General features: G+C 65.2%; 215 protein-coding genes, 5 tRNA genes and 1 riboswitch (1 of these 221 running past the window's edge). Of the genes, 133 read left to right on the top strand and 87 right to left on the bottom strand.

Going from position 1 to position 226,298, the window contains the following annotated elements:
• The 6 genes from AC3FKH_RS12720 to cysM form a co-directional block, all read left to right on the top strand.
• Positions 1-312: the 3' portion of a UDP-glucose dehydrogenase family protein gene (locus tag AC3FKH_RS12720; protein ID WP_488675976.1), read on the top strand. The gene continues 1,062 nt to the left of window position 1, outside the view; the window shows 312 of its 1,374 coding nt (coding positions 1,063-1,374); its start codon lies beyond the left edge, outside the window; its stop codon occupies positions 310-312.
• A 57-nt stretch (positions 313-369) separates the two neighbouring features.
• Complete coding sequence (gene rfaE1, locus AC3FKH_RS12715) at positions 370-1,311, top strand: D-glycero-beta-D-manno-heptose-7-phosphate kinase (protein ID WP_488675974.1); 942 nt, start codon at positions 370-372, stop codon at positions 1,309-1,311.
• Between the two features lie 46 nt (positions 1,312-1,357).
• A complete protein-coding gene (gene rfaD / locus AC3FKH_RS12710; RefSeq protein WP_488675972.1) occupies positions 1,358-2,353 on the top strand; it encodes an ADP-glyceromanno-heptose 6-epimerase in 996 nt (331 codons plus the stop codon).
• A gap of 137 nt (positions 2,354-2,490) precedes the next feature.
• On the top strand, positions 2,491-2,826 hold the full coding sequence (locus AC3FKH_RS12705; RefSeq protein WP_488675970.1) for a ComEA family DNA-binding protein: 336 nt from the start codon (positions 2,491-2,493) through the stop codon (positions 2,824-2,826).
• A gap of 274 nt (positions 2,827-3,100) precedes the next feature.
• Positions 3,101-4,399, top strand: coding sequence for a solute carrier family 23 protein (locus AC3FKH_RS12700; protein ID WP_488676278.1), 1,299 nt, complete (start codon positions 3,101-3,103; stop codon positions 4,397-4,399).
• Positions 4,400-4,495: 96 nt separating this feature from the next.
• The gene (gene cysM / locus AC3FKH_RS12695; RefSeq protein ID WP_488675968.1) at positions 4,496-5,398 is read left to right on the top strand and encodes a cysteine synthase CysM; all 903 of its coding nucleotides are present in this window, start codon (positions 4,496-4,498) and stop codon (positions 5,396-5,398) included.
• Between the two features lie 110 nt (positions 5,399-5,508).
• Here the strand turns inward: cysM and AC3FKH_RS12690 are convergent, their stop codons facing one another.
• Complete coding sequence (locus AC3FKH_RS12690) at positions 5,509-6,267, bottom strand: glycosyltransferase family 9 protein (RefSeq protein WP_488676276.1); 759 nt, start codon at positions 6,265-6,267, stop codon at positions 5,509-5,511.
• Between AC3FKH_RS12690 and AC3FKH_RS12685 the strand changes: the two genes are divergently transcribed.
• Positions 6,151-6,555 (top strand): hypothetical protein, encoded by a 405-nt coding sequence (locus AC3FKH_RS12685; RefSeq protein WP_488676291.1) that lies wholly within the window; start codon positions 6,151-6,153, stop codon positions 6,553-6,555. The two genes, AC3FKH_RS12690 and AC3FKH_RS12685, sit on opposite strands and share 117 nt — an antisense overlap.
• Positions 6,556-6,584: 29 nt before the next feature.
• Here AC3FKH_RS12685 and AC3FKH_RS12680 read toward each other — a convergent pair whose 3' ends face one another.
• The 3 genes from AC3FKH_RS12680 to mltB all read right to left on the bottom strand — a co-directional run bounded on the left by AC3FKH_RS12680 (position 6,585) and on the right by mltB (position 9,958).
• Positions 6,585-7,580 carry a glycosyltransferase family 8 protein gene (locus tag AC3FKH_RS12680; protein WP_488675966.1) on the bottom strand — a complete coding sequence of 332 codons (996 nt, stop codon included), beginning with the start codon at positions 7,578-7,580 and terminating at the stop codon, positions 6,585-6,587.
• Positions 7,577-8,686, bottom strand: coding sequence for a glycosyltransferase family 9 protein (locus tag AC3FKH_RS12675; RefSeq protein WP_488675964.1), 1,110 nt, complete (start codon positions 8,684-8,686; stop codon positions 7,577-7,579). Before AC3FKH_RS12675 ends, AC3FKH_RS12680 begins: the two co-directional genes overlap by 4 nt.
• Before the next feature lie 165 nt (positions 8,687-8,851).
• Complete coding sequence (gene mltB / locus AC3FKH_RS12670) at positions 8,852-9,958, bottom strand: lytic murein transglycosylase B (protein WP_488675962.1); 1,107 nt, start codon at positions 9,956-9,958, stop codon at positions 8,852-8,854.
• A 145-nt stretch (positions 9,959-10,103) separates the two neighbouring features.
• Between mltB and AC3FKH_RS12665 the strand changes: the two genes are divergently transcribed.
• The 8 genes from AC3FKH_RS12665 to AC3FKH_RS12630 all read left to right on the top strand — a co-directional run bounded on the left by AC3FKH_RS12665 (position 10,104) and on the right by AC3FKH_RS12630 (position 18,358).
• Positions 10,104-11,027: a histone deacetylase family protein gene (locus AC3FKH_RS12665; RefSeq protein ID WP_488675960.1), complete on the top strand. Its 924-nt coding sequence runs from the start codon at positions 10,104-10,106 to the stop codon at positions 11,025-11,027.
• 15 nt (positions 11,028-11,042) lie between these two features.
• The gene (locus AC3FKH_RS12660; protein ID WP_488675958.1) at positions 11,043-11,843 is read left to right on the top strand and encodes an enoyl-CoA hydratase; all 801 of its coding nucleotides are present in this window, start codon (positions 11,043-11,045) and stop codon (positions 11,841-11,843) included.
• Between the two features lie 162 nt (positions 11,844-12,005).
• Positions 12,006-13,040, top strand: coding sequence for a methionine ABC transporter ATP-binding protein (locus tag AC3FKH_RS12655; RefSeq protein WP_488675956.1), 1,035 nt, complete (start codon positions 12,006-12,008; stop codon positions 13,038-13,040).
• On the top strand, positions 13,030-13,683 hold the full coding sequence (locus AC3FKH_RS12650) for a methionine ABC transporter permease (RefSeq protein ID WP_483710748.1): 654 nt from the start codon (positions 13,030-13,032) through the stop codon (positions 13,681-13,683). Before AC3FKH_RS12655 ends, AC3FKH_RS12650 begins: the two co-directional genes overlap by 11 nt.
• Positions 13,684-13,767: 84 nt before the next feature.
• Complete coding sequence (locus AC3FKH_RS12645) at positions 13,768-14,565, top strand: MetQ/NlpA family ABC transporter substrate-binding protein (RefSeq protein WP_488675954.1); 798 nt, start codon at positions 13,768-13,770, stop codon at positions 14,563-14,565.
• 206 nt (positions 14,566-14,771) lie between these two features.
• Positions 14,772-15,521, top strand: coding sequence for an electron transfer flavoprotein subunit beta/FixA family protein (locus AC3FKH_RS12640; RefSeq protein WP_483710750.1), 750 nt, complete (start codon positions 14,772-14,774; stop codon positions 15,519-15,521).
• 17 nt (positions 15,522-15,538) lie between these two features.
• Entirely contained in the window at positions 15,539-16,474 is a 936-nt protein-coding gene (locus AC3FKH_RS12635) for an electron transfer flavoprotein subunit alpha/FixB family protein (RefSeq protein WP_483729970.1), read from the top strand.
• A gap of 99 nt (positions 16,475-16,573) precedes the next feature.
• Positions 16,574-18,358: an acyl-CoA dehydrogenase gene (locus tag AC3FKH_RS12630; RefSeq protein ID WP_488675953.1), complete on the top strand. Its 1,785-nt coding sequence runs from the start codon at positions 16,574-16,576 to the stop codon at positions 18,356-18,358.
• A gap of 70 nt (positions 18,359-18,428) precedes the next feature.
• Here AC3FKH_RS12630 and AC3FKH_RS12625 read toward each other — a convergent pair whose 3' ends face one another.
• On the bottom strand, positions 18,429-19,733 hold the full coding sequence (locus tag AC3FKH_RS12625) for a D-amino acid dehydrogenase (RefSeq protein ID WP_488675951.1): 1,305 nt from the start codon (positions 19,731-19,733) through the stop codon (positions 18,429-18,431).
• A 110-nt stretch (positions 19,734-19,843) separates the two neighbouring features.
• On the opposite strand from AC3FKH_RS12625, the gene AC3FKH_RS12620 reads away from it, so the two are divergent.
• Both AC3FKH_RS12620 and AC3FKH_RS12615 read left to right on the top strand, forming a co-directional pair.
• On the top strand, positions 19,844-20,347 hold the full coding sequence (locus AC3FKH_RS12620; protein ID WP_488675949.1) for an Lrp/AsnC ligand binding domain-containing protein: 504 nt from the start codon (positions 19,844-19,846) through the stop codon (positions 20,345-20,347).
• 2 nt (positions 20,348-20,349) lie between these two features.
• Positions 20,350-21,609: a PA0069 family radical SAM protein gene (locus AC3FKH_RS12615; protein ID WP_488675947.1), complete on the top strand. Its 1,260-nt coding sequence runs from the start codon at positions 20,350-20,352 to the stop codon at positions 21,607-21,609.
• 366 nt (positions 21,610-21,975) lie between these two features.
• Here AC3FKH_RS12615 and AC3FKH_RS12610 read toward each other — a convergent pair whose 3' ends face one another.
• The 3 genes from AC3FKH_RS12610 to AC3FKH_RS12600 all read right to left on the bottom strand — a co-directional run bounded on the left by AC3FKH_RS12610 (position 21,976) and on the right by AC3FKH_RS12600 (position 24,433).
• Positions 21,976-22,470, bottom strand: a complete 495-nt coding sequence (locus tag AC3FKH_RS12610; RefSeq protein ID WP_488675945.1) for a TM2 domain-containing protein — start codon at positions 22,468-22,470, stop codon at positions 21,976-21,978.
• A gap of 300 nt (positions 22,471-22,770) precedes the next feature.
• Complete coding sequence (locus AC3FKH_RS12605; protein ID WP_488675943.1) at positions 22,771-23,163, bottom strand: hypothetical protein; 393 nt, start codon at positions 23,161-23,163, stop codon at positions 22,771-22,773.
• 142 nt (positions 23,164-23,305) lie between these two features.
• Complete coding sequence (locus tag AC3FKH_RS12600) at positions 23,306-24,433, bottom strand: PQQ-dependent sugar dehydrogenase (protein WP_488675941.1); 1,128 nt, start codon at positions 24,431-24,433, stop codon at positions 23,306-23,308.
• Positions 24,434-24,575: 142 nt separating this feature from the next.
• On the opposite strand from AC3FKH_RS12600, the gene rpsP reads away from it, so the two are divergent.
• The 5 genes from rpsP to AC3FKH_RS12575 all read left to right on the top strand — a co-directional run bounded on the left by rpsP (position 24,576) and on the right by AC3FKH_RS12575 (position 27,644).
• Positions 24,576-24,830, top strand: a complete 255-nt coding sequence (rpsP, locus tag AC3FKH_RS12595) for a 30S ribosomal protein S16 (RefSeq protein ID WP_483710758.1) — start codon at positions 24,576-24,578, stop codon at positions 24,828-24,830.
• A gap of 49 nt (positions 24,831-24,879) precedes the next feature.
• The gene (rimM, locus tag AC3FKH_RS12590) at positions 24,880-25,545 is read left to right on the top strand and encodes a ribosome maturation factor RimM (RefSeq protein ID WP_488675938.1); all 666 of its coding nucleotides are present in this window, start codon (positions 24,880-24,882) and stop codon (positions 25,543-25,545) included.
• 40 nt (positions 25,546-25,585) lie between these two features.
• Positions 25,586-26,368, top strand: a complete 783-nt coding sequence (gene trmD, locus AC3FKH_RS12585; protein WP_488675936.1) for a tRNA (guanosine(37)-N1)-methyltransferase TrmD — start codon at positions 25,586-25,588, stop codon at positions 26,366-26,368.
• A gap of 74 nt (positions 26,369-26,442) precedes the next feature.
• On the top strand, positions 26,443-26,826 hold the full coding sequence (rplS, locus tag AC3FKH_RS12580; RefSeq protein ID WP_483710761.1) for a 50S ribosomal protein L19: 384 nt from the start codon (positions 26,443-26,445) through the stop codon (positions 26,824-26,826).
• A gap of 137 nt (positions 26,827-26,963) precedes the next feature.
• Positions 26,964-27,644 carry a CoA pyrophosphatase gene (locus AC3FKH_RS12575; RefSeq protein ID WP_488675933.1) on the top strand — a complete coding sequence of 227 codons (681 nt, stop codon included), beginning with the start codon at positions 26,964-26,966 and terminating at the stop codon, positions 27,642-27,644.
• Positions 27,645-27,665: 21 nt separating this feature from the next.
• On the opposite strand, the gene AC3FKH_RS12570 is transcribed toward AC3FKH_RS12575, so the two are convergent.
• Positions 27,666-28,514, bottom strand: a complete 849-nt coding sequence (locus AC3FKH_RS12570; protein WP_488675931.1) for a sulfurtransferase — start codon at positions 28,512-28,514, stop codon at positions 27,666-27,668.
• A gap of 181 nt (positions 28,515-28,695) precedes the next feature.
• Here AC3FKH_RS12570 and dnaE point away from each other — a divergent pair, with 181 nt between their 5' ends.
• The 3 genes from dnaE to AC3FKH_RS12555 all read left to right on the top strand — a co-directional run bounded on the left by dnaE (position 28,696) and on the right by AC3FKH_RS12555 (position 34,874).
• Positions 28,696-32,214 (top strand): DNA polymerase III subunit alpha, encoded by a 3,519-nt coding sequence (dnaE, locus tag AC3FKH_RS12565; RefSeq protein WP_488675929.1) that lies wholly within the window; start codon positions 28,696-28,698, stop codon positions 32,212-32,214.
• A 275-nt stretch (positions 32,215-32,489) separates the two neighbouring features.
• A complete protein-coding gene (gene msbA, locus AC3FKH_RS12560) occupies positions 32,490-34,199 on the top strand; it encodes a lipid A export permease/ATP-binding protein MsbA (protein ID WP_488676274.1) in 1,710 nt (569 codons plus the stop codon).
• Positions 34,200-34,283: 84 nt separating this feature from the next.
• Positions 34,284-34,874, top strand: coding sequence for a peroxidase-related enzyme (locus AC3FKH_RS12555; protein WP_488675927.1), 591 nt, complete (start codon positions 34,284-34,286; stop codon positions 34,872-34,874).
• Between the two features lie 33 nt (positions 34,875-34,907).
• On the opposite strand, the gene AC3FKH_RS12550 is transcribed toward AC3FKH_RS12555, so the two are convergent.
• Entirely contained in the window at positions 34,908-35,420 is a 513-nt protein-coding gene (locus tag AC3FKH_RS12550) for a hypothetical protein (RefSeq protein ID WP_488676272.1), read from the bottom strand.
• Positions 35,421-35,764: 344 nt separating this feature from the next.
• Here AC3FKH_RS12550 and alr point away from each other — a divergent pair, with 344 nt between their 5' ends.
• Together alr and AC3FKH_RS12540 are read left to right on the top strand one after the other, a co-directional pair.
• Positions 35,765-36,865, top strand: a complete 1,101-nt coding sequence (alr, locus tag AC3FKH_RS12545) for an alanine racemase (protein WP_488675926.1) — start codon at positions 35,765-35,767, stop codon at positions 36,863-36,865.
• 154 nt (positions 36,866-37,019) lie between these two features.
• On the top strand, positions 37,020-37,241 hold the full coding sequence (locus AC3FKH_RS12540) for a hypothetical protein (protein ID WP_488675924.1): 222 nt from the start codon (positions 37,020-37,022) through the stop codon (positions 37,239-37,241).
• Positions 37,242-37,352: 111 nt separating this feature from the next.
• Here the strand turns inward: AC3FKH_RS12540 and rng are convergent, their stop codons facing one another.
• From rng to AC3FKH_RS12500, 8 genes are all read right to left on the bottom strand, one after another.
• Entirely contained in the window at positions 37,353-38,816 is a 1,464-nt protein-coding gene (gene rng, locus AC3FKH_RS12535; protein WP_488675923.1) for a ribonuclease G, read from the bottom strand.
• A gap of 74 nt (positions 38,817-38,890) precedes the next feature.
• Positions 38,891-39,493, bottom strand: a complete 603-nt coding sequence (locus AC3FKH_RS12530) for a Maf family protein (RefSeq protein WP_488675921.1) — start codon at positions 39,491-39,493, stop codon at positions 38,891-38,893.
• Positions 39,494-39,571: 78 nt separating this feature from the next.
• Positions 39,572-40,051 (bottom strand): 23S rRNA (pseudouridine(1915)-N(3))-methyltransferase RlmH, encoded by a 480-nt coding sequence (gene rlmH, locus AC3FKH_RS12525; RefSeq protein ID WP_483729950.1) that lies wholly within the window; start codon positions 40,049-40,051, stop codon positions 39,572-39,574.
• A gap of 45 nt (positions 40,052-40,096) precedes the next feature.
• Positions 40,097-40,822, bottom strand: a complete 726-nt coding sequence (rsfS, locus tag AC3FKH_RS12520; protein WP_488675918.1) for a ribosome silencing factor — start codon at positions 40,820-40,822, stop codon at positions 40,097-40,099.
• A 42-nt stretch (positions 40,823-40,864) separates the two neighbouring features.
• Positions 40,865-41,587, bottom strand: coding sequence for a nicotinate-nucleotide adenylyltransferase (locus AC3FKH_RS12515; RefSeq protein ID WP_488675917.1), 723 nt, complete (start codon positions 41,585-41,587; stop codon positions 40,865-40,867).
• Positions 41,588-41,597: 10 nt separating this feature from the next.
• Positions 41,598-42,509 carry an oxygen-dependent coproporphyrinogen oxidase gene (gene hemF, locus AC3FKH_RS12510; RefSeq protein WP_488675916.1) on the bottom strand — a complete coding sequence of 304 codons (912 nt, stop codon included), beginning with the start codon at positions 42,507-42,509 and terminating at the stop codon, positions 41,598-41,600.
• Between the two features lie 177 nt (positions 42,510-42,686).
• The gene (gene purD, locus AC3FKH_RS12505) at positions 42,687-43,955 is read right to left on the bottom strand and encodes a phosphoribosylamine--glycine ligase (RefSeq protein WP_488675914.1); all 1,269 of its coding nucleotides are present in this window, start codon (positions 43,953-43,955) and stop codon (positions 42,687-42,689) included.
• A 79-nt stretch (positions 43,956-44,034) separates the two neighbouring features.
• On the bottom strand, positions 44,035-44,760 hold the full coding sequence (locus AC3FKH_RS12500) for a YebC/PmpR family DNA-binding transcriptional regulator (protein ID WP_483710775.1): 726 nt from the start codon (positions 44,758-44,760) through the stop codon (positions 44,035-44,037).
• A 206-nt stretch (positions 44,761-44,966) separates the two neighbouring features.
• Here AC3FKH_RS12500 and AC3FKH_RS12495 point away from each other — a divergent pair, with 206 nt between their 5' ends.
• Positions 44,967-46,493 (top strand): helicase HerA-like C-terminal domain-containing protein, encoded by a 1,527-nt coding sequence (locus tag AC3FKH_RS12495; RefSeq protein WP_483710776.1) that lies wholly within the window; start codon positions 44,967-44,969, stop codon positions 46,491-46,493.
• 7 nt (positions 46,494-46,500) lie between these two features.
• Here AC3FKH_RS12495 and AC3FKH_RS12490 read toward each other — a convergent pair whose 3' ends face one another.
• The 6 genes from AC3FKH_RS12490 to AC3FKH_RS12465 form a co-directional block, all read right to left on the bottom strand.
• Positions 46,501-46,683, bottom strand: a complete 183-nt coding sequence (locus tag AC3FKH_RS12490) for a DUF3149 domain-containing protein (RefSeq protein WP_483710777.1) — start codon at positions 46,681-46,683, stop codon at positions 46,501-46,503.
• A gap of 145 nt (positions 46,684-46,828) precedes the next feature.
• The gene (gene upp / locus AC3FKH_RS12485) at positions 46,829-47,479 is read right to left on the bottom strand and encodes a uracil phosphoribosyltransferase (protein ID WP_483710778.1); all 651 of its coding nucleotides are present in this window, start codon (positions 47,477-47,479) and stop codon (positions 46,829-46,831) included.
• Between the two features lie 166 nt (positions 47,480-47,645).
• The gene (locus AC3FKH_RS12480) at positions 47,646-49,046 is read right to left on the bottom strand and encodes an MFS transporter (RefSeq protein ID WP_488675910.1); all 1,401 of its coding nucleotides are present in this window, start codon (positions 49,044-49,046) and stop codon (positions 47,646-47,648) included.
• Between the two features lie 446 nt (positions 49,047-49,492).
• Complete coding sequence (locus AC3FKH_RS12475; RefSeq protein ID WP_488675908.1) at positions 49,493-52,411, bottom strand: c-type cytochrome; 2,919 nt, start codon at positions 52,409-52,411, stop codon at positions 49,493-49,495.
• Positions 52,408-52,905, bottom strand: a complete 498-nt coding sequence (locus AC3FKH_RS12470; protein WP_488675906.1) for a (2Fe-2S)-binding protein — start codon at positions 52,903-52,905, stop codon at positions 52,408-52,410. Before AC3FKH_RS12470 ends, AC3FKH_RS12475 begins: the two co-directional genes overlap by 4 nt.
• A gap of 127 nt (positions 52,906-53,032) precedes the next feature.
• Positions 53,033-54,193: an FAD-dependent oxidoreductase gene (locus AC3FKH_RS12465; RefSeq protein ID WP_488675905.1), complete on the bottom strand. Its 1,161-nt coding sequence runs from the start codon at positions 54,191-54,193 to the stop codon at positions 53,033-53,035.
• Between the two features lie 366 nt (positions 54,194-54,559).
• Here AC3FKH_RS12465 and AC3FKH_RS12460 point away from each other — a divergent pair, with 366 nt between their 5' ends.
• Genes AC3FKH_RS12460 through AC3FKH_RS12445 form a run of 4 tightly spaced genes read left to right on the top strand, consistent with a single transcriptional unit; the run spans position 54,560 to position 57,891 of the window.
• A complete protein-coding gene (locus AC3FKH_RS12460) occupies positions 54,560-55,312 on the top strand; it encodes a maleate cis-trans isomerase family protein (RefSeq protein WP_488675903.1) in 753 nt (250 codons plus the stop codon).
• A 10-nt stretch (positions 55,313-55,322) separates the two neighbouring features.
• Positions 55,323-56,156, top strand: coding sequence for an alpha/beta fold hydrolase (locus AC3FKH_RS12455; RefSeq protein ID WP_488675901.1), 834 nt, complete (start codon positions 55,323-55,325; stop codon positions 56,154-56,156).
• A 24-nt stretch (positions 56,157-56,180) separates the two neighbouring features.
• Complete coding sequence (locus tag AC3FKH_RS12450; protein WP_488675899.1) at positions 56,181-57,260, top strand: 2,5-dihydroxypyridine 5,6-dioxygenase NicX family protein; 1,080 nt, start codon at positions 56,181-56,183, stop codon at positions 57,258-57,260.
• Positions 57,253-57,891, top strand: coding sequence for an N-carbamoylsarcosine amidohydrolase (locus AC3FKH_RS12445; RefSeq protein WP_483710786.1), 639 nt, complete (start codon positions 57,253-57,255; stop codon positions 57,889-57,891). The genes AC3FKH_RS12450 and AC3FKH_RS12445 overlap by 8 nt, the downstream gene beginning before the upstream one ends.
• Before the next feature lie 27 nt (positions 57,892-57,918).
• On the opposite strand, the gene AC3FKH_RS12440 is transcribed toward AC3FKH_RS12445, so the two are convergent.
• The gene (locus tag AC3FKH_RS12440; protein ID WP_488675897.1) at positions 57,919-58,662 is read right to left on the bottom strand and encodes a TetR/AcrR family transcriptional regulator; all 744 of its coding nucleotides are present in this window, start codon (positions 58,660-58,662) and stop codon (positions 57,919-57,921) included.
• Positions 58,663-58,756: 94 nt separating this feature from the next.
• On the opposite strand from AC3FKH_RS12440, the gene AC3FKH_RS12435 reads away from it, so the two are divergent.
• On the top strand, positions 58,757-61,036 hold the full coding sequence (locus tag AC3FKH_RS12435; protein WP_488675895.1) for a xanthine dehydrogenase family protein molybdopterin-binding subunit: 2,280 nt from the start codon (positions 58,757-58,759) through the stop codon (positions 61,034-61,036).
• A gap of 73 nt (positions 61,037-61,109) precedes the next feature.
• Here the strand turns inward: AC3FKH_RS12435 and AC3FKH_RS12430 are convergent, their stop codons facing one another.
• Both AC3FKH_RS12430 and AC3FKH_RS12425 read right to left on the bottom strand, forming a co-directional pair.
• Positions 61,110-61,589 carry a MarR family winged helix-turn-helix transcriptional regulator gene (locus tag AC3FKH_RS12430; protein WP_488675893.1) on the bottom strand — a complete coding sequence of 160 codons (480 nt, stop codon included), beginning with the start codon at positions 61,587-61,589 and terminating at the stop codon, positions 61,110-61,112.
• A gap of 74 nt (positions 61,590-61,663) precedes the next feature.
• Positions 61,664-62,662, bottom strand: a complete 999-nt coding sequence (locus tag AC3FKH_RS12425) for a Bug family tripartite tricarboxylate transporter substrate binding protein (protein ID WP_488675891.1) — start codon at positions 62,660-62,662, stop codon at positions 61,664-61,666.
• A 243-nt stretch (positions 62,663-62,905) separates the two neighbouring features.
• On the opposite strand from AC3FKH_RS12425, the gene AC3FKH_RS12420 reads away from it, so the two are divergent.
• From AC3FKH_RS12420 to AC3FKH_RS12405, 4 genes are all read left to right on the top strand, one after another.
• On the top strand, positions 62,906-63,832 hold the full coding sequence (locus AC3FKH_RS12420) for a DMT family transporter (RefSeq protein WP_488675889.1): 927 nt from the start codon (positions 62,906-62,908) through the stop codon (positions 63,830-63,832).
• Between the two features lie 39 nt (positions 63,833-63,871).
• A complete protein-coding gene (locus tag AC3FKH_RS12415; protein ID WP_483729931.1) occupies positions 63,872-64,660 on the top strand; it encodes an SDR family oxidoreductase in 789 nt (262 codons plus the stop codon).
• A 67-nt stretch (positions 64,661-64,727) separates the two neighbouring features.
• Complete coding sequence (locus AC3FKH_RS12410; RefSeq protein WP_488675887.1) at positions 64,728-65,117, top strand: methylglyoxal synthase; 390 nt, start codon at positions 64,728-64,730, stop codon at positions 65,115-65,117.
• A 41-nt stretch (positions 65,118-65,158) separates the two neighbouring features.
• Complete coding sequence (locus AC3FKH_RS12405; RefSeq protein ID WP_488675885.1) at positions 65,159-66,136, top strand: quinone oxidoreductase family protein; 978 nt, start codon at positions 65,159-65,161, stop codon at positions 66,134-66,136.
• A gap of 74 nt (positions 66,137-66,210) precedes the next feature.
• On the opposite strand, the gene AC3FKH_RS12400 is transcribed toward AC3FKH_RS12405, so the two are convergent.
• From AC3FKH_RS12400 to AC3FKH_RS12375, 6 genes are all read right to left on the bottom strand, one after another.
• Positions 66,211-66,504: a YkvA family protein gene (locus AC3FKH_RS12400; RefSeq protein WP_488675883.1), complete on the bottom strand. Its 294-nt coding sequence runs from the start codon at positions 66,502-66,504 to the stop codon at positions 66,211-66,213.
• 185 nt (positions 66,505-66,689) lie between these two features.
• On the bottom strand, positions 66,690-67,835 hold the full coding sequence (locus AC3FKH_RS12395; RefSeq protein ID WP_488675882.1) for a BMP family ABC transporter substrate-binding protein: 1,146 nt from the start codon (positions 67,833-67,835) through the stop codon (positions 66,690-66,692).
• Between the two features lie 67 nt (positions 67,836-67,902).
• Positions 67,903-68,823 carry an ABC transporter permease gene (locus AC3FKH_RS12390; RefSeq protein WP_483710797.1) on the bottom strand — a complete coding sequence of 307 codons (921 nt, stop codon included), beginning with the start codon at positions 68,821-68,823 and terminating at the stop codon, positions 67,903-67,905.
• A 17-nt stretch (positions 68,824-68,840) separates the two neighbouring features.
• Complete coding sequence (locus tag AC3FKH_RS12385) at positions 68,841-69,950, bottom strand: ABC transporter permease (RefSeq protein WP_488675879.1); 1,110 nt, start codon at positions 69,948-69,950, stop codon at positions 68,841-68,843.
• Positions 69,943-71,520 carry an ABC transporter ATP-binding protein gene (locus tag AC3FKH_RS12380; protein ID WP_488675877.1) on the bottom strand — a complete coding sequence of 526 codons (1,578 nt, stop codon included), beginning with the start codon at positions 71,518-71,520 and terminating at the stop codon, positions 69,943-69,945. The genes AC3FKH_RS12385 and AC3FKH_RS12380 overlap by 8 nt, the downstream gene beginning before the upstream one ends.
• A gap of 310 nt (positions 71,521-71,830) precedes the next feature.
• Entirely contained in the window at positions 71,831-72,760 is a 930-nt protein-coding gene (locus AC3FKH_RS12375; protein ID WP_488675875.1) for a pirin family protein, read from the bottom strand.
• Between the two features lie 698 nt (positions 72,761-73,458).
• Here AC3FKH_RS12375 and AC3FKH_RS12370 point away from each other — a divergent pair.
• From AC3FKH_RS12370 to AC3FKH_RS12350, 5 genes are read left to right on the top strand one after another with little or no spacing between them, the layout of a single operon-like run.
• Positions 73,459-74,175 (top strand): ABC transporter permease, encoded by a 717-nt coding sequence (locus tag AC3FKH_RS12370; protein ID WP_488675874.1) that lies wholly within the window; start codon positions 73,459-73,461, stop codon positions 74,173-74,175.
• Between the two features lie 23 nt (positions 74,176-74,198).
• Positions 74,199-75,146, top strand: coding sequence for a glycine betaine ABC transporter substrate-binding protein (locus AC3FKH_RS12365; protein WP_488675873.1), 948 nt, complete (start codon positions 74,199-74,201; stop codon positions 75,144-75,146).
• Positions 75,147-75,156: 10 nt separating this feature from the next.
• Positions 75,157-75,807, top strand: a complete 651-nt coding sequence (locus AC3FKH_RS12360; protein WP_488675871.1) for an ABC transporter permease — start codon at positions 75,157-75,159, stop codon at positions 75,805-75,807.
• On the top strand, positions 75,804-76,970 hold the full coding sequence (locus AC3FKH_RS12355; protein WP_488675869.1) for an osmoprotectant ABC transporter ATP-binding protein OsmV: 1,167 nt from the start codon (positions 75,804-75,806) through the stop codon (positions 76,968-76,970). Before AC3FKH_RS12360 ends, AC3FKH_RS12355 begins: the two co-directional genes overlap by 4 nt.
• Before the next feature lie 31 nt (positions 76,971-77,001).
• A complete protein-coding gene (locus tag AC3FKH_RS12350; RefSeq protein WP_488675867.1) occupies positions 77,002-77,361 on the top strand; it encodes a hypothetical protein in 360 nt (119 codons plus the stop codon).
• Between the two features lie 3 nt (positions 77,362-77,364).
• Here AC3FKH_RS12350 and AC3FKH_RS12345 read toward each other — a convergent pair whose 3' ends face one another.
• The gene (locus tag AC3FKH_RS12345) at positions 77,365-78,762 is read right to left on the bottom strand and encodes a heavy metal sensor histidine kinase (RefSeq protein WP_488675865.1); all 1,398 of its coding nucleotides are present in this window, start codon (positions 78,760-78,762) and stop codon (positions 77,365-77,367) included.
• The gene (locus tag AC3FKH_RS12340) at positions 78,762-79,448 is read right to left on the bottom strand and encodes a heavy metal response regulator transcription factor (protein ID WP_488675863.1); all 687 of its coding nucleotides are present in this window, start codon (positions 79,446-79,448) and stop codon (positions 78,762-78,764) included. The genes AC3FKH_RS12345 and AC3FKH_RS12340 overlap by 1 nt, the downstream gene beginning before the upstream one ends.
• A gap of 195 nt (positions 79,449-79,643) precedes the next feature.
• On the opposite strand from AC3FKH_RS12340, the gene AC3FKH_RS12335 reads away from it, so the two are divergent.
• From AC3FKH_RS12335 to AC3FKH_RS12315, 5 genes are read left to right on the top strand one after another with little or no spacing between them, the layout of a single operon-like run.
• Complete coding sequence (locus AC3FKH_RS12335) at positions 79,644-81,422, top strand: copper resistance system multicopper oxidase (protein WP_488675861.1); 1,779 nt, start codon at positions 79,644-79,646, stop codon at positions 81,420-81,422.
• Positions 81,422-82,417: a copper resistance protein B gene (locus AC3FKH_RS12330; RefSeq protein WP_488675859.1), complete on the top strand. Its 996-nt coding sequence runs from the start codon at positions 81,422-81,424 to the stop codon at positions 82,415-82,417. The genes AC3FKH_RS12335 and AC3FKH_RS12330 overlap by 1 nt, the downstream gene beginning before the upstream one ends.
• A gap of 49 nt (positions 82,418-82,466) precedes the next feature.
• Positions 82,467-82,853, top strand: a complete 387-nt coding sequence (gene copC / locus AC3FKH_RS12325) for a copper homeostasis periplasmic binding protein CopC (protein WP_488675857.1) — start codon at positions 82,467-82,469, stop codon at positions 82,851-82,853.
• 3 nt (positions 82,854-82,856) lie between these two features.
• Positions 82,857-83,783, top strand: a complete 927-nt coding sequence (gene copD, locus AC3FKH_RS12320; RefSeq protein WP_488675855.1) for a copper homeostasis membrane protein CopD — start codon at positions 82,857-82,859, stop codon at positions 83,781-83,783.
• Positions 83,784-83,806: 23 nt separating this feature from the next.
• Positions 83,807-84,289, top strand: coding sequence for a DUF411 domain-containing protein (locus AC3FKH_RS12315; RefSeq protein WP_488675853.1), 483 nt, complete (start codon positions 83,807-83,809; stop codon positions 84,287-84,289).
• A 29-nt stretch (positions 84,290-84,318) separates the two neighbouring features.
• Here the strand turns inward: AC3FKH_RS12315 and AC3FKH_RS12310 are convergent, their stop codons facing one another.
• Both AC3FKH_RS12310 and AC3FKH_RS12305 read right to left on the bottom strand, forming a co-directional pair.
• A complete protein-coding gene (locus tag AC3FKH_RS12310; protein WP_488675851.1) occupies positions 84,319-85,338 on the bottom strand; it encodes an ATP-grasp domain-containing protein in 1,020 nt (339 codons plus the stop codon).
• A 319-nt stretch (positions 85,339-85,657) separates the two neighbouring features.
• Positions 85,658-86,317 (bottom strand): sugar transferase, encoded by a 660-nt coding sequence (locus AC3FKH_RS12305; protein WP_488675849.1) that lies wholly within the window; start codon positions 86,315-86,317, stop codon positions 85,658-85,660.
• A 274-nt stretch (positions 86,318-86,591) separates the two neighbouring features.
• Here AC3FKH_RS12305 and AC3FKH_RS12300 point away from each other — a divergent pair, with 274 nt between their 5' ends.
• Positions 86,592-88,037, top strand: a complete 1,446-nt coding sequence (locus AC3FKH_RS12300) for an NAD(P)-binding domain-containing protein (protein ID WP_488675847.1) — start codon at positions 86,592-86,594, stop codon at positions 88,035-88,037.
• A gap of 115 nt (positions 88,038-88,152) precedes the next feature.
• Here the strand turns inward: AC3FKH_RS12300 and AC3FKH_RS12295 are convergent.
• Positions 88,153-88,242, bottom strand: a tRNA-Ser gene (locus tag AC3FKH_RS12295).
• Between the two features lie 233 nt (positions 88,243-88,475).
• On the opposite strand from AC3FKH_RS12295, the gene AC3FKH_RS12290 reads away from it, so the two are divergent.
• Entirely contained in the window at positions 88,476-88,985 is a 510-nt protein-coding gene (locus tag AC3FKH_RS12290) for an outer membrane lipoprotein (protein WP_488675845.1), read from the top strand.
• Between the two features lie 78 nt (positions 88,986-89,063).
• Here the strand turns inward: AC3FKH_RS12290 and hemW are convergent, their stop codons facing one another.
• From hemW to AC3FKH_RS12265, 5 genes are all read right to left on the bottom strand, one after another.
• The gene (hemW, locus tag AC3FKH_RS12285) at positions 89,064-90,305 is read right to left on the bottom strand and encodes a radical SAM family heme chaperone HemW (RefSeq protein WP_488675843.1); all 1,242 of its coding nucleotides are present in this window, start codon (positions 90,303-90,305) and stop codon (positions 89,064-89,066) included.
• Positions 90,302-90,919, bottom strand: coding sequence for an RdgB/HAM1 family non-canonical purine NTP pyrophosphatase (gene rdgB, locus AC3FKH_RS12280; protein ID WP_483729905.1), 618 nt, complete (start codon positions 90,917-90,919; stop codon positions 90,302-90,304). The genes hemW and rdgB overlap by 4 nt, the downstream gene beginning before the upstream one ends.
• A 15-nt stretch (positions 90,920-90,934) precedes the next feature.
• The gene (gene rph / locus AC3FKH_RS12275; RefSeq protein ID WP_488675840.1) at positions 90,935-91,654 is read right to left on the bottom strand and encodes a ribonuclease PH; all 720 of its coding nucleotides are present in this window, start codon (positions 91,652-91,654) and stop codon (positions 90,935-90,937) included.
• 89 nt (positions 91,655-91,743) lie between these two features.
• Positions 91,744-92,658: a PP2C family protein-serine/threonine phosphatase gene (locus tag AC3FKH_RS12270; RefSeq protein ID WP_483710847.1), complete on the bottom strand. Its 915-nt coding sequence runs from the start codon at positions 92,656-92,658 to the stop codon at positions 91,744-91,746.
• Between the two features lie 49 nt (positions 92,659-92,707).
• On the bottom strand, positions 92,708-93,772 hold the full coding sequence (locus AC3FKH_RS12265; protein ID WP_488675838.1) for a serine/threonine protein kinase: 1,065 nt from the start codon (positions 93,770-93,772) through the stop codon (positions 92,708-92,710).
• A gap of 159 nt (positions 93,773-93,931) precedes the next feature.
• Between AC3FKH_RS12265 and AC3FKH_RS12260 the strand changes: the two genes are divergently transcribed.
• The 4 genes from AC3FKH_RS12260 (at position 93,932) to AC3FKH_RS12245 (ending at position 98,513) form a co-directional block, all read left to right on the top strand.
• Complete coding sequence (locus tag AC3FKH_RS12260) at positions 93,932-94,867, top strand: YicC/YloC family endoribonuclease (protein ID WP_483729901.1); 936 nt, start codon at positions 93,932-93,934, stop codon at positions 94,865-94,867.
• Positions 94,868-94,931: 64 nt separating this feature from the next.
• Positions 94,932-95,582: a guanylate kinase gene (gmk, locus tag AC3FKH_RS12255; RefSeq protein ID WP_483710850.1), complete on the top strand. Its 651-nt coding sequence runs from the start codon at positions 94,932-94,934 to the stop codon at positions 95,580-95,582.
• An 89-nt stretch (positions 95,583-95,671) separates the two neighbouring features.
• A complete protein-coding gene (gene rpoZ, locus AC3FKH_RS12250; RefSeq protein WP_006578656.1) occupies positions 95,672-95,875 on the top strand; it encodes a DNA-directed RNA polymerase subunit omega in 204 nt (67 codons plus the stop codon).
• Between the two features lie 76 nt (positions 95,876-95,951).
• A complete protein-coding gene (locus tag AC3FKH_RS12245) occupies positions 95,952-98,513 on the top strand; it encodes a RelA/SpoT family protein (protein ID WP_488675830.1) in 2,562 nt (853 codons plus the stop codon).
• Positions 98,514-98,530: 17 nt separating this feature from the next.
• Here the strand turns inward: AC3FKH_RS12245 and greB are convergent, their stop codons facing one another.
• Positions 98,531-99,097 carry a transcription elongation factor GreB gene (greB, locus tag AC3FKH_RS12240; RefSeq protein ID WP_488675828.1) on the bottom strand — a complete coding sequence of 189 codons (567 nt, stop codon included), beginning with the start codon at positions 99,095-99,097 and terminating at the stop codon, positions 98,531-98,533.
• Between the two features lie 132 nt (positions 99,098-99,229).
• Between greB and AC3FKH_RS12235 the strand changes: the two genes are divergently transcribed.
• The 4 genes from AC3FKH_RS12235 to AC3FKH_RS12220 all read left to right on the top strand — a co-directional run bounded on the left by AC3FKH_RS12235 (position 99,230) and on the right by AC3FKH_RS12220 (position 100,494).
• Positions 99,230-99,306, top strand: a tRNA-Arg gene (locus AC3FKH_RS12235).
• A 280-nt stretch (positions 99,307-99,586) separates the two neighbouring features.
• Complete coding sequence (locus AC3FKH_RS12230; protein WP_488675827.1) at positions 99,587-99,871, top strand: hypothetical protein; 285 nt, start codon at positions 99,587-99,589, stop codon at positions 99,869-99,871.
• Between the two features lie 216 nt (positions 99,872-100,087).
• Positions 100,088-100,327 (top strand): hypothetical protein, encoded by a 240-nt coding sequence (locus AC3FKH_RS12225; protein WP_488675825.1) that lies wholly within the window; start codon positions 100,088-100,090, stop codon positions 100,325-100,327.
• 91 nt (positions 100,328-100,418) lie between these two features.
• A tRNA-Met gene (locus AC3FKH_RS12220) sits at positions 100,419-100,494 on the top strand.
• A gap of 148 nt (positions 100,495-100,642) precedes the next feature.
• Here the strand turns inward: AC3FKH_RS12220 and AC3FKH_RS12215 are convergent.
• Together AC3FKH_RS12215 and AC3FKH_RS12210 are read right to left on the bottom strand one after the other, a co-directional pair.
• Entirely contained in the window at positions 100,643-100,912 is a 270-nt protein-coding gene (locus tag AC3FKH_RS12215) for a hypothetical protein (protein ID WP_488675823.1), read from the bottom strand.
• 67 nt (positions 100,913-100,979) lie between these two features.
• Positions 100,980-101,282 (bottom strand): hypothetical protein, encoded by a 303-nt coding sequence (locus tag AC3FKH_RS12210; protein ID WP_488675821.1) that lies wholly within the window; start codon positions 101,280-101,282, stop codon positions 100,980-100,982.
• Positions 101,283-101,641: 359 nt separating this feature from the next.
• Between AC3FKH_RS12210 and AC3FKH_RS12205 the strand changes: the two genes are divergently transcribed.
• The 3 genes from AC3FKH_RS12205 to lpxO all read left to right on the top strand — a co-directional run bounded on the left by AC3FKH_RS12205 (position 101,642) and on the right by lpxO (position 104,445).
• Complete coding sequence (locus AC3FKH_RS12205; protein ID WP_488675819.1) at positions 101,642-103,054, top strand: DUF2252 domain-containing protein; 1,413 nt, start codon at positions 101,642-101,644, stop codon at positions 103,052-103,054.
• A gap of 36 nt (positions 103,055-103,090) precedes the next feature.
• On the top strand, positions 103,091-103,396 hold the full coding sequence (locus tag AC3FKH_RS12200) for a hypothetical protein (protein WP_488675818.1): 306 nt from the start codon (positions 103,091-103,093) through the stop codon (positions 103,394-103,396).
• A gap of 146 nt (positions 103,397-103,542) precedes the next feature.
• Complete coding sequence (gene lpxO / locus AC3FKH_RS12195) at positions 103,543-104,445, top strand: lipid A hydroxylase LpxO (protein WP_488675817.1); 903 nt, start codon at positions 103,543-103,545, stop codon at positions 104,443-104,445.
• Between the two features lie 46 nt (positions 104,446-104,491).
• Here lpxO and AC3FKH_RS12190 read toward each other — a convergent pair whose 3' ends face one another.
• Positions 104,492-105,967 carry a sensor domain-containing diguanylate cyclase gene (locus AC3FKH_RS12190; protein WP_488675816.1) on the bottom strand — a complete coding sequence of 492 codons (1,476 nt, stop codon included), beginning with the start codon at positions 105,965-105,967 and terminating at the stop codon, positions 104,492-104,494.
• A gap of 174 nt (positions 105,968-106,141) precedes the next feature.
• Positions 106,142-107,578: an aminotransferase-like domain-containing protein gene (locus AC3FKH_RS12185; RefSeq protein WP_488675814.1), complete on the bottom strand. Its 1,437-nt coding sequence runs from the start codon at positions 107,576-107,578 to the stop codon at positions 106,142-106,144.
• 176 nt (positions 107,579-107,754) lie between these two features.
• Here AC3FKH_RS12185 and AC3FKH_RS12180 point away from each other — a divergent pair, with 176 nt between their 5' ends.
• Entirely contained in the window at positions 107,755-108,120 is a 366-nt protein-coding gene (locus tag AC3FKH_RS12180; protein WP_488675813.1) for a hypothetical protein, read from the top strand.
• Between the two features lie 124 nt (positions 108,121-108,244).
• A complete protein-coding gene (locus tag AC3FKH_RS12175; protein ID WP_488675811.1) occupies positions 108,245-109,870 on the top strand; it encodes an NAD(P)/FAD-dependent oxidoreductase in 1,626 nt (541 codons plus the stop codon).
• An 11-nt stretch (positions 109,871-109,881) separates the two neighbouring features.
• Here the strand turns inward: AC3FKH_RS12175 and AC3FKH_RS12170 are convergent, their stop codons facing one another.
• Entirely contained in the window at positions 109,882-111,153 is a 1,272-nt protein-coding gene (locus AC3FKH_RS12170) for a TIGR03862 family flavoprotein (RefSeq protein ID WP_488675809.1), read from the bottom strand.
• Between the two features lie 94 nt (positions 111,154-111,247).
• Here AC3FKH_RS12170 and AC3FKH_RS12165 point away from each other — a divergent pair, with 94 nt between their 5' ends.
• The gene (locus AC3FKH_RS12165) at positions 111,248-111,847 is read left to right on the top strand and encodes a DUF1415 domain-containing protein (protein ID WP_488675807.1); all 600 of its coding nucleotides are present in this window, start codon (positions 111,248-111,250) and stop codon (positions 111,845-111,847) included.
• On the opposite strand, the gene AC3FKH_RS12160 is transcribed toward AC3FKH_RS12165, so the two are convergent.
• Positions 111,844-112,689, bottom strand: a complete 846-nt coding sequence (locus AC3FKH_RS12160) for a class I SAM-dependent methyltransferase (RefSeq protein WP_488675805.1) — start codon at positions 112,687-112,689, stop codon at positions 111,844-111,846. The two genes, AC3FKH_RS12165 and AC3FKH_RS12160, sit on opposite strands and share 4 nt — an antisense overlap.
• A gap of 255 nt (positions 112,690-112,944) precedes the next feature.
• Here AC3FKH_RS12160 and AC3FKH_RS12155 point away from each other — a divergent pair, with 255 nt between their 5' ends.
• The 5 genes from AC3FKH_RS12155 to AC3FKH_RS12135 all read left to right on the top strand — a co-directional run bounded on the left by AC3FKH_RS12155 (position 112,945) and on the right by AC3FKH_RS12135 (position 117,890).
• Positions 112,945-114,567: a flagellar assembly protein A gene (locus tag AC3FKH_RS12155; protein ID WP_488675803.1), complete on the top strand. Its 1,623-nt coding sequence runs from the start codon at positions 112,945-112,947 to the stop codon at positions 114,565-114,567.
• A gap of 239 nt (positions 114,568-114,806) precedes the next feature.
• The gene (locus tag AC3FKH_RS12150) at positions 114,807-115,280 is read left to right on the top strand and encodes an SRPBCC family protein (RefSeq protein WP_488675801.1); all 474 of its coding nucleotides are present in this window, start codon (positions 114,807-114,809) and stop codon (positions 115,278-115,280) included.
• A gap of 319 nt (positions 115,281-115,599) precedes the next feature.
• On the top strand, positions 115,600-117,156 hold the full coding sequence (locus tag AC3FKH_RS12145) for a methyl-accepting chemotaxis protein (protein ID WP_488675799.1): 1,557 nt from the start codon (positions 115,600-115,602) through the stop codon (positions 117,154-117,156).
• A gap of 78 nt (positions 117,157-117,234) precedes the next feature.
• A complete protein-coding gene (locus AC3FKH_RS12140) occupies positions 117,235-117,498 on the top strand; it encodes a type II toxin-antitoxin system Phd/YefM family antitoxin (protein ID WP_488675797.1) in 264 nt (87 codons plus the stop codon).
• Positions 117,495-117,890: a type II toxin-antitoxin system VapC family toxin gene (locus AC3FKH_RS12135; protein ID WP_488675796.1), complete on the top strand. Its 396-nt coding sequence runs from the start codon at positions 117,495-117,497 to the stop codon at positions 117,888-117,890. The genes AC3FKH_RS12140 and AC3FKH_RS12135 overlap by 4 nt, the downstream gene beginning before the upstream one ends.
• 76 nt (positions 117,891-117,966) lie before the next feature.
• On the opposite strand, the gene AC3FKH_RS12130 is transcribed toward AC3FKH_RS12135, so the two are convergent.
• The 4 genes from AC3FKH_RS12130 to pepN form a co-directional block, all read right to left on the bottom strand.
• Positions 117,967-120,174 (bottom strand): OsmC domain/YcaO domain-containing protein, encoded by a 2,208-nt coding sequence (locus AC3FKH_RS12130; protein WP_488675795.1) that lies wholly within the window; start codon positions 120,172-120,174, stop codon positions 117,967-117,969.
• A 235-nt stretch (positions 120,175-120,409) separates the two neighbouring features.
• Positions 120,410-120,485: transfer RNA gene (locus tag AC3FKH_RS12125), tRNA-Thr, on the bottom strand.
• 147 nt (positions 120,486-120,632) lie between these two features.
• Positions 120,633-121,658 carry a class 1 fructose-bisphosphatase gene (locus tag AC3FKH_RS12120; RefSeq protein ID WP_488675793.1) on the bottom strand — a complete coding sequence of 342 codons (1,026 nt, stop codon included), beginning with the start codon at positions 121,656-121,658 and terminating at the stop codon, positions 120,633-120,635.
• Between the two features lie 76 nt (positions 121,659-121,734).
• Entirely contained in the window at positions 121,735-124,434 is a 2,700-nt protein-coding gene (gene pepN, locus AC3FKH_RS12115; protein WP_488675791.1) for an aminopeptidase N, read from the bottom strand.
• Between the two features lie 228 nt (positions 124,435-124,662).
• Between pepN and AC3FKH_RS12110 the strand changes: the two genes are divergently transcribed.
• Positions 124,663-125,337: a DUF4136 domain-containing protein gene (locus AC3FKH_RS12110; RefSeq protein ID WP_488675789.1), complete on the top strand. Its 675-nt coding sequence runs from the start codon at positions 124,663-124,665 to the stop codon at positions 125,335-125,337.
• 267 nt (positions 125,338-125,604) lie between these two features.
• Positions 125,605-127,932, top strand: a complete 2,328-nt coding sequence (locus AC3FKH_RS12105; protein ID WP_488675787.1) for an NADP-dependent malic enzyme — start codon at positions 125,605-125,607, stop codon at positions 127,930-127,932.
• Positions 127,933-128,032: 100 nt separating this feature from the next.
• Here AC3FKH_RS12105 and AC3FKH_RS12100 read toward each other — a convergent pair whose 3' ends face one another.
• The 6 genes from AC3FKH_RS12100 to AC3FKH_RS12075 form a co-directional block, all read right to left on the bottom strand.
• Positions 128,033-128,278: a hypothetical protein gene (locus tag AC3FKH_RS12100; protein ID WP_483710874.1), complete on the bottom strand. Its 246-nt coding sequence runs from the start codon at positions 128,276-128,278 to the stop codon at positions 128,033-128,035.
• A 235-nt stretch (positions 128,279-128,513) separates the two neighbouring features.
• Positions 128,514-129,581, bottom strand: coding sequence for a porin (locus AC3FKH_RS12095; protein WP_483710875.1), 1,068 nt, complete (start codon positions 129,579-129,581; stop codon positions 128,514-128,516).
• Between the two features lie 200 nt (positions 129,582-129,781).
• Complete coding sequence (gene uraD, locus AC3FKH_RS12090) at positions 129,782-130,300, bottom strand: 2-oxo-4-hydroxy-4-carboxy-5-ureidoimidazoline decarboxylase (protein ID WP_488675784.1); 519 nt, start codon at positions 130,298-130,300, stop codon at positions 129,782-129,784.
• Positions 130,297-131,247, bottom strand: a complete 951-nt coding sequence (gene puuE / locus AC3FKH_RS12085) for an allantoinase PuuE (RefSeq protein WP_488675782.1) — start codon at positions 131,245-131,247, stop codon at positions 130,297-130,299. Before puuE ends, uraD begins: the two co-directional genes overlap by 4 nt.
• Before the next feature lie 78 nt (positions 131,248-131,325).
• Complete coding sequence (locus AC3FKH_RS12080; RefSeq protein WP_488675780.1) at positions 131,326-132,732, bottom strand: nucleobase:cation symporter-2 family protein; 1,407 nt, start codon at positions 132,730-132,732, stop codon at positions 131,326-131,328.
• Positions 132,733-132,879: 147 nt separating this feature from the next.
• The gene (locus AC3FKH_RS12075; RefSeq protein ID WP_483729873.1) at positions 132,880-133,629 is read right to left on the bottom strand and encodes a GntR family transcriptional regulator; all 750 of its coding nucleotides are present in this window, start codon (positions 133,627-133,629) and stop codon (positions 132,880-132,882) included.
• A gap of 340 nt (positions 133,630-133,969) precedes the next feature.
• Here AC3FKH_RS12075 and uraH point away from each other — a divergent pair, with 340 nt between their 5' ends.
• Both uraH and AC3FKH_RS12065 read left to right on the top strand, forming a co-directional pair.
• Complete coding sequence (gene uraH / locus AC3FKH_RS12070) at positions 133,970-134,323, top strand: hydroxyisourate hydrolase (protein WP_488675778.1); 354 nt, start codon at positions 133,970-133,972, stop codon at positions 134,321-134,323.
• A gap of 31 nt (positions 134,324-134,354) precedes the next feature.
• Positions 134,355-135,566, top strand: a complete 1,212-nt coding sequence (locus tag AC3FKH_RS12065) for a urate hydroxylase PuuD (protein WP_488675776.1) — start codon at positions 134,355-134,357, stop codon at positions 135,564-135,566.
• A 228-nt stretch (positions 135,567-135,794) separates the two neighbouring features.
• Here the strand turns inward: AC3FKH_RS12065 and ilvD are convergent, their stop codons facing one another.
• From ilvD to xdhA, 8 genes are all read right to left on the bottom strand, one after another.
• Positions 135,795-137,654 carry a dihydroxy-acid dehydratase gene (gene ilvD / locus AC3FKH_RS12060; RefSeq protein WP_488675774.1) on the bottom strand — a complete coding sequence of 620 codons (1,860 nt, stop codon included), beginning with the start codon at positions 137,652-137,654 and terminating at the stop codon, positions 135,795-135,797.
• Positions 137,655-137,876: 222 nt separating this feature from the next.
• Positions 137,877-138,452, bottom strand: coding sequence for a TMEM165/GDT1 family protein (locus AC3FKH_RS12055; protein ID WP_483729869.1), 576 nt, complete (start codon positions 138,450-138,452; stop codon positions 137,877-137,879).
• A 105-nt stretch (positions 138,453-138,557) separates the two neighbouring features.
• A riboswitch (yybP-ykoY riboswitch) is annotated at positions 138,558-138,716 on the bottom strand.
• Positions 138,717-138,767: 51 nt separating this feature from the next.
• A complete protein-coding gene (locus tag AC3FKH_RS12050; RefSeq protein ID WP_488675772.1) occupies positions 138,768-139,910 on the bottom strand; it encodes a fatty acid desaturase in 1,143 nt (380 codons plus the stop codon).
• Between the two features lie 171 nt (positions 139,911-140,081).
• Positions 140,082-141,404, bottom strand: a complete 1,323-nt coding sequence (gene guaD, locus AC3FKH_RS12045; protein WP_488675770.1) for a guanine deaminase — start codon at positions 141,402-141,404, stop codon at positions 140,082-140,084.
• Positions 141,405-141,467: 63 nt separating this feature from the next.
• A complete protein-coding gene (locus tag AC3FKH_RS12040) occupies positions 141,468-142,523 on the bottom strand; it encodes an adenosine deaminase (RefSeq protein WP_488675769.1) in 1,056 nt (351 codons plus the stop codon).
• 20 nt (positions 142,524-142,543) lie between these two features.
• Complete coding sequence (xdhC, locus tag AC3FKH_RS12035) at positions 142,544-143,536, bottom strand: xanthine dehydrogenase accessory protein XdhC (protein WP_488675767.1); 993 nt, start codon at positions 143,534-143,536, stop codon at positions 142,544-142,546.
• Between the two features lie 168 nt (positions 143,537-143,704).
• Positions 143,705-146,068 (bottom strand): xanthine dehydrogenase molybdopterin binding subunit, encoded by a 2,364-nt coding sequence (gene xdhB, locus AC3FKH_RS12030; protein ID WP_488675765.1) that lies wholly within the window; start codon positions 146,066-146,068, stop codon positions 143,705-143,707.
• A gap of 12 nt (positions 146,069-146,080) precedes the next feature.
• Positions 146,081-147,583 (bottom strand): xanthine dehydrogenase small subunit, encoded by a 1,503-nt coding sequence (gene xdhA, locus AC3FKH_RS12025; RefSeq protein WP_488675764.1) that lies wholly within the window; start codon positions 147,581-147,583, stop codon positions 146,081-146,083.
• 210 nt (positions 147,584-147,793) lie between these two features.
• Between xdhA and AC3FKH_RS12020 the strand changes: the two genes are divergently transcribed.
• Positions 147,794-148,741 (top strand): LysR substrate-binding domain-containing protein, encoded by a 948-nt coding sequence (locus AC3FKH_RS12020; protein ID WP_488675762.1) that lies wholly within the window; start codon positions 147,794-147,796, stop codon positions 148,739-148,741.
• Positions 148,742-148,801: 60 nt separating this feature from the next.
• Here the strand turns inward: AC3FKH_RS12020 and AC3FKH_RS12015 are convergent, their stop codons facing one another.
• Positions 148,802-149,635 carry an ABC transporter substrate-binding protein gene (locus AC3FKH_RS12015; RefSeq protein ID WP_488675760.1) on the bottom strand — a complete coding sequence of 278 codons (834 nt, stop codon included), beginning with the start codon at positions 149,633-149,635 and terminating at the stop codon, positions 148,802-148,804.
• 142 nt (positions 149,636-149,777) lie between these two features.
• On the opposite strand from AC3FKH_RS12015, the gene AC3FKH_RS12010 reads away from it, so the two are divergent.
• The 5 genes from AC3FKH_RS12010 (at position 149,778) to AC3FKH_RS11990 (ending at position 155,369) form a co-directional block, all read left to right on the top strand.
• Entirely contained in the window at positions 149,778-150,875 is a 1,098-nt protein-coding gene (locus tag AC3FKH_RS12010) for a substrate-binding domain-containing protein (protein ID WP_488675758.1), read from the top strand.
• Between the two features lie 93 nt (positions 150,876-150,968).
• On the top strand, positions 150,969-151,580 hold the full coding sequence (locus AC3FKH_RS12005) for a DUF4126 domain-containing protein (protein WP_488675756.1): 612 nt from the start codon (positions 150,969-150,971) through the stop codon (positions 151,578-151,580).
• A 71-nt stretch (positions 151,581-151,651) separates the two neighbouring features.
• Entirely contained in the window at positions 151,652-154,261 is a 2,610-nt protein-coding gene (locus AC3FKH_RS12000) for an ABC transporter permease (protein ID WP_488675755.1), read from the top strand.
• Positions 154,262-154,298: 37 nt separating this feature from the next.
• Complete coding sequence (locus AC3FKH_RS11995; RefSeq protein ID WP_483710896.1) at positions 154,299-154,718, top strand: group II truncated hemoglobin; 420 nt, start codon at positions 154,299-154,301, stop codon at positions 154,716-154,718.
• Positions 154,719-154,763: 45 nt separating this feature from the next.
• Positions 154,764-155,369, top strand: a complete 606-nt coding sequence (locus AC3FKH_RS11990) for a DUF924 family protein (protein ID WP_488675753.1) — start codon at positions 154,764-154,766, stop codon at positions 155,367-155,369.
• Positions 155,370-155,400: 31 nt separating this feature from the next.
• On the opposite strand, the gene AC3FKH_RS11985 is transcribed toward AC3FKH_RS11990, so the two are convergent.
• The 10 genes from AC3FKH_RS11985 to AC3FKH_RS11940 all read right to left on the bottom strand — a co-directional run bounded on the left by AC3FKH_RS11985 (position 155,401) and on the right by AC3FKH_RS11940 (position 162,874).
• Positions 155,401-155,985 (bottom strand): LOG family protein, encoded by a 585-nt coding sequence (locus tag AC3FKH_RS11985; protein WP_488675752.1) that lies wholly within the window; start codon positions 155,983-155,985, stop codon positions 155,401-155,403.
• The gene (locus AC3FKH_RS11980; RefSeq protein WP_488675750.1) at positions 155,982-156,689 is read right to left on the bottom strand and encodes a TetR/AcrR family transcriptional regulator; all 708 of its coding nucleotides are present in this window, start codon (positions 156,687-156,689) and stop codon (positions 155,982-155,984) included. Before AC3FKH_RS11980 ends, AC3FKH_RS11985 begins: the two co-directional genes overlap by 4 nt.
• 94 nt (positions 156,690-156,783) lie before the next feature.
• Complete coding sequence (locus AC3FKH_RS11975; protein ID WP_488675748.1) at positions 156,784-157,269, bottom strand: diacylglycerol kinase; 486 nt, start codon at positions 157,267-157,269, stop codon at positions 156,784-156,786.
• On the bottom strand, positions 157,199-158,323 hold the full coding sequence (locus AC3FKH_RS11970) for a glycosyltransferase family 4 protein (RefSeq protein WP_488675747.1): 1,125 nt from the start codon (positions 158,321-158,323) through the stop codon (positions 157,199-157,201). The genes AC3FKH_RS11975 and AC3FKH_RS11970 overlap by 71 nt, the downstream gene beginning before the upstream one ends.
• A 58-nt stretch (positions 158,324-158,381) precedes the next feature.
• Complete coding sequence (locus tag AC3FKH_RS11965) at positions 158,382-159,380, bottom strand: UDP-2,3-diacylglucosamine diphosphatase (protein WP_488676271.1); 999 nt, start codon at positions 159,378-159,380, stop codon at positions 158,382-158,384.
• Positions 159,381-159,496: 116 nt separating this feature from the next.
• Entirely contained in the window at positions 159,497-160,480 is a 984-nt protein-coding gene (locus tag AC3FKH_RS11960; RefSeq protein WP_488675745.1) for a lipase family alpha/beta hydrolase, read from the bottom strand.
• A complete protein-coding gene (locus AC3FKH_RS11955) occupies positions 160,477-161,013 on the bottom strand; it encodes an RDD family protein (protein WP_488675743.1) in 537 nt (178 codons plus the stop codon). The genes AC3FKH_RS11960 and AC3FKH_RS11955 overlap by 4 nt, the downstream gene beginning before the upstream one ends.
• 105 nt (positions 161,014-161,118) lie before the next feature.
• Entirely contained in the window at positions 161,119-161,871 is a 753-nt protein-coding gene (locus AC3FKH_RS11950) for a DUF3106 domain-containing protein (RefSeq protein ID WP_488675741.1), read from the bottom strand.
• Positions 161,872-161,873: 2 nt separating this feature from the next.
• Entirely contained in the window at positions 161,874-162,311 is a 438-nt protein-coding gene (locus tag AC3FKH_RS11945; protein ID WP_488675740.1) for a DUF3619 family protein, read from the bottom strand.
• A complete protein-coding gene (locus AC3FKH_RS11940; RefSeq protein ID WP_483710907.1) occupies positions 162,308-162,874 on the bottom strand; it encodes an RNA polymerase sigma factor in 567 nt (188 codons plus the stop codon). The genes AC3FKH_RS11945 and AC3FKH_RS11940 overlap by 4 nt, the downstream gene beginning before the upstream one ends.
• 344 nt (positions 162,875-163,218) lie before the next feature.
• On the opposite strand from AC3FKH_RS11940, the gene AC3FKH_RS11935 reads away from it, so the two are divergent.
• The 52 genes from AC3FKH_RS11935 to ureG all read left to right on the top strand — a co-directional run bounded on the left by AC3FKH_RS11935 (position 163,219) and on the right by ureG (position 215,152).
• The gene (locus AC3FKH_RS11935; RefSeq protein ID WP_483710908.1) at positions 163,219-164,982 is read left to right on the top strand and encodes an acetolactate synthase 3 catalytic subunit; all 1,764 of its coding nucleotides are present in this window, start codon (positions 163,219-163,221) and stop codon (positions 164,980-164,982) included.
• On the top strand, positions 164,982-165,473 hold the full coding sequence (gene ilvN, locus AC3FKH_RS11930) for an acetolactate synthase small subunit (protein ID WP_483710909.1): 492 nt from the start codon (positions 164,982-164,984) through the stop codon (positions 165,471-165,473). The genes AC3FKH_RS11935 and ilvN overlap by 1 nt, the downstream gene beginning before the upstream one ends.
• A 119-nt stretch (positions 165,474-165,592) precedes the next feature.
• Positions 165,593-166,609: a ketol-acid reductoisomerase gene (gene ilvC / locus AC3FKH_RS11925; protein ID WP_483710910.1), complete on the top strand. Its 1,017-nt coding sequence runs from the start codon at positions 165,593-165,595 to the stop codon at positions 166,607-166,609.
• Positions 166,610-166,859: 250 nt separating this feature from the next.
• Positions 166,860-167,513, top strand: coding sequence for a phosphatidylserine decarboxylase (locus AC3FKH_RS11920; RefSeq protein ID WP_488675738.1), 654 nt, complete (start codon positions 166,860-166,862; stop codon positions 167,511-167,513).
• A 25-nt stretch (positions 167,514-167,538) separates the two neighbouring features.
• Positions 167,539-168,429 (top strand): CDP-diacylglycerol--serine O-phosphatidyltransferase, encoded by an 891-nt coding sequence (gene pssA, locus AC3FKH_RS11915; RefSeq protein ID WP_488675736.1) that lies wholly within the window; start codon positions 167,539-167,541, stop codon positions 168,427-168,429.
• Between the two features lie 132 nt (positions 168,430-168,561).
• Positions 168,562-169,065 (top strand): peptidoglycan-binding protein LysM, encoded by a 504-nt coding sequence (gene lysM / locus AC3FKH_RS11910; protein WP_488675735.1) that lies wholly within the window; start codon positions 168,562-168,564, stop codon positions 169,063-169,065.
• 317 nt (positions 169,066-169,382) lie between these two features.
• Positions 169,383-170,924: a 2-isopropylmalate synthase gene (locus AC3FKH_RS11905; protein WP_488675733.1), complete on the top strand. Its 1,542-nt coding sequence runs from the start codon at positions 169,383-169,385 to the stop codon at positions 170,922-170,924.
• Between the two features lie 301 nt (positions 170,925-171,225).
• Positions 171,226-172,476 (top strand): branched-chain amino acid ABC transporter substrate-binding protein, encoded by a 1,251-nt coding sequence (locus AC3FKH_RS11900; protein WP_488675732.1) that lies wholly within the window; start codon positions 171,226-171,228, stop codon positions 172,474-172,476.
• A 173-nt stretch (positions 172,477-172,649) separates the two neighbouring features.
• Complete coding sequence (gene rpsO, locus AC3FKH_RS11895) at positions 172,650-172,919, top strand: 30S ribosomal protein S15 (RefSeq protein WP_483710916.1); 270 nt, start codon at positions 172,650-172,652, stop codon at positions 172,917-172,919.
• Positions 172,920-173,352: 433 nt separating this feature from the next.
• Positions 173,353-175,521, top strand: a complete 2,169-nt coding sequence (pnp, locus tag AC3FKH_RS11890; protein ID WP_488675730.1) for a polyribonucleotide nucleotidyltransferase — start codon at positions 173,353-173,355, stop codon at positions 175,519-175,521.
• 165 nt (positions 175,522-175,686) lie between these two features.
• Positions 175,687-176,691, top strand: coding sequence for an NAD(P)H-quinone oxidoreductase (locus AC3FKH_RS11885; protein ID WP_488675729.1), 1,005 nt, complete (start codon positions 175,687-175,689; stop codon positions 176,689-176,691).
• A 98-nt stretch (positions 176,692-176,789) separates the two neighbouring features.
• Entirely contained in the window at positions 176,790-177,527 is a 738-nt protein-coding gene (tpiA, locus tag AC3FKH_RS11880; protein WP_488675727.1) for a triose-phosphate isomerase, read from the top strand.
• Positions 177,528-177,579: 52 nt separating this feature from the next.
• Positions 177,580-177,945 (top strand): preprotein translocase subunit SecG, encoded by a 366-nt coding sequence (gene secG / locus AC3FKH_RS11875; protein ID WP_488675725.1) that lies wholly within the window; start codon positions 177,580-177,582, stop codon positions 177,943-177,945.
• Between the two features lie 186 nt (positions 177,946-178,131).
• Positions 178,132-178,216 (top strand) — tRNA-Leu (locus AC3FKH_RS11870).
• Positions 178,217-178,379: 163 nt separating this feature from the next.
• Positions 178,380-178,739, top strand: a complete 360-nt coding sequence (locus AC3FKH_RS11865; protein WP_483711464.1) for an NADH-quinone oxidoreductase subunit A — start codon at positions 178,380-178,382, stop codon at positions 178,737-178,739.
• A gap of 6 nt (positions 178,740-178,745) precedes the next feature.
• Complete coding sequence (locus AC3FKH_RS11860; protein ID WP_011297145.1) at positions 178,746-179,228, top strand: NuoB/complex I 20 kDa subunit family protein; 483 nt, start codon at positions 178,746-178,748, stop codon at positions 179,226-179,228.
• Between the two features lies 1 nt (position 179,229).
• On the top strand, positions 179,230-179,829 hold the full coding sequence (locus tag AC3FKH_RS11855; protein ID WP_488675721.1) for an NADH-quinone oxidoreductase subunit C: 600 nt from the start codon (positions 179,230-179,232) through the stop codon (positions 179,827-179,829).
• A 9-nt stretch (positions 179,830-179,838) separates the two neighbouring features.
• Entirely contained in the window at positions 179,839-181,092 is a 1,254-nt protein-coding gene (locus tag AC3FKH_RS11850) for an NADH-quinone oxidoreductase subunit D (RefSeq protein ID WP_488675719.1), read from the top strand.
• Positions 181,093-181,272: 180 nt separating this feature from the next.
• Complete coding sequence (gene nuoE, locus AC3FKH_RS11845; RefSeq protein WP_211947722.1) at positions 181,273-181,773, top strand: NADH-quinone oxidoreductase subunit NuoE; 501 nt, start codon at positions 181,273-181,275, stop codon at positions 181,771-181,773.
• Between the two features lies 1 nt (position 181,774).
• Positions 181,775-183,070, top strand: a complete 1,296-nt coding sequence (gene nuoF, locus AC3FKH_RS11840) for an NADH-quinone oxidoreductase subunit NuoF (protein WP_483729840.1) — start codon at positions 181,775-181,777, stop codon at positions 183,068-183,070.
• A 12-nt stretch (positions 183,071-183,082) separates the two neighbouring features.
• Entirely contained in the window at positions 183,083-185,458 is a 2,376-nt protein-coding gene (gene nuoG, locus AC3FKH_RS11835; protein WP_488675717.1) for an NADH-quinone oxidoreductase subunit NuoG, read from the top strand.
• A gap of 27 nt (positions 185,459-185,485) precedes the next feature.
• Complete coding sequence (nuoH, locus tag AC3FKH_RS11830; RefSeq protein ID WP_483710926.1) at positions 185,486-186,550, top strand: NADH-quinone oxidoreductase subunit NuoH; 1,065 nt, start codon at positions 185,486-185,488, stop codon at positions 186,548-186,550.
• A gap of 71 nt (positions 186,551-186,621) precedes the next feature.
• A complete protein-coding gene (nuoI, locus tag AC3FKH_RS11825; RefSeq protein WP_011297152.1) occupies positions 186,622-187,113 on the top strand; it encodes an NADH-quinone oxidoreductase subunit NuoI in 492 nt (163 codons plus the stop codon).
• Between the two features lie 142 nt (positions 187,114-187,255).
• Positions 187,256-187,900, top strand: a complete 645-nt coding sequence (locus tag AC3FKH_RS11820) for an NADH-quinone oxidoreductase subunit J (protein WP_488675714.1) — start codon at positions 187,256-187,258, stop codon at positions 187,898-187,900.
• 17 nt (positions 187,901-187,917) lie between these two features.
• Complete coding sequence (gene nuoK / locus AC3FKH_RS11815; RefSeq protein WP_011297154.1) at positions 187,918-188,223, top strand: NADH-quinone oxidoreductase subunit NuoK; 306 nt, start codon at positions 187,918-187,920, stop codon at positions 188,221-188,223.
• Between the two features lie 63 nt (positions 188,224-188,286).
• On the top strand, positions 188,287-190,374 hold the full coding sequence (gene nuoL / locus AC3FKH_RS11810; RefSeq protein ID WP_488675711.1) for an NADH-quinone oxidoreductase subunit L: 2,088 nt from the start codon (positions 188,287-188,289) through the stop codon (positions 190,372-190,374).
• A gap of 27 nt (positions 190,375-190,401) precedes the next feature.
• Positions 190,402-191,868: an NADH-quinone oxidoreductase subunit M gene (locus AC3FKH_RS11805; protein ID WP_483729835.1), complete on the top strand. Its 1,467-nt coding sequence runs from the start codon at positions 190,402-190,404 to the stop codon at positions 191,866-191,868.
• Positions 191,869-191,886: 18 nt separating this feature from the next.
• Positions 191,887-193,362: an NADH-quinone oxidoreductase subunit NuoN gene (nuoN, locus tag AC3FKH_RS11800; RefSeq protein WP_488675709.1), complete on the top strand. Its 1,476-nt coding sequence runs from the start codon at positions 191,887-191,889 to the stop codon at positions 193,360-193,362.
• Between the two features lie 19 nt (positions 193,363-193,381).
• Entirely contained in the window at positions 193,382-193,690 is a 309-nt protein-coding gene (locus AC3FKH_RS11795; protein ID WP_483710931.1) for a DUF2818 family protein, read from the top strand.
• Positions 193,691-193,735: 45 nt separating this feature from the next.
• The gene (locus AC3FKH_RS11790; RefSeq protein ID WP_488675707.1) at positions 193,736-194,350 is read left to right on the top strand and encodes an NUDIX domain-containing protein; all 615 of its coding nucleotides are present in this window, start codon (positions 193,736-193,738) and stop codon (positions 194,348-194,350) included.
• A gap of 156 nt (positions 194,351-194,506) precedes the next feature.
• Entirely contained in the window at positions 194,507-194,965 is a 459-nt protein-coding gene (locus AC3FKH_RS11785) for a DUF1178 family protein (protein ID WP_488675705.1), read from the top strand.
• 86 nt (positions 194,966-195,051) lie between these two features.
• Positions 195,052-196,254, top strand: coding sequence for an acyl-CoA dehydrogenase family protein (locus AC3FKH_RS11780; RefSeq protein WP_483710934.1), 1,203 nt, complete (start codon positions 195,052-195,054; stop codon positions 196,252-196,254).
• Between the two features lie 13 nt (positions 196,255-196,267).
• Positions 196,268-197,386: an acyl-CoA dehydrogenase family protein gene (locus tag AC3FKH_RS11775; RefSeq protein ID WP_488675703.1), complete on the top strand. Its 1,119-nt coding sequence runs from the start codon at positions 196,268-196,270 to the stop codon at positions 197,384-197,386.
• 169 nt (positions 197,387-197,555) lie between these two features.
• A complete protein-coding gene (locus AC3FKH_RS11770) occupies positions 197,556-197,999 on the top strand; it encodes a MaoC family dehydratase (RefSeq protein WP_488675701.1) in 444 nt (147 codons plus the stop codon).
• A 37-nt stretch (positions 198,000-198,036) separates the two neighbouring features.
• The gene (locus AC3FKH_RS11765) at positions 198,037-198,513 is read left to right on the top strand and encodes a MaoC family dehydratase (RefSeq protein ID WP_488675699.1); all 477 of its coding nucleotides are present in this window, start codon (positions 198,037-198,039) and stop codon (positions 198,511-198,513) included.
• A gap of 569 nt (positions 198,514-199,082) precedes the next feature.
• Positions 199,083-200,054: a ubiquinol oxidase subunit II gene (gene cyoA / locus AC3FKH_RS11760; RefSeq protein ID WP_488675697.1), complete on the top strand. Its 972-nt coding sequence runs from the start codon at positions 199,083-199,085 to the stop codon at positions 200,052-200,054.
• Positions 200,055-200,062: 8 nt separating this feature from the next.
• The gene (gene cyoB, locus AC3FKH_RS11755) at positions 200,063-202,036 is read left to right on the top strand and encodes a cytochrome o ubiquinol oxidase subunit I (protein ID WP_488676270.1); all 1,974 of its coding nucleotides are present in this window, start codon (positions 200,063-200,065) and stop codon (positions 202,034-202,036) included.
• A gap of 5 nt (positions 202,037-202,041) precedes the next feature.
• Entirely contained in the window at positions 202,042-202,689 is a 648-nt protein-coding gene (cyoC, locus tag AC3FKH_RS11750) for a cytochrome o ubiquinol oxidase subunit III (protein ID WP_483710939.1), read from the top strand.
• The gene (gene cyoD / locus AC3FKH_RS11745) at positions 202,690-203,040 is read left to right on the top strand and encodes a cytochrome o ubiquinol oxidase subunit IV (protein ID WP_483710940.1); all 351 of its coding nucleotides are present in this window, start codon (positions 202,690-202,692) and stop codon (positions 203,038-203,040) included.
• 354 nt (positions 203,041-203,394) lie between these two features.
• Positions 203,395-204,651, top strand: a complete 1,257-nt coding sequence (urtA, locus tag AC3FKH_RS11740) for an urea ABC transporter substrate-binding protein (protein WP_483710941.1) — start codon at positions 203,395-203,397, stop codon at positions 204,649-204,651.
• Between the two features lie 93 nt (positions 204,652-204,744).
• A complete protein-coding gene (urtB, locus tag AC3FKH_RS11735; RefSeq protein WP_488675694.1) occupies positions 204,745-206,397 on the top strand; it encodes an urea ABC transporter permease subunit UrtB in 1,653 nt (550 codons plus the stop codon).
• A complete protein-coding gene (gene urtC, locus AC3FKH_RS11730; protein ID WP_488676268.1) occupies positions 206,397-207,611 on the top strand; it encodes an urea ABC transporter permease subunit UrtC in 1,215 nt (404 codons plus the stop codon). Before urtB ends, urtC begins: the two co-directional genes overlap by 1 nt.
• Positions 207,608-208,456: an urea ABC transporter ATP-binding protein UrtD gene (gene urtD, locus AC3FKH_RS11725; RefSeq protein WP_488675692.1), complete on the top strand. Its 849-nt coding sequence runs from the start codon at positions 207,608-207,610 to the stop codon at positions 208,454-208,456. The genes urtC and urtD overlap by 4 nt, the downstream gene beginning before the upstream one ends.
• A gap of 2 nt (positions 208,457-208,458) precedes the next feature.
• Positions 208,459-209,151 carry an urea ABC transporter ATP-binding subunit UrtE gene (urtE, locus tag AC3FKH_RS11720; protein ID WP_483729821.1) on the top strand — a complete coding sequence of 231 codons (693 nt, stop codon included), beginning with the start codon at positions 208,459-208,461 and terminating at the stop codon, positions 209,149-209,151.
• Between the two features lie 133 nt (positions 209,152-209,284).
• Complete coding sequence (locus AC3FKH_RS11715) at positions 209,285-210,154, top strand: urease accessory protein UreD (RefSeq protein WP_488675690.1); 870 nt, start codon at positions 209,285-209,287, stop codon at positions 210,152-210,154.
• 43 nt (positions 210,155-210,197) lie between these two features.
• Positions 210,198-210,500, top strand: coding sequence for an urease subunit gamma (locus AC3FKH_RS11710; RefSeq protein WP_488675689.1), 303 nt, complete (start codon positions 210,198-210,200; stop codon positions 210,498-210,500).
• 30 nt (positions 210,501-210,530) lie between these two features.
• Positions 210,531-211,142 carry a HupE/UreJ family protein gene (locus AC3FKH_RS11705; RefSeq protein WP_488675687.1) on the top strand — a complete coding sequence of 204 codons (612 nt, stop codon included), beginning with the start codon at positions 210,531-210,533 and terminating at the stop codon, positions 211,140-211,142.
• A gap of 10 nt (positions 211,143-211,152) precedes the next feature.
• On the top strand, positions 211,153-211,458 hold the full coding sequence (locus AC3FKH_RS11700; protein ID WP_488675686.1) for an urease subunit beta: 306 nt from the start codon (positions 211,153-211,155) through the stop codon (positions 211,456-211,458).
• Positions 211,455-213,173 (top strand): urease subunit alpha, encoded by a 1,719-nt coding sequence (gene ureC, locus AC3FKH_RS11695; protein ID WP_488675684.1) that lies wholly within the window; start codon positions 211,455-211,457, stop codon positions 213,171-213,173. Before AC3FKH_RS11700 ends, ureC begins: the two co-directional genes overlap by 4 nt.
• A gap of 9 nt (positions 213,174-213,182) precedes the next feature.
• Positions 213,183-213,794 carry an urease accessory protein UreE gene (gene ureE, locus AC3FKH_RS11690; RefSeq protein ID WP_488675682.1) on the top strand — a complete coding sequence of 204 codons (612 nt, stop codon included), beginning with the start codon at positions 213,183-213,185 and terminating at the stop codon, positions 213,792-213,794.
• Positions 213,795-213,815: 21 nt separating this feature from the next.
• Positions 213,816-214,508: an urease accessory protein UreF gene (locus AC3FKH_RS11685; RefSeq protein ID WP_488675681.1), complete on the top strand. Its 693-nt coding sequence runs from the start codon at positions 213,816-213,818 to the stop codon at positions 214,506-214,508.
• Positions 214,509-214,522: 14 nt separating this feature from the next.
• Positions 214,523-215,152: an urease accessory protein UreG gene (gene ureG / locus AC3FKH_RS11680; protein ID WP_488675679.1), complete on the top strand. Its 630-nt coding sequence runs from the start codon at positions 214,523-214,525 to the stop codon at positions 215,150-215,152.
• 6 nt (positions 215,153-215,158) lie between these two features.
• On the opposite strand, the gene AC3FKH_RS11675 is transcribed toward ureG, so the two are convergent.
• Entirely contained in the window at positions 215,159-215,548 is a 390-nt protein-coding gene (locus AC3FKH_RS11675) for a helix-turn-helix domain-containing protein (protein ID WP_488675677.1), read from the bottom strand.
• Positions 215,549-215,810: 262 nt separating this feature from the next.
• Here AC3FKH_RS11675 and AC3FKH_RS11670 point away from each other — a divergent pair, with 262 nt between their 5' ends.
• The gene (locus AC3FKH_RS11670) at positions 215,811-216,650 is read left to right on the top strand and encodes a hypothetical protein (protein ID WP_488675676.1); all 840 of its coding nucleotides are present in this window, start codon (positions 215,811-215,813) and stop codon (positions 216,648-216,650) included.
• A gap of 50 nt (positions 216,651-216,700) precedes the next feature.
• Here the strand turns inward: AC3FKH_RS11670 and AC3FKH_RS11665 are convergent, their stop codons facing one another.
• Together AC3FKH_RS11665 and AC3FKH_RS11660 are read right to left on the bottom strand one after the other, a co-directional pair.
• Positions 216,701-217,393, bottom strand: coding sequence for a glutathione binding-like protein (locus AC3FKH_RS11665; protein ID WP_488675675.1), 693 nt, complete (start codon positions 217,391-217,393; stop codon positions 216,701-216,703).
• Positions 217,394-217,531: 138 nt separating this feature from the next.
• Positions 217,532-218,794, bottom strand: a complete 1,263-nt coding sequence (locus AC3FKH_RS11660; RefSeq protein WP_483710955.1) for an acyl-CoA dehydrogenase family protein — start codon at positions 218,792-218,794, stop codon at positions 217,532-217,534.
• Positions 218,795-218,944: 150 nt separating this feature from the next.
• On the opposite strand from AC3FKH_RS11660, the gene AC3FKH_RS11655 reads away from it, so the two are divergent.
• Both AC3FKH_RS11655 and AC3FKH_RS11650 read left to right on the top strand, forming a co-directional pair.
• On the top strand, positions 218,945-219,883 hold the full coding sequence (locus AC3FKH_RS11655; protein WP_488675672.1) for a LysR family transcriptional regulator: 939 nt from the start codon (positions 218,945-218,947) through the stop codon (positions 219,881-219,883).
• Positions 219,884-220,186: 303 nt separating this feature from the next.
• Entirely contained in the window at positions 220,187-221,251 is a 1,065-nt protein-coding gene (locus AC3FKH_RS11650; RefSeq protein ID WP_488675670.1) for a CAP domain-containing protein, read from the top strand.
• A 165-nt stretch (positions 221,252-221,416) separates the two neighbouring features.
• Here the strand turns inward: AC3FKH_RS11650 and AC3FKH_RS11645 are convergent, their stop codons facing one another.
• From AC3FKH_RS11645 to AC3FKH_RS11625, 5 genes are all read right to left on the bottom strand, one after another.
• Entirely contained in the window at positions 221,417-222,415 is a 999-nt protein-coding gene (locus tag AC3FKH_RS11645; protein ID WP_488675668.1) for a Bug family tripartite tricarboxylate transporter substrate binding protein, read from the bottom strand.
• A 220-nt stretch (positions 222,416-222,635) separates the two neighbouring features.
• Positions 222,636-223,712 (bottom strand): phosphotransferase, encoded by a 1,077-nt coding sequence (locus AC3FKH_RS11640; protein ID WP_488675666.1) that lies wholly within the window; start codon positions 223,710-223,712, stop codon positions 222,636-222,638.
• A gap of 68 nt (positions 223,713-223,780) precedes the next feature.
• Entirely contained in the window at positions 223,781-224,506 is a 726-nt protein-coding gene (locus AC3FKH_RS11635) for a histidine phosphatase family protein (protein ID WP_488675664.1), read from the bottom strand.
• Between the two features lie 83 nt (positions 224,507-224,589).
• The gene (locus AC3FKH_RS11630; RefSeq protein ID WP_488675662.1) at positions 224,590-225,369 is read right to left on the bottom strand and encodes an oxepin-CoA hydrolase, alternative type; all 780 of its coding nucleotides are present in this window, start codon (positions 225,367-225,369) and stop codon (positions 224,590-224,592) included.
• A 48-nt stretch (positions 225,370-225,417) separates the two neighbouring features.
• Positions 225,418-226,298 (bottom strand): 3-hydroxyacyl-CoA dehydrogenase family protein (locus tag AC3FKH_RS11625; RefSeq protein ID WP_488675660.1); only part of this gene is annotated, 881 nt, incomplete at its 5' end.

Here is a 226,298-nt window from a genome sequence, read left to right as displayed (position 1 = left end):
GCCACGCTGCGTACGCATGACCCGGTGTCGATGGACGAGGCCCGGCGCGCGCTGGAGTCGGATCTCGCGGATATCCCGGGCGGTATCGACAAGATCAGCTTCCATACCGGCCAGATGGAGACGCTCGATGGTGCCGACGCGCTGGTGATCGTGACGGAGTGGAAGGTGTTCCGCAGCCCGGATTTCGAGCAGATCAAGCGGCGCCTGAAGACGCCGGTGATCTTCGATGGCCGCAACCTGTACGAGCCGGAGGCCATGGCGCAGGCCGGCATCGAGTACCACGCGATCGGGCGTTCGGCCGCGAAGCGCTGAACGTATCGGCAGGCGACCGTGTCCGAGTAGGATCGGTATGCCGGAGGAACCAAGGGTATGAATCAAATTTCGCAGGATCAGATCCGCCAGGCGCGCATCCTGGTGGTCGGCGACATGATGCTGGACCGCTACTGGTTCGGCGACGTCGAGCGTATTTCGCCGGAGGCGCCTGTCCCGGTCGTCCAGATCAAGCGCAGCGATGAACGCCTGGGCGGCGCCGCCAACGTGGCCCGCAACTCGGCCGCGCTGGGTGCGCAGGTCGGCATGCTCGGCGTCGTGGGCGACGACGAGCCCGGCCGGACCATCGAATCGTTGCTGGCAGCCTGCAAGGTGCAGCCGTACCTGCACCGCGACGCCAGCGTCAACACGACGATCAAGCTGCGCGTGCTGGCGCACCAGCAGCAGCTGCTGCGCGTGGATTTCGAGAATCCGCCGGCACATGAAGTCCTGCTGTCCGTGCTGGACGGTTTCCAGGAGCTCGTGAAGCAGTACGAGGTGCTGCTCCTGTCGGACTATGGCAAGGGTGGCCTGACGCACGTCGGCCGCATGGTCGAGGCCGGTCGCGCGGCAGGCCGGATGGTCCTGGTCGATCCCAAGGGCGATGATTACTCGCGCTATCGCGGTGCCACGCTGATCACGCCCAACCGTGCGGAGATCCGCCGGGTTGTTGGGGCCTGGAAAAGCGAACAGGACCTCACCGCGCGCGCGCAGAACCTGCGTCGCGACCTGCAGCTCGAAGCGTTGCTGCTGACCCGGTCGGAAGAGGGCATGACCCTGTACACCGAGGCGGAGGTGCTGCATGTCTCGGCACAGGCGCGTGAAGTCTATGATGTATCTGGTGCCGGTGATACCGTGATCGCCACGCTGGCGACCATGCTCGCCGCCGGCGTGCCGCTGAAGCAGGCGGTGCAGTTCGCCAACCGTGCGGGCGGCATCGTCGTCGGCAAGCTCGGTACGGCCGTCGTCAGCTATCCGGAGCTGTTCGGCTCGGCGGGCTGAACGCCAGGCTTGCGGCGCCCCTGTTGAACTCTCTGTCGGACCGATCATGACCATCATCGTCACCGGCGCTGCGGGATTCATCGGCAGCAACCTTGTCAAGGGACTGAACGCGCGTGGCGAGGACCAGATTGTCGCCGTCGACAATCTCCATCGCCCTGACAAGTTCCACAACCTGGTGGATTGCGAGATTCGCGACTACCTCGACAAGGACGACTTCCTGCCCCGCTTCGAGCGCGGCGAGTTCGGCAGGGTGCGCGCGGTGTTCCATCTGGGCGCCTGCACCGACACGTTGGAGCAGGACGGCCGCTACCTGATGGAGAACAACTACCGCTACAGCAAGCGGCTGATGGAATCCTGCCTGGCGCAGGATGCGCAGTTCCTCTATGCATCGTCGGCGGCGGTCTACGGCGAGTCCCCGACCTTTCGCGAAGTGCGTGACTGCGAGCGGCCCGTGAGCATCTACGGCTACTCCAAGTTCCTGTTCGACCAGGTCGTGCGCAAGCGGCTGGAAGGCGCGCTGTCGCAGGTGGTCGGCCTGCGCTATTTCAACGTGTATGGTGCCGGCGAGGCGCACAAGAACCGCATGGCCTCGATCGTCTGGCAGCAATTCGAGCAGTTCCGTGCCGAGGGCACGGTCAAGCTGTTCGGCGAACATGCTGGCCATGGGCCGGGCTGCCAGAGCCACGATTTTGTCGCGGTCGAGGATGTGGTGAGGGTCAACCTGTTCTTCCTCGATCATCCGCGCCGCTCGGGCATCTTCAATGTCGGGTCCGGACAGGCGCGTTCGTTCAACGATGTCGCCGCGGTCGTGGTCAACACGCTGCGCGCGGCCGATGGCAAGCCACCGCTGGCGCCGGACGAACTGGTGCAGGAAGGCCTGCTGGAATACATCCGTTTCCCCGATGCGCTGCGTGGGCGGTACCAGAGCTTCACGCAGTCGGATCTGTCACGCCTGCGCGACGCCGGCTATGCCGCGCCTTTCGTTCCGATGGAAGAAGGTGTGGCGCGCTATTGCCAGTGGTTGCTCGAACGCTGCCATTGAGCTGCCGAAACATCTCCGTTCAATGCGAGTGAACTTTGGTTGCGGCGTGCGCAGCCGCACGCGGCCGGTCCTATCCTGAGCGCACCTTGCCAATCCCGGCGAGGCAACGCAAATGCAAACGGATAAGGAACTCACCCATGTTCAAGACATTGCTCAGGCGCGGCTGCCTGGCCGCAGCGCTCTGGATGTCGTTCAGCGGAGCCGCGATGGCCGCGGTGGACGTCAATTCGGCGGACGCTTCAGCCCTGACCTCGGTGAAAGGCATCGGGCCCGCAACCGCCAGGAACATCATTGACGAGCGCACCAAGCACGGCCCCTACAAGAGCGCGGACGATCTTGCCGAGCGCGTCAGCGGCGTCGGCACCAAGTCGGTGGCCCGCATGCAGGAGGCCGGCCTGACGATCGGTGCCAAGGCCGCGCCGGCAGCGGTTCCCGCCGGCGCGGCGGCTGCCTCTCGACCCGCCAAGCGCTGATATGGCATGGCGCCGCCGGTGCAAGGGAAGGGCACCGCGGCGCCATGGTCCTGTTGCTTCGAATCCGATCCATCCGGTTCCATGTTGTGCCGTTGGTATGCGCGTACCTGACAGGCGCACGCTGCTTCGCTTGCCGACAGCGGCGGAGTATCATGCGGCAGCCAGCGAAGGCCACGGTATTCAGTCGGCCGCGCAAGATCCGAAAAAATCAGGCCGGGCCTGCCCTTTACCGAGGGGCCGGGGAGAGCCGGGCAGAACAACAGGGAGCATGACAATGACGAATGGCGAGGACGCAGGGTTCCTGCCGAAGTGGCGATTGAAGACGCAAGGGGTTATCGGTCCCGATGAGCGCCTGCCTGCGGGGCAGACCGTGCTTGCCGGCATCCAGCATGTGGTGGCGATGTTCGGCTCCACGGCGATCGCGCCGATCCTGATGGGCTTCAATCCGAATATCGCCATCCTGTTCTCGGGCATCGGCACGCTGATCTTCTTCCTGTGCGTGCGCGGTCGGGTGCCGAGCTATCTCGGCTCCAGCTTTGCGTTCATCGCCGTCGTGATCGCGGCCACGGGTTACGCAGGAAGCGGGCCCAATGCCAATATCCCGGTGGCCCTGGGCGGCATCATTGCCGCTGGCGCGCTGTACACGGTCATCGGGCTTGTGGTGCAGGCGGTCGGCTATGGCTGGGTCGAGCGGTTGATGCCGCCGGTGGTCACCGGCGCGATCGTTGCGGCCATCGGGCTGAACCTGGCCCCGGTCGCGGTCAAGGCTGTGAGCGGCTCCTCGTTCGACACCTGGATTGGCCTTCTGACCGTGCTGGCTGTCGGGCTCGTGGCCGTTCGGGCGCCGGGCATGATCGGACGCCTGCCGGTGCTGATCGGGGGCCTGTTTGGCTACCTGATCTACTATGCCGGCGCGAATCAGATGGGTCTCGGCAAGCCGATCGATTTCTCGGGCGTGGCAGCCGCGAGCTGGTTCGGGCTGCCGTCGTTTGCCTCGCCGGTGTTCCAGGCCAGCGCCATGCTGCTGATCGCCCCGGTGGCCATCGTGCTGGTGGCGGAGAACCTTGGCCACATCAAGGCCATCGGCGTGATGACCGGGCGCAACCTGGATCCGTACATCGGCCGCGCCTTCATCGGCGACGGCATCGCGACCATGCTGTCGGCCAGCGGCGGCGGCACGGGCGTCACCACGTATGCCGAGAACATGGGCGTGATGGCCGTTACCAAGATCTATTCGACGCTGATCTTTGTCGTGGCGGCCGTGGTCGCCATCGTGCTTGGTTTCTCGCCGAAGTTCGGCGCACTGATCCTGACCATCCCGGGCCCGGTCATTGGCGGACTGACGATCGTGGTGTTCGGCCTGATTGCCGCTACGGCTGGCCGTATCTGGGTCCAGAACCACGTGGACTTCTCGAGTTCGCGTAATCTCATCACGGTTGGTGCCACGCTGACCGTGGCCGCGGGCGACCTGACCCTGAAGCTTGGTGGCATGACGCTCGGGGGCATCGGCACCGCAACCTTTGGCTGCATCCTGCTCTATCACCTGCTGGGCGAAGGCAACAAGGAGGCGTAAGCGGGTGCAGCCCTACCAGGAGTGGGCCTGACCGACCCCTCCGGCGCGTGTCGGGGCCCTGGTTTACAATGTGCGGGACCAATTCCACCCCGCACCATGGCCTACAAGACAATTGAAGACACCATCGGCAATACGCCGCTGGTCAGACTGCAGCGCATTCCCGGTGCCGCCAACGACGCGCGCGGCAATGTCATCCTGGGCAAGCTAGAGGGCAACAACCCGGCCGGATCGGTCAAGGATCGACCGGCAGTCTCGATGATTGCCCGCGCGGAGGCGCGTGGCCGCATCAAGCCCGGCGATACGCTGATCGAATCCACTTCCGGCAACACTGGCATCGCGCTTGCCATGGCTGCGGCAATCCGCGGCTACAAGATGGTGCTGATCATGCCGGAAGACCTGAGCCTGGAGCGCCGCCAGAGCATGGCGGCCTATGGTGCGGAGATCATCCTGACGCCGGTCAAGGGCGGCATGGAGTACGCGCGTGACCTGGCGGATTCCATGGAGCGCGAAGGCAAGGGCGTCATCCTGGACCAGTTCTCCAATCCGGACAACCCGCTGGCCCACTACGAAACGACCGGGCCGGAGATCTGGCGCGATACCGAAGGCCGGATCACGCATTTCGTTTCGGCCATGGGTACGACCGGCACCATCACGGGTGTCTCGCGTTACCTGAAAGAACAGAATCCCGCCATCGAGATCATCGGCGCGCAGCCGGAGGAAGGCTCGCGCATTCCCGGTATTCGCAAATGGCCGGAGGCCTACCTGCCGAAGATCTATGACGCCAAGTATGTGGATCGCACCGAGCCTGTCAGCCAGGCCGATGCGGAACATATGGCGCGCCGCATGGCGAGTGAAGAGGGCATTTTTTCCGGTATCTCCGCTGCGGGCGCACTGTGCGTGGCCATGCGCGTTGCCGAGGAAGTGGAAAACGCGACAATCGTTTTCGTCGTCTGCGACCGCGGGGACCGGTATCTGTCCACCGGGGTTTTTCCCGCCTGAGAGGCTGGCCCCAAGGCGACGTGCATGCAGCTACCGCACGTCGGAGCATGCGGCGACCGGCCTGACCAGTCGCCGAATGTTGGTGCGTGAGCGTCGTTGGTCTCGTTGGTCTATGCAGCGGCCTTGTCCCGGATCCACCCCTCGACAACCCCGAGAACGGACTCCGGACTGATCCGGTACATGCAATCGCAGGTCACCGTCTCCAGCTTCGCGCAATCGGTACAGCTTTTATCCTCGACCAGGTTCTGGGCTTGACTTCCGAGCGCCGCCCATCGGCCCGGATGCATCGGGCGCGTAGGCGGAAACAGCCCCAGCGTGCGCTGTCCGATCGCGGCCGACAGGTGCAGCGGCCCCGTGCCGCTCGCAATCAGGCCGTCAGCCTGATGAATGAAGGTCGTGAGTTGGCCAAGCGTCTGCGTACCGCACAGGCTGGTCACGTTTGGCTGTGACAGCAGCGCGCTGCCGTTGGCCTTCAGCCACTCTCCTTCCTTCGCACTGCCCGACAACCAGAGATGGACGTCCTTTCTGGCCGACAGCATCTTGGCGAGCCTGGCGTAGTATTCGATCGGCCATTCGCGGCCATGGCCGTTCGACTTGGTATGCAGAACCAGGTTGAACGCATAGCGGCCCTGCATTTCGGCAATGGCGGCGTCTGCCGGAATGTCAAAGTGGTACAGCCCGGGAATTTCCTCCAGGGACGGCGTGCTACGGCTTCCGAACGGGCTCAGGAACTGAAAGTTGATCTGCGCTTCATGCTCTTCCATGATCCGCTTGCTGAAGCGCACGCGCCGGTTGCAATAGAACAGCAGGTAGAGCTTCTGGCGGGCATTGCCGATCCGGTGCCGGATGCCGGCGCGAAAAGCGGCCATGGCGAGCTTGCGATCGGGCTGCGCCAGGATGATGGTATCGATCCCCGACTTTTTCAGAAATTCGACCGGCGCATCGGCCATGCTTTCCAGTTCGATGACTTCATCGATGTCGGTGCAGAAACGGACCAGCGGCGCGGCATAGGCACGGCAAAGAAAGCTGATCTTTGCATTCGGGTTCAATTGCCTCAGTCGGGCGACCATGGGCAAAGTCAGTACTATGTCGCCGATATTGTCGGTGCGGCTGACCAGTATGTGTTTGCTTCGAATTGCCATTTATCTTCGATGTGAGAGCAGGGGGATGTCATGCCATCGGGGCATTACCGCCGCGCCCGCTTGCGCAAATACCGCAAATACCACTTCAGGCTTTCCACGGGTTTCCCCTGGCGGAACATGAAGCGCGAATGCATGCGCATTTCCTTGGTGTTCCTCGGCTCCGGATCGAGCGGCTTGTCGTGCCACGGTGACAAGGCCAGATACTTGCGGAACAGGGTTCGCGCTTCGTGGCCACTCCAATCCGCCCACGGCTTGACCGAGCCAGCGAAATGGATAAAGACGGCCTTGCCGACCGGACGCATCGCGAAGCTGTTGACGTTCAGGTCGTGGATCAGGTCGTACAGGTAATTCCAGCGCGGCGATATATACCGCGCGCGGCCATTGAGCACTTTATTGAGCGCGTCCTGGTCGTTGAAACGCATGTCGGTGCTGGTATCGAGCAAGGCTTCCAGCGTCTGCGGCGTAATGTTCTCCGCCAGCCACTTCTCGATATTCATGAACAGCACGCCGCCGTTGAAGTACTCCTCGCGGGCCAGGCCGAGCGCGGCAACGCGGCGGCGCAGCGTGACCGGGGCATCCGGCACCACGACCGCGATGTCGCTGCTGATGTCCATGTCGACCAACTCATCGAGGCGGCCGACACACAGGATATCGGCATCCAGGTACAGCACGCGCCCGGTCTGGCCGCGCAGCACCTCGGGGATCACCAGTCGCGTGAAAATCGACAGCGAATAGTGCGAGTGGCCAAGGAAATGCGAAAACTGCGTGAACGACGCCAGCTCGAGCAGATGCAGCTGCGTGCTGACCGGATACATTTCTTCCAGCTGTTTCAGGCGGCGCTGATTATCTTCCAGCGCCGAAAACGTCAGCACATGGAATGTGAAATGCTGCCCCGGGTTGTTGTCGATGATCGAGGCGATCGTCGCGCCCATCGGCCGGAAGTAGTTGTCATCGACGCAGAAGGCGATATGGAACGAAGGCTTGCCATTGGAGCCCGTCATCGGCGCGGGCGCGGGGCTGGTGGACGAGGTCAGGTTCATTGCATGGCCTTCATGACTTGTTCGACGGTGACGGACTTGACCCAGTCCCGTCGGTTGGGGGCGGTGATGACCGTGCTGTGGTCGCGGTCGATCGGCACCCATTCCGGGTTTTTCTGGCGCATCAGCGCGATGACCGGCACATGCACGGCATTAGCCAGGTGCATCACCGCCGTTTCCACCGAGATGATCAGGTCGCATTGCGCCAGGATGGCCGGCAGCTGGAAGAAGTTGTCTTCGGCGCTGAACAGCTCGGTGCGCGCGAGGGCGTATCCGCCGATGACTTCGCGCGCATGGGCCAGCTCCTGCGGCACGGCATTGACGATAAAGCAGCTGTCGCGCCAGTGCGGCTGCTGCTGCATGCCCTGGATCAGGGCTGCGACCTGTTCCAGCGACCAGCAGCGCTTCTTCGTCTTGGCATAGGGGTTGATGAAGACCAGCTTCCCCTGGCGCGGGGCAAAGCCCCAGGCGGCCAGCGTTTCCTGCGCATACTGTTGCCATCGCGCGGGAATGTCGACAAACGGAAAGCGCTCCGCTGCGCTGACTTCCAGTCCGCTGATCTGTCGGAACCAGTGGGCGTACACATCGCTGATGTGCTGCGGCGCGGACCGGTCGACCTTGTACGGCGGAATCGATGCGTCGAGCTTGCGGTAGGCAAGCAGGTGGTGCGGCTGATAGAAACGGACCGGCCGCGTCATGCCGACCACGAAGCCGTCCGGACTGATCGTGCGCGCCAGGTCTGCGTACTGGTGCGGGCGTAGCGTCGCCAGCGACACCACGATCGGGTAGTGCTCCTGCCGGGCGTCGCGAATCGATTCTTCGTAGAGTTCCGGGCTGTACGTGCGCGTATAGATCTTGCTGAAGAACGGGCACGCGGCGACCCAGTCGTAGAGCGAGTACTTGCGGAGATATTCCCAGGCCTTGGTATCGCTGGTGCGACGGACTTCATCGACCCAGAGATGGATTTCCAGGTGCGGGTTTGCCTGCGCGAAGGCTTTGAAGAAGTTTTGCAGATAGGTGAAGTCGCCCAGGGCAAGGTGGGCGATAAACAGTATCTTCTTCGACTGCTTCAGTAAATCTGCGGGAATCAGGGTCTGGGATGGTGTCACGAATGGCTCGCGGGAAGTCACGTGGCGTCAGGCCGCTATTGTAAGGGAGCGCAAGGGTTGGCCCGGAAATTGCGGTGGCTTTTGGCGCACAATTCGTGCGCGCAATGAATCGGCCCGCCAGCAACAGGCTGGCGGGCCGCAATGTAACGTCGGTTGCCTGGAGCGTCAGCCCATCGCGGCCTTGACGGCCTCGCCCAGCTGATACACCGCCAGCGCGTAGAAAAAGCTGCGGTTGTAGCGGGTCAGCACATAGAAATTGCGCAGGCCGATCATGTACTCGGTGGGCTGGTCGGGCGTAGGCAGGTCGACTACCAGGACGCCGGTCTCGCCTTCACGCACCGCGTCGATGGGCTCATCGAGCCGCAGGCCGGCCTTGGTCAGCTGGTTCAGCGTACGCGTCGGCCAGGGTTCGCCGTCCGCGGCGGCGGCTGCGATGCCGCGGCTGCCCTCGTCGGGCGCCAGGCGCCAGACCACGGGCCGGCCCGCCTCCCAGCCATGCAGCTGGAGAAAGCGGCCGACGCTGCCGATGGCGTCGGCAGGGCTGTTGCGCAGGTCGATACGACCGTTGCCGTCATAGTCGATCGCGTACTCGCGCAGGCTGGTCGGCATGAACTGCGGAATGCCGATGGCGCCCGCGTAGGAGCCGAGCACCGAAAAGACGTCGGTGCGGGTGTCGCGGCACCACAGCAGGTAGTCCGCAAGCTGGGTGCGGAACAGTGTCGTCCTGGCGTCGCGGTTGGGCGTGGACGGGTAATCGAAGGCCAGTGTCGAGAGCGAGTCGATCACGCGGAACGTGCCCATGTCGCGTCCGTAGATGGTCTCGACGCCGATGATGCCGACGATGACGGAGGCCGGCACGCCGAACTCCGCTTCGGCGCGGCGCAGCGTGTCGCGGTTCTCCTGCCAGAAGCGCATGCCCGCGTTGATGCGGATCGGCTCGATAAAGCGCGAGCGATAGGCGCGCCAGCTTTTGCGCCCGGGCGTGGTCGGCGGCAGGATCAGTCGTGCCACGGTGGCGGAATAGACGGCTTGTCCGAACCAGTTTTCCAGCGTGGCGCGGTCAAAGCCGTGGCGGGTCACCATGTCGTCGATGAAGGCCCGCGTTTGTGCATTGTCGCGATAGCGTCCGGGTTCGATTTCTTTTTCCCGTACGCTCACGCGGCGCTTGCCGGCGGCGAGGAGGTTGGGCGAGAGGCCGCAGAGTCCCAGTGCGGCAGCGGAGAGCGCTGCGCCCAGCAACGGGCGGCGCAATGAACGCTGGGTGTCGGTCATGGTGTCCTTAGCAAGTCGCAGCGAGTATAGCGGATGGCACTCCGCTATTCCCCGGCGAATGCGGCGCCGCGACAGGTCTGGCGCGGCGCTGGCGGCCTTGTCCTGTGCTAACGTAACGTTTGGAGACAAAACACGAAGATAAGACATGCCGACGGGCTATTACACGCATCCGGAGTTCCTGCGGCACGAGATGGGTCATTTCCATCCCGAGTGCCCGGAACGCCTGCAGGCGATCGAGGATCACCTGATTTCCCACGGCATGGACGGTCTGCTGGAACGCCGCGAGGCGACGCCGGCCACCCGCGAGCAGATCGAACGCGTGCACGGGGCCGACTATGTCGATTCGCTGGAGCGCGCCAGCCCTGCCAGCGGCTACTACCCGATCGACCCCGACACGTCGATGAACTCGCATACGCTGGCTGCGGCAAAGCTGGCAGCGGGCGCCGCGGTCGCGGCTACCGACGCCGTGATGGCGGGCGAGGTGGAAAACGCATTCTGCTGCGTGCGCCCGCCCGGACACCATGCCGAGCCCGACCGCGCCATGGGTTTCTGCTTCTTCAACAACGTGGCGGTCGCCGCGCGCCATGCGCTGGCGGCACACGGACTGGAACGCGTGGCGATCGTCGACTTCGACGTCCATCACGGCAATGGCACCGAGGCCGCATTCCGCGGCGACCCGCGCGTGCTGATGTGCAGCTTTTTCCAGCACCCGTTCTATCCCTATAGCGGCACCGAGCATATCGCCACCAATATGGCGAACATCCCGTTGCCGGCCTATACCAACGGGCTGGCCGTGCGCGAAGTGGTCGAGACCATCTGGCTGCCGCGCCTGAATGAATTCCGTCCGCAGATGGTGTTTATCTCGGCCGGCTTCGACGCCCACCGCGAGGATGACCTCGGCCAGATGGGCCTGGTCGAGCAGGACTACGCCTGGATTACCGGCCAGCTCGTCGATGTGGCGCGCGCCCACGCGAACGGGCGCATCGTCAGTTGCCTGGAAGGCGGCTACAACCTGAGCGCGCTGGGCCGCAGTGTGCTGGCGCACCTGAAAGTGCTGCTGGAACGATAAGGAGGAAAGCCTGGCATGGCCGATACCGATCCGCGCGTGAGCGCGCAGCTGACCGAATCCCGCGACGCGGAGGGCGTTGCCCGGCTGACCATGAACCGCCCGGAGGCGTTCAACGCGCTGTCCGAGGGCCTGCTAGGCGAACTGACGGATGCCTTTGCCCGATTGGGTGCCGATGATACGGTGCGGGTCGTGGTGCTGGCCGGCGCGGGGAAGGCTTTCTGTGCAGGGCACGATTTGCGCGAAATGCGCGCCGAGCCGTCGCACGATTACTACCGGCGCCTGTTCGACCGCTGCACGCGCATGATGATGGCAATCCAGAAGATGCCGCAGCCGGTTATCGCGCGAGTCCACGGCATCGCGACCGCGGCGGGTTGCCAACTGGTGGCCATGTGCGACCTGGCGGTGGCAGCCGACGATGCGCGCTTTGCCGTGTCCGGCGTCAATCTCGGCTTGTTTTGTTCCACGCCGGGCGTGGCCTTGTCGCGCAACCTGTCGCGCAAGCAGGCCATGGAGATGCTGCTGACCGGCGACATGATCGATGCGGCTACCGCGTGCGCGCGCGGCCTGATCAACCGTGCCGTGCCCCTGGCACAGTTGGATGACGAGGTGGCGCGCCTGGCTGCGAGCGTCTGCGCCAAGCCGGCGGCGGCCGTGGCGGCAGGCAAAGGGCTGTTCTACCGGCAACTCGAAATGGGCATCGAGGCGGCGTACCAGTTGGCCGGACAAACCATGGCGTGCAACATGATGGACGATTCGGCGCTGGAGGGTATTCAGGCTTTCCTCGACAAGCGTCCACCGGGTTGGCGTGCCCCGTAAGGCATATTTAACGCCCTATATACCGTGAACGCATAAGGGAATCGGCAAAAATTCGTTTAGGGTATGAAGCGGATCGCTTAAAATGCTCGCTTCATAAAAATAACGTGCGGCAACAGCGCTGGAGATATTCTCGCCTGTTGCCGTTTTCTTTTGGTCACTCTCATGATCGAACTGCAAGGACTCTCGCAGCGCTTCCCCGGCGGATCGGGTGAAGTGCATGCATTGCGGGACGTCAGCCTGTCCATCGGGGCGGGCGAGGTCTTCGGCATTATCGGCCGCAGCGGCGCGGGCAAGAGCACGCTGGTACGCGCCATCAACCTGCTCAACCGCCCCACCAGCGGACGCGTGATCGTCGCCGGCCAGGACCTGACCGCGCTGGACAACGGCGCGCTGCGCCTGGCGCGACGCGAGATCGGCATGATCTTCCAGCACTTCAACCTGCTGTCGTCGCGCACGGTATTCCAGAACGTGGCACTGCCGCTGGAGTTGGCGGGCAAGTCGAAGTCGGAAATCGAGGACACGGTGCTGCCGTTGCTCGAACTGGTCGGCCTGTCGGCGCTGAAGGACCGCTATCCGTCGCAGATTTCCGGCGGCCAGAAACAGCGCGTGGGCATTGCTCGTGCGCTGGCGAGCAAGCCCAAGGTGCTGCTGTCGGACGAGGCGACCTCCGCGCTCGACCCCGAAACCACCCGCTCGATCCTTGACCTGCTCAAGCAGATCAACCGCGAACTGGGCCTGACCATCGTGATGATCACGCACCAGATGGAGGTGATCAAGCAGGTCTGCGATCGCGTGGCGGTGCTGGAAGCCGGCCGCGTGGTGGAAGAAGGGCGCGTGATCGACGTGTTCCTGCGTCCGCAGCATGAAGTCACGCGCGCCATGATCGGCGACGTGATTGCGCAGGAACTGCCCGAGAGCGTGCTCAAGCGCGTGGAAAGCCGTCTTGGCAACGGGCGCGATCATGTCTACCGCCTGGCCTTTACCGGCGAGGGCGTGGACCAGCCGGTGCTGGCGCAGGCTATTCGCCGCTATGGGCTCGATTTCAATATCCTGCATGGCCATATCGATGAAATCCAGGGACAGGCCTTCGGCTCCCTGGCAATCATGGCGACTGGCGAACTGGCCGACGTGAAGGCAGCCATGGAATACCTGCAGCAACAAGGCGTGGTGGTCGAGGAGATCGAACATGTTGTCTGAGATGTTTGACCTGTTCCTCACGTCGTTCAACGAAACGCTGCTGATGGTGGCGATCTCCGGCGTGGTCGGCTCGCTGCTGGGCGTGCCGCTGGGCGTGCTGCTGCACCTGACCAATCGTGGCGGCGTGCTGTCGCATCCGCTGTTCAACCGCACCATCGGCGTGGTCGTCAACGCGGTGCGTTCGATCCCGTTCATCATCCTTCTGGTGGTAGTGATCCCGTTCACGCGCGTGATCGTGGGGTCGTCGATCGGCACCACGGCTGCCATTGTGCCGCTGACCATCGCGGCGATCCCGTTCATCGCGCGCCTGGTGGAAAGCGCGCTGCGCGAGGTCGACAAGGGCCTGGTCGAAGCGGCGCAGTCGATGGGCGCCACCACCGGACAGATCGTCTGGAAGGTGCTGCTGCCGGAGGCAATGCCTGGCATCGTCGCCGGCCTGACTATCACCTTCGTGAGCCTGGTCGGTTATTCGGCCATGGCGGGCGCGATCGGCGGTGGCGGCCTGGGCGACCTGGGCATCCGCTATGGCTACCAGCGCTACATCACGGAGGTGATGGTCGCGGTGGTCGTAATCCTGATCATCTTCGTGCAGGCCGTGCAGAGCTTTGGCGACTGGCTGGTCCGGCGCATCAGCCATCGCTGATCTTCACCTGAGTCGATTCACGGGCAATTAAACAGGCTGTGCCGCACCCGCGGTCAGCCGGCTACTTGATAAAGAAGGCAAGACATGCAACGTCGCAACCTGCTGCAATGGATTCTCGGCGCCGTACTCGGCGCCACGCTGGCCACGGGCGCCATGGCCCAGGACAAGCCGATCAAGATCGGCGTCACCGGCGGCCCGCACGCGCAGATCATGGAGCAGGTCAAGAAGGTCGCGGCCAAGGATGGCCTCAACATCCAGGTGATTGAATTCAGCGACTACGTGCAGCCCAACGCCGCGCTGGCCGCTGGCGACCTGGATGCCAACAGCTACCAGCACCTGCCGTACCTCGAAGCCCAGATGAAGGACCGCGGCTACAAGTTCACGCATATCGCCTTCACGGTCACGTTCCCGATGGGCGTGTATTCCAAGAAGATCAAGTCGCTGGACCAGCTCAAGGCCGGCGCGCGCGTCGGCGTGCCGAATGATCCGACCAACGGCGGCCGCGGCCTGCTGCTGCTGCAGAGCAAGGGACTGATCAAGCTCAAGCCGAATGCCGGCCTGAAGGCAACGCCGCTGGATATCGTCGAGAACCCGAGGAAGCTCCGCATTGTCGAGCTGGACGCCGCGCAACTGCCGCGCTCGCTCGATGACCTGGACGCCGCCGCGATCAATGGCAACTATGCGGAATCGGCGGGTTTGTCGCCCACACGTGATGCAATCGCCATGGAAGGCCCGAAGGGTCCCTATGCGAACCTGATCGCGATCCGCGAGGCCGACAAGAACAAGCCCTGGGTCGCCAAGCTGGTGAAGGCCTACCAGTCGCCGGAAATCAAGCAATACATCACTTCTACCTTCAAGGATTCGGTGATTACGGCCTGGTAAGTCGGGACTTCATCCAAATCGACGATGTGCGTGCCGCCCGGGTGGCGGCACAATCACCAGCGTGCAAAAGGCCTGCCGGGCTATGCCCGGCAAAATTTTGCCGATAAAATAGTACGATCGTTCGAAAAATATGAGAGCCGCCAACCCGGTGGTTATAATGACGAGCGGACAAATTTCTGACTATCAGCTATCAGTGGAGTGAGCGCATGAAAGTACTCGTCGCAGTCAAGCGGGTGGTGGATTACAACGTGAAGGTGCGGGTGAAGGCCGACGGCACCGGCGTGGATCTGGCCAATGTCAAGATGAGCATGAACCCGTTCGACGAAATCGCCGTCGAAGAGGCCGTGCGCCTGAAGGAAGCGGGCGTTGCCACCGAAGTCATCGCCGTGTCGTGCGGCGTGGCGCAGTGCCAGGAAACCCTGCGCACCGCCATGGCCATCGGTGCCGACCGCGGCATCCTGGTGGAATCGAACGAAGACCTGCAGCCGCTGGCCGTGGCCAAGCTGCTCAAGGCCCTGATCGACAAGGAGCAGCCGCAACTGGTGATCCTGGGCAAGCAGGCCATCGACGACGACTCGAACCAGACCGGCCAGATGGTGGCCGCGCTGGCTGGCCTGCCGCAAGCAACCTTCGCTTCGAAGGTGGTCGTGGCCGACGGCAAGGCATCGGTGACCCGTGAAGTCGACGGCGGCCTGGAAACCCTGTCGCTGAAGCTGCCGGCCGTAGTGACGACGGACCTGCGCCTGAACGAGCCGCGCTACGTCACGCTGCCGAACATCATGAAGGCCAAGAAGAAGCCGCTCGATACCGTCAAGCCGGAAGACCTCGGCGTGGACGTCAAGCCGCGCCTGTCGACGCTGAAGGTGGTCGAACCTGCCAAGCGCAGCGCGGGTGTGATGGTGCCGGACGTTGCGACGCTGGTGCAGAAGCTGAAGAACGAAGCCAAAGTTATCTGAGCGCGGGGAGATAGAACATGACTGCACTCGTCATTGCTGAACACGACAATCAATCGATCAAGGCCGCCACGCTGAACACGGTGACGGCAGCTGCCCAATGCGGCGGCGATGTCCACGTGCTGGTGGCTGGCGCCAACGCCGCTGCCGCTGCCGCTGCCGCCGCGAAGATCGCCGGCGTGTCGAAGGTGCTGCTGGCCGACGCCGCCTATTTCGGCGACGGCCTGGCCGAAAACATCGCCGAGCAGGCGCTGGCCATCGCCAACGACTACAGCCACATCCTGGCCCCGGCCACCCCGTACGGCAAGAATGTCCTGCCGCGCGTGGCTGCCAAGCTGGACGTGGCCCAGATCTCGGAAATCTCCAAGGTCGACGCCCCGGACACGTTCGAGCGTCCGATCTACGCCGGCAACGCCATCGCCACCGTGAAGTCCTCGGACAAGATCAAGGTCATCACCGTGCGCGGTACGGCCTTTGACGCCGCTGCCGCCGAAGGCGGTTCGGCCGCCGTGGAAAACCTGCCGGCCGTGGCCGACGCAGGCGTGTCGCAGTTCGTTTCGCGCGAAGTGGCCAAGAACGACCGTCCGGAACTGACCGCCGCCAAGGTGATCGTCTCGGGTGGCCGTGGCGTGGGCTCGGGCGAGAACTACACCAAGGTGCTGACCCCGCTGGCCGACAAGCTGGGCGCCGCGCTGGGCGCTTCGCGCGCCGCCGTGGACGCAGGCTTCGTGCCGAACGACTACCAGGTCGGCCAGACCGGCAAGATCGTCGCGCCGCAGCTGTACATCGCCGTCGGTATCTCGGGCGCGATCCAGCACCTGGCCGGCATGAAGGACTCCAAGGTGATCGTCGCGATCAACAAGGACGCCGAAGCCCCGATCTTCTCGGTGGCGGACTACGGCCTCGTTGGTGACCTGAACACCGTGGTGCCGGAGCTCGTCGCGGCACTGGGCTGATTCATCGCCGGCTCTTGTGGCCGGCCCTGCAGAGATGCTGCATAAGCCGTTCCGGGCCTGCCCCGCGAACGGCTTTTTCATACACGTTTGGAGACATCGATGACCTACCGCGCACCGCTCAAGGACATGCTGTTCGTGATGAACGAGCTGGCGGGGCTGGAAGCCGTCAGCCAGTTGCCGGGCTTCGAGGAAGCCACGCCGGAAACCGCCCAGGCTGTGCTGGAAGAGGCCGCCAAGTTCAACGAGCAGGTGGTAGCGCCGCTGAACCGCGCCGGCGACCTGGACCCGAGCAGTTGGAAAGACGGCGTGGTCACTACCACCCCGGGCTTCAAGGAAGCGTTCCGTCAGTTCGCCGAGGCAGGCTGGCAAGGCGTGCAGCATCCGCAGGAATTCGAAGGCCAGGGCCTGCCCAAGCTGATTGGCACGCCCTGCAATGAAATGCTCAACAGCGCGAACCTGTCGTTCTCGCTGTGCCCGCTGCTGACGGATGGCGCCATCGAGGCGCTGCTGACGGCCGGCTCGGACGCGCAGAAGGCCACCTACTTGCCCAAGCTGATCTCCGGCGCGTGGACTGGCACCATGAACCTGACCGAGCCGCAGGCCGGTTCGGACCTGGCTGCGGTGCGCACGCGTGCGGAGCCTCAGGGCGACGGTACCTTCAAGATCTTCGGCACCAAGATCTTCATTACCTACGGCGAGCACGACATGGCGGACAACATCGTCCACCTGGTGCTGGCCCGCACGCCGAATGCGCCAGAAGGCGTGAAGGGCATCTCGCTCTTCATCGTGCCGAAGTTCCTGGTCAACGCGGACGGCTCTACGGGCGCGCGCAATGATGTGCATTGCGTGTCGATCGAACACAAGCTGGGCATCAAGGCCAGCCCGACCGCGGTGCTGCAGTTCGGCGACCACGGCGGTGCCATCGGCACGCTGGTGGGCGAAGAGAACCGCGGCCTCGAGTACATGTTCATCATGATGAACTCGGCGCGTTTCGCGGTCGGCATGCAGGGCATCGCCATTTCCGAGCGGGCTTACCAGCAGGCCGTGGGCTATGCGCGCGAGCGCGTGCAGAGCCGCCCGGTCGACGGTTCGGCGCGCGAGGCCGTGACGATCATCTACCACCCGGATGTCAAGCGCATGCTGATGACCATGCGCAGCCTGATCGAAGGCGCGCGTTCCGTGGCCTACGTGGCTGCCGCCATCAGCGATGCCGCGCACAACCATCCGGACGAGGCCGTGCGCAAGCAGAACCAGGCCGTCTACGAATTCCTGGTGCCGATCGTGAAGGGCTGGAGCACCGAGCTGTCGATCGATGTGACGAGCCTGGGCGTGCAGGTGCACGGCGGCATGGGCTTTATCGAGGAAACCGGCGCGGCCCAGCATTACCGGGATTCGCGCATCCTGGCGATCTACGAAGGCACCACCGCCATCCAGGCGAATGACCTGGTCGGCCGCAAGACGGTGCGTGACGGTGGCGCGGTGGCGCGTAGTCTCTGCGCCGGCATCGCCGAGACCGAAGCCGCACTGGGCAAGCATGGTGGCGCTGCCTTTGCGGCAGTGCAGGCACAACTGGCCAAGGGCCGTGCAGCGCTCGAGGCCGTGGTGGCGTTCGTCGTCGCCAATACCAAGTCGGACCCGAACGCGGTGTTCGCGGGCAGCGTGCCTTACCTGAAGCTGTGTGGCATTGTGTTCTCGGGCTGGCAGCTTGGCCGCGCCATGCTGGCTGCGGACGCGAAGCGTGCGGAGGATCCGGGCTTCCATGATGCCAAGATCGCCACGGCGCATTTTTTCGCCGAGCATGTCTTGTCGCAGGCGTCGGGGCTGCGCGATGCCATCGTCGCGGGCTCTGCGCCGGTGAACGCCGTATCGCCTGAGCAGTTCTGATTCGGCGGTTTCCGGCATACAAAAAGGGCGGCCTATAGGGCCGCCCTTTTTGCTGATATGGCTGGGCCGGTCAGGCCGTCGCGGGGCGCGGCATGCCGTGCGTGCGAGCCGGCTTCAGGTACCGTGCCACCGACAGGTCGTCCGCGCGGATCGCGGGGGACTTGCCCGAGACCAGATCCGACAGCAGCTTGCCCGAGCCGCAGGCCATGGTCCAGCCAAGCGTGCCGTGGCCCGTATTGAGCCAGAGGCCGCGTACCTGGGTCGGGCCGACGATGGGCGTGCCGTCCGGCGTCATCGGACGCAGGCCGGTCCAGAAGGTGGCCTCGCTGACATCCCCGGCGCCCGGGAACAGGTCGGTGACCACGTGTTCCAGCGTGCGGCGCTTGGCCGGATCGAGCGAACGGTCATAGCCCACGATCTGCGCCATGCCGCCGACGCGGATGCGATCCTCGAAGCGCGTGATCGCGACCTTGTAGGTTTCGTCCAGCACGGTGGATACCGGGCTGCGCGAGGCATCGGTCATCGGCACCGTGATCGAGAAGCCCTTGAGCGGATAGACCGGCAGGTTCGACATGCCATGCAGGAACGGCTTGACGAGCTGCGTCGACCAGCTGCCCAGCGCCACGACGACGAGGTCGGCCGGCATGGGCTCGCCATCGACCACGGCGCCGGTCACGGCGTCGCCCTGGGTCATCAGGTTGTTGATCGAGCGGTTGTAGAGGAATTTCACGCCCAGCGACTCGGCCATGGCTGCCAGCCGTCCGGTGAACATCTGGCAGTCGCCGGTTTCGTCGTTGGGGAGGCGCAGGCCGCCGCTCAGCTTGTGGCTGACGGCGGCCAGCGCCGGTTCGCTCGCGGCGAGTTCCTCGCGCGAAAGCAACTGGTAGGGCACGCCGGCTTCCTCGAGTACGGCGATGTCCTTGGCCGCGCCATCGAGTTGGTCCTGCGTACGGAACACTTGCAGCGTGCCTTGCTGGCGTCCTTCATAGGCAATGCCGGTCTGGGCGCGCAGGTCGCGGATGCAATCGCGGCTGTATTCGGCCAGCCGCACCATGCGTTCCTTGTTGACGGCGTAGCGCTCGGCGCTGCAGTTCTGCAGCATCTGCCACATCCATTGCAACTGGAACAGGGTCCCGTCCGGGCGAATGCTGAGCGGCGCGTGTTCCTGGAACATCCACTTGATGGCTTTGAGCGGCACGCCCGGAGCGGCCCACGGCGATGCGTATCCCGGCGAGATCTGCCCGGCATTGGCAAAGCTGGTGCCGAGCGCTGGGCCAGCTTCGCGGTCCACAACCGTTACTTCATGACCAGCTTTGGCCAGATACCACGCACTGGTGACGCCAATGACGCCACTGCCAAGTACGAGAACGCGCATGTTTCGGGGGCTCCTAACCAGGATGTCAGGGTATTGAAGGATTTGTCTCTATACTATTGAATCTAATCCAGTCATAGTTTTCGAATTTCTTAGAAAAACAGGAATAACTCATGAGAACGAGTCGCCAGCCGGTGCGTGCCCTTGACCGCCTCGACCGCAAGATCCTGATGCTGCTGCAGGCGGATGGCCGGATGTCGATGAAAGACCTCGCCGAGGCGGTCGGGCTGACCATCACGCCGTGCATCGAGCGGGTCAAGCGCCTTGAGCGCGATGGTGTCATCATGGGGTACTACGCGCGGCTGAATCCGACCCTGCTCGGCAGTGCGCTGCTGGTGTTCGTCGAGATTTCGCTCGGTAACAAGTCGGGCAATATGTTTGAGCAGTTCCGCCGCGAAGTCCTGCGCATTCCCGAGGTGCTGGAGTGCCATCTGGTCTCCGGCGACTTCGATTACCTGATCAAGGCGCGCATCCGCGAGATCGGTGAATATCGGCGCCTGCTCGGCGACATCCTGCTGCAGTTGCCGGGCGCCGCGCAGTCGAAGAGTTATGTGGTGATGGAAGAGATCAAGGAGACACTGGCCATTTCCGTGGAGGAGAAGGCGCAGCCAGCCTGACGATGAGACGTTCCCCGCCGGATTCCGCCCCCGATCCGCACGGTGCATTGCGCCGCGAACGCGACGCCGAAGACGCGAGCGCCACGGCCGGCGTTCGTGCGCCCGTGGCGCGCAAGGGGCGGGGCGCGGTCAGCAATATCCAGGGCCGGTTCGAACGGGACCAGCGCGAGCCGTTCGATGACGGCTGGGGAGCGGCCGGCAACGACGAAAGCGATGGCGAGTCCGCCGGCACGGGCGAACAAGCCGCGATGCGCAAGCCCGTCATTCCAATCGTCCCGGTTGACACCGCGCTTGCGCCGCTGCGCACCGAAGTCACGATCGAGCGCGCGCGCTCGATCCTCACGCACAATGCGTCTCCGGATATCCCGTTCGATGTCTCGCTGAATCCATACCGCGGCTGCGAACATGGCTGCATCTATTGCTTTGCCAGGCCCACGCACGCCTACCTGGACCTGTCGCCAGGGCTGGATTTCGAGACCCGCCTGTATGCCAAGACCAACGCCGCCGAACGGCTGCGCGCGGCGCTGGTCCGGCCGGCTTACCGTTGCGAGACGATTGCGCTCGGCGTGAATACCGATGCCTACCAGCCGATCGAGCGCGAGCATCGTGTGACGCGCGGCATCCTGGAAGTGCTCAGCGCCTGCGACCATCCGGTGGCGCTGATCACGAAATCCTCGCTGATCGAGCGCGATATCGATCTGCTGGCGCCCATGGCGGCCAAGGGGCTCGCCGTGGCGGCTGTGACGCTGACCACGCTGGATGCCACGATCGCGCGCACCCTGGAGCCGCGCGCGGCTACGCCATCGCGGCGCCTGCGTACGATCCGCACATTGTCGGAGGCAGGCATCCCGGTTGGCGTCAGTATCGCGCCGGTCATTCCGTTCATCACCGAGCCAGACCTAGAGCGCGTGCTGGAGGCTGCGCGCCAGGCGGGAGCCGTCTATGCCAACTACATCGTGCTGAGGTTGCCGTGGGAAGTGCGCCCGCTGTTTGAGGAATGGCTGCAGGCCCATTTTCCGGACCGGGCCGAGCGGGTGATGAACCGCGTGCGTGACATGCGCGAGGGCAAAGCCTATGACGCCAGCTTTGCCACACGCATGCGCGGAACAGGGGTGTGGGCCGACCTGATGCGCCAGCGCTTCTACAAGGCGGCAGACCGGCTGGGATTCCGTTACAACCGATTCGAACTCGATACGTCGCGATTTCGCGTGCCAACCAGTTGGACGGCCGATGCGGACGACGCGCAGGGCACCTTGTTCTGAGTGGCGGCGGTCGCTTCCTGATCGCGGATCATGGTGCTTGCCAACTCCAGCGCGGCCCTGGCGCGGGCCGGTGCCAGCCCTGAAGACAGCGCCAGCCTGACTGCGATGGCCGCCAGGCGTCCTTCTTCATACGTAGGCATGTCGGTCTTGCTCCTTTGCACGGTCGGTGTCAGGACCGGGCGGACGGATTGCCGCCGTAGGCCGGCGGTTTTTCCAGTATGGGCGATTTGCCCGGAAGGGAAACCCGTCATTGGCCACGCTTTGCGTACGGACAAGTCGAGCGGAGATCCGGTAGCGGCCTGCGCAGGTGCCACTTGTGTCGCCGGGCAAGCGCAGCTACACGGCTGGCCGGCGTCGGCAGGCGGCTTACTGTGACAGTGCGCGCGCCGCTTCCACTTGCGACTCGAAGAAGGTCTGGAAGCTGATGGCAAGCCCGGCCATCAACAGCCCGGTGCCGATCAGCAGCGACAGGATCACCAGGATCACCACTGGCCAACCTGAGCGCGTGGGCGTGCCGTTTGGGTTGAAGCAGGCGTCCCATTTGTCATCCGGGCGCAGGCCATAGACGATCGCCGCCAGGAAGGCGCCGATCACGGAGGCGCCGCCGGCCACTGCGAACGTCCAGTTCAATGCGGGCGATCCGGCGTCAGCCGCCATCGACGCAACGCCAACCATACCCGCAAGCATGGCCAGCAGGTGCAGCCACCCATACTGGTCGCGCAGTCCGCCAAGGTAGAAGCGGTGCGCGCCAAGGCTGCCGAACAGGAAGGCGAGCGCGACCGTCAGCAGCTTCGATCTGGAGCGCGTGGACGGCGCGGCGGTGGGCCGGGAGGCTTGTGGCGCTTGGCTGGCTGCGGGCATGGGGAGGGCAACGTGGCGAAGGGTGCCGGCGGGCATGCCACCGGCAGCGGTCAATGGGGCGCGGCGGCAGCGGGTGCCAGCCGGGACACATTGTACGACAGGGGAATTGCCGTGGAGGCTGTCGCCCGGCTGATCCCCCCGCCTTGCAGGAGGTGCCGGGCAGAGGCAGGTCAGTTTGGTATGCCGTCCGCGCGGACGGTACGCTGCACGTTGCGGGGCAGCTTGAGGGCGACAGCCTGTGCGCGTGTTGGGGGCGCACTCAGATAGTGACCGCAGTTCCCCGGACGAGTTCCGAGGCGCTTAGCGGCCGCCTTCGCGGCCGCGGGCCTGCCAGCCCGGACCTACGCTGGCCGGGCGGTTGTCATTGCGGTTGCCGTCATTCTGGCTGGTACGTTCCTGCGGGCGCGAACGGTTGTCGTCGCGGCCATTCGGGGCATTCGGCCTGCCGCTCAGCCGATCATCGTTGCGGGCGCGCGCTTCCATGCGATCGATCTGTGCCTGGACGTGGTCGCGGCTCTCGGCGCGGACGCTGGCCATTTGCCAGCCGCCGGCCTGGAGACGCGGGGCATGGGCATCGGCATGCGAGCGAGGCCAGAACGTGACTTGTGCATGACTTGCGGCGACGGCGCCGATCAAGCCCGCAACGGCGAGGATGCCAGCCACCAGGTCGCGCAGGAATGAGCGGGTGAACATGCGGAATCCCAGGATCCAGACGCGCAGCGTTGTGTTTCAAAGTTGGGTTCATGGTACGCATGGGGCATCGACCCGCCTATGCGAATCGGGTTACCGGTGTAACGGATTGTTTCGTTGCAATCAGGCGCTTCCTGGTCGGATTTCAGGGGGCGTAGCGGATGCGATAAATCGCGCCTGCGTGGTCGTCGCTGACCAGCAGCGAGCCGTCGGGCGCGACCAGCACATCCGCCGGGCGACCCCAGGCTTTGCCGTGCTGGAGCCAGCCCTGCGCAAAGATTTCCTGGCTTGTCGCCTTGCCCTGCGCGTCCAGTGTCACGCGCACGACCCGGTAGCCGATGGGCTCGCTGCGGTTCCAGCTGCCGTGCTCGGCAATGAAGATGTTGTTCCGGTACGCGGCCGGAAACTGCGTGCCGGTGTAAAAGCGCATGCCCAGCGCAGCGACATGCGCGCCGAGCCTGGCGACCGGCGGCACGAACTCGGAGCAGGGGCGCTGCTTGCCGAATTCGGGATCGGGGACGTTGCCCGCATGGCAGAACGGATAGCCGAAATGCTGCCCGGCCTGCGTAACGCGATTGAGTTCGTCGTCGGGTTGATCGTCGCCGAGGTTGTCGCGGCCGTTGTCGGTGAACCACAGTTCGTGCGTCGCCGGATGCCAGTCGAACCCGACCGAATTGCGCACGCCGCGTGCCACCACCTGCAGGTCCGCGCCATCGGGCCGCATCTTCATGATGTTGGCGTAGCGGTTCTCGTCGGGGGCGCAGATATTGCAGGGGGCGCCGACCGGGACGTAGAGATAGCCGTCCGGGCCGAAAGCGATGAATTTCCAGCCGTGGCTCGTTTCCTTGGGAAACCGGTCGCTCACGACGACAGGTGCCGGCGGGTTGTCGAGGCGAGCATCGATGTTGTCGAGCCGCACAATGCGCGAGGTGGACGACGCATAGAGGCTGCCATCGCGAAAGGCCACGCCGACTGGCATGGCAAGGTCGCGGGCCACTACGCGTGTCACCGGCTTGCCGGTCAGCGCCGCAGGCAGGGCGTAGACCTTGCCTTGGGAACTTGAGCCGACGAACAGGGTGCCGGAGGGGCTCAGTGCCATTTCGCGGGCACCCGGCACGGTATCGCTGAGGACTTCGATGCGGAACCCTGGCGGCAACTGGATCTCCGCGAGAGGCAGGGCCGCGAACGTGGTGGACGGCGCGCCCAGCAGCGTGATGCAAGCCAGTGCGGCCAGATGCGCGGTGCGATCAACGAAGTGCCTGACGATTCCCATGGCGTGCCTCCAGTCGCGGATTTCGCCACGATGCCCTTGTGCACGCATCGCGTCAACCGTCTAAGTGTTTGTTTGACCACGGATATTGGGCTATACTCTTGCGTTTCGTGTTCGAACACCAAGTTTTCTGAGGAACCATCTCATGGTCGTTATCCGTCTGGCTCGTGGCGGCAGCAAGAAGCGCCCCTTCTTCAATATCGTCGCTACCGATTCGCGCAACCGTCGCGATGGCCGCTTCATTGAGCGCGTTGGCTTCTACAATCCGCTGGCTTCGGCAGGCGAAGAAGGCCTGCGCGTTGTGCAGGACCGTCTGGCCTACTGGCAAGGCGTTGGCGCCCAGCTGTCGCCGACCGTTGCTCGCCTGGTCAAGCAGAACGCCGCCAAGGCTGCTGCCTGATAGCAGGTTGCAGCGCGCTCCCTATCGGGGCGCGTTTTTCATTGCACACGTGACTGAACGAAAGCAGGGCGCCGCTGCGCCAAGGCCGCTGAACCGGCCTCAAGGCGAGTCGTCCAAGGCGGCCAAGCTGCCGGCGACGCTGCTGTATGCCGATCCCCTCCCGGATGATCTGGTAGAGGTCGGCTATGTCGGTGATGCCTATGGCATCCGCGGCTGGATCAAGATCCAGCCCCATGCCAATGATGCGTCCGCGCTGCTGCATGCGCGCCGCTGGTGGCTGCTGATGCCCCCGCAGGCTGGCCTGGTGGCCACGGCGGAGGCTTCGCGTGCCCAGGCGGTGTGCGTCAAGATCGCGCAATCGCGCGAGCACAGCGGAACCGTTGTGGCGCAGGCAACCGGCGTTTCGGACCGCAATCTGGCCGAAGCGCTCAGGGGGCGACGCGTGTGGATCCGGCGCGAGGACTTTCCGGCGCCGGACGAGAATGAGTTTTACTGGGTAGATCTGATCGGCTGCACCGTGAGCAACGAGCAAGGCGAGTTGCTGGGCGAGGTGTCCGGTCTGATCGATAACGGGGCTCACCAGATCCTGCAGGTGGCTTACGCATTGCCCGACGGTCAGGCCGCTGAGCGGCTCGTGCCGTTTGTCGATGCGTTCCTGCGCACGGTCGACACCGCGGGCAAGCGCATCGTGGTGGACTGGGGGCTCGACTACTGAACTTGTACCGGAGCCGGTGCGGTTCGGAGGGGGAAGGCGGATGCAGTTCGATGTAATCACGCTGTTTCCCGACATGTTTCGCGCGCTGACCGACTGGGGCATTACCAGCCGGGCAGCCAAGCAGCAACGGTATGCCCTGCGTACCTGGAATCCGCGGGATTTCACCACGGACAACTACCGTACGATCGATGATCGGCCGTACGGCGGCGGTCCCGGCATGGTCATGCTGGCCAGGCCGCTGGAAGATGCGATCGATGCGGCCTCGGCCGCGCAGTCCCAGGCAGGCGTCGAGACGCCGCATGTGGTGCTGATGTCGCCTCAGGGTGCGCCGCTGACACACCAGAAGGTCATGTCGCTCGCGCAGCGGCCCGGGCTGGTACTGTTATGCGGCCGCTATGAGGCCATCGACCAGCGCCTGATCGATCGTCGCGTGCATGAGGAAATCAGCCTTGGCGATTTCGTGCTGTCCGGCGGCGAGTTGCCCGCGATGGCATTGATCGATGCCGTGGTGCGGCACTTGCCCGGTGTGCTGGGCGACGCGCAGTCGGCGGTGCAGGACAGCTTCGTCAACGGCTTGCTCGATTGTCCGCATTACACGCGGCCGGAAGAGTACGACGGTGTGCGGGTACCCGAGATCCTGCTCGGCGGCCATCATGCCGAGATTGAAAAATGGCGGCGCCAGCAGGCGCTGGCCAATACCGCGAGAAAGCGTCCCGACCTGATCGAGACAGCTCGCGGGCAAGGTTTGCTGACCCGTTCCGACGAGAAATTCCTGTCGGAATGGCAGGCGAAAGAAGGGCGGGAGATTTCTCCCGCCAGGTAAAACCCCATCCTCTGCCGGGGCCCGGGCAAGCCCGGGGCATCCAACGCCGGCACGATGGTTACGGAGAAAGAACGATGAACATCATCGAGCAGATCGAGAAAGACGAGATCGCGCGTCTGACCGCGAACAAGACCATCCCCGCATTCGCACCCGGCGACACCGTGATCGTCAGCGTGAACGTGGTGGAAGGCAACCGCAAGCGCGTGCAGGCTTACGAAGGCGTGGTGATCGCCAAGCGTAACCGTGGCCTGAATTCGTCCTTCATCGTGCGCAAGATCTCGTCGGGTGAAGGCGTGGAACGTACGTTCCAGCTGTACTCGCCGCTGATCGCCGGCATCGAAGTGAAGCGTCGCGGCGACGTGCGTCGTGCGAAGCTGTACTACCTGCGCGAGCGCTCGGGCAAGTCGGCACGTATCAAGGAAAAGCTGGTTTCGAAGGCAGTCAAGGCTGCTCAGTAAGCCGGACATGCTGGCCGGTTCTGCCGGCTGGACATTTCCTCGGGAAGGGCACCGCAAGGTGCCCTTTTTGCGTTTTGGCAACTGTGCCGGATTGCTGCGCTGCCGGAAGACGAGCATCTGTCATACTTCAACCTGTTATGCGCCCCGCCTTTGACCCCGAATCCCTCCCCATCATCGATACCGACGCGCGCCGACCGGCGCTGAGCGCGCCGCGCCTGAAGGCGGATTTCATCCGCCACCGGCTGCAGGTGCCGCCGGCCTGGGCGCCCGAGCTGACCGATGAATCCCGTGTGTACGACCGTAGCCGAAGCCTGCGCCAGGCCTCCGTGCTGGTGCCGATTGTCGAGCGCCGGGACGGCCTGACGATCTTGCTCACCGAGCGCAATGCCAACCTGAGCGCGCACGCGGGGCAGATCAGTTTTCCCGGTGGCAGCCAGGAAGACTATGACGCCAGCCGCGTTGATACGGCCTTGCGGGAGACCGAAGAAGAGGTGGGCCTGGCACGCGACTATGTGGAGGTGCTAGGGGCGCTGCCGGACTACATCACCGGCACCGGTTTCCATGTCAGCCCGGTGGTGGGCCTGGTGCGCGACGGCTTTACCTTGCGGCCCGACGCCTCGGAAGTGGCCGATGTGTTCGAGGTGCCGCTGGCTTTCCTGATGGACCCTTCGCACCATGAGCGGCGCCTGTTCCGCTGGGTCGATGGCGAACGGATGTTCTATGCCATGCCCTTCCCGCGCGAAGGCGGTGGCCATCGCTTCATCTGGGGCGCGACGGCCGGCATGCTGCGCAACCTCTACCACTTGCTTGCCGCCTGAGTTTCGCGGCGGCGCGGACAATCAGGCTGCGGCCTGACCTTGTTGCCCGATGCAGTGCGGGCAGCTTTTGCCAACGACGTACTGCGGGCTTTGCTGCGCTTCCGGCGTGACCACGGCGCGGCAGGCAAAGCACTGCTTGGGGCCAGCCGGTTCAAGGTTGGGGTTCAGCGCCGTACGGTAGTCGAAGACGAAGCAGTCGCCGCGATAGTGGCTGCCGCCGACTTCCTCGAAATACTTGAGGATGCCGCCTTCGAGCTGGTAGACGTGATCGATGCCGACTTCCTGCATATGGATCGCGGCTTTCTCGCAGCGGATGCCGCCGGTGCAGAACGACACCACGGTCTTGCCCTGGAAATCCGCCTTGTGGGCTTCCACGGCTTCGGGAAATTCGCTGAACTTGGTGAGGTTGTATTCCACCACCGTATCGAACGTCCCCACCGCCACTTCGAAATCGTTGCGCGTATCGAGCATCACCACCGGGCGGCCTTCGTCGTCATGGCCCTGGTCGAGCCAGCGCTTAAGGTCGGCCGGCCGTACCGACGGCGCACGCCCTTCCTCGGGCCGGATCAGCGGGCGCTTCATGGTGATGATTTCCTTCTTGGCGCGCACCAGCATGCGTTTGAAGGGCTGGTTGTCCGACAGGCTTTCCTTGGGGGCAATGTCGGCGAAGCGCGCGTCGGCATGCAGCCACGCCATGAAGCCGTCGATGGCTTCGCGCGGGCCGGCCAGGAACATGTTGATGCCTTCCGGCGCGAGCAGGATGGTGCCCTTCAGGTCAAGGTCTTCGCAGCGCGAGCGCATTTCCGGCCGCAACGTCTCGATGTCGTTGAGCGAGACGAACTTGTAAGCGGAGATGTTGACGATCTGCATGATGGGCTGCGCTGCGGTCGCGTGCAAAGGCGCGCGATAACTGCCTGATTGGAAAGACGAAATTATAGCGCGCCAGCCTGGCGCCGGCCGGCATTTCCCAGCGTCGTTCTCGGCTATCGGGGCGTGTCGGCGATGTTCGCGGCCCGGCCGTTGCCCATGCCGAGCCGGTACAATGTCGCCCATGTCTGCCCCCCGTTTCGTACACCTTCGCGTCCATTCCGAGTATTCCGTCGTCGACGGCATCGTCCGCCTGGAGGATGCCGTCAAGGCCGCGGCCAAGGATGGCATGGGCGCGCTCGCTCTCACCGACCTTGCCAACGCCTTCGGCCTGATCCGCTTCTACAAGGAAGCGCGTGGTGGCGGCGTCAAGCCCGTGGTCGGCGCCGATGTCTGGCTGTCCAATGCGGACGACCGCGACAAGCCCGCGCGGCTGCTGTTGCTGGTGCAGGACCGCGTCGGCTACCTGAACCTGTGCATGCTGCTGTCCCGCGCATGGCTGTCGAACCAGCACCGTGGCCGTGCCGAAATCGAGCCCGGCTGGTTCAGCGAGCCCGGTGAAGAGGGCCAGCCGCTGGCGACAGGGCTGATCGCGCTGTCGGGCGCGATGGGTGGCGATGTCGGCATGGCGCTGTCCAATGGCAACGTCGAAGGCGCCCGCCGCGCCGCCGGGCATTGGGCCACCGTCTTCCCGCAGCGTTTCTATATCGAGGTGCAGCGCGCCGGCCATCCCGGCACGGACGCCTATGTGCAGCAGGCCGTGCACCTGGCCGCCGAGATGCAGTTGCCCGTGGTAGCCACGCATCCGGTGCAGTTCATGACGCCGGACGAGTTCACCGCGCATGAGGCGCGCGTCTGTATCGCCGAAGGCGAACTGCTGGCCAATCCGCGCCGCACGCGCCGTTTCACCACGGACCAGTATTTCAAGACGCAGGACGAAATGTGCGCGCTGTTCGCCGACATTCCGTCCGCGCTCGAAAACGCCGTCGAGATCGCAAAGCGCTGCAACCTGACGCTGGAGCTTGGCAAGCCGCGCCTGCCGCTGTTCCCCACGCCCGACGGCATGTCGCTCGACGACTACCTGGTCTTCATGGCCAAGGATGGCCTGGAGAAGCGCATGGCCGTCCTGTTCCCGGACGAGGCGCAGCGCGAGGCCAAGCGGCCCGAATACTACGCGCGGCTGGAGTTCGAGACCGGCACCATCATCAAGATGGGCTTCCCCGGCTACTTCCTGATCGTGGCGGACTTTATCAACTGGGCCAAGAACAACGGCGTGCCCGTGGGCCCGGGCCGCGGCTCGGGAGCTGGCTCGCTGGTGGCCTATGCGCTCGGCATTACCGACCTGGACCCGCTCAAGTACGCGCTGCTGTTCGAGCGTTTCCTGAATCCGGAGCGGGTGTCCATGCCCGACTTCGATATCGACTTCTGCCAGCACGGCCGTGACCGCGTGATCACGTACGTGAAGGAAAAGTACGGCAAGGACGCGGTATCGCAGATCGCCACCTTCGGCACCATGGCGGCCAAGGCCGCGGTGCGCGACGTGGGCCGCGTGCTTGACCTGGGCTACGGCTTCGTCGATGGCATCGCCAAGCTGATTCCGTTCAAGCCGGGCAAGCTCGTCACGATCGAGGAAGCCAAGAAGGAAGAGCCGCTGCTCACCGAGCGCGAGAACAACGAGGAAGAAGTGCGCCAACTGCTGGAACTGGCGCAGCGTGTCGAGGGTATGACCCGCAACGTCGGCATGCACGCCGGCGGCGTGCTGATCGCGCCAGGCCGCCTGACCGATTTCTGCCCGCTCTACACGCAGGGCGCGCAGAACGACGGCATGAGCGGTGTCGTCAGCCAGTACGACAAGGACGACGTGGAAGCGGCCGGCCTGGTCAAGTTCGACTTTTTGGGCCTGACCACGCTGACCATCCTCGACTGGGCCGAACGCTATATCCGCCGGCTCGACCCGAGCAAGGCGGACTGGAATTGCAGCCAGATTCCGCTGGACGACGGCCCGGCCTTTGACATCCTGAAGACGGCCAACACGGTGGCCGTGTTCCAGCTGGAAAGCCGCGGCATGCAGGGCATGCTGAAGGACGCCAAGCCTGACCGCTTCGAGGACATCATCGCGCTGGTGGCACTGTACCGCCCGGGCCCGATGGACCTGATCCCCAGCTTCTGCGCGCGCAAGCACGGCCGCGAGAAGGTGGAGTATCCGGATGCGCGCGTCGAGCCCGTGCTCAAGGAGACCTACGGCATCATGGTCTACCAGGAGCAGGTGATGCAGATGGCGCAGATCATCGGCGGCTACTCGCTGGGCGGCGCCGACCTGCTGCGCCGCGCCATGGGCAAGAAGAAGCCGGAGGAGATGGCGCAGCACCGCGTGATGTTCCGTGAAGGCGCCGACAAGAACGGGCTTTCCGCCGAGCAGGCCGACGATATCTTCGACTTGATGGAGAAGTTCGCGGGCTACGGCTTCAACAAGTCGCACGCGGCCGCGTACGCGCTGCTGGCGTACTACACCGCATGGCTCAAGGCGCATCACCCGGCCGAATTCATGGCAGCCAACATGTCGCTGGCCATGGACGACACCGACAAGGTCAAGATCCTCTACGAGGACTGCAAGCTCAACAAGCTTGCCGTGCTGCCGCCCGACGTCAACGCCAGCGAATACCGCTTCGCGCCGACCGATGCCAAAACCATCCGCTACGGACTCGGCGGCATCAAGGGTTCCGGCCAGGGCGCCATCGAAGACATCCTGCGCGCGCGCGAGGAACGGCCGTTCACGGACCTGTTCGACTTCTGCGAGCGCGTCGATCGCCGCCAGGTGAACCGCCGCACCATCGAGGCGTTGATCCGAGCCGGTGCGTTCGACAGCCTCAACGACAACCGCGCGCAGTTGCTCGCTTCGGTCTCGATCGCCATGGAAGCGGCCGACCAGAAGGCCCAGTCGGCCAACCAGGTCTCGCTGTTCGACCTGATGGGCGATGCCGGCGACGCGCACCGCCCGGAACTGCTCGACGAGCCGCGCTGGACGCCCAAGCGCACGCTGCAGGAAGAAAAGCAGGCGCTCGGCTATTACTTCTCGGGGCACCTGTTCGACGCGTGCCGCGACGAGGTGCGCCGCTTCGTGAAGAGCACGCTGGCCGGGCTCGAAAAGGAAGTGCAGGGCAATGGCGGCGGTTTCGGCCGCGACGTGCGCGGCAAGACCATCGCCGGTGTGATCGCCGGGGTGCGCACGCAGATGACGCAGCGCGGCAAGATGATCATCGTGCAACTCGACGACGGCACCGGGCTGGTGGAGATGACTGTCTTCAACGAGCTGTTCGATGCCAACCGGCACATGTTCCGCGAGGACGAGCTGCTGATCGCCACCGGCAACGCACGCCACGACACCTTCACCGGCGGCGTGCGCTTTACGGCTGAGTCCGTGATGGACTTGGCCGCCGCCCGCAGCGCCTATGCCAGCGCGCTCAGCATCTCGCTCGCCCCGGAAGACTCGACCATGGAGCGTTTGCGCACCATGCTGACCCAGTACCGCGCCAAGCCGCGCGACGCGGGCCCGGCGGGTCTTGGCCTGCTGGTGCGCTACCGCAATCCGAGTGCCGCATGCGATATCCACCTCGGACCGAACTGGCGCGTCGAGCCGGACGAAGCCCTGCTCGGCGAACTGCGGCAGTGGCTTGGCAACGAGGCGGTCGAGCTGATGTACTAAGGCCGGGCGGGTGCGCAAGACTGGCGCCGCGCCATCCCTCGCGCCCGTTCCGGCGCGTCTGCCGCGCAGGGTAATGCGGTTACAATGGCTCCGCTTTTTGCGCCTGCATGTGGCGTTTTCGCCATGCCGGGCAGCCAATTTCCGTGGTTCTTAGGCGTTTTCCGTGCCACCCGTCAGGGGTGCGCATCGCATCATTCAAATTAAGGGTGGTAGTGAGCAATCCAGCGAAGTCCGAACAGTCGGCCGGACAAGACGTAAAGGTAGGCAAGCGCCTGATGGGCTATCTGCGCCCGGAGCTGCGCGTTTTCATTGCCGCCATCCTGGCCATGGCCGTGGTCGCGGCCAGCGAGGGCGTGATCCCGAAGGTCGTCAACGACCTGCTCGACAAGGGCTTTGGCGGCGACTACGCCGGCAAGCTGTGGCACGTGCCGGCCATCCTGACCGGTGTCGCGCTCATTCGCGGTGTTGCCCAGTTTGCGTCGGGTTACCTGCTGAGCCTGATTTCGAACCGCGTGCTGCTGAAGATGCGCATGCAGATGTTCGACCGCTTGCTGCACGCGCCCGCCCAGTTCTTCCACCGCAATACGGCAGCTTCGCTGATCAACGCGGTGATCTTCGAAGTCAACCAGGTACTGTCGATCCTGACTAACGTGTTCATTACGCTGGTGCGGGACTCGCTCACCGTGGTGGCGCTGCTGATCTACCTGTTCTACACGAACTGGCGCCTGACGCTGATCGTGGCCGTGATCCTGCCCGTGATCGGCTACCTGATGTCGAAGATCAACCGGCGCCTGCGCCGCCTTAACCGCGACCACCAGACGCTGACCAACAGCGCGGCGTACGTGGTCGAGGAGGCAGTCGGCGGCTTCAAGGTCGTGAAGCTGCACGGCGGCGAGGCTTACGAGATGCACCGGTTTCGCAACATGGCGGAGCGCCTGAAGAACTATTCGATGCGCATGGCCGTGGCCGGCGGCCTGAACCAGCCCGTGACGGCGTTCCTGGCCGCGCTGGCGCTGTCGGTCATCATCACCATCGCCATGGTCCAGGCGCAGGGCAACCAGACCACGATCGGCGGCTTCACCGGTTTCGTGATGGCCATGCTGCTGCTGATTTCGCCGCTCAAGCACCTGACCGACATCAACCAGCCGCTCACGCGCGGCCTGACCGCGGCGGAACTGATCTTCCGGCTGATCGACGAGCCGCCCGAGCCGCAGGACGGCGGCGTGCGCATCGAGCGTGCCAAGGGCGACCTGGTATTCGAGCGCGTCGGTTTTCACTACGGCGAAGGCACACGGCCAGCGCTGGAGAGTATTGATATCCGCGTACCCGCTGGCGAGGTGGTGGCGCTGGTGGGTCCTTCGGGCAGCGGCAAGACCACGCTGGTCAACCTGGTGCCGCGCTTCTTCGATCCCACCGATGGCCGCATCCTGCTGGACGGTCATGCGATCGGCGATATCGCGCTGCGCGAGCTGCGCAACCAGATCGCCTTCGTGAGCCAGGACGTGGTGCTCTTCAATGACACCGTTGCCGCCAACGTGGCATACGGGGTCGGCCCCGAGGACAAGATCGACATGGCGCGCGTGGAGCGCGCCTTGCAGGCCGCCTACCTGACCGACGTGGTGAAGAACCTGCCCGAAGGCCTCGATACGAACATTGGCGACAACGGCATGAAGCTCTCGGGCGGCCAGCGCCAGCGACTGGCCATCGCCCGCGCGATCTACAAGGATGCGCCGATCCTGATCCTGGACGAAGCGACGTCGGCGCTCGATTCGGAATCCGAGCGCCAGGTGCAGGCGGCGCTGGAAGCGCTGATGGTCGGCCGCACGACGCTGGTGATTGCACACCGCCTTTCCACCATCGAGAACGCCGACCGCATCGTCGTGCTCGATCACGGCCGCGTGGCGGAGCAGGGTACCCACGACGAGCTGCTGGCCGCCAATGGCCTGTACGCCGGGCTGCACCGGATCCAGTTCGCCACGCACTGATTCGTGGCCGGGCCGGGGCTGCCGGCTTGCGGGTTGCGCCTTGGCTACAATGGGGCGACAACAACGACCGTGAGAGAGACAGCGATGACCCGCCCGGCCCATCCCATCAGCCGTTACCCCGTACCCCAACTGAAGGCGCTGCCCGACGACATCCGGCAGCGCATCCTTGAGGTTCAGGAAAAGGCCGGCTTCGTGCCCAACGTTTTCCTGACGCTGGCCCACCGCCCCGACGAGTTCCGCGCTTTCTTCGCCTATCACGACGCCCTGATGCTCAAGGACGGCGGCCTGACCAAGGGCGAGCGCGAGATGATCGTGGTGGCCACGTCGGCGGCCAACCAGTGCCTGTATTGCGTGGTGGCGCACGGCGCCATCCTGCGCATCTACGAGAAAAAGCCGCTGGTGGCCGACCAGGTCGCAGTCAATCACCTGAAGGCCGATATCCCGCCGCGCCAGCGCGCCATGCTCGATTTCGCGATGAAGGTCTGCAAGGCCTCGCACGAAATTGGCGACGCCGACTTTGCGGCACTGCGCGAACACGGGTTCAGCGATGAAGATGCGTGGGACATCGCCGCCATCACGGCGTTCTTCGGCTTGTCGAACCGCATGGCCAATACCATCAGCATGCGTCCGAACGACGAGTTCTTCCTGATGGGCCGCGTGCCCAAGAGCAAGTAAGCGCGTCCTTCCGCGCCGGGCCGCTTCGCTTGCTCACCGGATCTCGGCGCAATTCCCGTTATTCGGGTTGAACAGCACCGGCCACGCCTGCTCATAGATGCCGGGCGTGCAACGCTTCTGGCAATTGGCGTGCGCGAGCGTGATGCGCCGAGGGTCCTGCCAGATCAGCAGTTCGCATTGGGTGCCGTCGGTCGCTTGCAGCACGATATGCGGCGTCTTCTGGACTTGCTTGAAATCCGCCAGGTCGAACTGGCAGGTGCCGCGCTTGGATACCCACAGCTTCCATTTCAGCGACTTCACATCGTTCGAGACCACGCGCATCACCGCGTCTTCGCGGAAGCCGTCGTCCTCGGTGCGGCGGCAGGTGCCGGCCAGGCTGATGTCGTGGGCGGCGATTGGCGTGGGAAGTGGTTTTTCGAATGCCGGGGCTGCGGCGACAGCGGGTGACGGGGGTGGCGGAGGTGCCCGCCGGGCGATCGGCAACTGCTCGCAGGCAGTGCACAGAAACATGGCCAAAAAACATAGGCCCAGTTGCGGGGCTTTCATCCGGGGTACCTCACTACAGAACGCCAGCGACCTGCGGGCTCCCGCCCGTGCTTTTGGATGGGCCGGCGTTAACTGAGTTATAGCGGATCGCAACAAACGCGCAGGGTCATGCGGATCACTTGCGCGTAGGTAGAAACACCACCCCCTGACGTCAGCGAGGCGAGCCGCTCCTGACGCCGCGCCGACCGCTTTGTCGCCTTTGCCGGACTTGAAAGCTGTTACTGAAAACTCGTGGAATTTCAGTAACAAAGCCTGCTTCAACGTCGATACGATAGTTGGCGCTCCGGGATAGGAGCGAATCGCCAGTACTAGTCATTACTACGGCAATCCAGATAACGACACCTATGCCACGCCCCATCTCCTTGACCGTCCACCGCTCCGCGCTTGCCAGCAACCTGGCCATTGCACGGCGGCTGGCACCTGCATCGAAAGTCTGGGCCGTGGTAAAGGCCAATGCCTACGGCCACGGCATCGCCAGGGTCTATCCGGCACTGACCTCGGCCGATGGTTTTGCATTGCTCGACCTGGACGAGGCGGCCCGGCTGCGTGACCTGGGCTGGACCGGCCCGATCCTGTTGCTTGAGGGATTCTTCGATGACAGTGATATCGCGCTGCTTGCCTCGCTGCGCCTGACCACGGCGGTTCACGGAGAAGAGCAGTTGCGGATGCTGGAGGTGGCGTCTCGCGATGGTCGCTTGCCACCGCGCTCGATCGATGTCTGCCTGAAGCTGAATGCCGGCATGAATCGCCTGGGGTTCAATCCCGCAGAGTACAGCGCGGCCTGGCGTCGCCTGAGCGATATTGCCGCGGTGAAATCCGTGACCCACATGAGTCATTTCTCGGATGCGGATACCGAGAAAGGCGTGGCGGACCAGTTCGCCACGTTCCGGGCCGTCACGCAGGACCTGCCCGGAAAGGTCTCCGTCGCGAACTCGGCGGCGACCATGCGTCATGCTGATTGCCACGCGGACTGGGTGCGGGCGGGCATCATGCTGTACGGCGCTGCGCCGTCGGGCTGCGCGAAGGACCTGGCTGGCACCGGGCTACAGGCAGCGCAGACCTTGACCAGCCGGATACTGGGCGTGCAGGACCTGCAGCCCGGCCAGTCGGTCGGCTATGGTTCCCACTATGTCGCGACGCGCCGCCAGCGTATTGGCATCGTCGCGTGCGGCTACGCCGATGGCTATCCGCGCACGAGCTCTTCGCATGCAGGGCATTTCGCACCAGTTCGTGTCGGCAACCGGAACACGCGCACCGTCGGGCGTATTTCCATGGACATGCTGGCGGTCGATCTCAGCGAATGCCCGGAAGCCGGCGTCGGCGCGCTGGTCGAACTCTGGGGGCAGCATGTTCCGATCGACGATGTTGCCGCGGCGGCGGGCACGATCGGCTATGAACTGATGTGCGCGGTGGCGCCGCGGGTGCCGGTCGTCGTTGGCTTGTAGCAGCCAGATCGTCCCAATGTTCCGAAAATTGCAACAAGCTATTGTCGCGTTGGGGATTGGTCACTTCAAGGGAAAACCCTTAGTATTCGTCTACGCGATGCCGCAATGCAGCAGCCCCCCAAAAACAAAGGCGTCGTGACCATAGAGGAAAATCATGAACGCCAGCCGCTATCTCCTGATCGTCATTACCGCCATCGCTGCTGCCATCTCGGCCGCGCCGGTTCTGGCCAAGAGTGGCCAGTTCGATCCGAATACCGACGGCGCGCGTACCGACAAGTACAGCGTCTATGCCGATGGCGCAAAAGCCGGCGGCAAGTTCGACACTTACACGGATGGCGCCCGGTACGTTTTCTCGACCGACGAAATGCCGCACTGAGGCGCGAGCCTCCGGGGCCCGGTCTACCGGGCCGGACAATACAAAAGGGTTGCAGGCTTTTGCCTGCAACCCTTTTTGTTTCAGCCCTTCCTCAGGCCTGCGGCAGACGGACTACATCAGAATAATGTCGTACTGCTCCTGGTGGAACGTCGATTCCACCTGCAGCGAGATCGGCTTGCCGATGAAGTCCCCCAGCATCGCCAGGTGCTGGCTTTCCTCTTCCAGGAACAGGTCGATGACTTCCTGCGAGGCCAGGATGCGGAACTCGCGCGGATTGAACTGGCGCGATTCGCGCATGATCTCGCGCAGGATGTCGTAGCAGGCCGTGCGCGGCGTCTTGACCTGGCCCTTGCCCTGGCACACCGGACACTGCTCGCACAGCACGTGCGCGAGCGATTCACGCGTGCGCTTGCGCGTCATCTCGACCAGGCCGAGCTGCGAGAAGTTGTTGACGGTGATGCGCGTGCGGTCGCGCGACAGCGCGCGCTTGAGTTCCGACAGCACCGCTTCGCGGTGCTCGACATTCTCCATGTCGATGAAGTCGATGATGATGATGCCACCCAGGTTGCGCAGCCGCAGCTGGCGCGCGATGGTATGCGCGGCTTCGAGGTTGGTCTTGAAGATCGTGTCGTCGAAGTTGCGCGCCCCGACATAGCCGCCGGTGTTGACGTCGATCGTCGTCATCGCCTCGGTCTGGTCGATCATCAGGTAGCCGCCGGACTTCAGGTCCACGCGCCGCGACAGCGCCTTCTCGATCTCGGCGTCGATATTGAACAGGTCGAAGATCGGCCGCTCGCCGGCGTAGTGCGACAGGCGCGGCAGCACCGCCGGCGTGTATTCCTGCGCGAACTCCACCAGCCGCTGGTAGTTCTCGCGCGAGTCGATCTGGATCACGCCGGTGGCGTCGTTGATGAAGTCGCGCAGCACGCGCTGGGCCAGGTCGAGGTCCTGATAGAGCAGGCTCGGCGCCGGCTGCGTGGTGGCGTTCTGGCGGATCACGGCCCAGATCTTGCGCAGGTAGGCGATGTCATTGCCAAGCTCTTCGTCGCTGGCTTCCTCGGCGATGGTGCGCACGATAAAGCCGCCACGCTCGTCGGTCGGCACCAGGCCCTGCACGCGGCTGCGCAGCGCCTCGCGATCGACCTCGCCCTCGATGCGCTGCGAAATGCCGATATGCGGATCCTGCGGCAGGTACACGAGCGTGCGCCCGGCAATGCTGACCTGCGTGGACAGGCGCGCGCCCTTGGTGCCGATCGGGTCCTTGATGACCTGCACCATCAGCGCCTGGCCTTCGAACAGGGTCTTCTCGATGGCGAGCTGGGCGCCGTTCTTGTTGTCGGGATCGCGCGGATGCCAGATATCGGCGACGTGCAGGAATGCCGCGCGCTCCAGGCCGATGTCGATGAAGGCCGACTGCATGCCCGGCAGCACGCGCACGACCTTGCCCAGGTAGATGTTGCCGACCAGTCCGCGCGTCAGGGTGCGCTCGACATGCAGTTCCTGGACGGCGGCCTGCTGCACGATGGCAACGCGCGTCTCTTGTGGCGTGATGTTGACGAGGATGTCTTCAGTCATGGCGGATGAAACGCGTTGCCGGTGTACCGGCGATGTATTGTCTGCCCGGGTTTGCGGGCCTTGGAGGATGCCGTTCAGAACCGCAGGCGGGCCTGCCTGAGTAACGCTGCCGTCTCAAACAGGGGTAAGCCCATGATACCTGAATAGCTGCCTTCGATCCGCTCGACGAACTCCGCCGCGCGGCCCTGGATGCCGTAGGCGCCGGCCTTGCCGAGCGGCTCGCCGCTGGCCACGTAGCCCTCGATTTCGGGCGCGGTCATCGCCCGGAAGGTCACGCGGGAGATCGACAGCGCATGGTGCATGCCCAGGGTCGAGACCACGGTGACGGCGGTCAGCACGCGGTGCGTCGCGCCGGAGAGCGCGGCCAGCATGGCCGCGGCGTCGGCGCCATCGGCGGGCTTGCCGAGGATGTCACCGCCCAGGCACACGGTGGTGTCGGACGTGAGCACGGGGGCGTCGGGCAGCGCGCGCCGTTCGCGGCGCCGCAGCGCGGCTTCGGCCTTGAGCGCGCAGACGCGCTGGACATAGTCGTCGGGCGTTTCGCCGGGCTGTACGACTTCCAGCGCCTCTGCGTCTTCGTCATCGTCGGCGAGCAGCAGTTCGTAGCGCACGCCGAGCTGCGTCAGCAGTTCGCGGCGGCGCGGGCTTTGGGAAGCGAGATAGAGGTAATCGTGCATCGGGGCGGGAGCGGAGATTCGGGAACAGGCAAGCCCGAAGCGGCCGCCCAAGGCCCGCATTGTACTGCCGGCGCCGGCTCAGGCCCGGTGATAGGGGTGGTTCTGCGTGACCGACCAGGCGCGGTAGAGCTGCTCTGCCAGCAGCACCCGCACCATGCCGTGCGGCAGCGTCAGGCTGGACAGCCGCAGCAGCGTTTGCGCCCGCGCCTTCAACGCGGGATCGAGGCCGTCGGCGCCGCCGATCAGGAACGCAACGTCGCCGCCTTCGCGTTGCCAGTCGGTGAGCTGGCCGGCGAGCTGCACCGTCGTGAAGTCGCGCCCGCGCTCATCCAGCGCCACGATGCGGCACTGTCGCGACAGCGACGACAGCACCGCGTCAATGCGAGCGGCTTCGCGCTGCATCACGGTAGCGGCGTTGTTCGAAGACGAGCGGGCTTCGGGCTTGACCTCGCGCAGTTCGATGCGCAACTCCGGCGGCATGCGCTTGGCATACTCGTTGAAGCCGGTTTCGATCCAGCCAGGCATCTTGTGGCCGACCGCCACGATGACCAGTTGCATGGGGTGCATTGCCGCGCGGCCGGAGCCGCGCGCGCAAGTTCAGGCTCAGGCCGAGCGCGTGGTGCGCTTGCGGGCGGCCGGCTTGGCGGCGCCAGTCTTGGCAGCAGCGGTCTTGGTCGCGGTGGTACGCGTGGCGGTCTTGCGTGCCGGGGCGCCGGCGGCCGTCTTGCGCGGCGCGGCAGCGCGCGTGGCCGGAGTCTTGGTGGCAGCGGTCTTCGTGGCCGAAGTCGTCTTGCGCGGCTTGCGGATGGTGGCGATGGCGTCCGGATCGGTGTCCTCGTGGCCCATCGGTGGCGACGGTTCCTTCATGCCTTCGGGCAGGCGGGCCAGGGCCGGGCGCAGGCCGGTGGCGCGGCGCGCGCGCGGTGCCGGCGCGTCTTCTTCGTCGTCATCCATCGGCTCGCTGGCCTTGGCCAGGCCCTTGGCGGCGGCCAGCTTCACGCGAACCGGCTTGTCGCCCCAGATTTCTTCCAGGTTGTAGTACATGCGCAGCTGCGGCTGCAGGATGTGCACCACCGCATCGCCGCAGTCGACCAGCACCCATTCGCCGGTTTCCAGCCCTTCCACCGCAATGATGTGGCCGCCGGCATCCTTCACTGTCTCGCGCACCGACGCTGCAAGCGCCTTGGTCTGGCGGTTGGATGTCCCGCTGGCAATCACCACCCGGTCGAAAAGTTCGGTCAGGTGGCTGGTGTCATACACCTTGATGTCCTGCGCTTTGACATCCTCGAGGCCGTCGACGATGGCGCGTTGCAGTTTGCGAATATCCATGGTGCGTTCTTGTTCAGCTGAATTCATTGGGGGGCGGCCAGTTCAGGACTGGCCTGATGCGGGGCGGTAGAGCCCCTGGCTCGCGATGTAGTGTGCCACGCCAGCCGGCAGTTGGTCATCCGCTGGCAAGCCGGATGCCAGGCGCTGGCGCAGGCCGGTGGAAGACAAGTCGACAGCGAGGGTCTGGTCAATCCACATCCGGCCGGAGGGCGTGCATTGTATCAGGTGCGTGTCGGCGTGGCGCGCGGCCAGCGCTTCGCGCACCGGCCCTTCGAGTTCCGAGAGCGCAAAGCCGGGGCGCGTGGCGGTGCACAAGTGCACGTGGGCGAACAATTCCTGCCAGCCGTGCCAGGTGTGCAGTCGCAGGAGCTGGTCGGCGCCCATCAGCCAGCAGAGCGAGGCTTGCGGGCCATACTCCTCGCGCAGGTGGCGCACGGTGTCGATGGTGTAGCTTGGTCCTTCGCGATCCACTTCCATGCGGCTCACGCGAATCGTTGCCGAAGTGCCGGTCAGCGCGGCGGCGGCAAGTTCCGTCATGGCGAACCGGTCCGCGGCGGGCGTCACGTCAGCGCTCTTCTGCCACGATTGGCCGGTCGGGATCCACACCAGTTCATCCAGCGCCAGATGGTCGATGCACAGGCTGGCGAGCGCCAGGTGGCCGAGATGGGGCGGGTCGAAAGTGCCGCCCAGGATACCCAGGCGATAGGGGCGGGCGTCTTTGCCGGCTGCTGCGGCCGGCACGGCGTCTTGGTTGGGATGTGCCATAAGGTTGCCGTCAGGCCCAGTCGCGCGCCGGCAGGAAGTCGGTGTACAGCGCGCTTTCGGCGCTGCCCGGTTCCGGCTGCCAGTCGTAGCGCCATGTCACCTGCGGCGGCATCGACATCAGGATCGATTCGGCGCGGCCGCCGGACTGCAATCCGAACAGCGTGCCGCGATCGAATACCAGGTTGAATTCCACATAGCGGCCGCGGCGGTAGGCCTGGAAGTCGCGCTCGCGCTCGCCGTACGGCATGTCCTTGCGGCGCTCCAGGATCGGCTGGTAGGCGGTCAGGAAGGCATCGCCGACGCTGCGCATCATTTCGAAGCTGCGTTCAAAGCCGAGCGTCGAGAAGTCGTCGAAGAAGATGCCGCCAATGCCGCGCGCCTCGCCGCGGTGCTTCAGGAAGAAATACTCGTCGCACCACTGCTTGAAGCGCGGATACAACGCATCGCCGAACGGTGCCAGCGATGCCTTGCAGGTGCGGTGGAAATGGGTGCAGTCGTCGGTATTGCCGTAGTACGGCGTCAGGTCCATGCCGCCGCCGAACCACCACACCGGATCGGCACCAGGCTTGGTGGCGATGAAGCAGCGCACATTCATGTGTACGGTGGGCACGTACGGATTGCGCGGATGGAAGACCAGCGATACGCCCATCGCCTCGAAGCCGCGCCCGGCCAGCTCGGGCCGGTTGGCGCTGGCCGATGGGGGCAGGGTATCGCCGGTCACGTGCGAAAAGCCAACCCCGGCACGCTCCATCACGGCGCCGCCTTCCAGGATGCGGGTGCGGCCACTGCCGCGCAGGCGCTCGGTGGGCGGCTTTTCCCAGGCGTCGGTCAGGAATGGCTGTCCGTCAATGGCGGCGACGGCGTCGGTGATGCGGTCTTGCAGACCGAGCAGGTAGGCACGGACTGCCTGGGAATCGATCATGGCTTGTAGGGGCGCGGGCCCCGGATGCAAGGGCGGCCGTGCCGGCGTCTGGCCGGCACGGCCGTCATGGGTGTGTCACGATTGTAACGGCTGGCGAGGCACTTGCCGGCGCCAGCCGTCCGCCTGTGACGGGCCGCCAGCGGCCGGTACGGCCTCGTGGCGGCGCCACATCGGCGGTCAGCGCTTGATGGCGCGGTAGCCGATGTCGGTACGGTATTGCATGCCATCGAACTGGATCTGCTCCACTGCGGCGTAGGCGGCGCGTTGCGCGGCCTTGACCGTATCGGCCAGGCCCACCACGCACAGCACGCGGCCGCCCGTGGTCAGCAGCGTGCCGTCCTTGAGCGTCGTGCCGGCGTGGAAGGTCACGCTGTCATCGGTTTCGGCCGGGATGCCGGTGATGGCGTCGCCCTTGCGCGGCGAGTCAGGGTAGCCATAGGCTGCCATCACGACGCCCAGCGCGGTGCGGCGATCCCAGTCCAGTTCGACTTCGTCGAGCTTGCCGGACACGGCGGCGTCCATCACGTCGACCAGGTCGGTCTTCAGGCGCGCCATGATCGGTTGGGTTTCCGGGTCGCCCATGCGGCAGTTGAATTCGAGCGTCTTCAGGTTGCCGTCCTTGTCGATCATCAGGCCGGCGTACAGGAAGCCCGTGTACGGAATGCCGTCCTTTTCCATGCCGCGCACGGTCGGCACGATGATCTCGCGCAGCGCCCGCGCATGCAGCGCGGGCGTGACCACCGGCGCGGGCGAGTAGGCGCCCATGCCGCCGGTGTTGGGGCCGGCGTCGGCGTCCAGCAGGCGCTTGTGGTCCTGGCTGGTGGCCAGTGCCAGCACGTTCTTGCCGTCGACCAGCACGATGAAGCTGGCTTCCTCGCCTTCCAGGAACTCCTCGACCACCACGCGCGCACCGGCATCGCCAAGCTTGTTGTCGGCCAGCATCATGTCGACGGCGGCGTGCGCTTCTTCCAGGTTCATGGCGACGACCACGCCCTTGCCGGCCGCCAGGCCATCGGCCTTGATCACGATCGGCGCGCCTTGCGCGTCGATGTAGGCGTGGGCCAGGGCGGCGTCGGCGAAGGTCTGGTAGGCCGCCGTCGGAATGCCGTGGCGGTGCATGAAGGCCTTGGCGAAGTCCTTCGACGACTCCAGTTGTGCCGCAGCCTGGGTCGGGCCGAAGATGCGCAGGCCCTTGCCGCGGAACACGTCCACGATGCCGGCGGCCAGCGGCGCTTCGGGGCCGACCACGGTGAAGGCCACGCCTTCGCGCTCGGCAAAGGCGGCCAGCACTTGCGGATCCGTCAGCGGAACATTCTGCAGGCGCTTGTCGAGCGCGGTCCCGCCATTGCCCGGTGCCACATACACCACCTGCAACTTGGGGGATTGGGCCAATTTCCACGCCAGCGCGTGTTCACGTCCACCCGAGCCGACAACCAATACTTTCATGATCCACTGCCAGAAAAGATACGCATGCAAAAAGGCGGCAGCTTGATCGTGCTGCCGCCCGAGGGCTAACTAAGTCTACTTACTCTTCGATGACCGCGTTGGTGAAGACTTCCTGCACATCATCGAGGTTTTCCAGGGCGTCCAGCAGCTTCTGCATCTTCGCCGCGTCGTCGCCCGTGAACTCGACTTCATTCTGCGGCTTCATCACCACGTCGGCCACTTCGGCCTTGAAGCCGGCGGCTTCCAGGGCCGCCTTGACCGCGGAAAAATCGTTCGGCGGGCAGGTGACTTCGATCGAGCCGTCGTCATTGGTGACCACGTCGTCGGCGCCGGCTTCCAGCGCGGCGTCCATCAGCTTGTCTTCCGGCGTGCCCGGGGCAAACAGGAACTGGCCGCAATGGGTGAACATGAAGGCCACCGAGCCTTCGGTCCCCATGTTGCCGCCGTGCTTGGAAAACGCGTGGCGGACTTCGGCCACGGTACGCACGCGGTTGTCGGTCAGGCAGTCGACAATGATCGCGGCGCCGCTCAGGCCGTAGCCCTCGTAGCGGATTTCCTCGTAGTTCGCGCCTTCCAGGCCACCCACGCCGCGCTGGATCGCGCGCTGGATGTTGTCCTTGGGCATGTTGGCGTCCATCGCCTTGTCCATGGACAGGCGCAGGCGCGGGTTGGAGTCGACATCGCCGCCGCCGAGCTTGGCGGCAACGGTGATTTCCTTGATCAGGCGGGTCCAGATCTTGCCGCGCTTGGCGTCTGCGGCGGCCTTCTTATGCTTGATATTGGCCCATTTCGAGTGACCGGCCATGATTCTCTCCGAAGCGGAAAACGTGAGGTTGTGCGGGAAGGCTGCAGCTTGCGGGCGCCGTACAGCGTGGTATAGCGCGGTAGAAGCGGCCGCGCCGGGTGACGTATTGACCCGGCTGCTGGCTATAATCAGCCCGTGATTTTATCACGCGGCCCTGTCCGTGCCGCGCCTGTGGCCGTCCGCCACGCTTCCCGATCCAAGACACCATGGCCGAACCTATCCTGATCGCCAAGAACGCCGAGCACGAACTGGCCCTGCTGCCGCAGATGGGCAACCGGCACGGATTGATCACCGGCGCCACCGGTACCGGCAAGACCGTGACCCTGCAGACGCTGGCGCAGGGGTTTTCGCGGCTGGGCGTGCCGGTCTTCATGGCCGACGTCAAAGGTGATCTGACCGGCATTTCCATGCCGGGCCAGCCCTCGGACAAGCTCAAGGCGCGGCTGGAGGAGCTGAACCTGCCGGAACCGGCCTGGGGCGGTTGCCCGACCACGCTCTGGGACGTCTTCGGCCAGAAGGGGCATCCGGTGCGGGCCACCATTTCGCACATGGGGCCGCTGCTGCTGTCGCGCATGCTGGAACTGAACGACACGCAGCAGGGCGTGCTCAACCTGGTGTTTCGCATCGCCGACGCCAACGGCCTGCTGCTGCTCGACGCCAAGGACCTGCGCGCCATGCTCCAGCACGTTGGCGACAACGCGGCGCAGTTCACCACCGAGTACGGCAATATCTCCGCGGCGTCGATCGGCGCGATCCAGCGTGGCCTGGTTGCGCTGGAGTCGCAGGGCGCGGACGTGTTCTTCGGCGAGCCGATGCTGAACCTGGAAGATTTCATCCAGACGGACAAGGGCCAGGGCGTGGTCAACATCCTGGCGGCCGACAAGCTGATGAACTCGCCCAAGCTCTATGCGACGTTCCTGCTGTGGATGCTGTCCGAGCTGTTCGAGAAGCTGCCCGAGGCCGGCGACCTCGACAAGCCGAAGCTGGTCTTCTTCTTCGACGAGGCGCACCTGTTGTTCACCGACGCGCCCAAGGCGCTGCTCGACAAGATCGAGCAGGTGGTGCGGCTGATCCGCTCCAAGGGCGTTGGCGTGTACTTCGTCACGCAGAATCCGGCCGATATCCCCGACACGGTGCTGGGCCAGCTCGGCAACCGCGTGCAGCATGCCTTGCGCGCGTTCACGCCGCGCGACCAGAAGGCGGTGAAGGTGGCGGCCACCACCATGCGCGCCAACCCGAAGCTTGATGTGGAGAAGGTTATCGGGGAGCTAGGCGTGGGCGAGGCACTGGTGTCGCTGCTCGATGCCAAGGGCACGCCGGGCGTGACCGAGCGCGCCTGGGTGCTGGCGCCGGGTAGCCGCATCGGCCCGGTGACCGACGACGAACGCAAGCAGCTGATCGCGACGTCGCTGGTGGCGGGGACTTACGAAAAGACGATCGACCGCGAGTCGGCCTACGAGAAGCTGCGCGGCAGCGTGGCGCCGGCGGGCAATGGTGGCGGCGCCACGGCGCAGAAGCCAACAGCCGGTGCGCCGGCCGAAGAGGGCGGCTGGCTGGGTACCGCCGGCGAGATCTTCGGCTCGCTGACCAAGGGTACCGGCAAGACCGGCCGCGGCGATTCCATCCTGGAATCGATGGCGAAGTCGGCCGCGCGTACCGTGGGCTCCCAGGTCGGACGCGAACTGATCCGCGGCGTGCTGGGCAGCCTGCTGGGCGGCGGCAAGAAAAAGTAGGCGCCGCTCAGCGTGTGCCGGTCTGCGATGCCGGCCGGTTTTCCGCTGCGGCCTTCGCGGCGGCCGCGTCTTCGCGCATCTTGCGGCTGAACAGGCGCGCGAAGAACCACGCCATGCCGATGATAAAGACGATGACGCCGAGGCTCATCAGCCCGGTGCTGGTCGTAAAGAGGATCTTGAAGGCTTCCATGCGGTTCTCCCTGTGAGAGTTCGACGGGTTGCACGCATTTGCGGTGCGACGTCGAGTGTAGGGAGCCGCGCCGCGCGAGCCATTGAGTAGGATCAAGCTCGCGACAGCGGGAAAGATGGCGAGCGGGCAGCACGCCCGCTGCAAGTCAGTTCTTGGTGCCGAACAAACGATCGCCCGCGTCACCGAGGCCCGGAACGATGTACGCGTGTTCGTCCAGATGGCTGTCAAGCGAGGCGACGAACAGCTTCACGTTCGGATGCGCCTTCTGGAACACCTCCACGCCCTCCGGGGCCGCCACCAGGGCGACGAAAGTGATGGCGTCGTCCTTCACGCCGCGGCGCTTCAGGACATCGACGGCATGCGCGGCCGAATAGCCGGTGGCGACCATCGGATCGCACAGGATAAAGCTGCGGTCTTCCACGTCAGGCAGGCGCACCAGGTATTCCACCGGACGATGCTGATCGTCGCGATACACGCCGATATGCCCGATCCGCGCCGACGGGATCAGCTCCACCAGGCCATCGCTCATGCCGACGCCGGCGCGCAGCACCGGCACGATGGTCAGCTTCTTGCCGGCGATCACCGGGGCTTCCAGCGGTACCAGCGGCGTTTCGATATGGCGCGTGGTCAGCGGCAGGTGGCGCGTGATCTCGTAGCCCATCAGCAGCGTGATCTCGCGCAGCAGCTCGCGGAACGTGCGCGTTGACGTGTCCCGGTCGCGCATATGCGAGAGCTTGTGCTGGATCAGCGGGTGGTCGAGGATGTACAGGCTGGGGAAACGCGGGTCTTGTTTCATGGCGGCGGCGAAGGGCTCGGCGGGAGAGGGTGAAGCGGGCGGCCCCGGTCTTGTGAACCAGGGCGCCGCGCCGTGGTAGCGCGATTGTAATGGAAGCGGGCCGCAGCGCGGCTGCGGCGGCCCGTGCCAGTCGCTACGTTTCCGAGCCTGCCGTGCTAACCGGCTGTCAGTCGAGCGCGCGGTTCTTCGACTCGATGTCGACCATATAGATCGCGAGCGCCGCCACGGCCAGGAACGACGAGAGCAGCACCAGGGCCAGCGTGAAATGCGTGGCCATGACCGGGGCAACGATGGCCGGCGCGAACAGGCCGCCGAAGCGCGCCATGGCGCCGGCCGTGCCCATCCCGCTGGCGCGCAGGTCGGTTGGGTACACCTCCGGCGTGAAGGCGTAGAGCGCGCCCCAGGTGCCGAGCAGCGAGAAGCTCATCAGCAGGGTCGAGCCAACCACCAGCGTCGGCGACTGGCCCAGGCTGTAGAGCATGCAGCCCGCGGCGCTGAGCAGCAGGAAGCCGATCAGCGTCGGCTTGCGGCCCCAGCGCTCGACGCCATGCGCGGCGAGTGCGAAGCCCGGCAGTTGCACCAGTGCGAGCAGGATCAGGAAGACCTGGCCGCGCATGAAGCCGAAGCCCTGGCCCGCCAGCTTCACCGGCAGGTAGACGAAGACACCGTAGTAGGCGATCGAGATCAGCGCCCACGCCACCAGCAGGCTGATGCTGCGACGACGGAAGCCGGTCTCGAACAGCGCCAGCACCGACTTGCGCTCCATCTTCTGCGGTTCCAGCGTGCCGATTTCAACCGAAACGCGATTGGCGGCCGCCACTCGCTGCAGCACCGCGCGTGCTTGCGCAGAGCGTCCCGACTTGTTCAGGTAGAGCGGAGACTCGGGCACGTAGAAGCGGCAGACCAGGCCGACCAGCGCCGGGATGCCGGTGACCAGGAAGATCAGGCGCCAGGCTGCATCGCCGTGCGAAACGGCAATCAGTGCCAGCACGGCGAGCAGGATCGTGCCGACGGCCCAGAACGACTCCAGCAGAACCAGCCAGCGGCCGCGACGGTCGGAGGGCAGGAACTCGGCCATCATGGTGTAGTCGACCGGCAGCGTGCCGCCGACGCCGATGCCGGTCAGGAAACGCAGCACCAGCAGCCACTGGAAATCCGGTGCGAACGACGACGCGACGCCACAGATGGCATCGATGACCACCGCCATCATGAGCACGGGCCGGCGGCCGATGCGGTCGGCCAGGCGGCCGAACATGAACGCGCCGATCAGCATCCCGACAAAGAACAGCGTCCCGCTCTGCAGCGCAGTCGGAACCGGAATGCCGAAGGTCTTGGCAATCGATGGCGCAGTGAAGCCGATCGACAGCACCTGCATCGCGTCGGCCAGCCAGACCAGACCGAAGATGACGAACAGCCGGTACTGGAAGCGGCCGACGCCAGCAGCGCGAATGCCTTCCTCGATGGTGATGGTCTGGGAGCTCGCAGTCCTCGCGTTCGACGGCGGGGCAGCGCTGATCGACGCTTCGGCGAGGGGCGTGGAAGGCATGGATGAAATGGATGACGACATGTTGTCTACCTGTCTAACAGTCTATTAGAGGGCTGGTTCCTGAACCCGGAAGCACACGTCTGTCGAAGCAGGGGGCCGGACCCGCGCGGGTCCAGACAGACGGGTGATGCTGTCGCGCCGCCGATTGCAACGTAACGCTGGGGGACTGCAATCTGGCGAAGCGAGAACTATGCCGGGCGCACTCTTGTCATGCGGGGGTGATGCGGATTCGTCATCGTGACTCCTTATTGTCTACCCTTGGTGGATTTCTGGTCTTGTATTTATCGTGGCACGTCATCGTGGTGCGCGGTCCTTGTGCCGCAGTGCACCGCTGCATGCTCTGTTCGCACTCATGTAGTGCGTGCTACATGGTCATTCAGCGTAAGCTACATGAAAAGGGCCGGCAAGGCCGATCTGCGGTTTTCTCCTTGGGGTTTTCCCGCGCGCCGCGCAGGTCTCGTCTGTTGTCAGTGCGCAGGCGTCGCGCGCAGCCGCGCAACGGTGGCTTCCACGTCCCGCCACGCGGGTTTGTCGGGGGCGAAGCGCGCACGCAGGTATTGCGCAAGGGCCGTGATCTGCGTGTCGTCGAGACTGTCTGCGTAGGATGGCATGGCGCCCAGCGTGCTGTTCGGCGGTGCCGGCATGCCTTGCAGCAGGACCTGGATCACGTTGTCGGGCCGGTCGCTGTGCAGGTTCGTGTTCAGCGCCAGCGAGGGCTTCACGCCGAACTGGCGCATGCCCTGGTCCGGCTGGTGGCACACGGCGCACGCGCTCTGGTACAGGCGGGCTGCAGGGCCGCCCAGCGATCTGGCCGCTTCGGCGCTGCGTTGCTCGTATTGCGCGGCCTGCGCGGTGATCTGTGCAGGCCCGGGTGGCGGCGCGCTGAACGACGCGACGTAATGCGCAATAGCGCGCACGTCGGATTCGGGCAGCAGCGCCAGTTCTTCCACCACAGGCGCCATCGGTCCGGCAGCGGCGCCGTGGTGCACCGCGTAGCCGCCGCGCAGATACGTGAACAGAGCGTCTTCTGTCCACGGTACCGGTGCGCGCGACAGCGCGGTCAGCGCGGGCGCATCCCAGCCTTCGGCGGTGCCGCCGGTGAGGTAGTGACGACCGCCTTTCTCGCCGCCCAGTGCATTGCGCGGCGAATGGCAGGCGCTGCAGTGGCCCAGCCCTTCGGCCAGGTAAGCGCCACGATTCCATTGCGCGGAGCGTGAGGCATCCGGCTTGAACTGCTCGTTGCGGTGGAACAGCAGATTCCATCCAGCCAGCAGCGGGCGCATATTGAACGGGAAGGCCAGTTCGGTGCGCGGCACGCTGGTCTTCACGGGCTCGGCCGACATCAGGTACGCGTACAGCGACTGCATGTCGGCATCACTGATCTTTGCGAACGCTGTATAGGGAAACGCGGGATACAGGCGGCGTCCATCGCGATGGATGCCTTCACGCATGGCACGCTCGAAGGCGGTGAACGACCAGTTGCCGATACCGGTCTCGGCATCGGGCGTGATGTTGGTGCTGTAGACCGTGCCGAACGGCGTTTCCAGTGCCAGGCCGCCGGCATTCTTCACGCCGCCCGGTGCGGTATGGCAGACCGCGCAGTCGCCGGCAGCGGCTACCAGCCTTCCGCGTTCCAGTGTCGCGGCCGAATAGAAGCCAGGCTCTGTCGGCGCGACCGGGGCGATGGGCGCGCGCCATGGCAGCACGGTGGCGCAGAGTCCGGCCGCCGCCGCCGCTGCCGCGGCAAGCCAGCCGCGATTGCTGCGCCGCTTCCCTGGTTGTTGCGAGTCCAGTGCCAGCCGGATGCGATCGGCGCTGAACGGTGGTTCGCGTAGCCGTATGCCGGTCGCATCGAAGATCGCGTTGGCGACGGCGGCTGCGGCGGGCAGCGTCGCGGCGGGGCCGGCGGCCAGCGTATTGCGCGTGGCAAGCGATCCGGCCATGCGGATTTCGGGCACCGTGGTGCCAGCAACGGCGGGCAGGTTGCTCTCGGAAGTCCCGGGCTGCTCGGCGGGCCATGCATCGAAGCCCGCCGATTGAGCGGTCAGCTGCCTTGCGGCCTGCGCGACCATCTGTTCCAGAGCGGGGGATGCCTGCGTGGCGCGCTGTGGCAGCGTCGATTCGCTGTCGTGTCCAACGGTCACACGCGTGACGGCGAGTTCGCCGGTGGTGCCGTCGACTTCCACCTCCGCGACCCACGCCGACCAACTTTGCGCGGCGTCGTCCTCCACCACATGCGCGTAGGCGAACCCGCGGCCACGGCGCACGTTGCCGCTGCGCGCGATGCCTGACCGCTGTGCCGACGGCGTCCATCCTGCTCGCTCGGCCACGTCGCGCACCAGCGCTGCGCCACGCGCATCTCCAAGGTGGTCGAGCCGCAGCGCTACCGGATCGGTGCCAGCGCTGGCGGCGATCTCATCAACGTGCGATTCCTGTGCAAAGACCTGCGCGCGAGCCAGTGGCGTGCCTGTCGAGCCGGCCTCCGCGCCGGCCGCGCTGATATCGATGTTGGGAATGCGGTACGGCGGCAACGCGCCGGCTTGCGCGTTGGCGACGACATCAGACACCGGCGCCACCGTGTGCGTCAGCCACAAGGCCAGCGGTACGGCGGGTGCGGCGGTGCCACCGAGCGTGGCGGCATACGCGTCGATCACGGCACCAGCGTGCGCGCTGTCGATCAGCCAGTCCAGTGTTGCATCGGCCAGCCCAACGTCCTCAGCGGTGATGGTGCGGCGCACGCAGCCGCCCTCGGCGTGCGCCATCAGTGCGGCATCGGCAGCGGCGTGGTGTGCAAGCAGGCCCGGGTCCGCGCTGTCGTCGGCGCTTTGCCAGCACGCCAGCGTAATCTGAGGCTCGGCAATGCCGAGCAACGCAGCCAGTTCTTCGCGCAATGCGCCAGGGCGCGCACTGGGCAGCCAGACGCGCAGGGCGCCATCGCGCCAGTCGGCGATGGCCGTGCAGGTGGCTGTCGTCGCCTGCATGCCGGCGAGCGGCCACTGGTAATGCTGCGCCTGGCGTGCACGCGATTGTTCGAGTGCGCCGGCTGCGTCGCCACGCTGTGCCAGCGCACGCCGCTGCACGGGCACCGTCTCCGGTGAGGGCGGTGCGGACCAGCGCGCGCGCAGTGCAGCCGCCGCATGGGCGGCCTGTTCATCGGAGTCGGCCGCCACGCCGGCGAAGTTGTTGCGCACGACCACGGCTCGCACGCCCGGCATTGCGGCTGCGGCGTCCCGGTCCGCGCCGAGCAGACGTGCAACGAGAGGCTGACCACCGCCCCATTGAAGCCCCGGCGGACGCAAGACATGTACGGCCAGGCATTGGGGAGGCGGGAGAGGGCTTGCCGCCTTGGCGACGGCATCCGCGCGGGGCGCCAGCGTGTCGTTCACGACTGCGCTCCGTGCGCGTCTTCGCGCTGCAGGATGGCTGCGCGTTGCACGGCGCGCACGATCTCGACATGCGTGCCGCAGCGGCACAGGTTGAAGCGCAGCGCCTCGCGGATCTCCGCCTCACTCGGGTCGGGGTTCTCCGCCAGCAGCGCCTTCGCGGTCATGATCATGCCGTTCAGGCAATACCCGCACTGCGCGGCCTGCTCGTCGATGAATGCCTGCTGCAACGGGTCGGGATGCGCGGGCGTGCCCAGCCCTTCCAGCGTGGTCACGTCATGGCCAAGTACCGCCTTCACCGGCAGCACGCACGAGCGCGCGGCGGTGCCGTCCACCAGCACGGTGCAGGCGCCGCACTGGCCCAGTCCGCAACCGTACTTCGGGCCATTGCAGGCCAGGTCGTTGCGCAGGATATAGAGCAGCGGCGTATCGGGCGCCACGCAGACCGTATGGTCGGCGTGGTTGACATGAAGCGTCAGGGGGCGGGGCGCGTTCATCGGGGGCAGGTGGCGGTTTGAACATCACGCAGCGCTGCGCCGCGCCCCTTCATGGCGAGGGGCTGTGGCGCGTCGGGCCCGTACAGCGGCCAGGCCGGCGGTACGGGCGGGTCGGCTCAGGCGGACATCATGCTGCCGCCGACAGCGGCGGGCGTCCGGCCGAGACCAGCGGCACGTTGTACACATCGTAGCCGAAACACCAGTCGGGGTTCTCGTTGGTGCGCAGCCACGTGTTGTTGTGCGAGACCAGCTGGACCTTGCTGGCGCGCTCGGCACGGTTGGCTTCGTACAGCGCGAAGGTGGCGGCGTAGTCGTCCGTGCCGGCCTCGATGAAGCAGCGCGTGAGCATGGCCGCATCCTCGATCGCCATGGCCGCGCCCTGGGCCATGTGCGGCTTCATCGGGTGGCAGGCGTCGCCGAGCAGCACCAGGCGGCCGCGGCTCCATACCGGCAGCGGATCGCGCTCCAGCAGCGGCCACTTGGTCACTTCCACGGTGCCTTCGATCAGCGACTGCACGCCCTGGTGCCAGCCGTCGAATGCGGCGCGCATCTCTTCGATGCTGCTCGGCACCCAGCTCTTGCTCATGTCCCACTCGGGCTCGGGCACGCCGGTGACGTAGTAGATCTCGTCGAGCTTGCTGGTGTCGAAGTACACCATCATGTGGCGATCGTCCGACCACCACTTGGTGCAGCGGTCATGCGTAAAGCCCTTGACGCGCGAGATCGGGAACACCGCGCGGTGCGCCACGTAGCCCGTGTACTTGGGCGGCTCCGCGCCGAGCAGGGTTTCACGGATGCGCGAGTTCACGCCATCCGCGCCGATGACGATGTCGGCCTCGTCGACGGTGCCGTCGGTGAAGCGCAACTGCACCACGTCGCCCTGGTCGGTCACGCTTTCCAGCTTCTTGTTGAAGAACAGCGTGCCAGGCGCGACGGCATCGGTGAGCAGCTTGTGGAAGTCGCCACGGTGCACGGTCAGGTAGCTGGCGCCGTAGTGCTTCAACGCGTAGTCGCCCAGCGGAATCTGCGCGCAGACCTCGCCCGTGTCCCAGTCGCGGCTGTACCAGTAGTCCGGATGGCAGCCCATGTCATTGAGCGCGTCCTCGATGCCGATGCGCCGCATGATCTTCATCACGTTCGGCCCCACGTGGATGCCGGCACCCAGCCGCGAGAACGCCGGCGCCTGTTCATACAGCCTGACCTGGAGGCCAGCACGCTGCATCAGGGCGGCAGCGGCCGTCCCTCCGAGTCCTGCGCCGATGATTGCGATTCGCGGTTTGCCTTGCACGTTATTTCTCCTGGCAGTGACACATGGGTCGATGGTGTGGGGGCCGGCTCGGCGGCCAGTTGTTGAAAACGAGTGTACACACTACAAAATTCAAGGTAAAGATAGATTTGTATCAACTTATGGAAAACCCTGATGTCGATGTGATGATCTTCACATATTGCCCAATACCGGCGAATTTATGCGCTAAACACGGGAGGCTCCCGTTCGGTGCGCACTGAATGAGTGCCTTTTTGTCCGCGTAGAATGTGTTTGCGCATATAGAGTGTGTACACTACAATCAATCGCAACCGCGGACGCCTGGCAAGACTGCCTGGAGCGTCCGGGTAGACAAGGCATACCCAAGACAACCAGATGACGGAGTCGACAGTGCAGAAAGTTTTCCGAATCGGCCAGATCGTGCCGAGCTCCAACACCACGATGGAAACCGAGATCCCGGCCATGCTGAACGCACGGCAGCAGATCCGCCCCGAACGGTTCACCTTCCATTCGAGCCGCATGCGCATGAAGAAGGTGGTCAAGGAAGAACTGGCCGCGATGGACGCCGAGTCCGACCGCTGCGCCGTCGAGCTATCCGACGCACGCGTGGATGTGCTCGGCTACGCCTGCCTGGTCGCGATCATGGCGATGGGCCACGGTTACCACCGCAAGTCGGAGCAGCGCCTGAAGGCCCACACCGTCGAGAACGGCGGCGATGCGCCGGTGATCACGAGCGCCGGTGCGCTGGTCGATGCACTGAAGGTAATCGGCGCGAAGCGCATTGCCGTGGTCGCGCCGTACATGAAGCCGCTGACCGAGCTGGTGGTGGACTACATCCGCAACGAAGGCTACGAAGTCGTCGACTACCGCGCGCTGGAGATTCCCGACAACCTCGAAGTGGGCCGCCACGATCCGGCGAAGCTGCCGGCCATCGTCGCGCAGATGAACATTGCCGACGTCGATGCCATCGTGCTGTCGGCCTGCGTGCAGATGCCGTCGCTGCCGGCCGTGGCCAAGGTTGAAGCCATGACCGGCAAGCCGGTGATCACGGCGGCCATCGCCACCACCTACGCGATGCTGCGCGCACTCGACCTGGAGCCGGTCGTGCCGGGCGCGGGCGCGCTGCTGTCCGGCGCCTACTGAGGGCCGCGCCATGAGCACTTTCCTCTATGGCGGCAGCGTCCAGGCCAACGGCATCCGGCAGCACTACCTGCGCTACGGCGGCAACGATGGCGAAAGGGCATCGCGCGATTCCGTGATCATCGTGCCAGGCATCACGAGCCCGGCCATCACTTGGGGCTTTGTCGGCGAGCAGTTCGGCCAGCGCTTCGATACTTATGTGCTGGATGTGCGCGGCCGGGGCTTGTCGGAAGCGAGCGACACGCTGGACTACAGCCTCGACGCGCAAGCTGCCGACGTGATCGCGTTTGCACAGGCACTGGGCCTGCAGCGCTATGCCATCGTCGGCCATTCGATGGGCGGACGCATCGGCGTTCGCGCTGCGCGCCAGCACCCGGCGGGCATGACGCGCCTGGTGATGGTCGATCCGCCGGTCTCAGGCCCCGGCCGCCGCGCTTATCCCGCGCAACTGCCCTGGTACATCGATTCCATCCGCCTCGCGCGCGCTGGCATCGACGCCGAGGGCATGCGCCGTTTCTGCCCGACATGGACCGACGAACAACTGCGCCTGCGCGCCGAATGGCTGCACACCTGCGACGAGCGCGCGATCCTCGCGAGCTTCAACGGCTTCCATGAAGACGACATCCACGCCGACCTGCCGCACGTGTCGGTGCCGACGCTGCTGATGCGCGCGGGCCGCGGCGACGTGGTGCGCGATGAGGACGAGCAGGAGATCCGCACGCTGTTGCCTGGCGTGCTGGCGAGCCACGTCGCCGATGCCGGCCACATGATCCCGTGGGACGACGAGGCCGGCTTCTACCGCGCCTTCGGCGATTTCCTCGGTGCCGCGCTGCCCGCGCTGGCCTGATATCCGCGAATCGGAGGAGCGAACATGCCCGTAAGCGATTACGACCTGACCCAGGCGTGGAAGCAGGTGCTCACGCTGTCGAAGCTGGAAGCCGGCCAGACCGTCACCGTGCTGACCGGCGCGGCCACGCATCCGCAGACGCTGCGCACGGCCATGGTGGCCGCGGCGTCGATGGGCGCCATCGTCAACCGGCTCGATCTGCCGCCGGTCAATGGCGAGAAGGCGCTGAGCCGCGATGCGCTGGCCTATCTCGGCACCACGCCGCTGACCGGTAATCCTGCTGCCATCGCCGCGCTGAAGGCGAGCGATCTCGTGCTCGACCTGATGACGCTGCTTTTCTCGCCAGAGCAGCATGAGATCCTGAGCGGCGGCACGAAGATCCTGCTCGCTGTGGAGCCGCCCGAAGTGCTCGCGCGCATGGTCCCCACCGAAGCGGACCGCAAACGCGTGAAGGCCGCCACGGCGCGGCTGTCGCGCGCGCGCGAAATGCACATCGTCTCCGATGCCGGCATGGACTTGCGCTGCAAACTCGGCGAATTCCCGGCGATCAGCGAATACGGCTTCGTCGACGAGCCCGGCCGCTGGGACCACTGGCCGAGCGGCTTCGTACTGACCTGGCCGGATGAAGGCGGCACCAGCGGCACTATCGTGCTCGATCGCGGCGACATCCTGCTGCCGATGAAGTCGTATATCCAGGAGCCGATCCGGATCACGGTCGAGTCCGGCTATGTGAAGGCGATCGAAGGCGGCCTCGATGCGGAGTTGCTGGCCGACTACATGGCATCGTTCAACGATCCCGAAGCGTATGCGATGTCGCATATCGGCTGGGGCCTGCAGCCGCGCGCGAGCTGGTCGGCGCTGGCCATGTACGACCGCGAAGCGACCATCGGCATGGATGCGCGCGCGTACGAAGGCAACTTCCTGTGCTCGTTCGGCCCCAACAACGAAGCGGGTGGCAGCCGGACCACCGCCTGCCATATCGATATCCCGGTGCGCCATTGCACGGTCAGCCTCGATGGCGAACCCGTGGTAGTGCGTGGCAAGGTGACGGATGGCCGCCACGCGCCCGTCAACACACTGTTCAAGGAAGCCCGCCATGCATGAAGAAGTCCAGACCTACCAGCGGCAAGGCTTCGGCACCGCCATGGAGATCCGGCCGCCATACGGGCTGCTGATCATCGATTTCGTCAACGGCTTCGCCGATCCGGCGGTCTTTGGCGGCGGCAATATCCCGGAGGCCATCCGCAACACGCAGCCGCTGCTGCGCGCGGCGCGCGAGCAGGGCTGGCCGGTGGCGCACAGCCGCATCGTGTTCGCCGATGACGACGCCGACCACAATATCTTCACGCTGAAGGTGCCCGGCATGCTGACGCTGAAGGAAGACAGCCACAACAGCGCCATCGTGCCGGAGCTTGCGCCCGCTGCGGGCGAGTATGTGGTGCGCAAGACGGTGCCGTCGGCGTTCTTCGGCACGTCGCTGGCGGCGTGGCTGACGCAGCGCGGCGTGCAGACGCTGCTGGTGGCCGGCTGCGTCACCAGCGGCTGCGTGCGCGCGAGCGTGGTCGATGCGATGTCGCTCGGCTTCCGGCCGCTGGTGCTGTCGGACTGCGTCGGTGACCGCGCGCTCGGCCCGCACGCGGCCAACCTGTTCGACATGGAGCAGAAGTACGCCACCGTGCTGACCCGCGACGAAGCGCTTGCGCAGATTGCGCCAGGCGTGCGAGCAGCGGCCTGAGGCGCGCCGTTGCGACCGATGCGTCGCTCAGACGGCCGCCACGCGGCGCTTGCGGGCCGGCTTGCCGGAATGCTGCGCCGGCGCGGGCGGGGCATCGGGGATGGCGCCCGGCATCGCCACGGCGCGCAGCACGGTCTGCTGCATCACATCGCGCCAGTGCGATACCGCGGCCGGGCTCATCATGGGTTCGCCAAGGAAGGCGCTGAGCGTATGATGGTTCGAGTTGTAGAAGTAGCCGAGCGAGGCGATGACCATGTAGACGTCGCGCGCGCCGGCGTCGGGCCGGAACAGGCCCACCGCCTTGCCGCGCGACAGGATGCCGTCGAGCACGGACAGCGCGTAGCTGGAAATATCGCGCAGCCGCACCGACTTGCGCGCGTGCTTGCCCTGGCTCATGTTCTCGCTGGTCAGGATCGCGACGAACTCCGGGTGCTCGAGGTAGTAGTGCCAGACGAAGTCGGTCAGTTGCGAGAGCGCGCGCACCGGATCGGCGGCGTCGAGTTCGCCTTCGAGTTTCTGCTCGGCTTCATTGAGCTGCAGGTAGATGGTCTCCAGGACTTCGACGAACAGCTTTTCCTTGCTGCCGAAGTAGTAGTAGATCATCCGGTCGTAGGTCTTCGCGAGCGTCGAAATCCGTTCGATGCGTCCGCCGTCGTAGCCGCGCTGCGCGAAGACCTTGATGGCCGCCTTCAGGATCCGGTCGCGGCTGTCCTGGGCCTGCCGGGCGCGCGTCCCGACTGCCGCGCGCTGGGTTGCGGTCTTGATGGTCATGTTGGATGGCTCGGCATGAGGTCTGTGTCTGGCAGGCAGTATAACGGCGGCATCGACGGTGTCGCCTGATGCAAGGCGGCAAAATTAAAGAGCTATGACTGCGACAATCCTCGACACCGTTCCCGAGGCTGAGGCCTCCACCCCGCGCGCGCAGCGACTGGCACTGCTGCAGGCAAGCGGCGTGCTGCTGGTGACGCGCGCCCCGCAGGCGGCGGCGAGGCCGGCGCCGGGCCAGCCGGGCGCGGCCTCGGACTATGTGCCGGCGCTGCCGGACATCTTCGTCGCCGTGCGCGATACCGGCGAGGTGCTGGCCTTCAACGGCCACGTCGACCTGGGCACCGGCATCCGCACGGCGCTGGCGCAGATCGTCGCGGAAGAACTAGACGTGCCGCTGGCGCGAGTGCGCATGGTGCTGGGGCATACGGAGGCCACGCCCAACCAGGGGCCGACCATTGCGAGCGCGTCGATCCAGATCTCCGCCATGCCGCTGCGGCGTGCGGCGGCGCAGGCCCGTGCGTGGCTGCAGGCCCGCGCGGCACAGAGGCTGGGCGTGGCGCCAGAAACGCTGGAGGTCGACGACGGCGTGTTCCGCGCGAAAGGCGCGCCCGACGGCATCGGCTACGGCGCGCTGGTGGCAGACGGGCATGCCGAGTTGCCGCTGGCCGACGACGTGCAGACCAAGCCGGTCGAGGCATACCGCATCGTCGGCCGTGGCGCGGGCCGTGTGGATATCCCCGACAAGGCGCGCGGCGTGCTGACGTTCGTGCATGACGTGCGCGTGCCCGGCATGCTTCATGGACGCGTTGTGCGACCGCCGTACTCCGGCCGGGATGCAGGCGATTTCGTCGGAACCAGCTTGCTGGAAGTCGATCGCGATTCCGTGCGTGATGTGCCGGGGCTGGTCGATATCATCGTGCAGGGCGATTTCGTCGGCGTGGTGGCCGAGCGGGAGGAGTACGCGGTGCTGGCTGCGCGCCGCCTGCGCGTGCGCTGGAAGCCGGTGCCGCCGCTGCCGGCACTCGATGATCCGGAACCTGCGTTGCGCGCGAATCCGGCCAGGCGCCGCGACCTGCTCGACGATGGCGAGATGCCGGCACCGGGAACCGGTACCACGCTCGAGCGCCATTTTGTCTGGCCCTATCAAATGCACGGCTCGATCGGTCCGTCATGCGCCGTCGCGGACTGGCGCGAAGATGGGCTCACCGTATGGTCCGGCACGCAGAACCCTCATGTGTTGCGCATCGACCTGGCGCGGTTGTCGGGGCTTGGCGAGGACGGCATCGAGATCGTGCGCATGGAGGCCGCCGGTTGCTACGGCCGCAACTGCGCCGATGATGTCTGCGCCGACGCCGTGCTGCTGTCGCGCGCGGTGGGCCGTCCGGTGCGCGTGCAACTCTCGCGCGAGCAGGAACACTTGTGGGAGCCCAAGGGCGCGGCGCAACTGATGGACGTCAGCGCGACGCTGGGCGCCGGCGGCGAGTTGCTCGGCTATGACTTTGTCAGCCGCTATCCGTCCAACGATGCGCCGACGCTGGCACTGCTGCTGACTGGGCAGGTATCCAATGCGCCGCGCATGCTTGAGATGGGCGACCGCACCGCCGTGCCGCCATACGCTTACGGGGGCCGTCGCATCGGTTGTGACGACACGCCTGCCATCGTGCGCGCGTCGTGGTTGCGCGGGGTTTCGGCATTGCCGAATACGTTCGCGCATGAGTGCATGATCGATGAACTGGCGGTGGAGGCTGACGCTGATCCGATCGACTTCCGGCTGCGGCATCTGCCCGATGATCGCGCGGCCGATCTGCTGCGCGCCGTGGCGCATGCGGCTGGCTGGCAGCGCGGCGCACAGGGCTCACGCGGCGTACCCGATGCGGACGGCAAGCTGCGCGGCCGTGGCGTGGCTTACGCGCGCTATATCCACAGCCGCTTTCCGGGCTTCGGCGCGGCATGGTCCGCATGGGTTCTCGATATTTCTGTCGACGTCGCCACGGGCCAGATTCGTGTAGAAAAGGTCGTCGTGGGCCAGGACACCGGCATGATGGTCAACCCGGACGGCGTGCGCCACCAGATCCACGGCAACGTGGTGCAGACGCTGAGCCGCGTGCTGAAGGAGCAAGTGCGCTTTGATGGCACGGGCGTAGCCAGCCGCGAGTGGGGCGGTTATCCGCTGCTGACGTTCCCGGAGATTCCGCCGATCGAAGTGGTGCTGATGCCGAGGCAGTCGGAGCCGCCGTTGGGCGCGGGTGAGTCCGCGTCGCTGCCGGGGGCGCCTGCGATGGCCAATGCGTTGTTCGATGCGATGGACGTTCGGTTGCGGCGGCCGCCGTTTGTGCCGGAGACGGTGCTGGCGGCGTTGGGCAACCGGCAGGGTTAGCAGACCGATTGTCTGCTCCCTCTCCCGCAAGCGGGAGAGGGGAGCAAACCGGCGGCAGTACAAATGCCTCCCCTCAACCCGCCCCGTTCCCCTCGTCGATTTCGCTCATCTTGCGCAGCAGGTAAGTCACCGCCACGCGCTCGGCCGGATTCAGGTTGCCAAACGTCTGTTCGGAAATCTGCTTCGCAAACGGCACCGTCTCGTCGATCAATGCCAGCCCGCCATCCGTCACCGTCACCACCACCTTGCGCCGGTCATTGGGATCGTGCGATACCGCGACCAACTGGCGCGACTTCAATCGTTCGATGATGCCGCGCACCGTGGCCTGGTCGATCGCCGTGGCCCGCACCACTTCATTGAGCGAGCACGGTTGCCGGTCCCGGACCGCGCAAAGCACGACAAACTGCGCGGCCGTGAGCTGCGAATCGGGAATGGTCTGCTGGAAGATGGCCACGTGGCGCTGGTATGCGCGGCGCAGCAAGTGGCCCACCTGTTCGGTGAAGTCGTAGCCGGGGTCGATGTTGCCGGCGGGCTGGTCGGAAGAGGAGGGCACGTCGATCGTGGTGCGATGGAAGGTGTGCCCCGAGTATACCGACGAAGGCAGCGCAGGTGCGCCGGTGCCGGACCTTAATCGACGGTAATGGCCGCGCTCTTCGCCACCTTGCCGAAACGCTCGTATTCCTGCAGCGTCAGCGTCTGCAAGTCCGACGCGCTGGAACCCTTCGGGTTGAAGCCGGCCTGCGTCAGCTTCTCGCGCACGTCCGCGCGCCCCAGCGCTTCGACGAAGGCCGCATTGAGTGCCTGCACCACGGGCGCGGGCAGGTTGGCCGGGCCATAGACGCCGAACCATGGTTCCACGGCATAGCCCGTCAGGCCGGCCTCGGCCAGCGTGGGCACGTCAGGCAGCGACGGCGAACGGCTCTTGCCAGCCACGGCCAGCGCGCGCAGCTTGCCCGACTGGATGTGCGGCAGCGAGGCCGGCAGGTTGTCGAACATCACGCCGATATGGCCGCCGAGCATGTCGTTGATGGCCGGGCTGCTGCCTTTATAGGGCACGTGCGTCAGTCCCGTATGCGTGATCTGCGAGAACATCGCGCCGGCCAGGTGCATCGACGTGCCGGTGCCCGCGGTCGCGTATGTCAGGCCGGGGTGCGCCTTGGCATAGGCGATCAGTTCCGGCACGGTCTTGACGGGCAGCGACGGGCCGACTTCCAGCACGATGGTCGAGGTGCCGAGCAGGCTGATGGCGGTGAAGTCCTTGCGCGGGTCGAACGGCACCTGCTTGTAGATATGCGGATTCAGCGCATTGGTCGAGATCGCGCCGAAGCCGATGGTGTAGCCATCGGGCGCGGCCTTGGCCACGGCGTCCATGCCGATGTTGCCGCCCGCGCCGGGACGGTTCTCGATGACCACGGGCTGGCCCAGCTTCTCCGCGACGCGCTGGCCGACCGTGCGCGCGACGAGATCCGTCGTGCCGCCGGCAGCGTACGGGACGACAAAGCGGATCGGCTTGGCCGGGAAGGCATCGGCCGCGGCGGCGGCCAGCGGCAGTGTGCCGAGCGTGGTGGCACCGAACGTCAGGGCGATCAGCGTGGCACGGCGGCGAAGTGCAAGGCGTTGCGGCATGGTGCGGGAATCTCCTCTATGGGTTGTGTTGTTCTGTGGCACCGGCACGGCCGGGAGGTCCGTGCGGAAGCGCCCATTGTAGGCAAATGCGGACTAGCAGAGGCATACCGGGCGGTAGGCCGATGCCCATGCTTCTTTTCGAATACAATCGTCCGGTTGTCTTTGCCGACCCAGCCGGCCAGGTTGCGGCGGCCGCCTCTCCGCGTGAATTCCCCCGTGCCAGTTTCATCAAAATCTCTTGCCATGCCCGCTGCGCTGCCGTCGCCGCAGCGTTCGGGGCTGGCCATCGCGGCTGTCGGCGCCGTGCTGTTTTCCGCCAAGGCCATCGTGGCCAAACTGATGTACCGCTACAGCGTGGATGCCGTCATGGTCATCACGCTGCGCATGCTGTTCGCCGTGCCGTTGTTCATGGCGATCGGCTGGTGGCAGTCGCGGCGCCTGCCGGCGCTGTCGTGGGCCGACCGTGGCCGCGTGGTGTTCCTCGGCTTCATCGGCTACTACCTGTCGAGCTTCATGGATTTCCTGGGGCTGCAATACATCACGGCAGGACTGGAACGGCTGATCCTGTTCCTGACGCCGTCGTTCGTGCTGCTGGCCACGGCGCTGATATTCCGCCGCCAGATCGCCGCGCGGCAATGGGTGTCGCTGCTGCTGGCCTATCTCGGCATCGTGCTGGTGTTCGCCCATGACCTGGATGTCAGCGGCCCCACGGTTTGGCTGGGCGGGGCGCTGGTGCTGGGCAGTGCCTTGACGTATGGTATCTACCTGATCCTGAGCGGCGAGCTGGTGCGGCGCATCGGCTCGCTGCGGCTGGTGGCCTACGCGATGTGCGTGTCCACGGCCTGCTGCGTGCTGCAATACCTGGCGCTGGGCCGGCCCGTGGCCGAACTCGCGCAGCCGGCGCCGGTGATGTGGCTGTCACTCGTCAACGCGGTGTTCTGCACGGTGCTGCCCGTATCGATGACGATGGTGGCGGTGGCCCGCATCGGCGCGCCGATGGCCTCGCAGGCCGGCATGATCGGCCCGGTATCGACGCTGTTCCTGGCCTTCTGGCTGCTCGACGAACCCGTCAGCGGCGTGCAACTGGCGGGCAGCGCACTGGTGCTGGGCGGAATGTACCTGTTGTCGGCGCGCAAGGCAGGACCGCGCGGCGACGCCAAACCTGACTGAACAAACGACACAAGCAACAAGCGACAAGGAGAACGAGCGATGGATCTGGGACTGCGTGGCAAGCATGCACTGGTGTGCGGCGCGAGCAAGGGCCTGGGCTTTGCCTGCGCCGACGCGCTGGCGGCCGAGGGCGTCGATGTGGTGATCGTGGCGCGCGGCGCCGATGCGCTGGAGAAAGCCGCGGCCGACCTGCGCGCGCGCCACGGCCGTCGCGTGGTCGCGGTGGCCACCGACATCACGAAGCCGGAAGGCCGCAAGGCCGCGCTCGATGCCGTGGCCAAGCTGGGCGATCTCGACATCCTGGTCAACAACGCGGGCGGCCCGCCGCCGGGCAATTTCCGCGACTGGGACCGCGACGCGTGGCTGGCCGCGCTCGACGCCAACATGCTGACCCCGATCGAACTGATCAAGTCCACGGTCGACGGCATGATCGCGCGCAAGTGGGGCCGCATCATCAACATCACGAGCGGTGCCGTGAAGGCGCCGATCGACATACTGGGCCTGTCCAACGGCGCGCGCTCGGGCCTGACCGGTTTTATCGCCGGCCTGGCGCGCGAAGTCGCGCAGCACGGCGTGACGGTCAATAACTTGCTGCCGGGACCGTTCAACACCGATCGCCTGGCCAAGACCATGGAAGGCGCGGCGCAGAAGGCCAACCTGAGCATCGAGGAAATCGCGCAGCGGCGCGCCGCGCAGAACCCGTCGCGCCGCTTCGGCGACCCGGCCGAGTTCGGCGCCACCTGCGCGTTCCTGTGCAGCCGCCAGGCCGCGTACATCACGGCACAGAACATCCTGCTCGACGGCGGCGCCTACCCCGGCACGTTCTGAACCCGGCGCGGCCCCGGCACTGGCCGCACTACTTACCCGCAGTCGCTTACCGCAACAAGGACCCTTGATGACCTGCCCACGTATCGCCCTGATTGCACACGACCACAAGAAAGACGACATCGTTGCCTTTGCCACGCGGCACCGCGAATTCCTTTCGCAGTGCGAACTGCTCGCGACCGGCACCACCGGTGGCCGCCTGATCGATGAAGTCGGGCTGGACGTGACGCGGATGCTGTCCGGGCCGTGGGGCGGTGACCTGCAGATCGGCGCGCAACTGGCGGAAGGGCGCGTGCGCGCCGTGATCTTCCTGCGCGACCCGATGACGCCGCAGCCGCACGAACCCGATATCAACGCCCTGGTACGCGCCTGCGATGTGCATAACGTGCCGTGCGCGACCAACGTCGCCACGGCGGACCTGGTGATCGCCGAGCTGTGCCGCGTCGAGGCAAAGGCCTGATCGCCAATCCCATCCAGCCTGACCTGACAGGAGATATGCAGATGACCAAAGCCATCCGGATCGAACAGACCGGCGGACCGGAAGTGATGCAGTGGGTCGACGTGGAAGTCGGCGATCCCGGCCCCGGTGAAGTCCGTATCCGCCATGAAGCGGTCGGGCTCAACTATATCGACGTCTACTTCCGCACCGGCCTCTACAAGCAGCCGCTGCCCGCCGGCCTGGGCATGGAAGGCGCGGGCGTGGTGGAGGCGGTGGGCGCGGGCGTGACCCACCTGAGCGCAGGCGATCGCGTGGCCTACGCGGGCCGTCCGACCGGTGCCTATGCGCAAGTGCGCGTGATGCCTGCCGATATCGTGGTGCGCCTGCCCGAGTCGATTTCCTTCGAGCAGGGCGCGGCGATGATGCTGCAGGGCCTGACCGTGCAGTACCTGATCCGCGACAGCTATCGGGTGCAGGCTGGCGACACCGTGCTGCTGCATGCCGCCGCCGGCGGCGTCGGGCTGATCGCGTGCCAGTGGCTGAAGGCGCTCGGCGTCACCGTGATCGGCACGGTGGGCAGCGACGAGAAGGCGGAGCTGGCGCGCGCGCATGGCTGCACGCATACCGTCGTCTATACGCGCGAATCGTTCGTGGACAAGGTGAAGGAAGTCACCGGCGGCAAGGGCGTGCCGGCGGTCTATGACTCCATCGGCGCGGACACCTTCCGTGGTTCGCTCGACTGCCTGGCGCCGCGCGGCACGATGGTGAGCTTCGGCAACGCGTCCGGCCCCGTGCCGCCGTTCGATATTTCGGTGCTCGGCAGCAAGGGCTCGCTGCGGCTGACGCGGCCCACGTTGATGACCTATGTGGTGCATCGCGAACTGCTCGAGCCGATGGTGGCGGACCTGTTCGACGTCGTCACCAGCGGCAAGGTCAAGATCGATATCCGCCAGCGTCATGCACTGGCCGATGTGGCGCAGGCGCACCGCGACCTGGAATCGCGCAAGACAACCGGATCGACCATCCTGCTGCCGTACTGAGGCGGTCGCAGTCCGCGATGAAGAAAGCCCTGGACGGCAGGTTGCCGTCCAGGGCTTTTCTTTTCTCGCTGCGCTCAGCGCGTCCGTACCGTGGTGGCGGCCGCGCGTGCCTCGGCCTGCCGCAGGATGTGCGGCGGCAGCCGCTTGAGCATCAGATGCACCGCCAGCGGAATCAGCACCACGTCATCGACGATCCCCAGTCCGGCGATGAAATCAGGAATCAGATCGATCGGCGAGATCGCATAGAGAAACAACCCGAAGGCCGCGGGCTTGAGCCAGGGCGGCGCATCCGGATGCCGCAGCGCATACCAGAACAGCCGGCCGTCGCGGCGCACCAGCGTCCACAGGGCCGAAAAACGCTTCCACATGAGAGGCCTCCTTCACATTGCGCACGCCAGCAAATGACGCGTGCACAGATAGCTTGGGCCGATCGAGGCGGCTTCAAGTTCCGAAGGAGATTGGGCCGAGCAAAGAGAAGAGGGGTGCGCCCCCGCAACGCCGGGGGCGGGCCCGCATGCGGTCATGGCATGCGGGCAGGGGCTGACGCCAAAGATCAGCCCGGGATCTTGCCTTCCACGCCTTCGACGTAGAACTTCACGTTGTGCAGGAAGTTGTCGTCGGCGGTCTGGTCCTTGGCGACCTGTTCCTTGCCGGTGTTGTCCTTGATCGGACCCTTCCAGATCGGTGCGGAACCGTCGACGATGCCCTTCTTGCGCTCGGCGACGAGCCCCTTCACGTCCTCGGGCACGGTCGGGTTGAAGTCCTTCAGGTCGATCATGCCTTCCTTCAGGCCCCACCACGTGGTGTCGCTCTTCCAGCGGTTGTTCAGCACGTCGTCCACCACCTTGTTGTAGTAGACGCCCCACTGGATTTCCGACGCGGCCAGGTGCGCCTTCTCGCCGAACTTGCTCATGTTGCTGTCCCAGCCGAACGCATACACGCCCTTCTCCTGCGCGGTCTGCACCACGGCGGCGGAGTCGGTGTTCTGCATCAGCATGTCCACGCCCTGGCCGATCAGCGTCGTGGCGGCTTCACGTTCCTTGCCCGGATCGAACCACTTGTTCACCCAGACCACCTTGACGGTCGCGTTCGGGTTGACGCTGCGCGCGCCCAGCGTGAACGAGTCGATATTGCGGATCACCTCGGGGATGGGCACGGAACCGACCACGCCCATCTTGCCCGACTTGCTCATCTTGCCGGCGACCACGCCTGCGAGGTAGGCGCCCTCGTAGGTGCGCACGTCATACTGGCCCAGGTTCTCGGCGGTCTTGAAGCCGGTGGCGTGCTCGAACTTCACGTCCGGGAATTCCTTGGCGACCTTGAGCATCGACTCCATGTAGCCGAAGGTGGTGCCGAAGATCAGCTTGTTGCCCTGGCTGGCCAGGTCGCGGAACACGCGCTCGGCGTCGGCGGCGGATTCGGGCACGTTCTCGACGAAGGTGGTCTTGACCTTGTCGCCGAACTTCTCTTCCACGGCCTTGCGGCCGGCGTCGTGCGCGTACGTCCAGCCCGCGTCGCCCACCGGGCCGATGTAGACAAAGGCGACCTTGAGCGGCTCGGCCTTCTGTTCAGCGGCGGGCGCGGAGGCCGGCGCGGCGGTCTCGGCCGGCTTTTCGGCTTCTTTCTTGCCGCAGCCGGCTAGCGCCAGCAGGGCGGTGGCAGCCAGTGCCGCCAGGGTTTTCCTGCGCGTGACCATCATGATTTCTCCTTGTGATGAATTGTGTTGGCTTTCGAAGGCTCGTTGAATCAGGACTTGCGCTGCGGCATCAGGCGCTGCCCGGACGGAATGGCTTGCCGAGCGAGGCGGGCATGTTCAGGCGGATCCAGGCCGGGTTGCGCGAGATCAGCGCCAGCACGACGATGGTGGCCGCGTACGGCAGCATCGACAGGAACTGCGACGGCACCGACACGCCGATGCCCTGCAGGTAGAACTGCAGGATCGTCACGCCGCCAAACAGCCACGCACCGACCAGCACGCGGCCCGGTCGCCAGGTGGCGAACGTGGTCAGCGCCAGCGCGATCCAGCCGCGGCCGGCCACCAGGTTCTCGACCCACATCGGCGTGTACACCAGCGACAGGTAAGCACCGGCCAGGCCGCAGCAGGCGCCGCCGAACAGCAGCGCGCCGAAGCGGATGGTGCGTACCGGATAGCCGAGCGCGTGCGCCGATTCCGGCGATTCGCCGATCGCGCGCAGCGTGAGCCCCGCGCGTGTGCGGAACAGGAACCACATGATCGCGAAGCACAGCAGCAGGCTGAAATACACCATCCAGTGTTGCTGGAAGAACGCGGGGCCGATGAATGGAATATCGGCCAGCCCGGGGATCGACCTGGCCTGCGCCGGCATGGCGTGGCCGACGAAGCGCTGGCCCATGAAGGCCGACAGGCCGGTGCCGAAGATCGACAGCGCAAGACCCGTGGCGACCTGGTTGGTGGCCAGCACCAGCGCCAGCCACGAGAACAGCGCGGCCATCAGCATGCCGGCGACGGCGCCGGCAAGAAAGCCGAGCAGCGGCTGCTGTGTCTGGTAGCCGACCATGAAGCCGGCCACGGCGGCGACCAGCATCATGCCTTCGGCGCCGAGGTTGAGCACGCCGGAGCGTTCGTTGATGAGCAGGCCCAGCGCGGCCAGCAGCAGTGGCGTGCCGGCGTTGATCGCGGTGGCGATGAGGGGAGCGAGTTGTTCCATGTTCTTGTTTGCTCCGCTCAGGCTGCCGTGGCGCGCCAGCGCAGGCGGTTTTCGATAAGGGTGTCGCAGGCCAGCAGGAAGAACAGCAGCATGCCCTGGAACACCCAGCCGATCGCCGACGGCAGGCCCAGACGCGACTGCGCCATCTCGCCGCCGATATAGAACAGCGACATCATGATGCCGCCGAACACCGTGCCGACCGGATGCAGGCGGCCAACGAACGCGACGATGATGGCCGTGAAGCCGTAGCCCGGCGAGATCGACGGCAGCAACTGGCCGATCGGGCCCGTGACTTCAAACGCCCCGGCCAGTCCCGCGGTGGCGCCCGAGATCAGCAGCGCGTTCCACAGCGCGCTGCGCGACGAGAAGCCGGCATAGCGCGCCGCAGCTGGCGCGGTGCCGCCCACCTGCAGGCGGTAGCCCGCGAAGCTGCGGAACACGAACACCGTCATCACCGCGACCAGCACCAGCATCACGGCGAAGCCCGCATGCAGGCGCGAGCCGGACATCAGGTTAGGCAGCAGGTATTCGGACGAGAACACCCTGGACTGCGGGAAGTTCATGCCGTTGGGGTCCTTCAACGGCCCGTTGACCACCCACAACATCAACTGCTGCGCGATGTACGTGAGCATCAGCGAGACCAGGATCTCGTTGGCGTTGAAGCGATCCTTGAGCAGCGCCGTGATCGATGCCCACGCCATGCCGCCGATCACGCCGGCGAGCGACGCCAGGATCAGCACCACGGTACCGTTCAGCGTCTGGCCCGGCACGTCGAAGAACAGCACCGTGGCGCCGGCGAAGATGCCGCCGGCAATGAGCTGGCCATCCGCGCCGATGTTCCACACGTTGGCGCGATAGCAGACCGAAAGGCCCAGCGCGCACAGCACCAGCGGCACGGTCTTGAGCAGGACTTCGCCAATCGCGCGCTTGTCGCGCAGCGGGTCGGCCAGGAACACCTTGAGCGCGGCCATCGGGTCCTTGCCGAGCGCCACGAACAGCAGCGCGCCGAACAGCAGCGTGAGCGCGAGCGCGATCACCGGCGAGGCATAGGCCATGTTCCGCGACGGCAGTCCGCGCGGCGCCAGCGTGATGGGGGAGCGGGGCAGCAGCGAGCGCATTTCAGCCATGGCTGGCCACCTCCGCTGCCTGGGTGTCGCGCGCTTGCGCGGGGCCGCCTTCCCACAAGCCGCTCATCCACAGTCCGACCTGTTCGCGCGTCGCGGTCTCGGTCGGGATGGATGGCGACAGTTGTCCCTTGGCGATGACATGCAGCCGGTCGCAGATGGCGAACAACTCATCAAGTTCTTCCGACACCACGAGGATGGCGCAGCCCGTGGCCTTGAGCGCCAGGATCTCGTTGTGGATCTGCGCGGCGGCGCCGACATCCACGCCCCAGGTCGGCTGCGCGACGATCAGCACCTTGGGGCCGCTTTCGATCTCGCGGCCGACGATGAACTTCTGCAGGTTGCCGCCGGACAGGCTGCGGGCCAGTGCGTCGGGCCCGCTCGCTTTCACGCGGAAGCGGTTGATGATCGAGGTGGCCAGGCCGGTCGCCGCCTTTGGCGAAATCATGCCGCTGCGCACATACGGGGGCGTCTGGTGCGACAGCAGCGTATTCGTGGCCAGGCTCATGCCTGGCACCGCGCCGCGCCCGAGGCGCTCTTCCGGCACGAAGGCCAGCCCTGCGCGCCGCCGCTGGCGCGCATCGAGCCGGCCGGCTGGCTTGCCTGCCAGCTGCACGGACGCGGCATCCGCGCGCGTGTCTTCACCGGACAGCGCGGCCAGCAGTTCCTGCTGTCCGTTGCCCGATACGCCGGCAATGCCGACGATCTCGCCGGCATGCACATCGAGCGAGATCCGTTGCAGCTCGGTGGCGAACGCATGCGCGCGCGGCAGCGACAGTTGCTGCAGGCTCAGGCGCACATCGCCGCGCTGCGCGGCCACGCGCGCTTCGCGCGGCGGCTCGCCGCCGATCATCAGGCGCGACAGCGACGCCGCGCTTTCCTGGCGCGGATCGCACACGCCCGTGACCTTGCCCATGCGCATCACGGTGGCGTGGTGGCAGAGCGCGCGGATTTCGTCGAGCTTGTGGCTGATGTAGAGGATGCTGGTGCCCTCGGCCGCGAGCTGGCGCAGCGTGACGAACAGCGTTTCCACGGCCTGCGGCGTCAGCACCGAAGTCGGCTCGTCCAGGATCAGCAGCTGCGGGTTGGCCAGCAGCGCGCGCACGATCTCGACGCGCTGCCGTTCGCCGACCGACAGCGTATGGACATGGCGGTTCGGTTCCAGCGGCAGCCCATAGCGCTCGGCGGTGGCGCGGATGCGCTCGGCCAACTGCTTCATGCTGCTGCCCGCGCCGTGCTGGCCGCCGGGCAGGCCCAGCGCGATGTTCTCGGTGACAGTCAGGGTGTCGAACAGCGAGAAGTGCTGGAACACCATGGCAATGCCCAGGTTGCGGGCATCGTGCGGACTGTTGATCGTGACCGGGGCCCCGTTGAAGCGGATCTCGCCGGCGTCCGGGCGGACCGCGCCGAAGATGATCTTCATCAGGGTGGATTTGCCGGCGCCGTTCTCGCCAAGGACGGCGTGGATGTCGCCGGGGGCGACGCTGAGACTGATGTCATCGTTCGCGATGACGCCGGGATAGCGCTTGCTGATATGGGCTAGCGCCAGCCTGGGTTGGAGTTGTGATGTCACTGAGGCGGCTCGGGTTGTTGTGGCAGCAACGTGGAAGGCAGTCAGTCAGCGGCAGTGCGTGGCGCAGGATCGCCGCGACGCAATGCAGCATTCATCATGATTTCGTGATGCATGATATTGGGTACGAATTATATAAGTGCGCGGCACCTGGGCGGCCGGTTTCGGGCGTTTGTCCAAGCGCCGCAACGGTTGGCGGGTGGTTGCAAGGCGCGTGCCGGACGGGAAGGAAAAACCGCCGCGCTCCGGAGGAGGGCGGCGGTTTGGCGGGCAGATGACCTAGCCGAGGGGAGGAACCAACGCAGCGAGCGGGTTAAGCCCCCGAAGCCGCAGCGGTCGTCGCAAAACGCCCATCGCGGAAATCCGCCAGCGTCTGGTAGATCTGCTCCTGCGTGTTCATCACGAACGGGCCGTACTGGGCGATCGGCTCGCCCAGCGGCTGGCCGGCGATCAGCAGGAAGTGCGCATGGGACTCTGCGTTGACGATGACGCCGTCGGCGTTGGCCGCATTGTCCAGCACGCCCATGCGCTGCGATTCGAGCACCGCCTTGTCGCTGCCTTCACCGATCGACACCTCGCCGCGGTACACATAGACGAAGGCGTTGTGCCCTGCCGGCAGCGCCTGCCGGAACTGCTGGCCGGCGGGCAGGTGCACGTCAAGGTAGAGCGGCTGCGTCACCGGCCGCGTCACCGCCCCGGCCACGCCGTGCGAGGCGCCTGCCAGCACGCGCACCGTGCCGCCGTTGTCCAGCGCCACCGTCGGAATGGCGTCGGCGGGCATGTCGCGATACCACGGCGCCGTCATCTTGTCGGCCGCCGGCAGGTTCAGCCAGAGCTGGAAGCCTTCCATGCGGCCGTCTTCCTGCTCGGGCATTTCCGAGTGCACCACGCCGGCGCCGGCCACCATCCACTGGGCGCCGCCGTTCTGCAGCAGGCCTTCGTTGCCGGCGCTGTCGCGGTGGCGCATGCGGCCGGCCAGCATATAGGTGATGGTCTCGAAGCCGCGGTGCGGGTGATCGGGGAAGCCGCCGATGTAGTCATCCTTGCTGTCGGTGCCGAAGGCGTCGAGCATCAGGAACGGGTCCAGCCGGCGCTGCAGGTTCTGCGTCAGCACGCGCGTCAGCTTGACGCCGGCACCGTCCGAGGTGGCAATGCCGCGCACGACGCGATCGACGGCGCGCGAGCGCTGCACGGATTCCTGTGCGGTGGCCGGAACGGTGGTGATAGGGGTGCGGGTTTCCATGATTCTTTCTCCAGTTGGCGGGCCGGCGGGCGGGGCGTTGCTGTTGCCGTCATTCGGGCCGCGTCGTGTTCAGCTACACCAACAATGTAGAGGTTTGACCGCGAAAGAGTAGAGGGCGCATAGGCAACAGATTGTTCTATCCAGATGCGCAATCTGGGCGTATTCGACCCGTTGGCATTAACGATCGTATCCGCGTTTTCGCGAAATGCCTGAGGTCCTCGGGCAGCATTGCGAAATGCTTGAAAAGCCGCTGTAAAAGGCTGCAAGACAGGCGGAAATGACAAAATCGATGAAGATGGGTATAATAGCGCTCTCTTTGTCATCCGTTGCCGTGGATTGACTCGCCTGGCGCCCCCGCCAGGCCTTGTCTGGCAACGGCCAATGCATTCGGCGGCGCGTCGACTTCTTCACTTTTTGCGCTGCCTTGGCCACCTGGCTTCTGGTCCTGCTTCTGGTCCATAACCGTGCGCCGCTTCAGGGACCCGCTCGCCCAAGGGCTGCGGCATCCCGTCAATCGGACTTCGCGCCCATGGTGCGGAAGCCCAAAAGCCCGTCCGCTGGCAATCGTGCCGGTCATGGCGGCAATGCAATCTGAACCGGGACGGCGGCGCCCCAATGTCACGACCGCCTTGCCCATTTTGTTTTCCGCGTGCGGAAAGTGGTGCTTTATACGCTTTCGATTCGCGGTTAGGGGAACTATGTCAAAGCAATCCATGCGGGTATTCGCCTGGGGATGCCTGACCGTGCTGGCGCTGGGCGGAGTCGTTGCCTGGATCGGCCCGGAGATCATCCGCCAGCATCAGGATCGCCTGCTTTACGACTTGGCCGACCACCTGCGGCTGGTCGCGTTTTCGATGGCGCTCGCGCTGGCCACCGGCATTCCGGCCGGCATCGTGCTGAGCCGCCCGTGCATGCGCCGATGGGCGGACCGGCTGATGCAGGTCTTCAACGTCGGCAACACGGTGCCGTCGCTCGCGGTGCTGGCGCTGGCGCTGGCTGTGTTGGGCATCGGCGAGCGGCCCGCCATCCTGGCGCTGTGGCTCGCGTCGCTGCTACCCATCGTGCGCAACACCTACGAAGGCCTGCGCACGGTTTCGCCGACGCTGCTCGAAGCCGCGCGCGGCATCGGCATGACGCCGTGCCAGCGGCTGCTGCGCGTGGAGCTGCCGAACGCGCTGCCGGTGATGCTGGCGGGCATCCGCATCAGCCTGGTGATCAACGTGGGCACCGTGCCGCTGTCGTTCCTGATCGGCGCCAACAGCCTTGGCGAACTGATCTTCCCGGGCATCTACCTGAACAACCAGCCGCTGCTGCTGCTGGGCGCCGCCGCCACTGCGCTGCTGGCGCTGGCGCTGGACGCGCTCTTTGCCGGCGCCGGCAACCTGTACCTGCGCCGCCGGGGCCTGGCGCGATGAGCGGCGGCCGAGAGGAGAAACCCATGGAACCGAAACGAGACCGCGAACGCCGCGCCTTCTGGGCCTTCATGCTGGCGGGCACCGTGCTCGCCGCCGTGCTGCTGAGTTCCGCGCCAGCCCGGGCGCAGGCATCCGTAGCCGAAGCCGCGCCGGTGCGCGTGGGCGGCAAGAATTTCACCGAGCAGTTGATCCTGTCGTCGATGACGTCGCAGTACCTGCGTGCCAAGGGCATCGGCACCGAACTGACCGCGGGCCTGGGCAGCACGCTGATGCGCCAGGCCCTGGAGAGCGGCCAGCTCGACGTGGTGTGGGACTACACCGGCACCGCGCTGATCGTCTTCAACAAGGTCGAGGAAAAGCTCGACGCGAAGGCAAGCTATGCGCGCGTGAAGGCGCTCGATGCCGCGCGCGGCCTGGTCTGGCTGGAGCCGTCGGGCATCAACAACACCTACGCGCTGGCCATGCCGAAGGAGCGCGCGCAGTCGAGCGGCGTCACCACGCTGTCGGCCTATGCCGAAAAGATGCGCAAGGGCGGCGAGGACGCGCGGCATCCGTTCGCGGTCGACATGGAATTCGCCGCGCGCCCGGACGGGCTCGAGCCGCTCAAGGCACAGTACAAGCTGCCGTTCACGCGCCGCGACGTGATCCAGCTCGACCCGGGCCTGGTCTATACGGCGCTCAAGAACAACCAGGTCGACCTCGGCCTGGTGTACACGACCGACGGCCGCGTGAAGGGCTTCGAACTCGTGCTGCTCGAAGACGATCTGCATTTCTTCCCGGACTACAGCGCAGTGCCCGTGGTGCGCCAGGCCGCGCTCGACAAGCACCCCGAACTCGCCACGCTGCTCAACGCACTGGCGGCGAAGCTCGACAACGCGTCGATGACCGACATGAACTACCAGGTGGACATCGGCCAGCAGCCGGTGGACAAGGTGGCGGCAGAGTTCCTGCGCAGCCATGGCCTGATCTGAGGAGGCGCGCATGGACTTGCTGACCTACCTTCACCATAGCTGGCCGACGCTGCTTAAGCTCACCGCCGAACACCTGGCGCTGGTGGGCACGGCCGTGGGCATGGCGATCCTGATTGGCGTGCCGCTGGGCATCGCCATCACGCGTTTCCGCTGGCTGGCCACGCCACTGCTGACGCTGGCGACGATCGTGCTGACGCTGCCGTCGATCGCGCTGTTCGGCCTGATGATCCCGATCTTCGCGCGCTTCGGGCACGCGCTCGGCTACGTGCCCGCCGTGACCGCGGTGTTCCTGTACTCGCTGCTGCCGATCATGCGCAACACCTATACCGCGCTGGCCAATATCGACCCGGGCATCCAGGAAGCCGGACGCGGCATCGGCATGACGACGTGGCAGCGCATGCGCCGCGTCGACCTGCCGCTGGCCGTGCCGGTGATCCTGGGCGGCGTGCGCACGGCCGTGGTGATGAATATCGGCGTAGCCACCATTGCCGCCATCATCGGCGCGGGTGGCCTTGGGGTGCTGATCCTGCAGGCGATCAGCCAGAGCAATATGAGCAAGCTGGCCGTGGGCGCGGTCCTGGTCAGCGTGCTCGCCATCGTGGCGGATGCCTTCCTGCAATGGCTGCAGAAGGTGCTGACGCCAAAAGGAATCCGACTATGATCGAACTCGACCGACTGACCAAGGCCTTCCCGCAAAAAGACGGCACCGAAGTGCGGGCAGTGGATGCTGTCTCGCTGACGGTGCCGCGCGGGGAAATCTGCGTGTTCCTGGGGCCGTCTGGCTGCGGCAAGACCACCACGCTGAAGATGATCAACCGGCTGATCGAGCCGACCTCCGGCACCGTGCGCATCGATGGCGAGGACACCGTCGGCATCGACGGCGTGGCGCTGCGCCGCAAGATCGGCTACGTGATCCAGCAGATCGGCCTGTTCCCGAACATGACGATCGAAGAGAACATCATGGTCGTGCCGCGCATGCTCGGCTGGGACAAGCGCCGCTGCCACGAGCGCGCGCGCGAGCTGATGTCGATGGTGCAGCTCGATCCGAACCGCATGCTGTCGCGCTATCCGCGCGAACTGTCGGGCGGGCAGCAGCAGCGCATCGGCGTGATCCGCGCGCTCGCGGCCGACGCGCCGGTGCTGCTGATGGACGAGCCCTTCGGCGCGGTCGATCCGATCAACCGCGAAAGCATCCAGAACGAATTCCTGCAGATGCAGCGCCAGCTCGGCAAGACCGTGATCATGGTCTCGCACGATATCGACGAGGCCATCAAGCTGGCCAGCAAGGTGGCGGTGTTCCGGCGCGGCAAGCTGGTGCAGTTCGATCATCCCGACGCGCTGCTGGCGCACCCGGCGGATGAGTTCGTGCAGGCCTTTGTCGGCCACGACAACACGCTCAAGCGCCTGCTGCTCGTGAGCGCTGGCGATGCGGCGACGATGCCGCCGACCTGTCGTCCGGACATGGCGCTGTCCGAAGCGTTCGGCGTGATGGACGACGCCGACGTGCGCCACCTGCCGGTGGTCGACGATGCGCAGCGCGCGCTGGGCTACGTCACGCGCCGCGATGCGCGCGCGGGCAAGGGCCGCTGCAGCGACGCGATGCGTGCGTTCCCCGCCACGGCCACGTCCGACGAGCACCTGCGCATCCTGCTGTCGCGCATGTACCAGCACAACACGAGCTGGCTGCCGGTGGTCGATGCCGACGGCGCCTACCTTGGCGAAGTGACGCAGGATTCAATCGCGGGCTACCTCAGCTCGGGCCGTTCGCGCGGCAGCGCGCCGGTCATCCAGTTGCCGGCGGAACCGCTGCGCGCCGCGGCGTGAGGACAGCCGCGGTTAGCGCTATGCTGGCGCCATGGTCCGTTACTGCCGCTCCCCGCTATGCCTGATGATCGAAACCCGCTGGCTGGTGCCGCGCGGGTTTGACGGCTTTACGCCGGGGCCGCTGATCCTGCTGCGTCCCGGCGCCAGCCACGCGCTGATCGAGCATGAGAAGGTGCATGTGCGCCAGTTCTGGCGCAGCTGGGGTTTGATGGGCGTGCTCTATCTGCTCAGCCGGCGCTGGCGGCTGCGCTACGAAGTCGAGGCCTATCGCGAGCAGTTGCGGCACAGCCCGCCGGGCGCAGCGCGTGCGCTGGCTCGCGTGCTGGCCACCAAGTATCGGCTCAAGATCACGGAAGACGACGCGTACCGGCTGCTGACGGCGATCGAATGAAGCTCAGGCTGCCACCGTAGCGGAGGCAGCCTGCCGCCGGAAGCTGAGCGTAAAGCGCGTCTTGCCACCCGCGGACTGCACGGCGATGGTGCCTCCGTGCGCGGCCATGATCGCGCGCGTGATCGACAACCCCAATCCCACACTGTCCGAATCCGGACGAACACGTGATTTGTCGCCGCGCGAAAAGCGATCGAAGATCACGGGCAGCAAGTCCGGGCGGATCTCCTGGCCGTCGTTCTCCACGGCAATCGTGACGCCATCGGCATCGTCGTCGATTTCCACCGCGATGCCGCCGCCCGGCGGCGTATAGCGCAGTGCGTTCGACAGCAGGTTGCTGAGCGCGCGGCGCAGCATCAGCCGGTCGCCGACGAAGCGCCCCTCTCCGCGCGTCGACAGGCGTACGCGCTTGTCTTCGGCCAGTGCGTCATAGAACTCGAACAAGGCATGGACTTCGACCGCCGCGTCGATCGGCTCGGCGCAGGGCAGGGTGAGGCCGTGTTCCATCTGGGCCAGGTACAGCATGTCCGACACCATGCGCGTCAGGCGCTGGAGTTCCTCGGCATTCGACGCCAGCACGTCGCGGTACTTCTCGGCCGCTCGCGGTTGCGAGAGCACGACGTGCGTCTGCGTCATCAGGTTGGTCAGCGGCGTGCGAAGTTCATGCGCAAGGTCGGACGAGAATTCGGAGAGCCGTCCGAAGTCGCGCTGCAAGCGCTCCAGCATGGCGTTCAGCGTCGCCGCAAGGTCCGCCATTTCCACGGGCACCGCTTCCACGGGCATGCGCGCGTCGAGCTTGTGCGCGGTCACGGCGCGTGCGCGCGTGGCCATGGTGCGCAGCGGCGCCAGACCGCGCCGGGCGGCCCACCAGCCGAGCAGGCCGCTGGCCAGCGCGGCCAGCGCGATGTAGAAGACCAGCGAACGACGGAACGCGCGCATGAAGTGCGCGTGGATTTCGGTGTCCATGCCGACCACGATGGTCAGCGGCGCCGGCCATCCGCCCGCGGCCGGCACGGTGGTGCGCAGGCCGCGGTAGTGCTTGCCATCCTGTTCCCAGACAAAGCTGTCGCGCCCGGCCGGCAGGACCGAGGCGGTCCCAAGGGCGGTCTGGAAATCGAAGCCATGGCTCGTGTACAAGGTCTGGCCATCGGCCGCAGTGACGTGGGCGATGAACCCGGGATGGTGTTCCAGCGCCACGGCCAGCCGTTCGGGCACCGATGCGGAGGTATTCTCGGCGGCGATCCGCTCGATCAGCCGGACGTTGTCGCCCAGGCTCGCAAAATCCTCTTCCGCGAAATGCCGGTCCATGGCGGTCGCGATCAGGATGCCGAGCCCCAGCAGCACGCCGGCCGAAGACAGGCAGAACAGCGCGGTCAGGCGCGTCGTCAGCGATAAGCGCCGCATCACGCCATGTCCTCGGGGTCTTCGAGCACGTAGCCCATGCCGCGCACGGTCTGGATCAGCTTGGTGTCGAAATCGTCGTCGATCTTGGCGCGCAGGCGGCGGATGGCCACGTCGATGACATTGCTGTCGCTGTCGAAGTTCATGTCCCACACCTGCGACGCGATCAGCGAGCGCGGCAGCACCTCGCCGCGCCGGCGCACCAGCAGTTCGAGCAGCGAGAACTCCTTGCTGGTCAGCACGATGCGGCGCCCGCCGCGCGATGCGCGCCGGCGCGCCAGGTCCAGCACCAGGTCGCCGACCTGCACGCGGTCCACGCTGACCTGCGCGCTGCCACGCCGCAGCAGCGTGCGCACGCGTGCCAGCAGCTCGGCAAAGGCGAACGGCTTGACCAGGTAGTCGTCCGCACCGAGCTCCAGCCCCTTGACGCGGTCGGCCACGCTGTCGCGCGCGGTCAGGAACAGCACCGGCACATGGTTGTCGGCCGCGCGCAGTGTCTGCAAGATGCGCCAGCCATCCACGTCGGGCAGCATCACGTCGAGGATGATGAGGTCGTAGGCTTCGCTCATGGCCAGGTGGTGGCCGTCCAGCCCGTTGGCGGCCAGGTCCACCACGAAGCCCGCCTCGGTCAGGCCTTGCCGGAGGTATTCACCGGTTTTGGCCTCGTCTTCCACTACCAGCAGTTTCATCAGCGCTTTCCTTGTTGCCGCCGCGCACCGCACGCCGCTGGCGAACGGCGACTGTAGCCGAGGGCAATGAACACCAAGATGACGCCAAGATTACCGGATTGTAATTTCGGGGTCATGTGCACGTTCCCTGGCCTTGCGTATGCTTTGCCTGCCGCTGACAAGTGCGGCTATCGACTCTCCAAGGACTGATTTTCGATGCGACGCGATCCCTCCACTGGCCTGCTGCTGCCCAACCTGTCCCGCCGACGCTTTGTGCAGGGGCTCGCGGCCGGCGGCGTGGTGGCGGGTCTGCCCGTCTGGCAGGGGACGGCATCGGCGCAGCCGGCCGCGACGGCATTCGGCACGGCGCCGGTGTTGCGCGGCACCGAGTTCGATCTCGTCGTCGGCGAATCGGTGGTCAACTTTACCGGCAAGCCCGCCGTGGCCACCACCATCAACGGCATGCTCCCCGGCCCGACGCTGCGCTGGCGCGAGGGCGATACGGTCACCATCCGCGTGACCAACCGCCTGCGCGAAGCGACTTCGATCCACTGGCACGGCATCATCCTGCCGTACCAGATGGATGGCGTACCCGGCATCAGCTTCGACGGCATCGCCCCGGGCGAAACCTTCACCTACCGCTTCAAGGTCGCGCAAAGCGGCAGCTACTGGTACCACTCGCATTCGGGCTTCCAGGAAATGATCGGGCTGTATGGCGGCATCATCATCGATCCGGCCGGCGAAGACCCGGTGCGCGCCGACCGCGATTACACGGTGCTGCTGTCGGACTGGACCGACGAGGATCCGATGCGCGTGCTGTCGAAGCTGAAGGTCCAGAGCGACTACTACAACTACAACCAGCCAACGGTGGTCGATTTTTTTCGCGACGTGTCGAACGATGGCCTCAAGGCCGCACTCGACAAGCGCCGCATGTGGAACCAGATGCGCATGAGCCCGACCGACCTCGCGGATCTGTCCGGCGCCACGCTGACCTACCTGACCAATGGCCTGACGCCAGCCGGTAACTGGACGGCGCAGTTCCGGCCTGGGGAGAAGGTGAGGCTGCGGTTGATCAACGGCGCGGGCAATACTTTCTTCGACGTGCGCATCCCCGGGCTGAAGCTGAAGGTAGTGCAGGTCGACGGCATCAACATCGAACCTGTGACGGTCGACGAATTCCGCTTCGGGCCCGGGGAAACCTGCGACGTCGTGGTCGAGCCGCGCGACGATGCCTACACGCTTTTCGCCCAGTCGATGGACCGCACCGGCTATGCCAGGGGCACGCTCAGCGTGCGCGACGGCCTGCAGGCACCTGTGCCTGCGCCGGACAAGGCCGAGTGGCTGGCCATGGGCGACATGATGGGCGACATGGGCGGCGTGCAGCATGGCATGGACCACGGCAGCATGTCCATGGACCACAGCCAGCACGCGATGCACGGCGCCGCTGCCGGCAATCCGCTCAAGGTCCCCGGCAAGACCGTGCGGCACGCGCGCACCGAGTACGGTGCAGGCACCGACATGCGCGTCGACACGCCGCGCACGAATCTCGACGACCCCGGCATCGGCCTGCGCAATAACGGACGGCGCGTGCTGACGCTGGCCGATATGCACACGCTGGGCGGCCCGCCGGACCCGCGCGGGCCTGGGCGCGAGATCGAACTCCACCTGACCGGCAACATGGAGCGCTACACATGGTCGTTCGACGGCGTCGAGTTCGGCAAATCGACACCGGTGCATTTCCGCCATGGCGAGCGGCTGCGCGTCATCCTCCACAACGACACCATGATGACCCACCCGATGCACATGCACGGCATGTGGAGCGACCTGGAGGCGCCGGACGGCACGTTCCAGGCGCGCCGACATACGATCCCGGTGCAGCCGGCGCAGCGCATCAGCTTCCTGGTCACGGCGGACGCGCTTGGCCGCTGGGCATGGCATTGCCACCTGATGCTGCATATGGATGCGGGCATGTTCCGCGAAGTGGTGGTGTCGTGATGGAACGCTTCGCAGGCAAGGCCGCCAAGCGCGCGCACGCCAGGAACATGCTTGCCGCGCTCCTCGCAGCCGCGGGCATCGCTTCGGCGTGGGCACAGGATCCGCATGCCGGACATGCGCAACATCCTGCCGCGCCCGCCGTGGAAGAGGATGGCATGGAAGGCATGCAGGGCATGGAAGAAGGCCCCGCGTCCGTGGCGCCGATGCCTCAGGCCGCGCCTGCGATGGACCATCGCGACATGAAGATGCAGGGCGGAAGCGCGCCGCCCGACGCGCGCGACCCGCATGCATACTCGGGCGGCTATCAGCTTGGCACGGGCCAGTACGCGCTGGGCAACACACGCCACCTTCACATGGCCGACGAGCACACCTTTGGCTCGGTACTCGTCGACAGGCTGGAATGGGCGCATGCCAATGGTGCCAACGCCGCAAACTGGGAAGCGCAGGCGTGGTTTGGCGGCACGTATGACCGGCTTGTCATCAAGACAGAAGGCGAAGCCGCGGGTGGCAAGGTGCACGATGCGCGCACCGAACTGCTGTGGGGCCACGCCATCGCGCCCTACTGGGACACGCAGCTTGGCTGGCGCAATGACGTGGGCAGCGGACGTCCGGGGCGCAACTGGATGGCGTTCGGCGTGCAGGGCCTGGCACCGTACTGGTTCGAAGTCGATGCCACGGCCTACGTCGGCGACAGCGGGCGCACCGCGCTGCGCCTGGCGGCCGAGTACGAACTGCTGATCACGCAACGCCTCATCCTGCAGCCGCGCATCGAAGCCAGCCTGTACGGCAGGAACGATCCGGAAACCGGCACCGGCAGCGGCCTGTCGAACGGTACAGTGGGGCTGCGCCTGCGCTATGAGATCAACCGCCAGTTCGCGCCCTATATCGGCGTCGAGCGGTACCAGGCCTTCGGCAATACGTCGGACATGGTCCGGACCGCCGGCGGCCGCAGCGGCGAGACCCGCTTCGTGGCTGGCGTGCGGGCCTGGTTCTGAGGCATGCTTGCGCAAGTCAGCCATCAAACCATCACACGAAGGGGCCCCCATGTTCGACATCCGTAGCCTTGCAAAGTCCTTGCTGGCCGTATCGGCGCTGCTCGCCGGCGGCCACGCTTTCGCGCATCCGCAACTGCTCGCGACCACGCCGGCCGACAATGCCGAGATCGCGGCGCCGGCGCGGATCGAACTCCGGTTCTCGGAGAACCTGGTCGCGCGCGTGTCCGGCGCCAAGCTGGTCATGACGGGGATGCCCGGCATGGCGGACCATGCGCCGATGAGCGTGGCCGCGCGCGTATCGGCCGGCGAGGATCCGAAGACGATGGTGATCACGCCCGCGAGCCCGCTTGTGCCCGGTGCCTATCGCCTCGACTGGCGCGCCGTGGCGGCCGACACGCATCCGGTCAGCGGCAAGCTCACGTTCACCGTGAAATAGCCGATGGATGCTGACTGGGCCAACATCGTCCTGCGTTTTGTCCTGTATGCCGATCTGGCGCTGTTGTTCGGCGTGCCGCTTGCGTCGATGTGGCTGCTGCGTGGCGATGCGCAACCTGCCACTTGCCGGCGCCGCCTCCCGACATTTTTGGCGGCGGCCGGCATCGTGTTTTCCGCCGTGTCCCTGCTGGTGACAGCCAGGATCATGATGGGCGCGGAGTCCTACCTTGCCATCGACGCCGGGACCCTGCGCATGATCGTGACCGAGACCGGCCTGGGCATGGCGTGGCAGGTGCGGATGCTGGCGCTGCTCGTCTGCGTGCTGGCAAGCATGGCGCCGTGTCATTGGCGGGCAACACGCATTGTCCTGCCAGCGGCCGCGGCGATTGCCCTGGCCACGCTCGCCTGGGGCGGGCATGGGGTGATGAGCGAAGGCCTGCGGGGCGCCATCCATCTGCCCGCCGATATCGTGCATCTGCTGGCCGCCGGCGCCTGGGTGGGCGCACTGGCGGTGTTTGTGTCGATGTCGTCGCCGAAGCGCACCGCCACGGCAGGCAGCGTGGCAGAACTGAGCCGCGCGGCAAGTGGATTTGCCCACGTCGGTGTGGGCATCGTCGCCTTGCTGGTGGTGACCGGCGTTGCCAACTACATCCTGATCGCGGGGCCTGGCCTGTCCGGCTTGCTGTCCACGCGCTACGGCGGGCTCTTGCTGGCCAAGCTCGCCTTGTTCTGTGCCATGCTCGGGCTGGCGGCCGCCAATCGCTACCGCCTGGCGCCGCGGCTGGCGTACGACGTGCATCAGCGCGACGACCGCGCCGCCGTGCTTGCGCTGCGCCGCAGTTTGCGATGCGAGGCGGCGTGTGCCATGGCCGTGCTGGGTCTCGTGGCATGGCTTGGCACGCTGTCTCCCGATTTCGCTGCCGTTCCCTGAACCTGTGTAACCGTTTCCGATCGATGAAAGCTCAACCTGTTATCACCAATCCCCTCCGCCGGACCGTTCTCGCCGCGCTGGCGCTGTTGCCCGCGGCAGCCTGGGCCGGAGCTTCGCAGACCGCGACGGCCGTCAAGGTCTGGAAATCTCCCACGTGCGGCTGCTGCAAGGACTGGGTCTCGCATCTGCAGGCCAACGGCTTCCAGGTCACGACATACGAGGTGGAGGATCTCCCTGCCGCGCGCAGCAAGGCGGGCATGCCCGAGCGCTATGGTTCCTGCCATACCGCGGTGGTGGAAGGCTACGCGCTCGAAGGACATGTGCCGGCGCGCGAGATCCGCCGGCTGTTGCGCGAGCGCCCGGTCGCCGTGGGACTGGCCGTGCCGGGCATGCCGCTGGGGGCGCCGGGCATGGACGGGCCCGAGTATGGCGGACGCAAGACGCCTTATGACGTGCTGCTGGTGTTGCGGGACGGCAAGGCCAAGGTGTTCCAGGCCTATTCCTGAGCCGCCGATGAAAGCCGCTGCGGCGGCTTTCAGTCTTGTCCTGCCGGGGCTTCGACGCCGGCCAGGAAGTCGCACTTGGCGAGTTCCAGCCCCGCCTGGTAGCGGATTTCCTCGCCCTGGTGCGTGCCTCGCAGGCAGTTCAGCAGCACCCGGATCAGGTTTGCGCCGGCGAGGTGAGTAAAGGGATAGCCGCCGCCGAACCGCGGATTCATTTCCAGCAGGTACTGGCGTCCGTCACGGACGATGACATCGCAGTCCAGGTTGCCGATATGCCGCAGGCCGCGGCTGATGCGCGTAGCCAGGTCGCTGAACGGTTCGCTTTCGACGGTAATCGCGCGGTCGGTCTCGCCGGCACGCATCGACAGTTTCTTGCGCACGGCCAGGCCGACCGGCGCGGCCTCCAGGTCGTTGAAGACATCGAGGCCATATTCCTGCCCGCAGACCATTTCCTGGACCAGGACCAGCGCATCGGGCTCCCCGATGCGGGCAAACTTCGATTGCAGCCAGATACGCGCGCAGTACGCATGGGCAAAACGCAGCTCCTGCAGGCTCTCGACATAGAAGATGCCGAAGCTTGCGCTGCCCCAGCGCGGCTTGACCACCAGCGGAAAGGTGATTTCGGCCGCCGACAGCGCGTCCTCGGCGCTTTGCAGGGTTGCATAGCTGCGCGGGACCGGCACGCCGATCGACTCGGCGAAGCGGGCTGTCATCAGCTTGTCCGCGCAAAGACGAACCACCTCCGCCGACGAGACCACCGGTACGGTCCCGACATCGCGAAAGCGATGCGCGTGTTCCGCGATCAGGGGAAGCTCGAGATCGTTCAGCGAAAGCAGGGCCGCAACCTGGCGCGTACGGCACACGTCCACCAGGTAGTCGATGTAGCTCTCCGCATAGACGTCCGGCGCGAGCAGGAACATGTCGCAAACACTGGCAGCGGGTGCACTGCGCTGGTTGTCCACGCCGAGCACCATGCCGGTTCCGTTGAGTTCGGACTTCAGGTACTCCACGAGGTAGCGTCTTCTACCTACACACGTCAGAAGCACATTCATGATCACCCCAACGCCATGCCAAGCCCAATGGTCCGGCCTTCGTCGAGGCCGGTTCGTCTTGTGTGGATTCCAATGCCCGGCGTCGAGACGGCGGCGGCCCGGAGTCCGGACGCGAGGGGCATGCTTCTCCATCTACGGAGCGCCTGACCGAAGCCGGGACGCCCATCCCGTTGCCATTGCATCTTTTACACACCCGCTGCATCACAGGTCTCATCTAACCAGAACGGCCGGACATAAAGTAGCGCGCTATGTGGGGTGGTCCACCGAGTGCCGGAGCTTGTATTGACGTCCTGCCATTGGTGCATGCGCCTGTCACTGCTCACACTGCCGGATGGGCTGGAATGTCTTCGCTGGGCGCGCGTGCGGCCTGGCTGCCTCCGGACTGCCCGACCAGGCTGCCGGTGAAGTCCGGAACCTCCACGTCGCCCGTGGCGTTGATGCCCTGCCGCCGTATGACGATGCCGATCGTCAGCCAGACAATTTTCAGGTCCAGCCAGAACGTGCGGTGATCGACGTACCAGGTGTCCAGGCGGAATTTTTCCTCCCAGGACAGGGAGTTCCGCCCGTTGACCTGGGCCCAGCCGGAGATGCCCGGCCGCACAAGGTGCCGGCGCGCTTGCGCCGGCGAATAGAACGGCAGGTACTTCGGCGGCAATGGCCGCGGGCCGATCACGCTCATGGTTCCGACCAGGACGCACCAGAACTGCGGCAGTTCATCGAGGCTGGAGCGGCGCAGGAACCTGCCGAACGGCGTGAGCCTCTCTTCGTCGGGCAGCAACTGGCCGTCCGGGCCGCGCGCGTCGGTCATGGTGCGGAATTTCACCGCCGTGAACAGCCGGTTGCCGAGGCCCACGCGCGTGGGCCGGAACAGCACGGGCGCTCCCAGTTTCCAGCGCACGGCGGCAGCCAGGATCAGCAACGGGATCGCCAGCATCAGCAGGGCGACCGCGGAGAAAGCCACATCGAACAAGCGCTTCATGATCGAGCCGTCAGGGGCGTGAGAGTGCGGAATCTGCGGGTGTGCGCCACCGGTGGGCGCGTCTTGCCGGCATCCATCTAATCAGGGCGCGGGCCTCATGGGAAGCGCCTAGTGTGGCCGGCCCCACGTTTGGTGGTGCTGGCGCATCGGCAGCCACCAGCCAGCAAGACGCGCGACGAAGGGGAGTGTGCGGGCCCGAACGGACGGCGCGGCGGGCCGGTTCCAGACTGCGGCAATCCAGGTTGAGCGACGTGACCCAGGGGCGCAGCGGGGCTTGCGCGAGGCCATGCCGGCATTGGTCCTGGACTTATCCACTGTCCAGGCAGTGGGCCGCCCGGCGCGGTGGTACGAGAGTCGGGAAAACCTATCGGGAAGAGCAATAATGATCTCGTCCACGGATACCGTCATTGTCGGGGCCGGCCCCTATGGCTTGTCGACTTCCGCCTATCTGTCAGAGGCTGGCGTGCCCCATCAGGTTCTCGGGATCCCGATGCACGCCTGGAAGAATTTCACGCCACCCGGGATGCTTTTGCGCTCCGAGGCATTCGCCTCGAGCCTCTATTCGCCATGCGGCGGCTATACGGTCGAAGCGTATTGCCGACGCAACCACATGGAATACAAGTCGGTGGGGCTGCATCTCCCGGTGGAAACGTTCGTCGACTATGGACAGTGGTTCCAGTCGGAGCTGGTCGGGCATATCCGGCCGGTGGAAGTGCAGGACATGTGCCGCAAGGATGGGTATTTCCGGCTTGGCCTGAGTGATGGAAGTTCGCTGGTGGCCAGGCGCGTCGTCCTGTCGCTGGGCCTGAAGTCGTTCGGGCAGGCCCCTTTGGCGCTGCGGGGCGTGCCGCGGCCCTACGTGCTGCATTCCGGAGATTTCGGTCATTCGGCGTGGGCGAAGGACAAGGACGTCGTGATCGTTGGCGGCGGGCAGTCGGCAATCGGTCTGGCGGCATCCATGAGCGCGGCGGGGGGCCGGGTGCGCCTGCTGGTGCGTGGCGATGCCGTGAACTGGAGCCGCGAACCGCGGACGTCGAGCGGGCTCGTATCCAGGCTGCTGCGGGCACGTGTAGGCCTGGGGCGCGGATGGGATTCCAACAAGCCGTGGTTGCTGGCGATGTCCTACCTGTTGTCCGAGTATCCCGCCTCGTTCCACACGTTGAGTCTTCCGCAGCGGCAGAAGATCCTGGACACATCATGGGGGCCGTCCGGGGCGTGGTGGCTGCGCAATCGTGTCGAGGGCAAGATCGAGATATCGACGCGGACGGAGGTGAGCCGCGCAGAAATCAGGAATGGCCGGATCGTGCTCGAGGTCGATTCAGGAAGCGAAACATCGGCCATCAGTGCTGACCATGTTGTACTCGCGACGGGCTTCAAGGTGGATATGGCGCGGCACGCTTTTCTTTCGTCGGAGATCCTGAGCGCCCTTTCGATGGTCGACGGCTCGCCGGACCTGACATCGAACTTCGAAACCAGCGTGCGCGACCTGTATGTGCTCGGCCCCGCCGCCGCCATGAGCTTTGGCCCGGCACTGCGCTTCATCTACGGGGCGCGCTACGCTGCGCCGCGTGTGGCGGGCCATATCGGCGGTCGCTTCAAGCGCGAGGCGGGAAGCTTCGCTGCGCCATCCCATGGCGTCACGCCGGAGCTGGCCAATGGGCACGGCAGCGGTGCGCATGCCAGGAGCGTGCTTCAGGCCGCGGAGCGCAATGCGGAGTAACGGTCGCGGTATCTGGGCGCGGAGCGGGGATCCATCCCGCTGATCCGCGGGCCACGGCGCTGTCTGGGGGCGAGGAAATTGCGCAGATGCGCGGCCGGCCGCGCGTGCGGGAAACTGGCGGAAGCGGTGAGATTCGAACTCACGGATGGGTCACCCCATCGGCAGTTTTCAAGACTGCTGCCTTAAACCACTCGGCCACGCTTCCGTAAAGTGCCGGCATTGTAGCGCGATTGCGCGACACGCCGCTGGCGCAAGGGCCAGTACAGGCCGCGCATTATACAAGGCCCTGGCGCTTCCTTGGTGAATCCTGTGATCCTGTTGTCGGAGCCTGTCTGACATGGCGGAACCTTCACGCTGCTATGTGGCTCATATCGGTGTGTCGGGCACTGCGCAAGTGCCGCGTTCCCGGCTTCACCTGGCAACAGAGGAGAATTCCAGATGCAAAGCAAATCGAAAAATTGGATGGCGCTTGGGGCCGTGCTGGCTGCAATCGGACTGGCCGGTTGCGCGGCGCCTTACAACAACGGATACAACAACACCGGCTACAACGCGCCACCTCCGCCGCAGACCAGCAACGGTGGCTATACCTCGCAGGCGCCGGCGGGCTCGGTGTACTACGGGCGTGTGGAATCCATCGAACCGGTTACCAACACGCAGAGCAGTTCCGGCCTGTTGGGCACCGTGATTGGCGGCGCCGCGGGCGGCCTGCTGGGTCACCAGGTCGGCGGTGGCCGCGGTCAGACCGCGGCGACGATCGGCGGGGCGGTGGTCGGCGCGGTAGCCGGCAACCAGGTCGAAAAACGCGCGGGCAGCAGCACGCAGACCGCCTATCGCGTGAACGTCCGGCTCGATGATGGCCGCGTCGCCACGGTGACGCAGAGCAACCTGGGCAACCTGCAGGTCGGCATGCGCGCCCGCGTGGCCAACGACATGGCCGTGCCGTACTGATCGGGTATCGCTCGCAAGGCAAGAAGGCCACGGCATTGCCGTGGCCTTCTTGCTTTTGGGTCAGATGCGCCGCCTTCCTCAGTCCTTCAGGAACATCTCCTGCAGGTCGTTGAGGAAGCGTCTGCCGAGTTCGGTCGGACGAATCACCGTGGGGTCGGCATCGAGCAATCCCTTCTTCTCCGCCGCCGCGAGCTGCCGGCTGATGGTATGCAGCGGCAGCCCCGTCATGTCGTGGAAGCTGGAGGCCGGCACGCCGTCGGTCAGGCGCAGCGCGTTGAGCATGAATTCGAACGGCAGTTCGTCCGCGCTGACTTCGCGCGCTTCCTGCACGGCGTTGCCGGCCATGGCCTGCGCCATGTAGGTGGCCGGGTGCTTGTGGCGCATCTGGCGCAGGATGCGGTTGGGAAACGACAGCTTGCCATGCGCGCCCGCGCCAATGCCAAGGTAGTCGCCAAAGCGCCAGTAGTTCAGGTTGTGCCGCGCTTCGCGATGCGGGCGTGAGTAGGCCGAGGTCTCATAGTGCCGGTAACCGGCCTCTGCCGTGCGCGCCTCGATCAGGTCCTGCATCTCGTAGGCCAGGTCATCGTCCGGCAGCGCGGGCGGGTACTTGGCGAACAGCGTGTTCGGCTCCAGCGTGAGGTGGTAGAGCGACAGGTGCGTGGTGCCATACGACAGCGCCACCTCCAGGTCGCTGCGGCACTGCTCCATGGTCTGGCCGGGCAGCGCGTACATCAGGTCCAGGTTGATGTTGTCGAAGCTGCGCTGCGCGATGTCGATGGCCGCGCGTGCCTCGCGCTCGCCATGGATGCGGCCGAGCGACTGCAGGTGGCTGTCGTTGAAGCTCTGGATGCCGATCGACAGCCGGTTCACGCCGCTCGCGCGGTAGCTGGCGAAGCGTTCGGCCTCGAAGGTGCCCGGGTTGGCCTCCATCGTGATCTCGGCATCGGCGTCGAGCGGCAGCAGCGCGCGGATATCGGACAGCAGCCGGTCCATGCCGGCCGCGGACAGCAGGCTCGGCGTACCGCCGCCGATGAACACGGTATGGACCGGGCGGCCCCATACCAGCGGCAGCGATTGCTCCAGGTCGGCGCGCAAGGCGTCCAGGTAGGCGTCTTCCGGAATGTCGTGGCTGCCGTCCTTGCCGGGCACCGCGTGCGAGTTGAAATCGCAATAGGGGCATTTGCGCACGCACCACGGCACATGCACGTAGAGCGATAGCGGCGGCGAGCCCGGCAGCGCGATCTGGCCCGGTTTGAGCCAGAGCTGCGTGTTGTCGGCAGGCGCGGCGGGCGGTGTGCCCGCCGGTACGATCGGGATCATCGCGCAGCCTGCCCGCGGCCTTCGGTTTGCAGGCGCGCCGCCAGCGAACGCAGTGCCAGCGCACGATGGCTGACGGCGTTCTTTTCGTCGGCGGGTAGCTCGGCGGCGGTCTTGCCCAGATCGGGCAGCAGGAAGTGCGCGTCGTAGCCGAAGCCGCCGGCACCACGCGGGGCGTCGACGACTTCGCCATGCCACACGCCTTCGGCGATGATCGGGCACGGATCGGCGGCATGCCGGACAAAGACGAGCACGCAGTAATAATGCGCGCGGCGGTTCGGCTTGCCGGCGAGCTGCGAGATCAGGTGCGCATTGTTGGCGGCATCGGACTTGGCCTGGCCAGCCATCTGCGCGTAGCGCGCCGAGTAGACGCCGGGGGCGCCGTCCAGTGCCTGCACGCAGATGCCCGAATCGTCCGCCAGTGCGGGCATGCCGGACAGCCGGCTGGCATGCCTGGCCTTGGCCAGCGCGTTCTCGACAAAGGTGCAGAACGGCTCTTCGGCTTCAGGCACGCCCAGTTGGCCTTGCGGCACTACGTCAAAACCGAGCGGGGCCAGCAGCGCGCCGAATTCGCGCAGCTTGCCGGGGTTGTTGGAGGCCAGTACCAGGCGTTGCATGGTGTGCCGTGTCCTTCAGGCCAGACCCAGCGCCTGGCGCTGGTGCTGCACCAGTTGCGCGATGCCGGCCTCGGCCAGGCGCGTCATGGCGTCGAGTTCGGTGCGGCTGAACGGGGCGCCCTCGGCCGTGCCTTGTACCTCGACAAAGCCGCCGCTGCCCGTCATGACCACGTTCATGTCGGTATCGCAGTTGCTGTCCTCGGCATAGTCGAGGTCGAGCACCGGCACGCCGTCGACCATGCCGACCGACACGGCGGCGACGAAGTCGCGGATCGGGCTGGCGCTGAGCTGGCCGTTGCGCAGCATGGACGAGACCGCGTCATGCGCGGCCACGAACGCGCCGGTAATCGCGGCGGTACGGGTGCCGCCGTCGGCCTGCAGCACGTCGCAGTCGAGGTGCAGCGTGTATTCGCCCAGCGCGGCCAGGTCGAATACCGAGCGCATGGCGCGGCCGATCAGCCGCTGGATTTCCTGGGTGCGACCGGTCTGCTTGCCACGCGCGGCTTCGCGATCCGAGCGCGTATGCGTGGCGCGGGGCAGCATGCCGTATTCGGCCGTGACCCAGCCCTCGCCGCTGCCTTTCTTGTGCGGCGGCACCTTGGACAGCACGCTGGCGGTGCACAGCACCTTGGTATCGCCGAACGCGCACAGCACGGAGCCTTCGGCATGGCGGGTGTAGTGACGGGTCAGGCTGATAGAACGCAGCGCATCGGCTGCGCGTCCGCTGGGTCGCATGGAATGTTCGCTCGAATCGGTGGAGACCGCGATTCTAACGCCGGCGGGCCTGGCGTGCCCGCCTTCCCGCCGTTGCCTGGTGGCTGCGCTCAGCGCATCAGGTTGCTGGTCTTGTCGATGGCCGCGCGGATTTCGGCGATGGAGCGCTCGATTTCCTCTTCTGACAGGAGATCTGCCTCGTTGCCGGGACGCTCCAGGATGGAGGTCGTGAAGGCGTTCAGCGGCAGGGTGTCGGTCATGACGGATTCGTCACCCGTGGCGCTGGCATCCAGCTCCCACATCATGGCGATGCCGGTGGTGTTATCGGCACCTTCGCCGGCTTTTTCGAGCGCGCGCGAAATCAGTTCGGGGACTGCCTGAACCACGGACAGCCGGGTCAGGCGGTCGACGATCTCCGGCTCTTCAAGCGGTCCCCAGAGGCCGTCGGAGCCCAGCAGCGCGACATCGCCCGGATCGAGCCGCAGCGGGCCACCGATGTCGATCAGCGGCAGGTTGGGCGAGCCCAGGCAGTTGTAGAGCTTGTTGCGCTCGGGATGGTTGGCGACTTCCATGGGCAGCACGCGTTCCTGCTGCAGCAGGTTCTCGATCTTCGAGTGATCGCGCGTGCGCGTCAGCAGCCGGCCCTTGCGGACCAGGTAGAAGCGCGAATCGCCGGCGTGCGCCCAATGGATCTGGCCCTGCTGCACCAGGCAGCAGACCACCGTCGTGCGCGGCACGTCGGACAGCCGGTGAGCCTCCGCGTAGCGGTGGATCTCGCGGTGGGCCAGCATGATGGTGTCCTGCAGGAAATCCGCCGGGTTGCGGATCGTCGGCCGGGCCTGCGTCTGGAACTGGCGCGCCAGCGTCTGCAGCGCCTGCTGCGCGGCGACCTCGCCCAATGCATGGCCGCCCAGGCCGTCGGCCAGGACCATCAGCAGGGCATCGCGCGTGAAGCAGTAGCCCATGCGGTCCTGGTTGATGCGGCGGCCGCCTTTCCTGCTTTCCTGATAGACGGAGAATCGCATGTTGGCTGTTCGGGAGAATTCGGTTCGGGAATGCGCGACCGGGGGTGATTCAGTCGCCGCTTGTGTCCGCGGGTTGGCGCGTCGTCGCGGCCACCGTGTCGTCGCGGCGGCGCAGCAAGGTCAGGAAGCGGCTGGACGGGCCGGTTCGCTCGGGACGTTCCGCGGGGGCGGGCTGCGGCGCCTGCGCGGCTTGCTCGCCGAGCGCGTTGGTCTGCTCGCGCAGCTCCTTCTGCAGGCGGAAGACGCTCTGCGGGCGTTCTGCCGGAGGCAGCCGCAGGCACCATTCGACCAGGTCGACAAGGCCATTGGTGTAGCTGCTGCGCAGGCGCGTGATGGCATCGCCCATGCGGTCGTCCTTTTCGCGCTGGTTGGCTTCCTGAGGCGGCATGCCGGCCATGCAGGCGTAGAGCGTCGCGCCCAGGCTGTAGACGTCGGTCCAGGGGCCCAGTTCGTTGTGCTTGCCGTAGAGCTCGGGCGCGGCGAAGCCGGGCGTGTACATCGGCTGGAAGCGCTTGGCTTCCATGGTGAGCGTCTGCCGCGCGGCGCCGAAATCGAGCAGGATCGGCGATTCGTCCTCGCGCAGGTAGATGTTGCCGGGTTTGATATCCAGGTGCAGCAGCTTGTGGATATGGACTTCGCGCAGCCCGCTCATCAGGTCATGGAAGACCTTGCGGATGAAATGCTCGCGCAGCACCTTGGCGCGGCCCTGCTGGCGCGCGGCCAGGATATGCTCCTGCAGCGTCTTGCCCATCTCATAGTTCATGACCATGTAGACGGTAGAGTTCTCCCGGAAGAAGTTCACCACGCGCACGACGCTGTGGTGCGAGATGCGGGCCAGCGAACGGCCTTCCTCGAAGAAGTACTTCAGGCCCAGGCGGAACGAGGCCGCGTTTTCCTCGGGAACCATCGGGATCAGTTCGCCGGGGTTGCGGCGCGCCAGCGATGAGGGCAGGTATTCCTTGATGGCAACCGGCGCCCCGGTCTCGTCGGTGGCCAGGTAAACGAAACTGAACCCCCCGCTGGCCAACTTCTTTACAATACGATAGTTGGACAGCAGCGTGCCGACGGGCAGCGGTGCACTCTTGGGTTGTGTAGCGCCCTTGGGCTCTGTCATAGGAATCGGACCGGATTTGCCTCGGGATTGTCACGGCTAATCGGTCACTTGTAAAGAACACAATAGCGGGCATTGTTGCCCCATTTCGGCGGATACAAGACGCCTTTGCGGCGGGCCCAGCCTACCCCCCGGGTCCGCGCCATTTCGCGAGAACACTCAATGATCCACAGCATGACAGGTTATGGCCTGGCAACCCGCCAGGCACCGCTGACAAACGCGCAGGGTGAGCCCAGCGGCAGGACGGCCTCCGTTTCGGTGGAATTCCGGACTGTCAATTCGCGTTTTCTCGACCTGTTGTTCCGCGCCCCCGAAGAGTGCCGCGCGTTCGAGCCGGCGCTGCGCGAGATGCTGATGGCCGAGCTGTCGCGCGGCAAGCTGGAATGCCGCATCAACCTGCAGCGCACCGATACCGGCGGCGCCACGCTCGCGCTCAATGAAGGCCTGCTGGGCCAGATCCGCGCGCTGGAGTCGACGGTCGCGAACACGTTCCCGACCGCGGGCACGCTGCGCATGGGCGAGATCCTGCGCTGGCCTGGCGTGCTGGTGGAGCCCGAGTTGTCGCAGGACGCGCTGCGCGAGGCTGTGATGGGCGCCGCGCGCGAAGCGCTGGACCAGCTGCGCGAGGCGCGCCGCCGCGAGGGCGAGGCGCTCAAGGCCACGCTGATGGAGCGCATCGACACGATGCTGGCCATCGTCGAACGCCTCACGCCCACCATTCCGCAACTGATCGCCCATCACCAGGAAAAGCTGACCGAGCGCCTGCGGGAAGCGTTCAACCTGGCGGCGCCGGCAGGCATGCCGTCGATGAGCCGCGACGAGGTCGCCGAGCGCATCCGCCAGGAGGCCACGGTCTACGGCATCCGCATCGATATCGCGGAAGAGCTGTCGCGCCTGCAGGCACACCTGAACGAAACCCGTCATATCCTGAAGAAGGGCGGGCAGGCCGGCAAGCGGCTCGATTTCATGATGCAGGAACTCAACCGCGAGGCCAACACGCTCGGCTCCAAGGCGGCCGCCAAGGAACTGGCCGATGCGTCGATGGAGCTCAAGCTGCTGATCGAGCAGATGCGCGAGCAGATCCAGAACCTCGAATAACGCGCCAGCCCGACGCATTCCGTTTCACCCGGCGCCACGACGCCAGAAGATCCAAAACAATCACATGAGCGATACGCCTCACACTGCCATCGATACCGTCTACCCCGGCAACCTGTTCATGGTGGTGGCACCCTCCGGAGCCGGCAAATCGACGCTGGTCAACGCGCTGCTTGCGCAGGACCCGGCGATCCGGTTGTCGATCTCCCACACCACGCGCGCGCCGCGTCCTGGCGAGCAGGACGGGCGCGAGTACCACTTCTGTTCCGTGGACCAGTTCCGTGCCGCGCGTGACCGTGGTGAATTCCTCGAGTGGGCAGAGGTCCATGGCAACTACTATGCGACCTCGCGCGTGTGGATCGAGGAACAGATGGCGCAGGGCAACGACGTGCTGCTCGAAATTGACTGGCAGGGCGCGCAGCAGGTGCACAAGCGCTTCTCCAACGCGATGGAGATCTTCATCCTGCCGCCGTCGCTGACGGCTCTGGAAGATCGCCTGAAAAAGCGCGGACAGGACGAGCCGAACGTGATCGTGCGGCGCCTGCTGGCAGCGGGCAGCGAAATGTCGCATGCGTCGGAGTCGGACTACGTCATCATCAACGAGGTATTCGACAACGCGCTCGAAGAACTGCGCAACGTGGTGCGTGCCACGCGCCTGCGCTTTTCCTCGCAAAAAGCGCGCCACAGCGAGCTCTTCATCGAGCTTGGCATTCACTGAGCAGCGTGCGCGCGGGGCGTCGACGGGCGATTCCCGCGCGGTGCTGTAAAATAGCAACCCAACAGGTTTTGTCCCAAGGTGGATTTGATATGGCGCGTATTACCGTCGAAGATTGTCTGAAACACATCCCGAACCGCTTCGAGCTCGCCCTGGCAGCCACGTACCGTGCGCGCCAGCTGGTGCAGGGCCATACCCCGAAGGTGGAAGCGAAGGACAAGCCCACTGTGGTTGCCCTGCGCGAAATCGCCTCGGGCCAGGTCGGCATCGAAATGCTCAAGAAGGTACCGACCTGATTCCCCGGGCGGCCAGTGGTTCATCCTTGCATCGTATGCGCGCGCATCCAGCAGCCGGATTCCAGGGGCCGCCCCCATGCCTTCGTCACACCCATCCTCGTCAACCGTCCCTCCCGGCCAGCCGGCCGGCACCGCGCCCGCGCGCGGCGAGACGGGCAGCGATGCCGGAGCGGCGTCCGCGCGTAAGCGCTCTTCGTCCGGCCAGGCATCCGTGACCGCGCGCACCGGCGCTCCCAATCTTCCTGATCCGCTTGGCAACGATGTTGTCGGCGAGCGTGCCGTCGTGCCGCCGATGGCGCAGGGCAAGGCACGCATGGCGCCTGCGTCGGATTCGCACGATGACGTGATGGCCATGGAAGAGGCGCCCGCGGCACTGGCGGGCGACAGCCTGTTCATCGACGCCGTGCTGGCGCAGTCCTACCGGCACTTCTTCGGGCCGACGTCGCAGCCAGCGGTCCCGCCGCGCCAGCAGGTCATCTCCATCACGCGGCTGATGGAGAAGCTGGCCTACCTGAAGGCGCCGGACCAGGCACGCGTACGCGAAGCCTTCCAGTTCTCCGACGAGGCTCACCTCGGCCAGTACCGCCAGAGCGGCGAACCGTACATCACCCATCCGGTGGCGGTGGCCGAGCTGTGCGCGGACTGGCGGCTCGATGTGCAGTCCATCATGGCGGCGCTGCTGCACGACGTGATGGAAGACCAGGGCATCACCAAGAGCGAACTGGCCGAGCGATTCGGTCCCAAGGTCGCCGAACTGGTCGATGGCCTGACCAAGCTGGACAAGCTCGAATTCCAGAGCCGCGAGCAGGCGCAGGCGGAAAGCTTCCGCAAGATGCTGCTGGCGATGGCCCGCGACGTGCGCGTGATCCTGGTGAAGCTGGCCGACCGTACGCACAATATGCGCACGCTCGACTTCGTGCCGCCGGAGAAGCGCCGCCGCATCGCGCTGGAGACCATGGAGATCTATGCGCCGATCGCGCACAGGCTCGGTCTCAACACCATCTACCGCGAGCTGCAGGAACTGTCGTTCAAGGTCGGCTCGCCGTTCCGCTATGCCACGCTCGAAAAGGCGGTGAAGGCCGCGCGCGGCAATCGGCGCGAAGTGGTCAAGCGCATCCTGGAGGCCGCGCAGAAGGGGCTGGCCGATGCTGGCATCGTCGCGGAACTGTCTGGCCGCGAAAAGACGCTTTACAGCATCTACCGCAAGATGCACGACAAGCAGTTGTCGTTCTCCCAGGTGCTCGATGTCTACGGTTTCCGCGTGGTCGTGGAAACGCAGATGCACTGCTACATGGCGATGGGTGCGCTGCACGGCCTGTACAAGCCGATGCCGGGCAAGTTCAAGGACTACATCGCGATCCCGAAGATCAACGGCTACCAGTCGCTGCATACGACGCTGGTCGGTCCGTTCGGCACGCCGGTGGAATTCCAGATCCGCACGCGCGAGATGCACCAGATTGCCGAGGCCGGCGTGGCCGCGCACTGGATGTACAAGACGCAGGCGGACCATGCCAACGATATCCAGCAGCAGGCGCACCAGTGGCTGCAATCGTTGCTCGATATCCAGAGCCAGACCGGCGATTCGCAGGAGTTCCTGGAACACGTCAAGATCGACCTGTTCCCCGACGCGGTCTACGTGTTCACGCCCAAGGGCCATATCCGCGCGCTGCCGCGCGGCGCCACCGCACTGGACTTTGCCTACGCCGTGCACAGCGACCTGGGCAACCAGTGCGTCGCCGTGAAGATCAACAACGAGCTGCTGCCGCTGCGCACCGAGCTCAAGAGCGGCGATATCGTCGAAGTGGTGACGGCCCCGTATTCCAAGCCGAACCCTGCATGGCTTTCGTTCGTGCGCACCGGCAAGGCGCGCGCGGCCATCCGCCACTTCCTGAAGACCACCAAGCTCGACGAGGCGATCCAGCTCGGCGAGCGACTGCTCGAACAGTCGGCACGCCAGCTCGGCATCGAGCTGAAAGCCGTGCCGCAGTCGGTGTGGGATCGCATGATCCAGTGGACCGGCAACAAGCACCGCGAGGACATTTTCGCCGACCTGGCGCTGGGCCGGCGAGTGCCTGCCGTGGTGGCCAAGCGCATGGAGATCCTGCTGCAGGAGTTGTCCGGCGATGTCGACAGCGCGCTGCTGGCGGCCGTGCAGACCTTCTCGGGAGAAGAAGCGCCGGCCGTGCCGATCACGGGCGACGAAGGCATGTCGATCCTGTTCCCGGCATGCTGCCGCGCGATCCCGGGCGACCCGATTGTCGGCTACCTGGGCAAGGGTGAAGGCCTGCAAATCCACGTGCAGGATTGCAAGGTGGCCAAGCGCTTGCACAGCAAGGATCCGGAACACTGGATCGATGTCATGTGGGCGAAGAAGACCACGCGCGCCTTCGACGTGTCGATCAAGGTGATGGTGCGCAACGTCAAGGGCATCGTCGCCCGCGTGGCCGCGGACCTGACTTCGGCCGACGCCAACGTGGCGCACGTGTCGATGGAGCAGCAGGACGCCGGCCACCAGGAAGCCACCTACATGCAGTTCATCATCCAGGTACAGAATCGCCTGCACCTGGCCAATGTGATGCGGGCCCTGCGGCGCAACCCGGACGTGATCCGCATCTTCCGCGATCGCAACGACGGCTGAGCGCCGCCGGCCAGCGATCAAACCGCCTTGCGCGGCGGGTAGCTGACTTCCAGGATATCGATCTGTTCCACGCCGGCCGGCGTGCGCAGCGCGACGGTGTCGCCCTCGCGCGCCTTGATCAGCGCCTTGGCGATCGGCGAGATCCAGCTCACGCGGTTCATGTCGAGATCCACCTCGTCCATGCCGACGATGGTGATGGTCGTTTCCTCGCCGGACTGGGTGGCGTAGGTGACCGTCGCGCCGAAGAAGATCTGGTCGTTATCACCCTGCAGGGACGCGTCGACGACTTCGGCTTTGTCCAGTCGGCGAGTCAGGAAGCGGATGCGGCGATCGATCTCGCGCAGACGCTTCTTGCCATAGAGGTAATCGCCGTTCTCGGAGCGGTCGCCATTGGAAGCGGCCCACGACACGATCTGCACGACATCGGGACGCTCGACGTCGATCAGCTGCATCAGCTCGTTACGCAGGCGGTTGTAGCCTTCCTCTGTGATGTAGTTCTTCGTGCCGGCAGGCAGCGGGGTAGCGCCTTCGGGGAGATCGTCCTCGTCGTCATCGGACGATTCTTTGACAAATGCTTTGTTCATGGTCGGGATCACATCTTCGGTCTGCCATTATAGAAAACCACTCAGGCGGCCCGTGCTTGCATGAAAAACGAAAAAAAGTGCAGGAGGGGGTTCCCAAAAAAGAAAATTCAGATATAATCTCTTTTCTCGAGTGCGGCTGTAGCTCAGTTGGATAGAGTACTTGGCTACGAACCAAGGGGTCGTGGGTTCGAATCCTGCCAGCCGCGCCACCTATGCAGTACGAAAAGGGCTTCCGGAAACGGAAGCCCTTTTTCATTTCCGCCGTTCCACGTTTCCCTCATTGCGCTATTTTCGCGCGTCTTTGATTTTCGCGCTGTTGCGGCCTGTCTTATTGCGTGCTGCCTGTCTCGCGCGACAAATCCTTTCATCCAGATTTCCTTCCGTGCAATCGGCATGGCTGCATGCTGATCGCCGCGCCCGCCTTGCGATCGCTCGAACGCGCACCTAGGCTCGAAACAAGGTGCGATGGTTTCGCACAAGGAGATCGGCATGGCACAACCCGAATGGCGTGTGGAAGCGTATCGCGACATGGATGTTTACGTGCTTGTGACGCCGCAGCATGAAGGGGGTGAGGGCGTGGTCAGCATGGGACCATCGCCGCGCTGGGCCTACGAGGTGCGGGTCTGTCAGGAAGGCATGGACCCGGCCGATGCGGGCGACACAGATCTGCTCTCGAGCGGCGCGCAGCCCTTCGCCACCCGGCACGCGGCGGAAGTCGCGGCGTTCAGTGCCGGTTACTCGCTGGTGGATAGGATCGTCGGGCCGGTCAAATAGCGGCGCGACGCGCGTGTGGGTTGCAAAAGCGGTCGCAGGCGTCGGGCGCGACACAAGTTTAAATTATTCCGATGCGCGCAATGGCATATAACAGGTGCCTATCTTCGTGGATTGGTGGCCATTGACGCAGATCATTTTTGACTTGGCAGTGTATTCCTACTCTGGATGTGGAGGCGGGCGATGTCCCGTCCGCCACGCAGTAAAGGAGTACATGCCATGCCGGAATTTGAAGGGTACAAGATCGTCTACGAAGTGATTGGCCTGCCCAAGGGCAAGTGGTCGATCCTGGTGGAGATTATCCGGAGGCAGGACGGCGAGATCCTGGCGCCACGGCACAATCCGTTTCCCAATCATCCGTTTGATACGAAGCTTGAAGCGCTGGACCAGGTGAACCAGTACATCGAAGCCGTGCTTGCCGAAGCAGAACCCGCAGTCAAGCGGCGCCGCAGCGCATGATGTTGCGCGCTATCCAGCGCGGGAATTCGCGCGCGAGCGGAAATAAAGCTTGCCAATCACGCGCGGGTCTTGCATAATCTTTCTTCTCAGACGCGGGGTGGAGCAGTTGGCAGCTCGTCGGGCTCATAACCCGAAGGTCGCAGGTTCAAGTCCTGCCCCCGCAACCAACACCCTTCAGGTGCCTGGTTTCTTAGGCCGCTCGGCCAAATTTCCCAAAGCAATTCAAGCAGATTCAACCGTCAGGCACGGTGCGGTCAATTTGCGTTCGCGTTCGCGCTTGATCGGTCGCCCATCGCGAATGCCTGGCGCATCGTCCTATTTCGATGCAACCAGGCTGGCGGCGCGCGCAAAGGTATCCCGCACCAGCGGCTGGCCTTCGCGATCGGCGGCCTCCGCGCGCTCGCGCAGGCGACTCGCCAGCACGCTCAGCGTGCCGTTGTCCGCGCCGCTGCGCGACGCGGCTTCGCGCACGACTTCATCGAGTTCGCCGATGACATCGGCGCCGTCGAATGCGCTGACTGAAAGCGCTGAAATGCGTTCGAGGTAAAGGTTGACCAGCGCTTCGTCATGTTTCGGTTCGGGCATGTCTGCTCCTTGTCGACGACGGGGGACACAAAGTCATTGTAGTGAAGGGTCAAGCCCCTTCCAGTACTCAGTCGTCGCGCGTGCGCCGCATAGATTCGAGCGGAATGGGCTGGACGCGACGGCGCGCAGGACGCAAGGCCCGGGCGGGCCAGAGGACATAGTTCGTATGCGGGTCCAGCGGCTTGCCGAAGTACGACACCCAGACCTGAACGCCGTGTTCGGTCTCGGCAATGATGGCAGCTACCGCGCGGGCCGCCGCGGAAGGGGATTTGAGCAGTTCGGCCAAGGCTTCGACGCCTTGGACCACATGGTGTTTGACACCGGCAAACCATACGTACTGACGCATGGCGGACAACAAACGCTTGGTCATGAACGCGACTCTTCGTTGGATTGCGAGTGAGTGAGACTGCATGTCACTCGCTTTGTTCAGTGCATCTTGCGATGCGCTCGCGAAAGGCGCGAAAACTCATGATAGGCGACACCGCGATCGAGATCGTGCGGGCTGCATCACCTGCAAGCCTGGCGGTTCCAGGAGCAGCGGGGAGCGTAGCATCTGTCGCCGCTCGGGGAAGAGAGTGATATCCCTGAGACGCACTGCATAAACTGCTCGTGCCCGTAGCGCTGTGCGTTCCACATCTCCTGAAATTGACAAGCACCTGACCGTGCACTAGCTTGTGTTACAGATGCTGCACAAATTGCAATCGCGGGTGCTCCCGGCATGGAGGCATTGTGGCGACAACGGAAGAGTTGGGCGATCGGCGCGGGAGCGGCAAGTCCGTGCGCAGCACGGTGCCGCGCGGGGCGCATTTGTCGATCGGCAATGTGGATCGGGATCCGGTCGAGTTGCTGAAGATCAGCAGCGAAGGCCGCGTGCGGCAACTGGTGCCCTTGCGCTACGGCCGCATGATGGAATCCCCGTTTGCGTTCTACCGCGGCAGCGCGATCGTGCAGGCCCATGATCTCGCGGGGACGCCCGATTCCGGCTTGCACATGCAGATCTGCGGCGACTGCCACGTCGCCAATTTCGGCGGCTTTGCCACGCCCGAACGCGCGCTGCTGTTCGATGTGAACGATTTCGACGAAACCAGCATCGGCCCATGGGAATGGGATCTCAAGCGCCTGGCCGCGAGCTTTGTCGTGGCTGCCCGGCATCTTCGGCACAAGCCGGGTGTGGCCGACGATCTGGTCTACCAGCTCGTGCGCAGCTATCAGGACCGCATGCAGGCCTATTCCGAAATGGGCATCCTGGAGACCTGGTACGACCGCATTACCTTCGATCGCCTGCTGGAACAGGAGACTTCGCCCGACATCCAGAAGCGTATCCGGCGCGGCATCGAACGCGCGGCCGACCGCACCAGCGAGGCGCTGCTGCCCAAGCTGGCCGAGCTGGTCGGCGACAAGTGGACGATCCTCGATGCCCCGCCGGCGATCTTCCACGTGCTCGGCCAGCAGACACTGTTCGACTCCGACGACGACTGGATGAAGACAAGAAATGCCGATGACGTCGCCGTGAAGGTCTACCGGGAATACCTGAGCACGCTCGCCCCCGACCGGCGGCGGCTGCTAAGCCATTTCACGCTCCACGACCGGGCGTTCAAGGTGGTGGGCGTGGGCAGCGTCGGCACGCGGTGCATGATCCAGCTGATGATCGACAGCCACGGCAAGCCGATCTTCCTGCAGGTAAAGGAAGCGGCCCGCTCGGTGGTGGCGCGCTATTTCAAGTGTTCCGCGGTTGCGCACGAAGGCCGCCGCGTGGTCGAGGGCCAGCGCCTGATGCAGGCCGCGAGTGACCTCTTCCTGGGGTGGACCAAGGGCCCGTTCGGCCGCCACTTCTACGTACGCCAGTTGCGCGACATGAAACTGGCACCGCAGTTCGAATTGATGGATGCCGAGACCCTCGGCAGATACGCTGCGCTGTGCGGCTGGGTGCTGGCGCGGGCCCATGCCAAATCCGGCGGACTTGCCGCGGAGATCAGCGGCTATCTCGGCACCGGCGACCGCATGGCCGAAGTGATGGTAGGCTATTCGAACAGCTATGCCGACCAGGTCGAAAAGGATTACGAGCGCTTCGCGGCCGCCTGCCGTTCGGGCCGGCTCGAAGCGCGCACCGAAGTCGACATGGCTGCGGATTTCCGCGTCTGACGCGGATGTGAAGCGGATTGCCAGGAGCGCTTGCCGATGACCGAAGACATCCTGATGCAACTCATGGTCGAGGTGGAGAAGGAAGACCCGATCGACTACGCCAACCTGCCGTTCGACGATGCGGCGCTGCGCCAGCTTGCGTGCAGGCTCATCGCCGAGCGCTCGAACGAACTCGAAGCCTCCGGCATGCCCGCGGAAGCCCAGCTGGCGACGTTGTGGGCGTCCACCGCCAAGCTGGTGCTGGAGAACATCGTCCTCAACGCCAGGCTGCTGACCCTGCAGGGCATGCCCGACGATGCGCGCGCGCTGATCGAGCGTATTTCGCGCCAGTCGCGCGGCTAGTCCGCGCCTCGGCCGGGACGGCCATGTGCCGCCGCCTTATCACGGTGCGGCAAGCCCCGCATTTCGCTTAAAATACGCGTTTTGGCTCCGGCTCCGGTGCGCGCGTTCCGTGCGTGCGGGCCCATAGCCGCCTGGGGGAAATTCGGGTGATCAAGTGGATTATCGTCGCCGCGTATCTCGGCGCCATCCTGTATGTGCACTTTCGCGGCAAGGCGAGATTGCGCATCTGGCGACAGCTGCTCGACCATTCGGCGCTGGTCGCGCCGGTCAATTGCTTCATGTACGCGTTCTCGGGGGTGCCGCGCACGCCCTACATCCCGGTCGACAACTTCCCGGACCTGGAACGCATCCGCGCCGCGTGGCCGGATATCCGTGACGAGGGCCTGGCCCTGGCCGCGATGCGCAAGATCAAGGCCGCGGAGAAGAACGACGACGCGGGCTTCAATTCGTTTTTCAAGAACGGCTGGAAGCGCTTCTACCTGAAGTGGTATGAAGCCCAGCATCCGTCGGCCGAGGCGCTGTGCCCCAAGACGGTGGCGTTGCTGCAAGGCATTCCGAGCGTGAAGGCCGCGATGTTCGCGGAACTGCCGCCGGGCGGCAAGCTCAATCCGCACCGCGATCCGTTCGCCGGTTCGTTGCGCTACCACCTGGGCCTGGCCACGCCGAACGACGACCGCTGCTTCATCGAGGTCGACGGCGAGCGCCACAGCTGGCGCGACGGGCAGGGCGTGGTGTTCGACGAAACCTACCTGCACTGGGCCGAGAACAAGAGCGACGCCAACCGGCTGATCCTGTTCTGCGACATCGAGCGCCCGATGCGTTTTGGCTGGGCCAGCAAGATCAATCACTGGCTGGGCCGCAAGGTCATGACCGCGGCAAGCTCGCCCAATGACGAGAACGACCAGACCGGCACGATCAACAAGCTGTTCCGCTTCGTCTGGATTGCCGGGCAATACCGCCGCCGCTACAAGGCCTGGAACCGCAAGCTGTACTACGTGACCAAGTTCGGCCTGATCATTGCGGGCATCGCGCTGATCATCTACCTGTAAGCAAAGAGCCGGCAAAACGCCGGCTCTTTTGTCATGGTGAACCAGCCTAGTCCTGCCGGCGGTCGCCCCGGTCTTCGTAGTAGGCGCGTTTGGCGTCATACATGCGGCTGTCGGCCACCTTCACCACGTCGCTCAGGCGCTCGCCTTGCGAGCAGGTGGCTGCGCCAATCGAGAAGCTTAGCCCGGTGCCCGGATAGAACTGGTTGTTCAGTTCCACGACCTGTTCGATCTGCTCGACCACGGTGGCCGCGCCGCGCTCGTCGCGGCCGGGCAGCAGCACCATGAATTCATCGCCGCCGGTGCGGGCCACGCAGGCCTGTTCGCCCACGGCCTTCTTCAGGACTTCGCCGGTGCGCCGCAGCAGCGCATCGCCGTCGCCATGCCCGAACTGGTCGTTGACCGCTTTCAGCCCGTTCAGATCGACGGCGATGACGCTGACCGGCCACGGACCCTTGCGGCCCAGGCGTGCGAGTTCGTCTTCGTAGAAGGCGCGGTTGTAGAGCTTGGTCAGCACGTCGTGCTTGCCCAGGAACTCCACATAGGCTTCGGCCTTCTTGCGGGCCGTGATGTCGGTGAGCGACACCAGCACCTGGTCCCAGTCCTGTTCGCAGCCCGGGAACACCGACCATTGCATGAAGACGTCGACGGAGCGGCCGTCGAGCGCGTAGTTGATGACCTCGCGCTGTTGCCAGAGCTTTTCGTGCCACAGGTCGACCAGCTGCTCGGCAAAGTGAATGCGCATGTCGTCGCGGAACACATCGCCCAGGCGCGAGAGCAGGATTTCCTTGGAGGCCGCGCCGAACATCTGCAGCGTCTGCTGGTTGACGTCGAGCACGCGGATTTCCTGCATGCAGCGCGACACGAAATCGGGATGCACGTTGAGGAAGGTGCGGAAATCCGTGATGCCAGCCGCGCGGACTTCGTCGAGCAGCATCTTCACGGCGCTGAAATCTTCGACCCAGAGCGACACCGGCGAATGCTCGAACAGGCCCAGCGCGTATTGCTCGCTGCGGCGCAGGTTGCGCTCGGTACGCACGCGCGCGGTGATGTCCTCGATCGACAGCAGCACGCGCTCCCAGTCCGCCTCATGGCCGGGCATGACGGTGGCTTCCAGGCGGATATCGAGGCGCTCGCCGTCGAGCGTGTAGTTCACGGTCTGGCTGGCGAAACGGTTCCCGCCATCCCAGAGCTGGCCGAGTTCTTCGACATGCTGGTCGAACATGTCATCGCGGAAGACGGTGTCGAGATTGCCGACGAGGTCGGCGAGGTCGGCGGCGCGAAACAAGTCCAGCGTGCGCCGGTTCACCGTGATCACGCGGATCCGCGACGAGCATTGCGCCACTTCGTCCGGGTTGGCCCGCAGGTAGGCGCGCAAGTCCGTCACCCCTTCGGCGCGCAGCCGCTCGAAGTGCTCGCGCACGGCGCTGAAGTCTTCCAGCCAGAGCGAGACCGGCGCCAGTTGAAACAGGTTCTGGTAGTCGTCGTCGACGCGCGACGCCGCGGATGCACTGCGCAAGGCCATTCTCCCTTCTTCTTGTTGTCCCGATGATCGGCAGGGTGCAGCGGCAATGGCCAACGGTCCCGGACTCGCCAGGGACCGGTCGGCCAAGCCAGCGGCAAGGATAGGCCAGCGCAAACGAAAAAGGGGAACGGTGTTGCAAAAATGGGAGTACCGCACGCGGTGGCGCGGCGACGGCTATGCCGCGAGCCGGTGAACGACCGACGCCACGGTGCCGAGCGCGCGCTCGAGTTGCGCCGAGCGCGGCGTGCCGCAGTTGATGCGTACAAAGCCATCGCAGCGCGGGGAGTTGGAGAACATCAGGCCCGGCGCCACATAGACGCCTTCGCGCAAGGCCTGCTGGAACACGGCTTCGGATGACACGCCTTCCGGCAGTTCGACCCACAGGTGGAAGCCGCCGCGCGGCAGCGTCAACCGCGTGCCGGCAGGGAAGGTCGCGGCGATGACCTGCGCCGTCCACTCGCGCTGCTGGCGCAGCGCCAGGCGCAGCCGGCGCAGGTGGCGCTCATACGCGCCCGTCGCCATGAATTCGGCCACGACGGCTTGAGACAGCATTTCGTTGGGGCGCGACAGCGCGAACTTCAGCATTTCCACGCGCGCATGCCATTTGCCGCCGGCGATCCAGCCGAGCCGTACGCCGGGCGCCAGCGTCTTGTGCACCGACGAGCAGTAGATCACGTTGCCGGTGCGATCCCATGCCTTCGCGGCGGCCAGCGGCGTGTCGAAGTCGGCGGTGGCGGACAGGCAGTCGTCCTCGATCAGCGGCACGCCGTGGTCCTCGCACCATTGCACCAGCCGGATCTTGTGGGCGTCGGGCATGACCGAACCGAGCGGGTTCTGCAGGTTGGGCATGGCGACCACGGCGCGGATGTTGTCGTAGGTGCGCACCGCCAGTTCCAGCGCTTCCAGCGAGAGGCCGGTCTGCGCGCTGCAGGGAATCTCGAGCGCGCGCATGCCCAGGCTTTCCAGGATCTGCAGCAGGCCGTAGTAGGTGGGCGATTCCACCGCAATCACGTCGCCCGGTCCGGCCACGGCGCGCAGCGCCAGTTGCAGGGCTTCGGTGCAGCCGTGGGTGATGAGTACCTCGTCCGGCGATAGCGTGAAGCGGCTGCGCAGTGCCAGCCGGGCCAGCGCCGCGCGCAAGGCCGGGTGGCCGCGCGGCACGGCAGCTTCGCCAAAGAGCGTCATGTCGCGCCGCAGGATACGCCCGGCCGCCTGCTGGAGCGCGGCGAGCGGGTACAGCGACGGCGCGCCGCGGGCGCCGCCCAGGCTGAAGGTGGACGGGTCCTGCTGGCTGCGCGCGAGCACGGACGAGATGCGCTGGTGCATGCCGATGTACTGGGCCGGATCGGGCAGCGTCGCCGCCGGCTCGGTGATCGGCGCAAGGCGCAGGGGCGTGGTTGCTCGCACGAAGTAGCCCGAGCGCGGGCGCGCTTCCACCAGTCCGTCGCTCTCGAGCTGCCGGCACGCCTGCAGCGCGGTCGACAGGCTCACGTCATGAGCGGTCATCAACGCCCGCACCGACGGCATGCGGCGCCCCGGCGCCAGCGAGCCCGCATGGATGGCGTGGCGGTAGTGATCGGCGAGCTGCTGGTAGAGCGGGGCGGATTCCATACGGCATGATCGCCCCGCTGGCGGGGGCGCGAACAGATACAGAAGGTGGGGTTCTGCATCGTAACAGAGCAAAAAAACCTGCAGTGTTCTGGTACCGGCCCGGTGTCGCTGTGGCTGTGTGGGATGGGCGGGCGCCGATACGCTGGGTGCCTGTCCGAACACGCCAGGAGCCGCTCATGCCAGCCTCGATCCCCACACCGATTTCTCCGATCCGCTATGCGCTCGGGCCCGGTCAGGCCCTCAGGCGTCACGCCTCGCGTGGCACTGTCATCCACGTGGCCGAGGGCCATGTCGACGTGGCGCTGCCGCCGCAATGGGCTGATGTCGGCACACTGGGCCTGCGTCATCGGCTCAGTCCCGGAGGGGTGCTGGTGTTCGGTGAGCGCGGCTGGCTGACGGTATCGGCCACAGGCGCGGCCGAAGTGATGTGGCAGGAGCCCGCGCCGGGCCGCTGGCAACGCGCCTGGCGTGGATTGGCCGGATGGCTGCGCCGGCGCGCCTGGGCGGCCACCACCGGCCCCGCCAAGGCGGAAACCCGATAGAATGGCGCACCCGGCCGGCCTTGCCCGGCCGGTTGCCCTTTTCTGGTCCGCATCCTGATGCCCCTTGGCACGGATAGCGCGGCCGTTCCGGCCACGACTGTGGCCGCATCCTCGCAGGTTTTCCATGCTCCGCCTTTCCGAACTCAAGCTTTCCCTCGAACACACCGAAGACGATCTCGACCACGCCGTGCGCGGCGCGCTGGCGCAGATCGGCGTGAAGGGCGACGGGCTTGTGCAATACACCGTGTTCCGCCGCGCGCACGACGCGCGCAAGCGCTCCGACATCAAGCTCACCTACATCATCGACATCGAGGTGAAGGACGAGCCCGCCGCCATCAAGCGCATGGCCGGCAAGCCGAACTGGAGCGTGACGCCCGACATGGCGTACCACTTCGTCGCGCAGGCGCCGCAGGGCGGCAATGCCGGCAATACGCCGCGTCCGGTGGTGATCGGCATGGGGCCGTGCGGCCTGCTGGCGGGTCTGCTGCTGGCGCAGATGGGCTTCCGCCCGATCATCCTGGAACGCGGCAAGGAAGTGCGCGAGCGCACGCGCGACACCTTCGGCCTGTGGCGCAAGAGCGTGCTGAACCCGGAGTCGAACGTGCAGTTCGGCGAAGGCGGCGCGGGCACGTTCTCGGACGGCAAGCTGTACAGCCAGATCAAGGATCCGAAGCATTACGGCCGCAAGGTGCTCAACGAGTTCGTGCGCGCCGGTGCGCCGGAAGACATCCTGTACAAGGCGCGTCCGCACATCGGCACGTTCCGGCTGGTGAGCATGGTCGAGAAGATGCGCGCGGAGATCCGCGAACTGGGCGGCGAAGTCCGCTTCGAGACCCGCGTCGACGACCTCGATATCGAACAGGGCAAGCTGCGCGGCCTGAAGCTGTCCACGGGCGAGTACCTTGCCGCCGAGCGCGTCATCCTGGCGGTAGGGCACAGCGCGCGCGACACCTTCGAGGTGCTGCACAAGCGCGGCGTGTTCATGGAGGCCAAGCCGTTCTCGCTCGGCTTCCGCATCGAGCATCCGCAGGGGCTGATCAACCGCAGCCGCTTCGGCAAGTTCGCCGGCAACAAGCTGCTCGGCGCGGCCGACTACAAGGTGGTGCACCACTGCAGCAACGGCCGTTCGGTGTACAGCTTCTGCATGTGCCCGGGCGGCACCGTGGTGGCCGCGGCCTCGGAGCCAGGGCGCGTGGTGACCAACGGCATGAGCCAGTACAAGCGTGCGGAGCGCAACGCGAACGCGGGCATCGTGGTGGGCATCACGCCGCAGGATTACCCGGGCGGTCCGCTGGCCGGCATCGAGTTCCAGCGCAAGTGGGAAGAGCGCGCATTTGAACTGGGCGGACGCAACTACAACGCGCCGGGCCAGCTGGTGGGCGATTTCATCGCGCGCCGGGCATCGACCTCGCTTGGCTCGGTCGAGCCGTCCTACAAGCCGGGCGTGACGCCGACCGACCTCAGCACCGCGCTGCCCGACTACGTCATCGACGCCATCCGCGAAGCGCTGCCGGAGCTCGACAAGAAAATTGCCGGCTTTGCCATGCACGATGCGGTGCTGACCGGCGTGGAAACGCGCACGTCGTCGCCGCTGCGCATCGAGCGCAAGGCGGACTACCAGAGCGTGAATGTGGAAGGCCTGTACCCGGCCGGCGAGGGCGCCGGCTATGCGGGCGGGATCTACTCGGCCGCAATCGACGGCATCGAAGTGGCCGAGGCCGTGGCGCTCGCCATCGTCAACGGGCGCTGAAAGACCGCTGATCAGCGCGCTGCGAGCCACTGCGCCGCGCCGTGGCCCGCGGTGCGGCCACTCGCAAAGCAGGCGGTCAACAGATAGCCGCCGGTCGGGGCTTCCCAATCCAGCATCTCGCCCGCGCAGAACACGCCGGGCAGCGCTTGCAGCATCAGGCTGGCGTTCATCGCTTCAAAACGTACGCCGCCTGCGCAGCTGATGACCTCGTCGATCGGCCGCGCGCGCAACAGGCGCAGCGGCAGTGCCTTGATGGATGCGGCCAGCGTTGCGGTGTCCTGCATGGCTTCCTTCGACAGGCACTCGCGCAGCAGGCCGGCTTTCACACCGGTAATGCCAAGCCGGCTCTGCAGGTGGCTCGACAGCGAGCGCGAACCACGCGGGTGCGATACCTCGGCCAGCACGCGCTGCGCATCATGATTGGGCAGCAGGTCCAGGTGGACGATGGCTTCGCCATCGCGCTCGATCCGGTCGCGGATGGGCGCGGACAATGCGTATACCAGGCTGCCTTCGATGCCGCCCGCGCTGATCACGAACTCGCCCTGGCGATAGTGCGCATTGCCCTGCGTATCGGTCACGGCCAGCGCAACGGGCTTGACCGGATGGCCGGCATGGCGCTCGGCAAACATCGTGCTCCAGCTGGCATCGAAACCGCAGTTCGCTGGCCGCAGCGCGGCGATATCGACGCCATGGCGGGCGAGCAGCGGCACCCACGCGCCATCGGAGCCGAGCCGTGCCCAGCTGGCGCCGCCCAGTGCCAGGATCACGGCCTCGGCGCGCACTTGCTGTTCGCCTTGCGGCGCGGCAAAGCGCAGCACGCGCGCCGCATCGTCGGTCCAGCCGAGCCAGCGGTGCCGCATATGGAACTGCACGCCGCCTTCACGCAGCCGGTGCAGCCACGCGCGCAGCAGCGGGGCAGCCTTCATGTCGGTAGGAAAGACCCGGCCGGAACTGCCGACGAAGGTCTCGATACCCAGTTCGTGTACCCAGTCGCGCAAGGCTTGCGCGCCAAAGTCCGCCAGCATCGGCGTGATTTGCGCGGTGCGTTCGCCGTAGCGCGAAAGGAATGCCGGCTCGGGTTCGGCATGCGTGAGGTTCATGCCGCTCTTGCCGGCCATCAGGAATTTGCGTCCCACCGATGCCATGGCATCGAATACGTGTACCTGGACGCCACGCGCGGCCAGTACCTCGGCCGCCATCAGCCCCGCGGGACCGCCGCCAATCACCGCGGCCTCAACCGGCAGGATGGTGGGCGTGGCGGCAAGCGTATCGGTGGGCGGCATGGCAAGGCGGGAATGAATGGCAGGGGCGTGCTACGTCGCGGATTATAGAGCCTGCGGCAGCGCTAAAATGGTGCTTTGTCCCAGCCTTGCCGCCATGCCGTCTTCCGTCACCGATCAAGATGCCGTCATTGCCGCCACGCGCCACTGGCTGGCGCGCGCGGTCATCGGGCTCAATCTCTGCCCGTTTGCCAAGAGCGTGTATGTGAAGGAGCAGGTCCGCTACGTGGTCTGCGAAGCTACCGAAGCCCCCGACGTGCTCGACGTGCTGGAGCGCGAACTGAAGCTTCTGGCGGAGACCGACCCCGCACAGGTCGACACCACGCTGCTGATCATGCCCGATGCGGTGGCGGATTTTCTCGAATTCAACGACCTGCTGTTCTTCGCCGAGCGCCTGCTCAAAAGCCTGCGCCTGGAAGGCATGCTGCAGATCGCGAGCTTCCACCCGCAGTACCAGTTCGAAGGGACGGAGCCGGACGATATCGAGAACTACACCAACCGCGCGCCGTATCCGATCCTGCATCTGCTGCGCGAGGACAGCATTGCCCGCGCCGCCGCGGCGTTTCCCGACGCGGCCGATATCTACGAGCGCAACATGGAGACCATGCGCCGCCTGGGCCATGAAGGCTGGCAACGGTGGATGGAGGGCGACGACGCCGGCGACGACAGCGCGGCGCCGCGCCAGGCGGACGCTTAGTTCGTCGCCGGCTCGGATGCGGCGAAGAACCGCTCGCGCATCTCTTCAAGCCCCAGCGTGGCGAGCACATTGTCCAGCCGCTCGGCGGGACGGCGGCGCGGCAAGTCCTTGAACTGGGCGATGATCAGCTCGTTCTTCATCGAGTGTTCCCAGCCGACCAGTTCAGTCACGCTGACCTGGTAGCCGTGCGCCTCCAGCTGAAGGCAGCGCAGCACATTGGTCACCTGGCTGCCGAATTCACGCGTGTGCAGCGGGTGGCGCCAGATCTCGGTCAGCGGGTTGCCGGCCAGCAGGCGTCCCTTGTTCTTGCGCAGCACGCTCGCGACCTCGGCCTGGCAGCACGGCACCAGCACGATGTGCCGGGCGCGTTTGGCCAGCGCGAAGCGGATGGCGTCGTCGGTGGCCGTGTTGCAGGCGTGCAGCGCCGTGACCACGTCGACCGTCTCCGGCAGCGCCGGCGAGGTGATGGAGTCGGCCACCGACAGATTCAGGAACGACATGCCCGGAAACCCCAGGCGGGTGGCCAGCGCCTGCGAGTTCTGTACCAGTTCTTCACGCGTTTCGATGCCGAAGATGTGCGACTGGTCGTGCAGGCTCTTGAAGAACAGGTCGTACAGGATAAAGCCCAGGTACGACTTGCCGGCGCCGTGGTCGACCAGCGTGACGGCATCACGCTCCGACTTGACCTCCTGCAGCAGCGGTTCGATGAACTGGAACAGGTGGTAGACCTGCTTGAGCTTGCGCCGGCTGTCCTGGTTCATCTTGCCGTCGCGCGTCAGGATATGGAGTTCCTTGAGCAGCTCGATCGACTGGCCGGGACGGATTTCGTGGGTATTTGCCATGACTGCGGGGATTCGGGAGGCGGCGGGCGCCTCGGAAGCCGACAGTTTACCGAAAACACGGCGCCCGTCTTCATCACCATCCGGGACGTTAATGGAAGTCCCGGATTTGCCCTGCCTCAAGTTTTGTCTCCAGATGCCGTAGGTATTCGATTGACAACAAGCGGACGTGCGCTCGAGCGCACCGGCCTGAACTGACTGTGCCTGGATCAGGTGCAGCGCGTGGGCGCCGCTGTACAAAGCGAATTCGGGGGACTCATGAGTCACGAGTCGGGTTTGCGCCTGGAGCTCAGTGAGCCGGGCGAACAGGTGCGCGCACGCTACGTGCCCGAGACGGGCCGGTTGCCGCCGGACCACACCGCGTTCCGGGAATGCCTGGCCAGCCATGGCTGGGAGCAGGCGCGGCTGGACCCGCGCGCCATTGCGAAATTCCTCGGCCAATGCCAGCAAGCCGATCGCGAGATCGATGCCACGGTCGGCGCGCTGATCGACGGCGCGTTCGAACTCGACATCAGCGACGATCGCCTGTCCGTGCGCCTGACGCTGATGCGTCCCGAAGGCGGCCGCGCCGTGACCGGGGTGGAAATCCGGCGTGCCGTCGCCGAACGGGGCGTGACGGCCCAGGTCCAGTCGCTGGTACTGGAAGCCACCATCGCGGAGGGTGCCTGCGAACTGCGCGAGATCGCGGCGGGCATCGCCCCGCGGCAAGGCCAGCCGGCGCGCTTCGTCAACTTGCTCCAACCGCGCAAGCCCGCGCAGGCCGACGACGACGCCCCCATGGACCTGCGCGAACTCGGCAACCTGATGCTGGTCAGCCCCGGCACGCCGCTGATGCGCCGCGTTCCGGCCGAGCCCGGCAGCGACGGCGTCGATGTCTTTGGCAAGGCGCTGGCCGCCGATCCCGTCGAAGACACGCCGTTTGCCGAAGGACTGACCGGTGCCGCGGCCGATCCCAGCGATCCCGACCTGCTGATCGCCGTCCTCGCTGGCTCGCCGGTGGTGGGCATGCACGGCATCGCGGTCAGCCCGGTGGTGCAGGTGGAATCCGTCGACCTGCACTCGGGCAATGTGGCGTTCGATGGAACGCTGCGGGTGTCGGGCGACATCCGCACCGGCATGTCGGTGAAGGTGACCGGCGACGTGGTCGTGGACGGTGTCATCGAAGCCGCGACGATCGAGGCGGGCGGCAGCATCGTGGTCAAGGGCGGCATCATCGGCAAGGCCGAGACCGGACACGGGCATGCGGATCCGGGCGGGACCATCAGCCGCGCCAGCGTGCGCTGCCAGGGTGCGGTGCAGGCGCGTTTCATCGAAAACGCGGTGGTGGAGGCGGGTACGGAGGTCAACGTCGAAAGCGGCATCCGCCAGAGCGATGTGGCTGCGGGCGAGCGCATCGTCGTGGGCGGGACCAGCGGCACGGGCAGCATCAGCGGCGGCCGCAGCCGTGCGCTGCTGGCGGTGCGTGCGGCGGTGTTCGGCGCGCCCGCGGGCACCGCCACGATCGTGCAGGTCGGCGTGAACCCGTACGCGGATGCCCAGCGCGCGGCGCTCGAGGCTGAGCGCCGGCGTCTGCTCGAGGAGCAGCACAAGGTCAAGCAACTCGTGGCCTTCTTCGCCAAGAACCCGGAACGCGCGGTGGGCGACCTGCGCGAAAAGGCGCGGGCCACGCTGTTCAAATCGTCGCGCGACCTGTTCGAGCTCGAGGAAAAGATCGCCAGGCTGGGCGAGCAGATGCAACCCGCGGCGGGGGCGGTGATCGACGCCGCCCGCCGCATTCATGGCGGCGTGACGCTGCAGGTGGGCAACCGCGTGCTCAAGGTGATGGAAGACAAGCCTGGCGCACAGATCCGCCTGATCGATGACCGCATTGCGGTGACCTGACCGGCATGGCCGCGGCCTGCGGCTGGCGTCCGGCGGAATTTGTACTAAGCTGCAGTGGTGTCCTGGGGTGCCGCAGGATAGGCGATGGCTAGTGTTGGGCAGTGAATGCAGAAGCGGATCAGCAATCTGTGGAAGCGTTACACGGAACCGACTCACGTGGCACTGAATCCCCGAAGGCCAGCGCGCGCGCTGGCCTTTCTGTTACTGCACGCCGCTCGTGCACGCCAAGGAGAATCACGATGAGCAGTCAGCAGGACCTCGACCTGGAGATTTCCCGCGTGCTGAAGGCGCCGCGCGAGCTCGTCTGGAAAGCCTGGACCGACCCGAACCACCTGAAGGAATGGTGGTGCCCGAAGCCGTGGACCACCGAAGTCCTTGCTTTCGATTTCGTGCCCGGGGGCGCCTTCCACACGCTGATGCGCGGCCCTGGCGGCGAAACCAGCGACAACCCGGGGGTCTTCCTCGACGTGGTGCCGCGCTCGCGCATCGTCTGGACCACCGGACTGGTCGCGCAATGGCGCCCGGCCAACAACCCGTGGCTGCCGATGACCGCCTATATCACCATGGACGACGAGGGCGATGGCACGCGCTACGTGGCCACCGTCCTGCACAAGGACAAGGCGACGCGAGACCAGCACGAGGAAATGGGATTCTTCGAAGGCTGGGGGACTTGCATCACGCAGCTCGAGGCGTATGCGCAGTCGCTGAAGTAAGGCCGCATCGCGGCGCCGGTGTTGGTTGGCGCAGACAGCAAGAGGCCCCGGAAGCACCGCGCTTCCGGGGCCTTCTTCTATGCCGCGTGCCGGCGCGCCAGGCTGGCTATTGGCTGCTCGATTGCAATCCGCCGGAAGGGGTAGGCGTGGCCCGCGCTTGCGCGCCGTCAAGCCGGAGCGATGTTCGGCATGCGTCGCATCGTGCTGTCACGGCCGATCGTGAATACTCCTCGCGGCCCCGCCACCGGGGTAGGCGGGATGGATCGGCTTCGCGCGCGAAGTCGAGGGCAAGGTTGCAACGACACAGACAACCAGCATCATGAGATTGAATCTACCGGTCACCGATCACGAATACCAATTGCCATCGGACGAAGTCATCATCACGAGGACCGATGCGCAGGGCAATATCGAATACGCCAACCAGGCGTTCTTTCGCAGCAGCGGCTATGGGCGTGACGAGGTCCTGGGCCAGCCGCAGAACCTCATTCGCCACCCGGACATGCCGGCCGCCGCCTTCGCCGACATGTGGGCGACGATCCGTGCCGGTACGCCCTGGACGGGCGTGGTCAAGAACCGGCGCAAGGACGGCGGCTTCTACTGGGTGCTCGCCAACGTCACGCCGGTGTTCGGAGACGGCGAACTTGCGGGCTACCTGTCGGTGAGAACCGCGCCGACGGCGGCGCAGATCGCCGCGGCAACCAGGCTCTATGCCGACCTCAAACGCGAGGACCGGTCACGCTGGCGACTCTCAGGTGGCGAGGCATTCCGCAAGGGCGCGGCCGGTGTGGTGCAGCGCCTGTTGCGGCTGCCGGTGGTGGCGCGGCTGCTTGTCGTCCAGTCCGTGCAGGTCGTGCTGATCGTGCTGGCGGCAGCGAGCGCGACGGTGTGGGCGGCACCCCCGGCCATCACCTGGGCGCTGGCGGGCGCGGCGGTGGCCATGTGCGGGGCCGCGGCCTGCTACCTGTCGCTCAATATCCTGCGGCCCGTGATGCGCCTGAATCGCAGCGCGCTGGCGGTGCTGTCCGGCCAGTTGCGGCATCGCTTTCCCGAATGCGGCGACGCGCAGACGCGCCTGCTCGGCCGTTTCCTGAACCAGATGAATGCGCGGCTGGTGGGCGTGCTGCTCGATACGCGCAACTCGATCGAGAGCGTGTGGCAGTCGTCGGCCGGCCTGGCCAGCGGCAACGCCGACCTGTCGGAGCGCACCGAGCAACAGGCCAGCGCCATCGAGGAAACCACGGCCACGCTGGCGCAGATCACCGAAACCGCGCGGCAGAACGCCAGCGACGCCGAACAGGCCCATCAGGAAGGGCGCCGCACGGCCGAGGCGGCCTCCGCGGCAGCGGGCGGCGTGCGCCGCTCGGCGTCGCTGATGGAGCGGCTGACGACGCAATCGCGCAAGATCGCCGAGATCACGTCCGTGATCGATGACATCGCCATCCAGACCAACCTGCTCGCCCTGAACGCCGCGGTCGAGGCCGCGCGCGCGGGCCAGCATGGTCGTGGCTTTGCCGTGGTGGCGGGTGAGGTGCGGTCCCTGGCCCAGCGCGCCGAAGCGGCCGCGAAGCAGATCAAGGCACTGATCGAAAACTCTCTCGAAGTCGTGCAGGCGAGCAGCGAGGCGGCCATCAGCGCCGGCGGCGAGATGGACCGCGTCGAGCAATCGGTGTCGGCGCTGACGCGGACGATTTCGGCCATTGCCAATGCCAGCCGCGGGCAGAGCGTGGAGATCGAGCAGACCAGCGCGGCCGTCGAGCAGATGACGCAGATCACGCAGATGAACGCGGCACTGGTCGAGGAATCGGCCGCGGCGGCGATGGGGCTGAAGCAGCAGGCGCAGGCGCTGGAGGATGCGGTGAATGTGCTGGCGAGCTAGGTGGGCCATGGGAGAGCGGCAGTCGCCTGCCTCCCCTGTTCTATACTAGCTACATATAGGTTAGCTAAGGGGGTGGTAATGCCGGTCGTCAACATGCACGAAGCCAAGAGCCAGCTTTCCAGGCTGGTCGAAGCGGTTGAAAGCGGGATGGAGTCCGAAATCGTTATCGCCCGGGATGGCAAGCCAGCCGCCAAGCTGGTGCCGGTTGCGCCGGTCGACGTGGCCAGCAGTTTCATCGGAGGAGGGCTGAAAGCCTTCGGTCCGCTGCCGGATTTCACGTTGGAGCAACTTGACGCGAGCAATGAAGAGGTCGCCAACCTGTTCTATGGGGCTGACGAATGAGGCTTCTGCTGGACACCCATATCGCCTTGTGGGCTACGCAGGACAGCCCGCGTCTGCCGGGCGAGGCAAGAGCCCTGTTGATGGCGGCGCAGCCGGGTACCGTGTTTGTCTCGGTCGTCAGCCTTTGGGAGTTATCGATCAAGGCGGCCGCCGGCCAGTTCCGGCCCGATGCGAGTGAAGCACGCAAGCATTTCGTCGCGGCGCGCTACCACTTCCTTGAGATGACCGACCAACATGCCGCCACGCATGACGCGCTCGGGCCGCCGCACGCCGACCACAAGGACCCGTTTGACCGCATGCTGGTGGCTCAGGCGATCAGCGAGGGCATGGTCCTCGTCACGCATGATCCGAAGTTGGCGAGATACCATCCGGTTGCCGTGCGGCTCGTCTGATCGGGGCGGCCGCGCTTTCCGCAGGGCGCAGGAAGCGAAAAGCGGTTACAGGATGAACGCCCCCCGCCATGCCTCTTCAACCCCTGGCTGAAGCCGCTGCCTTTGCCCGCGCCGTATGCAATTTGTTGTAGCTGTCGATCACGCGCTGGTGCCGGTCGAGGCCCTCCAGTTTCATGCTGGTGGGCGTCAGGCCAAAGAAGCGCACGCTGCCGTCCACTGAGCCCAGCGCCGCGTCCATCCGTGCATTGCCATACATCCGACGGAAGTTGGCCACGTAGTCGTCCAGTTCCAGGTCGTCGTCGAGCAGCACCTCCAGCACGACATTCAAGGCCTGGTAAAACAATCCGCGCTCGACCGAGTTGTCGTTGTACTGCAGGAAGGCGCCCACCAGCTCGTGCGCCTCTTCGAGTTGCTGCAGGGCGAGATGAATGAGCAGCTTCAGCTCGATCACTGTCAGCTGGCCCCAGTCCGTGTTCTCGTCAAATTCGATGCCGATCAACGTGGCGATGTCGGAGTATTCATCGAGCTCGTTGTTATCCAGGCGCTCGAGCAGCGCTTCCAGGCTGGCGTCGTCCAGTCGATGCAGGTTCAGGATATCCGCGCGGAACAACAGCGCCTTGTTGGTGTTATCCCAGACCAGGTCATCGACGGGATAGATCTCCGAATAGCCCGGCACCAGGATCCGGCAAGCCACGGCGCCCAGCTGGTCATACACCGCCATATACACCTCCTTGCCCATGTCTCCGAGAATGCCGAGCAAGGTCGCGGCTTCCTCGGCGTTGGAGTTCTCGCCCTGGCCGGAAAAATCCCACTCGACGAAATCGAAATTCGCTCTGGCGCTGAAAAAGCGCCACGACACCACGCCGCTGGAATCAATGAAGTGTTCGACGAAGTTATTTGGCTCGGTCACGGCATTGCTGACAAAGCTGGGCTGAGGCAAATCGTTCAAGCCTTCAAAACTGCGCCCTTGCAGCAATTCCGTCAGGCTCCGTTCCAGCGCCACTTCGAAGCTCGGATGCGCGCCGAACGAAGCAAAGACGCCGCCGGTTCTCGGGTTCATCAAGGTGACGCACATCACCGGGTAGACGCCACCCAGCGATGCATCCTTCACCAGCACCGGAAAGCCTTGCTCTTCCAGCGCCTGGATGCCAGCCAGAATGCCAGTGTATTTCGCCAGCACTTCTTGCGGCACATCCGGCAGTGCCATTTCACCTTCCAGAATTTCGCGCTTTACCGCCCGCTCGAAAATTTCGGACAGGCATTGGACTTGCGCTTCGGCCAGCGTATTGCCAGCGCTCATGCCATTGCTGACGTACAGGTTTTCGACCAGATTGGACGGGAAATACACCACTTCGCCGTCAGATTGCCGCACAAACGGCAGTGAACAAATGCCGCGCTGTGTATTGCCCGAATTGGTGTCGTACAGATTCGATCCACGCAATTCACCATCGGGGTTGTAGATGGACCGGCAGTATTCATCGAGAATTTCGGCCGGTAACGCATCTTTACGTCCGGGTTTGAACCAGCGCTCGTTCGGATAATGCACAAACGCCGCATTGGCGATGTCTTCGCCCCAGAACGTGCCACCATAGAAATGATTGCAATTCAGGCGTTCGATAAACTCTCCCAACGCCGACGCCAACGCGCTTTCCTTGGTCGCTCCCTTGCCATTGGTGAAACACATCGGCGAGTGCGCATCGCGGATATGCAGCGACCACACATTGGGAACGATATTGCGCCATGAAGCGATTTCAATCTTCATGCCCAGGCCCGCCAAAATGCCTGACATATTGGCGATGGTTTGCTCCAGTGGCAGATCCTTGCCTGCAATATAAGTGCTCGCGTCAGAAGCTGGCTTCAACGTCAGCAACGACTGGGCATCGGCGTCCAGGTTCTCGACCTCTTCAATCACGAACTCCGGCCCGGCCTGCACCACCTTCTTCACCGTGCAACGGTCGATGGAGCGCAAAATTCCCTGGCGGTCTTTCTCGGAAATATCCGCCGGCAACTCGACCTGGATCTTGAAAATCTGCTGGTAACGATTTTCCGGATCAACGATATTATTCTGCGACAGGCGGATATTATCGGTCGGAATGTTGCGGGTTGCGCAGTACAACTTGACAAAATAAGCCGCGCACAAGGCCGATGAAGCCAGGAAATAATCGAACGGACCAGGTGCCGAGCCATCGCCCTTATAGCGAATGGGCTGGTCGGCGATTACCGTGAAGTCATCGAACTTGGCTTCAAGACGAAGCTTGTCGAGAAAGTTGACCTTGATTTCCATGGGGGTACTCCAAAAACGGTGCTCAATATGATGCGGCCGCTCGCATTCTACCCAGAAGGCAACCCCGCCAAGGCAGGCTGCACGCCCGGAGCGCCGGGGGACCTGATTTGTCCGAGAGCGTTGGGGGTAAGGATCGCGCGAGGAGGGCGTCTGTGGAGCGGATGAAAACCCCCTACACAATGCCCAGAAACAACAAAGCCCAACCGGTGTGGCTGGGCTAAGTGGTTGATTTGAATGGTGCCGAAGAGAGGAATCGAACCCCCGACCTTCTCATTACGAATGAGCTGCTCTACCGACTGAGCTACTTCGGCAACACGTTCCGTTGAACTGGAACAGCCCGCAATAATAGCAGCGCTCTTACCGCACTGCAAATATTTTTTGTGACGGGGTGGGGCGGCGCCGGAAAGCAAACAGGGCACCCGAAGGCGCCCTGTCAGGGAACGGTAGACGCCCCGGCGTCAGCCTTGGTGCTCGGCCGCCGCTGCTTCGTGGTGATAGCGCGTGACGCGCTCCACTTCGTTCTTCGACCCGAGGATCACCGACACGCGCTGGTGCAGTTTTTCCGGCTGCACATCCAGGATGCGGATGTCGCCATTGGTGGCGGCGCCCCCGGCCTGCTCCACCAGCATCGCCATCGGGTTGGCTTCATACATCAGGCGCAGCTTGCCGGCCTTCTGCGGTTCGCGCTTGTCCCACGGGTACATGAAGACGCCGCCGCGCGTGAGGATGCGGTGCACGTCCGCGACCATCGAGGCGATCCAGCGCATGTTGAAGTTCTTGCCGCGCGGGCCTTCGTCGCCGGCCAGGCATTCGTCGATGTACTTGCGCACCGGCGGGGCCCAGTGGCGCATATTGGACATGTTGATGGCGAATTCCTTGGTGTCCTCGGGAATCTGCACATCCGACTGCGTCAGGATGAAGCTGCCGGCTTCGCGGTCCAGCGTGAATACATGCACGCCGTTGCCGACGGTCAGCACCAGCGTGGTCTGCGGGCCGTACACGGCGTAGCCGGCGGCCACCTGGTGCGTGCCGGGCTGCAGGAAGTCGGCCTCGGTCACGGTCTGGCCCGGCTTGGGCATGTGCAGCACCGAGAAGATGGTGCCGATCGACACGTTGACGTCGATGTTGGACGAGCCGTCGAGCGGGTCGAACATCAGCAGGTATTCGCCCTTCGGATAGCGGTTGGGAATCTCGTAGAACGATTCCATTTCTTCCGAGGCCATGGCGGCGAGGTGGCCGCCCCATTCGTTGGCGTCGAGCAGCACTTCATTGGCGATCACGTCCAGCTTCTGCTGGGTTTCGCCCTGCACGTTGCCGGTGCCGGCCGAGCCGAGCACGCCGGCCAGCGCGCCCTTGTTGACGGCGTTGGAAATGGCCTTGCAGGCGCGCGCCACCACTTCGATCAGCAGCCGCAGTTCGGGCTGGATCGTGTTGTGCTTGCGCTGCTCTTCGACCAGGTAGCGGGTCAGGCTGATGCGAGTCATGATGGTTCTCCTTGGATGGCCGCAATTCTACATGTGCCGCGCAGGCCGGCGCCGCGCCGGCGCTGGCCCCCGGGCGTCACGCGGCCAGCGACTTGCCGACGATCTCGCGCACGTCGCGCGACAGCGAGGCCGATGCCGAGACACGTTCGAGTTCGGCGCGCATGCGTTCGCGCAAGGCAGGCTCATACTTCTGCCAGCGGTCCATGACGCGCGCCAGGCGCGCCGCGACTTGCGGGTTGATCGTGTCGAGCGCCAGCACCTGGTCGGCCCAGAAGCGGTAGCCGGAGCCGTCCGCCGCGTGGAACTGCGCGGGGTTGCCCGAGCAGAAGCTGAAGATCAGCGAGCGGGCGCGGTTGGGGTTGCGCAGGTTGAAGGCCGGGTGCTCCATCAGCGCGCGCACCGTGTCGATGGTGCGCTTGCCGGCGTGCGGGCCGACCTCGCCTCGCTGCATGCCCTGCAGCGAAAACCACTTGTCGATGACCAGCGCATCGTCCTCGAAGCGCTCGTAGAAGTCGGCCAGCGCGGCCTCGCGGCCCGGGGCGAAGCTGTTGACCAGCGCCGACAGGGCGGCAAAGCGGTCGGTCATGTTGTCGGCTTTCAGGTACTGCTCGCCGGCAAGCTGCAGCATCGCGTCGCTGCCACTCTCGACCAGGTAGCCCAGCGCCAGGTTGCGCAGCGCGCGGCGCGAGGCCGACTCGGCGTCCGGGCTGTAGGCGCCGGGCGTGGCATTGGACTCATAGGCCGCCAGCCAGTCAGCTTGCAGCGCATGGGCCAGGCCCGCGCGCATGAACTGTCGTGCCTGGTGGATCGCGGCCGGATCGGCCACGCCCATGCGTTCGGCCAGGTAAGCCTCGGCCGGCAGCACCAGTGCCTGCTCGCGGAACGCCGGGCTCAGGCGGTCGTCATTGAGCACCGTGCGCATGGCACTGACCAGCGCGGGGTCGAGCTTCAGGTCGCGGCCGGCCTGCACGTCGGCCACGAGCTGCAGCAGCGCGCGCGTGGCCAGGCGCTGGCCGGCTTCCCAGCGGTTGAACGCATCGCTGTCGTGGGCCAGCAGGAACGTGAGCTGGGCGTCGGAGTACTCGGCATCGACGATCACCGGGGCCGAGAAGTTGCGCAGCAGCGAAGGCAGCGGTGCCGCGGCGCCGCGCGGCAGGTTGATGAAGCGGAAGGTCTGTTCGGCTTGCGTGAAATCCAGCACGCGCGTGGTGCCGCCGGCCGTGGCCTCGCCCTCGAGCTGCAGCGGCAGGTCGTGGCCGTCGGCGCCGAGCAGGCCGATCGCGAACGGAATATGGAAGGGCTGCTTCTCGGGCGAGCCGGCGCGCGTTTCGATGCCGACCTTCGGGCAGCGCTGCGACAGGGTCAGCGTCAGGCTGCCGTCGGCGGCGTTCCACGCCGTGCGCGCGGTGACCACCGGCGTGCCGGCCTGGCTGTACCAGAGGCCGAACTGCGCGAGGTCGCGCCCGTTGGCATCCGCCATCGCGGCACGGAAATCGTCGCACGCGACTGCCTGGCCGTCGTGGCGCTGGAAATACAGGTCCATGCCCTTGCGGAAGCCGTCGCGGCCGAGCAGGGTCTGGTACATGCGCACGACCTCGGCGCCTTTCTCGTACACCGTGACGGTGTAGAAGTTGTTGATTTCCTCGTAGCTGTCCGGGCGTACCGGATGCGCCATGGGGCCGGCATCTTCCGGGAATTGCACCTGGCGCAGCACGCGCACGTCTTCGATGCGCTTGACCGCGCGGCCCGATTCCGAGCCCATCATGTCGGCCGAGAACTCCTGGTCGCGGAACACTGTCAGCCCTTCCTTGAGCGAGAGCTGGAACCAGTCGCGGCAGGTCACGCGGTTGCCGGTCCAGTTGTGGAAGTACTCGTGGCCGACCACGGCTTCGATATTGGCGAAGTCGACATCGGTGGCGGTCTGCGCGTTGGCCAGCACGTACTTCGTGTTGAAGATGTTCAGGCCCTTGTTCTCCATCGCGCCCATGTTGAAGTCGCCGACGGCGACGATCATGAAGCGGTCCAGGTCGAGTTCCAGCCCGAAGCGGCGTTCGTCCCAGCGGATCGCATGGATCAGCGAATCCATCGCATGGCGGGTCTTGTCGAGGTCGCGCGCCTCGACCCAGACCTGCAGCAGCTTGTCCTTGCCGGAGGCCGACTGGATGGTTTCCTCGATGCATTCGAGCTTGCCCGCCACCAGCGCGAACAGGTACGACGGCTTGCGGAACGGGTCTTCCCATACGGCTTCATGGCGGCCGCCGGGCAGTTCGCGTTCGCTGACGAGGTTGCCGTTGGACAGCAGCACGGGGCAGGCCGCGCGGTCGGCGCGCAGCGTCACGCGGTAGGTGGCCATCACGTCGGGGCGGTCCAGGAAATACGTGATGCGGCGGAAGCCCTCGGCTTCGCATTGGGTGAAGAAGTTGCCGTTCGAGACGTAGAGACCCGACAGCGAGGTATTGGCCGCCGGCTGGCAGGCCGCGGTGATTTCCAATGTGCCGTGCGCGGGCAGGCCCGGCAGCGTCAGCGTGCCCGCCTGCTGGGTGGCATTGGCCACGGGTTTGCCATCCACGCTCACGCCGATCAGTTCGAGATCCTCGCCGGCCAGCACCAATGGCGCGTCGGCGGCCGCGGCGGCATGGCGCGCGAAGCGCAGCGTGCTGGTCACGACGGTGCGTTGCGGGTCCAGGTCCAGCACCAGTTCGACGTGGTCGATGGTGAAGGCCGGCGGCGTATAGTCCTTGCGATAGACGGTAACGGGCGTATCGGTGCGCAGCATGGGGAATCCTGTCTTCGGAAGACCGTGAAAGCGGGGCGTGCCGGCCTGCGGGGCGAAGCACGGCTCTGAAGTAACCATTGTAGCCAAGGGGTAGACCGCACTGGCTGACGGGAATTCCGGCGCGGCGACGTGGTCTCAGAGACACGTCAGATTCAACAACAGAGAGGCTTTGATATGTGGCAATGGGCGGGCCGTGACACGGGCGGCCACTGTATTGACGGGAATGGGATGTGGCGCAGGCTAGCCGTGTGGCTGGCGCTGGCCGGCGCCATGCTGGTGACAGGGTGTGCGAGCACGGTAGTGACCGATGTCACGGCGTTCCGGCAGCCGGGATGGCAGAACGACGCGCCGCGCACCTACAGCTTCGAGCACACACCTGAGCAGGCGGCCCAGCTGGAGCGCCAGACCTATGAGCAGTGGCTGGCCAGCGCGCTGGCCGGGGTCGGCTTCGAGCAAGTGCCCCAGAAGCAGGCGCGCTACCGGGTCAGCATGGAATACAGCGCGGCCCCCGGCATGGTGCGCGTGGCGGAAACGGTCTACCCGGACCCTTGGTATGGCCCTTGGGGGCCGTACTGGGGTCCATATGGGGCCTACCGGCCGTGGGGTCCGTGGGGCTGGCCCGGCTACTGGCCGCCGCCCCAGACCGTCGTCCGCGACGTACCGGTGACCTTCGCCAGCCTGCGCGTCTATTTCAAGGATGCGGCCACCGGGCAGCGCGTCTATCAGGTAAGCGCCCAGAACCAGACCGAGAACGGCAACCCGGCGGCGATGATGCCGTACCTGATCCGCAGCGCGTTCACCGAGTTTCCGGCCGAGAGCGGCAGACCCCGGCGCGTAACCTTGCCGGTCGATGAGGGTCCGGCCCAGCCGTCGCCTGCCGACGCAAAAACGGCCCCTAAGTAATGTCGGCGAACCATATACATTGGCGTGCCATTGCATACGGCTGGGTAAAAGCTGTTTTGCTGCGATATTCGGCCGAAAACCCATTTCCCCCCTTGAAAGAGGTGGGTTAACGGCTGCCACCGTGGGCTAGAATAAGCGCTCGATTTTTCCGGCCCACACAACCGAAGCCCGTCAGGATGCTGCCCCTCGCTGCCGGCCATCGTGCCTGCTGCCTATAGGGTGGAATGCGCACGGGCGCCGGCAGAAGGCCATTTTCCGGACGAGCCAATGAGCAGCAAGACCAGCGGTGACGCACCGCAACATGCCCCGAACAGTCCTGAAGCGCAATTGCGCCTGGCTGCGCTGGAATACCACCGCAGCCCGACCAAGGGCAAGATCCAGGTAACCGCCACCAAGGCGCTGTCCAACCAGCGCGACCTGTCGCTGGCGTACTCGCCGGGCGTGGCCTACGCCTGCGAGGAAATTGCCAAGGATCCGGCGACTGCTGCCGAGTACACCTCGCGCGCCAACCTGGTGGCCGTCGTCACCAACGGTACGGCCGTGCTGGGCCTGGGCGACATCGGTCCGCTGGCCGGCAAGCCGGTCATGGAAGGCAAGGGCTGCCTGTTCAAGAAGTTCGCCGGCATCGACGTGTTCGACATCGAGCTCGACGCGCGCGACCCGGACAAGATCGTCGAGATCGTCGCCGCGCTGGAACCCACGCTGGGCGGCGTGAACCTGGAAGACATCAAGGCGCCGGAATGCTTCTATATCGAGCAGAAGCTGCGCGAGCGCATGAACATTCCCGTCTTCCATGATGACCAGCACGGCACGGCCATCATCTCGACCGCGGCGCTGCTCAATGGCCTGAAGGTGGTCGGCAAGGACGTCGCCAAGGTGAAACTGGCCGTGTCGGGCGCCGGCGCGGCGGCCATCGCCTGCCTGGACACCATGGTGAGCCTGGGCGTGAAGCGCGAGAACATTTCGGTGGTGGACTCGAAGGGCGTGATCTATGTCGGCCGCGATGCCAACATGGAAGCCAACAAGGCTCGCTACGCGCAGGACACCTCGGCCCGCACGCTGGCCGACATCGTCAAGGACGCGGACGTGTTCCTCGGCTGCTCCACCGCTGGCGTGCTGACCGGCGAGATGGTGAAGACCATGGCCGACAAGCCGATCATCCTGGCGCTGGCCAATCCCGAGCCGGAAATCCGCCCGGAAGTGGCCAAGGCCGCGCGCCCGGACTGCATCATCGCCACGGGCCGTTCGGACTATCCGAACCAGGTCAACAACGTGCTGTGCTTCCCGTACATCTTCCGCGGCGCGCTCGATTGCGGCGCGACCAAGATCACGGAAGCGATGAAGCTGGCTTGCGTGAAGGCCATCGCCGAGCTGGCCGAAGCGGAACTGAACGATGCAGTCGCCGCGGCCTACGGCGGCCGTGAACTGAAGTTCGGCCCCGACTACATCATCCCGACGCCGTTCGACCAGCGCCTGATCGAGAAGATCGCGCCGGCCGTGGCCAAAGCCGCGGAAGAGTCCGGCGTGGCCACGCGCCCGATCCAGGACCTGGATGCCTATCGCCAGCAGCTGTCGACCTACGTCTACCACACCGGCATGATCATGAAGCCGGTGTTCTCGGCCGCCAAGGCGTCGCCCAAGCGCGTCGCCTACGCCGAGGGCGAGGAAGAGCGCGTGCTGCGCGCGGTGCAGGGCGTGGTCGACGAAGGCCTGGCGCGACCGATCCTGATCGGCCGCCCGCACGTGATCCAGATGCGCATCGAGAAGGCCGGCCTGCGCCTGCGCGCCGGCGTCGATTTCGAGCTGATCAATCCGGAAGACGATCCGCGCTACCGCGCCTACCACGAGGCCTACCACGCGCTGCGCGGCCGCGACGGCGTCACGCCCGACATGGCCAAGGTGGCGCTGCGCCGCTCGAACACGCTGATCGGCACGATGCTGATGCACATGGGCGATGCCGATGCGCTGCTGTGCGGCACCGTGGGCCGTTTCGAGGCGCACCTGGAACACGTGCGCGACGTGATCGGCCTGGCCCCGGGCGCCAAGGTGTTTGCCGCGCTGAACGCGCTGATGCTCGAGAAACACACGCTGTTCATCACCGACGCCTTCGTCAACGACGACCCGACCGCTGAGGAACTGGCCGCGATCACGCAACTGGCAGCGGAAGAAATCCGCCGCTTCGGCCTGCACCCGAAGGTCGCGCTGATGTCGCACTCGATGTTCGGTTCGTCGACGCGTCCGTCCGCGCGCAAGATGCGTGAAGCGGCCGAGATCCTGGCGCGCGTGGCGCCGGAACTGGAAGTCGAAGGCGAGATGCAGGGCGACGCCGCCCTGGACGAGGACGTGCGCCGCCACTTCCTGCCGTCGACCAAGCTGGCCGGCAGCGCCAACCTGCTGGTGATGCCGACGCTGGACGCCGCCAACATCGCGTTCAACCTGCTCAAGATGACGGGCGGGCAGGGCGTGACGGTGGGTCCGATCCTGCTGGGCGCGGCCAAGCCCGTGCACATCCTGAACCCGCAGGCAACCACGCGCCGCATCGTCAACATGACCGCCGTCGCGGTCGCCGAGGCTAACGCCAACGCCGTGCGCTAAGCGCTGTCGTCACACAGCCATCCAGGCATGAAAAAGGCCGGGTCAATGACCCGGCCTTACTTTTTTGCTGTGGCGCGCCAAAAGCTCGCCGCACCGGTCGTTATTGCAGTACGTTGTACTGCTCGCGCATGACCACGATGATCGACCTGGCGGCAGCAAGCTGGTTATCCAGGTTCTCGACATACTCCTGCGGGAAATTCACTTCCGCGCTCCAATTGCAGCCGGTATGGTCGGGCTGGTGCATTCGCACCGCGTGAAGCTCACATTCACCGCATTCGGGGTTGTTATCCAGGCACTGGTTCAGGATGGTCATCAGTTCGGAACGGGTCTTCGCATATCGCCGCATGAGTCACCTGCCTCGCTGTGGTTTTCGTAGTCCGGACAACCAATCTAGGCAGCGTGCCCCGCCGCTTCCAATTGAATCGGCCTATGGAGCAGTGGCTGCCGATCCGCGAGTGCGTGGCAGATAATGCGGCACTGCAGCATGACCGCGCTGGTTGAATGCCGGAAGTGATGCCGGCGCGGCAACAAAAAAGCCCGCCAGTTGGCGGGCTCAGTGCTGCTTTCAGAACGCGTGAGCGTCAGAACTTGTGACGCACCCCCACGCCAAACGTATCGCCGTGCTCGATGCCGGTGATCTTGTCGTAGTAATAGGCCGCGTACACGTCAGTGCGCTTGGACAGGTTGTAATCGTAGGCGACCGCAAAGGTATTGCGCTTGAAATCGCCGATCGAGTTATCGGTCTTGTCGTAGGCGTACGAAGCCAGCAGGCTGCCGGCGCCGATGGGCACCGATGCGCCGAACTGGCCGTTGACGTGCTTGATGTCGCCGGACGGCGCCGTGGTGGCGCGGGTCTTGATGTACTGGCCCTGGGCAAACAGCTTGACCACCTTGAAGTCATACGACAGGCCCAGCTGGGCCGCGTCCTGGCGCGACAGGCCGGCGTTGGCCAGGTCAGTCGCCACGTTGTCGAAGCGGACTTGCTGGTAGGCAACGGTGGCGGCGAACGGACCGTTGAAGTACATCAGGTTGCCGCCCCACTTGTTCTTGCCGCCTGCGCCGGGCTGCTCGCCCATGGCGTAGATGAAGTTCGCGGTCAGGCCACCGAAGTTCGGGGTGGAGTACAGAATCGAGTTGTTCCAGCCCGAATCGCCGATGATGCCCGGGTCGACTACACCTCCGCTGGCAGCGCCGAAGTAGGTATGGAAGATTGCCGGCGAGAACACGTACGAGTCGACCAGCGGGTTGAACAGGATGGTCGAGATGAAGTACGGCGTGGTGTTGCGGCCCAGCTTGACGGCGCCGGCCTTGTCGTTCTGCAGCCCGACATAGGCATTGCGGCTGAACATCGAGTCGCCGTTGAAGCGGCCCATGCTGCCGCTGTCGGTGCGGAAGAAGCCGTTCAGGTCGAACACGGCCTTGGTGCCGCCGCCCAGGTCTTCAGTACCCTTGATGCCCCAGTAGGACGTCTGCATACCGCCCGAGTTGGCGACCCAGGCGCGCTCGCCAACGCCCGGGCTCTTCACGCCGCCGACAAACATGTCGGCCTGGCCGTACAGCGTCACGCTGGACTGGGCCATGGCCGTGCCGGAAAGAAGGGTAGCTGCTACCGCCGCCAGCTTCATTGCCGGCTTGTACTGCTTCTGCATGTTTAAGACCTCCGTGGTTTTATCCTGCTTGGAACGTTGTGTACTGGGTCCCTGTCGGGTTCTTGTTCTGTTCTTTGCGCTTCTGTTCGTGCCGCCTGGTCTGGGCTCGGTTGACGGGCCCGCATTCATCGAGATCGCGGGCCGGGGTGCCGACGGCATCGGGTACAGCGTTTTTGTTATACAGGTGTTGCTTTTTTTGCTCAGCCGGATACTAAGTCGTCAAGGCGGAACTGCGCAATGCGATGGATCTGGTTGATGCAAGTTTGCAACTCCACGTCGGGCGCATTGTCGATGCGGCGGGCAAACTCGTTGATGATGCCGGCGCGGTCATAGCCGCGCACGGCCAGGATGAACGGGAAGCCGAACTTCTGGTTGTAGTTGGCGTTGAGCGACTGCAGGCGCTCGAATTCCTCGGGCGTGCACAGGTTCAGGCCCGCGCCGCTCTGCTCGCGCGTGGACTCGGCCGTCAGCTCACCGCGCACCGCGGCTTTGCCGGCGAGTTCCGGGTGGGCGCGCACCAGCTTGACCTGCGCATCGGTGCCGGCCTCGTCCACGGCCTTGCGCAGTGCGCCGGCCAGTTCCGCCACGTTCGCGAACGGGCGCTGCGCCGCGGCGGTTTCGGCGAACCACGGCGAGTGTTCATACAGGCCACCCAGCACCGTCACGAATTCGGCGGTGGGCATGGCGTTGAGTTGGTCGATGGAGTATGTCTGGCTCATGCTTGATTGCGGGGCGTGTAGGGGTGGGTCTCGACCCAGTGTCGGGCGATATCGACACGCCGGCAGATCCACACCTTGTCGTGGCCCTGCACATAGTCGAGGAAGCGCTGCAGCGCGCGGAAGCGGCCCGGCCGGCCGAGCAGGCGGCAATGCATGCCGATCGACAGCATCTTGGGCTGGTCCAGCCCGCTGGGGTCGCCTTCGTCGTACAGCACGTCGAACGAATCCTTCAGGTACTGGAAGAACTGTTCGCCGGTATTGAATCCTTGCGGCGTGGCGAAGCGCATGTCGTTGGAGTCGAGCGTGTACGGCACTACCAGGTGGGGCTTCTTCTCGCCGCCGGTGACTTCCACTTCGGTCCAGAACGGCAGGTCGTCGCCGTAGTAGTCCGAGTCGTAAAGCAGGCCGCCGTGCTCCACCACCAGGCGGCGCGTATTGGGGCTGTCGCGGCCGGTGTACCAGCCAAGCGGCATCGAGCCCGTCATTTCCCTGATGATCTCCATGCCGATGCGCATATGCTCGCGCTCGGTGGCTTCATCGATGTTCTGGTAGTGGATCCAGCGCCAGCCGTGGCAGGCGATCTCATGGCCCAGCTCGACAAACGCGCGCGTGAGTTCCGGATGGCGCTGCAGCGCCATCGACACGCCGAAGACGGTCAGCGGCAGGCCGCGGCGCTCGAACTCGCGCAGGATGCGCCAGGCACCCGCGCGCGAGCCGTATTCGTAGATGCCCTCCATGCTCATATGGCGGTCGGGGTAGGCCGCGGCGCCGACGATTTCGGAGAGGAACTGCTCCGACGCGGCATCGCCGTGCAGGACGCAGTTCTCGCCGCCCTCTTCGTAGTTGAGGACGAACTGCAGGGCGACGCGCGCGCCGCCGGGCCAGCGGGCGTGCGGCGGCCGGGCGCCGTAGCCGATGAGATCGCGAGGATAGTTCTGCTTGGTCATGGTTTGTTTCTGCTTCAGGGAACCGGCCGGCCTTCCTTGCGGAGGGTCGGCCTGGGACCGCGGTCCCGATTGCTGCAATTACTCCGTGCCGTGCGAGTTCGCGGCGGCGTTGCGCATGGCTTCTTCGCGCGACTGGATGCCGTTGTAGAAAAGGTTCAGCGCCACGGCCACGATGGTGCCGAGCACGATCCCGCTGTGGGTGAACGGCACCGTCCACTTCGGCAGGTACTGGAAGAACGTCGGCGCCAGGGTCGGGATCATGCCGAAGCCGATCGCGATGGCGACGATAAACAGGTTGTGGCGGTTGCGGTTGAAATCGCAGCTGCCCAGGATGCGGATGCCGGTCGCGGCCACCATGCCGAACATCACGATGCCGGCGCCGCCGAGCACGAACTGCGGCACCGAGGCCACCACGTGGGCCATCTTCGGGAACAGGCCGAACGCGATCAGGATGATGCCGCCGGCCGCCGCCACGTAGCGCGAGCGCACGCCGGTCACGGTCACCAGGCCGACGTTCTGCGAGAACGAGGTGTACGGGAAGGTGTTGAACAGGCCGCCAATCACCGTGCCCAGGCCATCGGCGCGCAGGCCGCGGGTCAGGTCTTCGTTGCTGAGCTTCTTGCCGGTGATGTCCGACAGTGCCAGGAACATGCCGGTCGATTCCACCAGCGTGATCAGCATGACGATGCACATCGACAGGATCGCGCTGATTTCGAAGGTCGGGATGCCGAAGTGCAGCGGCGTGATGACAGCGACGAAGCTTGCTTCGTTCAGGCCTTCGAACGAGACCTTGCCCATGGCCATGGCCACGAACGTGCCGGCGATGATGCCGAGCAGCACCGCGCAGTTGGCCACCAGGCCGCGGCCGAACTTGGTCAGCAGCAGGATGATTGCCAGCGTGAGCCCGGCGATGCCGAGACTGGTCAGGTCACCGTAGGCGAGGTTGGGAACTTCCTTGACCACGCCATCAATCACGGCACGGGTGGTGGGCTGGCCGCCGGCTGCCCAGTTGATGCCCACGCGCATCAGCGACACGCCGATCAGCGTGATCACCGTGCCGGTCACCACAGGCGGGAAGAGGCCGAGCATCCGGCCCATCATCGGCGCAATCAGGATGCCGAACACCCCCGAGGCAATCACCGCGCCGTAGATGCCGAGCAGGCCGATGTTGGGGTCGGTGCCGATGGCGATCATCGGCGCCACCGAGGCGAAGGTCACGCCCATCATCACGGGCAGGCGGATACCGAACTTCCAGAAGCCGAACGCCTGGATCAGCGTGGCCAGGCCCGCAGCGAACAGGTCGGCATTGATCAGGAAAGCGAGCTGGTCCTTGGGCAGCTTCAGGGCGCCGCCGACGATGAGGGGGACCGCGACAGTGCCGGCATACATCACCAGCACATGCTGCAGCCCGAGCGCGAGCAGGCGCCCGGAGGGCAGACGCTCGTTGGTCAGGTCCGTGGGGACCGCGGTGCTTGCGGAAGTCATTGATGCGTCTCCTCTCCTTGGGTTTGATGGGAACACCGGCATCCAAGGCCTCCTTTATGGAACAGCGCTTCCGCCGCGTCCTTCAGGACGCTGTCATGGATGGCGCAGCCAGGCCTCGTTCGGCGTGATGCCGGCGGGAACACCGTGCTAGGTGGAGCGGCCCAGCACGCTGCGAAGATCGAAGGCGCCCGGATCGTCGGGCTGTACGCGGTCGGCGCAGGCGCCGAGGTGGTGCGCCATGCGCGACTGGGCCAGCGCGGCATCGCCCTGTTCCAGTGCGTCGAGGATTTCCTCGTGTTCGTCGAACGAGCACGCGTTGTTGCCGGGGGCTTCGACGCTGGCGATCATCAGCGTGGTGCGCGAGACCAGCCGGCGCATCATGTTGACCAGCAGCGCGTTGCCGGACAGCTCGGCCAGCGCGGTGTGGAATTCGGCCGACAGGCGGATCCAGGTGGGGCGGTCATGCGTGAGGAAGGCCTGGCGCTCGCTGGCCACCATCTTGCGCAGCGGCGCGATCACAGTCTTCACGTCGGGCATGGCGGCGAGCTTTTCGAGCACGGCGCGTTCCATCATCTGGCGCAGCTCGAACATGTCGTGCGCCTCGTCGGTGGACGGGCTGGCGATAAAGGCGCCGCGGTTGGGTTCCAGGTCGACCATGCCGTCGGTAGCGAGGTGCGACAGCACCTTGCGCACCGTGTGGCGTGCCGTGGCATAGATCTCGCAAAGCGAATGCTCGGTCAGCTTGGTGCGCGGCGGCAGCCGGTGCTCCATGATCGCGTCATAGATCTCGTGATACATGCGCTCCTCGACCGAGCCCTTGCGTGCGGGCTTCTCGGATTTCTGTTCGGTCAGGGCGGCGTCGGCGACACCGGCAATCAGCTTCAGGCTCTTGGACATCTTGGCACCAAGCGGTAGGACGGAAACAGCGGGCTGCGGCCCCCTGCGGGACCACCGTCTGCGGTGCCGGAAATCCCGGCTGTCAGCAAGCGGCGATCCGAAAATTGTTGACAATTATTTGGTTAAGCCTTCAATATTGTCAACAAAACCGAATCAGGTTTTCGACAACTAAGGGTTAGTCCCCAGTTGTCAACCGGGTAGGGGCGGGCGCATTGTCGCCACGCACCAACCCAGCGCCGGGATGCGTTACATGACGTACCGAGCGGGCACCATACTCCACATATGGTGCTAGTGAAGGCAGCGGCGCCCCTCACAACCCAATCGCACAAGGACCAATACGATGGGACGCTTGACCACCCACGTTCTCGACACCGCCGCCGGCACCCCGGGGCAGGGCATGTCGGTTACTCTCCATAAAATTGTCGACAATCGCCGCGAAACGCTGAAAACCGTGGTGACCAACCACGACGGCCGTTGCGACCAGCCGCTGCTGGAAGGCGCCGATCTGGCCGTCGGCGAGTACGAGCTGGAATTCGCTGCCGGCGATTACTTCCGTGCGCAAGGCGTGAAGCTGCCCGAGCCTGCGTTCCTGAACGTGGTGCCCCTGCGTTTCGGCATTGCCGACACCAACGCGCACTACCACGTGCCGCTCCTGGTTTCGCCCTGGTCGTACTCGACCTACCGCGGCAGCTGAACCGGTGGTCTAGGGAAACAGGAGACAAGACATGGAAGGCTATATCCTCGACTGGGCCAATATGCTGTTGCGGTGGGTGCACGTCATCACCGCCATCGCATGGATCGGTTCCTCGTTCTATTTCGTCTGGCTGGACAACAGCCTGACCAAGCCGCTCGCCACCGACCTGAAGGACAAGGGCGTGGACGGCGAGCTGTGGGCCGTGCACGGTGGCGGCTTCTACAACCCGCAGAAATACCTGACCGCACCCAAGTCACTGCCCGAGAACCTGCACTGGTTCTACTGGGAGTCGTATTCGACCTGGATGAGCGGCTTCGCGCTGCTGGTGGTGCTGTACCTGTTCAACGCCAGCACGTTCCTGATCGACAAGAACGTGTTCGACATGTCGCCTGGCGCGGCGGTCGGCTTTGCGGTGTCGTACCTGCTGATCGGCTGGATCGTCTATGACAGCATCTGCCGCCTGTTCGGCAAGAACGACCGTCTCGTCGGGATCCTGGTGGCGGTCTACATCATGGCCGCGGCCTTCGTTGCCTGCCACATCTTCTCGGGCCGCGCGGCGTTCCTGCTGACCGGCGCGATGGTCGCGACGATCATGAGCGCCAACGTGCTGGTGTGGATCATCCCGGGCCAGCGCAAGGTGGTGGCGGCACTGAAGGCCGGCCAGCCGGTGGACCCGATCCACGGCAAGCGCGGCAAGCAGCGCAGCGTGCACAACACCTACTTCACGCTGCCGGTGCTGTTCGCCATGCTGTCGAACCACTACAGCATGACCTACGCCGCCAAGAACAACTGGCTGGTGCTGATCCTGATCATGCTGGCCGGTGTGCTGATCCGCCAGTTCTTCATCCTGAAGCACAAGGGCAAGATCAATGTGCTGTGGCCTGCCGCCGGCGTTGCCGCGCTCGGCGTGGTGGCCGTGCTGATCGCGCCGCAGCCGCGTCCGGTGGTGGCCAGCAATGGTGGTGCCGATGCGGCTGCGACGGCGGTGAGCTTCACCAAGGTCCAGGAAGTCATCAACACGCGTTGCGTGCAGTGCCACGCCGAAGCGCCGAAGATGATGCCGACCGCGGCCAAGGGCATCAAGCTCGACTCCGCCGACGAGATCAAGGCGCACGCCCAGCTGATCTACCAGCAGGCTGTCCAGCAGAAGGCCATGCCGCTGGGTAATGTGACGCAGATCACGGACGACGAACGCGCGCTGTTGGGACAGTGGTTTGAAGGCGGCGCCAAGACGACCAACTGATTGATATCCAGCATGAGGGCTCGCCGGCGAGCGGGCCCATGAACACTGAGCATCGGTGATCGACGGTTCGGAGGCCGCGCAGTCTGGCGGCCGGCAGTACCGGACCGGCGAGGGTTTAGACGGAGCTTCGGCTCCGTTTTTTTTGTATGCGCCCCGAGGGACGCATACAAAAAAAGCCGCTCCGAAGAGCGGCTCGCGTTCCAGCCGGGGCATCAGCCCATGGCAGGATTAGTCATCCAGCAACGACAGGTCGCGCACCGCGCCCTTGTCCGCCGACATGACCAGCTTGGCATAGGCCTTGAGCGCCGCCGACACCTTGCGCGGACGCGGCTTGGCGGGCTTCCAGCCCTTGGCGTTCTGCTCTTCGCGGCGGCGCGCGAGTTCTTCGTCGGAGACCAGCACGTCGATGGTGCGGTTCGGGATGTCGATGCGGATCCTGTCGCCGTCACGCACCAGGCCGATCGCACCGCCGGCTGCCGCCTCCGGCGAGCAGTGGCCGATCGACAGGCCCGAGGTGCCACCCGAGAAGCGTCCGTCGGTCAGCAGCGCGCAGGCCTTGCCCAGCCCCTTGGACTTGATGTAGCTGGTCGGGTAGAGCATTTCCTGCATGCCGGGGCCGCCCTTCGGGCCTTCGTAGCGCACGATCACCACGTCGCCGGCCTTGACCTTGTCGTTGAGGACGTTCTCCACGGCCTCGTCCTGCGATTCCGTGACGTGGGCATTGCCTTCGAACACCAGGATGCTCTCGTCCACACCGGCGGTCTTCACCACGCAGCCGTCCACCGCGATATTGCCGCGCAGCACGGCCAGGCCGCCTTCCTTCGAGAACGCATGCTCGTACGAGCGGATGCAGCCCTCGGCGCGATCCAGGTCCAGGCTCGGCCAGCGCGTGTCCTGGCTGAACGCGACCTGCGTCGGGATGCCGGCCGGGCCGGCCATGTAGAAGTTGCGGACGGCGTCGTCCTGCGTGCGGACGATGTCCCACTGGTTCAGCGCATCGCCGAGCGTCGGCGCATGCACGGTCGGCACATCGGTGTGCAGCTTGCCGGCACGCTCGAGTTCGCCCAGGATGGCCATGATGCCGCCTGCGCGGTGCACGTCCTCGATGTGGTACTTGTTGGTGTTCGGTGCGACCTTGCACAGCTGCGGCACCACGCGTGACAGGCGGTCGATGTCGTCCATCGAGAAATCGATGCCGGCTTCCTGCGCAATCGCCAGCAGGTGCAGGATGGTGTTGGTCGAGCCGCCCATGGCGATATCCAGCGTCATCGCGTTCTCGAAGGCCTTGAAGCCGACCGAGCGCGGCAGGATGCGCGCATCTTCCTGCTCGTAGTACTGGCGGGCCAGTTCGACGATGCGGCTGCCGGCGCGCTTGAACAGCTGCTCGCGGTCAGCGTGCGTGGCGACCACCGTGCCGTTGCCGGGCAGCGACAGGCCAAGCGCCTCGGTCAGGCAGTTCATCGAGTTGGCCGTGAACATGCCCGAGCACGAACCGCAGGTCGGGCAGGCGGAACGCTCCACCTCGGCCACGTCGGCGTCGGAATAGGCCGGATCGGCCGCGATCACCATGGCGTCGACGAGGTCGAGCTTCTTGAATTCGACTGCCTTGGTGACCGGGTTGGCCAGGCGCGTCTTGCCGGCTTCCATGGGGCCGCCAGAAACGAAGATCACCGGGATGTTCAGGCGCATCGCGGCCATCAGCATGCCCGGGGTGATCTTGTCGCAGTTCGAGATGCAGACCATGGCGTCGGCGCAGTGCGCATTGACCATGTACTCGACCGAGTCGGCGATGATGTCGCGGCTCGGCAGCGAATACAGCATGCCGTCGTGGCCCATGGCGATGCCGTCATCGACCGCAATGGTGTTGAATTCCTTGGCCACGCCGCCGGCGGCCTCGATCTCGCGTGCGACCAGCTGGCCCAGGTCCTTCAGGTGGACGTGGCCGGGCACGAACTGGGTGAACGAGTTCACCACGGCGATGATCGGTTTGTTGAAGTCGTCGTCTTTCATGCCGGTGGCGCGCCACAGGGAGCGGGCCCCCGCCATGTTGCGGCCGGCGGTGGAAGTCTTGGAACGGTATGCGGGCATTGTGGGGTTGTGGAATCTAAATCGCAGAAAGGATGCGGGGCCACGGGAATAGGAGCCCCTCGCGCGCCCGTGCGGACAACCTCTTGAGCTGCGCCCTGGGCAGAACCCGTGATTATCCCACACCGCCGGCAGCGCGTAGCCGGCAGGCCGGTGATCGCGCGCCCCGCATGCAGGGCATCCGGGCTTCGCGGCCCGGATGCCCTGGTGCGTCTCTTGCGGTGGTCAGCCGCCGATATTCAGCAGCGCCAGCACGCCCAGCACCAGGAAGATGCACGCGGCGATCTTGTGCACCAGGCCGATCGGCATCTTGTTGGCGAACTTGTCGCCAAGCAGCACGGCCGGCGCGTTGGCCAGCATCATGCCGAACGTGGTGCCGGCGACCACGGAGAGCACCGCGCCGTTGAAGCGGGCGGCCAGCGCGATCGTGGCGATCTGGGTCTTGTCGCCCATCTCGGCAAAGAAGAACGCGACGATGGTGGCGAGCAGGATGCCGAGCGTGCCTTTCACCGGCTTGGCGTTTTCTTCGTCGTCGAACTTGTCCGGGATCAGCATCCAGCCGGCCATGGCGATGAAGCCCAGGCCCAGAATCCAGCGCAGCAGCGTTTCGCCGAGCACGTGGGTGATCCAGCCGCCCAGCGCCCCGGCAAAGCCGTGGTTGACCAGCGTGGCGATCAGGATGCCAAGGATGATGGGGAGCGGCTTGCGGTAGCGTGCGGCCAGGACGAGCGAGAGCAACTGCGTCTTGTCGCCCATTTCAGCGAGCGCGACGATGCCTGTGGAGACGAGGAAGGCTTCCATGTTGTTATGTGAGTAACCGGGCCGCAATGCATCGCGAGATGCCAATGACACACACCTTTCCCGGCCCGGCCAGAAAGGTATGGTCATCGGTCTCGCCAGGCCTTGGATCGGGCTGGCCATACATACGGATACGGCCAGCCGGGTCCGGAGCTGCGCACGCCATAACCGCAAGCGGTCAAGTCTGTTGACGTACGCCCCTGTCTGCCGGGTTCCGCATTGCGCGGAGCGGTGAGAGCAGGGCGGCTACTCCCCAATGGAAGCCGCGATTATAGCGGCGACGGCGGTGAGCGTCCACCGCCGGAAAAATGTGCCCTGTCAGGCGGGAACCGGCGACTGCTCGCTGGTGCGGCGGCCGCGGAAATCGGTCCAGCACAGGGCCTTGAAGTCGTACAGCTTGCAGCGGCGTGCCGTCTGGAAGTACCAGCGCCACGAGAAGTTCTCGATGATGATGCGGCCTGGCAGCGCATGTTCGAGCAGCGCCTGGGCGCGCTTCAGGCGGTACAGCGGCACGCTCATGTCCACGTGGTGCGCGGTGTGTTCCATGATGTGGTGAAGCGCCGCGCCGATGCCGTGGCGGAAACGCAGGTGCACGGTGGTCGAGACAAAGGGCTGGGCCTTGGCCCACATGGCCTTGGTGTCGTACCACGCCACGCTGGTGTGGGTGTGGTGGACGTACAGCACGAAGCCGACCGTCAGGTTCCAGACCAGGAAAGGCAGCACGAAACCAGCGCCGACCATCATCCAGGCCGATTGATCCGTGGCCAGTGCGGCCCACACCAGCGCGCCGATCCACGCGGCGCCGAAGGCAGCCACGAGCGTGCAGTCGGCCATGAAGATGGGCCGGCGCGTCGCCATCTGGCGCTTGCTCGGGAAGAACAGCTTGAACCACCAGATCTCGATCAGGTAGTACAGCCCGGCGCCGAAGCCATTGCGGTAGATGCGCTCCATCATGCGGCGCCAGCGCGGCAGCGCCTGGAATTCTTCGAGCGAATAGGGCGCCCAGACGAAATCGAAACCCTTCAGGTTGGTGTAGCCGTGGTGCACGACGTTGTGGCCGACTTCCCACAGGCTGTAAGGCGTGAGCGACGGCAGGAAGGTCAGCCGGCCCAGCCACTTGTTCAGGCCGCGGCGCGGCGTCAGGCTCTGGTGGCAGGCGTCATGGCCGATGATGAACAGCCGCGCGATGATCAGCCCGGCCAGTACGCCCAGGCCCAGCTTGGCGGCCCAGTGCGGCGCCAGCACGATGCCGGCCAGCGTGGCCGCGAACAGCAGGTAATCAAACGCGAACAGCACCAGCGCGCGCGGCGTGCTGCGCTGGCCCAGCGGAATCAGCCAGCCGCGGATGATCTTGCGCGACGGCAGCGGTTGGTCGGGGGCAATCGGATCGGGGAATGGCCGCTCTTTGGCGGCCGGTGCTTCAAACGTTACCTCGGGATGCGTGGCAGCGGTGGGGGTCATGTAAACCTTCAGGTTGCTGGCGTTGCTGAAGGCCTGGTATGGCCGGCAACGGAACCATAAAGGTTAGAGGGGTTCGCCGGTCCGAGTCTTGATCACCGTCAATTCGTGCCGGAGCGGTCCCGGGTAATAGCGACCTTCGGCCGCGCAATGTGGCCGAAGGTCGGTCAGTCATCACATGACCGGCGTCTGTACTGCCTCGCCCATCACATAGACGCTGTCGATCACACGGTCGTCGCCGAGCATGGCAAAGGCGAACAGTTGCTCTTCCAGCGTCTCGGAACGGCCGCTGCGGCGGGCAATCAGCGGCGTCGCTTGCGGATCCAGCACGATGAAGTCGGCTTCGCAGCCCTCGCTGAAGCTGCCGATGCGGTCGGACCAGCCCAGCGCCTCGGCCGCGGCGCGCGTCGCCAGATAGAACATGCGCAGCGCCGTCAGGTGGTAGCCGCCCATGCGCGCGACCTTGTGCGCGGCGTTCATGGTGCGGAACATCGAGAACGAGGTGCCGCCGCCGACATCGGTGGCCAGCGTCACGTTCAGGCGGTTGGCGTCGGACTGGTGGAAGTCGTAGAAGCCGCTGCCGAGGAACAGGTTCGACGTCGGGCAGTGCGCGACCGCGGCGCCGCTGTCGGCCAAGCGCCGGCGGTCATCCTGGTCCAAGTAGATGGCGTGGCCGTAGAACGCGCCCGGGCGCAGCAGGCCATAGCGGTCGTACACGTCCAGGTAGCTGCGCGCGTCGGGGAACAGCTCGGCCACCCATTTCACCTCGTCGCGGTTCTCGGCGACGTGGGTCTGGATGAACGCGTCAGGGTAGGCCTTTGCCAGTTCGCCGCAGGCCGCGAGTTGCGCTTCGGTCGAGGTCGGGGCGAAACGCGGCGTGATAGCGTAGGCCAGGCGGCCCTTGTTATGCCAGCGCGACATCAGGTCGGCCGAATCGCGCGCGCCGGTCTCGGCGATGTCGCGCAGGAATTCGGGGCAGTTGCGGTCCATCATCACCTTGCCGGTGATCATGCGCAGGTTGCGCTGCTCGCTCTCGGCAAACAGCGCCTCGGCCGAGGCCTTGTGCACCGTGCTCCAGACCACCGCGCTGGTGGTGCCGTTGCGCAGCAGTTCGTCGGTGAAGAAGCCGGCCACCGCGCGCGCGTATTCGGGCTCGGCAAAGCGGCGTTCCTCGGGGAAGGTGTAGGTGTCCAGCCAGTGCAGCAGGCCCGGCGACGGCGACGCGATGATGTCGGTCTGCGGGTAGTGCACGTGTGTGTCGATGAAGCCCGGCACGATCAGCTTGCCGCGGTGATCCACGACCTCTGCACCCGCCGGGATGCGCGTGGCCAATGCCTGGTAGTCGCCGGCAGCGACGATGCGGCCGGCGGTGACGATCAGCAGACCATCTTCCCAATACTGATAGGCGTCCTCGTGGAACTGCGGGTCGTGCAGGAAATGCAGCACGCGGCCGCGGATCGCGCGGGTAATGGACGGGGTCGGGGGAGTGGTCGTCATGGTCTGTCTCTCGGGACCGGCCTGCGCGCACGCGCAGGGCCGGGCTATTGCTATGCGCCTCGCTCAGGCCGCTGGGACCGTGGCGGGCGGGGACGTCGGCGTGGCCGACCAGAAGTGGTCGACCTCCGCCAGGAATTCGGCCTTCTGCATAGGAGGCAGGAAAGCCGCTTCAAAACTGTTGCGCGCGAGCTTGTGCGCATCGGCCGCATCGAGCGGCAGCGCTTCGAACGTGGCTTCCCAGTTGGCGTTCATGTAGCCGCCAAAGTAGGCCGGATCGTCCGAATGCAGCGTGACCATGACGCCGGCATCGAGCATGCGCTTGAGCGGATGCTCGCGCAGGTCCGGATGCACCTTCAGCTTCTGGTTCGACAGCGGGCACACCGTCAGCGCCACGCGTTCGCGCGCCAGGCGCTCGATCAGCGCGGCATCGTCGATCGACCGCACGCCGTGGTCGATGCGCTCGACCTTGAGGATGTCCAGCGCGTCGATGACATATTGCGCGGGGCCTTCCTCGCCGGCGTGGGCCACCAGTCGCAGGCCGAGTTCGCGGGCACGCGCGAACACGCGCGCGAACTTCTCGGGCGGGTTGCCCTGCTCCGACGAATCCAGCCCGACGCCGACAAAGCGGTCGCGGTAGGGCATCGCGGCTTCCAGCGTCGCGAATGCGTCTTCCTCGGACAGGTGCCGCAGGAAGCAGAGGATCAGGCTGCTCGAGAAATCGTATTCGGTACGCGCCTGGGCCAGTGCGTCGGCGATGCCGTCGATCACGGTGCCGATCGGCACGCCGCGCGCGGTGTGGGTCTGCGGATCGAAGAAGATCTCGGCGTGGCGGACGTTGTCGGCGACGGCGCGCTTGACGTAGTCCATCGTCATGTCGAAGAAATCTTCTTCCGTCAGCAGCACGCTGGCGCCGGCGTAGTAGATGTCCAGGAACGATTGCAGGTCGGTGAACGCGTACGCCGCGCGCAGGGCCTCGACGCTCGGGTAGGGCAGGCTTACCTGGTTGCGCTGGGCCAGCCGGAAGATCAGCTCGGGTTCGAGCGTGCCTTCGATATGCACGTGCAGTTCAGCCTTGGGAGTACGGCGGATCTTGTCCGCCAGCGCGGCATCGATGGTCATGTGGGGCCTCGGTCTTGTGGTTACGGATGCACCGTCTCCCCGTGGCTCGCGTGCAGCGCGGCGAGACGCTGGTCGCGGACCTGCAGCAACTGGGCGACGATGGCTACCGCAATCATAGCCGGAGCCTTGTCTGTGATCCCGGATACCCCCATCGGGCAAGTCATCTCCGGAAAGCGGGCCGGGTCGACACCGTAGTCCGCCAGCCGGTGCTCGAAGCGCGCGCGCTTGGTCTTGGAGCCGATCAGCCCGAAATACGCGAAGTCCGTACGCCGGAAGATCTCCTCGCACAGGGTCTGGTCGAGCGCGTGGCTGTGCGTCATGACCAGGAAATAGCTGCCCGCGGGCGCCTGCGCGACCACGGCTTCAGGCGTGTCGCTGGCCTCGGCCTCGACGTTGTCGGGCAGGCCGGCCGGGAACAGCGTGTCGCGTTCATCGACCCAGTGCACGCGGCACGGCAGGTTGGCCAGCACCTTGACCAGTGCATGACCGACGTGGCCGGCGCCGAACAGGACGACGTGCATCTCGTCGGGGACGAGGGTGTCGGTCCAGCAGCCGTTGGCTTCCAACGTGACCGACCGGATCACGGCACGGCTTTCGGTGGCGGTCACGGCGCCCTGCACAGGCACCACGCGTTGGAGTGATTTGCCCGCGGCGAAAGCGGTTTCCACGGCATCCAGCCAGCCCAGGTCATCCTTGCCGAGGATTTCGAAGCCCAGTTGCACGACCCCGCCGCAGCACTGGCCGAGCGCCGGGCCCAGCGGAATGCGCTCGATGCGGCGCAGCTGCTTGCCTTCTGCCAGCATGGCACGCGCGATATCCATGCCGCGCCATTCCAGGTGCCCGCCGCCGATGGTGCCGACCAGGTCGTTGGCGCTGACCAGCATGCGGATGCCCGGCTCGCGCGGCGCGGAGCCCTTGACTTCGACGATGGTGACCATCGCCACCGGCACGCCGGTGCGTACCATGCGCGCGGCGTCGGCGAAGCGGAAGGGTTTGAGCGGTGCGTCCTGCATGTCGGGGCCTTGGTCGTGACTGCCGGCTGGTGCCGGTCTCGTGGTCAATGCTGTGGTCGATGGTTTGCGTGCCAGCGCAGTGGCGCGCGCCTGCGCGGGCGGCCGGCCCCTTGCCCGCCCGAAAGCAGGCAAGGGGGGAAAGTCCGGCGGGCCCGGCAGGCGCGCGCGTCAGGCCGGCTGTGCAGCGCTTTCGCGCATGGCGTACACCGCATCTACGGCGTCCAGGATGGCTTCGCTGGTGGCCGGCGCGCGCAGCGGCGGGTTGACTTCATAGTCACCCACGGCGGCGATCGCGTCGCGGATCGCGAAGAACACCGAGAACGGCAGCAGCAGCGGCGGCTCGCCCACAGCCTTGGAGCGATGAATGCTGTCTTCCACGTTGCGGTTCTGGAACAGGCGCACGTTGAAATCTTCGGGGCAGTCGTTGATCGTCGGGATCTTGTAGGTGGACGGAGCGTGCGTCATCAGCTTGCCATCCTTGTTCCACCACAGTTCCTCGGTCGTCAGCCAGCCCATGCCCTGGATAAAGGCGCCTTCCACCTGGCCGATGTCGATGGCCGGGTTCAGCGACTGGCCCGCATCGTGCAGCGCGTCGGCGCGCAGCAGCTTCCATTCGCCGGTCAGCGTGTCCACCAGCACCTCGGAGCAGGCCGCGCCATAAGCGAAGTAATAGAACGGCCGGCCGTTCAGCTTCTTCTGGTCCCAATGCAGCTTGGGCGTGGTGTAGAAACCGTCCGACCACAGCTGCACGCGCGCCACGTAGGCTTCGCGGGCCAGGTCGCCGAAAGACAGGCGCAGCTCGCCGGCCACGATCAGGTCATCGTTGAAGCGCACGCTCTCCGGCGTTACGCCAGCCTTGCGGGCGGCGAACTCGGCCAGGCGCTCGCGAATCTGGCGCGCGGCGTCCTGTGCGGCCTTGCCGTTCAGGTCGGCGCCGGTCGATGCCGCGGTGGCCGAGGTATTGGCCACCTTGCTGGTGTCGGTCGCGGTCACGCGCACGCGTTCCAGGCGGATGCCCAGTTCATGCGCCACCACCATCGCCACCTTGGTGTTCAGGCCCTGGCCCATTTCGGTGCCGCCATGGTTCACCAGCACCGAACCGTCGTTGTACACGTGCACGAGCGCGCCGGCCTGGTTGTAGTGCGCCACATTGAACGAGATGCCGAACTTTACCGGCGTGATCGCGATGCCCTTCTTCAGGACCGGGCTGGTTGCGTTGAACGCTCGCGTAGCTTCGCGGCGCGCGCGGTATTCGCTCGTGGCCACCAGTTCGTCGATCAGTTCATGGATGACGTTGTCCTCCACGGTCTGGCCGTACGGCGTGACATTGCGGTCGGTCTTGCCGTAGAAGTTGGCGCGGCGCACGTCCAGCGAATCCTTGCCGACATTGCGCGCCACGTTGTCGAGGATGTACTCGATCGCGAACGCGCCCTGCGGGCCGCCGAAGCCGCGGAACGCGGTATTGCTCTGCGTGTTGGTCTTGCCGCAGTAGCCGTCGATCTGCACGTTCGGCAGCCAGTAGGCGTTATCGAAGTGGCAGATCGCGCGCGTCATCACCGGCCCGGACAGGTCGGCCGAGAAACCGGCGCGCGACACCATGTCGATCTTCACGCCTTCGATGCGGCCTTCCGTATCGTGGCCGACTTCGTAGTCGAACACGAAGTCATGGCGCTTGCCGGTGATCATCATATCGTCGTCGCGGTCCGGGCGCAGCTTGACCGGGCACAGCAGCTTCCAGGCCGCCAGCGCGGCGCAGCACGCGAACATCGCCGACTGCGATTCCTTGCCGCCAAAGCCGCCGCCCATGCGCCGGCATTCCACCAGCACCTGGTGCGCGTGCCAGCCCAGCATATGGGCCACGGCGTGCTGCATCTCGGTCGGGTGCTGGGTCGAGCACCACACATGCATGCCGTCGTTCTCGCGCGGCGCGGCGTAGGCGATCTGGCCTTCCAGGTAGAACTGTTCCTGCCCGCCCAGGCGGATATTGCCCGCATCGCGCTGCGCGGCGGCAGCGATATGCTGCTGTGGCTCGCCGCGCGTCAGGTGCATCGGCGGCAGCACGTAGCTGCCTGCCGCGTGCGCGGCCTCGGGCGACAGCACCGGCGGCAGGTCTTCGTATTCGATCACGCCCAGACGTGCGGCGCGGCGCGCTGCATCGTGCGACGTGGCCACCACCACGAAGATCGGCTGGCCGATGAACTGCACCACGTCCCGCACCAGGATCGGATCGTCGTGGATGATCGGGCCGCAGTCGTTGACGCCCGGAATGTCGTCCACGGTCAGCACATCGATCACCCCCGGCGCGGCACGCACCTTGTCGAGCGAAATCGACTTGATGCGGGCATGGGCGCGGCTGCTCATGCCGAGCGCCGCGTGCAGCGTGCCGGCCAGCTCGGGGATGTCGTCGGTATAGGTGGCGGTGCCCGCCACGTGCAGGTGCGCCGATTCATGCGGACGCGAGATGCCGACCTGCGGCACGGTCTCGTCGGCCACGCTGGCGTCGAGCAGGAAGGGTTCGGTTTGCTTGTTCATGCCGATCTCTCCTCAGGCCGTGACGGTTGCGGTGGCGCCGGCGCCAAGCGCGCGGACATTGACGGCGGATGCGGGCAGCGCATCGGCGCGCGTCTCCAGCCAGAAGCGGTACAGCAGGTTGGCGGCACCGCGTGTGCGGTACGAGGCAGTCGAACGCATGTCGGACAGCGGTGTGTAGTCCTGCGACAGTGCCGCCATGCCGGCGCGCACGGTCGCCTCGTTCCACGGCTGGCCCATCAGGGCGGCTTCAGTGGCCGCGCCGCGCTTGGGCGTGGCGGCCATGCCGCCAAACGCGATGCGCGCCTGCGTCACCACACCTTGCTCGACCGTAATGCCGAATGCAGCGCACACCGCGGAAATATCCTCGTCAAACCGTTTGGACAACTTGTAGGTCCTGAAGTGCTGCGGTCCCTTGACCGGCACGCGCAGCGCGGCGACAAACTCGCCCTCGACCATAGCCGTCTTCTGGTAAGCCAGGTAGAGGTCTTCGAGCGGCAGCGTGCGGCGCGTCTCGCCGTGTTGCAGCACCACTTCGGCGCCGAGCGCGATCAGCGCCGGCATCGAGTCGCCGATCGGCGAGCCGTTGGCGATATTGCCGCCGAGCGTGCCGGCATTGCGGATCGGCAGCGAGGCGAAGCGCTTCCACATCTCCTCGAGTTCTGGGTGCGCAGCGGTCAGTGCGGCGTAGGCCTTCTCCAGCGTCACGCCGGCGCCGATCTCGATCATGCCGTCGCGCTCTTCGACGGACTGCAGGTCTTCTACCTGGCCGATGTAGAGCAGGTTGCCGAGTTCGCGGAATTGCTTGGTGACCCACAGGCCCACATCGGTGCTGCCCGCCAGGATGCGGATGCCAGGCTCGGCGGCTTTGATCGCGCCGAACTCCGCCGCAGTGCGCGGGGCGTAGAAATTCTGTCCCTTGGCGCTGTAGCGGAAGGTCTCGCCGCGCTTGAGGTTGCGCAGCTTGTCGGCGATCTGCTTCGGGTCGAGCTTGCTGGCGTGCGGCGCGGGCAGGGCCATCATGCGCTCGCCGGCGTCGATGATCGGGCGGTAGCCGGTGCAACGGCACAGGTTGCCGGTCAGCGCGTCGCAAATCGTCTGGCGGGCTGGCGCTTCCCCGCCCGGGGTGTGCTGCTGGTACAGCGCCCACAGCGACATGACGAAGCCGGGCGTGCAGAAGCCGCATTGCGAACCATGGCATTCGACCATGGCTTCCTGCACCGGGTGCAGGGTGCCGTCGGCCTGGCGCAGGTCCTCGACGGTGATCAGCGCCTTGCCGTCGAGCGTGGGCAGGAACTGGATGCAGGCGTTGACGGCCTTGAATTCGACATCGCCGCCGTCCTGCAGCTCGCCGATCACGACGGTGCAGGCGCCGCAGTCGCCTTCAGCGCAGCCTTCCTTGGTGCCGGTGCAGCGGACGTCCTCGCGCAGGTACTGCAGTACGGTGCGGGTAACGGGGGCGTCGGATACTTCCCTGACCTGGCCGCGGTGGAAAAAGCGGATGGTTTGCGTCTCCATGGTCTTTATCTCGTTCTGTGATGGCGGAAACATAGCATTGGCGCAATTCATGCAATATTCCGCCCAGGTGATATGCCCCATCAGCATGCCCGTCCATCGGCTCGGCCGCCACGCGGATTGACCGATGGCGGGTTGCGTGACATACACTATGCGCCGTTCCCTTACCCCACGCCAGCCTGCCGGCCCAGCCCCGGCACGGCCCTTATCGCCATGCATGGACGCGACCATCTCGATACCTATTTGCTGCGGGTGCTCCACACCCTGCTGACCGAGCAGAGCGTGACCCGCACGGCCGTGCGCCTGGGCCAGTCGCAGCCGGCCATCAGCAATACGCTCAAGCGGCTGCGCGACATCACCGGCGACGCTATTTTGGTGCGGGGCAAGAACGGCATGGTGGCGACCGAGCGCGGGCGCGAACTGCTCGAGCTGGCCGAGCAGAGCCTGGCGGCGATGGACCGCATCGCCCGTCCGCCGCAGCAGTTCGACCCGGCCACCACCACGCGCACGTTCCACCTTGGCGCACCGGACTACCTCGATGCCTTCTTCCTGCCCAATATCGTCGAGCGCATGCGCCGCCTGGCCCCGGGCGCCAAGCTGTTCGTGCATCCGATGACTTCGTCGGGCGACTTCCTCGAAGACCTGGAGCAGGGGCAACTGGACATCGTCGTCGGCAACTGGCTGTCGCCGCCCGAACACCTGCATATCTCGCCGCTGTTCGACGACGAGGTGGTCTGCATGCTGGGCGGCCAGCACCCGCTCGCGCGCAAGGGGCTGACGCTGAAGCACTACCTTGAGATGCCCCACCTGGCGCCGGCGCCCTATGCATCGATGCAGCGCAGCATGATCGACCAGGCGCTCGCCGAACAGGGCTACAAGCGCAATATCCAGGTGACGCTGCCCTATTTCGGGCTGGTGCCGTATGTGCTGATGAAGACCGATATGGTGTTCACCACCGGACGCCAGTTTGCTGCGCACTATGCGCAGTACCTGCCGATCCGGATGGTGCCTGCGCCGGTGACGTTTCCGCGCATGCGCTTCTACCAGCTCTGGCACGAACGCTGCCACGCCGCGCCGGATGTGATGTGGATGCGCAGGATGATTGCGGAGGTCGCCGCCGATCTGCCGCAATTGCCGCGGCTGGAGGCCGAGGCGGGTTGAAGCGGAAAAGGAGAGGCAGCGCCGGACGGTCCTGTCTCCGCACTAAGCGGCGTGACCGGCTTACTTGCTGGCCTGCGTGGCCTTGTAGTCCGGGAAGAACAGCTGTTCGCCTTCCACCTTGTAGCCAGCAATGGCCTGCTGGCCTTCCGGCGAGGTAATCCACTCCACCAGCTTCATCGCGTCGGTGTAGTTGGTGCCCGGGTGCTTGGCCGGGTTCACCGCGATGATCCCGTACGGATTGAACATCTTCGGATCGCCCTGCACGGCGATCGCCAGCCCCGTCTTGGCACGATACGCGCCGTAGGTGGCGCGGTCCGACAGCGTATAGCCGGGCATCTGCGCGGCCATGGTCAGGACCTCGCCCATGCCGAGGCCTGCATTGACGTACCAGGGCTGTCCCTTCGGCTCAACGCCGATTTGCTTCCAGTAGTCCTTCTCCATCACGTCGGTGCCGGAATTGTCGCCGCGCGAAATGAATTTGCTGCCGCTGCCCGCCAGCTTCCGAAAGCCCGCGAGCACGTCCTTGCCGCCCTTGATGCCCGCCGGATCGCTGGCCGGGCCCACCACGATGAAGTCGTTGTACATGACGTCGCGGCGGTTGACGCCATAGCCGGCCGCCATGAATTCGTCTTCCATCTTGCGCGCGTGAACGAGCAGTACGTCCACGTCGCCCATCTCGCCCATCTTCATGGCCTTGCCTGAGCCCACGGCAATGACCTTGATATTCACGCCTGTCTTCTGCTCGAACTTCGGCAGCAGGTACTTGAGCAGCCCCGAGTTCTCCGTGCTGGTGGTCGTGGCAAGCTTCAGTTCTCCGGCCTGCGCGGCGGAAAAGGCGACCAGGCAAAGGACGCCGACTACGACGGGAAGCTTCCGGAATGCAGTCCGTGACATATAGGGTTCCTTGAGTTATGTCTATAAAAACATAATTGCCATGCCTTGGCAGGTCATGGAGAATGCACAAAACTACATGAAAAACGGGGTGATTCATTGTGGTCGAAGCACATTCAGGATGTAAATATGCAAGGCGGAACATATGAACTTCCGTTTTGAGTTATTTCCGGTGATTGCGGAGGATGACAACCCGCGTGCCAATGCCAAGGTGTTCCAGTTGCTCAAGGCTGTGCGCGAGACTGGTTCGCTGCATCGCGCCGCGCGCGAGATCGGCTTGTCCTATCGCCACGCCTGGGGCGTGATGCGGGCGTGGGAGGACATGTTCGGACGCCCCGTGCTCGACATGGAACGTGGCCGCGGCGCGTCGTTGACGCGTTTCGGCGAACGCCTGCTGCGTGCCGAATTGCGTCTGCGAGAAACCATCGACCCTGCCGTGCAACGCGCCATGGCCGAGTTCGCCGCGGAACTTGACGACGCGTCCCAGCCCCAGACCTGCGTGCATTTTTCCGGCAGCCACGATCCCGCCATCGAGGTGCTATCCGGCGCCATCCGGGAACAGACGGCCGGGCTCCAGATCGACACGGTGTTCTGCGGCAGCGTCGAGGGACTGATCTGTCTGCAGGAACGGCAATCGGAACTGGCCGGTTTTTATGTGTCGCCGGTGCAGACAGCGGGGTCCGTCGCGCACCTGACACTGCGCAAGTGGCTGCGGCCCGCCTCGGTGCGCCTGCTGCGCCTGGCGTGGCGTGAACAGGGCCTGATCGTGGCGGCCGACATGGTTGGCAAAATCCATTCGCTGCGTGACCTGGTCAGCACCCGGACACGCTTCATCAACCGGCAGCGCAGTTCCGGCACGCGCATGCTGTTTGACCAGCTCCTGGCTGCCGACGGGCTCTATCCGGATCAGATCACCGGCTACGACGAGCCCGAATTCAGCAACGAAAAGGTGGCTGAAGCCGTGCATGCCGGGCGTGCTCAGGTCGGCTTCGGGTTGCGCATGAATGCCGAGGCGCTGGGCCTGGGTTTTGTGCCGCTCACGCGCGAGGCGTACTACCTGGCGCTGCGCAAGAACGACCAGACCGCGGGCTGGATGCCGGGCCTGCTGGGTTTGCTGGCCGATCCCGCGTTCGCGCGGCGCATCGAGGCATTGCCGGGCTACGCCATGGCGGAGCCCGCCGGCATCCTCACGCCGCAGGAAGCGTTGCCGTGGTTCGGCCCCGACGGCAAGGAGGGCGGCTGATCCGCTGGCGGCCGGGCCTGATTGCAGGCGCGGGGTTCGCGCTACACTCCTTGGAGTGCCCTGAGCCATTGTTCCGCCATTGCAAGGAGCCCCATGCTGGAAACCGCCGCGCTGGCCGCAGGCATGTCCTGGGCCAGCGGCTTTCGCCTCTATCTCGCAGTCCTGACCGCCGGCGCGCTGTCGCGGCTGGGCTGGCTGCACCTGCCGCCGGGGTTGCACGCGCTGGAGTCATGGTGGGTGATCGGCGTGGCGGCGGTGCTCGCGCTGGCGGAGTTCATCGCCGACAAGGTCCCCGGCTTTGATTCGGTCTGGGACGGCATCCATACCTTCATCCGTATTCCTGCCGGTGCCATCCTTGCGGCCGCGGCGTTCGGCCAGATGGACCCGCAGTGGATGGTCGCGGCCGGGCTGGTCGGCGGAACCCTTGCCGGCACGGCCCACGTTGCCAAGGCCGGCACGCGCGCGCTGATCAATGTCTCGCCGGAACCGTTCTCGAACTGGGCGGCCTCATTCACCGAGGATGTCACGGCAACCGGCAGCCTGCTGCTGGCCTTTTTCCTGCCGGTGCTGTTCCTGATCCTGCTGGTAGTTTTCCTGGTAATTGCCGTCTGGCTGCTGCCCAAGCTCTGGCGCGGCGTGCGCCGCCTGCATGCCACCTTGCGCAACCGCACGGATAGCCCGCGACCGCCCGCAAGACGAACCTGACCGCCTGTCTGGCCGCGCGCCGCTTGATTGCCCGTCTGGCAGCGCCGTGAAAGAGACTGGAACCACCATTGATGCCAACCGAACCCGCTTCCGTGCCCGACACCGCCGTTACCGCTTCCGTTGCTCCTGAAGCGCGGCCGGGACATCGATTCTCCGCCTGGCGCCAGGCTCTGCGCATGGCCCGGCGCGACTGGCTGGCCGGCGAGCTTTACCTACTGTTGTTTGCGCTGGTGCTGGCGGTCGCCGCGCTGACCAGCGTCGGCTTCCTGGCCGACCGCATGCGCCTGGGCCTGGAGCGAGACGCGCGGCAGATGATCGCGGCGGATGTGCTGCTGGTGTCCGACCACCCGTTCGATGCGGCGTTTGCCAACCATGCTGCCGAGGCCGGGATGGCGGTGGCACACACGGTAACCTTCCCGAGCATGGCGACGGCACGCCGTGCCGATGCTCCGGCCGGCGCGGAAGCGCCGAGCCAGCTCGCCGCGCTCAAGGCGGTCAGCCCTGCCTATCCGTTGCGGGGCAAGCTGAAGGTGGCCGCCGTGCCCGGCGGTCCGGAGCAGGCCGTTGAAGGCATTCCGGCGCCCGGCACGGTGTGGGTGGACGAGGCGCTGCTGGGCACGCTGGGGCTGCGTGTGGGGGATGCCCTGCAGCTTGGCAGCCGCACGTTCCGCATCGACCGTATCGTCACGCAGGAACTCGATCGCGGCGCGGGCTTCATGAACTTCGCACCGCGCGTGCTGATGCCGCTGTCCGATCTCGACAGCACCGGCCTGATCGGCTGGGGCAGCCGCGTGAGCTATCGCCTGCTGGTGGCGGGGCCCGACGCCGCGGGCCGTGCCTACCAGCGCTGGGCGGCGGGGGAGATCGACCGCCTCAAGCTGCGCAACACGCGCGTGGAATCGCTCGAATCGGGGCAGCCGCAAATGCGCGCGACGCTGGACCGCGCCGAGCGCTTCCTGTCGCTGGTCGCGGTGCTGTCGTCGATGATCGCCGCGGTGGCGATCGCGATGTCGGCGCGTCGTTATATGCAGCGGCATACCGACGCGTGCGCGGTCTACAAATGCATGGGGCTGTCGCGCCGGCAGATCCTGGCGGCCTTCGGCCTGGAGTTCCTGTTGCTCGGCGCGGCCGGGGCCACGGTGGGCGTGGTGCTGGGCTATCTGGCCCACTACGGGTTGCTGATGTCGCTGGGGGGGCTGCTGCAGGTCTCGCTGCCGCAGCCGTCGTTGTTGCCGGCGATCGTGGGCGTGCTGGCCGGGCTCGTGCTGCTGGCGGGCTTTGCGCTGCCACCGTTGCTCGCGCTGACGCGGATCGCGCCGTTGCGCGTGCTGCGCCGTGATATCGGGCCGCCCCCGGTGTCGGCGTGGGCAGCTTATGCGCTGGGCCTGGGTGCCTTCGTCGCGTTGTTGCTGGTGGCAGCGCGCGACCTGCGGCTCGGGCTCACCACTGCCGTCGGGTTTGCCGCGGCCGGTGCCGTGTTCGCGCTGCTGGCGCTCGTGCTGCTGATGCTGCTGTCGCGCGCGCTGCGCGGCCGGCTGTCGGGCCGCACCGCCGTGGGCTGGCGCTTCGCGCTGGCCGTGCTGGAGCGGCGCCGCGCCGTGACCGTGCTGCAGACCGTGGCGCTTGCGGTGGGCCTGATGGCGCTGCTGCTGCTCGGCATGACGCGCAACGACCTGGTCGATTCGTGGCGCAACGCGACACCCGCCGACGCGCCCAACCGCTTCATCATCAACATCCAGCCGGACCAGCGCGAGCCGTTGCGCGGCATGCTGGCCACGGCCGGCATCCATGACCTGCTGTATCCCATGGTGCGCGGACGCCTGACGCAAATCGGCGAACGACCGATCCGTGCGGACAGCTACGCCGAAGGCCGCGCGCGCAACCTGGTGGAGCGCGAATTCAACCTGTCCTATACCGACGCGCTGCCGGAAGGCAATCAGGTGGTGGCGGGGCACTGGCTCCATGGCACCGGCGCGGGGGCATCGGTCGAGGAAGGGATTGCCAAGACCCTTGGCATCCGCCTCGGCGATACCTTGCACTTCGATGTCGCCGGCCAGACCGTGCAGGCGCCCGTGACGTCGCTGCGCAAGCTCGACTGGGGATCGATGCGGGTCAATTTCTTCGTGATCCTGCCGCCGGCCGCCATGCACGGGCTGCCCGAGACCTATATCACCGCCTTCCACTTGCCGCCCGCGAGCGCGGCGCTTGGCAACCGGCTGGTTGCAGCGTTTCCCAACATCACCATGGTCAACACCGACCTGATCCTGCGGCAGATCCAGGCAGTGGTGGACCAGGTCATTGCCGCCGTGGAATTCCTCTTCGTCTTCACGCTGGCGGCGGGCATCACGGTGCTGTACGCGGCACTGTCGGGCGCGCGCGACGAGCGCATGCGCGATGCCGGCCTGCTCAAGGCACTCGGCGCTTCAGCCGCGCAGGTCAGGCAAACGCAGTATGCGGAATTCCTGGTGGTCGGCGGGCTGGCCGGCCTGCTGGCCAGTCTCGGTGCGATTGCGGTCGGCTGGGGGTTGTCCCAGTATGTCTTCGATTTCCCCTATCGCTTCAATCCGTGGATCGTGCCGACCGGCGTGGTTTCTGGCATGCTGTGCGCTTTTGCGGGCGGTTGGCTGGGCCTGCGCGATGTGCTGCGCCAGCCGGCGCTGGCGACATTGCGTGATGCATGAGGCTCCGGCTTTCCGACCACAGTTTGCGAGTATCTGAATGAGTACCGAACCCGAATCCACCGGCAAGGCCGGCACCGAAGTCACGGCCTTCGACCTGGTCGGCGGCGAAGCGCGCGTGCGCGAGCTGGTGGACCGCTTCTACGACCTGATGGACCTGGAGCCCGAGTTTGCCGGCCTGCGCGCAATCCATCCGCCTTCGCTCGACGGGTCGCGCGACAAGCTGTTCTGGTTCCTGTGCGGCTGGCTGGGCGGCCCCAATCATTTCATCGAGCGCTTCGGCCATCCGCGCCTGCGCGCGCGCCATATGCCGTTCGAGATCGGCGTCAGCGAGCGCGACCAGTGGATGCGTTGCATGGCGCTGGCGATGCAGGACATCGGCCTGTCCGAAGATTTGCAGCTGCGTCTGATGCAGGCCTTCTTCCAGACCGCCGACTGGATGCGCAACGTCGCCCGCTGAAGCGGCCCGGATCGCCCGAGAATCTTTTCAAGAAGGGGTAGGACGATGCAAGACAAGTTGCCCGAAGCCGCTCACGAACTGCTGGAGTTCTGGTTCGGCCATCATGGTTCGCCGGTCTGGAACACCGAGCGGCGTGAATGGTTCACCAAGTCCGCCGCGTTCGACGACGTGATCCGCTCACGCTTCCTGACCTTGTGGGAGACGGCCCACTCCGGCGACCCCGACGACGGCGAGGACTGGTGCGCCACGCACGAAGGCGCCTGCGCCCGCGTGGTGCTGCTGGACCAGTTCCCACGCAACCTGTTCCGCAACGACCCGCGCAGCTTTGCGACTGACGCCCAGGCACTGGCGCTGGCGCGGCGCATCGTTGAGGGCGGGATGGACCGAGAATTGCCGACCGGCTTTCACCGCATGTTCTGCTACCTGCCGTTCGAGCACTCGGAGTCGCTGCAGGACCAGGACGAAAGCGTCAGGCTGACGACGCGGTTGCGCGAGGAAACCGCCGGGAAGGTCGATGTGGTGGAGTGGGCGGAAAAGCACCGGGTGGTGATCGCCCGCTTCGGGCGCTTTCCGCACCGCAATGCCATCCTGGGCCGGCGCAGCACGCCGGAGGAACTGGCTTTCCTGAAGGAGCCGGGCTCGCGGTTCTGATGACGCGGCCTGCCCGGCACCGGACCCTGCGTCAGGTCTCGTCGCGGCGTTCCTGCCACTTGTCGACGATCTCGCGCGGGGCGTTGCCCAGCTTGCCCAGCAGCGCGGCAGGCGTGTCGGCCACGTGCAGCAGGTCGGCATGAACCTGCTTGAGGAATCCTTCCTGCGCCGCGTGCGACAGGAAGCCCAGCATGCCGTCATAGAAGCCCGCCACGTTGAGCAGCCCGACCGGCTTGGCATGGTAGCCGAGCTGCAGCCACGTGAAGGTCTCGAACAGCTCCTCGAACGTGCCCACGCCGCCGGGCATGGCGATAAAGGCATCGGCGCGGTCGGCCATCATCTGCTTGCGTTCGTGCATATTGCGCACCACGTGCAGTTCGGTCAGGCCGCGGTGGCCCACTTCCTTCTGCATCAGCGCGTCGGGGATGATGCCGATCGCGGTGCCGCCGTGCTCGAGCACGGCATCGGCCACGATGCCCATCAGGCCCACCTTGCCGCCGCCATAGACCAGCGACATGTCGTTTTCCACCAGCGCCTTGCCGAGCGCTCGGGCGGCCTGGGCATACTCGGGGCGGTTGCCGGGGCTGGAACCGCAATACACGCAAACGGATTTCACTTCTTGTCCTTGTCTGACGGGTTTTCCTGGGGCGCGCTGGACGCGGCGTATTCGCGCGCGCGCTGCTCGAACGCCGCGCGCGCGCGGCCGCGCAGGTACGGTGCCAGGATCGAAAAAATGTGATAGCTGGAGCCGTGCAGGTAGCCGCGGATCTGCGCGGGGTCGTTGTACTGGCGCGGATGCTGCACGAACTGGAACGACAGCCAGTAAGTAGCGAGCACGACCATGTTGGTACAGATCGCCTCGACCTGCTCCGGGGTCGCTTCCATCTCGCCATCTTCGATGAACTGGGTGCAGATCTCCAGCGCAAAGCGTTTCTTCTGCCCGACGATGCGCTTGAAGTTGGTCTCCAGCATGCGGTTGCGCGCCAGCAGATCGTTGATGTCCCGGTACAGGAAACGGTAGTTCCACAGGAACTCCGACATGTACTGCAGGTAGCCCCAACTCTCGTCCAGCGTGGCCTTGTGATCCTCGGGCAGCTTCAGGCGCCGTTCCATCTCCTGCTCGAAGCGCACGAAGATGGAATTGATGATGTCGTCCTTGTTGCGGAAGTGGTAGTAGAGATTGCCGGGGCTGATCTCCATGGCGTCCGCAATGGTCGTGGTGGTGACGTTGGGTTCGCCGACTTCGTTGAACAGGCGCAGCGAGACGTCGAGGATGCGGTCCCTGGTGCGGCGGGGACCGGTTTGCGGTTTGGGTTCCATGGGCGTCCGGGCGATCGGTGAATCGGGGCAGGGTAGCGATTATAAGCAATCGGCCCGGCATGCCTTTCGCCCTTGCGGCATCCAGCGCGGCGGCTCAGCCTGCCAGCTGTCGCAACCAGTGAACGAGGTGCGGCCCGGCAATCGCGATCCACGTGCCGCCGCAGAGGATCAGCGCCAGCATGACCGCGGCGCTGCCGAAATCCTTGGCGCGCTTGGACAGGCTGTGGCGCTCCAGCGAGATGCGGTCGATCGCCGCCTCGACGCTCGAGTTCAGCAACTCCACCATCAGCACCACCAGCAGCGTGCCCAGCAGCATGATGCGCTCGACCGTGCCGACCGGCAGCACGAATGCGCATGGCGCCAGGATTGCCACAAGCGTCAGCTCCTGGCGGAACGCGCTTTCCTCGAGAACGGCGTAGCGCAGTCCGGAAAAGGAGTTGATCGCGGCATGCCAGGCACGGGCCAGGCCGCGATTGCCCTTGTGCGGGTTCTGCTCGATCGAATAATCGTTACTTGGCGGGCGAGGTCCCTGCCCCCGCAGCGACGGGTCGGACGGCAGCGGCTGAGGTGGTTTCGGCATGGGTCTGTGGGGCGGGTTGGACAGGCACATCGTCCGCACTGCCGGTACTGCCGCCGGCCGAAAGCGGACGCAGGTGCGCCAGGAACTGCTCGGACGCGGCACGCCACGAGAACCGCTCGGCATGCGCGCGGGCGGACGCGCGGTCGATGCGCAGCGCTTCCAGGCAGGCTTCGCGCAAGTCTTCGTGCATTACGCCGGCCGGGCTGTCGCCAAGCACATCGATCGGGCCGGTCACGGGATAAGCCGCCACGGGCAGGCCGCTGGCCAGCGCTTCCAGCAGCACCAGTCCGAAGGTATCGGTGCGGCTGGGAAACACGAACACGTCAGCCGAAGCATACACCCTGGCCAATTCTGGCTGGCTCAGCACGCCGAGGTAGTTGGCACCCGGATAGCGCGCGCGCAGCGAGCCCAGCGCGGGGCCGTCGCCCACCACCCATTTGGAGCCCGGCAGGTCCAGCGCCAGGAAGGCCTCCACGTTCTTTTCCACGGCCACGCGGCCGACATAGAGGAAGATCGGATGCGCGGTGTTGAGCACGTTGACGCGTTGCGTCCTGAACACGTCCAGGTCCACGCCGCGCGTCCACAGCACGCAGTGTCCGATGCCGTAGCGCTGCAGGTCGTCCAGCACCACGGGCGTCGGCGCCATCACGGCTTGCGCGGGGCCGTGGAACCAGCGCAGGAAGCGGTACGTCCACGACAGCGGAATGCCGAAGCGGGCCTGCACGTACTCCGGGAAGCGCGTGTGGTAGGCCGTCGTGTACGGCATTTCGCGGCGCAGCGCGTAGCGGCGCGCGGCCATGCCCAGCGGACCTTCGGTGGCGATATGCAGCGCGTCCGGCGCAAAGTCGCGGATGCGTTGCGCCACGCGCGCCGACGGCAGCAGCGACAGGCGGATCTCGGGATAAGTCGGACACGGCACGGTGCGGAATTCCAGCGGCGTGATCATGTCCACCGTGTGGCCCATGGCCTCCAGCTCGCGGCGGGTCGACTTGAGCGTGCGCACCACGCCATTGACCTGCGGTTCCCAGGCATCGGTGACGATCAGGATCTTCATGCGGACTCCTCGGTGGTGTGACCGCGTTCTTGAAAAATTGGGGGATCGGGCCGGCGGTTTAGCCCGTGATGGCGGCCGCGCGACGGCGCTTGCGCGGCATGGCCTGCGGCGCGTCGAGCAGCGTGGTCCAGTAGACGATCTTGAGCTCGCCTTCCATGGTTTCGACCAGCGCCGACAGGCTTTCGACCCAGTCGCCGTCGTTGCAGTAGAGCTGGCCGTTCACGTCGCGGATCTCGGCCTTGTGGATGTGGCCGCAGACCACGCCGTCGCAGCCGCGCCGGCGCGCCTCGTCGACCATCGCGTGTTCGAACGAGCTGATGTAGTTCACCGCGTTCTTGACCTGGTGCTTCAGGTACTGCGACAACGACCAGTACGGGAAGCCGAGCCGTGCGCGGATGCGGTTGAAGTGGCGGTTCATCGCCAGGATCACCGTGTACAGCGAATCGCCGAGGTACGCGAGCCAGCGCGCGTGCTGCACCACGCCGTCGAACAGGTCGCCGTGCACGACCCACAGGCGCTTGCCGGAAGCCGTCACGTGGACGGCTTCCTCGCGCACCGTGATGTCGCCGAACGCCAGGCCGTCGAACTGCCGGGCGACTTCGTCGTGATTGCCGGGGACGTAGATGACCTCGGTGCCCTTGCGCGCCTTGCGCAGCAGCTTCTGCACCACGTCGTTGTGGCTCTGCGGCCAGTACCAGCCGCGCCGGAGCTGCCACCCGTCGATGATGTCGCCGACCAGGTAGAGCCGTTCGGATTCGTTGTGCTTGAGGAAATCGAGCAGGTAGTCGGCCTGGCAGCCGGCGGTGCCGAGGTGGATGTCGGACAGCCAGATCGCGCGGTACTGCTGGATCGGGTGCGGCTCGGGCGGGAAATGCTGGCTGGCATCGGACGGCGGTGCCAGCGCCGGCAGGGCGGGGGGCTCGGCCGGCGGCGGCACGAAGGCCGCGAGCGCGGCGATGCGCGACAAGACCTGCGAGAGTTCGGGATCAGGACTGCCACGCAGCCTGTGCGAGACTCCCGACAGAATTCCGAGTGCAGACCGGATTGCATGAACCATGGCGGCCCCGATGACGGCGATGGCTGCATTCAGCCAGTACGCCATGACGAAGCCGTGACGGAAACATGAATGACATATGAAACGTTGCCGCCATCCGACAGCACCGCCCGGGGATATCAGGGCGCGGTCGTGCGCAGGAAGGCCAGCGCGTCGAGCACGGCCGTGATGGCGCGCGGATCGCGCAGCAGCGATACGTGGCCAATGCCCGTCAGCGCCGTGTGCCGCGCGCCCTCGAGCCAACTGGTGCACGGCGGTCCGGCGATGGAATCGTGCCAGCTGAAGATCGACACCAGGCGCGTGCGCGAGAAAGGTGCCTCGGCTTCGGTCCGGGCCAGCGCCCCCAGCCAGGGGCTGCCGCAGCGCATCTGCCAGCTGTTGCGGCCTGCGCCGAAGCGTGCCAGGGCGCAGCCGTGGTGCGGGGTGCCAAGCGTGACGATTCCGACGCAGAGGTTCCCGCCGGCGCGCACCTGTGCCGCCCGCGCGACCAGCCCGCCCATGCTGTGGCATACCAGCAGCGGGGGCTGGCCTGTACGCGCATTGACCTGGCCGATATGCCGGCGCAGGGCGTCGGCATAGTCGTCGAGATCGCCCAGAACTGGCTCGAGGTCGATGGCTTCGCAGGGATAGCCGGATGCCGCCAGCGCGGGTTGCAGGTCCAGCCAGACGGCATGATTGCAAGCGTAGCCATGCACCAGCAGCACGGTAGGCATCGGGCGGGTGTCAAACGTTTCCGCGAGCTGCGCGTATCGGCGGTGAGAGCAGAACGGCTGCAGCCAGTTGAACATGCGGAAGACCGCAATGTACTCATTGGCGAAGCACCGGATGGCCTCGAGGGGCCGCAGCGGAAACCTGCCGCGGGCAAGCCCGGCCGGCGCGGTAGGAGGGCGCTGGTGGCGCGCCACGCCGGTACCGCGCAGCGTCATGGCGAAGGCCAGTCCGATGCCCAGGGCCAGTCCGGCCAGTACTGCCGCGATACCGGCGAGCAGTGCCGCCGGCCAGTTCCAGCCGGCGTATTGCGTCAGTAGCCAGCCGATTCCCGCCGCAGTGGCAGCCTGCAGCGTTACCGCCACGCGGCGCGCGCCGGCGGCGCTCAGGGTCATGGGCGCGGTGGCCGCAGGTCGGTCACGCGCGTGCGCGCCAGGCGGTCGTGCAGGAACTGGCGGCGCGGATCGAGCAAGGCCAGCAGGATCCACACGAAGAGCCCGCCGCAGAGCACGCCGACGAACGGGCCTTTCACCAGGCCGAGCCAATGCCCGAGCGCTGCCGAAGGCGGCAGCCACAGCCACGCCAGCACATAGCGCAGGGCGGCCTGCGGCCAGCGCGGCGGCTCACCCTGGGCGGTCTCGATCCGCATGCGCCAGGTCTGCATGGCCAGAGTCTGGCCGCTGCGCTGCCAGAACCAGGTGAAATAGAGTCCCATGACCACAAAGCTCCAACCCTGGATGGCATAGGGGTTGTCCAGGCCAAGCTGCTGCAGCATCGGGCGGATCAGCAGGAATAACGCCGTCGAGGCGCTCAACACGCCGAACAGCAGTACGCCCTCGTACAGCATGCAGGCGATGCGTCGACGTAGCGGTGGGGCGGACGGATGCGAGGAGACGGCGGGCGACGGAGCGAGGGTGGCGGCAGGCATGGCACGGAATCGGATGACCTTGGACAAGCGTTCCGGCGTGGCCGGGCCTGGCCCGGGCATGGGCGGAATCCGGCGATTATGCCAAATGGCTGTCCGTGGGGCGCTTTACTGCCGGATTGTGCTGTCGGCCTGGGTGGCGGCAGCGGCTTCGGACCCGCCTTCCGGTGCGGACGCGGGGGCTGCCGGAGCGTTTGCCGGCGGCGTTGCCGCCGCCGGGGCGGCCGGTGCGTCGGCGGTGCCGGCCCTGGCAGCCGCCGCCGAGGCCGGCTTTGCCGTCAGTGCGGCAGCCTTCTTGTCCTGGCGAATCTGGTGGCTGGTGTCACTGGGCAGGCGTTTGCCGCTGGGCAGCGCACTGACCGCGCCAGGCCTGCGCGGCACGCGCTCGGCGGCCGCCAGCTTCTTCTTCTGCTCTTCGGGCAACTGCTGGTACTTGTCCCAGGCCTCGGCTTTCTTCTCCGCCGGCACGGCTCGCGTGATCTGGTAGTTTTCGCGCGCCAGGCGGCGTTGCTGCGGCGTCATCTTGACCCACTCGGCCATCCGCGTCTGCAGCCGTGCCTGTTCATCCGGCGAAAATTTCGGATAGCGTTCGGCAATACGCAGCCACTTGCGCCGGTTGAGTTCGGGCAGCGTGTCCCACAGCGGCTGCAGCGGCCCCAGGATGCGCTGCTGGACCGGTGTCAGTTCCGACCAGGCCGGGCGTGCATTGACAGCCGGCGTGGCCTGCGGCGCCGACACCGGGCCCTGCGCATAGGCGGTGGGCGGTGTCAGGCACCAGACGGCGGCGGCACAGAAACCCGACAGCAGCAGGGTTTCCAGCCGGCGGCGGATTGCGTCGGGGCGGGAAGTCGCGCGGGCCATGTCTATTGCCCGCGCTTCAGGAACACGTGGAAGCCCTGGTCGGCGTATGCCGTGGGGGGAAGGTCGTCGAGCAGCATGGCGGCATCGATGTCCGCCAGTTCCTCGACACGCTTCTGTTGCTGCCAGTGATAGATGCCGATCAGGCCGGCGCCGAGCGCGACCAGGGCCCAGACCAGCGCGCCCCGCTTCAGCCAGCTGCCGACCCGGTGCAAGGCAGAATCGTCTTCGTCGTCGAACGACGGCGCGTGATGGCCGGTCGGCATGGCGAATTGCGGTGCGCGCACCGGCGCCTCGGCCTTCTTGTGGGCCAGCGCCATACGGCGCGCAGCGGCCAGCCGCTCGCTCACATCGGCCGGCAAATTGTCGGTCGATGCGTCAAGTGCAGCGCGAACCTCATGCGCGAAGCGTAGTTCCTGAATTTCTCTGTCGTTTCTGCTCATAGTCGAACCCCCCGTGCGCGCAATGCTTGCGCCAGGGTATGCGTGGCACGGGAACAGTGCGTCTTGACGCTGCCTTCTGAGCACCCCATGACCGCGGCGGTTTCGGCGACGTCCATATCCTCCCAGTAACGCATCAGGAATGCCTCGCGTTGACGCGTGGGCAGACGCTGGATTTCCTGCTCGATGATATGCATCACCTGTGCCCGCTCGACCTTGTCGGCGCTGCTCTCGGCCAGCTCCGATCCGGGCTGGGCTTCGAGTGTATCGAGCAGGTCGTTGTCGTCGCCGTCGCGTTCGTCGCGCAGGCTCGAGAACAGCGACACCCAGGTATTGCGTACCTTCTGGCGGCGGAAATGGTCGTGAATCGTGTTTTGCAGAATGCGCTGGAACAGCGGGGGCAATTCCGCGGCGCTCTTGTCGCCGTATTTTTCCGCCAGCTTGATCATGGCGTCCTGGACGATGTCCAGCGCCGCTTCGTCGTCGCGCACGGCAAAGACCGCCTGCTTGAAGGCGCGCCGCTCGACGCTGGCGAGAAAGTCGGACAGTTCCTGGTCGGTAGCCATGCAGGCGGGTGAAAACGATATCTCTGTGCTGGCGGATGTGCTGCGAACGGCTCGCGGCGTAGCCGGAGTGGTGCGATGCTAGCAAAAAACAAGTGGCCATGACCACTTCTGTATTGTCCCTAATACAAGAACCCCTCTGCAAAATGGCGGCGGGGCGACACAAAAGATCGTAGACCGCGCTGATGCATTGCAGTATCATCGACGGTTCACACGACATCAGTGGTTGTCTCATCAGGCCGCTTATGAGGCGGTCTCCCATGCAGACGCGCATCGCTTGAACCCGTGCCACAAGCCCGGCAGAGAGCATCCAAACAATTTTTTGCCGAAAATTGCAAAGGACTGAAATGAACATGCCCAGCGCGGAATTCTCCCACGCAGACAGCAATTCATCTGCCGCACCCGAAATGATCGGTGCGGAAATTCTCGTTCACGCACTAGCCGAAGAAGGCGTTGAATACGTCTGGGGTTATCCCGGCGGCGCAGTGCTGTATATCTACGACGAGCTTCACAAGCAAACGAAATTCGAGCACATCCTGGTGCGCCACGAGCAGGCCGCGGTTCACGCCGCAGACGGCTATGCGCGGGCAACCGGCAAGGTGGGCGTCGCCCTGGTGACCTCCGGTCCCGGCGTGACCAATGCCGTCACGGGCATTGCCACCGCGTATCTCGACTCGATCCCGATGGTGGTGATCACCGGCAACGTGCCGACCCACGCGATCGGCCAGGATGCCTTCCAGGAATGCGATACCGTCGGGATCACCCGGCCGATCGTCAAGCACAACTTCCTCGTGAAGGACGTGCGCGACCTCGCATCGACCATCAAGAAGGCGTTCTATATTGCCTCCACCGGCCGTCCGGGCCCGGTAGTCGTGGACATCCCCAAGGATGTCTCGCGCAACACCTGCAAGTACGAGTACCCCAAGTCGATCGACATGCGCTCGTACAGCCCGGTGAACAAGGGGCATTCGGGCCAGATCCGCAAGGCCGTGGCGCTGCTGCAGGGCGCGGAGCGTCCGTACATCTACGCCGGCGGCGGCGTGGTGCTGGCCAATGCCAGCGAGGAACTGCGCCAGCTGGCTGCCCTCACGGGCCACCCGGTCACCAACACGTTGATGGCCCTGGGCGCGTTCCCGGGCAGCAGCAAGCAGTTCGTCGGCATGCTCGGCATGCACGGCACGTATGAAGCCAATATGGCCATGCAGGACTGCGACGTGCTGATCGCCATTGGCGCGCGTTTCGATGACCGCGTGATCGGCAATCCGGGACACTTTGCCTCGCAGGCGCGCAAGATCATCCATATCGACATCGACCCGTCGTCGATCTCGAAGCGCGTGAAGGTGGACATCCCCATCGTCGGCAACGTCAAGGACGTGCTGCAGGAACTGATTGCCCAGCTCCAGGCCAGCGACGTCAAGCCCAAGCGCGAGGCCCTGGCCAAGTGGTGGGAACGCATCGAGCAATGGCGTTCGGTGGACTGCCTCAAGTACGACCGTAGCTCCGAGATCATCAAGCCGCAGTACGTGGTCGAGAAGATCTGGGAACTGACCAAGGGCGATGCCTTCATCTGCTCCGACGTCGGCCAGCACCAGATGTGGGCCGCGCAGTTCTACAAGTTCAACGAGCCGCGCCGCTGGATCAACTCCGGTGGCCTGGGCACGATGGGCGTGGGCCTGCCGTACGCCATGGGCATCAAGAAGGCGTTCCCGGAGAAGGAAGTCGTCACCATCACCGGTGAGGGCTCGATCCAGATGTGTATCCAGGAACTGTCGACCTGCCTGCAGTACGACACCCCGGTCAAGATCTGCTCGCTCAACAACGGCTACCTGGGCATGGTGCGCCAGTGGCAGGAAATCGAGTACGACAACCGCTACTCGCATTCCTACATGGATGCACTGCCTGACTTCGTGAAACTGGCCGAGGCCTATGGCCATATCGGCATGCGCGTGGAAAAGACGTCCGACGTCGAGCCGGCGCTGCGCGAGGCCTTCCGCCTGAAGGACCGAACCGTGTTCCTGGACTTCCAGACCGATCCCACCGAAAACGTCTGGCCGATGGTCCAGGCGGGCAAGGGCATTTCCGAAATGCTGCTCGGCGCGGAGGACCTGTAATGCGACACATCATTTCGGTCCTGCTGGAAAACGAACCGGGCGCGCTGTCGCGCGTGGTTGGCCTGTTCTCGGCCCGCGGCTACAACATCGAGACGCTGACGGTGGCGCCCACCGAAGACGCATCGCTGTCGCGCATGACCATCGTCACGACCGGTTCGGATGACGTGATCGAACAGATCACCAAGCACCTGAACCGCCTTGTGGAAGTGGTGAAGGTGGTCGACCTGACCGAAGGCGCGCACATCGAGCGCGAGCTGATGCTCGTGAAAGTGCGCGCGGTCGGCAAGGAGCGCGAGGAAATGAAGCGCACCGCCGACATCTTCCGTGGCCGCATCATCGACGTTACCGAGAAGACCTACACCATCGAGCTGACCGGCGCTGGCGTCAAGCTCGATGCGTTTCTCGATGCCATCGACCGCACCGCCATCCTCGAGACCGTCCGTACCGGCGGCTCGGGCATTGGCCGCGGCGAGCGCATCCTGAAGGTCTGAACGGACGTCCCGCACGCACGCTGAAAGTTAGTATCCCCCCGGGCGGCGCGATCCGGACGCACACGATGCGCCTGATGATGCCGCCTCCTCATACAAAGATAGAGACTGAAGGAATTATCATGAAAGTGTTTTACGACAAGGACGCCGACCTCTCCCTCATCAAGGGCAAGAACGTCACCATCATCGGCTACGGCTCGCAAGGCCATGCCCACGCGCTGAACCTGAAGGACTCGGGCGTGAACGTGACGGTTGGCCTGCGCAAGAGCGGCGCGTCGTGGAACAAGGCCGTCAACGCCGGCCTGCAGGTGAAGGAAGTGGCCGAGGCCGTGAAGGGCGCCGACGTGGTCATGATCCTGCTGCCGGACGAGCAGATCGCGGACGTGTACAAGAACGAAGTGCACGCCAACATCAAGGAAGGCGCCGCGCTGGCCTTCGCCCACGGCTTCAACGTGCACTACGGTGCCGTGGTGCCGCGCGCCGACCTGGACGTGATCATGATCGCGCCGAAGGCCCCGGGCCACACCGTGCGTGCCACGTACAGCCAGGGTGGCGGCGTGCCGCACCTGATCGCCGTGCACCAGGACAAGTCCGGCGCCGCCCGTGACATCGCCCTGTCGTACGCCACCGCCAACGGCGGCGGCCGTGCCGGCATCATCGAGACCAACTTCCGCGAAGAAACGGAAACCGACCTGTTCGGCGAACAAGCGGTGCTGTGCGGCGGTACCGTCGAGCTGATCAAGGCTGGCTTCGAAACGCTGGTGGAAGCCGGCTACGCGCCGGAAATGGCCTACTTCGAGTGCCTGCACGAGCTGAAGCTGATCGTCGACCTGATCTACGAAGGCGGCATCGCCAACATGAACTACTCGATCTCGAACAACGCCGAATACGGCGAATACGTCACCGGCCCGCGCGTCGTGACCGAAGAGACCAAGAAGGCCATGAAGCAGTGCCTGAAGGACATCCAGACCGGCGAGTACGCCAAGAGCTTCCTGCTGGAAAACAAGGCTGGCGCCCCGACCCTGTCGTCGCGCCGCCGCCTGAACGCCGAGCACCAGATCGAAGTCGTGGGCGAGAAGCTGCGCGCCATGATGCCGTGGATCGCCAAGAACAAGATGGTCGACCAGTCGAAGAACTAAGCTGCCTGCCAGCTTGAGGGCCGTGCCGCCCGATGGGTGGCGCGGTCACAGCCGTTCAGTGTCTCGTGGATGCCTTCTATAGTGGGAAGGGATTCACGGGGCCTGAACGGCTTTTTGTTATCCTTGTCAGACTTTGGGCGGAGCATGCCTTATCCTGCTCTGCTTCGGTGCCGTCGGGCCCGCCAGTGGCCGCGTCTGCCGCAGTTGAGTGCGCGATCGTGCCTTTTCTTTTCCATCAAACAAGCACTGCATGAACTATCCTCATCCGCTGATCGCCCGTGAAGGCTGGCCATTCCTGGCCGGCGCCTTTCTTATCTCGCTGCTGGTCCATGCCAGCGCGGGTTTCTGGTGGGCATTGCCGTTGTGGATCATCACGCTGTTCGTGCTCCAGTTCTTCCGTGATCCGCCGCGCCCGATTCCCGCGCAACCGAATGCCGTGCTGGCACCCGCCGACGGGCGCATCGTCTCGGTGGAAAAGGTCCAGGATCCCTATGCTGGCCGTGAGGCGCTGAAGATCAGCGTGTTCATGAACGTGTTCAACGTGCATTCGAACCGCGCTTCGATCGACGGCCAGGTCGAGAAGCTCGAATACTTTCCGGGCAAGTTCGTCAACGCGGACCTGGACAAGGCTTCGACGGAAAATGAACGCAACGCGGTGGTGATCCGCCGCGCTGCCGATGGCCAGATCGTGACGCTGGTGCAGGTGGCTGGCCTCGTGGCACGTCGCATCCTGTGCTACACCCGCGTCGGCGAAAACCTGGCGCGCGGCCAGCGCTATGGTTTTATCCGTTTCGGTTCCCGGGTGGACGTCTACCTGCCGCTGAATGCGCGGCCGCGTGTCACCATCGGCGAAAAGGTGTCGGCATCGTCGACGGTCCTCGCCGAGCTGGATGAACTGAAGTAAGCGACAACCAGACAGGAGCGCTGTAATGGTTGCCTTCCATCGACGCAACAAGCGGAACACCAACGGCAACGTGACGCACCTGCGTCCGTTCCGCCACAACCAGCTGCGCGGCGCGGATGACCTGGACGACGATGCCGCGGATGACCAGGACATCATCTACGAGCGCCCGCGCCGCCGCGGTATCTACCTGCTGCCGAATGCGTTCACTACGGCAGCGCTGTTCGCCGGCTTCTTCGCCATCGTGCAGGCCATGAACATGCGCTTCGACGTGGCGGCCATTGCCATCTTCGCGGCGATGGTGCTCGATGGCATGGACGGGCGCGTGGCGCGCATCACCAATACGCAGAGCGCGTTCGGCGAACAGTACGATTCGCTCTCGGACATGACCTCGTTCGGCGTGGCGCCAGCCCTGGTGATGTACGAATGGATCCTGCATGACCTCGGCAAATGGGGCTGGATCGCGGCCTTTGTCTATTGCACGTGCGCGGCCCTCCGGCTGGCGCGCTTCAATGCCAATATCGGCGTGGTCGACAAGCGCTTCTTCCAGGGGCTGCCGAGCCCGGCGGCCGCGGCGCTGGTCGCCGGTTTTGTCTGGCTGGTGATCGACAACAAACTGCCGGTCAAGGAACTGTGGATGCCGTGGGTGGCGTTCGGCATCACGTTGTATGCCGGGCTGTCGATGGTGTCGAATGCGCCGTTCTACAGCGGCAAGGCGCTCGATGTCCGGTACCGCGTGCCGTTCGGCATGATGGTGCTGGTACTGGTTCTGTTCGTGCTGGTGTCGACCGATCCGCCGGTCGCCCTGTTTGCACTGTTTGTCGCCTATGCGATTTCCGGCTACGTACTGTGGGCCTGGCGCGGCATTCACGGCCAGCCCGGGGTGGCCAAGCGGGCGCGCGATAGCGGCAATCACTAGTTGATGCGAAGGGGAAGGGCGCTGCGGCGCCCTTCGTGCTTTGCAGCGGGACGCTGCACCACCGGTTCCGGATTGCCATGGCAGCCACCATGGCATGCATTCTGTGTTTCCACTCACCGTCAGGAGGATGTCATGGGCATGTTCGACTTCATCAAGGAAGCGGGGGAAAAGCTGTTCGGCACCGGCGAGGCCAAGGCCGCGCAGGCCGCCGCGACGGCCGACGCATCGGCCGAGAACGTGGATGCGGCCAACCGCGCTGCCGGCGATGCCATCGAGGCGTACATCAAGCAGATGGGTCTCGATGCCACGGGCCTGATGGTGCAGGTGGATGGCTCCCAGGGGCTGGTGACCGTGTTCGGCGTGGCGCCCGACCAGGCTACGCGGGAAAAGATCGTCCTGTGCTGCGGTAACGTTCAAGGCGTGGACAAGGTCGAGGACAAGATGTCGGTCAACGTCGAGTCGTCCGAGTCGCAGTGGCACACCGTGGTCAAGGGCGACACGCTGTGGGCGATCTCGCAGGCGGCCTACGGCAACGGCGCCGAGTACAACCGCATCTTCGAGGCCAACACGCCAATGCTGTCTCACCCCGACAAGATCTACCCGGGCCAGAAACTGCGGATTCCTCCGAAGGGCTGAAACCGGCGCCGACCGTGCCCGTGATTACCCGTCTTGCATGGGCGCGGCAACTCCGCTATATTCCTTGCCATGATTTCGCGCCAAGCCCTACTCGCCCGCACCACCCTAGGTGGCCTACTAGGCCATCAGGTCGGGACGCGCGTGCGCTAAGGCTACCCATACCTTAGCGCGGAATCACCAAGGAATTTTCCAACGCCCCGGCCTGCATCGATGCACGCCGGGGCGTTTTGCATTCCCGCATCAGGAATGCGCGAAACAGGCGGTACCCGGCGGCACGATGGCGGGGACAGCACACGATAAAGCCCAGGAGCACCACAATGTCTGACAAACTCATCATTTTCGACACCACCTTGCGCGATGGCGAGCAGTCGCCCGGCGCCTCGATGACGCGCGAGGAAAAGATCCGCATTGCGAAGCAGCTGGAGCGGCTGAAGGTCGACGTGATCGAGGCTGGCTTCGCGGCAAGCTCCAACGGCGACTTCGAAGCCATCCGTTCGATTGCCCAGGTCGTCAAGGATTCGACCATCTGCTCGCTGGCCCGCGCCAACGACAAGGACATCGCCCGCGCGGCCGAAGCGCTCAAGCCCGCCAATTCGTTCCGTATCCACACGTTCATCGCCACCTCGGCGCTGCACATGGAAAAGAAGCTGCGCATGACGCCTGACCAGGTGTATGAGCAGGCCCGCCTGGCCGTGCGCTTTGCGCGCCAGTTCACGGACGATATCGAGTTCTCGCCGGAAGACGGCAGCCGCTCGGACATGGATTTCCTGTGCCGCGTGCTCGAAGGCGTGATCGCCGAAGGGGCGACCACTATCAACCTGCCGGATACCGTGGGTTATGCCGTGCCGGAAGGCTATGCCGGCCTGATCCGTTCGGTGCGCGAGCGTATCCCCAACTCCGACAAGGCCGTGTGGTCGGTCCATTGCCACAATGACCTCGGCATGGCGGTGGCGAACTCGCTGGCAGCCGTGAAGCTCGGCGGCGCCCGCCAGATCGAGTGCACGATCAACGGCCTGGGCGAGCGTGCCGGCAATACCAGTCTCGAAGAAGTCGTGATGGCCGTGAAGACGCGCCGCGACTACTTCAATCTCGACGTCGGCGTCGATACCTCGCAGATCGTGCCGGCCTCGAAGCTGGTGTCGCAGATCACCGGTTTCGTGGTCCAGCCGAACAAGGCCGTGGTCGGCGCCAATGCGTTCGCGCATGCCTCGGGCATCCACCAGGACGGCGTGCTGAAGGCGCGCGACACCTACGAGATCATGCGCGCGGAAGATGTGGGCTGGACCGCCAACAAGATCGTGCTGGGCAAGCTGTCGGGCCGCAACGCGTTCAAGCAGCGCCTGCAAGAGCTCGGTGTCGAGCTCGAAAGCGAAGCCGAGGTCAATGCCGCCTTCGGCCGCTTCAAGGAACTGGCCGACCAGAAGGCCGAGATCTTCGACGAAGACATCATGGCCATCGTCTCGAACGAGGCCCAGCATGACGCCAACGAGCACTATCGCTTCATCTCGCTGTCGCAGCGGTCCGAAACCGGCGAGCGCCCGCATGCCCGCGTGGTGTTCAATATGGACGGCCAGGAACAGGCTGGCGAAGGCGAGGGCAACGGTCCGGTGGATGCCACGCTGCACGCGATCGAGTCGCAGGTGAACAGCGGTGCAGAGATGGTGCTGTACTCGGTGAACGCCATCACCGGCGGAACCGAGGCGCAGGGCGAGGTGACAGTGCGTCTGTCCAAGGCCGGCCGTATTGTCAACGGTGTCGGTACCGACCCGGACATCGTGGCGGCCTCGGCCAAGGCCTACCTGGCCGCGCTGAACAAACTGCACGACAAGGCCGTTCAGAAGATCAACCCGCAGATCTGATTTTCAGACCCGCATCCTGGCGCCGTTCCTATCCCGAGCAGCGCCGGCGGCGAAGGGCCTACCGGCCTGAACGCCCGAACCAGCCCGCCGGCCATCAAACATGGTCCGCGGGCTGTTTTCATGTAAAGGCGCCAGCGTAGGCGCAGACTTCGCGATGCATGGGCCGAAAATACTGATCGTTGCCGAGAACATTCGACAAATCCGCGCATCGGCTCTGCATTTCGGCTGGGAACGGCGCGGCATTCTGATTTGCCGCAGCGCGGGCGCTGCCTTACCATGCGCCCTTTCGTGGAGGCATGGCATGTGGAATCAGGCGAAGGGTTGGCTGGCGGTTGGCCTCATGTGGTTGGCAGTGGGGGCCCAGGCGCAAGAGCCCATTCGGCTCGGCATGATCGACGGGCTGTCCGGGCCGTTCGCCAATGCCGGCGATGCCGTGGTCCGGAACCTGCGCATCGCGATCGAGCGGATCAATGCTCGGGGCGGCGTGAAGACGGCTCAGGGCAAGCGCCCGATGGAGCTGGTGACCTTCGACAGCAAGGGCAATGTCGACGAAAGCCTGATTCAGTTCCGCGGGCTCGTGGACAAGGGCATTCCTTTTGTCCTGCAAGGCAACAGTTCGGCGGTGGCGAGCGCGCTGGTGGCCGCAATCAACCGGCATAACGCCCGGCAGCCCGACGCCCGGGTACTGTTCCTGAACTATTCGGCCGTCGACCCGAGCCTGACCAACGAGAATTGCAGCTTCTGGCATTTCCGCTTCGACGCCAGCGCCGACATGCGCATGCAGGCACTGGCCGAAGTCATCCGGCAGGACCGCGCGGTGCGCCGCGTGTACCTGGTCAACCAGGACTACAGCTTCGGCCATCAGGTGTCGCGCTCCGCGCGCGAGATGCTGGCGGCCAAGCGCCCGGACCTGCAGTTTGTCGGCGATGAATTCCACCCGATCGGCAAGATCAAGGACTTTGCGCCCTACATCGCCAAGATCAAGGCCAGCGGGGCCGACGCGGTGGTGACCGGAAACTGGGGCAATGACCTGACGCTGATGGTCAAGGCTGCGCGCGAAGGCGGCCTGCAGGCCAAGTTCTATACCTTCTACGGCAATGGACTTGGCGCACCCGCCGCAATGGGGGATGCCGGCGTGGGCCGTGTGCTCGCCGTGGCGGAATGGCACCCGAACGTCGGTGGGGCCGCCTCGGACGCCTTCTACGAGCAGTTCCGCGCCCGCTACCCGGAGCCGAGGGACGATTACGTGCACCTGCGCATGCAGATGATGGTGGAAATGCTGGCGCGCGCGATTGAAAAGGCCGGCTCGACCGATGCCGTGCAGGTAGCCCGCGCGCTGGAGAACATGCGATATGTCAACGACTTCCACGAGGCCACCGTGCGCGCCGACGACCATCAGGTGCTGCAGCCGCTTTATGTCTCGGTCATGGAGCGGCAGGGCGGCGAAGTACGATTCGACAACGAGGGCTCCGGCTACGGCTTCCGCACGGTGCGCAAGCTCAAGACCGCCCAGACCACGCTGCCGACGACGTGCCGTATGCAGCGCCCATAGTGAGTCGAGTCAGGGAAGAGGAAGGCGGGCTGGCCCCCGGAAAGGCTTTCCGCTATAATCCGCGGCTGTCGTCATCCGGCATTCCCGGCGTGAGGGCAGATGCCAGTTTATGCATGGCACGACGCAAGCGGCGCATCCCGCGCTGTGGCGTTCGCAAGTAAAAGGAAATCATCATGGCATTCGCCAATATCAACAAATCTGAAGTCATTCAGCAGTTCGCCCGTGGCGCCAACGACACTGGCAGCCCCGAAGTGCAGGTGGCCCTGCTGACCACCCGCATTAACGAACTGACCCCGCACTTCAAGGCCAACATGAAGGACCACCACAGCCGCCGCGGCCTGCTGCGCATGGTGAGCCGTCGTCGTCGCCTGCTGGACTACCTGAAGTCCAACGACGCTGATCGTTACCGCGCCCTGATCGAAAAGCTGGGCCTGCGCAAGTAAGGATTGGCTGGCATGGCAGCGCGATTCCAGGGTTTGCACGGTTTCGCGTGACGCCTCGATGCCTGCTTCAGCATTGCTGGGGCAGGCATTTTGCATTTCTGGCGGGGCAATTCATGCCCGGTCCGCAATGCAGTAATACTTGAGTGATCTTCGCTTCACTGGACTTGAGGGGATTCCGATTCGCCGGTCCCCCCCGTTGCGGCAAGCCCTGCAACGGAGTAAGTTGCTCTTTTTCATGGTTTTCAATATCCGGATCGGCCAAGGAAACGGGGTTTTGTGTCATTCCAGCGCGGCATCGGCAACTGTGCCGCGCTGGAATGGCATAGCACTTCCCTGCAACTGCGACCGTTTCCGGCAGTTAGCCTGCGGCTGAGAACGCAGGCGGCGCACGCCGAGCAATGATTCCGGCGTGCACGCAAGACAAGGAATGCAAATGTCCATGTTCAACAAAGTAGTCAAGCAGTTCCAGTGGGGCCAACATTCGGTCCGTATGGAGACCGGTGAAATCGCCCGCCAGGCTGGTGGCGCGGTGCTGGTCGACGTGGAAGACACCGTCGTGCTAGCGACCGTTGTCGCCGCCAAGAGCCCGAAGGCCGGCCAGGACTTCTTCCCGCTGACCGTCGACTACATCGAAAAGACCTACGCTGCCGGCAAGATCCCCGGCGGCTTCTTCAAGCGTGAAGGCCGTCCGTCGGAAAACGAGACCCTGACCTCGCGCCTGATCGACCGTCCGCTGCGTCCGCTGTTCCCGGAAGGCTTCTACAACGACGTACAAGTAGTCGTGCACGTGGTGTCGCTGAACCCGGACGTGCCGGCTGACATCCCTGCGCTGATCGGTGCGTCGGCCGCGCTGGCCGTCTCGGGCATCCCGTTCAGCGGTCCGGTGGGCGCTGCCCGCGTCGGCTACAAGGACGGCCAGTACCTGCTGAACCCGACCCGTTCGCAAATGGCGACTTCGGACCTCGACCTGATCGTCGCCGGTACCGAGCGCGCTGTGCTGATGGTGGAATCGGAAGCGAACCAGCTGTCGGAAGAAGTGATGCTTGGCGCCGTGGTGTATGGCCACGAGCAGATGCAAACCGCGATCAATGCGATCCACGAACTGGTCCGTGACGGCGGCAAGCCGGAGTGGGACTGGGCCGCTGCGCCGAAGAACGAAGCGCTGATCGCCAAGGTCACCGAAGTGGCGCTGCCGCTGCTGCAAGAAGCCTACCAGCTGCGCCAGAAGTCGGCCCGCAGCCAGAAGCTGAAGGAAGTGTCCGCCAACGTGGCAGCCGCGCTGGCAGCCGCCGGCGTGGAAGCCGACAAGGTGGAAGTCGGCAACATCATGTTCGACCTGGAAGCCAAGATCGTGCGCGGCCAGGTGCTGGCAGGCGAGCCGCGTATCGACGGCCGCGACACCCGCACCGTGCGCCCGATCGAGATCCGCTCGTCGGTCCTGCCGCGTGCCCACGGTTCGGCGCTGTTCACCCGCGGCGAGACCCAGGCGCTGGTGGTGGCTACGCTCGGTACCAAGAGCGACGAGCAGATCATCGATGCGCTGGCCGGTGAATACCGCGACCGCTTCATGCTCCACTACAACATGCCTCCGTTCGCCACCGGCGAAACCGGTCGCGTGGGCAGCCCGAAGCGCCGCGAAATCGGCCACGGCCGCCTGGCCAAGCGCGCACTGATCCCGGTGCTGCCGAAGGACGACGAGTTCGCCTATACCATTCGCCTGGTTTCGGAAATCACCGAATCCAACGGTTCGTCGTCGATGGCTTCGGTCTGCGGCGGCTGCCTGGCACTGATGGACGCCGGCGTTCCGGTCAAGGCGCATGTGGCAGGCGTGGCCATGGGCCTGATCCTGGAAGGCAACAAGTTCGCCGTGCTGACCGACATCCTCGGTGACGAAGACCACCTCGGCGACATGGACTTCAAGGTCGCGGGTACCGACAACGGCATCACCGCACTGCAGATGGACATCAAGGTGCAGGGCATCACCAAGGAAATCATGCAGGTTGCCCTGGCGCAGGCCAAGGAAGGCCGCCTGCATATCCTGGGCGCAATGCACAGCGCCATGGGCCACGCCCGCACCGAACTGTCGGCGCACGCTCCGCGCATGATCACGATGAAGATCCATCCGGACAAGATCCGCGAAGTGATCGGCAAGGGCGGCTCGACCATCCAGGCGCTGACCAAGGAAACCGGCACCACCATCGACATCCAGGAAGACGGCACCATCACCATCGCCTCGACCTCGACCGATGGCATGGCCGAAGCCAAGCGCCGCATCGAAGGCATCACCGCCGAAGCCGAAGTGGGCAAGATCTACAACGGCACGGTGCTGAAGCTGCTGGACTTCGGCGCGATCGTGAACATCCTGCCGGGCAAGGACGGTCTGCTGCATATCTCGGAAATCGTCAACGAGCGCGTGAAGGACATCAAGGACTGGCTGAAGGAAGGCCAGCAACTGCGCGTCAAGCTGATCCAGGCTGACGAGAAGGGCCGTCTGCGCCTGTCGCTGAAGGCTGCGCTGGCGGAAGAGGGTGGCAGCATCAGCCCGCAGACCCACGCCGAAGCAGCACCGGCTCCGGCCGCTCCGTCGGACCAGCAGCAGTAAGCTGAATCCGGTGCCGCCATCCGGCGGTATTGAAGAAAAAGCGGCTGGCGATGTCCAGCCGCTTTTTTGTTTACACTGCCGGGCAACCCAATTGAGCGACCGCTCTCACCGACACGCCGCGATGGCCTCAATGCGTCGCGCGCGAGACCAAGAAAAGGAGCAGCAATGCAAGCCATCGAGATTCGCGAATACGGTGCGCCCGAAGTCCTGCAGGAGACGCAACGCCCCGACCCAGTAGCCGGTGCGGGCGAGATCCTGATCCGCGTGGCCGCGGCCGGCGTCAATCGCCCCGACGTGTTCCAGCGCACCGGCAACTATCCGGTACCGCCCGGCGCGTCAGACCTGCCTGGCCTCGAAGTGGCTGGCGTCGTGGTCGGTGGGGACCTCTCTCATGCGGATAACCGCTTCGGGCTCAAGGTTGGCGATCGCGTCTGCGCGCTCGTGCAGGGCGGCGGCTACGCGCAACTGTGCACGGCGCCGGTGGCCCAGTGTCTGCCGGCCCCGAAGGGCCTCAGCGATATCGAAGCCGCGGCGCTGCCGGAAACCTTCTTCACCGTGTGGAGCAATGTGTTCGACCGCGGCTACCTGGGCCAGGGCCCGCGCGGCAAGGACGAGACGCTGCTGATCCAGGGCGGCTCCAGCGGCATCGGTACAACCGCGATCCAGATTGCCAAGGCGCTCGGCTACAAGGTGTTCGTCACGGCCGGCAGCGACGAGAAATGCAAGGCCTGCGAGGATCTCGGCGCAGACCGTGCCATCAACTACAAGACCCAGGATTTCGTTGCCGAAGTGGCCACGCTGACCGCCGGCAAGGGCGTCGACGTGATCCTCGACATGGTGGCCGGCTCCTATCTGGGCCGTGAGCTGAAGTGCATTGCCGACGACGGTCGCATCGTTATCATCGCGCTGCTCGGTGGCGCCAAGGCGGAGATTCCCCTGGGCGATATCCTGCGCCGCCGTATCACGGTCACGGGCTCCACCCTGCGTCCGCGGTCAGCGGCATTCAAGGGGCAGATCGCCCAGGCCCTGCATCAGCAGGTGTGGCCGCTGCTCGAGGCGGGCAAGATCAAGCCGGTGATCCACAAGGTCTTTCCGGCGGCCCAGGCGGCCGAAGCCCATCGGCTGATGGAATCCAGCGAGCACATCGGCAAGATCGTCCTGACCTGGTAAGGGGCCTTGAAACGTTGCCGCGCCGGCCTGGTCGCGCGCGGTAGCGCCGGTCCCCTGCCGCAAGCTACAATAGCGGGTTTTATTTGGGAGGGGACCCCGTGAGACAAAAGCTCGTCATCGGCAACTGGAAGATGCACGGCAGCCTGGCCGCCAACGCCGCGCTGCTCGAGGGAATCAAGGCTGCACCGGCACGCGCGCGGCTGGCAGTCTGCGCACCTTTCCCCTATCTTGCACAATGCCAGGCGCTGCTGAACGGCTCGCAGGTGGTCTGGGGCGCACAAGATGTGTCCGCCGAGGCGCGCGGCGCCTTCACTGGCGAGGTGGCTGCGTCCATGCTGGGCGAGTTTGGCTGCACCTACGCGCTGGTGGGTCACTCGGAGCGTCGTACCTACCATGCGGAAACGGACGCGGTGGTTGCTGCCAAGGCGCTGCGCGCGCTGGAATTCGGCATCCTGCCCGTGATCTGCGTCGGCGAGACGCTTGCCGAGCGCGAAGCTGGTCAGACCGAGGTCGTCGTGGGTCGGCAGTTGCAAGCGGTCCTGGACGCGCTGTCAGTTGAGCAACTGGGTCGCGTGGTCCTGGCCTACGAGCCGGTCTGGGCGATCGGCACGGGCAAGACTGCGACCAGCGAGCAGGCGCAGGCCGTGCACGCCTTCCTGCGCGGCCAGGTTCGCGAGCGTGACGCCGGCGTGGCGGAGCGCATGTCGATTTTGTACGGCGGCAGTGTTAAGCCGGAAAATGCGGTCGAACTGTTTTCCATGTCCGATATTGACGGAGGCCTGATTGGTGGTGCCTCGTTGAAATCGGAAGATTTTCTCGCGATCGGCAACGCCTGAATGCCCGTCGCGCCGGATATCCGATCAGGCAAGTAACGCTAAATTTATCCAAATGGCAATTTTCAAGACTTTGTTGGTACTAGTGCAGGTGTTGTCGGCGCTGGGCGTCATCGGCCTGGTGCTGATTCAGCACGGCAAGGGTGCTGATGTGGGTGCGGCGTTCGGATCAGGCGCATCGGGCAGCCTGTTCGGCGCCACGGGCTCCGCAAACTTCCTGTCGCGTACGACTGCGGTGCTGGCGACGCTGTTCTTCATCTGCACGCTGAGCCTGACGCTGATGGGTAACTACAAGCCCGCCGCGTCGCTGGGCGTGATGGGCTCGGCCCCGGTGACCGCGCCGGCTCCGGCTGGTGCCTCAGCGCCTGCTGCGGCGGCTGCGGACGCCTCAGCTCCGGCTGCGCCTGCGGTTCCGAAATAATCGAGCGGCCTTGTATTCGATTCCTGATTTTTTTTGCAGTTGTGCGTTGAACAATGCCGCAAAGCGGGTTAGAATCCAAGGCTTGAAACGATTCCCCAGCGATGGGGCTTGAGCAAAGGCAAAAACCTCTGCGAGAGCTCTGAAGGGCCTGAAAACCCGGCGCCAGGCAATATTGTTTCTCCCCCAGCCGACGTGGTGAAATTGGTAGACACGCTATCTTGAGGGGGTAGTGGCGAAAGCTGTGCGAGTTCGAGTCTCGCCGTCGGCACCAAAAAACTTGATCGAAGTTCGCTGTCGGGCAATGCTCCCGTCAGGGAACTTCGGCAATCCGCAAGGCGGCGCGCCGGAGGTTTCGGCATAGCGCCTGGGGTGGGCAACAGGACGCCGCTTCAGCTGGTGCTGTTGACAACATTCCAGATAAGGCTGGCCGTACCTTGACTCTCGAAGCCTACTTCCCCGTTCTCATCTTCATCATCTTCGGCGTTGTGCTTGGCATAGCGTTGATGTCGATTGGTCGGATTCTCGGCCCGAACAAACCTGATCCCGCGAAGCTGTCGCCATACGAGTGCGGCTTCGAAGCGTTCGAGGACGCGCGCATGAAGTTCGACGTGCGCTACTACCTCATCGCCATCCTTTTTATCCTGTTCGATCTCGAAACCGCCTTCCTGTTTCCGTGGGGTGTTGCCCTGAAGGATATTGGCTGGCCGGGATTCATCGCCATGGGCGTGTTTCTGCTGGAATTCATCGTGGGCTTCGTCTACATCTGGAAAAAGGGCGCGCTCGATTGGGAGTGATGTGAAATGGCAATCGAAGGCGTTCTCAACGAAGGCTTTGTCACGACTACTGCTGACAAGCTGATCAACTGGACCCGCACCGGGTCGCTGTGGCCGATGACCTTTGGCCTGGCCTGCTGTGCTGTGGAAATGATGCATGCCGGCGCCGCGCGCTACGACCTGGACCGCTTCGGCGTGGTGTTCCGCCCGTCGCCGCGCCAGTCGGACGTGATGATCGTGGCTGGCACGCTGTGCAACAAGATGGCACCCGCGCTGCGCAAGGTCTACGACCAGATGGCCGAGCCGCGCTGGGTCATCTCGATGGGCTCTTGCGCCAATGGCGGCGGTTACTACCACTATTCGTACTCGGTGGTGCGTGGCTGCGACCGCATTGTGCCGGTGGACATCTACGTGCCGGGCTGCCCGCCCACGGCTGAAGCGCTGATCTACGGCGTGATCCAGCTGCAGAACAAGATCAAGCGTACCAACACCATCGCGCGCAAGGGCTGACATGGCGAAGCTTGAGACCCTGAAGGCCGCGCTCGAGAAAGTTCTCGGCAAGCGCGTGCAAAAACTGATCGAGGCCACTGGCGAACTGACGCTGATCGTCAAGGCTGACGACTACCTGGAAGTGTCCCGCATCTTGCGCGACGATCCCGCGCTGCGCTTTGAGCAGCTGATCGACCTGTGCGGCGTGGACTATTCCGACTACGGCGATGGTGCCTGGGACGGCCTGCGTTTTGCAGCCGTATCGCACCTGCTGTCCGTGACCCACAACTGGCGCCTGCGCGTGCGCGTGTTTGCCCCGGATGATGATTTCCCGGTCGTGCCGTCGGTGATCGACGTGTGGAATTCGGTGAACTGGTTCGAGCGCGAAGCCTTCGATTTCTACGGCATCGTATTCGAAGGTCACCCGGACCTGCGCCGCATCCTGACCGACTACGGCTTTGTCGGCCATCCGTTCCGCAAGGATTTCCCGACCTCGGGTTACGTGGAAATGCGCTATGACCCGGAGCAGAAGCGGGTCATTTACCAGCCGGTGACGATCGAACCCCGCGAAATCACGCCGCGCGTGATCCGCGAGGACAACTACGGCGGCACGCAGCACTGATTACGCGCCATGGCAGATATCAAGAATTACACCCTGAACTTCGGCCCGCAGCACCCGGCCGCGCACGGCGTGCTGCGCCTGGTGCTGGAGCTGGACGGCGAAGTGATCCAGCGCGCCGACCCGCATATCGGCCTGCTGCACCGTGCCACCGAAAAGCTGGCCGAGCAGAAGAGCTGGATCCAGAACGTTCCCTACATGGACCGTCTCGACTACGTGTCGATGATGTCCAACGAACACGCCTACGTGATGGCGATCGAGCGGCTGCTCGGCATTGAAGTGCCGGTGCGCGCCCAGTACATCCGCGTGATGTTCGACGAAATCACTCGCCTGCTGAACCACCTGATGTGGATCGGTGCGCATGCACTCGACGTGGGCGCCATGGCGGTGTTCCTCTACGCGTTCCGCGAGCGCGAGGACATGTTCGACATGTACGAGGCGGTGTCGGGCGCGCGCATGCACGCGGCCTACTACCGTCCGGGCGGCGTCTATCGCGACCTGCCTGACACAATGCCGCAATATCGGGCGTCCAAGGTTCACAACGAGCGTGCCATCAAGGCCATGAACGAAGCGCGTTCGGGCTCGCTGCTGGACTTTATCGAGGACTTCACCAACCGGTTCCCGAAGTACGTCGACGAGTACGAGACGCTGCTGACCGACAACCGGATCTGGAAGCAGCGCTTGGTGGATATCGGCGTGGTGAGCCCGGAACGCGCGCTGCAGATGGGCTTCACCGGTCCGATGCTGCGCGGCTCGGGCATCGCCTGGGACCTGCGCAAGAAGCAGCCGTACGAGGTGTACGACAAGATGGACTTCGATGTGCCGGTGGGCGTGGGCGGCGACTGCTACGCGCGTTACCTCGTGCGTATCGAGGAAATGCGCCAGTCCAACCGCATCATCAAGCAGTGCATCGAATGGCTGCGCCGCAATCCGGGCCCCGTGATCACGGACAACCACAAGGTTGCGCCGCCGTCGCGGGTGGACATGAAGTCGAACATGGAAGAGTTGATCCACCACTTCAAGCTGTTCACCGAAGGTATTCACGTGCCAGAGGGCGAGGCCTATGCAGCGGTGGAGCATCCGAAGGGCGAATTCGGTATCTATGCGATCTCGGACGGCGCGAACAAGCCTTACCGCCTGAAGATTCGCGCGCCCGGCTATGCGCACCTGGCCGCGCTGGACGAAATGGCCAAGGGCCACATGATTGCTGACGCGGTGACGATCATCGGTACGCAGGACATCGTCTTCGGCGAAATCGACCGCTAATCACGGACCGCCGGCCCGGACGACGATCCGGGCGCTTTCTTGCCACGAGGGCAGGGAGCGGCGGGGACACCGCGGCGGAACGGCAGGGCCTCAGGCCCGCCGGCGGAACAGGCAGCGACGGCTGCAAACCTGCGGATGCAAGCCCCGGTACGCTGCCTCCGCCGTTTTACTGCAATGACCATGCTATCAGCAGAAGCTCTCAAGGAAATCGATCGCGCGATCGCGAAGTATCCGGCCGACCAGAAGCAGTCGGCCGTGATGGCGGCGCTTGCCGTGGCACAGGGCGAGGTGGGCTGGGTTTCTCCCGAAGTCATGCAGTTCGTCGCCAGCTATCTCGACATGCCGCCCGTGTGGGTGGAAGAGGTGGCGACCTTCTACAACATGTACGACACCAAGCCGGTGGGCAAGTACAAGCTCGCCGTCTGCACCAACCTGCCGTGCGCCCTGTCGGGCGGCGAGCGGGCCGGCGAATACCTCAAGCGCAAGCTCGGCATCGACTACAACGAGACCACTGCCGATGGCTGCTTCACGCTCAAAGAGGGTGAATGCATGGGCGCCTGCGGCGACGCGCCGGTAATGATCGTCAACAATACCCGCATGTGCAGCTTCATGAGCGACGACAAGCTCGACGCGCTGGTCGAAGAGCTGAAGGCCGACGCTGCCGCCAAGGGGGCAAAGTAACATGACCTCTCTGCACGACCGTCACATCCAGCCGCTGATCCTGGCCGGCCTGGACGGCAAGAACTGGCACCTGGAAGACTACGTCAAGCGTGGTGGCTACCAGCAGCTCAAGCGCATCCTGACCGAGAAGATCCCGCCCGAGCAGGTGATCGCCGACGTCAAGGCCTCGGGCCTGCGCGGCCGTGGGGGCGCAGGCTTCCCGACCGGCCTGAAGTGGAGCTTCATGCCGCGTACGTTCCCGGGCCAGAAGTACCTCGTCTGCAATACCGATGAAGGCGAGCCCGGTACGTTCAAGGACCGTGACATCATCCGCTTCAATCCGCATTCGCTGATCGAAGGCATGGCCATCGGCGCGTACGCGATGGGCATCACCGTGGGCTACAACTACATCCACGGCGAGATCTGGAACGAGTACAAGATCTTCGAGGAAGCCCTCGAAGAGGCGCGTGCTGCCGGCTTCCTGGGCGACAACATCCTGGGTTCGGGCTTCAATTTCCAGTTGCATGCCCACCACGGCTACGGCGCCTACATCTGCGGCGAGGAAACCGCGCTGCTCGAATCGCTGGAAGGCAAGAAGGGCCAGCCGCGTTTCAAGCCGCCGTTCCCGGCCAGCTTTGGCCTGTACGGCAAGCCCACCACCATCAACAACACCGAGACGTTTGCCGCGGTGCCGTTCCTGCTGGCCGTTGGCCCGGAGAACTACCTGAAGCTCGGCAAGCCGAACAACGGCGGCACGAAGATCTTCTCGATCTCCGGTGACGTCGAGCGCCCGGGCAACTATGAAATCCCGCTGGGCACGCCGTTCGCCAAGCTGCTGGAGCTGGCCGGCGGCATGCGCGGCGGCAAGCGCATCAAGGCGGTGATTCCGGGCGGCTCGTCCGCGCCGGTGGTGCCGGGCGAGATGATGATGGCCTCCGACATGGACTACGACTCGATCGCCAAGGCCGGCTCGATGCTGGGCTCGGGCGCCGTGATCGTCATGGACGAGACGCGCTGCATGGTGCGCTCGCTGCTGCGCCTGTCGTATTTCTATTTTGAAGAATCGTGCGGCCAGTGCACGCCGTGCCGCGAAGGCACCGGCTGGCTCTATCGCATGGTCAATCGCATTGAACACGGAGAAGGGCGCCAGGAAGACCTGGACCTGCTCAATAACGTCGCGGAAAACATCATGGGCCGCACCATTTGCGCGCTCGGCGATGCCGCGGCGATGCCGGTCCGCGGCATGCTCAAGCACTACTGGAAAGAGTTCGAATATCACGTCGAACACAAGCAGTGCATGGTTCCGGCCTACATCTAAGCGTGGCAGAACATGGTTGAACTCGAGATCGACGGCAAGAAGGTTGAGGTTGCTGAAGGCAGCCTGGTGATGGAAGCCGCCCGCAAGCTGGGCACCTACATCCCGCACTTCTGCTACCACCGCAAACTGTCCATCGCGGCGAACTGCCGCATGTGCCTGGTTGAAGTTGAAAAGGCGCCGAAGGCGCTGCCCGCCTGCGCCACGCCCGTGACGCCTGGCATGAAGGTCTTCACCAATTCGGAGAAGGCCGTCAAGGCACAGAAGTCCGTAATGGAATTCCTGCTGATCAACCACCCGCTCGACTGCCCGATCTGCGATCAGGGCGGCGAATGCCAGCTGCAGGATCTGGCCGTGGGCTATGGTGCATCGGAGTCGCGCTACAAGGAAGAAAAGCGCGTGGTGTTCCACAAGAACGTGGGCCCGCTGATCTCCATGGAGGAGATGACCCGCTGCATCCACTGCACCCGCTGCGTGCGCTTCGGCCAGGAAGTGGCCGGCGTGATGGAGCTGGGCATGCTGAACCGCGGCGAGCACTCGGAAATCACGACGTTCGTCGGCCAGACCGTGGATTCGGAACTGTCCGGCAACATGATCGACCTGTGCCCGGTCGGCGCGCTGACCAGCAAGCCGTTCCGCTATTCGGCCCGTACCTGGGAACTGGCTCGCCGCAAGTCGGTGTCTCCGCACGACGGCCTCGGTGCCAATCTCGTGGTCCAGAGCAAGAACCAGCGCGTCATGCGCGTGCTGCCGCTGGAAAACGAAGGCGTCAACGAGTGCTGGATCTCGGACAAGGACCGCTTCTCCTACGAAGGCCTGAACAGCGCCGACCGCCTGACCCGTCCGCTGCTGAAGCAGGGCGGCCAGTGGATCGAAACCGACTGGCAGACCGCGCTCGAATACGTGGCCAACGGCCTGGCGAGCATCAAGCGTGACCATGGCGCCGACCAGATCGCGGCGCTGGCCAGCCCGCACAGCACGCTCGAAGAACTGTACCTGCTGGGCAAGCTGATGCGCGGCCTGGGTAGCGACAACGTCGACTTCCGCCTGCGCCAGTCCGATTTCTCGGCAGCCCTGAAGGGCGCGCCGTGGCTCGGCATGCCGGTGGCTGACGTGTCCACGCTGCAACGCGTGCTGGTGATCGGCTCGTCGCTGCGCAAGGACCACCCGCTGCTGGCTGCCCGTCTGCGCCAGGCTGGCAAGAAGGGTGCGCGCATTGCCGTGCTGGGCGCCGGCGGTGAAGACCTGCTGATGCCGCTGGCCGCTCGTATTGACGTGGCGCCGTCGGGCTGGACTGCAGCGCTGGCCGGTGTGGCCCGCGCCGTGGCCACCGCCAAGGGCGTTGCCGCACCTGCCGGCACCGAAGGTTTTGATGGCGGCGATGCTGCCGGCAAGGCTGCGGAAGCCCTGTTGTCGGGCGAGCGCCGTGCCGTGTTCCTCGGTAACGAGGCTGTGCGTCACCCGCAATTCGCCGCGCTGCACGCGCTGGCACAGTGGATCGCTACGGAAACGGGCGCCACGCTGGGCTTCCTGACCGAGGCTGCGAACACCGTTGGCGGTTATATCGCCGGCGCGCTGCCGAAGCAGGGTGGTGCCAATGCGCAGGCGATGCTCGAGTCGCCGCGCAAGGCCTACGTGCTGCTCAACACCGAACCCGAGTTCGATGCCGCCGATCCGCGCAAGGCCTTGGCCGCGCTGGCCCAGGCTGGAACCGTGGTCGTGCTGTCGCCGTTCCGCTCGGAAGCCGCCATGCAGTATGCCGACGTGATCCTGCCGGTCACGCCGTACACGGAAACCGCAGGTACCTTCGTCAACTGCGAAGGTCTGCCGCAGAGCTTCAACGGTGTCGTGCGTGCGCTTGGTGAATCGCGTCCGGGCTGGAAGGTCCTGCGCGTGCTGGGCAATCTGCTGGACGTCGCCGCTTTCGACTACGACAGCGCGGAAGCCGTCCGTGCCGAAGTTCTGGCCGCACCGGTGGCGCCGCAGCTGAACAACGCGACCGACGCGCAGATCCGCGTGTCCGCAGCCGCTGCCAATGGCATCGAGCGGATTGCCGATGTGCCGATCTACCATGCCGACCCGATCGTGCGCCGCGCCGAATCGCTGCAGCTGACCGCCGCGGCCCGCCGCGCGCAGCAAGTGGCGCTGTCGGCCGACCTGTTTGCCGGACTGGGGATCCAGTCGGGAGATCCGGTCCGCGTGACGCAGGGCGAGGGTAGCGTGGTGCTGCCGGGCGTACTGGAAAAAACGCTGCCGGCCAACACCGTGCGCGTTCCGGCCGCAACGCCGGCCGCAGTGAGCCTGGGTGCCATGTTCGGCACGGTCAAGGTCGAAAAGGCTGTGGATCTGTCGGCGGGCCAGAAGGCTGCCGCAGCAGCCGGAGCGGCCTGAGCCATACAAGAATAGCGAGAACGCAACATGATCGACTGGATTACCTCGCAAGGCCACGCCATCTTCGGCGGCGCCTGGACGCCGCTGTGGATCCTCATCCGGGCCGTGCTTATCGTGGTGCCGCTGCTGCTTTGCGTGGCCTACCTGATTCTGTGGGAGCGCAAACTGATCGGCTGGATGCACGTGCGTCTGGGCCCGAACCGCGTCGGCCCGCTGGGCCTGCTGCAGCCGATTGCGGACGTGCTGAAGCTGCTGCTCAAGGAAGTCATGACGCCGACGCAAGTCAGCAAGGGCATGTACCTGATTGCCCCGCTGATGGTGCTGATGCCGGCCGTGGCCGTCTGGGCGGTGATTCCGTTCCAGGCCGAAGTCGTGATGGCCAACGTCAACGCCGGTCTGCTGTACGTGATGGCAATCAGCTCGGTTGGCGTGTACGGCGTGATCCTGGCCGGCTGGTCCTCGAACTCGAAGTACGCGTTCCTGGGCGGCATGCGCGCCGCCGCGCAGATGGTGTCGTACGAAATCGCCATGGGCTTTGCCCTGGTCACGGTGCTGATGGTGTCGGGCAGCCTGAACCTGTCGGCCATCGTCAACAGCCAGAACGCGGGCTATTTCGCCGACATGGGCATCAACGTCCTCTCGTGGAACTGGATTCCGCTGCTGCCGATGTTCGGTGTGTACTTCATCTCGGGCGTGGCTGAAACCAACCGTCACCCGTTCGACGTGGTGGAAGGCGAGTCGGAAATCGTTGCTGGTCACATGATCGAATACTCGGGCATGGGCTTCGCGCTGTTCTTCCTGGCCGAGTACATCAACATGATCATCATCTCGACGATGACCGCGCTGATGTTCCTGGGTGGCTGGGCGCCTCCGTTCTCGAGCTTCCTGACCAATCTGATCCCCGGCTTCTTCTGGCTGTTGATCAAGGTATTCCTGCTGCTGTCCGTCTTTATCTGGATTCGCGCCTCCTTCCCGCGCTACCGCTATGACCAGATCATGCGTTTGGGCTGGAAGGTGTTCATCCCCCTGACTGTCGGTTGGCTGATCATCGTGGCGATCTGGATCAAGTCGCCTTGGAATATCTGGCACTGAACAGCCAAGCGAGGACGCGCGCACTGCAACGATGCAGCGCGCGCCTCGGGAAACACTAGGAAGCAATTGTCATGCTGCTCGCCATCAAGGACTTCTTCAACAGCCTGCTCCTGAAGGAACTCTTCAAGGGCATGGCGCTGACCGGCCGCTATCTCTTCGCGCGCAAGGTCACCGTCCAGTTCCCGGAAGAGAAGACGCCGATCTCGCCGCGTTTCCGCGGCCTGCACGCGCTGCGCCGCTACCCCAACGGGGAAGAGCGCTGCATCGCCTGCAAGCTGTGCGAGGCAGTGTGCCCGGCACTGGCCATCACGATCGAGTCCGACGTGCGTGCCGACGGCACCCGCCGTACCACGCGCTACGACATCGACCTGACCAAGTGCATTTTCTGCGGCTTCTGCGAAGAGGCCTGCCCGGTCGACGCAGTGGTCGAAACGCCGATCCTGGAATACCACGGCGAGAAGCGCGGCGACCTGTACTTCACCAAGGACATGCTGCTGGCAGTGGGCGACCGCTACGAGCCGCAGATTGCCGCGGCCAAGGCTGCGGACGCCAAGTACCGCTGAGATCGGTTGGCGCCGGCGTCGCCGGTGCCCCCCAGTGAATTTGAATCGGGCTCCGCAAGGAGCCAATGGAAGGATGCCGCAAGCGCGGGCCACCCACGGGGGTAGTCTGTGCCGAAGGCCAAGAGAGGATCCGACACGGACCATGGAACTCACGACCACCATCTTCTACGTCTTTGCGCTGGTGCTGGTGCTCTCCGCACTGAAGGTCATCACCGCGAAGAACCCGGTGCACTCCGCACTGTTCCTCGTACTGTCGTTCTTCACGGCTGCGGCGATCTGGCTGTTGCTCAAGGCGGAATTCCTCGCCATCCTGCTGGTGCTGGTGTACGTCGGCGCCGTGATGGTGCTGTTCCTGTTCGTGGTGATGATGCTCGATATCGACATCGAACACCTGCGCAGGGACTTCTGGACTTACGTACCGCTCGCGTCGGTCGTTGGCGCGCTGATCATTGCCGAAATGGCCATCGTGCTGGTGCGCAATTTCATCGGCACGGTCGCTCCGGTGGTGGCGCCTGGTTCGCAGGATCCGAACTACTCGAACACGGCCGCGCTGGGCAAGCTGATCTACACCGACTACATCTACGCCTTCGAAGTGGCCGGCATCATCCTCCTGGTGGCTATCATCGCGGCCGTTGCGCTGACCATGCGTCGCCGCAAGGACGTGAAGGCCCAGGATATCTCGTCGCAGCTGCGCACCCGCCGCGATGACCGCGTCCGCCTCGTGGCCATGGCAGCGGAAAGCCAGTCCGCCCCGGCCGATGCCGCGGCGACCGCCAACAAGAACTAAAGCCACGGAGAAACGCTGTGCTCTCACTCGCCCATTTCCTCGTGCTCGGTGCGATCCTGTTCGCGATCAGCATCGTTGGTATCTTCCTGAACCGCAAGAACGTGATCGTGCTGCTGATGGCGATCGAACTCATGCTGCTTGCGGTCAATATGAACTTCGTCGCCTTTTCGCACTATATGGGCGACCTGGCTGGTCAGGTTTTCGTTTTCTTCATCCTTACGGTGGCCGCTGCCGAGTCGGCAATCGGTCTGGCAATCCTGGTTGTGCTGTTCCGCAACCTGGACACGATCAACGTGGACGACATGGATACCCTGAAGTACTGATATTCATGACGCACTACGCAATGAACCACGACCGCTCACCGCTCGCACACCAATAAGCGTCCTATGGCAACCACGCTCAACCCCAACCTGCTGCTCGCGATTCCGCTTGCGCCGCTAGTCGGCTCAGCGATCGCCGGCCTGTTCGGCACCAAGTTCTTTGGTCTGTTTTCCTCGGAGTCGCGCGGCGGCCGCATGGTGGCCCACACCGCGACGATCCTCGGCGTGGCCATTGCCTGCGTGCTGTCGGTGATGGTGCTGCTCGACGTGATGAACGGCGCGAGCTACAACGGCACCGTCTACGAGTGGATGGCCATCGGCGACCTGAAGATGGAAGTCGGCTTCCTGGTCGATTCTCTGACGGCCATGATGATGGTGGTGGTGACCTTCGTGTCGCTGATGGTGCATATCTACACCGTCGGCTACATGGACGGAGACCCCGGCTACAACCGCTTCTTCTCGTACATCTCGCTCTTCACCTTCTCGATGCTAATGCTGGTGATGAGCAACAACTTCCTGCAGCTGTTCTTCGGCTGGGAGGCGGTGGGCCTGGTGTCGTACCTGCTGATCGGTTTCTGGTACACCCGCCCGACGGCCATCTTCGCGAACCTGAAGGCGTTCCTGGTGAACCGTGTCGGCGACTTCGGCTTCATCCTGGGCATCGGCCTGCTGCTGGCCTACAGCGGCAGCATGAACTACGCGGACGTGTTCGCCGCCCGCGAGAAGCTGGCGACCGTCATCTTCCCGGGCACCGACTGGATGATGCTGACGGTGGCGTGCATCTGCCTGTTCATCGGCGCCATGGGCAAGTCGGCCCAGTTCCCGCTGCACGTCTGGCTGCCTGACTCGATGGAAGGCCCGACCCCGATTTCCGCGCTGATCCACGCCGCCACCATGGTGACGGCCGGCATCTTCATGGTCAGCCGCATGTCGCCGCTGTTCGAGCTGTCGGACACCGCGCTGTCTTTCGTCATGGTGATCGGCGGCATTACGGCGCTGTTCATGGGCTTCCTGGGCGTCATCCAGAACGACATCAAGCGTGTGGTCGCGTACTCGACGCTGTCGCAGCTCGGCTACATGACGGTTGCGCTGGGCGCTTCGGCTTACTCGGTCGCCGTGTTCCACCTGATGACCCACGCGTTCTTCAAGGCGCTGCTGTTCCTTGGCGCGGGTTCGGTCATCATCGGCATGCACCACGACCAGGACATCCGCAACATGGGCGGCCTGCGCAAGTACATGCCGATCACGTGGATCACCTCGCTGGTGGGTTCGCTGGCGCTGATCGGAACGCCTTTCTTTTCGGGCTTCTACTCGAAGGATTCGATCATCGAAGCGGTGGCCGAGTCGCACCTGGCGGGTTCGGGCTTTGCCTACTTCGCGGTGCTGGCCGGCGTGTTCGTGACCGCGTTCTACTCGTTCCGCATGTACTTCCTGGTCTTCCATGGCAAGGAGCGCTGGGGCCAAAACCACGCGCACCACGGCCACGAAGGCGACCACGCCGACGAGGAAGTCTCGCATGACCACCACCATGGCCTGGCTGCCGGCGAGAAGCCGCACGAGTCACCGTGGGTCGTGACGCTGCCGCTGGTGCTGCTGGCGATCCCGTCGGTCATCATCGGTGCGATCGCTATCGAGCCGATGCTGTTCGGCGAGTTCTTCAAGCACGGCGTGGCGTTCAAGGACGTGATCTTCGTCGGCGAGAACCACCATGCCATGAAGGAACTGGAAGAAGCGTTCCACGGCTGGGTGCCGATGGCGATCCATTCGCTGACCACCCCGGTCCTGTGGCTGGCGATTGCCGGTGTGGTGCTGTCGTGGTTCTTCTACATGAAGCGCCCGGACATCCCCGAGGCGATCAAGAACCGCTTCTCGGGCGTGTACACGCTGCTCGAGAACAAGTACTACATGGACGACATCAACCAGGCCGTGTTCGCACGCGGTGCCCGCCTGCTGGGTACCGGCCTGTGGAAGGGTGGCGACCAGAGCTTTATCGACGGCCTGTTCGTCAATGGTTCGGCGCGCGTGGTGGCCTCGTTCGCCGCGGCCAGCCGCTACCTGCAATCGGGCTACATCTACCACTACGCATTCGCGATGATCGTGGGCATGCTGGCGCTGCTGACGCTCACCGTAACCGGCGTGATCGGCACCAAGTGATAGGCACCGAGTAAGGAAAACAAAGAAATGGTTCTGTCTTTCGCAATCTGGCTGCCTATCTTCTTCGGCTTGCTGATACTGGCCTCGGGCTCGGACCGCAGCGCCTGCTACGTGAGGTGGATGTCGCTGTTCGGCTCGATCGTCAGCTTCATCGTCACGCTGCCGCTGGTGTTCCACTTCGACAAATCCACCGCTGCGATGCAGTTCGTGGAGAAGTCGTCCTGGATCGAGCGCTTCAACATCCAGTACTACCTGGGTGTTGATGGCATCTCGATGTGGTTCGTCGTGCTGACCGCCTTCATCACCGTGATCGTCGTGATCTCGGCCTGGGAAGTGATCACCGAACGCGTGGCCGAGTACATGGCTGCGTTCCTGATCCTGTCGGGCGTGATGGTCGGCGTGTTCTGCGCGCTGGACGGCATGCTGTTCTACGTGTTCTTCGAAGCCACGCTGATCCCGATGTACATCATCATCGGCGTGTGGGGCGGCCCGAACCGTGTGTACGCAGCCTTCAAGTTCTTCCTGTACACGCTGCTGGGCTCGCTCCTGACGCTGATCGCGCTGCTGTTCCTGTACAACAAGACCGGTACCTTCGAAATCCTGCAATGGCACCAGGCCAAGCTGTCGATGAACGAGCAGATCGCGCTGTTCATTGCCTTCTTCATGGCATTCGCCGTCAAGGTGCCGATGTGGCCGGTGCACACATGGCTGCCCGACGCCCACGTCGAGGCGCCGACCGGCGGTTCCGTGGTGCTGGCCGCGATCATGCTGAAGCTGGGCGCCTACGGCTTCCTGCGCTTCTCGCTGCCGATCGCGCCGGATGCAAGCCATTCGCTGTCCGCGTTCATCATTACCATCTCGCTGATCGCCGTGATCTACATCGGCCTGGTGGCGCTGGTGCAGGCCGATATGAAGAAGCTGGTGGCGTACTCGTCGATTGCGCACATGGGCTTTGTGACGCTCGGTTTCTTCATCTTCAATGAAATCGGCATCGAAGGCGGTATCGTGCAGATGATTTCGCACGGCTTTATCTCGGGCGCTATGTTCCTGTGCATCGGCGTGCTGTACGACCGCGTGCACTCGCGCCAGATCGCCGACTACGGCGGCGTGGTGAACACCATGCCGAAATTCGCCGCGCTGTCGGTGTTCTTCGCGATGGCCAACTGCGGCCTGCCCGCGACCTCCGGTTTCGTTGGCGAGTTCATGGTGATCCTGGGTTCGGTCGAGTACAACTTCTGGATCGGCCTGCTCGCGGCCACCGCCCTGATCCTCGGCGCTGCCTATTCGCTGTGGATGGTCAAGCGCGTGATCTTCGGCGACATCGTGCACCAGCACGTCCGCGAACTGGTGGACTTGAACAAGCGCGAATTCCTGATGCTGGGCCTGCTCGCCATCATGACGCTGTACATGGGCCTGCACCCGAAGCCCTTCACCGACGTGATGCACGCGTCGGTGGTCAACCTGCTGTCCCACGTGGCGCAGTCGAAGCTGTAATCGGGGAGAGATAACACTATGCAACCGTCCTCGACTCTCGCCTCCGTGGCGCCGATTATTTTCCTCGCGGTGTCGATCGCCGCGGTCAACTGGATCGACCTTGCCCGCGGCAAGGGCAAGCCAAGCGTCGCCTACCCGCTGTCGCTGCTGTTCACGCTGGTGCTGACCGCCTGGTTCGGCATCAACGCATCGACCGGCGAAACGCACTACGCGTTTGCGAACCTGGTCGTGATCGATCCGCTGGCCAACGTGCTGTCGGCATTCTGCTCGGCCGGCCTGTTCATGACGCTGGTCTACACCCGCCGCTACCTGGCGGACCGCGACATGTACGCGGGCGAGTTCTACCAGCTCTCGCTGTTCGCGCTCGGCGGCCAGATCGTCATGATCACCGGCAACAACTTCCTGACCCTGTACCTGGGCCTGGAACTGTTGTCGCTGTCGTCCTACGCGCTGGTGGCACTGCGCCGCGAAAACCGCGTGACGTCGGAATCGGCCATGAAGTACTTCGTGCTGGGCGCGCTGGCTTCGGGCTTCCTCCTGTACGGCATCTCGATGATGTACGGTGCGACCGGTTCGCTGAACCTAGGCGAAGTGTTCCGCGTGGTCGAGTCGGGCCGCGTCAACACCACCATGCTGGCCTTTGGCGTGGTCTTCATCGTCGCCGGCCTGTCGTTCAAGCTTGGCGCCGCGCCGTTCCATATGTGGATTCCGGACATCTACCAGGGTTCGCCGACCGCGGTGACGCTGCTGATCGCCGGCGGCCCGAAGGTGGCGGCATTCGCGCTGATCGTGCGCGTACTGGTCGAAGGCCTGCTGCCGCTGGCCGCTGACTGGCAGACCATGCTGGTAGTGCTGGCCGTCCTGTCGCTGGCCATCGGCAACCTGACCGCCATCGTCCAGACCAACCTGAAGCGGATGCTGGCCTACTCGACCATCTCCCACATGGGCTTCATCCTGCTGGGCATGCTGTCCGGCGTGGTGGCCAACAAGGTGGATGGCGCGGCGAACGCCTACAGCGCGTCGATGTTCTACTCGGTCACGTACCTGCTGACCACGCTGGGCACCTTCGGCCTGATCCTGCTGCGTACCACGAAGGGCTTCGAGGCGGAAACGCTGGAAGACCTGAAGGGCATGTCGCGCCGCAATCCGTGGTTCGCGTTCCTGATGCTGGTGATGATGTTCTCGCTGGCCGGCATTCCGCCAACCGTGGGCTTCTACGCCAAGCTGGCCGTGCTTGAAGCCGTGGTGAAGTCGGGCATGACCTGGCTGGCCGTGGTGGCGGTGCTGTTCTCGCTGATCGGTGCCTTCTACTACCTGCGCGTGGTCAAGCTGATGTACTTCGATGCACCGGTCGGCGAAGAGCCGCTCGAGGCCACCACCGGCCTGCGTTCGGTGCTGAGCCTGAACGGCGCGGCAGTGATCCTGCTGGGCATCTTCCCGGCTGCGCTGATGAACCTGTGCTACCAGGCCATCCGCGCAACGCTGGCCTCCTGAACGCAAGAGGCAGCAAGGCATGAGTTCCCCGACAGGCGGCTGGTTTGTCATCTTGCTGGCACTGGTTTGTGCCAACCTGCCGTTCATCAACCAGCGCCTGTTCGCGGTGATCCCCCTGCGCTGGAGCCGCAAGCCCCTGTGGCTGCGGCTGGTGGAACTGATCTGCCTGTATCTGGCGGCCGGCCTGGCCGGCTTTGCGGTGGAGGCGAGCCTCGGCAACGCCTTTCCGCAGGGCTGGCAGTTCTACGCCATTACGGCGTGCATGATGCTGGTGTTCGCCTTCCCCGGCTTTACCTGGCAGTACCTAGTCAAACACCGCACGGCCTGAAGCCGGTCACGAAGCCGCCGGGCGTGCCAATCACCCGGAGTGCTCATGACGGAAAAGACCCAGGACCACCTAGCCCCGCCGGAAGGCGATGAAGGGCTGAAGGAAGTCTGCGTTGCTTCGGCAACCGTCCATCGCGGCAAATTCCTCACGCTGAAGCAAGACATCGTTCGCCTGCCCGACGGCAAGCAGACCGGCCGCGAGTACGTCGTACATCCCGGCGCGGTCATGATGATTCCGCTGTTCGACGACGGCACCGTGCTGATGGAGCGGCAGTTCCGCTACCCGGTAGGCGAAGTCATGCTCGAATTCCCCGCCGGCAAGCTGGACCCGCAAGAGGGCGCGCTGCGCTGCGGCGAGCGCGAGCTGGAAGAGGAAACCGGCTATAGCGCCGCGCGCTGGGATTACCTGACTCGCATCCATCCCGTCATTTCGTACTCCACCGAATTTATCGATGTGTTTCTCGCACGCGGCCTGACCGCGGGGCAGGCGAAGCTCGATGACGGCGAGTTTCTCGAAACCTTCATCGTCCCGGCCGGCCAGGTGCTCGACTGGGTGCGTCAGGGCCGCATTACCGATGTGAAGACCATCATCGGCGCGTTCTGGCTGGAGAAGGTAATCTCTGGGGGCTGGCAGCCCGGCGAGCAGCGGCTTCCGTCCTGAAGCGCTGAAGAAAAACGACGATAGCCGGCCAAAGAAGCGAGCGATGTGCTTCCCGCACCACAGAAATGCGGGAAATCCCTTTGGGGAAAAATTAGCACGACCGTTCACAAAATTTCGATTCACGGATACTATTGCCTTTGACGGGCTGGAAAGATCATGAAGGTGCTCGACCTGCGTTGTGCGCAAGACCATCGTTTCGAGGGCTGGTTTTCCTCCGAGGACGATGCGCAGTCGCAAATCGCAAGTGACCTTGTCCAATGCCCGGTCTGCGGTGACCACGTGGTGAGTCGGCTGCCGAGCGCGCCGCGCCTGAATCTCTCGGGCGCGACGCCGGTGCAGCGCGGCCACGCGAAGGCAGGGCAGGCGGCGCCAGCGCCGGCCGCCCTGGAAGCCTTGCAGGCGGCCTATATGAAGGCCGTTCGGCAGGTGATGGCGCAGACCGAGGACGTTGGCGACCGCTTTGCCGAGGAGGCCAGGCGCATGCATTACGACGAGGCACCGGAGCGCGGCATCCGCGGTTCGGCTTCCCCGGAAGAGGTGCAGGCGCTGGCGGAAGAGGGCATTGAAACGATCCCGCTCGTGGTGCCGGATGCATTGAAGCAGACGGCTCACTGAATTGCGTCCTGTGCCCGTGGTTGTCGGCGCAAGACGCGCAGGCAGAACTACTTGCCGGCACCGTGCCGGCATCACTGGAGACGGGCATGGATCTCAATTATTCGGCGTCCGACAACGCCTTCCGCGAGGAAGTGCGTAGCTGGCTGGAAGCCAATCTGCCGGCGGATATCCGCGGCAAGGTGCTGAACCATCGCCGGCCCAATCGCGACGACCTGGTGCGCTGGCACAAGATCCTGGCGGGCAAGGGCTGGTCGGCACCGCACTGGCCCGTGCAATATGGCGGCACCGGCTGGAACGCCACGCAGCGCCATATCTGGGACGAGGAAAACGCCCGCGTCGGCGCTCCCGGCGTGCTGCCCTTCGGCGTTGCCATGGTCGCGCCCGTGATCATGAAGTACGGCAACGAACAGCAGAAGTCGTACTACCTGCCGCGCATCCTGGACTGCACCGACTGGTGGTGCCAGGGCTACTCGGAGCCTGGCTCGGGCTCCGACCTGGCATCGGTCAAGACCCGCGCGGAGCTGACCTCCGACGGCAAGCACTACATCGTCAACGGCCAGAAGACCTGGACCACGCTCGGCCAGCACGCCGACATGATCTTCTGCCTGGTGCGCACCGATCCCGAGGCCAAGAAGCAGGAGGGCATCTCGTTCCTGCTGATCGACATGAAGACGCCGGGCATCACCGTGCGTCCGATCATCATGCTCGACGAAGAGCATGAGGTGAACGAAGTGTTCTTCGACAACGTCAAGGTGCCGGTGGAAAACCGCGTCGGCGACGAGAACAAGGGCTGGACCTACGCCAAGTACCTGCTCGGCCACGAGCGCACCGGCATTGCCCGCGTCGGCAATTCCAAGCGCGAGCTGGGCTTCCTGAAGCGCGTGGCGCGCCAGCAGCAGAAGAACGGGAAGCCGCTGCTGGAAGATCCGGTGTTCGGCGCCAAGGTTGCCGCGCTGGAAATTGAACTGATGGCGCTGGAGATCACCGTGCTGCGCGTGGTGTCGAGCGAAGCCGCGGGCAAGGGCCCTGGCCCGGAAGCTTCGATGCTGAAGATCAAGGGCACCGAGATCCAGCAGATGCTGACGGAACTGATGGTGGAAGCCGTTGGCCCGTACGCCCAGCCGTTCGACCCCGCCTACCTGGAGTGCGAGCACGAGCACGCGGTGACCGGCTACGACGATGCCGCCCCGCTGGCCGCCTACTACTTCAACTATCGCAAGACCTCCATCTACGGCGGGTCCAACGAAATCCAGCGCAACATCATCAGCCAGATGATCCTGGGGCTGTGAGGAGACACGGAACATGAACTTCAATCTCAGCGACGAACAAAAGCAGCTGGCTGACGCCGTACGCCGTTTCATCGACAAGGACTACGACTTCGAGTCGCGCAAGAAGCGCTATGAGAGCGAGACTGGCTATGGCGAGTCGGCCTGGGGCTCCATCGTCGAGCTCGGCCTGACCGCGCTGCCGGTGCCGGAAGCGCAGGGCGGCTTCGCCGGCAAGGCGCTGGACATGATGGTGGTGCAGCAGGAACTGGGCCGCGGCCTGGTCGTCGAGCCGTACCTGGCGACCGTCGTGGGCGCTTATGCCCTGGGCCTGGCCGGTGGCCAGGAAGCGCTGCTGGAGCAAGTGGCCGGTGGCGAACTGAAGCTCGCCGTGGCGTTCAACGAGCCGCAGGCGCGCTATGAGCTGAACAACGTGCGCGTCACCGCGCGCGATGGCAAGCTCAACGGCCGCAAGACCGTGGTGCTGCATGGTGGCCAGGCCGACAAGTTGATCGTGTCGGCACGCACCGGCGGTGCGGACGCCGATCGTGACGGCATCTCGCTGTTCCTGGTCGACGCCAAGGGCGCCGGCGTCAGCATCAAGGACTACCGCACTATCGACAACCTGCGCGCGGCCGATGTCACGTTCCAGGATGCCCCGGCGCAATTGCTGGGCGAAGCCGGCAAGGCCTTCGAGCAGGTCGAGCAGGTGGCCGACTACGCCGCGGTGCTGCTGTGCGCCGAGGCCGTGGGCGTGATGGACACGCTCAACGCGGCAACGCTCGATTACGCCAAGCAGCGCCAGCAGTTCGGCGTGGTGATCGCGCGCTTCCAGGCGCTGCAGCATCGCATGGTCGAGATGTTCATCCAGGCCGAGCAGTCGCGCTCGATCACGCTGCTGGCCGCGGCCCGCTTTGAAGAGTCGACGCCGGAAGAGCGCCGCCGCTACGTGTCGGCTGCCAAGGCCCGCGTTGGCCAGGCCGCGCGCTACGTTGGCCAGGAGGCCGTGCAGATCCACGGCGGCATGGGCGTGACCAACGAACTGCCGGCCGCGCATATGTTCAAGCGCCTGACGCTCATCAACACCACGTTCGGTGATGTCGACCACCACCTGGGCCGGTTCGCCGCGCAGGCGAGCTTCCAGCAAGCCGCCTGATCCAGGCGATGCCCAATCGAAACCGCGCCGTAGTCCAGGCGCGGTTTTTTTCTTTGGGCGCAGTTAGGGGCGGGTTCGGCAAATACGGACGCACGCCGTCACCCGCCATGCGAATATCGCGATGACCAGTCAACAGTCAGCGCAGTCAGCGACAACGGAGACATCACCAATGCTGTATTTCGAGGATTTTACAGTCGGCAGCCGCCGCGAACTCGGCTCCTATCTCGTCACCGAGGAAGAGATCCTCGGCTTTGCCCGCCAGTATGATCCGCAGCCGTTCCATATCGACAAGGAGGCCGCCGCCAACAGCATCTATGGCGGCCTGATTTCGAGCGGCTGGATGACGTGCTCGATCATGATGCGTCTGCTGGTGCTGAGCACCACTGGCAAGTCGGCGAGCATGGGTTCGCCGGGCGTCGACGAGATCCGCTGGCTGAAGCCGGTCTATGCCGGCGACACGCTGACTGTCGTGCTCAACGTGCTGGATTCCCGGCCATCGCAATCGAAGCCCGATCGTGGCGTCGTCCATACCCAGTGGGAAGCGACCAACCAGCGCGGCGAACTGGTCTGCACGGTCAAGGGCATGGGCATGTACGGCCGCCGCCCCGCCTGAGATCGCCCCTAATCTAAACAACGAGGAGATAACGGACATGCGCACCATCGCATCGCTCGAAGAACTGGAGAGCCTGCAAGGTCAGGAGGTCGCCGTCAGCGACTGGATGGAGATCACCCAGGAGCAGGTAAACCTGTTTGCCGAAGCGACCGGCGACCACCAGTGGATCCACGTCGACGTGGAGCGCGCCAAAAAGGAATCGCCTTACGGCGGTCCGATCGCGCATGGCTTCCTGACGCTGTCGCTGGTACCCAAGTTCATGCACAACGCGCTGCACATGCCGTCGAAGATCGGCGTGAACTACGGCCTGAACCGCGTGCGCTTCACCGCACCGGTGCCCGTGGGCAGCAGGCTGCGCGCGCGTATCAAGCTGCAGAAGGTCGAGCGGCTCGATCCGCTGCCCAAGTCGCCCGAACTGGTGGGTGCCCAATCGACCTGGGAAGTGACGATCGAACGCGAGGGCAGCGACCGCCCGGTGTGCGTCGCCGAGTCCATCAGCCGCCGCTACGGCTGAGCCGTTGTTGTTTTGTTGATACAGAAAGAAAAAAACCGTCGTCTGGCGGTTTTTTTCAATTTTTGACGGCAATGCGGATGCTGCAACACATTTTTAGCGACGTGAACAACGCTTTTAAAGATTGTCCGCTTTTCTGAACAGTGTGTTCTGTGCTGTTGGGTTTACCCGTAATGCTGCATTGCGGTACAGTCGCGCCCACGATGTTTTACGTGTTGCGCATTCCGGCCGGAAACCGCGCTTGCCCACAAGGCAGGCTTGCCGGGAAGTGCAAAAACCTCGTGGTTCAACGCTACCCGGCCGCAGTTTCGAGCCGGGACCGTTCGCGGTTTCGGCCATCAATTGCCGCAGTGCCCCCGCCTAAGGCGAGCCGCTCGCGCAGTCGTCAGTTGTCCTTCCGTGTTCATGGCGTTGTCAGGCCGCATGGTCATCCGGCGTTAAATCCGCCAGACCCCAACGCCAGCTAAGGACACGTCCTTCAGGTTTTCCCTCAGCCCAACGCCTCTTGCTTCCGGCATCAGGCGGTGAAGCCACGCTTTGCCCAAGCGCGGCCTAACCAAACCAGTCGTGACATGAAGAAACCCATACTGCCGCGGTGGACGCGGTCCCTGCCAAGCCTCGGCCTGCTCTTGCTGCTCGCCGGCTGCAACATGACGCTGCTCGACCCGAAGGGGCAGGTAGGCGTCGACATCAAAGGCATCATCCTGATCGCCACCTGGCTCATGCTGCTGGTGGTGGTGCCGGTGATCGTCCTGACGCTCGTGTTCGCCTGGAAGTACCGCGCCAGCAATACCTCGGCACGCTATGAACCCGACTGGTCGCACTCGACCGCGATCGAAGTCGTGGTGTGGCTGATTCCCTGCCTGATCATCATCGCGCTGGGCATCATCACGTGGAAGTCCTCGCACGACCTGGACCCGTACAAGCCGCTGGAATCCAAGCAGAAGCCGATCACCGTCGAGGCGGTGGCGATGAACTGGAAGTGGCTGTTCATCTATCCGGAACTGAAGATCGCGACGGTCAACCAGATCGCGTTCCCGGTGGGCACGCCGGTGAACTTCAAGATCACGTCCGATTCAATCATGAATTCGTTCTTCATCCCGCAACTGGGCAGCCAGGTTTACGCCATGGCGGGGATGGAGACCAAGCTGCACCTGATTGCCAACGAAGCCGGCACGTATGACGGCATGTCCGCCAACTACAGCGGCGGCGGCTTCTCGGGCATGAAGTTCAAGGCGACGGCCATGTCGAACTTCGAGTTCGACGCGTGGGTCGCCAAGGTGCGCGCCTCCGAACGTCAGCTCGCCAGCGCGGACTACAAGGTCCTGGCGCAGCCGAGCGAAGCGGAGCCGGTTGCCTACTACGGCAAGGTCGAAGACGGCCTGTTCACCGGCGTCCTGCACCAATACATGGGCAACGACGGCCATGCCATGGCCCGCGAGGGTTTCGATGGCGGCCCGGTCTGCACGTCGCGTAACACGCTCGGCGAAGAGCGGGTGTCCATGGCCACGCCGGCCAAGCCGGCGCTGGGCGCGCAATCCTAGGAGCAATGATGTTTGGCAAATTGAGTTTGTCGGCGATTCCGTTTCATGAGCCGATCATCATGGTCGTACTGGCCGGCGTCGCCCTCGGCGGCGCTGCGCTGCTAGGCGCGATCACGTATTTCAAGAAGTGGGGCTACCTCTGGAATGAGTGGTTCACTTCGGTCGATCACAAGAAGATCGGCGTGATGTACTGCCTGGTCGCGCTGGTCATGCTGCTGCGCGGCTTTTCCGACGCGCTGATGATGCGCATGCAGCTGGCGCTCGCCACGAACGGTGCCCACGGCGTGCTGCCGCCGGAACACTACGACCAGATCTTCACCGCCCACGGCGTGATCATGATCTTCTTCGTGGCCATGCCGCTGATGACGGGCCTGATGAACCTCGTGGTGCCGCTGCAGATCGGCGCGCGCGACGTGGCGTTCCCGTTCCTGAACACGCTGTCGTTCTGGCTGTTCGTGTCGGGCGCCATGCTGGTGAACGTCTCGCTGGGCGTCGGCGAATTCGCCAAGACCGGCTGGCTCGCCTACCCGCCGCTGTCCGGCCTGGACTTCAGCCCGGGCGTGGGGGTGGACTACTACCTCTGGTCCTTGCAGATCTCAGGGTTGGGCACGCTGCTGACCGGCGTGAACTTCCTGGTGACCATCCTGAAGATGCGCGCCCCGGGCATGACCCTGATGCGCATGCCGGTGTTCACCTGGACCGCCCTGTGCACCAACGTGCTGATCGTGGCTGCCTTCCCGGTGTTGACTGTGTCGCTGGCACTGCTGGGCCTGGACCGCTACTTCGACATGCACTTCTTCACGAACGATGGCGGCGGCAATGCCATGATGTACGTGAACCTGATCTGGATCTGGGGCCACCCCGAGGTGTACATCCTGATCCTGCCGGCGTTCGGTATCTTCTCTGAAGTCATCGCGACGTTCTCGGGCAAGAAGCTGTTCGGCTACAAGGGCATGGTGTACGCGACCGCGGCCATCATGGTGCTGTCGTTCATCGTGTGGCTGCACCACTTCTTCACGATGGGCTCGGGCGCGAACGTCAACGCATTCTTCGGCATCACGACCATGATCATCTCCATCCCGACCGGGGTGAAGATCTTCAACTGGCTGTTCACGATGTACCGCGGCCGCGTGCAGATGACCACGCCGGTGCTGTGGACGCTGGGCTTCATGATCACCTTCGTGATCGGCGGCATGACCGGTGTGTTGATGGCCGTTCCGGCAGCCGACTTCGTGCTGCACAACAGCCTGTTCCTGATCGCCCACTTCCACAACGTGATCATCGGCGGCGTGCTGTTCGGCTACCTGGCCGGCATCACCTACTGGTGGCCGAAGGCGTTCGGCTTCAAGCTGAACGAGCGCCTGGGCAAGTACGCCTTCTGGTGCTGGCTGGTGGGCTTCTACTTCGCCTTCATGCCGCTGTACGTGCTGGGCCTGATGGGCATGACCCGTCGCCTGAACCACACCGACAACCCGGCCTGGACGCCGTGGCTGTACCTGGCCGTGGTGGGCGTGGTGTTCGTGGCGTTGGGCATCTTCTTCCAGGTGCTGCAGATCGTCGTGTCGATCCGCGACCGCAAGAAGCTGGCCGACGTGACCGGCGACCCGTGGGGTGGCCGCACGCTGGAATGGGCGACGTCCTCGCCGCCGCCGTTCTACAACTTCGCGCACACCCCGGTGGTGCGTGACCTGGACGCGTTCGCCGACATGAAGGCCCGTGGCGAAACCATCCCGACCACCGGCTACGAGCAGATCCACATGCCGAAGAACACCGGCGCCGGTTTCTGGATGGGCCTGTTCAGCCTGGTGCTGGGCTTCGCCCTGGTCTGGCACATCTGGTGGCTTGCCGCCGTGGGCCTGGTTGGCATGGTGGTGTCGTTCATCCGCCGCGCCAACGATGACCACATCGACTACTACGTGCCGGCCGCCGAGGTCGAGCAGATTGAAACGCGCCAACTGCAGCGCATTGCTTCGCAGGCCTGATAACCATGTCGACAGAAGTCCTTGATCGCTTCGGGGCGGCGCAAGCCCCGGCTCATGCGCACTCGCATGACGACACGCACGACCACGCGCACCACGACACCAGCGAGAACACAATCTTTGGTTTCTGGCTGTACCTGATGAGCGACTGCATCTTGTTCGCGTGCCTGTTCGCCGCCTTCGCCGTCCTGCGCGGCGAAGTGGCGGGCGGCCCGTCGGGCAAGGAGCTGTTCGAGCTCAACTACGTGCTGACCGAGACCTTCATCCTGCTGTTCTCGTCGATCACGTACGGGTTCGCGATGATCTCGCTGCAGAACCGCTCGAAAGTGCGGGTGCTGGTCTGGCTGGCTATCACGTTCGCGCTGGGCGCCGCGTTCATGTACATGGAAATCAATGAATTCCATCACCTGATCGCCGAAGGCGCCGGCCCGAGCCGCAGCGCGTTCCTGTCGTCGTTCTTCACGCTGGTGGGCACCCACGGCCTGCACGTAGCAAGCGGCATGGTGTGGATGCTGGTCCTGATGTGGCAAGTCAGCAAGAAGGGCCTGACCCCGACCATGTCCAAGCGCCTGAACTGCCTCAGCCTGTTCTGGCACTTCCTGGACGTCGTGTGGATCGGCGTCTTCACCGTGGTCTACCTGATGGGGGCAATGTAAATGGCACAGCAACACGCAGCATCGGCCCACGCCGAGTCGCACGGCCACAGCAGCTTCAAGTCCTATGTGATCGGCTTCGTGCTCGCGGTGATCCTGACCGTCATCCCGTTCAAGATCGTGATGGACGGCACCATGGACCGCGGCACGACCCTGCTGATCATCCTCGGCATGGCCGCGGTGCAGGTGGTCGTGCACCTGAAGTATTTCCTCCATATGGATGGTTCGAAGGAACAGCGCTGGAACGTGATGTCGTTCCTGTTCACGCTGCTGATCCTGTTCATCGTGCTGGCCGGCTCGCTTTGGATCATGCACAACATGAACGCGAACATGATGCCGTGGATGATGAAGTAATCGTCTCTGGACGATAGACAACGGGGCCTTCGGGCCCCGTTCTTGTTTGTGGCGGTGCATCGCGCACCGTGGCGCCGCATTCCTGCCGGCGCCTTCCCATTTTCGGCGCCGGCATGCCCGCGGCCTCGCTTGCACCCGATTGCGCCGTGCACGCGCGCGGTGCGTCGTCGTCTGTTCCCGCCCGGCACCAGCATGGTGCTTTCGCGCGGTATCTCCCTGGAATTGTCTCTTGCCGGGCGCCCCGGCGGCGTCTGGCCATCCGTCGATGGCCTGGCGAGCCATGGCACGGTAGTTGCGGATGCACCACCCGGGGAGCGTTGAGTCCCGTAACCAAACGACAAACTGGGAGCTGCAATGAAACGACGTGACATGCTGAAGCTGTCGGCGGTAGCCGCCGCGGCCATGATCGGCGCGAGCCCGCTGGCGATGGCGCAGTCCAAGGACCCGATCAAGATCGGCATCCTGCATTCGTTGTCCGGCACCATGGCCATCTCGGAGACGTCGCTCAAGGACGTGGCGCTGATGACCATCGACGAGATCAACAAGAGTGGTGGCGTGCTCGGCCGCAAGCTGGAGCCGGTGGTCGTGGATCCGGCGTCGAACTGGCCGCTGTTCGCCGAGAAGGCGCGCCAGCTGATCACCAAGGACAAGGTTGCGGTCACATTCGGCTGCTGGACTTCGGTGTCGCGCAAGTCCGTGCTGCCGGTCTATGAAGAGCTGAACTCGCTGCTGTTCTACCCGGTGCAGTATGAAGGCGAGGAGATGTCCAAGAACGTCTTCTACACCGGCGCAGCACCCAACCAGCAGGCCATTCCGGCGGTCGAGTACCTGATGAGCAAGGAAGGCGGCGGCGCCAAGCGCTTCTTCCTGCTGGGCACCGACTACGTCTATCCGCGCACCACCAACAAGATCCTCCGTGCATTCCTGAAGAGCAAGGGCGTGGCCGACAAGGATATCGAAGAGGTCTACACGCCGTTCGGCCACAGCGACTACCAGACGATCGTCGCCAACATCAAGAAGTTCTCGCAGGGCGGCAAGACCGCCGTGATCTCCACCATCAACGGCGACTCCAACGTGCCGTTCTACAAAGAACTCGGCAACGCGGGCCTGAAGGCCAAGGATGTGCCGGTGGTGGCCTTCTCCGTCGGTGAGGAAGAGCTGCGCGGCATCGATACCAAGCCGCTGGTCGGCCACCTTGCCGCATGGAACTACTTCATGTCGGTCAAGAATCCCGAGAACGAAGCCTTCAAGAAACAGTGGGCAGCCTGGGTCAAGGCCAACAACCTGCCAGGTGGCGACAAGCGTGTCACCAATGACCCGATGGAGGCCACCTATGTCGGCATCCATATGTGGGCACAAGCCGTGAAGAAGGCCGGCACGACCGATCCTGACAAAGTCCGCGCCGCCATGTACGGCCAGACCTTCAAGGCACCGGACGGCTTCACGCTGACCATGGGCGACAACCATCACCTGTTCAAGCCGGTGATGATCGGCGAAGTGAAGGGTGACGGCCAGTTCACCGTGGTGTGGAAGACCGCCAAGCCCATCCGCGCGCAGCCGTGGAGCCCGTTCATCTCCGGCAATGAAGGCAAGCCGGACAAGGTGATGTAAGCCACTTCGCCTGATGAAGCGACGCCGCTCTCTCGAGTGCGGGAGAGCGGCGTAGTTCGCTGTCCGCCATTACCTTTGCACGTGCCAACCCTTATGCGCTATTCGATATCCGTTCATGCCATGCCGTGGCTGCGCACCTTGCTGGCAGCGCTGCTCCTCGCCACGGCACCGTGGGCTGCTGCGCTGACGCAGGCCGACCTTAAGCCATTGGCCGAGGACGATTTCGATGCCAAGACCGCGGCCTTGTACGCACTGGCCAAGGCTGCGCCGGAGCAGGCCGGACCCATCCTGAAAGCGCTGCAGGACGACGCGCTGCAGTACGCCCCGTCGGTGGGCATGGTGCGCCAGGAAGCAGACAAGACCGTCGACGCGATTACCGGCAAGCCAGTCACGGTCAAGGCCGATGAGCTGGAATCACTGACGCTTAACAACAGCCTGCGCGCGATCGTGGATAGCGCGGCCAGCAGCCTGCAGCTGCAATCGCCCGATATCGCGGTGCGCACGCAGGCCATCAATACGCTGTATGACCAACCCGAAAGCGCCTCGCGCGCTGGTGTGGAAGCGGCGCGCAAGATTGAGGCCGATCCCGGCCTGCGCGCACGGCTGGACGTGATCTGGGCCACCACTGTACTGGCCGAAGAGACCCACGCCGGCGACACGGCCCAGCGCGATGCGCGGATGGAGGCTATTCGCATCCTCGGCCGCGACAGCAATCCGCAAAGCCGGCAGAAGCTGGCGCCGCTGGTCGAGCGCGGCAGCGATGGCAAGTACCGGGAACCCGATGTCGAGGTACGCGTGGCCGCGCAGCAGGCACTCGACGCATTGCGCAGCGACCAGCGCCGCGCCGACCTGATCGGCAACCTGTTCGCCGGCCTGAGCCTGGGCAGCGTGCTGCTGCTGGCCGCGCTGGGCCTGGCGATCACCTATGGGCTGATCGGCGTCATCAACATGGCGCACGGCGAGTTCCTGATGATCGGCGCGTATGCCACCTACGTCGTGCAGACGCTGTTCCGCACCTACGCGCCCGGCGCGTTCGACTGGTATCTGCCCGCAGCGCTGCCGGCCTCGTTCCTGGCTGCGGGTATCGTCGGTTTCGTGCTGGAACGCCTGGTGCTGCGCCATCTCTATGGCCGCCCGCTGGAGACGCTGCTGGCCACATTCGGCGTGAGCCTGCTGCTGATGCAGGCCGTGCGCACGCTGTTCGGCGCGCAGAACGTCGAAGTGGCGAACCCGGCCTGGATGAGCGGTGGCGTCGAATGGATGCCAGGCCTTGTGATTCCGTACAACCGCATCGTCATCATCTTGTTCGCGCTCGCCGTAGTGGCGGTTGCCTGGGCCGTGCTCAACCGTACGCGCCTTGGCCTGTTCGTGCGTGCCACCACGCAGAACCGCACCATGGCCGCCTGCGTTGGCGTGCGCACGTGGAAGGTGGACAGCTACGCCTTTGCCTTCGGCGCGGGCATTGCCGGCATGGGCGGCTGCGCGCTGTCGCAGATCGGCAATGTCGGCCCGGACCTGGGCCAGGCTTACATCATCGATTCGTTCATGGTCGTGGTGCTGGGTGGAGTCGGGCAGCTGGCGGGCACGATCGTCGGCGCGTTCGGGCTCGGCATCATCAACAAGTTCATCGAGCCGTTCTACGGCGCGGTGCTGGCCAAGATCTTCGTCCTGGTGCTGATCGTGCTCTTTATCCAGAAGCGGCCGCAGGGACTTTTCGCGCTCAAGGGGCGCAGCGCGGAGGCATGATGCAGAGCTTTCATTCCAATTCGCCGGCCACGCAATTTCGGCTTGCCGTGCCCGGACGTCAGCCGCTGTTCACCGGGCGCGGTTGGACTTTGCTGGTGGCCTTGACGGTGGTGGTTGCCATCGGCGTGCCGGTGTGCGCGCTGCTGGTGCCTGAGGGCCATCCGCTGCACCTGTCGGCTTATGCGCTGACGCTGATCGGCAAGATCATGTGCTATGCGCTGGCCGCCATTGCGCTGGATCTGGTGTGGGGCTACTGCGGCATCCTGAGCCTGGGCCATGGGCTGTTCTTTGCCCTGGGCGGCTACGCGATGGGCATGTACTTGATGCGCGCGATCGGGCGCGAAGGCGTGTACAAGAGCGACCTGCCGGACTTCATGGTGTTCCTCGACTGGAAGGATCTGCCCTGGTTCTGGCACGGCACCGAGCACCTCGGCTACGCGTTGCTGCTCGTGGTGCTGCTGCCGGGCGTGCTGGCCTGGCTGTTTGGCTTCTTCGCGTTCCGTTCGCGCATCAAGGGTGTGTACCTGTCCATTATCACGCAGGCCATGACGTATGCGGCGATGCTGCTGTTCTTCCGCAATGAAACGGGCTTCGGCGGCAACAACGGGTTCACCGACTTCAAGCGCATCGCCGGTTATGCGGTGGCCGCGCCGCAGACGCGCACCGCACTGTTCGTGCTGACTTTCCTGGCGTTGGTCGCCGGATTCGTGGCTTGCCGCTATATCGTGACGTCCAAGCTCGGCCGCGTGGTGACCGCCGTGCGCGATGCCGAGATGCGCGTGATGTTCTCGGGCTACAACCCGCTCGGCTACAAGCTGTTCGTCTGGACGTTCTCGGCCGTGCTGTGCGGTATTGCCGGCGCACTGTACGTGCCGCAGGTGGGCATCATCAACCCGGGCGAGATGTCGCCGGGCAACTCGATCGAGATGGCTGTCTGGGTGGCGGTTGGCGGCCGCGGCACGCTGATCGGACCGGTGATCGGGGCGTTCCTCGTCAACGGCGCCAAGACGATGTTCACGGCCTACTTCGCCGAGTACTGGCTGTTCCTGCTCGGCGCGATGTTCGTGCTGGTCACGCTGTACCTGCCTGATGGCGTGATCGGCCTGCTGAAGCGCCTGCGCGAGCGCAGCCGCCCCGCGATGCCGGCGGCACCGGCCGCGAAGGAGCCTGTTTCGAGTCCTGCAGTGGCAGGACGCACCGGAGGTGAAGCATGAATGCCGCGCTCGAATATGGCCAGGCGGAAAGCGGCAATGCGACGGGGCTGGGCCGCGTGGTGGAGCCCGGCACGATCGATGTGTCGCATGGTCCGATCCTCTACCTCGAAGACCTGACGGTGCAGTTCGGTGGTTTTCGCGCGCTTAACAAGCTGAGCCTGTCGATCGACCATGGCGAGCTGCGCTGCGTGATCGGCCCCAATGGCGCCGGCAAGACCACGATGATGGACGTCATCACCGGCAAGACCGGCCCGCGCAATGCCAATGTCAGCGGCCGCGTGTTCCTGGGCCAGACCATCGACCTGATGCGCATGACCGAGCCGCGCATCGCGCAGGTCGGCATCGGCCGCAAGTTCCAGAAGCCGACGGTGTTCGAGCAGCATGCCGTCTGGGAGAACCTCGAACTGGCGATGAAGGCCGACAAGCGATGGTGGTCGTCGCTGCGCGCGCGGCTGACGGGAGAAGGGCATCGGCGTATTGAAGAAACACTCGCGCTAACCGGCCTCGAGGACGAGGCGTACCGCCCGGCGGGACTGCTGTCGCATGGCCAGAAGCAGCGCCTGGAGATCGGCATGCTGCTGATGCAGCAGCCGCAACTGTTGCTGCTGGACGAGCCCGTGGCCGGCATGACCGATGAGGAAACCATGCAGCTCGCCGCGTTGCTGAACAGCCTGCGCGGCAGCTGCTCGATGATGGTGGTCGAGCACGACATGGAATTCGTCGCGGCGCTGGCCGGCGACGAAGGCAAGGTCACGGTGCTGGCCGAAGGCAGCTTGCTGGCGGAAGGCACGCTGGACAGCGTCAAGCGCGACGAACGCGTGATCGAATCCTACCTGGGAAGATAGCCATGCTGCAGGTCAATGCACTGAACCAGTTCTATGGCGGCAGCCATATCCTGCGGAACGTTTCTTTCGAAGTGCCGGGCGGCAAGCTGACCACGCTGCTGGGCCGCAACGGTGTCGGCAAGAGCACCTTGCTCAAGTGCCTGATGGGCGTGGTGCCCACGCGCAGCGGCAGCATCCAGTGGGATGGCCGTGCGTTGGAGAAGAAGGCGCCCTATGAGCGAGTTTCGGCCGGCCTTGCCTACGTGCCGCAGGGGCGCGAGATCTTTCCGCGGCTGACGGTGGAAGAAAACCTGCTGATCGGCGCTGCCAGCCGTGCGCGGCCTTCGGGCGTGCCGGATCGGATCTACCAGCTGTTCCCGGTGCTGCGCACCATGCGCCAGCGCCGCGGCGGCGACTTGTCGGGCGGGCAGCAGCAACAGCTTGCCATCGGCCGTGCGCTGATGAGCGAGCCGGGCCTGCTGATCCTCGACGAGCCGACCGAAGGCATCCAGCCGTCGATCATCCAGGACATCGGGCGTGCGCTGCGGCTGCTGGTCGACGAGTTCGGCATGACGGTGCTGCTGGTCGAGCAGTACTACGAGTTCGCGCGCCATATCGCCGATCACTACGTGGTCATGAGCCGCGGCGAAGTCGTGGCGAAAGGCGAGGGGGCCAATATGGAGCAGGATGGAGTGCGGGAGCTGATCGCCGTGTAAGCGTGCAAGGCGGAGAGCGAGTACCGTGCGCTGCGCTTTCGCGCCGGCGGCCGGCGCGCTATGATTTCCGGCATCCGCTGCGGCGCTTGCTGCGGCTCGCCCCCGCCTGCATCGCCGGTCTATTCATCGAGCCATGCGTCATCCTGATTTTCCCGCCACCGTCGCCATGCCGCCTGCATGGCAGGCCAGCTTGCGCCTGCGCTTTGCCGCACGCGGCGAGCGTACCGTGCTGGCCCTTCGCCAACACCAGGGCCCGTTGATGGTGCAGAAGCCGCTTTATCCCGAAGGCGGCATCTGCCACGCCGTCATCCTGCATCCGCCGGCAGGCGTGGCGGGCGGCGACAGTCTCGATATCGCGTTGCATGCGGAAGCCGGCACGCACGCGGTCATCGCGACGCCCGGTGCCACCAAGTGGTACAAGTCGCTCGGCCGTGATGCGTGCCAGCATGTGCGGCTGACCGTGGATGACGGCGCCCGGCTCGATTGGCTGCCGCAGGAGAACATCGTATTCGACGATGCACGCGCGCGCATCGTGACCGAACTCGATATCGCGTCGGGCGGCAGCGCCATCGGCTGGGATGCCGTGGTGCTCGGGCGGCAGGCGTCCGGCGAGCAGTGGGCGCGCGGCGCGCTCTGGCTCGACACGCAGGTGCGCTGCGACGGGCGCGCGTTATGGATCGAGCAATCGCATCTGGACGCCGCTTCACCATTGCGCGTTGCGTTGCCGGGGCTGGATGGGATGTCCGTGCTGGGCACGCTTTGGGCGGTGGGCAGCGCAGCCACGCAGGAACTTGCCGAGACGCTGGCCGAGCGCCTGCCGCTCACGGCGGACCTGCGCGCTGGCGTGACCTGCCTGTCGACACCGGCGCAGTCGATGCTGCTGCTGCGCGTGCTGGGCCGGCAGATGGAGCCAGTCAGGCAACTCCTGGTCGACGCGTGGAGCGCGCTGCGCGGGCCGATCCACCGCGTGCCGGCACGGCCACTGCGGCTTTGGGCGACATGAGCTATCAGGAACCAGGCATTCGAGAACGACAAGGACAACGACGATGGAACTGACACCGAGAGAGAAAGACAAGCTGCTGATCTTCACCGCCGCACTGCTGGCCGAACGTCGGCGCGCGCGCGGGCTCAAGCTCAACTATCCGGAAGCCGTGGCGCTTATCACTGCCGCAATCATGGAAGGCGCGCGCGATGGCCGCACCGTGGCCGAACTGATGCACGAAGGCACCACCGTGCTGAGCCGCGAAGACGTGATGGAGGGCGTGGCCGAGATGATTCCCGAGATCCAGGTCGAAGCGACGTTTCCGGATGGCACCAAGCTCGTCACGGTGCACCATCCGATTATCTGACAACACCAACAACATCCACCGAGAGCCGCTATGAAACGTTTCGCATGCTCGCGCCTGGCCATGGGCGCTACGCTGGCCTTCGCTGCCGTCTCCGCGTTCGCCCACCCGGGCCATGATGCCGCTACCGTTGGCGCCAGCCTGTGGGCGGGACTGCTGCATCCGTTCACCGGCGCCGACCACCTTCTGGCGATGGCCGCAGTGGGTGTCTGGAGCGCACTGGGCGCGCGCTCGGCTGCAGATACGTTGCGCCTGCCGCTTGCCTTCGTCGCGTTGATGCTGGTCGGTGCCGCGCTGGGTCTGTCAGGGCTGCTGCTGCCAGCGGTCGAGCCGATGATCGCGGCATCGCTGCTGGTGGTGGGCGTGCTGGTGGCGATGCGCGCAAAGCTGCCGGCATCGGCCGGCATGGCGATCGTGGGCGGCTTCGCGGTATTCCATGGCTATGCGCACGGTGCCGAGCTGCCCGCGACGGCTGCGGCGCTGCCAGCTGTGCTGGCCTATGTCGGCGGCTTCGCGGTAGCGACCATGGTGCTGCACCTCCTTGGCATTGTCGCGGGTACGGTCCTGCGCCATCGTGCGGGCTGGCTCGCGCGCGTGGCCGGAGCGGGGGTGGCGCTGTATGGTGCCGGCCTGCTGATTGCGTGAGGAGACGACGATGATCCCTGGTGAACTGATACCCGCCGACGGCGAGATCGAACTCAATGCCGGCCGGCCCACGGTGAGCGTAGTGGTTGCCAACACCGGCGACCGTCCGATCCAGGTCGGATCGCATTTCCATTTCTACGAGACCAACGCCGCGCTGTCGTTCGATCGCGCGGCCGCGCGCGGCTTCCGTCTCAATATCGCGGCCGGCACTGCGGTGCGGTTCGAGCCGGGCCAGACGCGTACCGTGGAACTGGTGGCGCTCGATGGCGACCGTATCGTCTACGGCTTCAACGGCAAGATCATGGGAGCGCTGTGATGGTGAAGATCTCCAGGCAGGCCTATGCCGAAATGTTCGGCCCGACCACCGGAGACCGCGTGCGCCTGGCCGACACCGGGCTCGTGATCGAAGTCGAGAAGGACTTCACGATCTACGGCGAAGAAGTGAAGTTCGGCGGCGGCAAGGTGATTCGCGATGGCATGGGGCAGAGCCAGCGCATGGCGAAGGACTGCGTCGATACCGTGATCACCAATGCGCTGATCGTGGACCACTGGGGCATCGTCAAGGCCGATATCGGCTTGAAGGGCGGACGCATCGCGGGGATCGGCAAGGCTGGCAATCCGGATATCCAGCCGGGCGTGACCATCGTGATTGGTCCCGGCACAGAAGTGATTGCGGGCGAGGGCATGATCGTCACGGCTGGTGGCATCGACTCGCACATTCACTTCATCTGCCCGCAGCAAATCGAAGAGGCGCTGATGAGTGGCGTGACCACCATGATCGGCGGCGGCACGGGTCCGGCCACGGGCACGTTTGCGACCACGGTGACGCCGGGGCCGTGGTACATGGAGCGCATGCTGCAGGCCATCGACGCCTATCCGATGAACATTGGGCTGCTGGGCAAGGGCAACGCCAGCCAGCCGGCGCCGATTCTGGAGCAGGTAGAGGCGGGCGCCATCGGCCTCAAGCTGCACGAAGACTGGGGTACGACGCCTGCGGCAATCGACACCTGCCTGTCGGTGGCCGATGCAACCGATACGCAGGTAGCGATCCACACCGATACGCTTAACGAAGCGGGCTTTGTCGAGGCGACCATCGCCGCGTTCAAGGGCCGCACCATTCACACGTATCACACCGAGGGCGCCGGCGGCGGCCATGCGCCGGACATCATCAAGGTGTGCGGCGAGGCCAACGTGCTGCCATCGTCGACCAATCCGACGCGGCCTTACACGGTCAACACGCTGGACGAGCATCTCGACATGCTGATGGTGTGCCACCACCTGGACCCGTCCATTGCCGAGGATATCGCCTTCGCCGAAAGCCGCATCCGCCGCGAGACCATCGCCGCCGAAGACATCCTGCACGACCTTGGCGCGTTCTCGATGATCTCGAGCGATTCGCAGGCCATGGGGCGCGTGGGCGAGGTCATCATCCGCACCTGGCAGACTGCGCACAAGATGGCCGCGCAGCGCGGCAAGCTGCCCGGCGATCCGCACGATGCGCGTGGCGGTCACGACAATTTCCGCGTCAGGCGCTACATCGCCAAGTACACGATCAACCCGGCGGTCACGCATGGCATCGCGCATGAGGTGGGTTCGATCGAAGTGGGCAAGTGGGCGGACCTGGTGCTGTGGCGTCCGGCGTTCTTCGGCGTGAAGCCAAGCCTGATCCTGAAGGGCGGGATGATCGCCGCCGCGGCGATGGGCGACCCCAATGCCTCGATCCCGACGCCGCAGCCTGTGCACTACCGTCCGATGTTCGCGTCGGCGGGCGGCGCGCTGCACCGGTCGTCGCTGACCTTTGTCTCGCAGGCCGCGCTCGCTGCGAATGTCGGTGAGCGTTACGGCCTGGCAAAAACGCTGTCGGCGGTGCGCGGTACGCGCACCGTGAGCAAGCGCGACATGGTGCACAATGACTGGCAGCCGCACGTCACCGTCGATCCGGAGACCTATCAGGTCGTGGCCGATGGCCAGTTGCTGATGTGCGAGCCGGCCACCGAGCTGCCCATGGCGCAGCGCTATTTCCTGTTCTGACATTCTCCAATGCTGAAGATCGACAAAGTCCTGAGCGCCCCGCACGGCATTGCCGCCGTGCTGGTGCGCCGCGCCCCGAAGCTGGTCCTGCCGTTCTCTGAACGCAGCAAGAGCCGCCTGCGCGCGGTGCTCGACAACGGAGAAGAGGCCGCGTTGTTCCTGTCGCGCGGAACGGTACTGCGCGGCGGCGACCTGCTGGTGGCTGAAGACGGCAGCTTTGTCGAAGTCTTGGCCGCGCCGGAACGCGTGCTGGAAGTCCGCGCCGTGGACTCGCAAGCGCTGATGCGCGCGGCGTATCACCTTGGCAACCGGCATACGCCGGTGGAAGTGGGTCGCGATTATTTGCGGCTCGAGTTCGATCCGGTGCTGGCGGACATGCTTGCGCGTCTTGGCGTGCAGGCCGTTCAAGCTGAGGCGCCATTCGAGCCAGAAGCGGGTGCGTATGGCGGTGGACACAAGCACGGGCATGACGCGACGTTCGCCGAGGACTATGCGGCGGCGCAGGCGGTGTTTCATGAGCATCATGGGGATGGGCACGCGCACTCGCACCATCACAGCCACGACGATGATCATGGCGCAGAAGGGCACGTCCACGGCCCCGGCTGCGGACACAAGCACTGAACGTGTGATGTCACGCCGACCATGACCCCGCTGCGCCAACTCATCTCCCTGTTGCACCTTGCCTCACCCGCGCTACCCATCGGCGGCTTCAGCTACTCGCAGGGGCTTGAAGCCGCGATCGACAGCGGCTACGTCCGCGATGCCGATTCCGCCGAGCAATGGATCCGCGACAACCTCTTGCATGTACAAGCCCAATGCGAGGCCCCGCTGTGGCTGCTGCTCCATCGCCACTGGCGCACCATGGATCTCGATGCAATCCGCGATTGGAATGACTGGTTCCACGCCACGCGCGAAACATCCGAATTGCGTCTGGAGACCGAGCAGATGGGTTGGTCGCTCGCGAAGCTGGTAGGGCAGATGGAATGGGGCGAACTGGCATTGCGCGAGCAGTTAGCCGCGCTGTCGCCAACGTGCCTGCCCACCGCTTTTACCGCTGCCTGCGTGGCGCTGGAGATCGACGAGCGCGAAGGCCTGGCCGCCTATTGCTTCAACTGGGCGGAAAACCAGGTCGCCGCCGCCATCAAGACTGTGCCGCTGGGCCAAGTGGCCGGGCAGCACATGCTGCGGCGCCTGCACGATGCGGTGCTGGCTGCAGTGCGCGATGCCGTGCAGCGCGCCACGGCATCGCCACCGCGGCTTTCCACCTTTTCCCCAATGCTGGGTTTGCTGTCGTCACGCCACGAAACGCAGTATTCCCGATTGTTCCGTTCCTGAATCAGGAAGCGATCATGACCCAGGCTCGTACCAAGAAGAACCCTCCGTTGCGCGTCGGCGTCGGCGGTCCCGTCGGCTCCGGCAAGACCACGCTGCTGGAGATGCTGTGCAAGGCGATGCGCGACCGCTATGACCTGGTCGCCATCACCAACGACATCTACACCAAGGAGGACCAGCGCCTGCTGACGATCTCCGGCGCGCTGCCTGCCGAGCGCATCATGGGGGTGGAAACCGGCGGCTGCCCCCACACGGCCATTCGCGAAGATGCGTCGATCAACCTTGAAGCCGTCGACCGCATGCTGGCGCGGTTCCCGGATGCCGACGTGGTCTTCATCGAGTCAGGCGGCGACAACCTCGCGGCCACGTTCAGCCCGGAGTTGTCCGACCTGACCGTCTACGTGATCGACGTGGCCGGCGGCGAGAAGATCCCGCGCAAGGGCGGACCGGGTATCACCAAGTCCGACCTGCTCGTCATCAACAAGACCGACCTTGCGCCGTATGTCGGCGCGTCGCTCGAAGTGATGGAAAGCGATGCGCGCAAGATGCGCGGCGAACGCCCGTTCGTGATGGGCAGCGTCAAGTCGGGGCAGGGGCTGGACGAGGTGATCCGCTTTATCGAGCGCCAGGGCATGCTGGGCCTCTGAGCCCACTCACGCCTGCCTGTAGCTGCCTTTGCGCGCCAGCGCACGGGCCACGGCCGCGACCAGGTCCACCTCGATTTCGTTGAGTTCGGCCATGTGCCGCATCGTGGCTTCTATCGCCGCGTTCTGCGCATTGCCGAACACCGAGCGCGGTTCTTCCACCTGGGCCACGGCGCTGCCATGCTTGGGGAAGTCGAGCATGTCCGAGGGCGGCACGCCGAGCGTATCCGCCAGCATGCAGATGTTGAGCAGCGCCAGGTTGCGCTTGCCGCGTTCTATGCCGCTCAGGTACGAACGGGCCAGTCCGCTTTCCAGCGAGAGTGTTTCTTGCGACCAGCCACGCTGCTTGCGCAGCCTGGCAAGATGCAATCCGAATTGTCTGAGAGTCTGGTCAGTCATGATCGATGTGACAGTTCTGCGGAACAGGACACTAGAAGTTTGACGCTGCGGCCACGACAACTTATATTCTCACTCACCATTGGTGCCTGATCCGCAGTTCAAGGGATGTGCAAAAAAAGGGCGCAGCACCGTGGCAGGAACCGGGCGGCCTGATGGCCGTGCCAAACGGGGCAACACGCAAGGGCAGGCTCGCGTCGAATGCGCGGGTGTCGTTGCGTTAATGGGGACCATCGTGTCTCCTTCGCTCTGTCAGGGGATTGCCATGCAGATCTATTCGCTGTTCGACGCGCCCATGCATTCTTTCGGCCGCGCCCACGCCGCTTCCGCGGACCTTCATATCGGATTTCATTCACGCTTGTTGCCGGCCTGTGCAGGGCCGGGCAGCACGTGCGACTTGGTCTTCCTGCCGGCCGGTCAATCGCAGCGCGCCTTCATGGCCATGCGCGGCGAATGGTGGGCTTGCCTGCGCGGCGGCATCCGCATCGCCGCGCCCGGTCACGACGCGGTGCTGATCGGCTGTGGCGATATGTTCGCGCCGATGCCGGGCATGCCGATGCAAGTCCGCGCGGCGATCGACAGCATCCTGGTCCGCGTCGTCCCCGATGATAGTTCCGCCTGTGGCGACGCCGCGTCATTCGAAGACACCTTGTTGCAAGGTGAACTGTCATGCGGCGCGCTGGGATGTCTGGCCACGATACGCGACGACGTCAGCGACGAGCTGGGACTCGTCTACGGCGGCACGCAGCCAATGCCGGTCATGCGCGCAGGATTCGCGCAATTGACGGCAGGGACGTGCGTTCAGGTCGGCGGCCTGCTCTGGGCGCTATGCCATCGCGGCGTGTTTTGCGTACGCTGGTCGCAGGGTGGGGAGACTTATCTGAATTTCATACAGCCCGGGACGTTGTTCGTGCCAGACCCGCATGAGTCGTACAGCCTGGAGGCATTGCTGCCCTCTGCCGGCTTGCTGTGTTGCAGTGGCGCGGCCCAGGCCGGGGTGCGCGATTATCGCGAAGCTTCGCGAAGGTTGCCCGGCGCGAGGTCCGGTGTCGTGGAGATGACGCATGCGCCGTACGGAAATCAGGAGGCATGCGTGCCGGCCTGAGCGGCGGCGTCGCCCCGGCGGCATGCAAAGCCGCCCGGGGCAGTCGCGCATCAATGACGCTTGTACTGCGTGGCGCCGAACAGCATTTCGCGCGCCTTGTCGTCCTGCAGCGGTTTGCGCGCATTGGCCAGGACTTCCACGCCGCGCTTGACGGCCGGACGTTCGGCGATGGTGTTGAACCAGCGCTTGAGGTTCGGATAGTCGTCGAGTTCCACGCCCTGGTTCTGCCAGCTGCGCAGCCACGGGAAGGTGGCGATGTCTGCAATCGTGTACTGGTCGCCAGCCAGCCAATCGTGTTGCGAGAGCTGCTTGTCGATCACGCCGTACAGGCGCCTGGCCTCATTGGTATAGCGGTTGACCGCGTACTCGATCTTTTCCGGCGCGTAGATGCGGAAATGGTGGGCCTGGCCGAGCATCGGGCCGACGCCGCCCATCTGGAACATCAGCCACTGCAGCGCTTCGTACTTGCCGCGCACGTCTTCGGGCAGGAACTTGCCGGTCTTGCCGGCCAGGTAGAGCAGGATGGCGCCGGACTCGAACAGCGAGATCGGTTCGCCATCCGGGCCGTCGCTGTCGACGATGGCGGGGATCTTGTTGTTCGGGCTGATCCTCAGGAAGTCCTCGCCGAACTGGTCGCCCGCGCCGATATTGACCGGGTGGACCTTGTACTCGAGGCCGCACTCCTCAAGCATGATATGGACTTTGTGGCCGTTGGGCGTCGCCCAGCTGTAGACATCGATCATTGCGAGAAGTCTCCTGACTGCAATACGAAATTCCGGGGAAGGGTCGAGCGATTTAAGCACAGAAGAAAAAAACGCGCAGACAGGCTGCGCGTTTCCATACTGCCGGCAGGGCTGCCCGGCAGTTCTGCCGGGGCGGGCTCAGAAGCCGCGTGCCACCGGCATCTTCACTTCCTTCGGGTCGATGCCCATGTGCTTGGCCAGTTCGAGCTTGGCGATGGCGTTGCGGTGCACCTCGTCCGGACCATCGGCCAGGCGCAGCGTGCGCTGGTGTGCCCACCAGTTGGCCAGCGGGAAGTCGCTCGACACGCCGGCGGCGCCGTGCACCTGGATGGCCCAGTCGATCACCTTCAGCGCCACGTTCGGGGCCACCACCTTGATCATCGCGATCTCGGCCTTGGCCACCTTGTTGCCCACGGTGTCCATCATGTAGGCAGCCTTGAGCGTGAGCAGGCGGGCCATTTCGATTTCGCAGCGAGCCTCGGCGATGCGTTCCTGCGTGACCCCCTGGTTGGCGACCGGCTTGCCGAACGCCACGCGCGACAAGGCGCGTTTGCACAGCAGCTCCAGCGCGCGTTCCGCGACGCCGATGCTGCGCATGCAGTGGTGGATGCGGCCCGGGCCGAGGCGGCCCTGGGCGATCTCGAAGCCGCGGCCCTCGCCCAGCAGGATGTTCGAAACCGGCACGCGCACGTTCTTCAGTTCGATCTCCATGTGGCCGTGCGGCGCGTCGTCATAGCCGAACACGGGCAGGAAACGCTTGATGGTGATGCCCGGCGTGTCGGCCGGCACCACGACCATCGACTGCTGCTCGTGGCGGCCCGCGTTCGGATCGGTCTTGCCCATCACGATGTAGACCTTGCAGCGCGGATCGCCGGCGCCCGACGACCACCACTTGGTGCCGTTGATCACGTAGTGGTCGCCGTCGCGCTCGATGCGGCATTCGATGTTGGTGGCATCGGACGAGGCTACCGCGGGCTCGGTCATCAGGAAGGCCGAGCGGATCTCGCCGGCGAGCAGCGGCTCGAGCCATTGGTCCTTCAGTGCCTCGGACGCGTAGCGTTCCAGGGTTTCCATGTTGCCGGTGTCGGGCGCGGCGCAGTTGAAGACCTCGGCCGACCAGGGCACCCGGCCCATGATCTCGCACAGGGTTGCGTATTCGAGGTTCGACAGGCCTTGCGGTGCGCGCGGCGAGCGCGGCAGGAACAGGTTCCACAGGCCGGCTTCGCGCGCCTTGGGCTTCAGTTCCTCGATCAGCTTGCTCGGCACCCAGGCGTTGCCGGCCTGGCGGTTGGCGTTGATTTCTTCGTAGAAGCGCTTTTCGTTCGGGTAGATGTGCTGGTCGAAGAAGGCCAGCAGCTTGGCCTGCATCTCCTTGACCTTCGGCGTGTATTCGAATTGCATGTGGTCTCCTCGTAACCAGGGGTGGTGCGCTACGTCACGGCGCGGCATGAGCCGATGCAACGCACTCTATCCGAAACTTGGTAATAACAAAAATGAATTTTCTGGATTTGCCAGTATCAATGCCCTGCATTCCGTGCCAGAATGGCAGCCATGCAGCTATCCCGCATCGACCTCAATCTCTTTGTGGTGTTCGACGCCATCTACAGCGAAGGCAGCATCACCGCGGCCGCGCGCCAGCTTAACCTGACGCAGCCCGCCGTGAGCCATGCGCTGGGTCGCTTGCGCGGCCTGTTCGATGACCCGCTGTTCGAGCGCCGCGGGCAGGGCATGGCACCGACGCCGCTGGCGCGCTCGCTCGCGTCGGAGATCCGCACGGCGTTGCAGTCCTTCGCGCGCACGCTGCAGGACACGCCGCATTTCGATCCAGCCAACACCGTGCGGCGCTTCACCATCGGCATGCGCGACGCGCTGGAATCGACGTTGTTGCCGCCGCTGATGGCGCGCGTGACGGCCGCGGCCCCGCAGGTGGAGATCGCCGCGATCCGCTTTGACCGGCGCGAGATGGAATCCGAACTGCTGGCCGGCACCATCGATACCGCTATCGATATCCTGCTGCCGGTATCGCCGGCCATCCATCACGCGCCGTTCATGGCGGACCCGATGGTCGTGCTGGCGCGCCGAGACCATCCGCTGGTCAAGAAGGAACTGACGCTCGAACGCTACCTGGCCGCGGAACATGTACACGTGTCCTCGCGGCGGCGCGGTGCGGGCCTGGAAGACCAGTCTTTGCACCGCATGGGGCTGACGCGCCGCGTAAGGCTGCGCTGCCAGCATTACGCAGCAGCCTGCCGCGTGGTGAGCTGTACCGACTTGCTGGCGACGCTGCCGCTGCGCTACGCGCGCATCGCCAACGAACCCTATGCCAACCGCATCCTGTCGCTGCCCTTCAAGGTGCCGTCGCTGGAGCTGCATCTGTACTGGCATGCCGGCGGTGAAAACGACGGCGCCAACCGCTGGCTGCGCGAGCAGCTGATGACGGTAATGGCCTCACTCAGCGGCAGCGCGCCGGAGTCCGCGCCAGCGGCCTGATGCCTTCCTGTGCAGCGCGCACGGGTCACACGTAAGCCATTGTTAGCAGGCTGGACGCTCGCATACCCCCTCCCTACCATCGTCGGGTCACGTCTGCCCCCGGCGTCACCTCGCAAGCCCGCGCCTGCGTTCCGGTGATGTCCTGCTGCGCCCGCCTGCCGGGCTGCCACGGGCAGTTTCTCCATCAGAACCACGACCATCCAGATGATGAACGGGAAACGCCTGCCTGCTGAACACGCATCCATTTCAATCCATTCACGCGCTGAGCCGCTGCGCCTGCGAACCTTGTGTGGCGCCGCGCTGTTGTCGGTTCTTGCCGCCTGTGGCGGCGGGGGCGACGGAGATGGCGGCAGTACGGCCGCGGCCGGCGGCGCACAGCCGTCCGGGCAGAGCGCGTCGACCCAGGCTGCGGGCACGGCAGTCACGACGGGCGGCTGCTATACGGTCAGCGGCGCCAGGCCTGCGCCGCCGGCCGGGGGCGGCGTGACGCTGCTGCCCGCGCTCGGCAGCGCGGTCGGCAACTATCGCGTGCTCGACGACGCGCGCAGCGCAGGCCTGTGCTATGCCAACTACCGGCGCGAACAGGTCGGCCTGCCGCCGCTGGCGGCGCGCGATGCGCTCAACAACGTGGCACAGAACCACACGGCCTACATGCTGGCCAACCAGACGCTGACGCACGACGAAGTCTCGGGCAAGCCTGGCTACACCGGCGCCACGCCCGACGCGCGTATCCAGGCTGCGTACCCGACCAATGCCAACGCAGAGGTGGTGGCAGCGGCGAATAAGTGGACGTCGGTCGCCAACGCACAGCTTTCGCTGTCGCCGAAGGACTCGCTTGTATCGGATCTCATCAACGCGCCATTCCACCGCGCCGCGCTGCTGGGCAGCTACGGCTCTGCCGGCAGTGGCTATGCAGAGAGCGTGGGCCCCAATGGCGGCGGCACTGCCGCCTACTACTACCAGACCGTCGATCTTGCCGACGCATCGAAGGGCGGCACGGATAGCCAGATGGTCGCGTATCCGTTCGACGGGCAGGCCGACGTGCCGGCCAGCTGGGTCAACTCGGAAAGCCCCAATCCGGCGCCAGGGTACGACGGCAAGACCCTGGGCTACCCGGTGTCGCTGCAGGCGATCAACCCGTCGCTGCAGTTCGATGCCGACAGCTTCACAATCACCGACGCGCAGGGCCGCAACGTCGACTGCCTGAAGGTGGACAGCCGCTCGTCCGGACTGTCCGCTGCCGCACGCGGCCTGGCGATCTGCACGCCGGTGGCGCCGCTGGCCAGCGGCCAGCGCTACAGCGTCGCCGTGAGCGGCAAGCTCGGCGCGCAACCGGTCAGCCTGAACTGGTCGTTCACCACGCGCTGAAGACGGTTGATGGGGCGCCGCCGGACGGGCCCGCGGGCGGGCGGTGCCGACCCGAGACGCGAAGGGGTCGCGCTCGGGGACTGAGCGCCGCAGGCATGAAGCAAGCGGGATCCATCGTCCCGCCTTTCTTGTTTCTATCGGGCTTTCTTCAACAGGCTGGCACCGTCAGGCGTCCAGCTTCACGCCAGCGGCCTTGACCACCTTGGCCCAGCGGGCCTCCTCAGTCTGGTAGAAGCGGCTGGTTTCCGCCGGCGTCATCGTCACCACTTCCGCACCCTGTCCCGCGAGTTGCGCGCGGATATCGGGCGAGCGGATGATGCGGACCAGCTCGGCGTTGACCCGGTTCACGATGGCATCAGGCATGCCGCGCGGCGCCATCATGCCTTGCCAGGTGCCGGATTCAAAGCCAGGCACGCCCTGTTCGGCGATGGTCGGCGTCTGGCCCACCAGCGGCATGCGCGTGCGCTTGGAAACCGCGATCAGCTTGAGCTTGCCGGCCTGCACCTGCGGCAGCGTGGCCAGCATGCCGTTCATCAGCACCTGGGCGGTGCCGCCGACGGTATCGGCTATCGCCTGCGAACCGCCCTTGTAAGGCACGTACTGCCACTTTGCGCCGGTAGCCTGGGCCACCGCCACGCCGGCCAGGTGCGGCGCGCTGCCGATGGCCGTGACGGCGAAGTTCAGCTGCGTCGTCTGCGACAGATCGACCAGTTCCTTCAGGTTCGACACCTTGACCGACGGATGCACGACCAGCAGGTGCGGCGAATAGGCCAGCATGGCCACGCCCTTCAGGTCCTTGCCCGGACTGAACGTCAGCTTGGTGTACACGGACGGGCTGATCGCCAGCGCGCCCACGTCGCAGAGCAGCAGCGTGTGGTTATCTGTGCCTTGCGCTGCCATGGCCGCACCAATGTTGCCGTTGGCGCCGGGACGGTTGTCGACCACGATCGGCTGTCCCAGTGCCTCGCCGAGCTGCTTGCTGATCATGCGCGCGATGATGTCCGACGAGCCGCCGGCCGGGTAGGGCACGATCAGCCGGATCGGGCGATTCGGCCACGCATCGGCGGCATGAGCGAGGCGCGGAGCCGCCAGGGATGCGCCACCAAGCGCGCCGAGCGCGGCCAGGCTGGATGCCTGCTGCAGGAACGTGCGGCGAGAGGTCATACAATATCTCCATAAATCGCTTAATTATCAGTCGTCATACAACATGGCTTGCATAGTAGAGGGATTTGGGCGAATCTGACATCGGGGAAATACTGAGACGCGTGCAGTAACCCCCTAACGTGGCGGGGTACATTGCCAGAAATAGAACAACGCGCCGTAGCGCGTTGTTGTCTGATGACTTGGCTGGCCCGCAAAATCGCGGACCTCGGCGGTCAGGTGATCATTGTTTCGCCTTCTTGGCGTATTCCCAGCCGAGCTCCGCCATCGGGCGCGCACGTTTGCCGGCGTCGAGCGCCTGCGCCGAGGCAGCCGTCCCATCCACCACGCGTTTCATGATGCCCTGCAGGATGCCGGCGATGCGGAACATGCTGAAGGCCAGGTAGAAATTCCAGTCGCCGGTGATGGGGCGGCCGGTACGCTGCTCGTACAGGCGGCGATAGGCGGCCTCATCGGGGATGCCCAGCGCGGCATGGTCCAGGCCCGCGATGCCGCGGAACTGCCCCGGCGCGATATGCCAGCTCATGCAGTGGTAGCCGAAGTCGGCCATCGGGTGGCCCAGCGTCGACAGTTCCCAGTCAAGCACGGCCAGCACGCGCGGCTCGGTCGGGTGGAACATCAGGTTGTCGAGGCGGTAGTCGCCGTGGACGATGCAGGTGAGGTCGGCGTCTTCCTGCGGAATATGCTGCGGCAGCCAGTCCATCAGTGCATCCATGGCCGGAATCGACTCGGTCTCCGACAGCTTGTACTGCTTGCTCCAGCGCTCGATCTGGCGCTGGAAGTAGTTGCCGGGCTTGCCGTAGTCGCCCAGCCCGATGGCCTGGTAGTTGACGCTGTGCATGGCCGAGATCACGCGGTTCATCTCGTCGTAGATGGCGGTGCGTTCGGTCGGCGTCATGTCCGGCAGCGACTGGTCCCACAGCACGCGGCCGCTGACAAACTCCATGATGTAGAAGGCGCGGCCGATCACCGATTCGTCCTCGCACAGCGCATACATCTTCGCGACCGGCACGTCGGTGCCAGCCAGTGCGGCCATCACGCGGTACTCGCGCTCGATCGCATGGGCCGACGGCAGCAGCTTGCTCTTGGGGCCGGGCTTGGCGCGCATCACGTAGGTCTGGCCCGGCGTGACGAGCTTGAAGGTCGGGTTGGACTGGCCGCCCTTGAACTGCTCCACGCTCAGCGGGCCGGCAAAGCCTTCCACATGCTGGCGCATCCAGGCTTCCAGCCCGGCGATGTCAAAACGCTGCTGATCCGCCACGGGGCGCGTGCCTTCGAAGTGCGATACGTTGCTGCTCATGCTGTCTCCGGTGATGTTCTGGTGCTATCGGGTATGAGGGTATGACGTTCGGTGTGCGGGCCGGCACCTCAGGCAGGGGGCTGCCGTCCGCGCAGGTACTGGTGCAGCAGGACTTCCATGGTGGTGTGGCGCGAGCCGCTATGCACAGGCGTAGGCGGCGAATAGTTGGTCATGCGCACGACCCAGTCGAGCGGATCGTCGCCCATGTCGAGCACATTGATGCAACCCGCGGTCTGCAGCAGCGAGCCAAAGAACACGCGCCGCCCGCAGGTGATGGCCTGCGACAGGATCGCGCGATTGGTGCCGCCATGCAGCACCAGCAGCACCGTATCCCAGCCCGGGTCGTCGCGCAGCCGTTGCAGGGCAGGCAGGACGCGGTCGAGAAACTGGCCGATGGTCTCGCCGTTCAGGAAGCGCTTGTCCTCGGGCACTTCACCTTCGAACGCGCCGACGAAGGCGTCGCGCAGGGCCTCGGTAGCAATGGCCGACAGGTCGCCGCCACGGATCTCCCGGAGATCGGGCCAGACTTCGGGCTGTACGTCCTGCATGTCGGGGAGTTCGGCCAGCACGAGTTCGGCGGTTTCAACGGTGCGGGGCAGGTCGCTGACGATGACGCGGTCGAAGCGTATTCCCTCGGCCGCGAACGCGCGCCCGGCGGCGGTGGCCTGCATGCGGCCGGTCTCGTTGAGCGGCACCATCTCGGGCAGCGCGGGACGGCCGCCTTCATCGAAGTATGAGACGGCGCCATGGCGCATCAGGTAGATGCGGCGGCGCGAGGACGGCGGCAATTCCATGCATGTCTCCCATCATTCGGGCAGGCCCGTCTTGCGCGGGCTGGCTGCGGCGGCGCAAAGCGCCGCGGTGATCAAGGCAACCTTCAGCGGTAGCGCGGCTTGCGCTTTTCCAGGAAGGCGCCAATGCCTTCGCCGCCATCCGGATGATGCAGGGCCGCCACGAAATTGTCGCGCTCGGCCGCAAGGTGTTCCGTCAGCGAGGCTGCCGCCGCATGGTTGATCAGGCCCTTGATGCGGCCGACCGCATGCGGCGACTGCACGGCCAGCCCCTCGGCCAGCTGCAGCGCTTCGGTCAGTGCCTGGCCCGGCGGCACCACGCGGTTGACCATGCCGAACTGCGCGAGCCTGGCGGCATCGACAGGCTTGCCTTCCATCATCAGCTCGCTGGCCAGGGCACGCGGCAGCGCGCGCGCCAGTTCATACGAGCCGCCGCCATCGGGCGTCAGGCCGACCTTGACGTAGGCCATGACGAACTTGGCATCGCTCGCGGCCACCACGAAATCGCAGGCCAGCACCACCGAGAAGCCCGCGCCGGCAGCCGCGCCTTCCACTGCCGCGATAACCGGCTTGGGGAACGCGTGCAGCGTCTCGATCCAGTGGTTCAGTGTCTCGATGCTCTCCGCCTGGACTTCGGGTGGCTTCGAGCGGTTGCCGAGCAGCCGGTTCAGGTTGCCGCCGGCGCAGAAGATGCCGTCGGCGCCGGTGATGATGACCGCGCGTAGCGAATCATCGCTGGCGGCGGCGTTCAGCACCTCGAACGAAGCGGCGTAGATGTCCGGATGCAGCGCGTTGCGCGCTTCCGGGTTGGAGATGGTCAGTACCAGCGTCGAGTCGACGCGGGAAGAAAGCAGTTGCGCGGTCATGGGCAGCCTCGGGTATTGCGGGGGCGGGGGCGGGGGAGCCGAGGCTCCTCAGTTCTCTTCGGCCAGCAGCGACAGGCCCAGGCCCGCACGGCGCCACAGCCACGGGCTCGGGCGGTAGCGCATGTCGCCGGTCAGCGCTTCCATATTGCGCAAGGTCTCCAGCACCAGTTGCGGACCCACGGCATCGCCCAGGGCCAGCGGACCCTTGGGGTAGCCCAGGCCAAGGTTCACGGCCAGGTCGATGTCCGCCGGCGAGGCAATGCGTTGCTGCGCGATATCGCTGGCGATGTTGATGATGCAGCAGAGCACGCGCTGGGCAATGAAGCCGGCCGAGTCGCGGATCACCGTGACCGGCACGCCGTCGCTGGCGAACAGGCCATGCGCGGCGTCGCGCGCGGCGGCGCCGGTGGCGGGCGTGGTCATCAGCGTGCGGCGCCTGGTGGCCTCGAAGGGCAGCAGCGTGTCGATGGCCACCGTGCGCGAGGCGTCCAGGCCTTGCCGGAGCGCGGTGGTGGTGGCGTCGAGGCCCAGCGGCGTGACGACGATCAGCGCATCGGCGGACGGCTGCTCACCGCTCTCGGGCGTGATACCAAGTGCGCCGAGCAGCTTGGTCACCATGGCATGGCCACGCTCGCTGGCGCGGCTGACCCACACGCTGGCCGGTCGTGCCGACGGAACCGCGGCCGTGGCCGGGATCTGCTTCTGGCCATCCACGTAGCGGTAGAAGCCCGCGCCGGCCTTGCGCCCGACCAGCCCGCCGACCGAGCGGATCGCCGTGATCGGCGACGGGCGGTAGCGCGGCTCCTGGTAGAACTGGTTGTAGATCGATTCCATCACCGGGTGCGACACATCGAGCCCGGTCAGGTCCATCAGCTCGAATGGCCCCATGCGGAAGCCCGCTTGCTCGCGCATGACGTTGTCGATGTCGA

This window comes from Cupriavidus sp. 21MJTG02-4 (genome assembly GCF_057798975.1).
This window is presented reverse-complemented; position numbering and strand designations above follow the sequence as displayed.

Coding starts and splice junctions, on each gene's coding strand:
- rfaE1 (WP_488675974.1), top strand. CDS start 370: ATGAATCAAATTTCGCAGGATCAGATCCGCCAGGCGCGCATCCTGGTG.
- rfaD (WP_488675972.1), top strand. CDS start 1,358: ATGACCATCATCGTCACCGGCGCTGCGGGATTCATCGGCAGCAACCTT.
- AC3FKH_RS12705 (WP_488675970.1), top strand. CDS start 2,491: ATGTTCAAGACATTGCTCAGGCGCGGCTGCCTGGCCGCAGCGCTCTGG.
- AC3FKH_RS12700 (WP_488676278.1), top strand. CDS start 3,101: ATGACGAATGGCGAGGACGCAGGGTTCCTGCCGAAGTGGCGATTGAAG.
- cysM (WP_488675968.1), top strand. CDS start 4,496: ATGGCCTACAAGACAATTGAAGACACCATCGGCAATACGCCGCTGGTC.
- AC3FKH_RS12685 (WP_488676291.1), top strand. CDS start 6,151: ATGCTCTTCCATGATCCGCTTGCTGAAGCGCACGCGCCGGTTGCAATA.
- AC3FKH_RS12690 (WP_488676276.1), bottom strand. CDS start 6,267: ATGGCCGCTTTTCGCGCCGGCATCCGGCACCGGATCGGCAATGCCCGC.
- AC3FKH_RS12680 (WP_488675966.1), bottom strand. CDS start 7,580: ATGAACCTGACCTCGTCCACCAGCCCCGCGCCCGCGCCGATGACGGGC.
- mltB (WP_488675962.1), bottom strand. CDS start 9,958: ATGACCGACACCCAGCGTTCATTGCGCCGCCCGTTGCTGGGCGCAGCG.
- AC3FKH_RS12665 (WP_488675960.1), top strand. CDS start 10,104: ATGCCGACGGGCTATTACACGCATCCGGAGTTCCTGCGGCACGAGATG.
- AC3FKH_RS12660 (WP_488675958.1), top strand. CDS start 11,043: ATGGCCGATACCGATCCGCGCGTGAGCGCGCAGCTGACCGAATCCCGC.
- AC3FKH_RS12655 (WP_488675956.1), top strand. CDS start 12,006: ATGATCGAACTGCAAGGACTCTCGCAGCGCTTCCCCGGCGGATCGGGT.
- AC3FKH_RS12650 (WP_483710748.1), top strand. CDS start 13,030: ATGTTGTCTGAGATGTTTGACCTGTTCCTCACGTCGTTCAACGAAACG.
- AC3FKH_RS12645 (WP_488675954.1), top strand. CDS start 13,768: ATGCAACGTCGCAACCTGCTGCAATGGATTCTCGGCGCCGTACTCGGC.
- AC3FKH_RS12640 (WP_483710750.1), top strand. CDS start 14,772: ATGAAAGTACTCGTCGCAGTCAAGCGGGTGGTGGATTACAACGTGAAG.
- AC3FKH_RS12635 (WP_483729970.1), top strand. CDS start 15,539: ATGACTGCACTCGTCATTGCTGAACACGACAATCAATCGATCAAGGCC.
- AC3FKH_RS12630 (WP_488675953.1), top strand. CDS start 16,574: ATGACCTACCGCGCACCGCTCAAGGACATGCTGTTCGTGATGAACGAG.
- AC3FKH_RS12625 (WP_488675951.1), bottom strand. CDS start 19,733: ATGCGCGTTCTCGTACTTGGCAGTGGCGTCATTGGCGTCACCAGTGCG.
- AC3FKH_RS12620 (WP_488675949.1), top strand. CDS start 19,844: ATGAGAACGAGTCGCCAGCCGGTGCGTGCCCTTGACCGCCTCGACCGC.
- AC3FKH_RS12615 (WP_488675947.1), top strand. CDS start 20,350: ATGAGACGTTCCCCGCCGGATTCCGCCCCCGATCCGCACGGTGCATTG.
- AC3FKH_RS12610 (WP_488675945.1), bottom strand. CDS start 22,470: ATGCCCGCAGCCAGCCAAGCGCCACAAGCCTCCCGGCCCACCGCCGCG.
- AC3FKH_RS12605 (WP_488675943.1), bottom strand. CDS start 23,163: ATGTTCACCCGCTCATTCCTGCGCGACCTGGTGGCTGGCATCCTCGCC.
- AC3FKH_RS12600 (WP_488675941.1), bottom strand. CDS start 24,433: ATGGGAATCGTCAGGCACTTCGTTGATCGCACCGCGCATCTGGCCGCA.
- rpsP (WP_483710758.1), top strand. CDS start 24,576: ATGGTCGTTATCCGTCTGGCTCGTGGCGGCAGCAAGAAGCGCCCCTTC.
- trmD (WP_488675936.1), top strand. CDS start 25,586: ATGCAGTTCGATGTAATCACGCTGTTTCCCGACATGTTTCGCGCGCTG.
- rplS (WP_483710761.1), top strand. CDS start 26,443: ATGAACATCATCGAGCAGATCGAGAAAGACGAGATCGCGCGTCTGACC.
- AC3FKH_RS12575 (WP_488675933.1), top strand. CDS start 26,964: ATGCGCCCCGCCTTTGACCCCGAATCCCTCCCCATCATCGATACCGAC.
- AC3FKH_RS12570 (WP_488675931.1), bottom strand. CDS start 28,514: ATGCAGATCGTCAACATCTCCGCTTACAAGTTCGTCTCGCTCAACGAC.
- dnaE (WP_488675929.1), top strand. CDS start 28,696: ATGTCTGCCCCCCGTTTCGTACACCTTCGCGTCCATTCCGAGTATTCC.
- msbA (WP_488676274.1), top strand. CDS start 32,490: ATGGGCTATCTGCGCCCGGAGCTGCGCGTTTTCATTGCCGCCATCCTG.
- AC3FKH_RS12555 (WP_488675927.1), top strand. CDS start 34,284: ATGACCCGCCCGGCCCATCCCATCAGCCGTTACCCCGTACCCCAACTG.
- AC3FKH_RS12550 (WP_488676272.1), bottom strand. CDS start 35,420: ATGAAAGCCCCGCAACTGGGCCTATGTTTTTTGGCCATGTTTCTGTGC.
- alr (WP_488675926.1), top strand. CDS start 35,765: ATGCCACGCCCCATCTCCTTGACCGTCCACCGCTCCGCGCTTGCCAGC.
- AC3FKH_RS12540 (WP_488675924.1), top strand. CDS start 37,020: ATGAACGCCAGCCGCTATCTCCTGATCGTCATTACCGCCATCGCTGCT.
- rng (WP_488675923.1), bottom strand. CDS start 38,816: ATGACTGAAGACATCCTCGTCAACATCACGCCACAAGAGACGCGCGTT.
- AC3FKH_RS12530 (WP_488675921.1), bottom strand. CDS start 39,493: ATGCACGATTACCTCTATCTCGCTTCCCAAAGCCCGCGCCGCCGCGAA.
- rlmH (WP_483729950.1), bottom strand. CDS start 40,051: ATGCAACTGGTCATCGTGGCGGTCGGCCACAAGATGCCTGGCTGGATC.
- rsfS (WP_488675918.1), bottom strand. CDS start 40,822: ATGGATATTCGCAAACTGCAACGCGCCATCGTCGACGGCCTCGAGGAT.
- AC3FKH_RS12515 (WP_488675917.1), bottom strand. CDS start 41,587: ATGGCACATCCCAACCAAGACGCCGTGCCGGCCGCAGCAGCCGGCAAA.
- hemF (WP_488675916.1), bottom strand. CDS start 42,509: ATGATCGATTCCCAGGCAGTCCGTGCCTACCTGCTCGGTCTGCAAGAC.
- purD (WP_488675914.1), bottom strand. CDS start 43,955: ATGAAAGTATTGGTTGTCGGCTCGGGTGGACGTGAACACGCGCTGGCG.
- AC3FKH_RS12500 (WP_483710775.1), bottom strand. CDS start 44,760: ATGGCCGGTCACTCGAAATGGGCCAATATCAAGCATAAGAAGGCCGCC.
- AC3FKH_RS12495 (WP_483710776.1), top strand. CDS start 44,967: ATGGCCGAACCTATCCTGATCGCCAAGAACGCCGAGCACGAACTGGCC.
- AC3FKH_RS12490 (WP_483710777.1), bottom strand. CDS start 46,683: ATGGAAGCCTTCAAGATCCTCTTTACGACCAGCACCGGGCTGATGAGC.
- upp (WP_483710778.1), bottom strand. CDS start 47,479: ATGAAACAAGACCCGCGTTTCCCCAGCCTGTACATCCTCGACCACCCG.
- AC3FKH_RS12480 (WP_488675910.1), bottom strand. CDS start 49,046: ATGTCGTCATCCATTTCATCCATGCCTTCCACGCCCCTCGCCGAAGCG.
- AC3FKH_RS12470 (WP_488675906.1), bottom strand. CDS start 52,905: ATGAACGCGCCCCGCCCCCTGACGCTTCATGTCAACCACGCCGACCAT.
- AC3FKH_RS12455 (WP_488675901.1), top strand. CDS start 55,323: ATGAGCACTTTCCTCTATGGCGGCAGCGTCCAGGCCAACGGCATCCGG.
- AC3FKH_RS12450 (WP_488675899.1), top strand. CDS start 56,181: ATGCCCGTAAGCGATTACGACCTGACCCAGGCGTGGAAGCAGGTGCTC.
- AC3FKH_RS12445 (WP_483710786.1), top strand. CDS start 57,253: ATGCATGAAGAAGTCCAGACCTACCAGCGGCAAGGCTTCGGCACCGCC.
- AC3FKH_RS12440 (WP_488675897.1), bottom strand. CDS start 58,662: ATGACCATCAAGACCGCAACCCAGCGCGCGGCAGTCGGGACGCGCGCC.
- AC3FKH_RS12435 (WP_488675895.1), top strand. CDS start 58,757: ATGACTGCGACAATCCTCGACACCGTTCCCGAGGCTGAGGCCTCCACC.
- AC3FKH_RS12425 (WP_488675891.1), bottom strand. CDS start 62,662: ATGCCGCAACGCCTTGCACTTCGCCGCCGTGCCACGCTGATCGCCCTG.
- AC3FKH_RS12420 (WP_488675889.1), top strand. CDS start 62,906: ATGCCCGCTGCGCTGCCGTCGCCGCAGCGTTCGGGGCTGGCCATCGCG.
- AC3FKH_RS12415 (WP_483729931.1), top strand. CDS start 63,872: ATGGATCTGGGACTGCGTGGCAAGCATGCACTGGTGTGCGGCGCGAGC.
- AC3FKH_RS12410 (WP_488675887.1), top strand. CDS start 64,728: ATGACCTGCCCACGTATCGCCCTGATTGCACACGACCACAAGAAAGAC.
- AC3FKH_RS12405 (WP_488675885.1), top strand. CDS start 65,159: ATGACCAAAGCCATCCGGATCGAACAGACCGGCGGACCGGAAGTGATG.
- AC3FKH_RS12400 (WP_488675883.1), bottom strand. CDS start 66,504: ATGTGGAAGCGTTTTTCGGCCCTGTGGACGCTGGTGCGCCGCGACGGC.
- AC3FKH_RS12395 (WP_488675882.1), bottom strand. CDS start 67,835: ATGATGGTCACGCGCAGGAAAACCCTGGCGGCACTGGCTGCCACCGCC.
- AC3FKH_RS12390 (WP_483710797.1), bottom strand. CDS start 68,823: ATGGAACAACTCGCTCCCCTCATCGCCACCGCGATCAACGCCGGCACG.
- AC3FKH_RS12385 (WP_488675879.1), bottom strand. CDS start 69,950: ATGGCTGAAATGCGCTCGCTGCTGCCCCGCTCCCCCATCACGCTGGCG.
- AC3FKH_RS12375 (WP_488675875.1), bottom strand. CDS start 72,760: ATGGAAACCCGCACCCCTATCACCACCGTTCCGGCCACCGCACAGGAA.
- AC3FKH_RS12370 (WP_488675874.1), top strand. CDS start 73,459: ATGTCAAAGCAATCCATGCGGGTATTCGCCTGGGGATGCCTGACCGTG.
- AC3FKH_RS12365 (WP_488675873.1), top strand. CDS start 74,199: ATGGAACCGAAACGAGACCGCGAACGCCGCGCCTTCTGGGCCTTCATG.
- AC3FKH_RS12360 (WP_488675871.1), top strand. CDS start 75,157: ATGGACTTGCTGACCTACCTTCACCATAGCTGGCCGACGCTGCTTAAG.
- AC3FKH_RS12355 (WP_488675869.1), top strand. CDS start 75,804: ATGATCGAACTCGACCGACTGACCAAGGCCTTCCCGCAAAAAGACGGC.
- AC3FKH_RS12350 (WP_488675867.1), top strand. CDS start 77,002: ATGGTCCGTTACTGCCGCTCCCCGCTATGCCTGATGATCGAAACCCGC.
- AC3FKH_RS12345 (WP_488675865.1), bottom strand. CDS start 78,762: ATGCGGCGCTTATCGCTGACGACGCGCCTGACCGCGCTGTTCTGCCTG.
- AC3FKH_RS12340 (WP_488675863.1), bottom strand. CDS start 79,448: ATGAAACTGCTGGTAGTGGAAGACGAGGCCAAAACCGGTGAATACCTC.
- AC3FKH_RS12335 (WP_488675861.1), top strand. CDS start 79,644: ATGCGACGCGATCCCTCCACTGGCCTGCTGCTGCCCAACCTGTCCCGC.
- AC3FKH_RS12330 (WP_488675859.1), top strand. CDS start 81,422: ATGGAACGCTTCGCAGGCAAGGCCGCCAAGCGCGCGCACGCCAGGAAC.
- copC (WP_488675857.1), top strand. CDS start 82,467: ATGTTCGACATCCGTAGCCTTGCAAAGTCCTTGCTGGCCGTATCGGCG.
- copD (WP_488675855.1), top strand. CDS start 82,857: ATGGATGCTGACTGGGCCAACATCGTCCTGCGTTTTGTCCTGTATGCC.
- AC3FKH_RS12315 (WP_488675853.1), top strand. CDS start 83,807: ATGAAAGCTCAACCTGTTATCACCAATCCCCTCCGCCGGACCGTTCTC.
- AC3FKH_RS12310 (WP_488675851.1), bottom strand. CDS start 85,338: ATGAATGTGCTTCTGACGTGTGTAGGTAGAAGACGCTACCTCGTGGAG.
- AC3FKH_RS12305 (WP_488675849.1), bottom strand. CDS start 86,317: ATGAAGCGCTTGTTCGATGTGGCTTTCTCCGCGGTCGCCCTGCTGATG.
- AC3FKH_RS12290 (WP_488675845.1), top strand. CDS start 88,476: ATGCAAAGCAAATCGAAAAATTGGATGGCGCTTGGGGCCGTGCTGGCT.
- hemW (WP_488675843.1), bottom strand. CDS start 90,305: ATGATCCCGATCGTACCGGCGGGCACACCGCCCGCCGCGCCTGCCGAC.
- rdgB (WP_483729905.1), bottom strand. CDS start 90,919: ATGCAACGCCTGGTACTGGCCTCCAACAACCCCGGCAAGCTGCGCGAA.
- rph (WP_488675840.1), bottom strand. CDS start 91,654: ATGCGACCCAGCGGACGCGCAGCCGATGCGCTGCGTTCTATCAGCCTG.
- AC3FKH_RS12270 (WP_483710847.1), bottom strand. CDS start 92,658: ATGCGATTCTCCGTCTATCAGGAAAGCAGGAAAGGCGGCCGCCGCATC.
- AC3FKH_RS12265 (WP_488675838.1), bottom strand. CDS start 93,772: ATGACAGAGCCCAAGGGCGCTACACAACCCAAGAGTGCACCGCTGCCC.
- AC3FKH_RS12260 (WP_483729901.1), top strand. CDS start 93,932: ATGATCCACAGCATGACAGGTTATGGCCTGGCAACCCGCCAGGCACCG.
- gmk (WP_483710850.1), top strand. CDS start 94,932: ATGAGCGATACGCCTCACACTGCCATCGATACCGTCTACCCCGGCAAC.
- rpoZ (WP_006578656.1), top strand. CDS start 95,672: ATGGCGCGTATTACCGTCGAAGATTGTCTGAAACACATCCCGAACCGC.
- AC3FKH_RS12245 (WP_488675830.1), top strand. CDS start 95,952: ATGCCTTCGTCACACCCATCCTCGTCAACCGTCCCTCCCGGCCAGCCG.
- greB (WP_488675828.1), bottom strand. CDS start 99,097: ATGAACAAAGCATTTGTCAAAGAATCGTCCGATGACGACGAGGACGAT.
- AC3FKH_RS12230 (WP_488675827.1), top strand. CDS start 99,587: ATGGCACAACCCGAATGGCGTGTGGAAGCGTATCGCGACATGGATGTT.
- AC3FKH_RS12225 (WP_488675825.1), top strand. CDS start 100,088: ATGCCGGAATTTGAAGGGTACAAGATCGTCTACGAAGTGATTGGCCTG.
- AC3FKH_RS12215 (WP_488675823.1), bottom strand. CDS start 100,912: ATGCCCGAACCGAAACATGACGAAGCGCTGGTCAACCTTTACCTCGAA.
- AC3FKH_RS12210 (WP_488675821.1), bottom strand. CDS start 101,282: ATGACCAAGCGTTTGTTGTCCGCCATGCGTCAGTACGTATGGTTTGCC.
- AC3FKH_RS12200 (WP_488675818.1), top strand. CDS start 103,091: ATGACCGAAGACATCCTGATGCAACTCATGGTCGAGGTGGAGAAGGAA.
- AC3FKH_RS12190 (WP_488675816.1), bottom strand. CDS start 105,967: ATGGCCTTGCGCAGTGCATCCGCGGCGTCGCGCGTCGACGACGACTAC.
- AC3FKH_RS12185 (WP_488675814.1), bottom strand. CDS start 107,578: ATGGAATCCGCCCCGCTCTACCAGCAGCTCGCCGATCACTACCGCCAC.
- AC3FKH_RS12180 (WP_488675813.1), top strand. CDS start 107,755: ATGCCAGCCTCGATCCCCACACCGATTTCTCCGATCCGCTATGCGCTC.
- AC3FKH_RS12175 (WP_488675811.1), top strand. CDS start 108,245: ATGCTCCGCCTTTCCGAACTCAAGCTTTCCCTCGAACACACCGAAGAC.
- AC3FKH_RS12170 (WP_488675809.1), bottom strand. CDS start 111,153: ATGCCGCCCACCGATACGCTTGCCGCCACGCCCACCATCCTGCCGGTT.
- AC3FKH_RS12165 (WP_488675807.1), top strand. CDS start 111,248: ATGCCGTCTTCCGTCACCGATCAAGATGCCGTCATTGCCGCCACGCGC.
- AC3FKH_RS12160 (WP_488675805.1), bottom strand. CDS start 112,689: ATGGCAAATACCCACGAAATCCGTCCCGGCCAGTCGATCGAGCTGCTC.
- AC3FKH_RS12155 (WP_488675803.1), top strand. CDS start 112,945: ATGAGTCACGAGTCGGGTTTGCGCCTGGAGCTCAGTGAGCCGGGCGAA.
- AC3FKH_RS12150 (WP_488675801.1), top strand. CDS start 114,807: ATGAGCAGTCAGCAGGACCTCGACCTGGAGATTTCCCGCGTGCTGAAG.
- AC3FKH_RS12145 (WP_488675799.1), top strand. CDS start 115,600: ATGAGATTGAATCTACCGGTCACCGATCACGAATACCAATTGCCATCG.
- AC3FKH_RS12140 (WP_488675797.1), top strand. CDS start 117,235: ATGCCGGTCGTCAACATGCACGAAGCCAAGAGCCAGCTTTCCAGGCTG.
- AC3FKH_RS12135 (WP_488675796.1), top strand. CDS start 117,495: ATGAGGCTTCTGCTGGACACCCATATCGCCTTGTGGGCTACGCAGGAC.
- AC3FKH_RS12130 (WP_488675795.1), bottom strand. CDS start 120,174: ATGGAAATCAAGGTCAACTTTCTCGACAAGCTTCGTCTTGAAGCCAAG.
- AC3FKH_RS12120 (WP_488675793.1), bottom strand. CDS start 121,658: ATGACTCGCATCAGCCTGACCCGCTACCTGGTCGAAGAGCAGCGCAAG.
- pepN (WP_488675791.1), bottom strand. CDS start 124,434: ATGCTGCGCACCGATACGCCCGTTACCGTCTATCGCAAGGACTATACG.
- AC3FKH_RS12110 (WP_488675789.1), top strand. CDS start 124,663: ATGTGGCGCAGGCTAGCCGTGTGGCTGGCGCTGGCCGGCGCCATGCTG.
- AC3FKH_RS12105 (WP_488675787.1), top strand. CDS start 125,605: ATGAGCAGCAAGACCAGCGGTGACGCACCGCAACATGCCCCGAACAGT.
- AC3FKH_RS12100 (WP_483710874.1), bottom strand. CDS start 128,278: ATGCGGCGATATGCGAAGACCCGTTCCGAACTGATGACCATCCTGAAC.
- AC3FKH_RS12095 (WP_483710875.1), bottom strand. CDS start 129,581: ATGCAGAAGCAGTACAAGCCGGCAATGAAGCTGGCGGCGGTAGCAGCT.
- uraD (WP_488675784.1), bottom strand. CDS start 130,300: ATGAGCCAGACATACTCCATCGACCAACTCAACGCCATGCCCACCGCC.
- puuE (WP_488675782.1), bottom strand. CDS start 131,247: ATGACCAAGCAGAACTATCCTCGCGATCTCATCGGCTACGGCGCCCGG.
- AC3FKH_RS12080 (WP_488675780.1), bottom strand. CDS start 132,732: ATGACTTCCGCAAGCACCGCGGTCCCCACGGACCTGACCAACGAGCGT.
- AC3FKH_RS12075 (WP_483729873.1), bottom strand. CDS start 133,629: ATGTCCAAGAGCCTGAAGCTGATTGCCGGTGTCGCCGACGCCGCCCTG.
- uraH (WP_488675778.1), top strand. CDS start 133,970: ATGGGACGCTTGACCACCCACGTTCTCGACACCGCCGCCGGCACCCCG.
- AC3FKH_RS12065 (WP_488675776.1), top strand. CDS start 134,355: ATGGAAGGCTATATCCTCGACTGGGCCAATATGCTGTTGCGGTGGGTG.
- ilvD (WP_488675774.1), bottom strand. CDS start 137,654: ATGCCCGCATACCGTTCCAAGACTTCCACCGCCGGCCGCAACATGGCG.
- AC3FKH_RS12055 (WP_483729869.1), bottom strand. CDS start 138,452: ATGGAAGCCTTCCTCGTCTCCACAGGCATCGTCGCGCTCGCTGAAATG.
- AC3FKH_RS12050 (WP_488675772.1), bottom strand. CDS start 139,910: ATGACCCCCACCGCTGCCACGCATCCCGAGGTAACGTTTGAAGCACCG.
- guaD (WP_488675770.1), bottom strand. CDS start 141,404: ATGACGACCACTCCCCCGACCCCGTCCATTACCCGCGCGATCCGCGGC.
- AC3FKH_RS12040 (WP_488675769.1), bottom strand. CDS start 142,523: ATGACCATCGATGCCGCGCTGGCGGACAAGATCCGCCGTACTCCCAAG.
- xdhC (WP_488675767.1), bottom strand. CDS start 143,536: ATGCAGGACGCACCGCTCAAACCCTTCCGCTTCGCCGACGCCGCGCGC.
- xdhB (WP_488675765.1), bottom strand. CDS start 146,068: ATGAACAAGCAAACCGAACCCTTCCTGCTCGACGCCAGCGTGGCCGAC.
- xdhA (WP_488675764.1), bottom strand. CDS start 147,583: ATGGAGACGCAAACCATCCGCTTTTTCCACCGCGGCCAGGTCAGGGAA.
- AC3FKH_RS12020 (WP_488675762.1), top strand. CDS start 147,794: ATGCATGGACGCGACCATCTCGATACCTATTTGCTGCGGGTGCTCCAC.
- AC3FKH_RS12015 (WP_488675760.1), bottom strand. CDS start 149,635: ATGTCACGGACTGCATTCCGGAAGCTTCCCGTCGTAGTCGGCGTCCTT.
- AC3FKH_RS12010 (WP_488675758.1), top strand. CDS start 149,778: ATGAACTTCCGTTTTGAGTTATTTCCGGTGATTGCGGAGGATGACAAC.
- AC3FKH_RS12005 (WP_488675756.1), top strand. CDS start 150,969: ATGCTGGAAACCGCCGCGCTGGCCGCAGGCATGTCCTGGGCCAGCGGC.
- AC3FKH_RS12000 (WP_488675755.1), top strand. CDS start 151,652: ATGCCAACCGAACCCGCTTCCGTGCCCGACACCGCCGTTACCGCTTCC.
- AC3FKH_RS11995 (WP_483710896.1), top strand. CDS start 154,299: ATGAGTACCGAACCCGAATCCACCGGCAAGGCCGGCACCGAAGTCACG.
- AC3FKH_RS11990 (WP_488675753.1), top strand. CDS start 154,764: ATGCAAGACAAGTTGCCCGAAGCCGCTCACGAACTGCTGGAGTTCTGG.
- AC3FKH_RS11980 (WP_488675750.1), bottom strand. CDS start 156,689: ATGGAACCCAAACCGCAAACCGGTCCCCGCCGCACCAGGGACCGCATC.
- AC3FKH_RS11975 (WP_488675748.1), bottom strand. CDS start 157,269: ATGCCGAAACCACCTCAGCCGCTGCCGTCCGACCCGTCGCTGCGGGGG.
- AC3FKH_RS11970 (WP_488675747.1), bottom strand. CDS start 158,323: ATGAAGATCCTGATCGTCACCGATGCCTGGGAACCGCAGGTCAATGGC.
- AC3FKH_RS11965 (WP_488676271.1), bottom strand. CDS start 159,380: ATGGTTCATGCAATCCGGTCTGCACTCGGAATTCTGTCGGGAGTCTCG.
- AC3FKH_RS11960 (WP_488675745.1), bottom strand. CDS start 160,480: ATGACCCTGAGCGCCGCCGGCGCGCGCCGCGTGGCGGTAACGCTGCAG.
- AC3FKH_RS11955 (WP_488675743.1), bottom strand. CDS start 161,013: ATGCCTGCCGCCACCCTCGCTCCGTCGCCCGCCGTCTCCTCGCATCCG.
- AC3FKH_RS11950 (WP_488675741.1), bottom strand. CDS start 161,871: ATGGCCCGCGCGACTTCCCGCCCCGACGCAATCCGCCGCCGGCTGGAA.
- AC3FKH_RS11945 (WP_488675740.1), bottom strand. CDS start 162,311: ATGAGCAGAAACGACAGAGAAATTCAGGAACTACGCTTCGCGCATGAG.
- AC3FKH_RS11940 (WP_483710907.1), bottom strand. CDS start 162,874: ATGGCTACCGACCAGGAACTGTCCGACTTTCTCGCCAGCGTCGAGCGG.
- AC3FKH_RS11935 (WP_483710908.1), top strand. CDS start 163,219: ATGAACATGCCCAGCGCGGAATTCTCCCACGCAGACAGCAATTCATCT.
- ilvN (WP_483710909.1), top strand. CDS start 164,982: ATGCGACACATCATTTCGGTCCTGCTGGAAAACGAACCGGGCGCGCTG.
- ilvC (WP_483710910.1), top strand. CDS start 165,593: ATGAAAGTGTTTTACGACAAGGACGCCGACCTCTCCCTCATCAAGGGC.
- AC3FKH_RS11920 (WP_488675738.1), top strand. CDS start 166,860: ATGAACTATCCTCATCCGCTGATCGCCCGTGAAGGCTGGCCATTCCTG.
- pssA (WP_488675736.1), top strand. CDS start 167,539: ATGGTTGCCTTCCATCGACGCAACAAGCGGAACACCAACGGCAACGTG.
- lysM (WP_488675735.1), top strand. CDS start 168,562: ATGGGCATGTTCGACTTCATCAAGGAAGCGGGGGAAAAGCTGTTCGGC.
- AC3FKH_RS11905 (WP_488675733.1), top strand. CDS start 169,383: ATGTCTGACAAACTCATCATTTTCGACACCACCTTGCGCGATGGCGAG.
- AC3FKH_RS11900 (WP_488675732.1), top strand. CDS start 171,226: ATGTGGAATCAGGCGAAGGGTTGGCTGGCGGTTGGCCTCATGTGGTTG.
- rpsO (WP_483710916.1), top strand. CDS start 172,650: ATGGCATTCGCCAATATCAACAAATCTGAAGTCATTCAGCAGTTCGCC.
- pnp (WP_488675730.1), top strand. CDS start 173,353: ATGTCCATGTTCAACAAAGTAGTCAAGCAGTTCCAGTGGGGCCAACAT.
- AC3FKH_RS11885 (WP_488675729.1), top strand. CDS start 175,687: ATGCAAGCCATCGAGATTCGCGAATACGGTGCGCCCGAAGTCCTGCAG.
- secG (WP_488675725.1), top strand. CDS start 177,580: ATGGCAATTTTCAAGACTTTGTTGGTACTAGTGCAGGTGTTGTCGGCG.
- AC3FKH_RS11860 (WP_011297145.1), top strand. CDS start 178,746: ATGGCAATCGAAGGCGTTCTCAACGAAGGCTTTGTCACGACTACTGCT.
- AC3FKH_RS11855 (WP_488675721.1), top strand. CDS start 179,230: ATGGCGAAGCTTGAGACCCTGAAGGCCGCGCTCGAGAAAGTTCTCGGC.
- AC3FKH_RS11850 (WP_488675719.1), top strand. CDS start 179,839: ATGGCAGATATCAAGAATTACACCCTGAACTTCGGCCCGCAGCACCCG.
- nuoE (WP_211947722.1), top strand. CDS start 181,273: ATGCTATCAGCAGAAGCTCTCAAGGAAATCGATCGCGCGATCGCGAAG.
- nuoF (WP_483729840.1), top strand. CDS start 181,775: ATGACCTCTCTGCACGACCGTCACATCCAGCCGCTGATCCTGGCCGGC.
- nuoG (WP_488675717.1), top strand. CDS start 183,083: ATGGTTGAACTCGAGATCGACGGCAAGAAGGTTGAGGTTGCTGAAGGC.
- nuoH (WP_483710926.1), top strand. CDS start 185,486: ATGATCGACTGGATTACCTCGCAAGGCCACGCCATCTTCGGCGGCGCC.
- nuoI (WP_011297152.1), top strand. CDS start 186,622: ATGCTGCTCGCCATCAAGGACTTCTTCAACAGCCTGCTCCTGAAGGAA.
- AC3FKH_RS11820 (WP_488675714.1), top strand. CDS start 187,256: ATGGAACTCACGACCACCATCTTCTACGTCTTTGCGCTGGTGCTGGTG.
- nuoL (WP_488675711.1), top strand. CDS start 188,287: ATGGCAACCACGCTCAACCCCAACCTGCTGCTCGCGATTCCGCTTGCG.
- AC3FKH_RS11805 (WP_483729835.1), top strand. CDS start 190,402: ATGGTTCTGTCTTTCGCAATCTGGCTGCCTATCTTCTTCGGCTTGCTG.
- nuoN (WP_488675709.1), top strand. CDS start 191,887: ATGCAACCGTCCTCGACTCTCGCCTCCGTGGCGCCGATTATTTTCCTC.
- AC3FKH_RS11795 (WP_483710931.1), top strand. CDS start 193,382: ATGAGTTCCCCGACAGGCGGCTGGTTTGTCATCTTGCTGGCACTGGTT.
- AC3FKH_RS11790 (WP_488675707.1), top strand. CDS start 193,736: ATGACGGAAAAGACCCAGGACCACCTAGCCCCGCCGGAAGGCGATGAA.
- AC3FKH_RS11785 (WP_488675705.1), top strand. CDS start 194,507: ATGAAGGTGCTCGACCTGCGTTGTGCGCAAGACCATCGTTTCGAGGGC.
- AC3FKH_RS11780 (WP_483710934.1), top strand. CDS start 195,052: ATGGATCTCAATTATTCGGCGTCCGACAACGCCTTCCGCGAGGAAGTG.
- AC3FKH_RS11775 (WP_488675703.1), top strand. CDS start 196,268: ATGAACTTCAATCTCAGCGACGAACAAAAGCAGCTGGCTGACGCCGTA.
- AC3FKH_RS11770 (WP_488675701.1), top strand. CDS start 197,556: ATGCTGTATTTCGAGGATTTTACAGTCGGCAGCCGCCGCGAACTCGGC.
- AC3FKH_RS11765 (WP_488675699.1), top strand. CDS start 198,037: ATGCGCACCATCGCATCGCTCGAAGAACTGGAGAGCCTGCAAGGTCAG.
- cyoA (WP_488675697.1), top strand. CDS start 199,083: ATGAAGAAACCCATACTGCCGCGGTGGACGCGGTCCCTGCCAAGCCTC.
- cyoB (WP_488676270.1), top strand. CDS start 200,063: ATGTTTGGCAAATTGAGTTTGTCGGCGATTCCGTTTCATGAGCCGATC.
- cyoC (WP_483710939.1), top strand. CDS start 202,042: ATGTCGACAGAAGTCCTTGATCGCTTCGGGGCGGCGCAAGCCCCGGCT.
- cyoD (WP_483710940.1), top strand. CDS start 202,690: ATGGCACAGCAACACGCAGCATCGGCCCACGCCGAGTCGCACGGCCAC.
- urtA (WP_483710941.1), top strand. CDS start 203,395: ATGAAACGACGTGACATGCTGAAGCTGTCGGCGGTAGCCGCCGCGGCC.
- urtB (WP_488675694.1), top strand. CDS start 204,745: ATGCGCTATTCGATATCCGTTCATGCCATGCCGTGGCTGCGCACCTTG.
- urtC (WP_488676268.1), top strand. CDS start 206,397: ATGCAGAGCTTTCATTCCAATTCGCCGGCCACGCAATTTCGGCTTGCC.
- urtD (WP_488675692.1), top strand. CDS start 207,608: ATGAATGCCGCGCTCGAATATGGCCAGGCGGAAAGCGGCAATGCGACG.
- urtE (WP_483729821.1), top strand. CDS start 208,459: ATGCTGCAGGTCAATGCACTGAACCAGTTCTATGGCGGCAGCCATATC.
- AC3FKH_RS11715 (WP_488675690.1), top strand. CDS start 209,285: ATGCGTCATCCTGATTTTCCCGCCACCGTCGCCATGCCGCCTGCATGG.
- AC3FKH_RS11710 (WP_488675689.1), top strand. CDS start 210,198: ATGGAACTGACACCGAGAGAGAAAGACAAGCTGCTGATCTTCACCGCC.
- AC3FKH_RS11705 (WP_488675687.1), top strand. CDS start 210,531: ATGAAACGTTTCGCATGCTCGCGCCTGGCCATGGGCGCTACGCTGGCC.
- AC3FKH_RS11700 (WP_488675686.1), top strand. CDS start 211,153: ATGATCCCTGGTGAACTGATACCCGCCGACGGCGAGATCGAACTCAAT.
- ureE (WP_488675682.1), top strand. CDS start 213,183: ATGCTGAAGATCGACAAAGTCCTGAGCGCCCCGCACGGCATTGCCGCC.
- AC3FKH_RS11685 (WP_488675681.1), top strand. CDS start 213,816: ATGACCCCGCTGCGCCAACTCATCTCCCTGTTGCACCTTGCCTCACCC.
- ureG (WP_488675679.1), top strand. CDS start 214,523: ATGACCCAGGCTCGTACCAAGAAGAACCCTCCGTTGCGCGTCGGCGTC.
- AC3FKH_RS11675 (WP_488675677.1), bottom strand. CDS start 215,548: ATGACTGACCAGACTCTCAGACAATTCGGATTGCATCTTGCCAGGCTG.
- AC3FKH_RS11670 (WP_488675676.1), top strand. CDS start 215,811: ATGCAGATCTATTCGCTGTTCGACGCGCCCATGCATTCTTTCGGCCGC.
- AC3FKH_RS11665 (WP_488675675.1), bottom strand. CDS start 217,393: ATGATCGATGTCTACAGCTGGGCGACGCCCAACGGCCACAAAGTCCAT.
- AC3FKH_RS11660 (WP_483710955.1), bottom strand. CDS start 218,794: ATGCAATTCGAATACACGCCGAAGGTCAAGGAGATGCAGGCCAAGCTG.
- AC3FKH_RS11655 (WP_488675672.1), top strand. CDS start 218,945: ATGCAGCTATCCCGCATCGACCTCAATCTCTTTGTGGTGTTCGACGCC.
- AC3FKH_RS11645 (WP_488675668.1), bottom strand. CDS start 222,415: ATGACCTCTCGCCGCACGTTCCTGCAGCAGGCATCCAGCCTGGCCGCG.
- AC3FKH_RS11640 (WP_488675666.1), bottom strand. CDS start 223,712: ATGAGCAGCAACGTATCGCACTTCGAAGGCACGCGCCCCGTGGCGGAT.
- AC3FKH_RS11635 (WP_488675664.1), bottom strand. CDS start 224,506: ATGGAATTGCCGCCGTCCTCGCGCCGCCGCATCTACCTGATGCGCCAT.
- AC3FKH_RS11630 (WP_488675662.1), bottom strand. CDS start 225,369: ATGACCGCGCAACTGCTTTCTTCCCGCGTCGACTCGACGCTGGTACTG.